The sequence below is a fragment of the Ferrimonas kyonanensis DSM 18153 genome, from assembly GCF_000425405.1.
GTDB classification, from domain to species: Bacteria; Pseudomonadota; Gammaproteobacteria; order Enterobacterales; family Shewanellaceae; genus Ferrimonas; species Ferrimonas kyonanensis.
The window spans coordinates 171,623-402,308 of record NZ_AUDJ01000002.1 but is presented as its reverse complement, the minus strand read 5'-3'; the positions used below and the strand labels follow the sequence as shown (position 1 = coordinate 402,308).

The 230,686-nt window shown below is 57.8% G+C and carries 184 protein-coding genes and 1 riboswitch (2 of these 185 cut by a window edge); of the genes, 86 read left to right on the top strand and 98 right to left on the bottom strand.

All coding sequences use genetic code 11. The annotated features are described in order from the left end of the window. Positions 1–736: the 3' portion of a DMT family transporter gene (locus H598_RS0104325; protein WP_028111909.1), read on the top strand. It extends 170 nt beyond the left edge of the window; the window shows 736 of its 906 coding nt (coding positions 171–906); its start codon lies beyond the left edge, outside the window; the stop codon is at positions 734–736. Between the two features lie 67 nt (positions 737–803). On the opposite strand, the gene traF is transcribed toward H598_RS0104325, so the two are convergent. The 3 genes from traF to H598_RS0104310 all read right to left on the bottom strand — a co-directional run bounded on the left by traF (position 804) and on the right by H598_RS0104310 (position 5,694). After that, on the bottom strand, positions 804–1,997 hold the full coding sequence (traF, locus tag H598_RS0104320) for a conjugal transfer protein TraF (protein ID WP_084144317.1): 1,194 nt from the start codon (positions 1,995–1,997) through the stop codon (positions 804–806). 248 nt (positions 1,998–2,245) lie between these two features. Next, positions 2,246–4,309: a M13 family metallopeptidase gene (locus H598_RS0104315; RefSeq protein ID WP_028111907.1), complete on the bottom strand. Its 2,064-nt coding sequence runs from the start codon at positions 4,307–4,309 to the stop codon at positions 2,246–2,248. A 155-nt stretch (positions 4,310–4,464) separates the two neighbouring features. After that, the gene (locus H598_RS0104310; protein ID WP_028111906.1) at positions 4,465–5,694 is read right to left on the bottom strand and encodes a M24 family metallopeptidase; all 1,230 of its coding nucleotides are present in this window, start codon (positions 5,692–5,694) and stop codon (positions 4,465–4,467) included. 291 nt (positions 5,695–5,985) lie between these two features. Between H598_RS0104310 and H598_RS0104305 the strand changes: the two genes are divergently transcribed. The 6 genes from H598_RS0104305 (at position 5,986) to H598_RS0104280 (ending at position 14,878) form a co-directional block, all read left to right on the top strand. Next, entirely contained in the window at positions 5,986–8,001 is a 2,016-nt protein-coding gene (locus tag H598_RS0104305) for a prolyl oligopeptidase family serine peptidase (protein ID WP_084144329.1), read from the top strand. Beyond that, positions 7,998–10,136, top strand: coding sequence for a TonB-dependent hemoglobin/transferrin/lactoferrin family receptor (locus H598_RS0104300; RefSeq protein ID WP_028111904.1), 2,139 nt, complete (start codon positions 7,998–8,000; stop codon positions 10,134–10,136). Before H598_RS0104305 ends, H598_RS0104300 begins: the two co-directional genes overlap by 4 nt. 9 nt (positions 10,137–10,145) lie before the next feature. Then, complete coding sequence (locus H598_RS0104295) at positions 10,146–12,386, top strand: proprotein convertase P-domain-containing protein (protein WP_028111903.1); 2,241 nt, start codon at positions 10,146–10,148, stop codon at positions 12,384–12,386. A 16-nt stretch (positions 12,387–12,402) separates the two neighbouring features. After that, complete coding sequence (locus H598_RS0104290) at positions 12,403–13,854, top strand: Lcl domain-containing protein (RefSeq protein WP_028111902.1); 1,452 nt, start codon at positions 12,403–12,405, stop codon at positions 13,852–13,854. Between the two features lie 3 nt (positions 13,855–13,857). After that, complete coding sequence (locus tag H598_RS0104285; RefSeq protein ID WP_028111901.1) at positions 13,858–14,421, top strand: Lcl C-terminal domain-containing protein; 564 nt, start codon at positions 13,858–13,860, stop codon at positions 14,419–14,421. A gap of 124 nt (positions 14,422–14,545) precedes the next feature. Further along, positions 14,546–14,878: a PBPRA1643 family SWIM/SEC-C metal-binding motif protein gene (locus tag H598_RS0104280; protein ID WP_028111900.1), complete on the top strand. Its 333-nt coding sequence runs from the start codon at positions 14,546–14,548 to the stop codon at positions 14,876–14,878. A 52-nt stretch (positions 14,879–14,930) separates the two neighbouring features. Here the strand turns inward: H598_RS0104280 and H598_RS0104275 are convergent, their stop codons facing one another. After that, positions 14,931–15,638 (bottom strand): DUF3313 family protein, encoded by a 708-nt coding sequence (locus H598_RS0104275; protein WP_051252383.1) that lies wholly within the window; start codon positions 15,636–15,638, stop codon positions 14,931–14,933. A gap of 950 nt (positions 15,639–16,588) precedes the next feature. Here H598_RS0104275 and H598_RS23305 point away from each other — a divergent pair. From H598_RS23305 to H598_RS0104245, 5 genes are all read left to right on the top strand, one after another. Continuing rightward, on the top strand, positions 16,589–17,725 hold the full coding sequence (locus H598_RS23305; protein WP_169629210.1) for an efflux RND transporter periplasmic adaptor subunit: 1,137 nt from the start codon (positions 16,589–16,591) through the stop codon (positions 17,723–17,725). An 11-nt stretch (positions 17,726–17,736) separates the two neighbouring features. Further along, positions 17,737–20,799: an efflux RND transporter permease subunit gene (locus H598_RS0104260; RefSeq protein ID WP_028111897.1), complete on the top strand. Its 3,063-nt coding sequence runs from the start codon at positions 17,737–17,739 to the stop codon at positions 20,797–20,799. 145 nt (positions 20,800–20,944) lie between these two features. Next, positions 20,945–22,417 (top strand): winged helix-turn-helix domain-containing protein, encoded by a 1,473-nt coding sequence (locus tag H598_RS0104255; RefSeq protein WP_028111896.1) that lies wholly within the window; start codon positions 20,945–20,947, stop codon positions 22,415–22,417. A gap of 179 nt (positions 22,418–22,596) precedes the next feature. Then, positions 22,597–23,874 (top strand): DUF3137 domain-containing protein, encoded by a 1,278-nt coding sequence (locus H598_RS0104250; protein ID WP_028111895.1) that lies wholly within the window; start codon positions 22,597–22,599, stop codon positions 23,872–23,874. 53 nt (positions 23,875–23,927) lie between these two features. Next, positions 23,928–24,497, top strand: a complete 570-nt coding sequence (locus tag H598_RS0104245) for a LemA family protein (RefSeq protein ID WP_028111894.1) — start codon at positions 23,928–23,930, stop codon at positions 24,495–24,497. A gap of 185 nt (positions 24,498–24,682) precedes the next feature. On the opposite strand, the gene H598_RS0104240 is transcribed toward H598_RS0104245, so the two are convergent. From H598_RS0104240 to H598_RS0104185, 12 genes are all read right to left on the bottom strand, one after another. Next, complete coding sequence (locus H598_RS0104240) at positions 24,683–27,793, bottom strand: efflux RND transporter permease subunit (protein WP_028111893.1); 3,111 nt, start codon at positions 27,791–27,793, stop codon at positions 24,683–24,685. Beyond that, positions 27,790–28,842, bottom strand: coding sequence for an efflux RND transporter periplasmic adaptor subunit (locus H598_RS0104235; RefSeq protein ID WP_028111892.1), 1,053 nt, complete (start codon positions 28,840–28,842; stop codon positions 27,790–27,792). The genes H598_RS0104240 and H598_RS0104235 overlap by 4 nt, the downstream gene beginning before the upstream one ends. Positions 28,843–29,164: 322 nt before the next feature. After that, positions 29,165–29,761, bottom strand: coding sequence for a DUF6630 family protein (locus tag H598_RS25430; RefSeq protein ID WP_051252379.1), 597 nt, complete (start codon positions 29,759–29,761; stop codon positions 29,165–29,167). A gap of 282 nt (positions 29,762–30,043) precedes the next feature. Beyond that, positions 30,044–30,394, bottom strand: coding sequence for a hypothetical protein (locus H598_RS0104225; protein WP_028111891.1), 351 nt, complete (start codon positions 30,392–30,394; stop codon positions 30,044–30,046). Between the two features lie 106 nt (positions 30,395–30,500). Beyond that, positions 30,501–30,875, bottom strand: coding sequence for a hypothetical protein (locus tag H598_RS0104220; RefSeq protein WP_028111890.1), 375 nt, complete (start codon positions 30,873–30,875; stop codon positions 30,501–30,503). A gap of 145 nt (positions 30,876–31,020) precedes the next feature. Further along, positions 31,021–31,533, bottom strand: a complete 513-nt coding sequence (locus H598_RS0104215) for a DUF3592 domain-containing protein (RefSeq protein WP_028111889.1) — start codon at positions 31,531–31,533, stop codon at positions 31,021–31,023. Further along, positions 31,530–31,952: a hypothetical protein gene (locus H598_RS0104210; RefSeq protein ID WP_028111888.1), complete on the bottom strand. Its 423-nt coding sequence runs from the start codon at positions 31,950–31,952 to the stop codon at positions 31,530–31,532. Before H598_RS0104210 ends, H598_RS0104215 begins: the two co-directional genes overlap by 4 nt. A gap of 111 nt (positions 31,953–32,063) precedes the next feature. Beyond that, positions 32,064–32,843 (bottom strand): PA3715 family protein, encoded by a 780-nt coding sequence (locus H598_RS0104205; RefSeq protein WP_028111887.1) that lies wholly within the window; start codon positions 32,841–32,843, stop codon positions 32,064–32,066. 20 nt (positions 32,844–32,863) lie between these two features. After that, complete coding sequence (locus H598_RS0104200; RefSeq protein ID WP_028111886.1) at positions 32,864–33,676, bottom strand: hypothetical protein; 813 nt, start codon at positions 33,674–33,676, stop codon at positions 32,864–32,866. Then, positions 33,676–34,524 carry a hypothetical protein gene (locus tag H598_RS0104195; RefSeq protein ID WP_028111885.1) on the bottom strand — a complete coding sequence of 283 codons (849 nt, stop codon included), beginning with the start codon at positions 34,522–34,524 and terminating at the stop codon, positions 33,676–33,678. Before H598_RS0104195 ends, H598_RS0104200 begins: the two co-directional genes overlap by 1 nt. Further along, positions 34,518–37,364: a leucine-rich repeat domain-containing protein gene (locus H598_RS0104190; RefSeq protein ID WP_028111884.1), complete on the bottom strand. Its 2,847-nt coding sequence runs from the start codon at positions 37,362–37,364 to the stop codon at positions 34,518–34,520. Before H598_RS0104190 ends, H598_RS0104195 begins: the two co-directional genes overlap by 7 nt. A gap of 33 nt (positions 37,365–37,397) precedes the next feature. Continuing rightward, positions 37,398–40,202 (bottom strand): BRCT domain-containing protein, encoded by a 2,805-nt coding sequence (locus H598_RS0104185; protein ID WP_028111883.1) that lies wholly within the window; start codon positions 40,200–40,202, stop codon positions 37,398–37,400. Between the two features lie 435 nt (positions 40,203–40,637). Between H598_RS0104185 and H598_RS0104180 the strand changes: the two genes are divergently transcribed. The 3 genes from H598_RS0104180 (at position 40,638) to H598_RS0104170 (ending at position 43,926) form a co-directional block, all read left to right on the top strand. Beyond that, the gene (locus H598_RS0104180; RefSeq protein WP_245595552.1) at positions 40,638–41,774 is read left to right on the top strand and encodes a vWA domain-containing protein; all 1,137 of its coding nucleotides are present in this window, start codon (positions 40,638–40,640) and stop codon (positions 41,772–41,774) included. 10 nt (positions 41,775–41,784) lie between these two features. Next, positions 41,785–42,894 (top strand): AAA family ATPase, encoded by a 1,110-nt coding sequence (locus tag H598_RS0104175; RefSeq protein ID WP_028111881.1) that lies wholly within the window; start codon positions 41,785–41,787, stop codon positions 42,892–42,894. Between the two features lie 162 nt (positions 42,895–43,056). Next, complete coding sequence (locus H598_RS0104170) at positions 43,057–43,926, top strand: glycoside hydrolase family 18 protein (RefSeq protein ID WP_035415234.1); 870 nt, start codon at positions 43,057–43,059, stop codon at positions 43,924–43,926. Between the two features lie 58 nt (positions 43,927–43,984). On the opposite strand, the gene H598_RS0104165 is transcribed toward H598_RS0104170, so the two are convergent. Next, positions 43,985–44,899, bottom strand: a complete 915-nt coding sequence (locus tag H598_RS0104165) for a phytanoyl-CoA dioxygenase family protein (RefSeq protein WP_028111879.1) — start codon at positions 44,897–44,899, stop codon at positions 43,985–43,987. Between the two features lie 251 nt (positions 44,900–45,150). Here H598_RS0104165 and H598_RS0104160 point away from each other — a divergent pair, with 251 nt between their 5' ends. Genes H598_RS0104160 through H598_RS0104140 form a run of 5 tightly spaced genes read left to right on the top strand, consistent with a single transcriptional unit; the run spans position 45,151 to position 50,378 of the window. Next, complete coding sequence (locus tag H598_RS0104160) at positions 45,151–46,056, top strand: outer membrane lipoprotein-sorting protein (protein WP_084144315.1); 906 nt, start codon at positions 45,151–45,153, stop codon at positions 46,054–46,056. A gap of 13 nt (positions 46,057–46,069) precedes the next feature. Next, the gene (locus H598_RS0104155; protein ID WP_028111877.1) at positions 46,070–47,296 is read left to right on the top strand and encodes an ABC transporter permease; all 1,227 of its coding nucleotides are present in this window, start codon (positions 46,070–46,072) and stop codon (positions 47,294–47,296) included. Then, positions 47,286–48,518 (top strand): ABC transporter permease, encoded by a 1,233-nt coding sequence (locus H598_RS0104150; protein ID WP_028111876.1) that lies wholly within the window; start codon positions 47,286–47,288, stop codon positions 48,516–48,518. The genes H598_RS0104155 and H598_RS0104150 overlap by 11 nt, the downstream gene beginning before the upstream one ends. Before the next feature lies 1 nt (position 48,519). Beyond that, positions 48,520–49,203 carry an ABC transporter ATP-binding protein gene (locus H598_RS0104145; protein ID WP_028111875.1) on the top strand — a complete coding sequence of 228 codons (684 nt, stop codon included), beginning with the start codon at positions 48,520–48,522 and terminating at the stop codon, positions 49,201–49,203. Next, the gene (locus H598_RS0104140) at positions 49,200–50,378 is read left to right on the top strand and encodes a hypothetical protein (RefSeq protein ID WP_211227266.1); all 1,179 of its coding nucleotides are present in this window, start codon (positions 49,200–49,202) and stop codon (positions 50,376–50,378) included. Before H598_RS0104145 ends, H598_RS0104140 begins: the two co-directional genes overlap by 4 nt. Before the next feature lie 10 nt (positions 50,379–50,388). Here the strand turns inward: H598_RS0104140 and H598_RS0104135 are convergent, their stop codons facing one another. The 5 genes from H598_RS0104135 to H598_RS0104115 form a co-directional block, all read right to left on the bottom strand. After that, positions 50,389–51,114 (bottom strand): helix-turn-helix domain-containing protein, encoded by a 726-nt coding sequence (locus H598_RS0104135; RefSeq protein WP_028111873.1) that lies wholly within the window; start codon positions 51,112–51,114, stop codon positions 50,389–50,391. A gap of 101 nt (positions 51,115–51,215) precedes the next feature. Beyond that, the gene (locus H598_RS26365) at positions 51,216–51,365 is read right to left on the bottom strand and encodes a hypothetical protein (protein WP_156896925.1); all 150 of its coding nucleotides are present in this window, start codon (positions 51,363–51,365) and stop codon (positions 51,216–51,218) included. Next, positions 51,346–52,569 carry an FMN-binding protein gene (locus H598_RS23295; protein ID WP_051252377.1) on the bottom strand — a complete coding sequence of 408 codons (1,224 nt, stop codon included), beginning with the start codon at positions 52,567–52,569 and terminating at the stop codon, positions 51,346–51,348. The genes H598_RS26365 and H598_RS23295 overlap by 20 nt, the downstream gene beginning before the upstream one ends. 62 nt (positions 52,570–52,631) lie before the next feature. Then, positions 52,632–52,910 (bottom strand): hypothetical protein, encoded by a 279-nt coding sequence (locus tag H598_RS0104120; RefSeq protein ID WP_028111872.1) that lies wholly within the window; start codon positions 52,908–52,910, stop codon positions 52,632–52,634. A 12-nt stretch (positions 52,911–52,922) separates the two neighbouring features. Continuing rightward, entirely contained in the window at positions 52,923–54,353 is a 1,431-nt protein-coding gene (locus tag H598_RS0104115) for a reductive dehalogenase (protein WP_028111871.1), read from the bottom strand. Positions 54,354–54,829: 476 nt separating this feature from the next. Between H598_RS0104115 and H598_RS0104110 the strand changes: the two genes are divergently transcribed. Further along, positions 54,830–55,756 (top strand): SphA family protein, encoded by a 927-nt coding sequence (locus H598_RS0104110; RefSeq protein WP_245595551.1) that lies wholly within the window; start codon positions 54,830–54,832, stop codon positions 55,754–55,756. Between the two features lie 94 nt (positions 55,757–55,850). Here the strand turns inward: H598_RS0104110 and H598_RS0104105 are convergent, their stop codons facing one another. The 12 genes from H598_RS0104105 to H598_RS0104050 form a co-directional block, all read right to left on the bottom strand. Continuing rightward, positions 55,851–56,747, bottom strand: coding sequence for a LysR family transcriptional regulator (locus H598_RS0104105; protein ID WP_028111869.1), 897 nt, complete (start codon positions 56,745–56,747; stop codon positions 55,851–55,853). Positions 56,748–56,975: 228 nt separating this feature from the next. Continuing rightward, positions 56,976–58,388, bottom strand: a complete 1,413-nt coding sequence (locus H598_RS23290) for a DEAD/DEAH box helicase (protein ID WP_035415231.1) — start codon at positions 58,386–58,388, stop codon at positions 56,976–56,978. A gap of 189 nt (positions 58,389–58,577) precedes the next feature. Beyond that, complete coding sequence (locus H598_RS23285) at positions 58,578–63,968, bottom strand: calcium-binding protein (RefSeq protein ID WP_035415227.1); 5,391 nt, start codon at positions 63,966–63,968, stop codon at positions 58,578–58,580. A gap of 25 nt (positions 63,969–63,993) precedes the next feature. Then, positions 63,994–65,268, bottom strand: coding sequence for an HlyD family type I secretion periplasmic adaptor subunit (locus H598_RS0104090; RefSeq protein WP_028111868.1), 1,275 nt, complete (start codon positions 65,266–65,268; stop codon positions 63,994–63,996). Beyond that, positions 65,265–66,938 carry a type I secretion system permease/ATPase gene (locus H598_RS23280; protein ID WP_051252375.1) on the bottom strand — a complete coding sequence of 558 codons (1,674 nt, stop codon included), beginning with the start codon at positions 66,936–66,938 and terminating at the stop codon, positions 65,265–65,267. Before H598_RS23280 ends, H598_RS0104090 begins: the two co-directional genes overlap by 4 nt. Before the next feature lie 240 nt (positions 66,939–67,178). Further along, a complete protein-coding gene (locus tag H598_RS0104080) occupies positions 67,179–67,883 on the bottom strand; it encodes a TorF family putative porin (protein ID WP_028111867.1) in 705 nt (234 codons plus the stop codon). Between the two features lie 80 nt (positions 67,884–67,963). Continuing rightward, entirely contained in the window at positions 67,964–69,181 is a 1,218-nt protein-coding gene (locus H598_RS0104075; RefSeq protein WP_028111866.1) for a choline transporter, read from the bottom strand. Positions 69,182–69,290: 109 nt separating this feature from the next. Continuing rightward, positions 69,291–70,964, bottom strand: coding sequence for a choline dehydrogenase (gene betA, locus H598_RS0104070; RefSeq protein ID WP_028111865.1), 1,674 nt, complete (start codon positions 70,962–70,964; stop codon positions 69,291–69,293). 9 nt (positions 70,965–70,973) lie between these two features. Beyond that, on the bottom strand, positions 70,974–72,437 hold the full coding sequence (gene betB, locus H598_RS0104065; protein ID WP_028111864.1) for a betaine-aldehyde dehydrogenase: 1,464 nt from the start codon (positions 72,435–72,437) through the stop codon (positions 70,974–70,976). Continuing rightward, positions 72,422–73,033, bottom strand: coding sequence for a transcriptional regulator BetI (betI, locus tag H598_RS0104060; protein WP_028111863.1), 612 nt, complete (start codon positions 73,031–73,033; stop codon positions 72,422–72,424). Before betI ends, betB begins: the two co-directional genes overlap by 16 nt. 274 nt (positions 73,034–73,307) lie before the next feature. After that, positions 73,308–74,537, bottom strand: coding sequence for an NAD(P)/FAD-dependent oxidoreductase (locus H598_RS0104055; protein ID WP_035415223.1), 1,230 nt, complete (start codon positions 74,535–74,537; stop codon positions 73,308–73,310). Between the two features lie 2 nt (positions 74,538–74,539). Beyond that, positions 74,540–75,574 (bottom strand): proline racemase family protein, encoded by a 1,035-nt coding sequence (locus H598_RS0104050; RefSeq protein WP_035415220.1) that lies wholly within the window; start codon positions 75,572–75,574, stop codon positions 74,540–74,542. 166 nt (positions 75,575–75,740) lie between these two features. Between H598_RS0104050 and H598_RS0104045 the strand changes: the two genes are divergently transcribed. From H598_RS0104045 to H598_RS0104025, 5 genes are all read left to right on the top strand, one after another. Then, the gene (locus tag H598_RS0104045; RefSeq protein ID WP_028111860.1) at positions 75,741–76,655 is read left to right on the top strand and encodes a dihydrodipicolinate synthase family protein; all 915 of its coding nucleotides are present in this window, start codon (positions 75,741–75,743) and stop codon (positions 76,653–76,655) included. Positions 76,656–76,668: 13 nt separating this feature from the next. Beyond that, positions 76,669–77,670, top strand: a complete 1,002-nt coding sequence (locus H598_RS0104040) for a 4-hydroxyproline epimerase (protein WP_028111859.1) — start codon at positions 76,669–76,671, stop codon at positions 77,668–77,670. An 8-nt stretch (positions 77,671–77,678) separates the two neighbouring features. After that, positions 77,679–79,235, top strand: coding sequence for an aldehyde dehydrogenase (NADP(+)) (locus H598_RS0104035; RefSeq protein ID WP_028111858.1), 1,557 nt, complete (start codon positions 77,679–77,681; stop codon positions 79,233–79,235). Between the two features lie 112 nt (positions 79,236–79,347). Continuing rightward, positions 79,348–80,028: a GntR family transcriptional regulator gene (locus tag H598_RS0104030; RefSeq protein WP_028111857.1), complete on the top strand. Its 681-nt coding sequence runs from the start codon at positions 79,348–79,350 to the stop codon at positions 80,026–80,028. A 162-nt stretch (positions 80,029–80,190) separates the two neighbouring features. Further along, positions 80,191–81,282, top strand: a complete 1,092-nt coding sequence (locus H598_RS0104025; RefSeq protein ID WP_028111856.1) for a ketoacyl-ACP synthase III — start codon at positions 80,191–80,193, stop codon at positions 81,280–81,282. A gap of 39 nt (positions 81,283–81,321) precedes the next feature. Here H598_RS0104025 and H598_RS0104020 read toward each other — a convergent pair whose 3' ends face one another. Beyond that, the gene (locus H598_RS0104020) at positions 81,322–81,891 is read right to left on the bottom strand and encodes a RusA family crossover junction endodeoxyribonuclease (protein WP_028111855.1); all 570 of its coding nucleotides are present in this window, start codon (positions 81,889–81,891) and stop codon (positions 81,322–81,324) included. Between the two features lie 347 nt (positions 81,892–82,238). Between H598_RS0104020 and H598_RS0104015 the strand changes: the two genes are divergently transcribed. Further along, a complete protein-coding gene (locus tag H598_RS0104015) occupies positions 82,239–83,417 on the top strand; it encodes a hypothetical protein (protein WP_028111854.1) in 1,179 nt (392 codons plus the stop codon). On the opposite strand, the gene H598_RS0104010 is transcribed toward H598_RS0104015, so the two are convergent. Then, positions 83,414–84,073, bottom strand: a complete 660-nt coding sequence (locus tag H598_RS0104010; RefSeq protein WP_035415217.1) for a 3'-5' exonuclease — start codon at positions 84,071–84,073, stop codon at positions 83,414–83,416. The two genes, H598_RS0104015 and H598_RS0104010, sit on opposite strands and share 4 nt — an antisense overlap. Beyond that, complete coding sequence (locus tag H598_RS0104005; protein WP_028111853.1) at positions 84,070–85,908, bottom strand: DUF294 nucleotidyltransferase-like domain-containing protein; 1,839 nt, start codon at positions 85,906–85,908, stop codon at positions 84,070–84,072. The genes H598_RS0104010 and H598_RS0104005 overlap by 4 nt, the downstream gene beginning before the upstream one ends. Before the next feature lie 91 nt (positions 85,909–85,999). Here H598_RS0104005 and H598_RS0104000 point away from each other — a divergent pair, with 91 nt between their 5' ends. Continuing rightward, complete coding sequence (locus tag H598_RS0104000) at positions 86,000–86,224, top strand: hypothetical protein (protein WP_028111852.1); 225 nt, start codon at positions 86,000–86,002, stop codon at positions 86,222–86,224. A gap of 87 nt (positions 86,225–86,311) precedes the next feature. Here H598_RS0104000 and H598_RS0103995 read toward each other — a convergent pair whose 3' ends face one another. The 3 genes from H598_RS0103995 to H598_RS0103985 all read right to left on the bottom strand — a co-directional run bounded on the left by H598_RS0103995 (position 86,312) and on the right by H598_RS0103985 (position 89,234). Next, positions 86,312–88,018 (bottom strand): sodium:solute symporter family protein, encoded by a 1,707-nt coding sequence (locus H598_RS0103995; RefSeq protein ID WP_028111851.1) that lies wholly within the window; start codon positions 88,016–88,018, stop codon positions 86,312–86,314. 9 nt (positions 88,019–88,027) lie between these two features. Further along, a complete protein-coding gene (locus tag H598_RS0103990) occupies positions 88,028–88,294 on the bottom strand; it encodes a DUF4212 domain-containing protein (RefSeq protein WP_028111850.1) in 267 nt (88 codons plus the stop codon). A gap of 340 nt (positions 88,295–88,634) precedes the next feature. Further along, the gene (locus tag H598_RS0103985; RefSeq protein WP_028111849.1) at positions 88,635–89,234 is read right to left on the bottom strand and encodes a thiol:disulfide interchange protein DsbA/DsbL; all 600 of its coding nucleotides are present in this window, start codon (positions 89,232–89,234) and stop codon (positions 88,635–88,637) included. 234 nt (positions 89,235–89,468) lie between these two features. On the opposite strand from H598_RS0103985, the gene H598_RS0103980 reads away from it, so the two are divergent. Then, complete coding sequence (locus H598_RS0103980; RefSeq protein ID WP_028111848.1) at positions 89,469–89,858, top strand: hypothetical protein; 390 nt, start codon at positions 89,469–89,471, stop codon at positions 89,856–89,858. Positions 89,859–89,894: 36 nt separating this feature from the next. On the opposite strand, the gene H598_RS0103975 is transcribed toward H598_RS0103980, so the two are convergent. Continuing rightward, positions 89,895–90,554, bottom strand: coding sequence for an SIMPL domain-containing protein (locus H598_RS0103975; protein WP_028111847.1), 660 nt, complete (start codon positions 90,552–90,554; stop codon positions 89,895–89,897). An 81-nt stretch (positions 90,555–90,635) separates the two neighbouring features. Here H598_RS0103975 and H598_RS0103970 point away from each other — a divergent pair, with 81 nt between their 5' ends. Further along, positions 90,636–91,256: a helix-turn-helix transcriptional regulator gene (locus H598_RS0103970; RefSeq protein WP_028111846.1), complete on the top strand. Its 621-nt coding sequence runs from the start codon at positions 90,636–90,638 to the stop codon at positions 91,254–91,256. On the opposite strand, the gene H598_RS0103965 is transcribed toward H598_RS0103970, so the two are convergent. The 6 genes from H598_RS0103965 to smc all read right to left on the bottom strand — a co-directional run bounded on the left by H598_RS0103965 (position 91,232) and on the right by smc (position 100,577). Beyond that, a complete protein-coding gene (locus H598_RS0103965; protein ID WP_028111845.1) occupies positions 91,232–92,047 on the bottom strand; it encodes an NAD(P)H-binding protein in 816 nt (271 codons plus the stop codon). The genes H598_RS0103970 and H598_RS0103965 overlap by 25 nt on opposite strands. Before the next feature lie 7 nt (positions 92,048–92,054). Beyond that, complete coding sequence (locus H598_RS0103960; RefSeq protein ID WP_084144313.1) at positions 92,055–93,287, bottom strand: cyclic di-GMP phosphodiesterase; 1,233 nt, start codon at positions 93,285–93,287, stop codon at positions 92,055–92,057. Between the two features lie 38 nt (positions 93,288–93,325). After that, a complete protein-coding gene (locus H598_RS0103955; protein ID WP_028111843.1) occupies positions 93,326–93,748 on the bottom strand; it encodes an Mpo1 family 2-hydroxy fatty acid dioxygenase in 423 nt (140 codons plus the stop codon). 285 nt (positions 93,749–94,033) lie between these two features. Beyond that, positions 94,034–96,058 carry an NAD-dependent DNA ligase LigA gene (gene ligA, locus H598_RS23275; RefSeq protein WP_035415212.1) on the bottom strand — a complete coding sequence of 675 codons (2,025 nt, stop codon included), beginning with the start codon at positions 96,056–96,058 and terminating at the stop codon, positions 94,034–94,036. An 80-nt stretch (positions 96,059–96,138) separates the two neighbouring features. Beyond that, positions 96,139–97,104, bottom strand: a complete 966-nt coding sequence (gene zipA / locus H598_RS0103940; RefSeq protein WP_028111842.1) for a cell division protein ZipA — start codon at positions 97,102–97,104, stop codon at positions 96,139–96,141. Positions 97,105–97,127: 23 nt separating this feature from the next. After that, on the bottom strand, positions 97,128–100,577 hold the full coding sequence (smc, locus tag H598_RS0103935) for a chromosome segregation protein SMC (protein WP_028111841.1): 3,450 nt from the start codon (positions 100,575–100,577) through the stop codon (positions 97,128–97,130). A 159-nt stretch (positions 100,578–100,736) separates the two neighbouring features. Here smc and cysZ point away from each other — a divergent pair, with 159 nt between their 5' ends. Further along, on the top strand, positions 100,737–101,492 hold the full coding sequence (gene cysZ / locus H598_RS0103930) for a sulfate transporter CysZ (protein ID WP_028111840.1): 756 nt from the start codon (positions 100,737–100,739) through the stop codon (positions 101,490–101,492). Positions 101,493–101,522: 30 nt separating this feature from the next. Here cysZ and H598_RS0103925 read toward each other — a convergent pair whose 3' ends face one another. Next, entirely contained in the window at positions 101,523–102,071 is a 549-nt protein-coding gene (locus H598_RS0103925; protein ID WP_028111839.1) for an isochorismatase family protein, read from the bottom strand. A 230-nt stretch (positions 102,072–102,301) separates the two neighbouring features. Here H598_RS0103925 and H598_RS0103920 point away from each other — a divergent pair, with 230 nt between their 5' ends. The 3 genes from H598_RS0103920 to H598_RS0103910 all read left to right on the top strand — a co-directional run bounded on the left by H598_RS0103920 (position 102,302) and on the right by H598_RS0103910 (position 106,691). Further along, positions 102,302–103,423: an alkene reductase gene (locus H598_RS0103920; RefSeq protein ID WP_028111838.1), complete on the top strand. Its 1,122-nt coding sequence runs from the start codon at positions 102,302–102,304 to the stop codon at positions 103,421–103,423. 127 nt (positions 103,424–103,550) lie between these two features. After that, the gene (locus H598_RS0103915; RefSeq protein ID WP_035415210.1) at positions 103,551–105,803 is read left to right on the top strand and encodes a carbohydrate binding family 9 domain-containing protein; all 2,253 of its coding nucleotides are present in this window, start codon (positions 103,551–103,553) and stop codon (positions 105,801–105,803) included. A gap of 108 nt (positions 105,804–105,911) precedes the next feature. After that, a complete protein-coding gene (locus tag H598_RS0103910) occupies positions 105,912–106,691 on the top strand; it encodes a hypothetical protein (RefSeq protein ID WP_028111836.1) in 780 nt (259 codons plus the stop codon). Between the two features lie 19 nt (positions 106,692–106,710). Here H598_RS0103910 and H598_RS0103905 read toward each other — a convergent pair whose 3' ends face one another. Then, positions 106,711–107,082 carry a winged helix-turn-helix transcriptional regulator gene (locus tag H598_RS0103905; protein ID WP_028111835.1) on the bottom strand — a complete coding sequence of 124 codons (372 nt, stop codon included), beginning with the start codon at positions 107,080–107,082 and terminating at the stop codon, positions 106,711–106,713. Positions 107,083–107,185: 103 nt separating this feature from the next. Here H598_RS0103905 and nfsB point away from each other — a divergent pair, with 103 nt between their 5' ends. The 7 genes from nfsB (at position 107,186) to H598_RS0103870 (ending at position 114,187) form a co-directional block, all read left to right on the top strand. Then, complete coding sequence (nfsB, locus tag H598_RS0103900) at positions 107,186–107,842, top strand: oxygen-insensitive NAD(P)H nitroreductase (protein WP_028111834.1); 657 nt, start codon at positions 107,186–107,188, stop codon at positions 107,840–107,842. Positions 107,843–108,043: 201 nt separating this feature from the next. Further along, on the top strand, positions 108,044–108,529 hold the full coding sequence (locus tag H598_RS0103895) for a MarR family winged helix-turn-helix transcriptional regulator (protein ID WP_028111833.1): 486 nt from the start codon (positions 108,044–108,046) through the stop codon (positions 108,527–108,529). A 175-nt stretch (positions 108,530–108,704) separates the two neighbouring features. Next, positions 108,705–109,910, top strand: a complete 1,206-nt coding sequence (locus tag H598_RS0103890) for a hypothetical protein (protein WP_028111832.1) — start codon at positions 108,705–108,707, stop codon at positions 109,908–109,910. 275 nt (positions 109,911–110,185) lie between these two features. Next, a complete protein-coding gene (locus H598_RS0103885; RefSeq protein WP_028111831.1) occupies positions 110,186–110,830 on the top strand; it encodes a recombinase family protein in 645 nt (214 codons plus the stop codon). Continuing rightward, positions 110,827–112,014: a multidrug effflux MFS transporter gene (locus tag H598_RS0103880; protein WP_028111830.1), complete on the top strand. Its 1,188-nt coding sequence runs from the start codon at positions 110,827–110,829 to the stop codon at positions 112,012–112,014. The genes H598_RS0103885 and H598_RS0103880 overlap by 4 nt, the downstream gene beginning before the upstream one ends. 187 nt (positions 112,015–112,201) lie before the next feature. Next, complete coding sequence (locus tag H598_RS0103875; protein ID WP_051252369.1) at positions 112,202–112,630, top strand: PaaI family thioesterase; 429 nt, start codon at positions 112,202–112,204, stop codon at positions 112,628–112,630. Between the two features lie 297 nt (positions 112,631–112,927). Next, positions 112,928–114,187, top strand: a complete 1,260-nt coding sequence (locus H598_RS0103870) for a dipeptidase (protein WP_084144312.1) — start codon at positions 112,928–112,930, stop codon at positions 114,185–114,187. 195 nt (positions 114,188–114,382) lie between these two features. On the opposite strand, the gene H598_RS0103865 is transcribed toward H598_RS0103870, so the two are convergent. Together H598_RS0103865 and H598_RS0103860 are read right to left on the bottom strand one after the other, a co-directional pair. After that, positions 114,383–117,064: an FG-GAP repeat domain-containing protein gene (locus H598_RS0103865; RefSeq protein WP_156896923.1), complete on the bottom strand. Its 2,682-nt coding sequence runs from the start codon at positions 117,062–117,064 to the stop codon at positions 114,383–114,385. 536 nt (positions 117,065–117,600) lie between these two features. Then, a complete protein-coding gene (locus H598_RS0103860; RefSeq protein ID WP_169629208.1) occupies positions 117,601–118,248 on the bottom strand; it encodes a hypothetical protein in 648 nt (215 codons plus the stop codon). A gap of 361 nt (positions 118,249–118,609) precedes the next feature. Here H598_RS0103860 and H598_RS0103855 point away from each other — a divergent pair, with 361 nt between their 5' ends. From H598_RS0103855 to H598_RS0103840, 4 genes are all read left to right on the top strand, one after another. Continuing rightward, complete coding sequence (locus tag H598_RS0103855) at positions 118,610–120,400, top strand: aryl-sulfate sulfotransferase (protein WP_245595550.1); 1,791 nt, start codon at positions 118,610–118,612, stop codon at positions 120,398–120,400. 42 nt (positions 120,401–120,442) lie between these two features. Beyond that, positions 120,443–121,225 (top strand): hypothetical protein, encoded by a 783-nt coding sequence (locus H598_RS0103850; protein WP_028111824.1) that lies wholly within the window; start codon positions 120,443–120,445, stop codon positions 121,223–121,225. A 91-nt stretch (positions 121,226–121,316) separates the two neighbouring features. Beyond that, positions 121,317–121,919, top strand: a complete 603-nt coding sequence (locus tag H598_RS23270) for a thioredoxin domain-containing protein (protein WP_051252367.1) — start codon at positions 121,317–121,319, stop codon at positions 121,917–121,919. A 9-nt stretch (positions 121,920–121,928) separates the two neighbouring features. Next, positions 121,929–122,543: a disulfide bond formation protein B gene (locus H598_RS0103840; protein WP_028111823.1), complete on the top strand. Its 615-nt coding sequence runs from the start codon at positions 121,929–121,931 to the stop codon at positions 122,541–122,543. 130 nt (positions 122,544–122,673) lie between these two features. Here the strand turns inward: H598_RS0103840 and H598_RS0103835 are convergent, their stop codons facing one another. The 11 genes from H598_RS0103835 to H598_RS0103785 form a co-directional block, all read right to left on the bottom strand. Continuing rightward, a complete protein-coding gene (locus H598_RS0103835) occupies positions 122,674–123,216 on the bottom strand; it encodes a type II secretion system protein (protein ID WP_028111822.1) in 543 nt (180 codons plus the stop codon). Between the two features lie 238 nt (positions 123,217–123,454). Then, on the bottom strand, positions 123,455–124,924 hold the full coding sequence (locus H598_RS23265) for a hypothetical protein (RefSeq protein WP_051252365.1): 1,470 nt from the start codon (positions 124,922–124,924) through the stop codon (positions 123,455–123,457). Positions 124,925–125,251: 327 nt separating this feature from the next. Next, positions 125,252–126,829 carry a BCCT family transporter gene (locus H598_RS0103825; RefSeq protein ID WP_028111821.1) on the bottom strand — a complete coding sequence of 526 codons (1,578 nt, stop codon included), beginning with the start codon at positions 126,827–126,829 and terminating at the stop codon, positions 125,252–125,254. Between the two features lie 347 nt (positions 126,830–127,176). Continuing rightward, positions 127,177–127,707 carry a protein tyrosine phosphatase family protein gene (locus H598_RS0103820; RefSeq protein WP_028111820.1) on the bottom strand — a complete coding sequence of 177 codons (531 nt, stop codon included), beginning with the start codon at positions 127,705–127,707 and terminating at the stop codon, positions 127,177–127,179. 68 nt (positions 127,708–127,775) lie between these two features. Beyond that, positions 127,776–128,216, bottom strand: a complete 441-nt coding sequence (locus H598_RS0103815; RefSeq protein WP_028111819.1) for an NUDIX hydrolase — start codon at positions 128,214–128,216, stop codon at positions 127,776–127,778. Positions 128,217–128,397: 181 nt separating this feature from the next. Beyond that, positions 128,398–129,417, bottom strand: coding sequence for a DUF2846 domain-containing protein (locus H598_RS0103810; RefSeq protein ID WP_245595549.1), 1,020 nt, complete (start codon positions 129,415–129,417; stop codon positions 128,398–128,400). Positions 129,418–129,690: 273 nt separating this feature from the next. Then, positions 129,691–130,563 (bottom strand): DMT family transporter, encoded by an 873-nt coding sequence (locus H598_RS0103805; RefSeq protein ID WP_156896922.1) that lies wholly within the window; start codon positions 130,561–130,563, stop codon positions 129,691–129,693. Next, positions 130,564–131,019 carry a GNAT family N-acetyltransferase gene (locus H598_RS0103800; RefSeq protein ID WP_028111816.1) on the bottom strand — a complete coding sequence of 152 codons (456 nt, stop codon included), beginning with the start codon at positions 131,017–131,019 and terminating at the stop codon, positions 130,564–130,566. A 72-nt stretch (positions 131,020–131,091) separates the two neighbouring features. Next, on the bottom strand, positions 131,092–131,658 hold the full coding sequence (locus tag H598_RS0103795; protein ID WP_028111815.1) for a Crp/Fnr family transcriptional regulator: 567 nt from the start codon (positions 131,656–131,658) through the stop codon (positions 131,092–131,094). Between the two features lie 60 nt (positions 131,659–131,718). Then, positions 131,719–132,966, bottom strand: a complete 1,248-nt coding sequence (locus tag H598_RS0103790) for a diguanylate cyclase (RefSeq protein WP_028111814.1) — start codon at positions 132,964–132,966, stop codon at positions 131,719–131,721. Continuing rightward, a complete protein-coding gene (locus H598_RS0103785) occupies positions 132,966–134,030 on the bottom strand; it encodes an RDD family protein (protein ID WP_028111813.1) in 1,065 nt (354 codons plus the stop codon). The genes H598_RS0103790 and H598_RS0103785 overlap by 1 nt, the downstream gene beginning before the upstream one ends. A gap of 220 nt (positions 134,031–134,250) precedes the next feature. On the opposite strand from H598_RS0103785, the gene cysK reads away from it, so the two are divergent. From cysK to H598_RS0103740, 9 genes are all read left to right on the top strand, one after another. Then, positions 134,251–135,222 carry a cysteine synthase A gene (cysK, locus tag H598_RS0103780; protein WP_028111812.1) on the top strand — a complete coding sequence of 324 codons (972 nt, stop codon included), beginning with the start codon at positions 134,251–134,253 and terminating at the stop codon, positions 135,220–135,222. Positions 135,223–135,395: 173 nt separating this feature from the next. Further along, entirely contained in the window at positions 135,396–136,940 is a 1,545-nt protein-coding gene (locus H598_RS0103775) for a methyl-accepting chemotaxis protein (protein WP_028111811.1), read from the top strand. 160 nt (positions 136,941–137,100) lie between these two features. Further along, positions 137,101–137,358 (top strand): HPr family phosphocarrier protein, encoded by a 258-nt coding sequence (locus tag H598_RS0103770; protein WP_028111810.1) that lies wholly within the window; start codon positions 137,101–137,103, stop codon positions 137,356–137,358. 98 nt (positions 137,359–137,456) lie between these two features. Continuing rightward, positions 137,457–139,145: a phosphoenolpyruvate--protein phosphotransferase gene (gene ptsP / locus H598_RS0103765; RefSeq protein WP_028111809.1), complete on the top strand. Its 1,689-nt coding sequence runs from the start codon at positions 137,457–137,459 to the stop codon at positions 139,143–139,145. Between the two features lie 58 nt (positions 139,146–139,203). Further along, a complete protein-coding gene (crr, locus tag H598_RS0103760) occupies positions 139,204–139,710 on the top strand; it encodes a PTS glucose transporter subunit IIA (protein WP_028111808.1) in 507 nt (168 codons plus the stop codon). Between the two features lie 143 nt (positions 139,711–139,853). Further along, positions 139,854–141,431, top strand: coding sequence for an alkaline phosphatase (locus H598_RS0103755; RefSeq protein ID WP_028111807.1), 1,578 nt, complete (start codon positions 139,854–139,856; stop codon positions 141,429–141,431). A 12-nt stretch (positions 141,432–141,443) separates the two neighbouring features. Continuing rightward, positions 141,444–143,111 (top strand): alkaline phosphatase, encoded by a 1,668-nt coding sequence (locus H598_RS0103750; RefSeq protein WP_028111806.1) that lies wholly within the window; start codon positions 141,444–141,446, stop codon positions 143,109–143,111. 51 nt (positions 143,112–143,162) lie between these two features. Beyond that, complete coding sequence (locus H598_RS0103745) at positions 143,163–143,837, top strand: hypothetical protein (RefSeq protein WP_028111805.1); 675 nt, start codon at positions 143,163–143,165, stop codon at positions 143,835–143,837. A 275-nt stretch (positions 143,838–144,112) separates the two neighbouring features. Continuing rightward, on the top strand, positions 144,113–145,351 hold the full coding sequence (locus tag H598_RS0103740) for an iron-containing alcohol dehydrogenase (protein ID WP_051252361.1): 1,239 nt from the start codon (positions 144,113–144,115) through the stop codon (positions 145,349–145,351). A gap of 61 nt (positions 145,352–145,412) precedes the next feature. Here the strand turns inward: H598_RS0103740 and H598_RS0103735 are convergent, their stop codons facing one another. The 6 genes from H598_RS0103735 to H598_RS0103710 all read right to left on the bottom strand — a co-directional run bounded on the left by H598_RS0103735 (position 145,413) and on the right by H598_RS0103710 (position 152,157). After that, on the bottom strand, positions 145,413–146,822 hold the full coding sequence (locus tag H598_RS0103735) for a hypothetical protein (RefSeq protein WP_028111803.1): 1,410 nt from the start codon (positions 146,820–146,822) through the stop codon (positions 145,413–145,415). Positions 146,823–146,998: 176 nt separating this feature from the next. Beyond that, positions 146,999–147,961 carry a LysR family transcriptional regulator gene (locus H598_RS0103730; RefSeq protein WP_028111802.1) on the bottom strand — a complete coding sequence of 321 codons (963 nt, stop codon included), beginning with the start codon at positions 147,959–147,961 and terminating at the stop codon, positions 146,999–147,001. Between the two features lie 302 nt (positions 147,962–148,263). Next, a complete protein-coding gene (locus H598_RS0103725) occupies positions 148,264–149,460 on the bottom strand; it encodes a bZIP transcription factor (protein WP_028111801.1) in 1,197 nt (398 codons plus the stop codon). A 60-nt stretch (positions 149,461–149,520) separates the two neighbouring features. After that, complete coding sequence (locus H598_RS0103720; protein WP_028111800.1) at positions 149,521–150,435, bottom strand: FAD:protein FMN transferase; 915 nt, start codon at positions 150,433–150,435, stop codon at positions 149,521–149,523. 501 nt (positions 150,436–150,936) lie between these two features. Beyond that, a complete protein-coding gene (locus H598_RS23260) occupies positions 150,937–151,398 on the bottom strand; it encodes a hypothetical protein (protein ID WP_051252357.1) in 462 nt (153 codons plus the stop codon). Positions 151,399–151,506: 108 nt separating this feature from the next. Continuing rightward, positions 151,507–152,157, bottom strand: a complete 651-nt coding sequence (locus H598_RS0103710; protein WP_028111799.1) for a hypothetical protein — start codon at positions 152,155–152,157, stop codon at positions 151,507–151,509. Positions 152,158–152,455: 298 nt separating this feature from the next. On the opposite strand from H598_RS0103710, the gene H598_RS0103705 reads away from it, so the two are divergent. Genes H598_RS0103705 through H598_RS0103695 form a run of 3 tightly spaced genes read left to right on the top strand, consistent with a single transcriptional unit; the run spans position 152,456 to position 154,609 of the window. Further along, positions 152,456–152,806 (top strand): ArsC family reductase, encoded by a 351-nt coding sequence (locus tag H598_RS0103705; protein ID WP_028111798.1) that lies wholly within the window; start codon positions 152,456–152,458, stop codon positions 152,804–152,806. Further along, positions 152,799–153,938, top strand: coding sequence for a succinyl-diaminopimelate desuccinylase (gene dapE, locus H598_RS0103700; RefSeq protein WP_035415205.1), 1,140 nt, complete (start codon positions 152,799–152,801; stop codon positions 153,936–153,938). Before H598_RS0103705 ends, dapE begins: the two co-directional genes overlap by 8 nt. Further along, positions 153,932–154,609: a M15 family metallopeptidase gene (locus tag H598_RS0103695; protein ID WP_211227265.1), complete on the top strand. Its 678-nt coding sequence runs from the start codon at positions 153,932–153,934 to the stop codon at positions 154,607–154,609. The genes dapE and H598_RS0103695 overlap by 7 nt, the downstream gene beginning before the upstream one ends. 72 nt (positions 154,610–154,681) lie before the next feature. Here the strand turns inward: H598_RS0103695 and efpL are convergent, their stop codons facing one another. Then, on the bottom strand, positions 154,682–155,257 hold the full coding sequence (gene efpL, locus H598_RS0103690; RefSeq protein ID WP_028111795.1) for an elongation factor P-like protein EfpL: 576 nt from the start codon (positions 155,255–155,257) through the stop codon (positions 154,682–154,684). Positions 155,258–155,717: 460 nt separating this feature from the next. Between efpL and H598_RS0103685 the strand changes: the two genes are divergently transcribed. The 4 genes from H598_RS0103685 to H598_RS0103670 all read left to right on the top strand — a co-directional run bounded on the left by H598_RS0103685 (position 155,718) and on the right by H598_RS0103670 (position 161,182). After that, on the top strand, positions 155,718–157,313 hold the full coding sequence (locus H598_RS0103685; RefSeq protein WP_028111794.1) for an FAD-binding oxidoreductase: 1,596 nt from the start codon (positions 155,718–155,720) through the stop codon (positions 157,311–157,313). After that, entirely contained in the window at positions 157,310–158,800 is a 1,491-nt protein-coding gene (locus H598_RS26835; protein ID WP_035415204.1) for an FAD-dependent oxidoreductase, read from the top strand. The genes H598_RS0103685 and H598_RS26835 overlap by 4 nt, the downstream gene beginning before the upstream one ends. Further along, positions 158,797–160,347: an FGGY-family carbohydrate kinase gene (locus H598_RS0103675; RefSeq protein WP_156896921.1), complete on the top strand. Its 1,551-nt coding sequence runs from the start codon at positions 158,797–158,799 to the stop codon at positions 160,345–160,347. The genes H598_RS26835 and H598_RS0103675 overlap by 4 nt, the downstream gene beginning before the upstream one ends. 277 nt (positions 160,348–160,624) lie before the next feature. After that, complete coding sequence (locus H598_RS0103670; RefSeq protein WP_245595548.1) at positions 160,625–161,182, top strand: porin family protein; 558 nt, start codon at positions 160,625–160,627, stop codon at positions 161,180–161,182. Here H598_RS0103670 and nhaA (H598_RS23250) read toward each other — a convergent pair. Further along, complete coding sequence (gene nhaA / locus H598_RS23250) at positions 161,179–162,438, bottom strand: Na+/H+ antiporter NhaA (protein WP_084144309.1); 1,260 nt, start codon at positions 162,436–162,438, stop codon at positions 161,179–161,181. The two genes, H598_RS0103670 and nhaA (H598_RS23250), sit on opposite strands and share 4 nt — an antisense overlap. A gap of 241 nt (positions 162,439–162,679) precedes the next feature. On the opposite strand from nhaA (H598_RS23250), the gene H598_RS0103660 reads away from it, so the two are divergent. The 4 genes from H598_RS0103660 (at position 162,680) to H598_RS0103645 (ending at position 167,888) form a co-directional block, all read left to right on the top strand. Next, positions 162,680–163,162, top strand: coding sequence for an SRPBCC family protein (locus H598_RS0103660; protein ID WP_028111791.1), 483 nt, complete (start codon positions 162,680–162,682; stop codon positions 163,160–163,162). An 83-nt stretch (positions 163,163–163,245) separates the two neighbouring features. Continuing rightward, the gene (locus H598_RS0103655; protein WP_028111790.1) at positions 163,246–163,803 is read left to right on the top strand and encodes a histidine phosphatase family protein; all 558 of its coding nucleotides are present in this window, start codon (positions 163,246–163,248) and stop codon (positions 163,801–163,803) included. Positions 163,804–163,998: 195 nt separating this feature from the next. Then, positions 163,999–164,844, top strand: a complete 846-nt coding sequence (gene modD, locus H598_RS0103650; RefSeq protein WP_028111789.1) for a ModD protein — start codon at positions 163,999–164,001, stop codon at positions 164,842–164,844. 227 nt (positions 164,845–165,071) lie between these two features. After that, positions 165,072–167,888: an FAD-binding and (Fe-S)-binding domain-containing protein gene (locus tag H598_RS0103645; protein WP_028111788.1), complete on the top strand. Its 2,817-nt coding sequence runs from the start codon at positions 165,072–165,074 to the stop codon at positions 167,886–167,888. A gap of 56 nt (positions 167,889–167,944) precedes the next feature. Here the strand turns inward: H598_RS0103645 and H598_RS23245 are convergent, their stop codons facing one another. The 10 genes from H598_RS23245 to H598_RS0103595 all read right to left on the bottom strand — a co-directional run bounded on the left by H598_RS23245 (position 167,945) and on the right by H598_RS0103595 (position 180,448). Next, positions 167,945–168,328, bottom strand: a complete 384-nt coding sequence (locus H598_RS23245) for a hypothetical protein (protein WP_051252355.1) — start codon at positions 168,326–168,328, stop codon at positions 167,945–167,947. A 12-nt stretch (positions 168,329–168,340) separates the two neighbouring features. Further along, positions 168,341–169,501: a Na+/H+ antiporter NhaA gene (gene nhaA, locus H598_RS0103635; protein WP_028111787.1), complete on the bottom strand. Its 1,161-nt coding sequence runs from the start codon at positions 169,499–169,501 to the stop codon at positions 168,341–168,343. Positions 169,502–169,830: 329 nt separating this feature from the next. Next, a complete protein-coding gene (locus H598_RS0103630; protein WP_028111786.1) occupies positions 169,831–172,929 on the bottom strand; it encodes a multidrug efflux RND transporter permease subunit in 3,099 nt (1,032 codons plus the stop codon). Beyond that, a complete protein-coding gene (locus H598_RS0103625) occupies positions 172,916–173,995 on the bottom strand; it encodes an efflux RND transporter periplasmic adaptor subunit (protein ID WP_028111785.1) in 1,080 nt (359 codons plus the stop codon). The genes H598_RS0103630 and H598_RS0103625 overlap by 14 nt, the downstream gene beginning before the upstream one ends. A gap of 119 nt (positions 173,996–174,114) precedes the next feature. Beyond that, positions 174,115–175,287 carry a nitrate- and nitrite sensing domain-containing protein gene (locus H598_RS0103620; RefSeq protein WP_028111784.1) on the bottom strand — a complete coding sequence of 391 codons (1,173 nt, stop codon included), beginning with the start codon at positions 175,285–175,287 and terminating at the stop codon, positions 174,115–174,117. A gap of 114 nt (positions 175,288–175,401) precedes the next feature. Beyond that, entirely contained in the window at positions 175,402–176,637 is a 1,236-nt protein-coding gene (locus H598_RS0103615) for an ABC transporter permease (RefSeq protein WP_028111783.1), read from the bottom strand. Then, positions 176,634–177,812, bottom strand: coding sequence for an efflux RND transporter periplasmic adaptor subunit (locus H598_RS0103610; protein ID WP_035415202.1), 1,179 nt, complete (start codon positions 177,810–177,812; stop codon positions 176,634–176,636). The genes H598_RS0103615 and H598_RS0103610 overlap by 4 nt, the downstream gene beginning before the upstream one ends. A 14-nt stretch (positions 177,813–177,826) precedes the next feature. After that, on the bottom strand, positions 177,827–178,807 hold the full coding sequence (locus H598_RS23240) for an HlyD family secretion protein (RefSeq protein ID WP_084144306.1): 981 nt from the start codon (positions 178,805–178,807) through the stop codon (positions 177,827–177,829). Then, positions 178,804–179,766: an HlyD family secretion protein gene (locus tag H598_RS23235; RefSeq protein WP_051252352.1), complete on the bottom strand. Its 963-nt coding sequence runs from the start codon at positions 179,764–179,766 to the stop codon at positions 178,804–178,806. Before H598_RS23235 ends, H598_RS23240 begins: the two co-directional genes overlap by 4 nt. Then, the gene (locus H598_RS0103595) at positions 179,753–180,448 is read right to left on the bottom strand and encodes an ABC transporter ATP-binding protein (RefSeq protein WP_028111782.1); all 696 of its coding nucleotides are present in this window, start codon (positions 180,446–180,448) and stop codon (positions 179,753–179,755) included. The genes H598_RS23235 and H598_RS0103595 overlap by 14 nt, the downstream gene beginning before the upstream one ends. 328 nt (positions 180,449–180,776) lie before the next feature. On the opposite strand from H598_RS0103595, the gene H598_RS25425 reads away from it, so the two are divergent. After that, positions 180,777–182,723, top strand: a complete 1,947-nt coding sequence (locus H598_RS25425; RefSeq protein WP_028111781.1) for a methyl-accepting chemotaxis protein — start codon at positions 180,777–180,779, stop codon at positions 182,721–182,723. Here H598_RS25425 and recD read toward each other — a convergent pair. From recD to recC, 3 genes are read right to left on the bottom strand one after another with little or no spacing between them, the layout of a single operon-like run. Further along, the gene (recD, locus tag H598_RS0103585; RefSeq protein ID WP_028111780.1) at positions 182,715–184,784 is read right to left on the bottom strand and encodes an exodeoxyribonuclease V subunit alpha; all 2,070 of its coding nucleotides are present in this window, start codon (positions 184,782–184,784) and stop codon (positions 182,715–182,717) included. The genes H598_RS25425 and recD overlap by 9 nt on opposite strands. Further along, positions 184,781–188,401 carry an exodeoxyribonuclease V subunit beta gene (recB, locus tag H598_RS0103580; protein ID WP_028111779.1) on the bottom strand — a complete coding sequence of 1,207 codons (3,621 nt, stop codon included), beginning with the start codon at positions 188,399–188,401 and terminating at the stop codon, positions 184,781–184,783. The genes recD and recB overlap by 4 nt, the downstream gene beginning before the upstream one ends. Continuing rightward, complete coding sequence (recC, locus tag H598_RS0103575; protein ID WP_028111778.1) at positions 188,402–191,821, bottom strand: exodeoxyribonuclease V subunit gamma; 3,420 nt, start codon at positions 191,819–191,821, stop codon at positions 188,402–188,404. It lies immediately after the preceding gene. Positions 191,822–192,049: 228 nt separating this feature from the next. Here recC and H598_RS0103570 point away from each other — a divergent pair, with 228 nt between their 5' ends. The 4 genes from H598_RS0103570 to H598_RS0103555 all read left to right on the top strand — a co-directional run bounded on the left by H598_RS0103570 (position 192,050) and on the right by H598_RS0103555 (position 195,883). Continuing rightward, on the top strand, positions 192,050–192,712 hold the full coding sequence (locus H598_RS0103570; protein ID WP_028111777.1) for a glutathione S-transferase: 663 nt from the start codon (positions 192,050–192,052) through the stop codon (positions 192,710–192,712). Positions 192,713–192,799: 87 nt separating this feature from the next. Then, positions 192,800–193,648, top strand: coding sequence for a putative selenate ABC transporter substrate-binding protein (locus H598_RS0103565; RefSeq protein ID WP_028111776.1), 849 nt, complete (start codon positions 192,800–192,802; stop codon positions 193,646–193,648). Next, complete coding sequence (locus H598_RS0103560; RefSeq protein ID WP_028111775.1) at positions 193,648–194,346, top strand: ATP-binding cassette domain-containing protein; 699 nt, start codon at positions 193,648–193,650, stop codon at positions 194,344–194,346. The genes H598_RS0103565 and H598_RS0103560 overlap by 1 nt, the downstream gene beginning before the upstream one ends. Then, on the top strand, positions 194,339–195,883 hold the full coding sequence (locus tag H598_RS0103555; RefSeq protein WP_245595547.1) for a PhnE/PtxC family ABC transporter permease: 1,545 nt from the start codon (positions 194,339–194,341) through the stop codon (positions 195,881–195,883). Before H598_RS0103560 ends, H598_RS0103555 begins: the two co-directional genes overlap by 8 nt. Positions 195,884–195,903: 20 nt before the next feature. Here the strand turns inward: H598_RS0103555 and H598_RS0103550 are convergent, their stop codons facing one another. After that, on the bottom strand, positions 195,904–196,641 hold the full coding sequence (locus tag H598_RS0103550; RefSeq protein WP_028111773.1) for an SHOCT domain-containing protein: 738 nt from the start codon (positions 196,639–196,641) through the stop codon (positions 195,904–195,906). 520 nt (positions 196,642–197,161) lie between these two features. Between H598_RS0103550 and H598_RS0103540 the strand changes: the two genes are divergently transcribed. From H598_RS0103540 to H598_RS23225, 4 genes are read left to right on the top strand one after another with little or no spacing between them, the layout of a single operon-like run. After that, positions 197,162–197,764, top strand: coding sequence for a DUF2589 domain-containing protein (locus tag H598_RS0103540; protein ID WP_169629206.1), 603 nt, complete (start codon positions 197,162–197,164; stop codon positions 197,762–197,764). A 3-nt stretch (positions 197,765–197,767) separates the two neighbouring features. Further along, positions 197,768–198,304, top strand: coding sequence for a DUF2589 domain-containing protein (locus H598_RS0103535; RefSeq protein WP_028111770.1), 537 nt, complete (start codon positions 197,768–197,770; stop codon positions 198,302–198,304). A 21-nt stretch (positions 198,305–198,325) separates the two neighbouring features. Continuing rightward, positions 198,326–198,928, top strand: coding sequence for a DUF2589 domain-containing protein (locus H598_RS0103530; RefSeq protein WP_028111769.1), 603 nt, complete (start codon positions 198,326–198,328; stop codon positions 198,926–198,928). A gap of 15 nt (positions 198,929–198,943) precedes the next feature. Then, complete coding sequence (locus H598_RS23225; RefSeq protein WP_211227264.1) at positions 198,944–199,303, top strand: hypothetical protein; 360 nt, start codon at positions 198,944–198,946, stop codon at positions 199,301–199,303. Here the strand turns inward: H598_RS23225 and H598_RS0103520 are convergent. From H598_RS0103520 to H598_RS0103505, 4 genes are all read right to left on the bottom strand, one after another. Continuing rightward, entirely contained in the window at positions 199,290–199,604 is a 315-nt protein-coding gene (locus H598_RS0103520) for a hypothetical protein (RefSeq protein WP_028111768.1), read from the bottom strand. The genes H598_RS23225 and H598_RS0103520 overlap by 14 nt on opposite strands. A 71-nt stretch (positions 199,605–199,675) precedes the next feature. After that, positions 199,676–200,800, bottom strand: coding sequence for an AI-2E family transporter (locus tag H598_RS0103515; protein ID WP_028111767.1), 1,125 nt, complete (start codon positions 200,798–200,800; stop codon positions 199,676–199,678). A gap of 62 nt (positions 200,801–200,862) precedes the next feature. After that, positions 200,863–201,897 (bottom strand): DUF2955 domain-containing protein, encoded by a 1,035-nt coding sequence (locus H598_RS0103510; protein WP_028111766.1) that lies wholly within the window; start codon positions 201,895–201,897, stop codon positions 200,863–200,865. Next, the gene (locus H598_RS0103505; protein ID WP_028111765.1) at positions 201,887–203,020 is read right to left on the bottom strand and encodes an HlyD family secretion protein; all 1,134 of its coding nucleotides are present in this window, start codon (positions 203,018–203,020) and stop codon (positions 201,887–201,889) included. The genes H598_RS0103510 and H598_RS0103505 overlap by 11 nt, the downstream gene beginning before the upstream one ends. 202 nt (positions 203,021–203,222) lie before the next feature. Here H598_RS0103505 and H598_RS0103495 point away from each other — a divergent pair, with 202 nt between their 5' ends. Next, positions 203,223–204,329: a M20/M25/M40 family metallo-hydrolase gene (locus tag H598_RS0103495; RefSeq protein ID WP_028111764.1), complete on the top strand. Its 1,107-nt coding sequence runs from the start codon at positions 203,223–203,225 to the stop codon at positions 204,327–204,329. Positions 204,330–204,781: 452 nt separating this feature from the next. After that, the gene (locus H598_RS0103490; RefSeq protein ID WP_028111763.1) at positions 204,782–205,597 is read left to right on the top strand and encodes a DUF3859 domain-containing protein; all 816 of its coding nucleotides are present in this window, start codon (positions 204,782–204,784) and stop codon (positions 205,595–205,597) included. A gap of 60 nt (positions 205,598–205,657) precedes the next feature. On the opposite strand, the gene H598_RS0103485 is transcribed toward H598_RS0103490, so the two are convergent. Then, positions 205,658–206,269 carry a LysE/ArgO family amino acid transporter gene (locus H598_RS0103485; protein WP_035415199.1) on the bottom strand — a complete coding sequence of 204 codons (612 nt, stop codon included), beginning with the start codon at positions 206,267–206,269 and terminating at the stop codon, positions 205,658–205,660. A gap of 135 nt (positions 206,270–206,404) precedes the next feature. Next, positions 206,405–208,711 (bottom strand): hypothetical protein, encoded by a 2,307-nt coding sequence (locus tag H598_RS0103480; RefSeq protein ID WP_028111761.1) that lies wholly within the window; start codon positions 208,709–208,711, stop codon positions 206,405–206,407. Positions 208,712–209,052: 341 nt separating this feature from the next. On the opposite strand from H598_RS0103480, the gene H598_RS25420 reads away from it, so the two are divergent. Continuing rightward, positions 209,053–209,844: a putative metalloprotease CJM1_0395 family protein gene (locus H598_RS25420; RefSeq protein WP_051252350.1), complete on the top strand. Its 792-nt coding sequence runs from the start codon at positions 209,053–209,055 to the stop codon at positions 209,842–209,844. Between the two features lie 58 nt (positions 209,845–209,902). On the opposite strand, the gene H598_RS0103470 is transcribed toward H598_RS25420, so the two are convergent. After that, the gene (locus tag H598_RS0103470) at positions 209,903–211,315 is read right to left on the bottom strand and encodes an MFS transporter (RefSeq protein ID WP_028111760.1); all 1,413 of its coding nucleotides are present in this window, start codon (positions 211,313–211,315) and stop codon (positions 209,903–209,905) included. A 354-nt stretch (positions 211,316–211,669) separates the two neighbouring features. Further along, positions 211,670–211,770: riboswitch (purine riboswitch) on the top strand. 24 nt (positions 211,771–211,794) lie between these two features. On the opposite strand from H598_RS0103470, the gene add reads away from it, so the two are divergent. Then, on the top strand, positions 211,795–212,790 hold the full coding sequence (add, locus tag H598_RS0103465; protein ID WP_028111759.1) for an adenosine deaminase: 996 nt from the start codon (positions 211,795–211,797) through the stop codon (positions 212,788–212,790). Between the two features lie 36 nt (positions 212,791–212,826). Here the strand turns inward: add and H598_RS0103460 are convergent, their stop codons facing one another. Further along, entirely contained in the window at positions 212,827–213,510 is a 684-nt protein-coding gene (locus H598_RS0103460; protein ID WP_156896918.1) for a hypothetical protein, read from the bottom strand. Positions 213,511–213,913: 403 nt separating this feature from the next. Here H598_RS0103460 and H598_RS0103455 point away from each other — a divergent pair, with 403 nt between their 5' ends. Continuing rightward, a complete protein-coding gene (locus tag H598_RS0103455) occupies positions 213,914–215,389 on the top strand; it encodes an MFS transporter (RefSeq protein ID WP_028111757.1) in 1,476 nt (491 codons plus the stop codon). A gap of 203 nt (positions 215,390–215,592) precedes the next feature. On the opposite strand, the gene H598_RS0103450 is transcribed toward H598_RS0103455, so the two are convergent. Further along, positions 215,593–216,762, bottom strand: a complete 1,170-nt coding sequence (locus H598_RS0103450; protein ID WP_028111756.1) for an iron-containing alcohol dehydrogenase — start codon at positions 216,760–216,762, stop codon at positions 215,593–215,595. A 126-nt stretch (positions 216,763–216,888) separates the two neighbouring features. On the opposite strand from H598_RS0103450, the gene H598_RS0103445 reads away from it, so the two are divergent. Next, positions 216,889–217,788: a LysR family transcriptional regulator gene (locus H598_RS0103445; protein ID WP_028111755.1), complete on the top strand. Its 900-nt coding sequence runs from the start codon at positions 216,889–216,891 to the stop codon at positions 217,786–217,788. Here the strand turns inward: H598_RS0103445 and H598_RS0103440 are convergent. After that, on the bottom strand, positions 217,766–218,713 hold the full coding sequence (locus H598_RS0103440) for an alpha/beta hydrolase (protein ID WP_051252348.1): 948 nt from the start codon (positions 218,711–218,713) through the stop codon (positions 217,766–217,768). The two genes, H598_RS0103445 and H598_RS0103440, sit on opposite strands and share 23 nt — an antisense overlap. Then, positions 218,713–220,206, bottom strand: coding sequence for a wax ester/triacylglycerol synthase family O-acyltransferase (locus tag H598_RS0103435; RefSeq protein WP_084144303.1), 1,494 nt, complete (start codon positions 220,204–220,206; stop codon positions 218,713–218,715). The genes H598_RS0103440 and H598_RS0103435 overlap by 1 nt, the downstream gene beginning before the upstream one ends. Positions 220,207–220,507: 301 nt before the next feature. Here H598_RS0103435 and H598_RS23215 point away from each other — a divergent pair, with 301 nt between their 5' ends. From H598_RS23215 to H598_RS0103420, 3 genes are all read left to right on the top strand, one after another. Beyond that, the gene (locus H598_RS23215) at positions 220,508–221,029 is read left to right on the top strand and encodes a PH domain-containing protein (protein ID WP_051252346.1); all 522 of its coding nucleotides are present in this window, start codon (positions 220,508–220,510) and stop codon (positions 221,027–221,029) included. Then, positions 221,019–222,512 carry a PH domain-containing protein gene (locus H598_RS0103425; protein ID WP_028111752.1) on the top strand — a complete coding sequence of 498 codons (1,494 nt, stop codon included), beginning with the start codon at positions 221,019–221,021 and terminating at the stop codon, positions 222,510–222,512. Before H598_RS23215 ends, H598_RS0103425 begins: the two co-directional genes overlap by 11 nt. A 220-nt stretch (positions 222,513–222,732) precedes the next feature. Next, positions 222,733–224,070: a hypothetical protein gene (locus H598_RS0103420; RefSeq protein WP_028111751.1), complete on the top strand. Its 1,338-nt coding sequence runs from the start codon at positions 222,733–222,735 to the stop codon at positions 224,068–224,070. Between the two features lie 81 nt (positions 224,071–224,151). Here H598_RS0103420 and H598_RS0103415 read toward each other — a convergent pair whose 3' ends face one another. Beyond that, complete coding sequence (locus H598_RS0103415) at positions 224,152–224,535, bottom strand: hypothetical protein (protein ID WP_028111750.1); 384 nt, start codon at positions 224,533–224,535, stop codon at positions 224,152–224,154. 296 nt (positions 224,536–224,831) lie between these two features. Here H598_RS0103415 and H598_RS0103410 point away from each other — a divergent pair, with 296 nt between their 5' ends. Then, positions 224,832–225,053 (top strand): hypothetical protein, encoded by a 222-nt coding sequence (locus H598_RS0103410; RefSeq protein WP_028111749.1) that lies wholly within the window; start codon positions 224,832–224,834, stop codon positions 225,051–225,053. On the opposite strand, the gene H598_RS0103405 is transcribed toward H598_RS0103410, so the two are convergent. Beyond that, positions 225,050–225,721 carry an SDR family NAD(P)-dependent oxidoreductase gene (locus H598_RS0103405; protein ID WP_028111748.1) on the bottom strand — a complete coding sequence of 224 codons (672 nt, stop codon included), beginning with the start codon at positions 225,719–225,721 and terminating at the stop codon, positions 225,050–225,052. The two genes, H598_RS0103410 and H598_RS0103405, sit on opposite strands and share 4 nt — an antisense overlap. 13 nt (positions 225,722–225,734) lie before the next feature. Then, positions 225,735–226,364, bottom strand: a complete 630-nt coding sequence (locus H598_RS0103400) for a YchE family NAAT transporter (protein ID WP_028111747.1) — start codon at positions 226,362–226,364, stop codon at positions 225,735–225,737. Positions 226,365–226,663: 299 nt separating this feature from the next. Here H598_RS0103400 and adhE point away from each other — a divergent pair, with 299 nt between their 5' ends. Continuing rightward, complete coding sequence (adhE, locus tag H598_RS0103395; RefSeq protein ID WP_028111746.1) at positions 226,664–229,270, top strand: bifunctional acetaldehyde-CoA/alcohol dehydrogenase; 2,607 nt, start codon at positions 226,664–226,666, stop codon at positions 229,268–229,270. A 138-nt stretch (positions 229,271–229,408) separates the two neighbouring features. After that, positions 229,409–230,686, top strand: partial view of a putative bifunctional diguanylate cyclase/phosphodiesterase gene (locus tag H598_RS0103390; RefSeq protein ID WP_028111745.1) — the 5' portion only. It continues 576 nt past the right edge of the window; only the first 1,278 of its 1,854 coding nucleotides appear in the window; its start codon is at positions 229,409–229,411; the stop codon falls past the right edge of the window.

Below are 230,686 nucleotides of genomic sequence, written 5' to 3'. Positions count from 1 at the left end.
ACAGCGAAAGCTGGTGCAAAAACACCTGTTTAAACTCAGTATCCTTGGTGGACTGGGTATGGTTGCACTGCAAACCCTGACCTACGTGGCGGCGCAAACCACCTCTGCCACCCACATCGCCTTGATTGGCTCTGTGGTGCCGATGATGGCGATGTTGTGGAGCATTGTCGTGCTGCGCGAACAACCCACCCAGGGAATGGTGGCCGGATCCCTGCTGTCCTTTTTGGGCCTGTCTTACCTGATCACCGAAGGGCATCCCCTGTCGCTGTTTCAACATCAATTGAACCAGGGTGACCTGCTGCTGCTGCTCGGCGCCACCTGTTACGGCCTCTATGGGGTACTGATTAAACGCTGGCAACTGCCGTTTTCCACCTGGCCGTCACTGTTTTTGCAGATGGCCATGGGCGCCATCTGGCTGCTGCCGGTGTTCCTGACTCAGGCGGACAGCACGGTTAGCGCACAGGCGCTGCCGCTGGTGTTGTTTGCAGCCATCGTCGCCTCATTGCTGGCCACCTTTGCCTGGCTGAAAGGGCTGGAGCACCTGGGACCAAACAAAGCCACCAGCTTTATGAACCTCAACCCGGTCATCGGCACCCTGCTGGCAGTGGGGCTGCTGGGAGAAACCCTGTCATTGCATCACTATCTGGGTGGCAGTTTGACCCTGATTGGGGTGCTGATGGCCCAGCGTCTCAAAACCCCGCTGCGACTGCGCCGCAAACGCGCACCGGCGGCCTAATCCTTAAATTGGACTCAATAAAAAAGCCAGCCCGAAGCGGCTGGCTTTTTCCATGCTGGTCGCCGAACTACAGCTTCACACCCAACTGCAGCATGGCGCCACGCTCGTCGTCGTCACCAAACTGGCCGGCCAGATCCAGGCTGATGGTATCCCAGGGCGAGATCCCCAGCCCCACAGTCAGCAGATCGCCGTAGTTACTGGACAAATCGGTCTGATAACCGGCCCGCAGTTGCAGGTGGGAGAAATCCACCTCCATACCAGCCCGGGCGTACTGACGGGCCAGCAGCAGTTGCGGGGCATCGCCTTTCACCACAAAGGACTCATCCTCGATCAGATCCAACTCCATGGTGCCGGTGAACATGCCCTGACTCCAAGCCACCGCCCCAACGACGGTCGGATCCAGTGAAATCTTGTCTCCATCGATGTTCTTGATCGATTGCTTGATCAGATTCCGGGCCACCAGAGCAAAGCTCCAGTTGCCATAAGGCTTGTAGATCCCCAGATCCATATTGAACGCGCCTTTGTCGTTCATGTACTGATCATCGAAGTAGTCGTCGTTATCGTAGTTGTTGATGTTAGCGGTATACAGATAGCTGTCGAAACGCTGGTACTTGGCACTGAGGCCAAAGGCGATATCGCCGACCCGAGGCAGGTTGGCCTGGTGGGCAAACGACAGGGCCAACTCACTGACTGCCACCGCATGGGCGATGCCCTCAGATTTGAGGTTATCCGGATCAAACACCCCGGTGGTGAGCGCGTCGTTGACCAACTGACCATCGGCAGCGTCGTAGTTAAAATCGCCGTTGGCCACCACATAACCACCGATGGTTACGCCAAACCCCAGCGACTTACTGGGCACGAATACGCCGAAGTCCAGATTGGCCTCCCCAACCAGGGTGGTGTCGTCCAGCGCCTGCAACTCCTTGATCAGGGCATCGGCATCCGCCTGAGTCGGTGGGTTGGCCGGATCCATCGCTTCAATCTTGGCTTCGAACGCATCGATGGCGTCCTGGGTGGCATCCACCTGATCGAGTGCGTCTTCATACTCTTTAGCCAGCGCCCCAACGCCCAGCCTCAGATAGACATCATCGCTGTCTTTAAACTTGGTCAATAGCGCCGGGTTCAGCGGCGCCCGGGTGAAGTCACCACTGGCGATGCCGGTGTTGGCGGCGCCGCCGCTCTTCGCATCCATACCCACAACAGCCACGGCGGGCGCGGCAACGGCGGCCAGCGCCAGACTCAATACGGACAGTTTCATCATCTCATCCTAATTTTATAATAATGGTGTTAATGCAATTGCACGCAGGCAATCCACGGTCGGCTCGGTTGCCCGTCTGCAATGCAGCCGGCACGCCCAAGCCCAAATCATCGGTCCCCTACTGTGTCGATAAGGCGACCCGATGCTCTCCCCAATAAAGGCTCAACATGTCGTTGGCCTCATATTTGTTAAGACGCTGAAACGAAAACACCCCGCCGAAGCGGGGTGTGTTACATCAGCGTGACGCTAGATTACCAAATCTTTACGCGCTTCTCAGCAGGCAAATACATGGCATCGCCCTGCTTGACGTCGAAGCTGCTGTAGAACTCGGTCATGTTGGACAGAGGACCATTGGCTCGGAACTGAGACGGGGAATGCGGATCGGTCGCAACCCGGTTGCGCAGCGCCTGCTCCTTGTATTTACCACGCCAGATCTGACCCCAGCCGATAAAGAAGCGCTGGTCGCCAGTCAGATCATCGATGATCGGGGCCGGCTTGCCTTCCAGAGACATCTTGTAGGCTTTGTAGGCGATGGTGGCGCCGGACAAGTCGCCGATGTTCTCACCCAGGGTCAGCTTGCCGTTCACGTGCAGGTCGTCGAACACCTGATAGCCGTCGTACTGAGCCACCAGGGCACTGCCGCGTTTCTGGAATGCCTTCAGATCCGATTCGGTCCACCAGTTTTTCAGGTTGCCGTCTTTGTCGTAACGCGCACCCTGATCGTCAAAACCGTGGCCCATTTCGTGGCCGATAACCGCTCCAATACCACCGTAGTTGACGGCATCGTCGGCGTTCATGTTAAAGAATGGCGGTTGCAGAATGGCCGCGGGGAACACGATCTCATTCATTACCGGGCTGTAGTAGGCATTGACGGTTTGTGGGGTCATGTGCCACTCGTAGCGACGAATTGGCCCGCCCAGCTTCTCCAGATCCTTGTTGTGAGCCAGGGTGGCAGAGCGCATCACGTTACCCACCAGATCGTCAGAGTCGATGCTCAGGGCCGAGTAATCTTCCCACTGGTCCGGGTAACCGATTTTCGGGGTAAAGGCTGCCAGTTTCTCTTTGGCCTTAACCTTGGTTTCCGGGCTCATCCACTCCAGCTGATCGATGCTGACCGCATAAGCTTTGCGCAGGTTTTCAACCAACTCCTTCATGCGAGCCTTGGCTTCGGCCGGGAAATGCTTGTCGACATACACTTTGCCAACCACTTCACCCAGGTTGTCACTCACCAGGGCAACACCACGCTTCCAGCGCTCTTTCTGCTGTTCCTGGCCGTTCAGTTTACGGGCGAAGAACTCAAAGTTTTCGGTGTCAAACTCCTGGGACAACATGCCAGAGTAGGCAGTGAGCAGATTCCAGGTCAGGTAGGTTTTCCAATCCGCGACCGAAGTCTCGGCCACCACCTTGTCCAGCGCTTCGATGTAGCTTGGCTGGTTGATGATGATGTCAGACTGGCTGTCGCCGCCGATGGTTTTCAGGTAGACCGCCCAATCGATGTGGCTGGCCAACTTGGACAACTCTGCGGTCTGGTACTTGTTGTAGCGTTTTTCACTGTCGCGGCTTTCAACCCGGGTCCAGTGGCCCTTAGCCAGTTTGGTCTCGATGGCCATCACGGTCTTGGCAGACTCGGCCGGGTTGGCGACGCCAGCCATGGTGAACATCTTCTCCATGTGCGCCAGGAAACCTTCGCGCAACTTCACGAAGCGGGCTTCGTCGTTGAAGTAGTAGTCGCGATCCGGCAGGCTCAGGCCCGCTTGCCAGATGTGAGTGGCATAACGCTCAGAATCTTTGGCGTCCACATTGATGTAGAACGCCAGCGGTGTGCCGGCTCCGATGGTCTGGCTGTGGGCAAAGTAGGCCACAACCCCGGCTTTGCTGTCGATGGCGGCGATGTTGGCCAGTTCCGGTTTCAACGGGGCCAGGCCCAGTTCATTGACCTTGTCGGTATCCATAAAGGAACGATACAGATCACCCACTTTTTGCTCATCGCTGCCCGCCTTCAGGTTCGACTTGGCAGCCAAGTCTTCGATGATCACCTTAACGTCATCGCGAGCTTTTTCACGCAGATCGTAGAAAGCACCGGAGCTGGTGCGATCGGCAGGGATCTCGCTGGTCTTCAGCCAGGTGCCGTTGACGTAGGAATAGAAGTCGTCTTGCGGACGCACACTGGTATCAAAGTTGGCGAACTCGATACCGGAACTCAATTGCTGCTGCACTGCTTCGGCCACGGCGGTGGGTTGTGACGGTTCATTTTGTGCACAGCCGGTCAGTACCAAAGCTGAGGCGCACAAGCCACCAATAAATAAGCGTTTCATCAGCATATCCTTATGAATTGTTGTAGCTAATTAGTTTTAAACAGTCAGATACTAGCGGCAGGACAGCAACAGGTCAAAACCGACTTTGTTACAACTCTATTCCAAAGGAGTGACAATAACGCCCCGAAGGCGGGGCGTAAAAGGGTTATTCAGGATCAATGAGTTGCATCAAGCTGATAGCCAAATGGGTCATCCACAGAGTGCGATGGGGTGGTAAACCAACGAGGACCGGACGCAGTCATGTAAAAGTGGTCCTCAAGACGGACGCCAAACTCCCCCGGGAGGACCAGCATCGGCTCATTGCTGAACACCATGCCCGGGGCCAGTGGCGTCCGATCGCCCTTAACCAGATAGGGCCACTCATGGATGTCCAAACCACAGCCATGGCCGGTGCGGTGTGGCAGCCCGGGTACCTGGTAGTCAGGACCGAGTCCATGGGCTTGCAACACCTCTCGAGCAGCGGCATCGGCGGCCTCACAGGGCTGTCCCAGTTGCGCGGCCGCAAAGGCAGCCGCCTGGGCGTCTTTCTCCACCTGCCACATCTGCCGCTGGCGCTCGCTGGGCTCACCAAAGCAATAGGTTCGGGTAATGTCGGAGTTGTAACCATGAAGCAGACAACCGGTGTCGATCAACACCCAGTCATTGCGTTTTAAGGTCTGCGGCTCTTTGACACCATGTGGGAAACTGGTCGCCAGCCCAAACAGCACGATGCAAAACGACGAGCCCCCCGGCGCCCCAACCCGTTTGTGAGCCTCATGAATGAAGGCGGTCACTTCGGTGGTGGTGATGCCTTCCCGCAAGATGCGGGCGGCGGATTTCTGTACCTCTAGAGTCATGGTTTTGGCGGTCTGCATCAGGGCGAGCTCCGCCTCGCTCTTAATCATTCGGCACCGGGCACTGATGCAACTGCCGTTAACCCACTCAATCTGAGGGCAAGCCCGGCGCAAACCATCAAACAGGAAAAAAGCGGCCGATTCATCCATCGCCAACTTGCCGGTTTCGATGCCCCGCTCTGCCAATAACGCCGCCACCCGCTCGGCAGGGTTTTCATGTTCATGCCAGCCATGAAACGGGGCTTCAATCTGCATGAAATCTCTCAAAGAGTCCCGTTCAAACTGGGGCGCGATGTACAACAGCTCACCGCTGTCCAGCAACAGCGCGCCGACCATTCGTTCGCTCGCAGACCACTTGAGGCCGGTAAAATAGTACAGGTTGGTACCCGCATTGAGATAGATGCCTCGCAGGCCCTGGCGCTGCATCAAGGTCACCGCCCGCTGCATTCGCAATTTGAACTCGCCATTACTGATAGAAGGCGCCTTGTCGCTGAGATTCGACAGTCGCGCCCACTCCTGCTCTGCCGTAGAGCCTCCCACACCCACTGTCATCGTTACCCCTAACAAAAATAGAATATTGTATGCAAATTTTGACAATCCAACAGCGGAAATGCAAGCGCCTTTATTGATCGACTCAAGGCCACAACTGACTCAGCTATCGACAGAAAAGTTTCATTGAAACCGTCACTTAAATGGTAACAGCCTTAGATTTCTGCCGAAATAATCGACACTCAAACCAACAAACGAGTGATTGCGATCACAATTTAATGATAATGAGAATTGATCTCATTATCATTTGATCGCACTATGCCGCCACCTTTTCGACGGCAACGTAAACTCATCATGAACTGGTTTCCCCTCTGCCTTAGCCTCGCCCTGATCAGCAGTGGCACTCTGGCCAATCAAGACACTGATTTCAATTGGCTAAGAGACGACAGCCGCAGCTCGGCTCAAGTACTGGACTACCTGAAACAACACAACAGCCGCAGTGATGCTTATTTTTCAGAGCACCATGCCCTCACCGGCGCACTGCTGCAGCAATGGTCCGACAATGCCGCAACCAAAGCCTCGAAACCCTGGGTAATCCGTGGTGAGTTTGAGTACGGCGTGGTGGTGGTCGATGGCCAGCGCACCCTGATCGAGCGTAACCGCAATGGCGGTGAACAACGGTCGCTGCTGAATCTGGACCAACGGGACGACGCCCTCGACTATTACCAACTTGGCGCCTGGAGCCTGTCCCCCGACGGCCAGTCGCTGGCATTGGCCGAAGACATCAGTGGCAGCGGCGAATACCGGGTCAGCGTCCTCTCCTTGGCCACTGGCCAGGAGTCCCAGCTGCCAGAACGATGGGAAAGCTATCTGCAATGGTCCGGGGACTCCAAGGCGCTGTACCTGATTGGCCAGGAAACCCACACCCTGCGTCCCGACGGCCTGTACCGGCTGGCACTATCAAGCCCACAGCCAAAACGGTTGTGGCATGAAACCGATTCAGGCTGGCTGATGTCGATGTACCGCAGTGCCAATCCGAACTATGTCGTCATTCAGAGCAACAGCGAATTGGCCACCGAACAACGACTGCTCAATCTCAAAGATGGCACCCTGAGCCCGGCCTTGTTGCCGCGCCAACAGGGTATTGACTACTACGCCGATGTGGCCGGAGACGCTCTCTACCTTAACAGCAATCATCAAGGCGAGTTTGCTCTGTACCAGGCGCCACTGACTCAGCCAGAAAAGTTGTCATTGCTGTACCGGCCGCAGAAAGGCCAACAGTTGGACAACTATTACCTGTTTCAGGCGGCCACCGTAGCCGTGACAAAACTCGGTCCCAAGCGCTGGCTGCAGATTCTGAGTCCCGATGGCACACTGGTGAAGTCGATGGCCATTGGCGAAGCCAATGGCGTGGCCTGGGTCAGTCGCAACGGTGATTACGCCAGCAACCGTTTGCGCATCCGCTCGATGTCGATGATTACGCCACCAAAATGGCGCGAACTGAATCTCACCGACCTGTCCTGGCAGACCTTGTCCCAGGATCACTATCCACATTTCAATGCCGACCTGTACCACAGCGAGCAAATACAGGTCGACTCCGGCCATGTGAAAGTCACCGTCACCCTGGCGTACCGTAAAGACGCCATGACGGCTACCTCACCCGTCATTCTGTACGGCTACGGCGCCTATGGCGTCACCATGCGCCCCTATTTCATGCCACAGATCATCAGCCTGCTGGATCGGGGTGCCATCTACGCGGTGGCCCACGTTCGCGGCGGTGGCTATCTGGGCGAGCCCTGGCATCTGGATGGGATTGGCGCCAACAAACAGCATGCCATCTCCGATTATCTTGCCAGTGCCAAAGCCCTGAGGCATTTCAACGGTGGCAACCACCCCATCGGCGCTATTGGTGGCAGCGCTGGCGGTACCTTGGTAGCCGCGGCACTGAATCAGGATGTCAGTCTGTTCGATGCCGTGGTGCTGCAGGTGCCCTTTGTCGATGTCCTCGCCAGCATGAGTGATTCGAGCCTGCCGCTGTCATCGCAACAGCACCAGGAGTGGGGCAATCCCGCCGTGCCCGAGCAACTCGAGTTCATAAAAGCCTACGACCCCATCAGCAACCTGAGGCCACTGCCCTACCCGCCCATGCTGGTGCGGGTCGGCCTCAATGATCGCCGTGTTCCCTATTGGGAAGGCGCCAAATACCTCAGCCGCCTCGAAGCCATCAGTACCGGCCAAGGCCCCTACCTGCTGAGTACCGATTTCACCGGCGGTCACAGCAGTGACCATCGCAACGCCTCGGAGCAGCAAGCCCGTGAGTACGCCTTCTTGCTGATGGCCACTCAATCCAATAAGCGGAGCAGTCAATGAAACTTTCCCCCTTGAGCCTGGCGCTGATGAGCGCCATGGCCACCACCGCCGCCTGCGGTGAAGAAGCCGCCACCGAGTTCAACGAAGTGGTGGTCACCGCCAATAAAGTCTCGCAGTCACTCTCCAAAACCGCCGGGTCAGTCGCCGTGATCGATGCCGACACCATTGAACGAGAAGGGGCAACCGAGCTGTATGACGTTCTAAACCGGGAACCTGGCGTTGCCGTAACCGGTGGCGCCGGCCGCCCACAAAACATCGTCATTCGAGGCATGACCGGCAACCGCATTGCCGTGGTCAAGGACGGCATTCGAGTGACCGACGGCTACGGCGCCAACGATCTGAACGACAACGTTGGCCGCAACAGCTTTGACCTGAGCGAAGTAAAACAGATTGAGGTGGTCAAAGGCGCCAGCTCATCGGTATTTGGATCCGGCGCCATCGGCGGCGTGGTCATGGTTACCACCAAAACCGCGGAAGACTACCTGAAAGATAAGGATCTCTACATCGGCGCCGACGCCACCTATACCGGCATCAGCGATAAGGCCCGTGGCACCGCTACCCTCGCCACCCGGTTTGGTAATACCGACAGCCTGCTGCGCGCCGCCTACTGGAATGGCTCGGAGTCCAACAACCATGACAGCAGCAACTACAACCGCGACATCGACGGCTACAGCGGCGCCTTTACCCTGTCCCACTACTGGAGCGACGATCTGCTGCTGCGCGCCAAGGCCAGCTACTACCGGGAGCAGATGACCCGCAATGAGGGCACCGCATTGATGCAGCTCGATGGAGGTTGGCATGCCGAAACATTTTGGGAACAGACATTAAGCGATTCGCTCGAAGCCTATGTGGGACTCGAGCACGATCGCGTCGACGGTTTCTATGACAGCCTGGAGAGCAAACTCTATTGGCGCGACAGCCAGAACGATGCCGATAAAAACGTGCTGATGTACCAACACCGTAACGACATCACCGTAAAACGGCGGCAAATAGAAACCCGAAAGTTCAACGACCAGCTCACCGGCCTGTCGGCCAACTTGCTTAAGCAGGTCTCTTGGCTGGGCTACGACCATCAGATGGCCTATGGTGTGCTGGCCGAGTCTACCGAGCATCAGCGCCCCATTCACAAAACCATCATCGACTGGAACGGCTTTCAGCCAACGGAGTACGTGCCGTTCGTACCGGCAAAGTCCAACACCCTGGGCGTGTACTGGCGCGACGTAATCACCAAAGGTGCATGGACCCTGACCCCGGGGCTCAGATTCGACCTGCATCAACTCAAACCTGACGGTCAAAACAGCATCGGCGGCGTTACTGTTGACGACAACACCAGCCAGGAGCTGTCGCCAAGCCTGTCTCTGGGCTACCAGTGGAACCCTTCGTGGAACCTGTACGCCAGCTACAACCACGGCTATCGGGCCCCGACCTACGACAAAGTTTTTGGGTACAACAATCATGATTTTGTGCCCATAACTCCCTTCATTCTTATTCCAAACCTGGAGCTGAAAGCGGAGACCAGCGACAACCTGGAGATCGGCAGCAAATTCGATGACGGCCGTTGGCTGGTCTACGTGGCCGCCTTCTACTCAACCTTTGATGACTTTATTGATGTTCAAGATATTGGTCGAGACCCAGAACATCAGGAACTGACTCTCAGACAATACGAAAATCTTAACGGCGTTAAAACCTATGGCGCCGAGCTGACGCTGGGCTATCGCTTCACTGACCACTGGCAACTGAACAGTAAGGCCGGCGTGGTCTGGGGCAAGGACGACCAGGACAACTACATCCGCACCATGACCCCCATTGAAGGTTCACTAACACTGGACTACGCCGATGACACCCTATCGGGTTTTGCCCGAATCAACTGGGCCGCCGCCATGGACAAAACCCCCAGCTGCAGCAGCGATATCGGCATTGAAGTGGCCTGTGCGTCTACCTCCGGCTGGGCCAGCGTGGACATGGGCGTCAGCTATCAACTGCTGGACTCACTGGATCTCAGCCTCACCCTGTTCAACCTGTTCGACCGCAAATACACCCGTTATCAGGATGTGGCCGGCACAGCGGCGGACCAAAGCTGGTATTCCACCCAGCCCGGTCGTTACTTCACCCTCAACGCGCGCTACGCTTTTTAAGGAGCTGACATGACTTATCGTTTTTCTCTGCTGTCTCTGGCACTGTGCAGCTCCATGGCCACTGCCGGTCAGTGGGACCATTTCGCGCAGCCACAAGTGCTCAGCAGCGCCGATAGCATCGAGGCCTTCCTCGAGCAACGTTACCCACAAGCTGGCGACCTGAAACTCAGGTACCAATCGCAAAGCCCGCTAGGCCGTCACTACCATTTCGATGTCTGGAAACAGGGTCAATACCAGCAGCAGCGGACCTTGGTGGCCACGACCAACAACGACCATGAACTGGTTAAAGTTTTCGTCAGCTTAGAAGACACCGTCCTTCGCGACGGCAAACCCACCACCGCCGCAGAACTGGAGCACCCCAGAACTCTGGTGGCTACCGAAATTCCCGGTCCTCTGGTCGCCGTTGATGCCACCCTTCAGGTGTTCAATCCCGATTTGCGCACCATGAACCGTTCCGAGGCGCCAGAAAGCCCTTATAAGCAGCTCAGCGACTACCCGTTTGCTGCACAATACCAGCAGGTTGCTGCCGTCGTTCATTCCGCTGAAGACGGCTTCTATCTGGCCAACGACCGGGTTCGGGAGGTGGATATTCAACACCTTCTGACTCCGGCTGTGGGCGAGGCTGACGCCGACATCGACAGCGACTATTTGCCTCAGGAAGGGCTGAGTCGATTCGATAGCTTGGCGCAACTGGCCGCCGTCGACATGAACAACGACCGCTTTGCCCACACCATGGCCTTCCACCACCTGGACCGTGCCCTGCAACGATTGACCTCACTGGGGTTTTCGGTATTCAGTGAGCCTCTCAAATTCGATGGCCGTGGCATCAACAAAGACAACTCCACCTACCTCATCGATGTGGATACCCTGGTGTTTGGCATCGGCGGCTCTCCCGATGCCTTCGATGCCGACATCGTGTTGCATGAACTTGGCCATGCCATCAACTACCACATCGTTGCGGACTGGGCCTATGGCCATTCCGAGGCGCTGGGAGAAGGGTTCGGTGATTACTGGGCCGGGGCGCACAGCTATCGCCAGCAACACAGTCAGGATACCGCTTTTGAACTGGACACCGTGTTCAACTGGGATGGCTGGTTCGGGTTTAAACAGCACACCCGCAGCCTCAACAACACTCGCGCCAGGTACATCCCCACCGCCGAATACCGAGCCCACGAAAGTGTCGCTGGCGAGTTGAGCGACGAACTGTGGTCGACACCGCTGTTTCAAACATTGAAGGCCGCGGTTGCCGCCGAAGGCTCCGATGCCTTCGATGACATCGACAGCATCATCCTGCAAGCCTTCTATGGCGTCGGTCGCGGCGTAAAGATGGCGGATATGGCCGCCAACATCGTGACCCTGGCGGGAGAGATGTTTCCGACCAAGGACTATCAGAGCCTGTTCCAGCACCACTTCAGCCAACACGGCCTGATGTCCGCGCCCTTTATCCTGACCAGTGATGCCCCCTTTGTTGAACCGGGTCAACCTGCCAAGGTCTCCCTGCTGGCCACCCATCGTCAAGGACAGGTTATTGGCACACTGTCCAACTCTGCCGGCGGCAGCCAGGATCTGGATAAACAGGACTTTGAACGCCTGGATCTCACTCTGCCTCTGCCCAATGACCTGGCCTGCGGCGCCCCCTTCACCCTAACCGCGGAAATGAACGTTCAATACGGCGACGATCTCAAACCGGAGCAGCACAGCGCCAGCCAGTGGATGATCAACGGCCTGCCGCAACTGGATCAGGCTCCCCAAACCGGCAACCTGATCCTGCCCGACGCCGTTGTCGGCAGTGATGGCCGTCAGAACGCCGGATTCAAATCGCTGAATTTCATCATCAATGATACTGAGGCGGTCGTGGAAGACGAGTTTGCCGTTCAGTTGAGCCTGCAGCATGACAACATGGAAGACCTGACCATTAACCTGGTGTCCCCCTCCGGCACTCGCGTGACACTGCGCTCGGCCTCCTCCAGCCTGGACAGCACATTAACCACCACCCTGTTACTCAAGCACCATCAAGGACTGGCAAGGCTCAAAGGCGAGCCCCTTCAGGGCGCCTGGCGTTTCGAGTTTAACGATTATCAACCCGGGGATGCCGGCACCCTGACCCGCTGGGGCGTGGGTCGCATCAGCGATTATGACTGCGGCACTCCCCCAACCCCGACTCCATCCGGATCGTCCGGTGGCGGCGCTCTGTGGCTGGCACTGCTGGCACTGCTGCCCCTGGCCTTCCGTCGTTTTTCACATCAATAAACAAGAAGAGAACCCCATGAAACAGACTCTACTTTGCATGGCCATTAGCGTCGCCCTGGTCGGCTGCGGCGGATCCGGTGGCTCCGGCGGCTCTGACAATCAGGCGCCCACCTACAGCGTGAGCGGTGAGGTCACCAGTAACAACGTGGCTCAGCAAGCCCAGGTGTGCGCCGATTTGAACCAGAACTTCCGTTGCGACAGCGGCGAACCGGCCAGCACTGCCAGCAGTGGCAGCTTTACCCTCACCAGCACCGACAAGAACATTTTGACCTCACCACTGGTGGCCGCATTTGACAACGACGTAGCCGGGGCCGCCGCCAAAGCCAGTTTGGTGGCGCCGGCCCGTAAGCTGGAAACCGGCAACGACATCAACGCCATCACCACGGTAATCGCTGGCCTGATCAGCACCGGCGTCACCCTGGAGCAAGCCACCGAACTGGTGGTCAATGAGATACAGCGCCTCGGCGTTCCCGTCCCGGCGGCTTTGCTGGACAACAGCGATGACGCCGGTCTGGCGACTGTGGACGCCAATCTGGTTGGCCTGCTGAAGCAACTGAATGACAACAATCGGGAGACGGTGCTGGCCTCACTGGGCCTGACATTGGCCGTTGCTCCCAGCCTGGCGCAAGCCAGCAGTGATAACGGCGAGATCACCGCGTTGATCGCTCAACTTGAGCAGCTTGAAACTGAAACGGTGGCACTGAATGACACCGGGGTTTATCGGTATTTCAGCGACAGTTCCGCCAGCGAAGATGTCATCGAACCTCAGCCTGACTACCCAGGCCAGGATGCCGAACACGGCCTGGATGCCAGCGATCCTCAGGGACAGAGTAAAGCCGGTTTTAAGCTGGTCAAACTGGATAAAGACGGCAATGAACTGGCCGCCGACGCCTCGGAATGGCGCTGCGTGCTGGATAAACGCAGTGGCCTGATGTGGGAAGTAAAATCCGACGTCTCCAGTGACCTTCAGTACAAAGACCGGCTGTTTGCGCTGCAGATCGACGGCCACTTCAGCCCCTACGCCGACGACCTGGCAGAAGCTGGCTGCCAGCAGGCTGGCGATAGCATCTGCACTACCGCTGACTATGCCAAGCAACTCAGTACTGACCAACTCTGTGGCAGCGACCGCTGGCGTCTGCCCACAGGCAACGAGTTCTACAACTTGCTCAACCTCGGGGTAACAGAAACCAATAGCAACGACGATGTCATGGCTCTGTCCACGGCCCTGTTCCCCCACCAGAGTCTGGGCAGCCCGGACGTCGAACAAGGCAGCGTCTGGACCAACAGCCTGTCCTACAACGCCTACTCCGCTTATCAGACAGACGGCAGCGTGCAATACAACCTCGTCAGTTCGATGGGAAGCTATCGCGGATACATTGAAACCATCGAACTCTACACTTCAGATTCCGCAGCAGATCAGGGCTACTCCTACCTGTTCCCAACTCGTCTGGTCGCCACCAAGGATTAAATCATGAAACGCATTATTATCACCTCCATCCTCGCCCTGTTGAGCAGCGCCGCCATGGCACAGAACTGCCAATCGGATATGGACATGACCGCGCCCAATGCTCGGTTCGCAAAATACGACTCCGGCATCGTCAAAGACCTGAAAACCGGCCTCACCTGGATGCGTTGCCCCATTGGCAAAACCTGGGATAAAGCCAGCGGTCGCTGCCAGGGCAGCAGCAGCGGCATGCTGTGGCCATCGGCGCTCAATGAAGTGCAGGCCATCAACAGCAGCAGCGGCCACGCCCTGCACCAGTTTGCCGGCATCCAATCCTGGCGCCTGCCCAACATCAAAGAGCTGGTGTCGCTGAAAGAGGCCGCCTGCCATTACCCGGCCATCAACGATCAGGCCTTTGCCGGTGCGTTTGACAGCTACCTAGGCAATGTTCAGGCCAGCTTCTGGAGCAGCACCCCGGCCGGCACCGGCAGTGACGTGTTTGTGTTTGATGCCGCCGATGGCCTAGTGATAAACCAGGGGCCGACATTCAGTCAGGGTCAATACGCCGTGCTGCTGGTCGCCGATCAATAAGCCTCTGCTCCCCCCGACAGTTATCCTGTCGGGGGGATGCTGGCTCTCTGTCCATCCTGGTGCTTTTCTCCCGCCACCATTTGCTGTATAACCCTCTGCCTCAGGTTTCAGCACTAGGTTTCCCATGTCCAAATTCTTCTACAAAGGCCGCATCGAGAAAAAGCCCAAGCACGAAAGCTACGGCTACAACACCAACCGCACTGCCATCCTCGGCACCAAAGAGCACCCTCTGACACTGAGTGTTCAGACTCAGGCGCGCCAGGAAGAGGTTCAGGCACAGATTGAACAGCACCAACTGGTTGCCACCATTACGGTCAACCCTGATGAAAATGAGAACTTGCTGGAATTAGAAAGCTGGCTCAACAAGCCTACCACCACCACGTTCGAGAAGACGCCGGGCCGCAATGACCCCTGCTCCTGCGGCAGTGGCAAGAAGTACAAAAAGTGCTGCGGCTAACGGCATTCCCCCAAAGGACTTAAGCGGCCCTTTGGGGTCTCGGCCCTAAGACTCAGGACCCGACCTGTGTCTGCTGCTGTCGAACCTGATACGCGGCGCTGTAGACAAAGGTTCGTACCTCGTTGACAAAGTCATCCACCGCGCCTTGAATCTGCTCAAACTTAAGCGTGGAATGATCATTTTCCAGCACGCCTGCGGCGGACATTACCGCAATGCGTTCGGCCAGAGGCGCCTTGGTCACGCTGTCCACCAACTGAGCTTCGATGACAATCCGAACCGACTCGTCCCGGGTGCCCGCCGCCATCTTCAGCGCACCGATCACGGCGCCGACAGGGATCACTTCGGTCAATCTCATGTCTTCGGGCACCGCTGAGGCACGACTGACCCTCAGATTCAGTTGTACTGTATGCTCGCCTGGGCTTGTCTTCAGGGTAACTGGCGCCTTAACCGACGCCTGCAGCCGCTGTGTCAGTACCTGCCCCAGCTTAGTCAGTACCGCCACCGGAATTTGTTTCTCTCGCTTTGCGTCCGCAGCCAACTGCACCGGCGCAATCAGCAGCGCGGTATAATACTCTGGGTCAATATCGGCAGCGATCCACTGCACGCCCCGTTCATCCTGACTGTAATCCACTTCCTTCAGTGTCGCCTTTGACGGCACATTGGCGAGGGCCAACTCCTCTTCGGTCGGCGCCTTGCTGGAACAGGCTGTCAATACCAAAGCAGCCACAATGGGAAGTAACCAGGTTAAATTTCTATACATCTGGAACGCTCATTCATTAAAAGTTAAGGAAAACACAATGCGTAAATAAAACATCACGACGATTAAATAAAATAGAAAACAACTACAGGCCTGCAGCGGAATACTCAACCACGTAAGCCACACTCTCTTTAACATAAGCCGTTTCAGAGTAACCTTTGTATAGGACTATCGAAAAATAATCCGGCCGGTCCCTTTCCAGTTGAGTAATAATACTTTTGGTCAACATTACGGTACCCACTCCACTGTAAACATAAAAAGACCTTTCTATGGTCAAATTCATTTGACTAGCCTTGGTGGCTGTCACTCTGGGCACCTCAGTAAACTGCGACAGATAATTCGTTGAGTCTGAGACTCTTTGATACCCAGAAGAGTTGCTAGAGATTATGATGTCTGTGCAATTATCAGACACCTCCACCTGCTGTATTTGTTTATTAAATATTGGAAGTTCATCTTCACTAATCAGTCTCGCCGAAGCGCTACCGGAAACAACAAAGAGAATCGAGACCAATATGGATTTAATTTTTCCCACACTCTGCCCTCTCATTCTGGTATTAACGACAACTAATGGTGGCTAATTATTGCCAGTAGCGACACAAACAGTCATCACCATGACAACCGTCTCTCTACATTAGCCTGGGTTGCGATAAATAACCTAACGAGCTTATAAAGTTAAATAAAATTTCATTTTATCAATTTTATTTCGGGATAAAACCCCGCAATTACAGAAGCTTTAGTGACGAACGTGAACTTTGCAAGACAATGAACCGTTCATTGAAATTGAAATTAAATCTCATTGATTATGAAAGTATTACCCGAGAATTATACATTTTATAATCAAGGCGAATACCATTCCTTTATTCCATTTAAAGGGGAGTGACGCACCGAGCGCCACTCCCCCAATCATTTGAGACAGAGAGTCGGTAATGTCAAAGAGATTCACCATCAGCATTGTGCTGGCGATACTGCTTATTCTGGTAGCCGTATTTGGCTTCTATTTTCTAAAGCAATATAAGATTCAACAAAAGGTCAAGGCGTTTACACCTCCTGCCGTGCCCGTTACCACCCTAGAGGCACAGTCAGAACAATGGACATCGACGCTGACTTCCGTAGGCCATATTACTTCGGACAAGAGTGTCAGCATTACTCCACAACTGGCGGGACAGATTCTTTCTATCAATGTGGAATCCGGCAGCGAGGTACAAAAAGGCGATGTTTTGGTTCAATTGGACGATCGTCTGCTACAAGCGAACCTGGCAACCAGCAAGGCCAATTTGTCTCTGGCACAGTTAGAGTATGACCGGCAAAAGCGGCTATTAAAAACTCATAGTGTTTCACAAGACGCCGTGGATTCCGCATTGGCTAAATTGCAAACCAGTCAAGCCGATGTCCAGTATATCCTGACGCAAATTGATTTTATGAAAATTAAAGCGCCGTTTCACGGTACCGTCGGTTTACGCCACATCAATATTGGCGATTTTATTCAGCCAGGGGAAAGCCTGATTGAACTGCAAAACCGCGATAAACAGTACATCGATTTCTCACTGCCAGAGCGCTACATTCCACAAATTCAGGTGGGTCAGACAGTGTCTTTCAACACCGACGCCTATGGCAGCAATCGCTACAACGCTACCGTCAGTGCCATCGGCTCCTCCGTCGACGATGTCTCCCGTAACATTGATGTTCGCGCCACCATTAACGACAGCACCGCTCAATTTGTCGCCGGCATGTACATCGAGGCCGAAGTGGTCACCCACAACAGCCAGACGGTGATTCCTGTACCTGTGGTCGCGGTCAGCTACTCCCTCTATGGCGACACCGTGTTTGTTGTCAGCCACCCAGACGCGACAAACTCACGGCCTTCAAGCAGCTCATCCGCTGATGCCGCAGCACAGGAAACTGTGGTAGAGGCACGAACCGTCACCGTCGGCAGTCGCCGCAACGGCTGGGTCGGCATTCTTGAGGGGCTGCAGCCCGGCGACCAGGTGATCACCTCCAATCAGCAGCAGCTGAAGAAAGGCACCGTCGTTGTGGTCAATAACAGCCGCCCCTTCCCTGCTCAGGCAGGCAGCAAGACTTCCGGACAATAGGATCGTAAACAATGCATTTCACCGATGTTTTTATTAAGCGCCCGGTGCTGTCTGTGGTGCTCAGCCTGGCCTTGCTGGTCTTGGGCTTAAAGGCGTTCGATATGTTGCAGGTGCGCCAATACCCCAAACTGGAAACCGGCGTTATTACCATCAGCACCAACTACCCAGGCGCCAGTGCGTCCAGCGTTCAAGGTTACGTCACTCAACCTCTGCAGGCCCAGGTCGCTCAAACCGAGGGCATTGACTACATGACCTCTGAAAGCAGCCTGGGTAAGTCGCTGATCACCGTGTACCTGAAGCTGGATTATCCGTCAGACAAAGCGCTGACGGAGATTCTGTCCCTGGTGCAACAGGTCAAATATCGCCTGCCCGCCGGTGTACAGGATTCCAGTATTCTTAAGTCCACCTCTGAATCACCGATTTTGTACCTCTCTTTTGCCAGCGACACCCTGGCAACCGAGCAGATCTCTGATTATGTTAGCCGGGTGGTGAAGCCGACCTTCTCCACCGTCAATGGCGTCTCAAAAGTTGACCTGCTGGGACAACGGGACTTTGCCATGCGCATCTGGTTGAACCCGGCCAAGATGGCCGCTTATGGCATCACCGCTGCCGACGTGCAATCGGCCATCGCTTCCAGCAATACCGTCAGTTCGGCCGGTAAGGTCAAAAACGACTTCATCGAGATCGACATCAATGCGCACACCGATGCCAGTTCCGTCGAGCAGTTTAAGCGCATCAGCCTGCACGCAGCCGACGGCCGCCTGGTGCATATGGACGATATCGCCAGCATTGAGCTGGGTGCCAACAGCTACGACGCCATCGTTAAGTTCGACGGTAAGCAGAGCATCATGGTTGCCATTAGCAACACCTCCAGCTCCAACCCGCTGACGGTCGTAAAAGAGGCGTACACATTGCTTCCCGAAGTGATGAGCAGCTTACCATCAGGCATCGAATCCCAAGTGGTGTACGATTCCACTCAGTTCATTCAGACCTCCATCGACGAGGTGGTCAAGACTCTGACCGAAGCGGCCATTATCGTCATTCTGGTGATCTTTGCATTTCTCGGTTCTCTGCGCGCCATGCTGATCCCTCTGGTCACCATTCCACTGTCACTGGTGGGGGTCCTGTTTTTTATGATGATGCTGGGTTTTAGCATCAACCTGCTGACGCTGCTGGCCATGGTATTGGCCATCTCGCTGGTGGTGGATGACGCCATTGTGGTGGTGGAAAACACCTTCCGTCACCTTGAGGAAGGCGTGGCGCCGCTGCAGGCGGCGCTCATCAGCGCCAAAGAGATCGCCGGGCCGGTGATCGCCATGACCATCACCCTGGCCGCCGTGTATGCGCCCATCGGCTTCATGGGCGGATTGACCGGCAAGCTGTTTACCGAATTTGCCTTCACTCTGGCAGGTTCGGTGATCATCTCCGGATTCATCGCCCTGACCCTGACGCCAATGATGTGTTCAAAGATCCTGTCCAAAGCCACGCTGGACGCCCCACTGGTGAAGAAGATTGATGCCGTGGTCGCCTCGGTCACTCATCAATATCAGCGAGCCTTGAGCCTGGTACTCGACAACCGAATCCTGGTGTGGCCACTGGCCGGTGCCCTGCTGGTGTCACTGGTATTCATGTTCACTCATACCGCCTCGGAGCTGGCGCCTCAGGAAGATCAGGGCGTGATGATCATGATGGGCAAAGGGCCGGCGTACGCCAATACCCACTACCTGGATCAATTCACCCGCCCATTAACGGACATCGTGTCGCACTACCCGGAAACCGAGATGAACATGATGGTCAACGGCTATCAGAACAACGCCACCTTCTTCGGCCTGGCGGTGCTGTCTCCCTGGGCCGAACGGGACCGGGATGCCAAGCAGGTCATGGGGCAATTTCAACAAGACAGCCGCACCCTGCCCGGCGTACAGATCTATACCTTCTCGCCGCCGGACCTGCCGGGTACGCCCCAGGGGCTGCCATTTCAGATGCTGATCAAGACCGCCACCGGCAGTTATCAGGATCTGTACCAGTACGCCGAAAAGATGAAAAGCTATGCCATTAACAGCGGCAAATTCGTCTACGTGCAAAATGACTTGAGTTACAACAAACCCCAGTTGGAGATCGAGATTGATCGGGACAAAGCGGCCTTGATGAACGTCGATGCGGCCGACATCGGTGTGGTGTTACAGCGTTTTCTCAGCGAGGGGTTCATTAACTACTTCGCCATCAATGAGCGCAGCTATCAGGTCATCACCCAGGTCGCGCAAGATGATCGCAATACCCGCGACGCCATCAACCACTATTACGTCAAATCCGGTAACGGTCAGATGGTGCCACTGGCGTCATTGGTCACCATCAGCCAGAGCGTACAACCGTCGGCGGTGGACCAATTCCAGCAACTGAACAGCGCCATGCTGGAAGCGAAGATGATGCCTGGCGTCAGCATCGGCGAAGCCTACGAGGTGATGCAACAGGCCGCCAAAGAGATTCTGCCACCGTCTTACGGCCTGGATGCCTCCGGCCAGTTACGACAATTCCTGCAAGAGGGAGCATCGCTGGTGGCCACCTTCTTCCTGGCGCTGGTCATCATCTATCTGGTTCTGGCCGCTCAATTCGAGAGCTTTCGCGACCCATTGATTGTACTGACCAGTGTGCCATTGTCGATTTTCGGTGCCATGCTGCCGCTGTATTTCGGCGTGGATACCCTGAACATCTACACCGAGGTCGGCTTGGTGACTCTGATTGGGCTGATCAGCAAACACGGTATTCTGATTGTGGAGTTTGCCAACCAATTGCAGCAGGAACAGGGGTTATCCAGGCACGCTGCCGCCCTGAAATCCGCGTCCGTGCGTCTGCGGCCGGTGTTGATGACCACCGCCGCCATGGTCATTGGCGTAGTGCCGCTGTTGCTGGCATCCGGTGCCGGTGCGGAAAGCCGCTTCTCCATCGGCCTGGTGATCACCGTTGGCATGTCCATCGGCACCCTGTTTACCCTGTTTGTAGTGCCGACGGTCTATACCTTCCTGGCTCAGGATCACCATACTGTGGCCGACCCCGCTCACGCCACCAGCGCCTGATTTCACTCACTGTTGCCCGCCGCAGCCGCGGCGGGCTCTGTTCTGTTCGCGCCTGCCACCGCAGCTGAAAGCCGACAAAAAGGATTGTAATACCACAGGAAAACTCTAGTCTTTTAAGGAGTAATCACAGAGGGCGACAATCAGAATGCAAAAGCAGCTCTACCAAATCGATAACTGGCTGTTTATACCGCACGAAAATGCCTGCGTACTGGACGGAGAACGCATGGAGATCGACAACCGCCTGTCGAACCTGTTGCTGTTTCTGTGCCAGCACCCTCACACGGTATTCAGCCGGGATCAACTGATGGAGTCTGTCTGGCATGGTGCGGTGTTGACCGATCAGGTCATCACCCAATCGATCTTTGAGCTGAGAAAAATCCTCAAAACCAATCAAAGACACCCTCAGGGGTACATCATTACCGTGCCAAAACGCGGCTATAAGCTGGACGCAGATGTGACCCTGCACCCCAGCAGCGCAGAAAAGGGAGCCTCAGACTCTGGCTCGATACATTCACAGTCAACCTTGCCCCCACAGGACGCCACCCCAAACGGGGATGGCCCCGGCTCGCCGATTCTGAACCCGCGCTCAATCGGCCTGGCGGCCGTCGCCATGGTGTTTGGCATGCTGATTATGATGGCGATCCATCAACTGGCTCCGCCCGCCAGCCCTGCGCCATCCACGGCGAGATTCAGCAAGCTGGAGCCCCGGGTGATCAGCATCTCTTACGTCGACAACGTTGCCGACTCCCCCATCGAAAATGGCATCGTCTTCAAGATTCTTGAATACCTGAAGTACAATGAAAACTTCAGTCTTGCCAGAAACGGAGACCCTCAGGGTATCGCTGGCAAACAGCTGTCCTTTATCATCAGCCAGCAGGACGGCGACGACTACATCAACATTGAGTACTTCAATAACGTCTCCGAATACTTGCACCTGGATCGAAAGTACCGCATCGATCCGGCCAACCTGCTGCCGGTGATGAAACGGATGCTGACCGATCTGTTGCACGCCCTGCAGCTCGACATACCGGAACAACGGGTCGATGCCATCCTTCAAGAGTTGCCCGAAAATCCGCAGGCGCTGGCTCTGGCCATCAGTGCCATCGGCGTGACCTTTGATCGTAACGACAGCGATAAACTGGATGCGGTGGACTATAATCGCCGCGCCCTGGCACTGGAACCGAATAACCAGTTTCTCATCGCGACCAACTATCTGTTCTCGATGGCAACGCTCTATCTTGACCCTAAGAGCCGCGATATCGAAGCCATCGACACACTGAACCGCGAGTTTGAGCAGCGGATTCCGGCGCTATTACCTGAACCCAGTTCCTACAAAGCCTACGAAGCCCTGGCCCTCAATGCGCTGTATCACAATGATGAGCTTCAGGCACTGCAATACGCCGAGCGCATCCCCCATACCCACGACACCATTTTAGGGCTGCTGATTCAGGCCAAAATCGCCGAGACCTTTGGTAATACCGCCTCGGCCACCGAGTATTACTACCGGGCCATCCATGAATCCGGTACAGCCAAGGTGCTGCTGGTCGCCGAAAACCTGTTGTTCTACAGCGATCTCAGCCACATCAGGCAGAAGCTGGGCATAGATGGCGTTCACTGACCACCAGGACGGCCGCTCAATGAGTGGCCATCGACCACAGCGCCTCAAAACTTAAATTCAATAGACTGTTTTTATTAACTAATTTCTTATTTTATAACTTTCGTTTTTGGCTTGACTCAGGGATAATCGGCGCCGTCGGCCCACTGCCGAATTCACCGCATTACAGGATTTCCCGCTGAATGAGTCACAATAAACAAGTCACCGCCAATATTCGCAAGATCAAAGAGCAGGTCGAAAAAGCCAGTGGCCAACAAGATCTGGTCACCTTGATCAATGAGATCAAAGTTCACCCTGGGCCACTGGACTACGATGACCGCCTGTTTCATGGCCTCAAGTGGGCTTTGGTGTACGTCTGTACCATTGGTCTGTTTCAAAACTACGTGTTTTACGGGTCTTTCATTAGCAGCTTCGGGTCGATAGTGGCCGAAGTGCTAAGAAACAGCAGTTACCTTGCTCCCGCCCTGATTGGTATTGTTATCGGCCAGCAGTGTGAAAAGCGCAACAAGCTTATCCCCCTGCCGCCGCTGCTGGCCCGCCCCTGGCTCAGGATCGGGATCATCGCCCTGGGATGCACGATAATCACCGTGCCCTTCGATCTCTGGCACCAGGGCTACTGGTTCTGTGTCGGTAACCTGATTTTCTTTGCCAGCGGCGGCGGACGCCTTCAGCCACCGGAGTTAGTCACCATCGGTCTGGGGATTATCGCCATCGGTTTGTGGATGTGGTTACGCAAACGTCAGCACTGGCGCGATCCGGTCTCCGATCGCATTCATCTGCGCGATCGGCTATTTAACAACGAACTGACCCCGATATCCATCGACAAAGAGGGCAAGGCCAAGGAGCTTGAAGGTTACTTCAGGGAGTTTGACCGAGGGAATTATCGCAGAGAGATCATGGAGATGTATCAAGGACATCACCAAGGCGATGTCCACAGCTTCGATTTTCAGGTGTATAAGTTCCATTACGTGGACAAGCGCACCGAAACCTATACCGACTCCGAAGGTAGAACCAAGACTCGAACCACCTACGATCATTACTACCGTCACGGATTGTTGTTGCAATTTCCGTTTGCTAAATCCATCGCCATCGACGGCGATAGACGGATAAGCTATCGAGGCGAAAAGTACACCACCGCCTCCAATGAGTTTAACCGCCATTTCCGGGTCAGAGCCAAACAGGAGATGACCGCCGCACGCTTGCTGACGCCGGCGGTGGTAGAGTTGCTGAGTGAGTTTGGTCGCGATTACAAACGCCCCATCATCGAGGTCAACGCCAGTGGCTACACTTGCATCGCCTTCGACGATAAGGATCTGTTGACGCTGAAACGCCAGTTCGGGCTCGATCAACCCGATGCGTTTGCCGAGGAGATCGCCGGCCACGCCGAACTGAAGAAATTGACCGCCATCAAGACGCTTGTCCATCACTTGATGCGCCTCAGCGACAACAATTTCGCTTGACACATCGGCGCTCTAAGCCGGGCGCCGTAGACACACAAATAAGAGAGACACCCATGGAAATCAGCTACGTGATACTTGGCATCATCGCCTTTGTAATACTGTCCATTATCCTGATCTACAACGGCATCATCGGAAAATTCAACGCCGTTGATCGTGCCTGGGCTTCGGTTTTGACCCAGGAGCGTCAGAAAAACAAGATCATTCCTCACGTCGAAAAGATGGTGGAAAAATACAAGCTGCACGAGGCCACGGTACTGTCCGATGTCACCAAGCTGCGCAGCGCCATTGACGGCCTCAACAGCGACACTGTCGATGCCGGGCAGTTGGCCGAGGCGGAAAAGCACACCGCCGGCCTGATGAAAGGCCTGAACATCGCCGTTGAAGCCTATCCAGAGCTAAAGGCCTCCGACACCTATCTGAAAATAATGGCGGAGATCTCCGAACAGCAAGAGCAAATTGGTGCCGCCATTCGCATCTTCAACCGCAATGTGGAAGATTTCAATAACGGCATTCAGATGTTTCCCGGCTCGGTGATCAACAACCTGCTGCTGCGCAAACAAGCCATCAATAGCTTTACCGATCCCGAAGCTCAGGCCGGTTTTGACTACAAGCCAAACCTGTAATTCCAATCCTGACGGGCTGCACTGTGCAGCCCGCTGTTGATCTGAAACCGCCAACCTGGCCAGTGACCGCTGTCACTCAAGCCCCCCCACCTTCTCTATTTTCCATTCAGTATCAACCTAACCGTTGACAACCCAGGGCCCTGAAGAAAACGCAGGCTTGGCTAAAAAACCGATGGCCGTGCACTTCAGTGGGCGCTGCGTCCCGGCGGATGTGCTCGGTCTAAATCCGCCAGCTTGGCCGCCTCGGTCCCCGGAGACGTGGTGTTTACCGCCATCAAGCGATACAGCCCCGGTGTCACAATCAAGGTCATCAGGGTCGCCACCAACACCCCGGAGAAGATCACCACCCCAATGGCAAACCGCGATTCATGACCGGCACCACTGGCCAGAATCAGCGGCACCGTACCTGCCAATGTCGTTATCGCCGTCATCATGATCGGTCGCAATCGCTGCACCGACCCCTGAACGATGGCCTGAGAGAACTCTAGCCCTCGATCCCGAAGCTGATTAATAAATTCAACAATCAAAATGCCATTTTTCGTTGCCAGGCCAATCAGCATGATCAGCGAGATCTGGGCGTAGATGTCCAGGGTCAAATCCACCGCCAGCATGCCGGCAAAGGCACCGGTCAGCGCCAATGGCACGGTCATAATGATCACCAGAGGATGAACAAAGCTCTCAAACTGGGCCGCCAACACCAGATATACCACCACCAAGGCTAACGCAAACACCAGTCCCATCGAACTGCTGGAGCGCTGGTATTCCAGTGACTCGCCCTTGTAATCGATGGTGGCCTGATCCGGCAACTCGTCTCGAACGATGGTTTCCAGGTACTCCAGCGCCTGCCCCAAGGCATAGCCATCGGCCAGATCCGCCGAGATGGTGATCGCCTTGCGCCGGTTGAAGTGTTTAAGCTGATTGGGTTGACCTTCAATCAGCACCGTCACCAGGCTGTCGAGGCGAACCAGATCACCGCTATGGTCGGATCGCAGGTGAATATTGGCCAGATCGGTGATGCCGTCAAAGAACGCCCTGGGGGCGCGAACGTTGACGTCATACTCTTCACCGTTCTCGATGTAAGTCGTGATGTCACGCCCAGCGAGCACCGTTTCCAGCGTATTGGCAATCTCGGCCACCGAGATCCCCAGCTCGTGGGCATAAGCCTGATTGATGGTGGTACGAATCCGCGGCGTGGTTTCCTCATAGTCGCTGTCCAGGTCCAGCAGATTGGGGTTGTCACCGGCCTTGGCCAGCACTTTGTCGACCCAGCCTTTCACCTGCTGATAACTGCCGCCTCCGATCACCAGTTCCACCGGCGCTCTGGCTCGACTGCCAAAGCTGCTTTTTACCATCGGTGACACTTTGAAATCTGCCATCGGTGCCAGCCGTTTGCGAATCTCATTGCCCACCTCAAACACCGACTGTTGACGTTGATCCCAGTGAACCAGATCGATGATCAGCATCACTTCGTGCTCACCGTTTCGCCCGGGATTACGCACGGCCATGGAGGCGATAGGCCCGGACGGTGCCATCATCGGCACCATTCGGCGTTCAATCTCATCCAATTCAGGTTGAATTGCGGCAAAGCCGGTGCCTTCGGTGCCCTTCAGAGTCACAAACAGGCGCCCCTGATCCTCTTTGGAGACGAACGACTGCGGCACGACCTGATAACTCCAGCCAATGAAGCCCAGGCTCATCACCACCAGCACCACCGCCAGCCAACTCCTGTTGGTTATCCGCACCACCAGGGCGCGATAATGGCCTTCCAGCACCTGAAACAGACGATCCATCAATCGGTGCAGCGCCGTCGGCTTTACGTTCATGGTTAATAACCGGTTGCCCAGTACCGGTCCCATGGTCAATGCCACAATGCTGGAGATGACCACCGCCGCAGACAGAGTAATGGCGTACTCCCTGAACAACAGTCCCACGGTGCCGCTAAGCAAGGTAATGGGTATGAACACCGCCACCAGTACCGCGGTGGTGGCAATTACCGCCGTGCCCACTTCTCGGGTGCCCCGGTACGCCGCCAGCATCGGCGGTTCTCCGGCATCAATGCGCCGGACAATGTTCTCCAGCACCACAATGGAGTCGTCCACCAGCAGCCCCACCGCCAGAACCAGTGCCAACAAAGTAATGAGGTTGATGGAGAAACCAAACAGGGCTAACACCGCAAAGGTTGCCACCAGAGACACCGGCACACTGACCGCTGGAATGAGTGTCGCGCGGGCACTGCCAAGGAAGGTGTAGATCACCAGAATCACCAGCACCGAGGTAATGGCCAAGGTACTGTAGACCTCGCCTATGGCACTCTCGATGAATACCGAACTGTCGGACAATGGCTTGATCGACATCCCTTGAGGCAGAAATGGCGTTAACCGCTCCACCTCCGCCTTGATGCCATTGACCACCTCCAGGGTATTGGCTTGAGATTGCTTCAGAAATTCCATCATCACCATCGCCTGGCCATCGACCCGCAATACCGTCTGGTCGTCCTTGGAGCCGGTCGTCACCGTGGCGATGTCACTCAGGTACAGGTTGGATCCATCCTCATTGCGGCGAACGATCAGGCGACGATAGTCTTCCACCGACAGGTAACTGCGTTCCAGCCTCAACGCATAGCTGCGCGCCTGATCCGACAAATTGCCGGCCGGAGCCTCCAGGTTCTCGTTCTTCAACGCCGTTTCCACATCGGACACCGTCACGTTGCGACTGGCCATCGCCACCGGATCCAGCTGCACCAACAAGGCATAGGGCTGCTCCCCCCGCAGTTCGATGGAACTGACACCATCGAGAAGACTCAGCGGCTGCACAAACTGGCGACTGACGTAGTCGCTAAGCGCCACCGCCGATAGGGTGGTCGAAGACACCGCGTAACTGATCACCCCATCGCCGTCGGCATCACTTTTTTCCACCGTCGGGGTCTTCATGTTCACCGGCAGGCTGCGCTGAGCCTTGGCGACGGCATCGCGCACGTCGTTGGCGGCCGCTTCTATGTCACGGCTGGCATCAAACTCGACCTTGATGCGACCGCGCCCGGCCGAGGCCGAAGAGTCAATGGTTTTGAGACCGTCAATGCCGGACAGCTGATCCTCGATGACCTTTAGTACTCGAGACTCCATGATGTCGGCCGATGCACCAGAATAGTCGGCGCGAATCGACACTATCGGCGCCGCGACATCCGGGTACTCCCGCAGCGGCAACTGATTCAACGCCAGCACGCCAAACACGATCAACAGCAGGTTGATAACACACGCCACCACCGGACGTTTAATGGCCAGATCCGACAAACTCATGGTTGTTGCTCCTGGTCATCCGCCACTGCCACCGGACTGCCATCAGTCAATTTACCCACACCAGCACTCACGACTCGGGCTCCCGGCGCCAGCCCTTGCAGGACCTGAGTCAGGGTGCCACGACTGGAGCCAACCTCAATGGCCACCGAGTGAGCCAGGTTATCCGGCTTAACCTGATACACAAAGGCCTCAGTGCCGCGATAGAAAATGGCACTGGTAGGCACCACAACCGACGGCGACGACGCCAATTGGACATGAATCTGCACCAACAGGCCGGGACGCAACATTTGCTGGGGATTATCCAACTCGGTGCGCACCCTCAGGTTGCGGCTCTGAGTGTCGATGACCGGATCGATGCTGCTGATGGTGGCGGTAAACTCCCGATCCGGCCAGGCGTCAAAGTGAAGATTGGCCAATTGCCCGACTTGCACCAGAGACAGGTAGCGACTGGGAAGGCCAAAATCCACATACAGGCTGTTAAGGTCGGTCAGATTCAACAGCGCCTCTCCACGCTGAATGTACTGCCCCTGGCTCAACTGACTCAGACCCAGTACGCCGTCAAACGGCGCCTTGATGCTGTAGTAAGAAAGAGACACCTGGGCGGCATCAACCCGGGCTTTTGACATCGCCACTTTGGCCTGCTGTTCCAGCAAACTGGACTCTGACACCGCATTACTGCGACTCAACTGGCTAAGTTCAGCCAATCGACGCTCATCATCCTGCAACTGAGCCTGTGCTTCCGCCAATATCGCCTGTGGGTAACTGGGATCGAGCTGAATCAGCGACTGGCCCTTTTTCACCACCCTGCCATCGCCCACATCGACGGAACGGATCACGCCTTCGGTCTGGCTAATCACTTCGATGTGATTGCGTGCATATACGGTCCCGACCCCCTCCAAACGATCGCCCCAGGGTTCGTTGACGACCTCAAACAGTTCCACCAGTTGCGGCTTATCGCCCGCGCCCTTGGCGACAGCCGATGTGGTCATGGCCAATACTATCGAGCCTAACAGGGCAGCAGCAAAGACCGGCTTTATCAATCGGTTCATGGAGTTTGTTCCGGTAAGTGAATCGGTTATAGGATTAAGCTAGCACACAGAGGTGCAACAAAATGTCGACACCGGCGACAGAACACCGATACCGTGTCGGCAGTGTAATGGTCTCAGGGGGAAAACGGGGTCAAGGCCAGGTAAGGATAGGTAAAGTCGAGCCGTACCAAACTGACACAGTTACTGAACAAAACAACTCTGCAACTCTTTAAAAACCTGCCACATGGTTCTAACGGTAGACAACTTGGTTAGGCAGACCGTCTGGGGTTTGGCACTGTCTTTCGCTGCGCTGTGGGAAATACAACTCAAATCAAGTAATGCCCTATTGGCAACTCTGAAAGCTCAAACAAAGGGCATCCCCACAAGACAGCAGATCATCCAGTTGTTGCTGCTGGCAGGCAAAACCGATGTATTCATCGCCGCCTTGCTCCCAAAGTACCAATCGATACCCTCTCTGACCCAACCAACCTCCAAACTCTGCCAAGGCAGTTTCGATGGAGGCAGGATCGTCGGACAACGTCTTTGGCACAAACCGGCCTTCAAGGCCCAGTTGCTTAGCCAGAGCATCGGTTTGAGGCTCGACTTCATCGGTTGCCGCCCAGTCGATTCGAAGGTAAAACCAGCCATCCTCGCCCTGCATGGATTCCAGAGTCTGCAGCAGAAAGACCTCGAACTGTGCTTCGGACAAGTTTGCCAGCCGCTTTAATGCCCCCGTCTCCCTGTTGCCTTCAGCGGTACTGTGGCACAACGCCGCCCGCCCCCGCGTCAGCAGTGACAACAGTAGCAGACGCCGGTCACGGCGTTTGCGCTTGTTTTTCGGATACCAGATGGGCGCGGTAACCAAGGTCCCTAACAGCACAAAGGGGGTGAACACCACGTAAAAGGCTAGCTTGATGAGCTGTTTAACTAGAGTAAACATTTGAAGGTCGAGCCTGAAACCTGGGTCATTTGAAAAAAATCAGCCCCCCTTTGCTTATTCAGTCGCTGATGTCGCGAAATCGACCTTATCGCTTGGGAACCTCAAATTCACAGCCGAAGATAAAGGGTCGTAAAGACCCTATCCTGATGCCATAGCATCCTAGTTTGTAAGTCTCAGTCACCAATACTGTCCTTACGTTGCCTCGAGAGAAGTTAACAACAACACAATGTGCCAAAAGAACCGGCTCGGGAGTGCTACAGCTTGAAACTGATATCTCCTACTTTAAAACGCGCCAAGCATTGCAAGCATGGCAATTGCAGAGTAGGTAATAATTGCGGCAAACGTGGTGCCGGCCACCAGGGCGGTCGTTTTAAATACCGACGTTTCTCGTTTTTTGATCTCTTTAATCTCATCAAACTGAATCACTTCATCCCCTGCGGCGACGCTGTGATCATCGATGTTGTCGACTACCCACTTAAATTCGTTACCGTCTAGTGTGGTAATACTGATCTCATCACCCACTTTGACATTCTCTATGATCGCAGAAAAATCATGTCCACTGGCATCTATCTGACGGTTCGAGGTGCAACCCGACAGGATGCCAATCAATAAAAACACCAGCAATCGCCTCATAATACTTCCCTAATTTATGAGTAAAAACACTCCCTGCAAAACTGCTTTCACAGGATCATTGTAATTTTTGCTTAATCCGCCTCGGTACAAGGCATGGTTTGAGTTCCTATTTCTTAAAAGGACTGACGCCTTCTACCCGGGCGCCGCACCAATAACAATTAGCTCTTCTTTTACCGATGGTTTTTCCGCATTCCGGACAGGCCATGGCCGTTAATCTGGAGTTGGATAACTTGCCATCCAGTTTGCCGTCTCGAAGATCAATCTCGTTCATTCGGGTAACCAGTTCGGCATCCGACACATTCAGGCGTTCAGACAGGATCTCCCACATCGCCTGATTCGCCAGGACTAAGGTATCCAACTGATTTCTTAATTCAGTCACCGAAGTGCTGCTGGAAACCGCCAGGCCTGAGGCCGATTGTGCATCGGCTTGATTTCGAGCAATCTGCCCCTGTTGAATAAGATCCCATACAATCTGCAGCATTCTCTTCCCTTTTGAGCAGTCACCGGCGTGCTGGGTCGACAAGGCAACCTGGTAGCACCCTATTTCACATATCTAACTGATTTTATGAAAAATTAACACTACACGCCCTGGCGAGTCCTTTACGTGAACGACGTCACAATTTCGGTTACACGTACCTGACCAGATAGCTGTCGGGATCTCCGGTCATCTGCCGATACATCACGTACAGAATCGGCGCCAGCACCAGACTGAAAATCACCAGGCCAACAATCATAAACGGGTGCATGGTCGGGGTAATGACCGCGGTATCGTGTGCGCCAGGCTTATAATGCACCTCGATCACCTTGCCCCTGGGATACTCGGCCACCAGAGACTGCGCTTCCTCACGGGAATAGCCGGGTATCGCCCCATTGATGTCGGTCTTATTACGCTTATGGTGAAACTCCTCGCCAATGGCATACACAAACTCGATGCCCACTTCGTAGTGCGGATCGGCACTGCTGCCTTGAGTATGAATCTCCTCTATCCAGGTATCCACCACCATTCCTCTGGTGGTAGGCCAGTTGAACGAGGCGTGAAACTCGTGCACCACGTAGGCAGCTAACCCCACCGCGAAAGAGAAAAGCGTGAACATAAACCAGATGAAATAGGACACCTGAGACAGCCGAAAACGCCTCATGATTGCTGCTCCTGTGGCTCTCTGAGGCGCTGAAAACCCTTCACCAACCGCACCAGTGCCCACACCGTGCCCACTAATGCCAGTAGCAGCCCCGACAGGCCATAAACAATCAACAACATAAAGTCGTTGGCACCGCTGCCGCTAAACAGACCGCCCCGATTGTGCTGTGCCGCCAGCATCAAGGCCGCAACCGCCAACAGGTTGAAACTCACGTACACGCCCAGGGTCTTGAGCACACTCAGGTAGCCGGCTTTAAGCGGCTCAGATTGATTCCTGAGCCAGGCAAACAGGCACCAGAGCGCAAATGGAATCAACAGCCCACTCAGCGGCCAGTAGAGCCAGCTTGCAACAAACACCAGGATGGCAAAAAGATGAGCCCATTGAAGCTGACGTCTGTGTCGATTGCTGATGGATGTCATTTATTTCCCGTTGCTACTCATGATTACCTGGCATGATTGATGCCAGGCGTCGCCGAAGATCATTGTCACAACCGAGGCTGCCCTGGCGCGCAGCCTCGGTACCCGCCACCACTAATAGAAAGCCTTAGAATCCCTCCAGCGATGGCCGGGCAGAGAAGACGGATCAAAGCGATAGCGTTCGCCATCGTACTTCAGGATGTAGCCGTGGCTGCGGGATTTGTCCCTCTGACGGGTGATGGGCTCATAGTACATTTTGCCCTTGGTTTTTACCTTGATGTCGGCAAACCCGTAGTGCTTGCTGGGCAGCATCTGCAGTTGCGACTTGCCCACCTCTTTGTCCCAGCGCTGTTTGTCCCCGCAATCCTTGCCATCGTGTACTCGGGAATACGCCATAGGCAGATTCTCCAGCAGTGGCGTCAGGATATGGTTCTGATAGACAAACAGGTTAAAAAACTGACCTCGATACTCCTTGGCACACTCCGGCTTTCGGCCGATGTTCAGCCGGACACCAAAGGCGCGCACCTGATCGTTCAACGCATAGTTGGCCGTATCCAGCCAGATGCTGTCGGGGCGTACTTTGGTGTAGGCGTCTTCAGAAATCTCCTGCCGGTGCCTGGCCAGCACGGTGTTGGAGTCACTGTCCATCATCACCGTGTGCCACTGGTAGCTGCGCTCCCCGACCCGGCCGCCATCGGTCCAGACGAAGTAGGACGCCAGGGTCAACTCCGGACGATTCGGCAACGCCTTACACACCGGCGACGACAACGGCCCAAACAACTGCTTATCTTCCTCCAGCATCTCATACTGTTGCGGAGTACAGGTTTGAGCCGCCATGACCAAGGGAGAGGCCAGCGTCAGGCCTGCGGCCAGGGTTATCAAGGGTTTGTTCATCCGGACTCCTTTCATCATTGTCATTGCTGCCACCACTCTTTTGAAGGAAGTTGCTGCCACTCAACCGGGTAACGGTGACCATCAAACTTAAGGGTGGTGTCAAACTGGCGGGTCTCGGGCTTAAACGAAGCCTCCCACTGGCCGGGGTCGGTTTCATCCACCTGTTGCTGAGACAGCTCATCGTAACTTTCATAGACCGCAGTAGTGGTGAATTTGAGATCGCGATAGCCGTTGGTTACGGTGTCCAACAGAGTCAAGCGACCTTCTCCCCGAGCGGTTTTGCTGTAGTCATAGCGGCTGCAAGGGCTGCCCTCGACCACCAGGCTTTGCTTCAAAGGCAGGTGCTTTAGCACTGGCTTGAGCTGGCTGCCATCACGAACAAACAGAGTGACAAACTGATCGCGACTGACGTCGCGACAGTAAGAGTCGGGACCAAGGTCGGCACGGACGGCAAAGGCATTGGTGCTGGCATTCAGGGGGTAGTTGGCTTTATCGACGAAAAACAACGGTTCCTCTACCTCTTCCCGCAGCACCATGTTGGGCCCTTCCCACAGGTTCAGGGTGGCCGAAGCGACCACGTCTGGCTTGTCGGCCTTAGTCAACAACACCCGCCAAATCAGGTGGCGCTGCCCCATCTCTCCATCCGCCCAGGAGGTATAGGTGACCACCCGCAATGACTCATCCGCCGGATAAGCGCCGCAGTTGCCAAAGGTGCCGCCACCGAACTTATTGGTGTCATTCTCAAACACCCAAACATCGTTACCGGTGCAATCGTTACCGGCCAGCGCACTGCCGCTAAGTAACAGCGCTGACAACAATAGTGTCGGTTTCATCAAAACTCTCTCTTTCCTTTTACGGCTCGATAGATGCTGACCCGGTAACCCGGGCTGGATACCCCTTTTCTCAGGGGAAAACTGTAGGCTGGCTCTGGACGTGCCACGTAATCCAACAACTGCGGCGTGGCATAGAAGAACACCCCCATGTAGTGTTGAGGTAATGCGTCCTGCGCCAGCAAATCATACTGTTTGTCGTAATACTGGACCGGTAGCGGCTCCACGGCCTCTCCAACACGCTCGGCCAGGCCCAGGCTGGCCCGGGCAGCGCCACCGTTCTCAACCCAATTAGGACGCAGTTGTCCGCCGCTGTCTCGCTTCAACGGCATCAAGAAGTAGTCCACCATCATTTCCGGTTTGCCCACTTGCGCCAATTGATCCTGACGATGCCAGATCCGCAGCCGCTCAAACTTATCGACTTTCTTCAGCTGGGGGGCATTAATGCCCATCACCATCGCCTCGCATTGTTGCGAATCCCATTGTCCCAGCGCTTCGCACTCCCGTCGCCAGGCCGGGGTGCGAATCTTTATCAGGGCCGCGCCATAGCCATCCGCTTCAAAATGACTGCCCAGTACCTCAAAGCCAGTGTGTTTGCGACTGTCGAGAAAGCGGGCATCAAAACGGGCACTGCGTTCCCCTTCGCAATACAACAAGGGGTATGGCGTCTTGTTGCCCATTCTGGCGGCATCATACATCCGCTTACGTTCCGCCTGGTCGTACTGACACAGATTGAGCTGGCCCAGCAGCACCAGGATCTGCTGCTCATCGCGACCAGGCCCAAAAACGGTGCAGCCCCCCAGAGCCAAGGCCATCAAAGTCACGGTAAGCGTGATGCCGAGTCTCAGCATGATTCGTCTTCCAGAATTTCGCAGTCAGGCAAGGCTTCACGGAAGCTCTGCGGGGCCCGCAACGGCTCATAGCCGTTATCGGTGTCATAGCCCCAGCGATACAAGGGCTCAGACCCACGGCGAAGATCCAGCCTCTTTAAGTTTTTCATCTTAAACAGCACTTTAGGAAACTCTTCAAAATGATTGAAAGAGAGATCCAACTCCTCGAGCTCAGTGAGGCTGGCCAGCTTGGGCGGCAGTTTCGTCAAGTGGTTAAACTGTAAGTTAAGTTTTTTCACTTGCAGATAGCGTTCAAAGTTGGCCGGCAATGCCGCCAGATAACAGTTGTGCAGATCCAGCTCGGTGATCAGAGTCTCGGTAGGCAGGCCTTCAGGCAACCGGGTCTTGGGCTTACCCAGTTCGAACTGGTGCTGCATGTAAATTTCTGGCGAACCATGGCAGTTGGTAAGCCGCTCTTCGTCGGCCCCTGCCAGCACCAGGCCAAAACCGCAGCCTTTGTGCCAATTGAGGGTTTGCCCCTCCACAAACTCCTGGGTAATGGCACGGCGGCGACAGCACTCCTCTTTCTGGGTCAGCAACCAGATAAGTCCCTCGCCAAACCGGTCGAAATAGGCCTTGGAAAAATCGATGCACAACTCTCGGCCCCAACGCTTGGTCAGCCCCTTTATTTTTTTGAACATCGGGCCTTCGCCCTTGGGGTGGCCCTCGTAATCCAGGCCGCGCAAGTCGGCCTCGAAGAACACTCGGTCGCCAACGGCCAACTGGAACAGCTCATCGCCCTTGCCCGCCAGCAGTTGCTGAATGGCTTTGCGCAATGCCTTGTCACTGGTGGTCTTCAGAATCAGGAACAGTGGCATCTGCATCGCTTCGGTAACGCCGCCCTGGGCCAGCATCTCCACCGCCACCTGGTGAGAGGCTTCATCGGGAGAGTTGAGCATGGTCATAACGGTGTCGATCATGCCACTGTCGACCGCCTGTGGCTGCTGCAGAAACTGCGGCGCCGACTGTTCGAACCATTGAGTCAGTGCGGTATCGTCGATAATCAGATGCCGGTCAGGATCCAGCAGCTGGGTCTGCTTGGGATTGGCCCCCAGCAGCACATGGGTGACGCCGTCATCCAGTTTCTTGCTGATGGTAAACCCCAGCTCCGTGGCCTTGGCCTTGAGTTCACTGACCTTGATACCACTCTTTCCACACACAAACAGCACCGTCTCCTTGCTCAAAGGACGCTGCAGAATCGCCTGCTGGGCATTGTGCCGCAGCCACGCATGGGCCGCCTTCTTAAAGGCACTGTATTTGGCTTCCAGAAATGTCAGGTGGAACCGGCCTTCCATCTGCGGCAGATCTCGCGGCTTGGGCGCATGATAGAGCACCTGCCAGTAGGCCTGTTTCTGAGCCTGAGTCAGGGGCGCCTGCAACAAGATGGTGCGCTGCTTGTTCAGTTGCTCCGAGCGGGCCACGTGGTCGTAGATGCTAAACGTCAGTTCGACCTGCTCAGGCAACTGCATCAAGATGCCGGCGTCATCGCCGGGTTGAGGGGTCAATCTCAGCCGCAGCTGTGCCAATGCCGGCAGCGTAAGCAGATCATCCACCTGAGGCAGGGTCGTGCAGGGGCCGTGGTAACTGTACTGCTCGATCTCCACCTGGGTCAGTGCGCTCATGCCACTGAGATCGCCCAGACGCTGCAACGGGCTGTTGTGCAGCGCCAGCCGAGTCAAGCCCTGGTGGGCTCGCAGGCTCTGAGGCAATTCGTCGCCCACAACGCCTTCTAACTGCAGACGGGTTAACTGAGGAAGCGCGGCCAGCAATGCCCCGTCACCCAGTGGGCCTACATCACGAAGATCAAGGTGTTCAAGCGCCGTTGAGTGACGCAGGCCACCCAGCTGAGACAGCGACGCCTGGGTGGCATAGAGATGGGTCAGGTTCGGCAGATTCAGCTCGCCAATCTCGCCATTTCCCTTGGAAAACAGGTACAGGGAACGGACTCCGGAAATGGGCGCCAGCAACCGGGCCAGGTGAAAGTTGGCGTCCTGGGGCAGAAACATCAGTTGCCCCACACTGCCCACCCCACAGAACAGGTCGTCGGGTACTTGCTCGGCCTGTTGACCGACATTGACATGAAGATCGCCAATGGCAACGGCACGAGCGAGGCCACCAGGGGCAACCCTAAGCTCTCTCGCTTCAACGCGAAGCTCGTCCAAATTGGCCTGTCCCGCGTCGATACAATGACAAAACTGCAGCGGGCCACTGGGAGATAACGACACCTTTTTTACCGAATTCGGCAACAGCAGTTGCTCCACCGTCAACGGGTCAGCATCGTCGCCGTAGTTCAACGGGCCGATGCACAACTCCGTCAACTGAGCGGCACCAGCCAGATTCAGTGCCAAACGGCCGTTGTTCTCGACCCGCAGATGGAGCTGTTTCAGGCGGCTGTCGGCATGCAGTTCAAACACCACCGGCACCCTGGGCACCTCCAGGTGCAGCTTCAGTAAGTCGTGGCAGCGGCTCAACAGGCTAAACTGGGCCGGGTCTTCCACCCTGGCGCCTTGAATGACCCGTAGGTTGGTCACCATTGAGGACTCCACCCCCTGCAGCTGCAACGGGTTGTCCTGACAGTACAAGCGCTTCAAATTGGGAAAATGGCGCAGCAACTCGGTATCGATGGGTCGCACCGTCTCCAAATAACTGCCGAACTGAATCTCCTCCACAGCGGGAAATGCCCGCCCCAAATCGGCCCAGTCGGGCAGTTGCTCATCCAGTCGGTATCGGAGAACCGTCACATCCTGGTGCACCTGTTGCAACTGATCGATGTCGTAATCGTGCAGGGATAACTTACTCATTGTTTAACAATCCTATTCAATCTGGGGGCTGCATCAATCCTGCAATATGTCGCAGTTAGGGCAGGCATCAATAAAGGCCTGGGGCACGGACAGAGAGCGGTAACCTGCGCCGTAATCGCCGTCCAGATCCGGCCGCGAGGCGCGCCGAATGTCCAGGGCCTTAAGCCAGGTCATCTTCATCAGCACCTTGGGAAACTCTCGGAAGTGGTTGTAGGACAAGTCCAGACTCTCCAGTTCGGTAAACAGCACCAGTGAGGCCGGCAGGGTCTCCAGACAGTTTTTAGTCAGACTCAGGCGGCGAATATGGCGGAAGTGTTCCATTCCTTTCGGCAAGGCAGACAGCAGGCAGTTACCGAGATTCAGTTCACTGAGGGTGTGCCGCTGGGCCAGTTCGGCAGGGAGTTCTGTCTTGGCCGCCCCAAGCAAGCCGCTGTCATTGAGATAGAAACCCGGGTGCCAATGCAGGTTGATTTGCGAGTCATTGTCCCAGAACTCGAGAATCTGGTCGAAGCCGGCGCCACGGCGCCAATTCAGGCACTCTCCTTCCACCAGACTGTCGAGAATGGCCAACCGCTGTTCACTGGCTTCCTTTTGCATCAACACGAACATCAACCCTTCACCAAAGCGGTCGAAATACAGCTTGGCAAACTCGTTGCACAGGCGTTGGCCCCACTTCTTTCGCTGACGCTTAAGCTTGTCCACCATCACCCCCTGCCCCTTGAGGTTACCGTACTCATCGCGGCCACGGCAGTTATGGAACAGAATGCGGTCATTCACCGCCAGCTGAAACGCTTCATCGCCCATCCCGGCCAACAGGTGCTTGATCTGTTTTCTGAAGCCATTGTCGGTGGTGGTTTTAAGAATGAAGAACAGCGGCAGTCGCATCGCCTCGGTCACCCCGCCCTGCTCCAGCATCTGTACCGCAACCTGATGGGATGCCTCTTCCGGCGACCTCAGCATCTCCAGCACACTGCCCTCCATCGCCTGATCCCCTTGCTGAAGGAACTTGGGCGCCCGGGCTTCAAAGCACTGTTGCAGCACGGAATCGTCGATGACCGCAAATCGCTGCAAGTCGATTCGGTGCACCTCTTTAGGTGCCGAGCCCAGCAACACATGGGTGACGCTGTCATCCAGTTTCTTACTGAGGCTAAAGCCCAACTCTTCGGCCTTGGCTCTGATCTCACTGGCTTTGAAGCCGCTGCGACCGGCGACAAACAAGGTGGCACCCGGCCCGAAAGGCCGCTGTTGATGATTGCTCTGGGCCAGCTCTGCCAACCAGGCCTTGTGCTGAGCCTTGAAGCGGTTGTGTTTGGCCGCCATCATCACCAGATGAAAATTGGCCGGCATGGTTGGCAATTGTGCCGGTTTGCGAACCGATGCCAGCGTGGTCAGATAGTCCAGCGTCTCTGCGTCACTGAGGTGAGACTGTTTAAAGATCTCCCAGGCCATAGCCAATTTGTCATCGCTGATGTCCAGCTCCAGATCCTTAGGCAACCCGACCCAGGCGGGATCGAATCGGGTTAACTCAATATCCAGTCGCAAGCCGCTAAGCGACGGTACACTGAGCAGATCGCTTTGCAGCGGCAGTTTATCCTGCTCATGTCGCCAGGGCTGAATCCACACTTTGCTCAACTTAGTCATGGCAGCCATGTCACCGAAACGCGGCAGGCTGACCGACAACAGGTTCAGGGTTTCCAGAGAAGCGCAGTGACGTATGCCCTCGGGCAACTCCGCCATCTCTCCCCCTCTGAGGGTCAGCCTGGTCAACGCAGGCAGTCGCGGAAAATGACTGAGCTCACCGCTTAGCTGAACATTCAACTCCTGCAGGGACGGACTGTGAGCCAGCCACTCCAGTTGATCGCCATCTAAACCAAACATCCAGGCCTGCTTCAACTTAGGAAGACGCAAACAATTGGCCTGGGCCAACGCACCATTGGCATTGCTGTAAAACAGGTCGTTGATCTCCAAACCGTCGGGCAACAGAGCCTCCGGAATTGGCGTGTTCTCAAAGCGCAGTTCCATCTTATCGGCCCGTTTCAATCCGGCGAACAGGCTTGAAGGCAATGGCGCGGTCTCTTCGTTAAGAGTCAGGGAAAACTGGTCCACCTCTGTCAGCGCCCCCAATAACTGCGGCGGCAGATCAACCTTGCCCGGCTTGATGGTCACCGATGCCATAGAGCGATTGCCAACCAATAGTGGCGACGGTAGCGATCCCTGACACAGCATGTCCAGTGTCAGAGAGTCCAGAGTGTCAGGCAACGACAGGGTACCAATGGCCACCGGCTCGCCCTGATCATCGTAGTAATCCAGTTTGCCCAGCGTCAGGCTGGTGAGACGACTGTCAGACAGCGCGCAATCCAGTTGCCTCACTCGACTGCCCAAACCCAATGCCAGGTTGGTCAGAGCCGAGTCAGCACTGAGGTGGAAGTTCACCTTGGTGGCATCAACTCGCAGGGTCAGCTTGGTCAGCTTAGGCAGGGCACACAGCACCTGCAGATTGTCCGGTCGACACCGAGCCAGAGACAAGGTGGTCATCTGTGCCAACTGATCTTCGATCACGCCAGTTAGATCGGCGGTAATGTAACGCCGGGGTCGAAGCGACGTGGTAAGCTCAACCAAGTTAGGAAAGTGTTGAAAAAAATCCGCATCCAACAGCCGGCGGCCGTTGACGTTACCCAAATCTTGGAAATGGATTCGACGCAGATTGGGAAAGGCACGTGCCAATTCCGCCCAACTGCCGAGGGGCTCTTCACAGTCAAAGGTCAGGGACTCGATGTCGGCATGAATACCGGCCAATGCCCCCTGAATATTAAAATCGTCCAATTCCATGGCGTGCATGGCAACTCCTGGCGGTATAGTCACTGCGGCCTGATCAGGCAACGCAGCTACGGGCAGCCTAACGACAGGCAGCCTCGAGAAAACGGATCATGAGGTTAGTGTGCCGGTCGCGTCGACGTCCCTATGGATGACCAACACCGACACACAGTGGCGGAATCGCGACATCGCGGCTCCGAGGCCCAAAGGGGGGAAGGTGACATCGTTACCGGGCACAACCAGAGCGGAAGGCAAGGGATCACGTCAAAATCATTCAACACTAACTGACTCAACGTACTGCTCCTGACATTAACAACACAGAGTGGATTGACCACGGAGGCATTGTATGGATAATTTCACCTAAATCATATAGTTAAACGGTATGAACCCATAAACAACCCCACTTTGTCACGAACCTTAGTCAAGTTAATGCTCAAAGAGCCTTTCTATGGCCATTACTTGAGCAGCTTTCACAAGGCCACTCAGCAACACAGCGACACAAACCCGCCGCTGCTTGAAATAAAACCAATAGGAAACAGTGATATTCAGATTAGCTACTGCCATCAACAGTGGCAGACGCTGAGTGACGACCTGGCACTCGGTGCCCTGAAGCATGAAGCATTGCATCTGGTTCTGGGCCACGTTTTTCTCCGCAGCGCTTACAGCGACTCAGCCCGCTTTGACCTGGCGGCGGATCTGGTGGTCAACCAGTACCTGAGTGCCGAGCAGTTGGCGCCAGATGCTGTCTCCCTGGCCGCGGTCAATCACTGGCTCGAAGCCCTGGGACGCGCGTCCCTGGAGGCCAACCGGGAGCTTGATTATTACTATCAGGCGCTGCCGCCCAGCTCACAGCAGCCCCAGTGTCCCGGAGTCGGTCAGTCAGGACAGGGGCATGGCAGCTGGAACCGTCTGAGCACCCAGTCACAGGCACAGCAGTCCCTGGTCCGGCAGCAGTTGGAGTCCAAACTACTGCAAAGCGCACAGCGAACTGAGGTGAGTAACGCCCAATCGCGAGGGTTGTTACCGGCCATGGTGCTGGCGGCGGTCGAAGAGGCCCTGAGCCGGCGGCGTCCGGTGGTCAACTGGCGTCGCCTGCTGCGCTTGTTCGCCGCCAGTGCCCAGCGCACCTTTGTCAAAAATACTCTCAGGCGGCCATCGAAACGGTACGGCACCACCCCGGGCACCAAGATCCAGCCCCATCAGCACATTCTGGTGGCTGTAGATACCTCCGCCAGCGTCGATGATCAACAGCTGCAGATCTTTTTTGAGGAGATGCATCATATCTGGCGAGCTGGTGCCCAGTTGACCGTGGTCGAGTGCGACACCAAGATCAATCGCCAGTACGCCTACCAGGGCAAGCCCCCTGAGGCCGTCGTAGGCCGAGGAGGTACCGACTTCAACGCGGCCATCGACACCGCCAACCGACTGCGGGTCGATGCCACCATCTACTTTACCGACGGCGAAGCCCCCGCCCCCGAGGTACGTCCCCGGGCGCCGCTGCTGTGGTTGATTCACGGCCTTCGCAGCGTCGACAACGCTCACTCTCTCAGTCACTGTGGCCGGGTGATCCCCATGGCCACAGACCCACATCGATAACGAGTATCCGATGACACAATCCCATAACTACACCTACTACGGCCTGACCTGCCAGGCCCAGGAAGTCCGCCAGTTTATTGAACATCTGCTGCCCGGTGCCGATCACCACAGTGTGCCGGTATGCATCTGGGGACGACACGGCATTGGTAAAACCCAGATGGTGGAGCAGATTGCCCGCGAGCAGGGAATGCACTGGCGTGCCATTGCACCGGCCCAATTTGAGGAGATGGGCGACCTGTTGGGCATGCCCCAGATCAGCCAGGATGAAGACGGTAACAACGTCACCCACTTCGCCGCCCCTCACTGGGTGCCCACCGAGCCGGGCCCGGGCATTTTGTTGATCGATGATGTCAACCGCGCCGACGAGCGCATTCTTCGCGGCATCATGCAGCTGCTGCAAAATCACGAACTCATCAGCTGGGCGCTGCCCAAAGGCTGGCAAATCGTCCTGACGGCCAACCCGGATGGTGGCGACTATTCGGTCACCCCCATGGACGATGCCATGCTGACTCGGATGATGCACATCACCATGGAGTTCGACGTCAAAGCCTGGGCACTGTGGGCCGAGCAGGCCGGTATCGACCCCCGAGGCATCGATTTTGTGCTGACCTACCCGGAACTGGTGGACGGCGAGCGCACTACCCCGCGGTCTCTGGTGCAGTTCTTCCAGGCCATTGCCGCCATCGACGACCTCAAGCAGCAACTGCCGCTGATCAACATTCTGGCGCGCTCCTGCCTGGATGACACCACCTGTGGGGCTTTCATTGCCTTTGTCGAGCAAAACCTGAGCAAACTGGTATCGCCTCAAACCATTGTCAGCTCCGGTGACTTTGACAAGGAGGTGGCCGCCAGGATCGAGCGGGTCGCCGGCGGCGCGGTACCTCGCATCGACATTCTGGCGACCCTGTGCACCCGCCTGCACCATTACTTGAAGCTGGGCCAACAGCCCATCAACAAAACCGCCATCGGCAACATTCAGGCATTTTTGAAGATGCCACTCCTACCCAATGACCTGCGCCTGGGGCTGATGCAAGATCTGATGAGCTGTGGTCAGCCGGCCCTAAAAGGCGTGCTGGCGGACGCCGAACTGGCCAAGCTGTTCCTGACCCAGGCGGCCTGAGCCTGCGCTAGGAGGCAGAACGCCAATTGGTTGTAAGAGATCGACCCAAAACCATGCGGGCAAACTCGGATAAGCCGGCGCCCATTCGCCGGCGCCGGCACGGGCCTCTATAGTGTCAGCAGCACCCGGTTCTCAAGACAGCAAAACAAAAGGAGCTTGTTTATGTCTCAACGCCCGCTAATCAGCTATTTCTGCAATGGCAGCGTGCCTTTGGTCGATGCCCTCTACCGCCCTTACACCCATATCATACTGTCGTTTCTGACCAGTTCGGCGCAGTCTCCGTTTACCCTGGCCCTGAGCGGCGCCATGGCCGCTCAGGCGGTGCCTCCGACTCTGACTCAGAGCTCACTGACGGCGATTCGCCAGCTTCAAGCCAAAGGGATCAAGGTGATGGTCGCCTACGGCGGTGCCACCATGCACTCCCGGGACTACGCCGCCGCAGCCGGACAGGAGGAGCAATTGGCCTACGCTCTGGCGGAGTTTGTGCGCCAGTATGAACTTGATGGCATTGATATCGACTGGGAAGACACCGCGGCCTTCATGGGCAATGGCGGCTATGACGGCAGCGACTTCCTGATTCGGCTGACGCAGGCGCTGCGCCAGCAGCTGCCTGCGGGGCGCTATCAGATCTCCCATGCACCTCAGCCCCCCTACATGGTGGCGGGCAGCGGCATGGATGGCTACATCAAGGTGATGGCGGAGGCGGGTCAGGCCATTGATCTGGTCAACATGCAGTTCTACAACAATCCGCCCTGGAGCGGTAATCCACAGCAAATCGTCGAGTCGTATCGTCAATTTGCCGCCTTGCCCGGCGTTGGCACCGACAAGCTGGTTCTGGGCCTGCCCGCCGCCCCGCACAACGCCGGCCCGGGCAGCTACCTGCCCGCTTCGATCATCGCCCAACAGATCATTGCGCCTCTGCTGGCCGAAGGCGGCATCGGCGGAGCCATGAACTGGGAGTTCAGCGGCGATGCCGACGGCCAATGGGGTCAGGTCATCAGCCAGGCACTGGCTCAGACGGTAACCGCTTAACGCTCGCAACCGAGCCATTTTCAGGCCCGGTCTCCTCTAAGCATCCTCGGAAGTTACCTCAACGCAAATCCGCCGGCACCGGATAGTCAGGGTGATCCACCGGGTGGGTGGCCCAAACCGCCGGCAACGGCGGCTCTTTCAGTGCCATCATTTTCGTCACCAACGCCGCCAGGTCAGCCTCTGGACTGCCATAGTAGTGCTGCCATACCGACGGCACCTCAGCGGCATCGACCACGGACAGAACCTGAGCCATCCACTGCTTTCTTAGCTGGGCCCACTGTTCGGACTGGGCCCCACTGGTCAAAATCGCCTCCAGCGGCCGCAGTTCGATGTAGAGGGTACGCCGGGTTCCATCGCTGCGCTTAGGCTGAGAGCCATGAAGAATCATCATATCCTGGATCAGGATGTCACCGGCCTGAGCCGGCTGTTCGACCACGCCGGGCACCTCCCAGCCATGTTGCTCAGACAAGGTCTGAATCGGCTCCAGTCCATGCTGGGTGCCGGGCACGTAGCGCAAACAACCGTCACCGGCGGGGGCGTCATCCAGATAGACACCGACATTCAGGTAGGGATGCTGGCGATCGTGCTGTGCCCCTTGGTGCCAATTGATAACCGGGTGCGGGTGCTGATGCTTGTAAAGCAGATCCATCTGCAGCGGCACGCACCCCAGGCCACACAACTGACGGGCAACCGCCAGCATGGCCGGACACCCCAACAACTCGATGCAGGCCTGAGGGTGATAGCCAAACAGGTTATCAAAACGCATCAGCCTGGGGCCGACCGGGTCTTCGACCACACAGTAATCGTTGCAATAGTGTTGTTGCCGATGTTCCGACAACGCCCGCTGCTCCAGCGCCTCGGCATGGCGTCGCCAGGCCGCGAGTTGAGCGTCGGGCAAAGCATTTTTCAGTAACAGGTATCCGTCACGCTGGAATTGCGCGATCTGATCGCGGCTTATCTCATAACTGGGCATGGATGCAATCTTCCTTAATCGACATCAACAAATTGGCGCCACAGGCGATCCTGCCCGTGGGATAGGTTCGCAGGCTACACAGTAATCTGCCCCTCACTACGAGCTTGCCTGATTCTATTGCCAGGAGCAATACGAGCACGGCGGCGCCAACGGAAACTGGCGGCAATCAAAGCCGTTGCCCAAAAAACAAACCGTTGAATAGATCGACTGACGGTCGGTATAGTGAATACACATCCTGGACAGGAGGTCAGATGGGCAAGTCGAACCAACGAGGCCATGGTCGCCATCGCGGTCTGATCAGTGGTGCACACAGGCTGCTTTTTCGATCCGGCTTCCGAGTCACACAGACTCAGGACTTGGTGGCTATTGGCGCCCTTGAGCGCCCGTTACTGTCTCAATTAAGACTCCAAAACCTGCGCCCCATCGCCCTGCTGTTCGCCTGTTTGTTTTCCATAGCCGTTCAGGCCCAATCCGCCACCGACATCGTGCGCCAGTCGGATCAACAACTGCGTGGGGATTCCAGTTACACCGAGATGACCATGTCGATCATTCGTCCGGACTGGCAACGAAGCATGCGCATGAAAAGCTGGAGCAAAGGGCTGGAGTTATCACTGGTGCTGGTGACCGCGCCCGCCAAGGACAAGGGCAGCGCATCCCTGAAGCGACAGCGTGAGATGTGGAACTGGATTCCCAGCATCGAGCGGGTCATTAAGATTGCGCCCTCGATGCTGGGACAATCCTGGATGGGCTCCGATTTCACCAACGATGATCTTATCAACCAATCCTCGATTGTGGTCGATTATCACCACCAACTGGTGGACTCCGCCCTCATCGATGGCAGTGACTGCTGGATCATTGACGCCATTGCCAAACCGCAGGCGCCGGTAGTCTGGAGCAAGGTAAGGCTTTGGATAGCCAAAGACAACTACCTACAGCGCAAACTGGCGTTCTATGACGAGTTTGACGAGTTGATCAACACCATGAACAGCTACGACATCAAAACCCTCGGAGGAAGGGCGGTGGCCACCCGGCTGGAGATGATTCCGGCGGACAAACCGGGACAGAGAACCGAGATCATCACCCACCAGGCCCAGTTTGATTTTGCCATCGACGACGGCTTCTTCTCCCAATCGCAAATGAAATCCCTGCGGGACTGACTCAGGAGCCACGATGCTAGTCACTCTGGCCTGGCGCAACCTGTGGCGCCAGAAACGTCGAACTCTGCTGACCGCCTCCGCCCTGGCGTTGGCGCTGCTGTTGTCGCTAACCACCCGCAGCCTTCAGGAAGGCACCTACGCCAACAACATCGATAACGCCGCCCGCTTTTCCACCGGGCTGCTGCAACTTCAACACCCGGAGTTCAAAGAGAGCCACAGCATCGACGATCTGCTGCCCGGCACACCGGCCTTCATTGCCCCGGCCAAGGCCATCGACGGCATCAGCCATGCCCTGCCACGACTGGAGTCGTTTGCCCTGGCCGCCGGTGCCAGCCGCTCTAAAGGCGTGATGGTCATGGGGGGCCAACCTCAGGCTGAAGCCGATTACGCCAAGGTGGACAAGCGCCTGACCGAGGGCCACTATCTGAGCCAGGACGATCAGGGGGTGCTCATCGGCGAAGGGCTGGCACGCTACCTGTCGTTGTCGGTTGGCGATCAACTGGTCCTCTATGGCCAGGGCTACCACGGCCAGACCGCCGCCGGCCTGTTTCCCATTCGCGGAATACTCAGTTTTCCCATGGCCGGTATCGATAACCAACTGGTGTACATGCCACTGTCACTGGCTCAGCGGTTGTACGGCTGCGAAGACCGGGTGAGCAACTGGGTGTTGCACACCCACAGCCTGGCCCAATTGCCGGCAGTCACAGACGCGCTTCGAGGCCACTACCCCGACGCGGCAGTATGGGACTGGCAGGCTCTGTCCCCGGAGATGGCACAACAGATTCAGATGGATCGGGCCGGCGGCCTGTTTATGATCTACCTGCTGTACGGCGTGGTCGGCTTTGGCTTATTTGCCACCCTGGTGATGATGATTCTGGAACGGCAGCGGGAATTCGGCGTGATGCTGGCCACCGGTATGGTACGACGGCAGCTGTTACTGCTGGTCATCATCGAGTCCGGACTGTTGGCGCTGGTCGGTGTATTGCTGGGGTTGGCCATCGCCACACCGCTGCTGTTATGGTTTGCCTACCATCCCCTCAGCCTGACCGGAGACGCGGCTCGAATGGTGATGGAGATGGGTTGGGACCCGCTGCTGCCGGTGTTGTTGTCGCCCCGACTGGTGGTCAATCAAGTCCTGATCGTACTGGGGCTCCTGAGTCTGTGTCTGGCCTATCCGCTGTGGCGGGTGTATCGCCTCAATCTGGTTCAGGCGCTAAAGGGAGGCGGCAATGATCATTAAGCTGGCCTGGCGCAACCTGTGGCGCAACCGCCTGCGGACCGGCATCATGCTCAGTGCCATGGTATTTGGCCTGGTGGGGGTGGTGATCTTGATGGGGTTTCTCAGCGGCATGTACGCCAACATGATAGAAAACGCCATCGCCTGGCAAACCAGTCACCTGCAGGTGCAGCGAACCGGCTACATCGACAATCCCGATATCAACGACACCCTGATTGCGCCGCAGGCATTGCTGCAGCACCTGAACCAACAGGCCGAGGTCGCCGCCAGCTCCGGCCGTTACCTGGCCGAAGGCATGGTGGCCTCGGCCCGAGCCACTCGCGGCGTGCGCATCAATGGCGTCGATGCCGACAGTGAAGCGGCGGTCACCCCCATCGCCAGTCACATTCTCCAGGGGCAATGGCTGGATGCCCAGGGACGCCATCCGGTGGTGGTATCCAGCAAAACCGCCCAACGGCTGAAACTGACCCTGGGGTCCAAGGTGGTGCTGACGTTTACCGATGCCCAAGGTGAGGTGTCCGGGGCCGCCTTTCGGGTTCGAGGCCTGTATCGCACCCCTTCATCGGCCTTTGATGACAACAATCTGTTTGTGCGCATCGACGATCTTCAGGCCCTGGCCGGCGGCCAGGGGATTCACCAAATCGCCATACGACTGGCGGACAAGGATTACCGCAACATCGCCGCCCTGCAGGCACTGCGCGACACGCTGCAGCAACACACCAACCCGGATAACCGAATACGAGACTGGCAGCAGATTCAACCATTATTGGCATCGATTCTGGCCCAAAGCGGCACCAGCAATGCCATTATCCTGGCCATCTACGTGATCGCCATGGGCTTTGGGATCGTCAATATCATGCTGATGTCGGTGTTTGAACGGACCCGGGAGTTTGGCGTGCTGATGGCCGTTGGCATGCAAAAACACAAGGTCTTCGCCCTGATCATCGCCGAGTCGTCGCTGCTGGGGTTGTGCGGCGGCGTCATCGGCATCGTCGTCAGTATGGGGGTTATCGCCCTGCTGTCCTACACCGGCATTGCCCTGGGAAATCTGGCCGAGGGGCTCAATGCCTTCGGTGTCGATACCCTGCTCTACCCCCAGGTTACTCCAGCGGAATACCGGTTTATCTTCCTGACCGTGGTCATCGCCAGCATTCTCGCGGCCCTGTACCCGGCCAGGCACATACTGAAACAGCGCCCCGTGGACGCCATGGCGGAGAAACACTGACATGACCATCACTGTCACCGAACTGTGCAAAACCTACCACGCCGATACCGACTTTCCGGTGCACGCGGTCGATCACCTGTCGCTGGTGATTGAACAGGGCGAATTTGTGGCCGTCATGGGCCCGTCAGGATCCGGCAAAACCACGCTGCTGAATATGATGGGCGGCATCGACACCCCCACTTCGGGCCGGGTCGACATCGACGGCCAGGCCATCACCGAACTGAGCCAACAGGCTTTGATCGCCTTTCGGCGTGACCACGTCGGTTTTATCTTTCAGGACTACAGCCTGTTGCCTGTGCTGTCGGCACTGGAAAACGTGGAGTTTGTCATGCAACTGCAGGGACGAAGTCAGCAGGAATGCCGACGCCGCGCCACCGAGTTGCTGAACCAAGTCGGCCTGAAAGACCACCTGAATAAGCCCCCGGCAAAGCTGTCGGGGGGACAGCAACAACGGGTTGCGGTGGCGCGAGCACTGGCCCCACGGCCGCGCTTTGTCATGGCCGATGAACCCACCGCCAACCTGGATGCCCGCAGCACCGCTGAGTTGCTGGACATCATGCAGGCGCTCAATGAAACCGAAGGCACCACCTTTATCTTCTCTACCCATGATCCCCGGGTGATCACCCGGGCCAAGCGAGTGTTGGTCATCGAGGACGGTCGCCTGACCGAGGATCGCCGTCAGTGACCACCCGGGTGGCCATTCTGACCCTAACGGCCTTGCTGCCCGCCAGCTTGGTGGCAGGCCCCATTCCCGGCTTGTCGCCGGAAACGCCCTGGACTGTGGACGGCTACCTGTCTTACATGGCTACCGCTACCCTGCCGGACGACCACAATTCACTGCTGGATCACCTGCTGCACCAGAGGCTGAATGTCGAATACCGGTTCAGCGATCAGTTGCGGATCAAGGTGGGAATGCGCAACCGAGTGCTCGCTGGGGACAGCAATGACCTGCCTGGGTTCGGTGACACCGTCGGCAACGACAACGGCTATTGGGATCTCAGCGGCAACTGGATAGACAACAGCTCGGTAATCGCCACCACCAGCCTGGACCGGCTCTATCTCGACTGGCACACCGGCCGCTGGCAGTTGCAAGGGGGGCGGTTTCGCATTAACTGGGGCATGACCACGGTCTGGAACCCTAATGACCTGTTCAACAGCTACTCCATCTATGACGTCGACTACCCGGAGCGACCCGGCACTGACGCGGTGCAGTTGAGCCGAAAGCTGGGCTTCGCCAGCGAGTGGAACCTGGTGTACAACCCCAACGATGAGGCCAGCCTCGACAGCTACGCCGGTCGTTACCTGAGCAATGCCGGTGGGTGGGATTGGCAACTGCTGTTGGCCAAGTCCCGTCGCGATTCCGTGGTGGGCGCCGGGTTTGCCGGCGACATCGGCGGCGCTGGCATCCGTGCCGAGATCAGCTGGCTGAACCCCATCGACGAGCAGTGGCAGGGCCAGCCACAATCGGCGACCAGTGTCGGCAGTCTGGAGGGGGATTTCAGCTTCAGCGGCCGGCGCAACTGGAGCCTGAAAGGAGCGCTGCTGCATCTCTCCAATCCCCTGGCCATTGATAGCGGCAGCGACTACCTGAGCCAGCCACTGACTGTCCGCAGTCTCAGTTTTACCGAGTGGACCGGCTATCTGGAATCCGGCGTCGACCTGTCGCCCCTGTGGCGACTGACCCTGTCCGCCAGCTACTATCAGGACCACTCCTACTTTCTGGGCGCCAGTAGCAGCTACTCACTGGCTGAAAACTGGACCCTGCAGGCCATAGTGCAGCGTTTCGACGGTCGGGGCGATGCCCTGTTTGCCGACACGCCAGCCACCCTGCTCTACGGCCTGATCCGCTGGAATTTTTGACCTTGACGGACTACATCACCAGCCGATGACGAACCGCCTGGGCCATCAACTGGGCAATGGTGCGGGCCTGAAACACCTCTTTCAATATGCCAATGTGGTAATCCACCCCCCGCAGGGTCAGATTCAATTGACGGGAGACCTGACCACGGTCCTCCCCCTGAGCCAGACTGTCAAGCACGCAAGCGGAAACCGGGTTGACGATGTTGTAATCGAGCAAAGGGTTGATGTCGATACCATGATCGGCGGCGATGGCCAGCTGTTCGCTCTGCAACCGCCGTTTCACCTGTTCAAAATGAGACTGAATATACGCCACCTGTGCCGGCCCCTGAATCATCAGAGTGAAACGACCACAAAAGCGACTGCCCAGTACGCAGGGTACCGAGATGGTCACCATCGACGCTACCCCCATCCCCGACAACTGCCGTTTCAGTCGCGGCGAGAACAGCGACTCAGGCCAGACGTAACACTCCTGGGAAAACAATTGCGAGAACTGACTGCCCTCGCTGGCAAACAGGGCCGTCTTGCGCCGCCACAGAGTCACTGCGGACTCGGAGCTGGCAAACAGCTGGCGTCGTTTGACAAAACTCTTCAAAAATCGATCGTGAGTTTTCAGGCGACTGCGCCACTGTTCCGGCGTGGTCACGTCATAGCAGTAACACACATCACCCACGCCGAGGTCATCACGCAGCGCCCGTAATCGAGCTCGAATCTTGGTTTCCAGAAACTGCCTGGACATACCGGTACGCTCCCTAGTGGTTCAACACCGCCACGGTTGCCCATGGCCGGCGCTGAGTCCGGCGGATTCAACCGCCGGTCCCAGCTTAAAGCACCCCTTTTTCAGGGCCACAACTGTTGCCAGAAAAACAGGCCGATCACCACCAGGGTCACCCCCAGCATCAAGCCGGTCGCCAGGCACTCGGTTGCATTCACCTGATGACCGCGGCGCTGGCCACTGGTGTGCCGGCGGTTACTTGACTGGGGACTCATGGCCCACCTCCTTAATGGCGATACGCTGACGCTTCTTAACCTTTTGCAGGGTCCTGGCCCTAAGCTCAAGCCCATAACTCAGGAAACGGCCCAACGGGCACAACAACTTGCACCAGAAATCGCTCACCAGAAAAGCGCCAAACAGGCTCAGCGGCAGGATGTACCACTGCACCCCCAGCCCATCCAGTGAAAACAGCATCGAGAACGGCTCGTAAGAGCCTATGGCCGGCGTCCGCGACAGAAAAATCAGCATCAATGACAGCCACAGCAAGCCGTTGGTCAGCCACTTGATGCGCTGCTTTAACCAGGGATAGAGCGCCAGGTTCATGCCACTGAGGCGATGCAGCCACCGCTGTATCTGGTGAAACGGGCACAACTGACTGCAATACACGTTTCGACCCAGAAACAGGATGGCACCCAGGGTCCCCACCAGCATGATGTACCACAACAGATGCTGCTGTGGCGACGGCAGATAGCCAAGCAGCAACGAGCCAATCAGCGCAATGGACAGCGCCGAGTTAAGCCAGTAACCGATCAACCCCACCGACGCAACCGACAGTGCCTGATTGAAGCGTTTCTGGTGCTGTCGCGGCAGCCGTTTGTTCATCAACGCCGCCGCAAACAGCAGAGCCGCCAACAACTCCTTGATGCCGGCATCAAACCCAGGCTCCTGCCAGCTCTCCGGCAAGCCGAAATGATCCACGCTGTTGTGAGCCGCCTGACGCACGGCAGTCGCTAACCCCCGGGATGTCAGGGTTGCCCCACTTAAGGCATCGATGTCGTCACCCAGGCGAAAATTATGGTTAACCGGCTGACCGGAGAACTGACGATAGTACTTACCTTCGTTAAATCGGAAGATGTATCCCGGTGTTTCTTTGTGCTGCAGCAGATGGGTCGCCACAATCCGGCCATTGGCCCCGATGGTCACCGCCACCGACATCGGCCCGCCATAGCCCTGAGACTCAGCCAGGCTGACCAGTGTGGTTTCCCCCTGCTGCTCAAGCCGGTATTGATCCCCTTGGGCCCCTTCGATGCGGGTGAGTTTGCCCTGAGGAAAGGCCTGCTGCAGCAACCCCTGATAGTTCGGCTGCTGCCAGACCAGACCCACAGCAAACGCGATGACCAGCGACAGCCAACTCGCCACCGTCAGCCAGGGCAAACGGCCAGCCTGCCCGTTCGCCGACCTTGAGAACCGTTGAGACATAGAGTTCCTTAACAGTAGTGTGCCTTCGACTCCGGGCCGAAGGCACATTGAGACAAAACGGGTTAGGCCCGCTTCCAGGGGCGGATGTAGTTGCGCCAACTGAACGCCACCACAATCAGCGTCGGCAGACCAAAACAGATCAGGCCCATGGCGCCAGACTGAGGTTCACCCTCGGCAAACGAGCCCCACGACCAACCTACGCACAGCCAGGCCAGGGCGAAGCTGGATGCCAGTCCCAGGTGGGCTTTTCCGTTCAGGCGGTAACGGCCATTAAGAGCAACATATCCCCACACGGCGCCGGTGGTGGCCATGCCCATCAGGTACCACATTAATCCCATCATTGTTGTATCTCCTTAGGTAAAGTCGCCGCTAAAGCCGCTCTTCCAGAACTTGATCACCGCCTTTTCATCATTGACGTTGCCGTAGCCAAACAGGATGTCGGCCTTGGTCATCAACCCATGCACGGTGCCGCCGGTAAAGGTGTTGGAGGCATCAATCAGGCGGTGGTGCCAGAAATCCGGTTTATTCCACGGACAGGCAGCAATACAGGCACCGCAGTCACCGCCATTGTCGGCCCAGAACTTGAGGCATTTTTTGGGATCACTGTAAAACTTGCGCACCCCTTTATTCACGTCCCAGGTGTACTCTGGATCGTCGCCTCCCGGGTAGGTGGGTCCCATGGAGGGTTTGTCGTCCATGCAGATGGCTCCGGAGGGGCAGGCCTCACCACAACGCTTACAGTTCTCGCAGAACTCCTGAATACCGAAAGTGCGCGGCTTGTCGTACGCCAGCTCATCCAGCTCCAGATCGGTGTACACCTTGCAGATACGAATCCGGGGACCCAGATTCGGTGCCACCATGGCACCGTTGCGGGACCCTTCACCCAGGCCGGCGGAAATGGCATACGCCACGGAGTTACCCAGGTCATTGGTGGCGCCCACCGCCTGGAAACCCAGGCCCCGAATAAACTTGGCCATCTGCCCGGCCAACATGGCGATGTTGCTGTAGCCTTGCGCGGCGGTGGCAGACTGGGGGATCATCGGCGCACAGGCGATCGCTTCATAATCCATGGGGACAATCATCACGATGACGCTCTTAGGTTTGAACGGGAAATCCTCCTCCCAGGTCAACGTCTGCTCCGTTAGCGCATGATACAAGGGGTTGTAGTCCCAGCGAGGATCATGGCGGCAGATGCCCACCCTTGCCGCGCCAATGGTTTTAGCGGCGGTTTTAATGGCGCTGACCTTCTCGACCGAATCCTTGAAGGGGTACTTGTGCTCATGAACATCTGACTGGTCCCAGCTCAGGATCCCCTGGCCCGGAACACCGGCCTGCACCAGCGGCGCCAACGACATGGAGCCATGCCAGCAGGCTTCCTCCAGGGCATAATCCAACTGGGTGTAGCCAATCTTGTCGTTATCGTAGCGCTCGGCCCCGGTCAGGAAACGGTGAAACGCCTCGCCCATATGCATGGGCTTTTCACCGGGTTGGATTGGCCCCAGGCTCTCGACGCCGAAGTTCAGATTACGCTCCGGATGTTGCGCCTGAAGTTTCTTGCTAATGGCATAAGTCTGGTTGACGTTGCGCTGATCCATGGGCTTGAAATCGGCACTGATCTCGTTGGGAAACCCATCGTGCTCAATGCCTTCCATACGGCCCTTAACCCAGGCTCCGGCCCCCGCGACCACGCCGACACCGGCGACAGTGCCGGCACTCAGCTTTAACAGTTGGCGACGCCGCTCATCAACATTAGGCTCATCAACAGGCTGTTGTTGTTCACTCATTATTTTCACCTTCACTCAGAAACTGGTTAATACCAATATCAATCTATGAGTTCAAAAGTGTATATAGTGAATTAAAAACACGGTACATCAACAATTGAGAACTGGCTTTGCAAAAATTGCACAGCCTGCTTTTTACGGCAGTGACCGGCATCACACCCAAGTAAAAACAACCGTCACAATCACAATAAGACCACGCTCGTATGACAGGTCTTATCCGAAAGCTTTATTTTTTACAACAATCAGCATCGCCACAGGAAATAAAATCAAATACGAACGGACCCAGAAATATTTCTATGGTTGACCTCAGAGAACAAGGTTTCTATTTTGTTTCTGCCTTCAATATAAATTGATTAAAGCAAGGCTAATAAAAATGGCGTCTGCAATATATTGTCGACAGCTTATAAGCACCACTAAGTTGATGAAATAAACAAGGATGACGCACTTCAGCGCTCATTCTGCCACTAACAGGAATCGATATGCACACATCCACGACCAGCATGACGACTTGGTTGACGCTCGCCGCCCTAGTATCATCGGCCTCGGTCGCCGCCGCCACCTCGGGCTCCCATTATCCCATGGGCGCCGAAGGCGTCAAAGCCGCTACCGCGCCACCTCCCGGCCTCCATTACCGCCTGTACAACACGCTCTACAGCGCTGACACCCAAACCAATAATGCCGGTCAGGACAGCGGCCTGGATTTCAACCTGGATCTGTTTGCCCAGGTGCACAGGTTTGTTCAGGTTACCGACACCAAACTGTTTGGCGCCAACTGGGGCTATAATGTACTGATCCCACTGATTGACAAAGAACTCTCCATCGAGCCACTCGGCGTCAATGACAGCCATAGTCTGGCTATGGGCGACATTGTCATCGAGCCCCTGTCCCTGTTTTGGTTTAAAGAACGATTCGATGCCGCCTTTGCCCTGGCGGTGATTGCGCCCAGCGGCGACTTCGATGCCCGCCAGGCAGTAAACCCCGGGTTTGGGTATTGGTCGGGGATGCTATCAGCAGGCGCGACCTATTATCTGGACGAGCAAAAATCCTGGTCGTTTAGCGCCCTAACGCGCACCCTGATCAACGGTAAGCAGGAAGATACCGATATCCGTCCCGGGGCTGAATTTATTATTGAGGGTGGATTAGGAAAGGAATTCAGTATTGATCACACCTGGTTGTTACAACCGGGCATCAGTTATTGCGCGTCTTGGCAGATTAGCGATGATAGCAAAGATGGACATGGAACAATTGCTAATGAGAGAAAACGAGCATTCGGTTTGGGCGCCGAAATAAATGCTTTTTATCTTCCCTGGCTAATGCAAGTTAACTTCCGCTACGTCAAAGAGCTTGAAACAAAAAACACCACCGAAGGTTCGTCTGCAGTATTAACCTTCACCAAGTCATTCTAGAGCTAAAAATACTAAACCAGTTGGTGCTTTAATGACAAAGTACCAACTGGCTGCCCCTGCCCATAATTATAATGGTGACTATTCTCTAACCCTATTAATCCACTTGCTTAAACTCTTGAGCAAAGAAATCCAGCACCACCCGCACTCGGTGCGGCATATAATGTCGGCAAGAGTACAATCCCCAAGTGGTAATTCCGGTGCCGTACCGACCATCAAATAGCTTCACCAATCGTCCCTGCCGCAGTTGCCGTTGACACATCGCCGGGGCCACCCAGGCGATACCGAGGCCATCTTCTGCCGCCGAGATACACAACTCATTGATCTCCGATTCCAGCGGTCCATTAACCTCCACCTCATGGAGGCCATCGGTGTCGTGCCAAAGCCAACTTCGGGCTGACTTGGTGCCCTTGGCAGACAGCAGGCAGGGATACTGGCCTAATTGCCTGGGGTGGGCCAACTGAGGGTGGCGACGGACAAACTCCGGACTGGCAATAAAACACCGCTCAACCGTAGTCAGTTTACGCGCCACCATAGAGCAATCCGGCGGGCTCTCATGGCCGACAAAAAACACCAGATCCGCCTGCACCTCCATCGGGCTCTGCCGACTCTGGTAGGAGATGAATTTCAACTGCAGGTCGGGAAACTGCTGATGAAAACGCATCAGTGCCGGTCGGCACACCAGGTTAATGAAATCCAACGGCGCCGCCACGGTAATGGCCCCTTCGGGCCGCCCCTGCAACCGGCCGACGCTCAACTCCAGCTCATCCACTTCACAGAGAATAACCCGGCACCGCTCCAGCACCGCTTCTCCAGCCTCGGTTACCGTCAGTCCCCGGTGGGTCCGCTCCAGCAACCGGCAGCCAAGGTGTTGCTCCAACTGAGCGATGCGCCGGGAGACTTTGGAAACCGGAACGCCGAGGATGCGAGCGGCTTCGCTTTGGCTGCCATGCTCAACGACGGCGCTGAACAGGGCCAGATCTTCTGTCTTCATAATGGGTCGGGTAAGGTAGCAAAACTCTGCCGCCATCATGCGCTAAAGCGGACATCGATAGCGTGATCCACTGCCGGCTTTATTCGACTCGGCGCGGTGTTGGCCCCCCTAAAACAGGAGCCAGACAGCAGTTTTCAAAATGACTGCAGTAGCTCACACAAAACCAGCGAGGAACACCGCAACAAAAAGGCGGCCTGAAGGCCGCCTTGATGTGGTCGCGTTTTAGATTCAGCGGTTGCCGTTCACGTCTGCGCGATTGCCTGAGCGACGATTGCCGGAGGCATTGGCCGATGGCTTAGCGTTCCCCCGGTTGCCGCCACTGCGACGCCGTTGACCAGCGGGCTTAGTGTCGCCAGAGTGATTGCCTTGACTACCGCGGTTGGCGCCAGGCTTACGGCGACGGGGTTTTGCCCCCTCACCGCCAGCACGCTCGCCCTCTCTTTGAGGACGGGGCTTCTTCGGCTTTTTACTTTTCGGAGGACGAATCGCCTTGGAGTCCGGCAACTCATGCGTAGGCTCGTGGCCCGGCATTACCTGGCGATCCAGGTGACGTTGAATCAACTGCTCGATGGCCACTAACTGCTCAATCTCATCGGCACACACCAGAGAGACAGCATGGCCGGAGGCGCCGGCTCGGCCGGTTCGGCCAATGCGGTGGACGTAATCTTCCGCTACCTGGGGCAAGTCAAAATTCACCACCTGGGGCAGTTGATCGATATCCAGGCCACGGGCGGCAATGTCGGTCGCCACCAGCGCGCGAACATCGCCGGATTTGAAATTCGCCAACGCCTTGGTGCGGGCGCCCTGGCTTTTATTACCATGAATCGCCGCGGCGGTGATCTTACGCTCTTCCAGGTAACGGGTCAGGCGGTTGGCCCCGTGCTTGGTACGAGTAAACACCAGCACCTGCTGCCACTTATTGTCGGTAATCAGTTGCGCCAGCAGCGCCGATTTACGCTTCTTGTCCACCGGATGCACCATCTGCTCGACGGTCTTGGCCGCCGCATTGCGTGGCGTTACCGAGATCTCCACCGGGTTGTGCACCAGGCCTTTGGCCAGATCGCGAATCTCTTCGGAGAAGGTGGCCGAAAACAGCAAATTCTGCCGTTTGGCCGGCAGTAGCGCCAGAATCTTCTTGATGTCGCGAATAAAGCCCATGTCCAGCATGCGGTCGGCTTCATCCAGCACCAACACTTCCAGCTGGTCAAATCGGACCGCGTTTTGCTGATACAGATCCAGCAACCGACCCGGGGTCGCCACCAGTACGTCTACCCCTTTGCGCAGTGCCGTCATCTGCGGATTAATGCTGACCCCGCCAAACACCACCGCCGAACGCAGCGGCGTATTTTTGCCGTACTTTTCGACGCTCTCCTGCACCTGGGCCGCCAGCTCGCGGGTCGGGGTGAGAACCAATGCCCGGCACTTATTGCTGCGGGCACGCTGGCCATCGGCCAGACGATGCAGAATCGGCAGGGTGAACCCAGCGGTTTTTCCGGTTCCGGTCTGTGCCGCCGCCATGACGTCCTGACCGTTCAGAACCGCAGGAATGGCCTGTGCCTGAATCGGTGACGGGGTGTCGTAGCCCTGTTCGGCTACGGCATCAAGAATCGGTTGGGACAAACCGAGTTCAGTAAACTGCATAAATCGCGCTCTCTCGCTGTGACGGACCACAGCGGCCGTCAAATGAACCGCGAAGTGTACCTGATAGCGGAGGACACTGCCGACTTTTCTTGATAAATGGCCCAATCTTTGTCCATTCCGAACAACAATAGCGCAGAGCCGCCGCTGCCCCTGATAAAAAAGCGGGGAGCTGATGGCTCCCCGCTACAGTCAACCGGCCAGATCCGGATCCTCTTCAACCAGGCTGGCATCGTTAAAGCTCAGCTCGTCCAGTTCGGCATCGGTCCAGATGGTCACCACTTCGTTGTTGGCGTTGGTAAACTGATACCCTTTAAGATCCGAGATATCGACCCCTTCTGCCTGGTATCGAGCCAGCACACCGGCATCCATCTGCGACGATGTCAACGCCGAATCGAAACTCCAGCCTTCACCATCGATGCTGAGTTGCTCTGCCCCCACACACAGGAAGCAATCCTCCAGAGCCTCGTTACCACTGCCTCCGACCTCTTCCGCCAGGATTTTCGACAGCGCAATTTTCACGTCGGTATCCGGCACCCCCTCATCGATAATCAGGGCTTCCATGCCAACGATGTCGCCACCGGTCATATCGATGATGCCGCTGTTGCCTCCGGCGGTCAGCACGTCAAAACCCTCGCCGCCAGCGATCACCGTTTCTCCGCCAATCAGGTCATCGGCATCAAACCGAATGCGGTCATCCCCTTCGCCACCAAACAGACGATCGGCACCGGCGCCTCCGTCCAGGCTGTCGTTGCCCTGCTCGCCAAATAACTGGTCTTCACCGTCTCCGCCGGCCAAATCGTCGTCCCCCTCTCCGGCAAACAGACTGTCGGAGCCGCTGCCACCGTCGAGGCGATCGTCCCCGTCGCCCCCAGACAGGCTGTCGCTGCCACTGCCGCCTTTTAAGGTATCGGCACCGGCGTCTCCAAACAGGGCATCATCGCCTCCCTGACCATAGAGGCTGTCATCACCCTCGCCGCCGTGCAATTGGTCGTGGCCGGAACCGCCTTTCAAGGTATCCTGCCCGGCACCGCCAAAGAGCTGGTCATCACCACTGCCGCCATCGAGGCTGTCGTTCCCCAGGCCACCAAACAGCACGTCGTTGCCAGCCTCGCCTTTAAGGGTATCGTTGCCGGAATCTCCACTTAAGCTGTCGTCATCACTGCCGCCACTCAGCCGATCGTCGCCGTCACCGCCGTACAGCTGATCCCGCCCAGCTCCGGCCGTCAGCTGATCATTGCCGGCCATGCCATAGAGCTCGTCATCACCGGCGCCGGCATTGAGCAGATCGTCACCGTCGCCGCCATCGAGGAAGTCATTACCACTGCCACTGGTCAGGCTGTCGTTACCCTGCTCGCCAAACAAGCGGTTTTGCCCTTCGCCAGCCTGCAGGGTGTCGTTGTCCTGGCCACCGTAAAGCCGATCGTCGCCATCACCAGCCAGCAACTGGTCACTCCCCGCCCCGCCAAGCAGCAGGTTATTGCCGCCACTGGCCACCAGGCTGTCATTACCTTCGCCCCCATCGAGTTGATCGTCTCCCAACCCTGACTCCAGCTGATCATCACCCGCTCCGCCCAGCAAGGTATCGGCGCCAGCACCGGCGACCAGAATGTCATCTCCGTCACCGCCATCCAGACTGTTGTCACCCTCGCCCCCCTGCAGAAGGTCGCCGCCATCGCCGCCATCAAGGCTATCGTGACCACTGCCTCCCATCAGCACGTCATCGCCATCACCACCGGACAGGTGATCATTGCCACTTTGCCCCTCCAGCAGGTCATCGCCCTCTTGGCCTAACAAGGTGTCATCCCCCTCTCCGGCTTTGAGGTGATCATTGCCCTGGCCGCCTTCAAGCCGATCCTGGCCACCGTCACCCTGAAGATAATCGTTGCCGTCACCGCCCATAAGGTGGTCATCGCCGCTCTCACCGAGCAACACATCGTCTCCACCGTCACCCCGCAGCTCATCGTCGCCACTGCCGCCAATCAACAAGTCCGCACCACTGCCGCCGGACAGCGAGTCGTCGCCGTCGCCGCCAAACAACTGATCATCGCCGCTGCCGCCGCTGAGGGTGTCGGCGCCAATGCCGCCATAGATCAGATCATCGCCGGCATCTCCGCTTAGGCTGTTGCTGCCCGACTCTCCGTACAGGGTGTCGTCCCCGTCACCGCCGGAGACCGTGTCGTTACCCGCGCCGGCGAACACCAGATCGTCACCGGCTCCGGCGGTCACAGAATCATTGCCGTCACCGGCAAACACTACGTCATGGCCCCCGCCGGCATCGACGCTATCGTGGCCAGTTCCGGCGTAGAGGTGATCGTCAAAGTCGCCGGAAATCAGGCTGTCATCGCCCTGGTCACCATAGAGTTGTGCCGAGGTGTCGGTATCGATCAGGGTATCGTCCCCTTCACCACCATACAGCTGATCCCGCCCGAGTCCACCCACAAGGTGGTCGTCCCCCTGACCGCCGACCAGCAGATCATCCCCGTCACCGCCGTCCAACTGATCGTTACCGGCCCCGCCGAGAAGTTCATCGTTGCCCAGTCCGCCTAGCAACTGGTCGTCGTCGTCACCGCCATCGAGTTTGTCGTCGCCCTCATCACCGCTGAGGTAATCCTGGCCGACACCGCCCAACAGCAGATCATCCCCCTGTCCACCACTGACAGTGTCGCTGCCGGTGCCCCCGAACACCTGGTCATCGCCCGCACCGGCATCGATCTGGTTGTGACCGGCCTCGCCGTAGATGACGTCATCGCCACTACCGGCAGCCAGTTGATCATTGCCACTGCCGGCGTAAAGCACGTCATTACCGGCACCGCCCAATAAGGTATCGTCACCGTCACCGCCGGTGATCAGATCCTCACCCTCGCCGCCCACCAGCATGTCGTTACCGGCTTCGCCGTGAAGCTGGCCGCCTTCATTGCCGCCATCAAGATAATCGTCGCCATCCCCCCCGGCCAGCAGGTCTACGCCACTGCCACCGAGCAGAGTATCGGTGCCCGCACCGCCAATAAGCACATCGTCACCTTCTCCCCCTTCCAGCAGATCGTCTCCTTCTCCTGCCAATAGCTGATCGTCTCCGCCACCACCAAACAGACGGTCGTTCTGTGCCCCGCCGTCGAGAGCATCGTTGCCGTCGCCTCCTTGCAGCTCATCGGCACCGCCGGCTCCGGACAAGGTATCATCACCCTGACCGCCAATCAGGGTATCGCTGCCGCTGCCGCCAAAGATGCGATCGTCACCGTCCCCGGCCTCAATGTGATTCACTCCAGCTTCCGCATAGACGGTGTCATCGCCACTTCCGGCGTCAACATGGTCATTGCCGGAACCGGCATAGACGGTGTCATTCCCTGCACCAGCAACAATCAGGTCATCACCGCTGCCCCCACCCAAAACATCATCGGCCAGACCGCCAATCAAGGTATCGGCACCGCCATCACCATAGAGTTCACTGCGGTCATCGCCGCCGATGAGGGTGTCATCACCTTCGCCCCCCACCAGAATGTCTTCGCCGGCGCCCCCTTCCAGGTGATCATCGCCATCTCCCCCAAGCAGCACATCATTGCCACTGCCAGCCACAACCCGGTCGTCGCCACTGCCGCCGTCGGCAAAGTTATCGCCACTCCCCAGGCTAATCTGATCGTCGCCACCGCCACCGAACACCACATCGTTTCCGGCCCCAGCGGTCAGCCGATCATCGCCGTCACCGGCAAAGGCGGTATTGTGCCCCTCTCCCAGACTGACCGTATCGTGGCCATCGCCGGCCTCCACGTAGTCATCGCCGTCTCCGGCCTGAATCACATCGTTACCATCACCGGCGAACACGGCGTCATCGCCACTGCCGGCATCAATGACATCGTCTCCCTGCTCGGCAAACACCGTATCGTTGCCGCTGCCCGCCATCACCACGTCGGCACCACTGCCGGCGTACACCAGATCATCACCGTCTCCGGCATCGACCACATCATTGTCTTCGCCGGCAAAGATGCGGTCGTTGCCACTTCCCCCTTGAATGCGATCCTGGCCTTGGTTGGTGTGAATCTCATCGTCGCCACTGCCGGCAACCACTTCATCATTACCGTCACCACTGAAAACCACATCGTCGCCGTCACCGGCATCGACAACGTCATCTCCCTCGTCGGTCACCACCAGATCATCACCGTCTCCGGCAGAAACGGTGTCATCACCCTGGCCGCCATACACCGCATCATGACCGGCGCCGGCGATCAGGACATCAGCGCCACTGTTGCCATGCAACTCATCATCACCGTCGCCACCATGCAGCTGATCGTCTCCGTCGCCGCCGTACAGGCGGTCGTTGCCGCTGCCACCGGACAATGCATCCTGCCCCAGCCCGCCTACCAGTAGGTCATCGCCGCCATCCCCCGAGAGGCTGTCATTGCCTTCGTCGCCAGTTAGCAGGTCATTGCCGTCACCACCACTGAGCTGATCATCACCGCCATGACCGTAGAGGCGGTCGTCCCCGTCTCCTCCGGAAACGGTATCCTGTCCCTGACCGGCGATGATCTCATCGTCACCCGCCCCGCCCAGCAACAGATCATCGCCCTCATCGCCGGTGATCAGATCGTTGCCATCACCGCCACTGACCCAGTCATCCCCCTTGCCGGCAAACAGCTGATCATCGCCACTGCCACCATCAAGGTGATCGCGACCATCGTCTCCGATAAGAGTGTCTTTTCCAGCGCCACCTTCGAGATGATCATCCCCAAGCTCGCCCATCAACAGATCGTCACCCTCTCCGCCATACAGGCTATCGTCGCCGTCGGCCCCCAGCAGCTGGTCGGCACCTTCACCGCCAATGAGCACATCATTGCCGTAGCCCCCAAGCAACACGTCGTCACCGGCACCGCCATCGAGACGGTCGTCATTGCCGCCGCCGTCGAGCATGTCATCCCCCTCTCCGCCGAGGATGTGATCGTTGCCCTGTTGACCGAAGACCACATCATCACCGGCACCGGCATCGATGGTGTCATCCCACTGCCCCTCGCCAGTCAGAGACAAGCCGGCAATACTGACCCCTTCCCCTTGCAGCACATTCACCGCCAGGGTGACGTCACCATCGGCGGGCAACAGTGCCGGATCCAACGTCATCAAGTAGGCATCGGTATCGGCGCCCACCGGCACCGGGCCGCTGTTGTAGATCTCGCTGCCATCGGCCGCCAACAACACTATCTCTATGGTTGCCCCTTGGGCCCCGGCGGCCTCCAGTTGCAGGTGGTAACGGTCGGTGCCCGGTTGCAACTGGATTGGCACCATGACCTGGGCGTTGCCACGCTCATCTTTTCCCATTCCGTCGTCACCGGCCGCCAACGTCACTATCGGCGCTCCCTGGGCCCAACTGCCATCGCCTGGGGCCTGTTGCGGATCCGCCGCAGGCTGCTGTTCACCGGCATCACCGATAATGACGTCGTCTCCCCCGGCACCGTCTATCTCATCGCTGCCATCGTGCCCCAGCAGATAGTCGTCACCGGCCAGTCCGCTAATGTGATCGTCGCCCTGCGCACCGTCGAGGTTATCGGCGTCGTCAGTGCCAATCAAAATATCGTCACCTGCAGTTCCAGACATAACTCACTCCCTGTGTCAGTCAGATTCAATGTTCAATAAACGCCCGGTCCATGGACGCACTTATGGGCAGCCACAGCTGCTGAAGAAGGGTTCGAGGCTCTTGCTCTATGTATACCTGTGTCGGCATGCCGGCGGTTACCCGGCTTGCGATCCGATCCGGAAGCTGCTCTGGGTCAACCTCAATGCGGTAGTAGTAACCATCGTTATTCTGATCCTGGGTGCGGTTCATATCCACGTGGCTCAACACGCCCTGTAGCGGCGTTTGTCGTCTCATATTGAATCCACTAAGGTGCACTCTGGCTGTCAGTCCCTGCCAGACATTGTCGCGGTCTTCGGCGGCCACGAACCCCTCGACATACCAGCCGGAGTGGTCGTTGACCACCTGCATAATTACCTCGCCCGGTGCCAATAAATGCCGAGCCACGGACTGCACCTGCAGGCCGGCTATCACCCCACCCTGCTCCGCATACAGTTTGCCTTGTTGCAATTGAGCATCCAGGGTCGCCAGTCGCAGTTGCACCTGACCCAGGCTTTCGCCAACGCTGGCCAATTGCGCCAACCGCTCCGCCTGACGTTGTTTGCTCAGGCGTGAAATCTGACTATCGAGGCCAGCCAACTCGGCTTTGGCCTGGGCAATGCGGGTCAGATTCACCTCTACGTCCCCCTCCAACCCCGCCAAGCGTCCGCGCATGGCCAGCAACTGCATCCTGGCCATGTACTCCTGAGCCGCCAACTCTTCGGCAATGGCCAACTCTTCATTGGCCAACAGATTGCGTTGAACCAGCCGCTTCTGACGAAACTCATAGGCTTTCAGTTTCTCTTGCTCACCGGCGCGCCGCTGCGTGAGTTCCGCCATCTGTAATTGGTACTCCGCCATCAGGCTGACGTGCAAGGCCCGTTGCTGACGCTGAATTGACGCCGGTATGGCATCATCAAAATGAAGCCGCTGCTCAGAGGTGAACTCCTGCAGCAAGCGAGCCCGCTGAGCAGTAAGTTGCCACACCTGCTGCTGCACCTGTTGCCGCTCTCCGGCCAGTGCCAGATTCTCGATCTCCGCCAGCAATTGCCCCTCTACGACCCGTTGACCATTAGTGACGTACACCCCCTTGAGCCAGCCCCCTTTCAGGTGGGCCACATTTTGGCTGGGATGGTTCATGCGCACCTGACCGTCACTGATGGTGGCGGCGCTCATGGCCACCGACGACGACCAGACCACAAAACCACCAAAGGCGATCACCACCAATGCCCAGCCCAGTCGATTCCAACGCCTCAGGCCACTGCCATCGAGTTGTGGATTCATGACACCTCCTCCTGCTTCGGCACCTGGGCCACCTTCATCTTGCCCAGCACCTCATCCCGGAGTCCCGCTTTCACCACCGCGCCATTCTGCAGACAGACAATCCAGTCGGTCAGATTCAGCAACGACGGCGAATGGGTGACCATCACCACGGTAGTCGACAAGGTTTTACATCGGGCCAGAATCTTAGCCAGCACCTGTTCTCCCTCAAGATCGAGATTAGAGATCGGCTCATCCAAGATCAGGATGCTGGGGTTGCCATACAGTGCCCGCGCCAGAGCGATACGCTGTTTCTGGCCACTGGACAAGGGATACCCCAACTCACCCACCCGGGTTTCATACCCCTGAGGCAATGCAGTAATCAACTCATGAACCTGGGCCGCCTGCGCCGCTTGCAATACCAGGGAGTCATTGGACTCGCCGAAGCGCCCGATGTTCTGGGCTATGGTCCCTTCGATCAATTCGACATCCTGAGGTAGATAGCCGATGTATTGCCCTAAGGTTTCCGGGGTCCACTGGTTCAGCGACGCGCCGTCGATGCGCACCTCTCCGGCAGTCGGCCGAATCATGCCAAGAAGCAGGGATATCAGGGTGGACTTACCGGAAGCCGATGGCCCCATGATCGCCAGCGACTGACCGGCATGAAGCCGGAAGCCCACCTGTTTCAGTTGAGGAATCTTCTTTTGCGGCGCCACAAAAGAGACATTGTTGACCAGCAGATCACCCCGAGGCCGCGGCAGCGGCAACCGCGCAGACTGATGATCCAGCGCCTCCCCCAACCGCGTCAATTGTTGCCAGGAATCACGAACTCGAGACAGCTCCCCCCGACGTTGCAGCAAGGGTTCAAAAGGAGTCAGCATCCTCCCGCCGATCATCGACGCCGCGATGACGCCCCCCATGGACAAGGCATCCTGCAGCACCAGGTAAATACCGACCCCCAATAGGGTCATCTGAGTCAACTGGCGAACAAAGCGAAACACCACAGCCACCCCCTGGCGGGCCGACGTCGCCGTACCGTGCTCCAGCAACCGGCGGGCGTTTTCATCCCGCCAGCGTAAACTGAGGGACGGCCCCATCCCCATGGCCAGAATGACCCGACTTTTATTCAGGTAATGGTTCAGGGCACCACGGCCCTGCTCGGGTTCCCGCTCCGACAGCCAACGCCCCAGTACCAAAGAGCACGCCAGCATCAGACCGACCCCGGCCAACACCAACCCAGCCAACAACGGGTGAAACAGCGCCAGAATGATCAGAAACAGCGGCGTCCAGGGCAGTTCAAGCAGGGCCGTGGCCACCGGGCTGCACAAGAAAGCACACACCCGGTTGAGGTGATTGAGGCCGTCTCGCCTCGGACTCAGCTGTTGACCGCTGCTGTCGATGGCATCCAGCAGCAAGGCCGGCGAAAGATGATAGTCAAGTTGAGTGGCGCTATGACGAAGAATCTGGCTGCGAACCAGATCCAATCCAGCCTGAAGCAGCAACAAAAAAGCGGTAATGGAGAACAGGGCAATCAGCGTTGGTACACTGCCGCTGGTGGCCACCCGCTCAAACAGTTGCAACGAGTACAGCGGGATTGCCAGCAACAAGATGCTGATGAACAGACTGAAGCCGCAGGCCAATCCCGTGCCCTGCAGCGTGCGCTTCTGCGCCCGGCCAAATACGCCGTCCGACATGGTGACACTCCTTGTCACGCCAAATCACTGCATCAAGCGTAGCAGCGAATGGGCGACCGTGCGCCAAAGAGAATCTGAGTCAAAGCGCCCCTCCCGCTCACCTAGCCCAGCCCAGACTTAACAGTTGGGTAACGAAGAGTATCAGGAACAGGAGAAGGAATTATGGCGTCGTGGAAATCGACACGACAGGAGCCGCTGTTCCGACACATGAGGCTGGCATCGGAACAGCGTAAGGCAGAATTAGAAACTGAAAGTACGGGCCACCGACAGCAGCACTCGTTCGTCGGCAGTGTCCAGATCCATGTCGGTGGTCTCCGCCGCCAGGTTAAAGTCAAACCCTTTCCAGCTGGTCAGGTACTCGACCCGATAGTGGTTATAGGCGTCGCTGCCGTCCCAGGACCACTTGCGTTCATCGTCTGAAAGGGAGCGATCAAACACCAGCCTCAGGTTGTGGCCCTTGGCCAACTCGAAGGTGTGCGCCACCATCACGATATAATGATCCACATCCAGGCCAAAATAGTCCCAACTGTACCAGAAATTCAGCTCGGTGCTGCCCACCGAAGAGCTGTAGCCGAACTTGGCGTAAGCCTCCGGGTAGGCATAGTCGCTGGACGCATCGTCACCGTGGTAGGTGTAGTAGGCGATGCCCGCATCCAGACCGAAGCGGTCACTCAGTTGCCAGTAGTTGCCGGCGTAAAAGTCCCACTCGATGTTGGTGTCATCGCTGCCACCAAAATCCACATTGGAGGCCCAGGAGCCCAGATACCAACCGCTGTCGGCGGCATAGTCCAGGCTGGCCTGAAGCGCAGGATCGTTCTGAGTCTGACTGACACCGTTGAAGGTGTAGTCAGAGGCCAGAGTCACCGTCGATGAAAAATTGGCGCTGACCGGAGCAGCAAGGGCCAGCATTGACGCAGTGATGAGAAGTCCATTTTTCAGTTTCATTGTTGTTTTCCCTAAAAATTCAAACACAACTCCCCCAACCCCAACCGAGATTGGGGGGCCGGTTTTTACGACAAAAGTGGTTAGCTGACCAGCTCAATCTTGCCGAAGTCGACGCGATTCTCTTTCGGAGAGGAGTCAATCTGTGCCACCTGCCGGTAGCGGCGCATCAGGATGTAGCCGAAGCAGCAGAAGAAGATGCCAATCACCAGCGCACCGACCCACTGGATCTGCAAAAAGTCCAGTTTGAACAGCAGAGTCAGACTGCACATGGCCACAAGGTTGAGGGCGAAGTACCTGGCCTTACCCAGTCGAGCGACGGTCAACCCCAGGTTGTCGGTATAGAGGCGAATCAACGAGTCCAACGAGTTGATCACAAAGGTGATGCCGACAATGGCCATGGCCAGGTTATAGAAGCCACTGGTGTCCAGTCCCTGACTGGAGTAGTAGTAAAGCACCGCAAACCACACCGCGATGGGAATGGAGGGGAACACCAGCATCGCCGCCAGCACCTGGTAGGTACGCAGACCGCCAACAAAACGAGCGGTAAACTGGCCAATCATAATGCTCCAGGCGAACCACCAGAACAGATAGAACTCGTGGTAATCGTTGAGCGGCAGAACGAACTGATGAATGTTGCCGAAGTAACCGCCCAGCAGGGCCAAGGTAGCGGCAAAATCACCGACATTGCCAGCCTCGCCGGTAAAGGCGCCCAGCCACATCAGCGCGATCAGACCGATAAACAGCCAGGTGGTGGCCAGACTCAGGAAACGTACATAGCGCAGGCTGGTGGAGGAATACACCGCCGCCGCAATGACGGCGAACACAATCAGGTAGAAACTGCCGATCACCGTCTCACCATCCCCCAACTCCGGCAGGTACCAGGGCAGATTGGTCAACAGCAGGTAAGCGGTAAAAGCGCAGGTGCCGATGATCACCACGTTGTTGATCAGCTTCACCGCTGCCAGCTCGAAGAACTTCACCCTGGGCTCAATGACACAGAAGTAGAAGCAGGTCAGGAAATAGAAGCCCCAGATTAAGAATGCCCAGAAGCCAAACTCAATGGCTAACGGGTTGGTAAAACCGTACTCCGGGCTACTGGCCAGGTCGGCGTAACCGGCAAACTCGGTCAGAGGGAACATGATCAATCCCACGTCCAATCCGGAGGTAAACAAGATGGCGATAAAGGTAAAGGTCTGCACTGGGGTGACCCCCACCAGTCGGACATTACCCCATCGATACAGCACAAAAATAATGGCGATAAAAGTAAACAGCAATCCTGCGCTTAGCCAGGCAGTCATCAACACGTCTCCCTATGTGTTTTTAAGAATCGCCGCCCTGAGGCAAAACTTGACTATCTCCGCCCGTTTCAGGGTGGAGATAGTCAAACCTTGATGGGACAGCGCTAAATCAGCTCACGGTTCGCATCGGCGTTCCCGGTCGCTGTAGGTCGGTGGCCACACTGGCCACCTCGGCATCGGAAGGCGGCAGCGGCTGCCTTCCCATAATCAGGTCGGCGGCTCGCTCCGCCACCATGATGGTGGGCGCATTGAGGTTGCCATTGGGAATGGTGGGGAAGATGGAGGAATCCACCACCCGTAAGCCCCTCAGGCCCCGAACTCGAGTCTGGGGATCCACCACCGCCATGGCATCGCAGCCCATACGGCACGAGCAGGACGGGTGATAGGCACTCTCCACCGACTGGCGCACAAAGGCGTCGATCTCGGCGTCGGTTTGCACCTGAACTCCGGGCTGAATCTCCTCGCCCCGGAACGCATCGAATGCCGGCTGATGGATGATCTCCCGGGTCAGGCGCACGCAGGCCCGAAACCCATCAATGTCCTCCTGCGCCTGAAGGTAGTTAAACTGAATCTTTGGCGGCTGGGCCGGATCGGCACTGACCACGGTCACCGCCCCCCGGCTCTTGGGCTTGTTGTGGCCGATGTGCACCTGAAACCCGTGACCGTCGAACGCTTCACGGCCGTCGTAACGCATCGCCGCCGGCAGGAAGTGATACTGCAGATCCGGCCACTGGGCTTGGTCGTTGGAGCGGATAAAGCCACAGGACTCGAAGTGGTTGGTGGCCCCCAAACCATCCTTGTTGAAAAACCAGCGGGCCCCAATCAGAAACTTATTCCACAGATCCAACTTGCCATTGAGCGAGATCGGCTGCAGGCAACGGAACTGGAAATAAAACTCCAGGTGGTCCTGCAGGTTCTGCCCCACTCCCGGCAGAGAATGGCGCAACTCGATGCCGGCGGCGGCCAGAGTCTGAGGGGCGCCGATGCCGGAGAGCTGCAACAGATGGGGCGAACCAATGGGGCCGGCGCTGAGAATGACTTCCTCTGCCGCCAAAAACTGACGGGTGCGCCCCTTATGCTCCAGCTCAATGCCGGTGGCGCGGCCCTGATCCAGCAGTACTCGATTGACCCGGGCATGAGTCAGTACCGTCAGGTTTGGGCGGGACATCGCCGGGCGCAGATAGGCATTGGCGGTGGACCAGCGACGACCGTCTTTGACCGTCATGTGCATCGGGCCAAAGCCCTCTTGCTGACGGCCGTTGTAATCCTGAGTCTGGTCATAACCGGCCTGCTCACCGGCTTGAATAAAGGCACGGTACAGAGGGTTGGCCATCTCATTACCGTTGTTAACCCCCAGCGGCCCTTGGCTACCGCGATACTCATCTTCGCCGAAGGCCCACTGCTCAGAGCGTTTGAAATAAGGCAAACAGTGGGCGTAATCCCAGTCGGTGGCCCCCTGCTCCGCCCATTCATCGAAGTCCCTGGCATGGCCACGGACATACACCATGCCGTTGATGGAGGAGGAGCCGCCCAGCACCTTGCCCCGGGGGCAATGCATGCGACGGTCATCCAGGTGGGGCTCTGGCTCGGTTTCAAACTGCCAGGCATATTTCTCTGTGTTCATCGGGATGGAGAGCGCCGTCGGCATCTGAATAAAGATGCTGCGGTCGCTGCCGCCGGTTTCCACCAGCAACACCCGTTTATCCGCCTGCTCCGACAGGCGGCTGGCCAGCACACAGCCCGCCGAGCCGGCGCCGACGATGATGTAATCGAACTGGTTCATCGTGCCCCCTTAAAATGGACTTTCCAGGGGCGCCATGCCCACATACACCGCTTTGAGCTGGGTGTAGTGGTTGAGCGTCGCCAAACCATTCTCCCGACCAATGCCGGACAACTTGTAACCACCCACCGGCATCTGCGCCGGCGAGGCGCCATAGGCGTTGATCCAGCAGATTCCGGCCTCAATCCGGCTGATTACCCGGTGGGCCCGGGTGATGTCACGAGTAAACACCCCAGCCGCCAGGCCGTAACCACTGGCATTGGCCCGCGCAATCACCTCCTGTTCATCGTCAAAACTGAGCACCGACATCACCGGGCCGAAGATCTCCTCCCGGCAGATGGTCATAGTATCGTCGCAGTCACTGAACACCGTCGGCGCCACGAAGAAACCACCTGGTACCGCCTCTGGTGACAGGCTGCGACCGCCACACAGCAGGGTGGCCCCCTCATCGAGGCCGTTCTGGATGTAGTTCAGCACTTGTTGTTGGTGGTTGGCCGAGATTAATGCGCCGAAATTGGTTTCCGGGTTCATGGGGTCGCCGACAACCATGTTGTTGCCAATACGCTCCAGCAGTTTGTTCAAAAAGGGTTGTTTGATGGAATCATGAACAAACACTCGAGTGCCGTTGGTGCAGATTTCACCCTGAGTGTAGAAATTGGCCAACATGGCCGCCGACACCGCCTGATCCAGATCGGCGTCATCGAAGATGATCAACGGCGACTTGCCGCCTAACTCCATGGTCACCTCTTTGAGGCTGGAGGCCGCATCCCTCATGACCTTTTGGCCTGTCTCCACCTCACCGGTAAAAGAAACCTTGGCGATGTCCGGGTGACGGGTCAACCACTGCCCCACCTGCGCATCGCCCTGCACCACGTTGAACACGCCAGCCGGCATGCCCGCCTCCATAAAGATCTCCGCCAGTTTCAGTGCCCCTCTGGGGGTCTCTTCTGACGGTTTAAAGATCATCACATTGCCGCAGGCCAGTGCCGGCGCCGCCTTCCAGCAGGCGATCTGCAATGGGTAATTCCAGGCGCCGATGCCGGCACAAATCCCCAGCGGCTCGCGGCGGGTATAGTAAAAATCATCACCGACTTGCTGATGGTTGCCTTCGATCCCGGCCGCCAGACCGGCGAAGAACTCGATGGAATCGGCGCCGGTCTCCACATCCACCACACTGGCTTCTTGCCAGGGCTTACCGGTATCCGCCACCTCGATGGCCGCCAGCTCATCATTGTGTTCACGCAACAACGCCACCGCCTTAAGCAAGATTCGGCTGCGCTCTACCGGGGTCATGGCCGACCAAAGGGCAAAACCCGCCCTGGCACTGGCCATCGCTTGCTCCAGCACCGCCTCGTCGGCGGTCTCCACCTGATAGATAACCTCACCGGTGCCGGGATTAACCACATCGAAACACTGCCCGTCGCCGTTGGCCAGATAGCGGCCGCCAACGAAACTTCTCTCTACTGCTTGGGACATCCGTTTTCTCCGTACTGCATTAACAGATTTTCTATAAAGGCTTTGCACAACACTTCAGCCTGGGAAAACGCCTGCTGAGGGTCCGGACTCAGGGCGCTTCTTAGCCAAAATCCATCGATCATCGCCGCTGTCTGACTGGCCAATTGCCGCGCCTGATGTCGTGGCATCAACAAGCCAAAGCCATGAGACAAGTTGCTGTGCAAGCGCCGATGGTTCACCCGCTGCAACCGTGCCAACACCGGCTCGTGCATCGATTGCTCCCAAAAGCTTATCCAGGTTTTGGTGGCCGGCAGCGATCGCTGCACCTGGGTAAAGTTGGCTTCGACAATCATCAGCAGCCGCTCCCGGGGAGACAGCGACCCCTGAGACAATCGAGACAACAGTGCCTGTTTTAACTGATCGAACAGATGACGCACCGTGGCGTTGATCAGTCCCTGCTTGCCACCAAAATAGTGGCTGATGATGCCGGACGACATCCCTGCATGATTACTGATGGTCACTATGGTGGTGTTATGGAGTCCGTGCTGGGCAATGGAGGCCATGGTCGCCAAAATCAGTTGTTGGCGACGAACATCTTTGGATTTATGTTGTGTCATTTTGTTAATTGATTGTTCAATTAATTTATACGGTAATGGTTTGAGCACAAATGATCAACCCAAGATCGAAAAACAACTCTCCTTTCGCAAACGGCGCCATAACGAGACCTGCATCACGCAACAACGCACCTAGAATACGGCACCAAGCCCCCACTAGGTAGTCGCGATACATTGAGCTCAAAGGATTATTCTGAATAAGTTGGAAACAAGTCACCATATTGGTCCGTCTCTGGGACGGACCAATCGGCTGTCAGGACGCTAAGGCGATGAGCCTTCAGAAGCGATGAATGGCGTAGGGGCTGAGGTCAAGATCGGTGGCCTGCCCCGCCATCAGTTGCCCCAACAACCTGGCACTGGTGGCGGCCTGGGTCAGCCCCAAATGCTGATGGCCAAAACTGAAGAAACAGCGCCGATGATGGCAGCCGCCGATCACCGGCAGCGAGTCCGGCAGCGAAGGTCGACAGCCCATCCAGCGCTCCCCTTGTCCCTGACGAACATTAAGCTGAGGTAGCAGCGCCTTGCCTTGATGCAGCAGGATGTCCGCTCGCCTGGGGTTCATCGGCGCATCCCGCCCGGCAAACTCCACCGTCCCTGCCAGCCGAGTCCCCGCCGCCATCGGTGTAATGATGAACTTACGCTCCGCCGAGGACACTGGCCGGCGTAGGCCACTGTGCTGCGTCAACATCAGGTGGTAGCCTCGCTCCGCCTCCAGCGGTACCCGGTAGCCCAACTGCGCCGCTAACGCCGCCGACCAGGCGCCGGCGGCCACCACCAGCCGATCGGCTTGAAATTGCCGGCCATCGGCCAGCGTGATCGCCGCTTCGGGCGTAACGGCCGTCACCTGCCCCCGCTCAAAACGGACCCCACGCTGCAGTAGGGTCTGCATCAGCCCCCGGCACACGCCATAGGGGTCCAGGGTGTGACCGGTTTCGGGAAACCACAGCGCACCGGACAGGGTCGAGGACAAGCCCGGTTCCAATTGATGCAGCTGCGCAGCGTCCAGCCAGTCACAGATAACGCCGGCCTCTGCAAAAGTGCGGGCCTGGCGCTGCTGCTCAGCGATGGCCGTCTGTTCGTAGACCAACAACGACCCTTGCTGCTGCAACCACTGAGACTGGCCGCACTCAGCCAGCACCCCTTGCCAGTCTTCCATGGCTCGACGGTTGAGCGCGGTTATGGCCGCCTGATTGTGGCGGCGCCGCGCCGGCGTCATGTTGGCCACAAATCGCATCAGCCAGGGTAACGCCTTGAGACAATAACCGCCGCGAATACGAAACGGCCCCAGGGGGTCCATTAGCATCGCCGGTACCTGGGGCAGCAATGCCGGATCGGCCAGGGGAAATACCTGCTCGGTAGCGAAGTGGCCGGCGTTGCCAAAGGAAGCCCCCCGGCCCGGCTCTTCCCGGTCGACGACGGTCACCCGGTCTCCGGCCAGAGAGAGAATCCAGGCCTGAGTCAGGCCAATGATGCCAGCGCCAATGATAAAGGTGTGCGGCTGTTCCATGGTCACCTCAACAAAAATCCCTGAGAAAACGGGTCGTCCGGCTCCAGCACAAACCTATGTTCACCGGTAATCCAACTGCGGCCGCTGACTCGAGGCAGCAGCGCCGCCTTGCCGTGATAGTCGACGGCATCGGTGGCCGTGACCGTCATTCGACCGCCGACGATGCTCTCTATCATCAGCGGCTGGCCCAGCGCCACCTGGTTGCGGGCATGCAACAGCGCCACCCGACCGGCAACCCCGGTTCCGGTAGGACTGCGGTCCACTTCGCCATCGGCAAACACACACACATGACGACTGTGGCAATCCGGATCCCGGGTGCGGGCCGAGGTAAACAGGGTGCCATACAGAAAGCTGAGGTCCGCTTCTTGAGGATGAGCCAGCGGGTGCGTCGCCATCACCGCCTGTTTGATCGCCCGCCCAGCGCTGATCAGCGTCGGCAGCCGCTCCGGCTCACAACTCAACCCCAACGCATCGGCATCCACATAGGCGTAGTAGGCGCCACCAAAACCGATGTCATACTCCACCGACCCCAGTCCCGGCACCTCGACCCGACAGTCCAGGGCTTCGGCCCAGGACGGCACGTTGATAAAGCTGGCTTCGATGCCCCCGGCCCCGTTGCGCCACACCTGGGCCTGAATCCGCCCGGCCGGGGCATCGATATTGATGGTTTCGGGCATGGCGGTGACGCTGAACCAACCGCATTTCGCCGCGGCCTGCACCACCGCCAGAATGCCATGACCACACATGCTGGAGTATCCCTCGTTATGCAGAAACAACACCCCGAAATCACCGTCCAGGGTGGTCGGTTCGGTGAGCAGCGCACCGTACATGTCCGCGTGACCACGGGGCTCATGCATCAACAACCGACGGTAGTGATCCAGGTGGGCCTGCAGGTAGCGACGCTTCTCCAGAATGGTGCTACCTGGGATCGGGGGATAGCCACCGGTAATGATCCGCAGCGGCTCACCCTCGGTGTGGGCGTCCAGTGTGGTTAGGGCCTCGGCCGCCAATGGCGCCGGCAGGGTCAGAGAGAGCATAAACGGGTCCTTGTCCTTACTTCTGCGCCGGCAGCAAGTTTGAATTGCCCCGGCATCTTGCCTGTGCGATAACCTTAAGGTAACATAATTTTGGTTTTTGCATACAATATACATGGACATTCTGAACAATTCAGACAGTTACAATACGACACAGGAAGGAACCCCAATGAAGGTAAACTGGAACGGCGTCTATCCAGCGATTTCGACTCAATTCAACGACGATGGCAGCATCAACTTTGAAGCCAACGCTCGCATGCTTAACCAACTCATCGCCGAAGGCATCGATGGCATCATTGCCCTGGGAACCGTCGGCGAGAACTGCTCACTGAGTGCCGAGGAGAAACGCCAGTTTCTGCGCCATACCCTCAGCGTCGCCGCTGGCCGAATTCCGGTGATCAGCGGCTGCGCCGAAACCACCACTCAGTTTGCCATCGACTTTGTCGGCGATGCTCAGCAGATCGGCGTCGATGGCATCATGCTGTTGCCGGGTATGGTCTACCGCGCCAACCGGGACGAGACCCTGCACCACTATCAGCAGGTCGCCCGGGCCACCTCGTTGCCGATCATGATCTACAACAACCCGGTGACCTACGGCGTCGATGTCGACATCGAGATGACCGGAATCCTGGCCCAGGAACCAAATATTGTCGCCATCAAGGAGTCCACCACCGACACCCGCCGCCTGACGGAACTGCACAACGCCTTTAAAGATCGCTTCATCCTGTTCTGCGGCGTCGACGACATTGCCTTGGAAAGCCTGATGCTCGGCGCCACCGGCTGGATCTCCGGCCTGACCAATGTCTTCCCGCAGGAATCGGTAACTATCTACAAGCTGGCCCGTGCCGGTCGCTATGAGGAAGCCAAGGAGATTTGGCGCTGGTTCCTGCCGCTGCTGCGCCTGGACACCGTCCCTCACCTGGTGCAATGCATCAAGTACGCCGAGCAGTTGGCTGGCCGCGGTAGCGAAAACGTTCGCGCCCCGCGCCTGCCCCTTTCCGGTGCCGAGCGCGCTCGGGTCACTCAGGTGTATAACGACGCCATTGCCAACCGTATCGATCTGAGTCAATACAACCAGGACTGATTGAGGAGCCGGCATGATTAAAGGCACTTTTTTCTGTATCGATGCCCATACCTGTGGCAACCCGGTGCGGCTGGTAACCAGCGGCCACCCGCCGCTGCGGGGCCACACCATGAGCGAAAAACGCCAGGATTTTCTGGCCCATTACGACTGGATACGCCAGGCATTGATGTTTGAGCCACGAGGTCATGACATGATGTCCGGCGCCCTGCTGTATCCGCCCTGCTCAGCCAACGCCGATGCCGCCATCCTGTTCATCGAAACCTCCGGCTGCCTGCCGATGTGCGGCCATGGCACCATAGGCACGGTTACCGCCGCGCTGGAGGCCGGATTGCTGCAACCGCGCACCGAAGGACGACTGGTCCTGGATGTCCCTGCCGGCCAGGTGTCGGTGCACTACCAGCGCCGGGGCCACAAGGTCGAGCGGGTACGCATCACCAACGTCGCCAGCTACCTGGCCCACCGGGACGTGGTCGTGTCGGTGCCCGGGCTGGGTCAACTGACCGTCGACGTCGCCTATGGCGGTAACTTCTACGTCATCGTCGAGCCTCAGCAACACTACCCGGGCCTGAAACACTGGGACGCCGACACCCTGCTACGCTGGAGCCCTCGAGTACGACAGGCCGCCCGCCAACAATTGAGCTGCCACCACCCGCACGACGCCAGTGTCGAGGGGATATCCCATGTGCTGTGGACCGGGGAGCCCACCCAGCCGGACTCCGATGGCGCCAATGCGGTTTTTTATGGCGATCGGGCCCTGGATCGCTCTCCCTGCGGCACCGGCACCAGTGCCCGCATGGCCCAACGTCATGCCAAGGGGTTGCTGGCCACCGGCGAGCGCTACGTGCATGAGTCGATCATCGGCAGCCAGTTTACCGGCACCGTCACCGCCACCACCGAAGTGGGCCCCTATCCGGCCATCGTGCCGGAGATTGAGGGCTGGGCCAGAGTCACCGGCCATAACACTATCACCGTCGACGACGACGACCCTTACGCTTTTGGCTTTCAAGTTAAATAAGGAATTTTATGTTAACCCTTCGCGGTCAGCACTTGATCAATGGACAGTGGGCCGGTCAGCCCGACAGTGACTTTCACAGCCTTAATCCGGCCACCAACGCCCCGCTGCCGTGGCAGTTTGCCGATGGCACCGAAACCGATGTCAGCCAGGCCACCGAGGCCGCCCGGGCTGCCTTCCTAGAGTACCGGCTGTGGACGCCATTACAGCGGGCCGAACTGCTGGAAGCCATGGCCGAAGCCATCGAGGCCCTTGGCGACACCCTCACCGACGTCGCTCAACAGGAAACCGCCCTGCCCGCCGCCCGGCTCAATGGCGAACGCGGCCGCACCTGCGGTCAACTGAGGCTGTTCGCTACGCTGCTGCGCCAGCCCAAACAGAGCCAAATCATCGATCTGGCCCAACCCCAACGCACCCCGCTGCCCAAGCCGGACATTCGACTCGACCACCTGCCCCTGGGACCGGTGGCCGTCTTTGGCGCGTCTAACTTCCCTTTGGCCTTTTCCGCCGCCGGTGGTGACACCGCCTCGGCCCTGGCCGCCGGTTGTCCGGTGGTCATCAAAGGCCACCCGGCCCACCCGGCGACCACCGAGATGGTGACGACGGCGCTGCTTCGAGCCATCGAGCAATGTGGCGCCCCCAAAGGCGTGGTCAGTCTGATTCAGGGCCGCTCGCCGTCCCTGTCACGGGCGCTGGTTCAGGACCCGTGCATACAGGCGGTGGGCTTTACCGGTTCATTTGCCGTCGGCCAGCAGTTGTCTCAACTGGCAGCCAGCAGGCCGCAGCCCATCCCCTTCTTTGGCGAACTGGGGTCGGTCAACCCACAGTTTTTGTTAGCCGAAACTCTGGCACAAAACGCCGAAACGCTGGCTCAGCAGCAAGTCCTGTCGATGATGATGGGTCAGGGGCAGTTTTGCACCAGCCCCGGCGTGGTCATCGCGCCTCGGGGAGAGGGCCTGGACCGTTACCTGAGCGCACTGGCAACCGCCGTCAGTGAGCAGCCTTGTGGCACCATGCTGACCGCCGGCATTGCCACGGCCTTCCATCAGGGAGTGGCACAATTGGCGGCCACCGACGGCGTCGATGAACTGGCCCGGGGTCAGGCACTGCCGGGCACAAACCAGACTCAAGCCCGCGCCTTTGTCACCACGGCGGCGGTGGCGCTGAGCCGCCCCCAACTGCTGGAGGAGATCTTCGGTCCTGCGGTGCTGGTGATCGAGACTCAGGACGATCAGCAGCGACTGCAGTTGGTGGACGCCCTGCCGGGGCAGCTCACCGCGACGATACACGGCAGTGACCAGGAGATGCAGCAGCAAGCCGCGCTGATCACCGCCATCGCCCACAAAGTAGGTCGCCTGATCGCCAACCAGATGCCCACCGGCGTCGAGGTCTGCCACGCCATGCAGCACGGCGGTCCCTGGCCGGCCGCCACCCACAGTCAATCGACCTCGGTAGGGGCGGAAGCGATAAAGCGCTTTACCCGGCCACTGGCCTGGCAGAACATGCCGCAGTCGCTGTTGCCAGAATCATTGCGGGATGACAGCGATGCACCCCAGCTTCGCTATTGACCGCTAGATACGCCACTTTGTATACAAAAAGGGCCCAAATCTGGGCCTTTCGCTTTTCTTCACCCTACAAACTCGTTAACCTATAACCTGACTAATCAATAAGTAAGCAATCATGAGTCAGGCCAGTCCCATTGTTCATAAAACCCGCACTCAACTCGTCGTTGAAGTACTGCGCGAGAAGATCCTTTCCGGAGACATCAAGGCGGGTGAACCCCTGCGCCAAAGCGCATTGGCTCAGGAGTTGAACGTCAGCCGAATTCCGGTTCGCGAAGCCCTGTTGCAACTGGAAGCGGAAGGCCTGGTGAAGTTCGAAGCCCACAAAGGGGCCACCGCCACCGAATTGTCGGTAGAGCAAGCCAGCGAACTGTTTGAACTGCGCGCCCTGATTGAACCTGATCTGCTGCGCAAGTCGATCCCCAACCTGACCGAAAAACAGCTGAACCACGCCGAGGAGGTGTTGACCAAACTGGAGTCGGCATTTCGATCGGAAAATGCGGTCAACACCTGGAGTGAACTCAATACCCAATTTCACGCCTGCCTGTATCTGGGCGCCAACCGTCCCCAGGCCATGGAAGTGATCAAAGGCCTTAACACCAATTCCGATCGTTACATTCGCCTGCAGCTGTTGCTGACCGGCGGCATTCCCCGAGCGGAAACCGAACATCGGCAGTTGCTGGAACTGTGTCGCTCCGGCCAGATCGACGCCGCTGCCACCCTCCTCGTCAACCACATCTTGCACGCCAAAGACGGCGTCAAAAAGCTGGTTGAAGAACACGTTAACAACGACAAATAGCCGCAGAGAGTCCGGTGATACAACCGTTTCCAGTCCGGGCTGCTACCTTTATAGCTATCGACCCTGTGAGCAACCGCGCCCCAGTTCTCGACGGCCATACTGCTGCGGAAATCCGACTTAAGCGCTCCCTTGGGGAGTGCTTTGCGTTTTTGGAGAGTCTCCATGCTTAATGCTCAAATTACCGGTTGGGGCAAATGTCTGCCTCAGGCCACACTCAGCAACCACGATCTGGCCACCTTTATGGACACATCCGACGAATGGATTCGCAGTCGGACCGGCATCGGCCAGCGTCACATCAGCCATGTCAGCACCTCAGCGATGGCCACCGTTGCCGCCCAACATGCCCTGGCGGCCGCTGGCCTGCAGGGCAGCGATCTGGACATGATCATCCTTGGCAGCGCCTCACCGGATACGCTGGTGCCCAACATCGCCGCCACGGTACAGGCCAACATCGACGCCCAATGTGCCGCCTTTGACATCAACGCCGCCTGCTCCGGATTCCTGTACGGTCTCGGTCTGGCCACCGCCCAAATCAAGAGTGGCCAGGCCAAGCGAGTGCTGGTGATTGGCGCAGAACGACTGACCTTCCTGCTGGACTGGCTGCAGCGCGATACCGCGGTGCTGTTCGGTGATGGCGCCGGTGCCGTGATTCTGGAAGCGGTGGAAAGCGAGGAACCACAAGGCGTACTCAGCTACGCCATGAACAACGATCCTCAGGCAAGGGAGATTCTCAAGGTAGCCGGCTTTGGCACCGATATGGACCGGCTCAGCCCAACCGCCACCGAGTTCCAGTTTCAGTTTGAAGGCCGCGAAATCTTTAAACGTGCCATTGCCGGCATGTCGGCACTGGGCAAGCAAGTTCTGGAGGAAAGTGGCACCGGTCTGGAAGATGTGGACCTGGTGGTGCCCCACCAGGCCAACGTGCGCATCATCGACACCCTGATCAACAAATTGGGACTGGCCAAAGACAAGGCCTTCATCAATATCGAGAACTACGGCAACACCTCGGCCGCCACCGTACCGATTGCCCTGTGTGATGCCCTGGATCAAGGTCGGATTCAACCCGGTGACACCCTGTTGTCTTGTGCCTTTGGCGCTGGCCTGACCTCCGCCGCCGCCGTCATCAAATGGGGCCCTCGCATTACTCCGATCAACCTGAGTGATGCCAGCCTGCCCGCCTGTGACAAGACCGGCCTGGAGCTGATTGCCGACGCCGTCGCCGCCAGCCAGAAACGCCATCAGCAACAAGACTGATGTCTCGTCGGGCTCACGGCGTTCGCCGCGTCGTGAGCCTCAATCCAGCCGCCTCACCTTAGCCGCATCCCAATACAGGTCCTGGCCAAAATGCTGGGCCAACGCCTGATTCAAAGCACCAAAACTGTCAAATCGCCGCTGTTTGCCCGACAGGCAGAACCACACGAACCGATAGCAGTTGTCCTTTAACAGATCGTAACGTCGATACTGATACAGCGACTGACCCGAGCGCTCAATGGCGCCAAGATCCACCAGGGGGCGATGATGGCGGTCAACGCACACAAACAAACGTTGACCAGTGCGCCCCTGCAGGAAACGCCGTGGGGACACCACTCGAACCAGACCGCTGCCATGCAGCTCAACAATTTGATCGTCATCGACCCAGATCCCCACGTGTTCAATGGCCCCATACACATGGCAGGCCACCAGCGAACCTGGTTGGGGCGCAACCCGGGCCTTGCCACTGGCCCACTCACTGGGGCGCAGCACCATCTGTGGGCTGTCACTACGATCGTGATAGCGCCGCTGCTGCTTCTTGTCACGACTGCGCTTGTAATCCGCCGCCACCAGCCCTCCGGCCAGCGCTGCCAGTATCCAGGGTAATGCCATGGCGCCTCCCACATCGACTCCCATTAATCCTAGCAACTCCTGGGCCGGTTTCTGCAGTCACAAAGTGTATCCAGTTATAACACTAGGTTCAGAAGCCATAAGTAAGCACAGCTAAACACCCATTCAAGTCAGGTTCAGAATCTCTATTTTGGCAAATATATGACTTATAAATCTGACACTTAACCTATTTTTTAAACCCTGGCGTAGGCAAACGGTTTCCGGCGGCATACTCTGACGCTAAAGCTGTGACCACATTGGGTCGATATGAACAGCAGGGCCACTGCAGCGTGGCCACAGATCAACCACAGAACACCGGCGTTTACGCGCCGATACAGGGTAGTACCGACATGAAACCGCGCATCACACTTACCGCTCTCTTCGTCTCCAGCCTGATTCTGGGCGGTTGCCAAAGCACACCAAAAATCGTTGCCGAACAGCAAGCCGACGCCCAGGCTACCGAGTTTTTCATTCAGGCCCAGTCTGCCGTTGACGCCCTGGCGCAGCGACTGACCCAGGCGCAGGCCGATGATCTGGCCCTGTATGCCCCGGATCTGCTTGAGGAAGCCAAAGATCAGCACAAGGACGCTCAGGAGGAGTTTGACGACATTCGCTACACCCCCGCCGAAGCCGATCAGGGCACCGTTGACGACATTCTGGTGGCGGTACTCAAGGCCAACCAGGCCCTCGACAGCGGCTACCTGATCAAACAGACCGCCGAAAAAGTTCTCGCCGACGCCATGGCGATGCGCGCCCGCCTGCAACAACTGGATGCCGCCAGCTACTTTGGCAAGCAGATGCGCCGGGCCGAGCAACAGTATCGGGATCTGCTGGAGGAGGTGGCCGATGGTGACATCGAAGACGCCCAGGAAGGACAGGCTGAACTGATCAAACTGCTCAGCGCCATCGAGATCAAAACCGTGGAACGCCTGACCCTGACCGGAGTGAAAAAACAGCTGGCCAGCATGCAGAAGAACCGGCTCGCCCGCTCTGCACCGCTGAGCTTCCAGCGCGCCGTGGCCAGTATGGAACTGGCCAAGTCGGTGATCGCCTCGGACCCGAGAAACGACAAAGCCATCGAGGCTGCCGCGACCCAGGTACAATTTGACCTGGACCACGCTCAGCACATCGCCCAGGCGGTCAAAAATCTCGACGCCCTCGATGAGGACGACTTCGAAAGCTACATCCTGGCCCAGGAAAACCGCCTCAACCAGGTGGTTCAGGCCCTGGGCAGCGACGACGTGCGCGATCGCCCTTTCAGCCAGCAAACCCAGGCCATTGTCGAGGTCGCCACCAAGCTGACCCACAGCGCGGCCCAACAGCATCTGGAGATTGAACGGCTGATGCTGTCACTGGCCAGCCACAAATCCGAAACACCGGTACAGGAAGCCGTTACTGAAGCGGTTGAATCTAAAGCGGTTGAGGTTGAAGTTGAGGTTGAGGCCAAAGCCGAAGCGGATGCTGAGAATGTTGACACCGCTCCGGTCACCGCGCCGCAGCCGCTTGCCAGTACCCCCGCGGTCAACTAAGGCACGATCAACTGCGCCAGCCCTGGGTTATGGCCCAGGGCACTGGCCTGAGCCAGCAGCAACTCGCCACAGGCCAACGCATCCACCAGGGCGTTGTGGCCCGGGTACACCGGCAGCCCATAACGCCGCCGACACGTCGCCAGGGTCAGGTCATCCCGTTGCAGCGTCTGGCCCTGACGCTGCAACCGTCGTTGCTCCAGGGCCAGAGTATCGATGGCCAGCAGCGGCTCCCTTTGCCCCAGTTCCCGCGCCAAGTCCCGGCGTAAAAACGCCAAATCCAGCCCGGCGTTATGACACACCAATACCCTCCCCTGCAGCAGTGGCCATAGGGATGCCAGCCCCTGGTGCAAGCCCGTGGCCTGTTCCAGCTGGTGATCGACGATGCCATGAATGGTGGCCGACTGCCCTACGCTCTGGCTGGTCCGAACCAGTTGATAAAACGCCTGATGGCACCGCAGCCGCCCCTGGTCGATGGGGATGGCGCCAATGCTGACGATCTCATCCTTGGCCGGGTCTAGCCCGGTCAACTCCAGGTCCAGTGCGAGTAGCGGCAGTTGCCGGTAACCCTGGCTCAGACACGAGGCCAAAGAGGAGCGGTGACCACCGCGCCAGTTTCGCCAGCGCCACCGCAACAGTCGCGGATGAAACAGACTCATAGTTGCTTGCCAAATTTCAGTTTGACCCCATCCTGGGCCTGCCCCAACACCACAAAGGCGTCTTTGAGCTGATGACGCACCAGTTGCGACAGGGATTTGGGCTCCAGATAGTTGCTGATTCGATCGCCCGCCAACCATTGTCGATGCTGGTTATCCAGCCGCTGAGCTCGAATAAACTCCAATGCATCGGCCAGGTTGAGGGCATCCTTACGGGTCAACAGCCCCGCCTCCATGGCCGCCTTTAACCGCTTCGGCGTTTCCACTTCGTCACTGCCGCACGCCAGGGCGTACAGTCGACCGATGTCGTTGATGATGGCCAGGCCGCGGTGCTTCAGATCCACCCCCGCTTTCTGCTCGCCGTCTTTATCCAGCACCCACTGACGAAAGAACCCCAGCGGCGGTCGCCGCGCCACGCAGTTTTGCGCCAGATAGGCCAGGAAAAACTCGCTGCGCTGAGCCTGCTCCAGCACCTGCAGTTGCAGTCGCCGCGCCAGTTCGGTGTCACCGGCCACGCCACGAATGTCAAAGAAGATGGAGCTGTGCATCACCGCCTTAGGCTCAGGCTCACTCATCCAGTGACTGAACTGCTGTTGCCAGCGATGAAGCGATCGACACCACTTGGGGTTCATCGCCATGATCTCCCCTTTGCAGAGCACAAAACCACAGCGATCCAGCCCCCTGCACACCGATTCCGCCAGAGCCAGGAAATAACGTTGCTGGGTTGCATCCGGCTCTTCGGCCAGCAGCAGGCCATTGTCCTGGTCCGAACCAATGACCTGATCCATGCGAGCCTGGGAGCCAAACGCCAACCAACACCAGTCCATGGGCGCTTCACCCAGGGTTCGCTGCGCCAGGGCAATGAGCCGCTCGGTCAAGCGGTCGGAGATGGCGGTCAACAGCCGCCCCACCTGCTCCGCCGACACCTCGGCGGCCACCAACGACTTCACCAGATTCGGCACCCCGTCCATCACCTGAACCAATTGTTCCTGGTCCTGACAGCGGTTGAGCTGCTTAATGATCAGCGCCGGATCCGAGTCCAGTTGCCGCATCAGATCGTTGCTGGTCACCAGCCCCTTCAGCTGCCCGTGTTCGGTGATGGGTAGGTGATGGATGTTAAACCGGGTCATCAGCAGCTGGGCATCGAACCAGGTCTCCTGTGAGGTCAGGCAACGGGGCGACGCGGTCATCACCTGCTTGACCGCCACCCCGGGGTCGACGGCCTTGGCCAACACCCGATTGCGCAGATCCCGATCGGTGAGGATTCCCACCAACTGCCCTTCGGCGGTCACCGGCAGGCAAGAGATTCGGTGCTGACTCATCAGCCGCGCGGCCTCTGCCACGCTGGTGTCACCACCACAACTGACCACCTTGGCACTCATCACCTTGGACAATCGCATGGCATTGGTGTGCCGGTGGTTGTCATAACGCACCCCGAGACGGATGCGCTGGCCATGTTGACGATTAAAGAAGCGTTCGAACTCCCGATAGCGATGACGCAGATCGTCGAAGGTGGCCAGCGGGATCAGGTACAGCAATCCGTCTTCGATGATGTGGATCTCGGCATCGGTCTGCTCGCCGGTCAACAGGGCCCGAAAGCCGAAACACTGATGGCTGTCGAGTCGGGCCAGCAACTCGCCATCGTTGTCCCTCAGCTCAAACACGCCGCTGGCGATTACGTACAAACAGGGGTTATCGGTGTCAAACTCGATGCGTTTGTCGCGCCGACTGGCGTAGGCGATCTCGATGCGGCCGGCGCACTGCTCCAGCGCCGCCTGGGGAAGCCCGTCAAAGGGCACGGTCTGTGACAAAAATTGGATGAGTGGAGCCAGGTCCATAACCACCGTCCTAATCCTTTAGTCTTAGATGGCTCGTGCCCACCAGATGACTCTGATACCCTCAGATCACCCCAGGCAAGGAGCCCTAAGAATGTTAACTATAATTGAGCCTATCCTAATCGTTTCCGGAATACTATTCGTCACTTACGCCCTGGCTATCTACAGCCGCCGTCAGCAGCACCTCAACGGATTCTGGCAGGTGTGGGTCGGAAAACTCAAAGACTTCAACCGACGTGAATTCGGCCTGTATCGCATCGGCATCGTGCTGCTGTTTGTGGGGGTTATCCTCAGAATCGCCAACCTCACCTTCGGTTAACACGCCATCAAACAACATTAAAGGGGCGGAAATCCGCCCCTTTTTCATGCCTCAGTAACAGCCCGTTTCCGGGCTGACTCGGTCGCGTTAGTGCGCCTGGGCATCACCGGAACCTTTCGGGAAACGGATCTGCTCGACCAACTCCTGCACCTCCACCGGCACGGCGGCGGTCATGCGACTGACGACGAAGGCCACCGCGAAGTTCACCACCATACCCAGGGTACCAATCCCCTCGGGAGAGATGCCGAACCACCAGTTAGCAGGCACGTTACCGGCCGGGTTCACGAACTTAAAGTAGATGATGTAGGCGGCGGTAAAGGTGATGCCCGATACCATACCGGCGATAGCGCCCTCTTTGTTCATCCGCTTGGAGAAAATCCCCATGATAATGGCCGGGAAGAAGGACGACGCTGCCAGGCCAAAGGCGAACGCCACCACCTGGGCCACAAAGCCGGGCGGATTAATGCCGAGGTAGCCGGCGACCACCACCGCCACCGCCGCCGCGATTCGGGCATACGCCAACTCCTGCCTGTCGGTAATATTGGGCATCAGTGATCGTTTCATCAGGTCATGGGACACCGAGGTTGAGATCACCAACAGCAATCCGGCCGACGTGGACAGTGCCGCGGCCACACCACCTGCGGCCACCAGGGCAATCACCCAGTTTGGCAGCTCGGCGATCTCCGGATTGGCCAACACCATGATGTCGCGGTCAATCTTCATCTCGTTGCGTTCATCACCGGAGTAGAACATACGACCGTCACCGTTCTTGTCTTCCCAGCTGATGAGTCCGGTTTCACTCCAGTTTTCAATCCACTTCGGCGCCTGTTCGGCCACAATGCCACGACCATCTTCACCATTGATGGTGTTGATCATGTTGACTCGAGCGAACGAGGCAACCGCCGGCGCGGTGGTGTACAGGAAGGCGATGAAGATCAGTGCCCAACCGGCAGACAAACGGGCATCGCTCACCTTGGGCACGGTAAAGAAGCGTACAATCACGTGCGGCAGACCGGCGGTTCCCACCATCAAGGCCGCGGTAATGAAGAACACGTCGATGGTACTCTTGGTGCCGTCGGTGTATTGACTGAATCCGAGCTCCGTCGATAGCCCGTCGAGTTTATCCAATAGATACATTCCCGAGCCGTCGTTGAGGGTCGAGCCAAAGCCCAGCTGAGGGATCGGATTGTTGGTCATCATAATGGAGATAAACACCGCCGGTACCAGGTAGGCGGTGATCAGCACGCAGAACTGCGCCACCTGGGTATAGGTGATGCCTTTCATGCCCCCCAGAACGGCGTAGAAGAAGACGATGGCCATCCCGATAATCACGCCGGTGGTGATGTCCACTTCCAGGAAACGGGAGAACACCACGCCCACGCCACGCATCTGTCCGGCCACATAGGTAAAGCAGACGAAAATGGCACAGACCACGGCGACAATACGGGCAACCTGGGAGTAGTAACGATCGCCGATGAAGTCCGGCACCGTGAACTTACCGAACTTCCGCAGATACGGCGCCAGGCACAATGCCAGCAACACATAGCCACCGGTCCAGCCCATCAGGTACACACCGCCGTCGTAACCCATGAACGAAATCAGGCCGGCCATGGAGATGAACGAGGCCGCCGACATCCAGTCTGCAGCGGTCGCCATGCCGTTAGCCACCGGAGGCACGCCGCCACCGGCAACGTAGAATTCATTGGTGGAGCCAGCCCGAGCCCAGATGGCGATGCCGATGTACAAAGCAAAGGTCAGGCCGACGATAATAAATGTGAGTGTTTGCAGTTCCATGACGCTCTCCTAGTCTTCCTGAACCTTGTACTTCTTATCCAGGGCATTCATTTTCGCTACGTACACGAAAATCAGCGCCACAAAGACGTAGATAGAGCCCTGTTGCGCAAACCAGAACCCAAGCTTAAAGCCGAACAACTTGATGCTGTTCAGCGGCTCTACCAGTAAGATGCCAAAGCCAAAGGACACCACAAACCAGATCACCAGCAGCGTCAGCAGCAGTTTCAGGTTTTCCTTCCAGTAGGCATTGGCCGATTCGTTGTTTTCGAACGCCATAATTGCTCCCCGTTATCTCTTCTTGTAATAGCGATGCTAGGCAGTAACTCTCTGGCCTGTGCAACTGTCCGCGCGCCAAGGTGATGCGAACCTTGGCAAGCGCCGACAACGCCAGGCCAGATGATTAATGTGATCTGCATCTCGACGGTTCTACACTAGCAAGGGGGAAGCGGTGCGCCTCTGAGACCTTAGTCTAAGGGCGGATTGTACTCGAATGAGAATTGAGCTTTATTTCTATAAAAACAAAGAGATAGCGCTATTTTCGAGGGGGTTTAGAGGGGGCTAGACTTTGGTCGTACAGAGAGTAAAAACGCCAGGAATGTTTCCCTGGCGCCGGTCATTAGCCTTTTGAGATTAAGTACTTAATCAATTCAACATAGTCACCCAAGGTTCGGCCGGGATTGACCACCATGTATTTGCCGTTCACCAGCACCGACGGCACCCCGCGGATTTGCGACAGCGTGGTTCTGGAATCGCCATCGGCGATGGCCAGTTTCAAATCGGCACTGTCGGCGGCTTTGTCATAGGCCTCGGGCGTTACCCCGTAGCTGACGAAGAACTGCTTCAGTTGCGCTTCGCTGGTAAACGGCTGGCCCAGACGATGAATCTGGTTGAAGAACGCCTGGTGCATCTGTTCGTTGGTGCCCAGAATCTCGGTCAGATAATAGCCCTTGGCAGCCAGTTTCCAACTGTCACGACCAAAGCCAACCGGGGTACGCTTCAAGGTCACCTCGTCACCCAGAGCCGCCATGATCTGTTCCAGTGCCGGGTCAAACTTTTCACAATGACCGCAGTTGTAAGAGAAAAACTCCCTCACTACCGGCGTACTGGTCTCGGACAGGCCGTTAATCACCTTATAGTGAACCCCCTCCTTAAACTCCTGTGCCGACGCGGCAAAGGCACTGAACATCATCACTATGGCTATCAATCTTGCGAGCACTGGTTTCCCCTCTCTGTTGTGGTAGCGGCAAACGCTTGCCATGCCGGCTTGCCGCTTGGTAATCGGTTGTGGTTTCCCGTTGCATCAATGTTAACCCACTCACGGGTTTTGGCCAAAATTCGATTCTAAAACGGTTAGTTAAGCTCTGGCACACCTCTTGCTATAAACTCCTGAACCCGGTGCTGCGGCAATGGCCGTCACCGCTTCACCCCTTTGACCTACGGGAACCGGTCTATGCAAATCAATAACAATCAGTTGATGCCGGCATCGCCATTGAAAACCACGGCGACCGCCATTGGTCAGGAGGCCAAAAACGCCACCTCCACCGCCAATGTTCATAAACAGCAGTTCGACAGTGAACTCAACAAACTGGTGGAGCTGAACCAGGAAAAATCCGCCGCGTTCATCAAAAGCGCCCAGCAGGCGATGAACATGCAAGGCAGCGGTTCACTCAGCAACCTGATTGGTGGTGGCAGTGCCGACCTGGAAGACCTGGCGGACAAGATGAATGACGTCCGAAGTGGTCTGGCAGATCGACAGCAATCGATGATCGCCAACCCCGGTTCCGGCAGCAACTCGCAGTTGCTGTCGATGCTGGGCCAGGCCCGCTCGGCACTGTTGTAACCTGACGGGTGGCGGCGGCGCGGCCGCCCCCATCCGTTAATCTTCCAGCGCCACCTTCAAGGTGATGGTGGTAGATATCGCCTGACCACCAGGCTGATAACTGCTGTCTGCGGCCATCCGCTCCATGGCCATCATCGGTCTCGGCATGGCACCGTGTTGTTCACTCATGGACAGCACTTCACCCAAGCTGTTGCCACTGGCCTTGGCCATCAAACCGGCTTTGGTCCAGGCATCCTCATAGGCTTTGATCAGCAACTGCTGTTGTTGCTCCTTGGCACTGCTTGACCAGTAACTGGGGTTATCCAACTCCGTCACGCCGTGTTGCAGCAACAGCGCGATCCACTGCCCCGAGTCGCCGGCATCCAGATCCAAACCAACACTGCGTGAGGCGCGATAGCCCACCAGGGTACGGTTGCGATCTTCATACTGATATTCCGGCATCACCCGCAATGAGCCGGCGTCCACCTGCTCCTTGGTGATGTTCTCGTTACGGAACAAGGTCAGCAGCGCGGCCACTTTCTCATCCACCAGGCGCTTGGCCTCGACCGGATCACTGGCCACCTCCTCCACTCTCGATTGCAGATGCACCTTGTCTACCTGGACCGATGCCTGGGCGCTGCCCGTGACCTCGACCCAGCGTTCCCCGGCCACCGCCGTCAACGGCAGGGCCAACAGCAGCCAAAACCATGGTTTCATCGTGCTCTCCTTTTATAAAGCAATCATTTAACTATTTAACGGCAACGAGTACCATAAGACTTCACCGTCAGGGAGTCCGCCATGTCCTCATCTCAACAGCAACTGCTATCACTGCTCAAACGCCTGGGACCCAGTGCCATCGCACCTCTGGCCAAAGCGGTGTCGATGACCACCATGGGAGTCCGCCAGCATCTGGACAAGCTGGAACGACAAGCGCTGATCAGCCATTTCGATAAGCAGCAGGGCAAAGGTCGTCCTACTCGACACTGGCATTTGACCGAAAAAGGCCATCAAAGTTTCGGAGATCGGCATAATGACATGGCAATTCAACTGATTACCGGCCTGATCGCGCTGCAAGGTGAGGCAGCCATGACCGAGTTGTTGCGCCATCGTAACGATCAGCAACTGGAACTCTACCGCCAGAAACTGAGTATGGACGAAGCGCTGCCGCAGCGACTGGAGCAGCTGGCGCGCCTGCGCTGTGAAGAGGGCTACATGGCCCGCATCGAGCCGGACGGCGATCAATGGTTGCTCATCGAAGACCACTGCCCCATCTGTAGCGCCGCCAAGGCCTGCCAGGGGGTGTGCCAAATGGAGCTGGAACTGTTCCAAGCGCTGCTGGCACCGGCCCGGGTCATTCGAACCCAGCATATTCTCGAGCACCAGCCCCGTTGCTGCTATCGCATCAGTTCCGGCAGTTGATAGAGGTCGTCGTAGCGATACTGCCAGTTCAGCTCACGGCAGATTCGGTTGCCATTGCACCAGCGCGGAGAGTCCTGACTCATCACAAACTGCGGTTGTTGCAGCCCTAAAGCCCGGGCACAAAAGCGGTAATAGTCGGCGCGGCTGGGGTGATGGGGACTGGCCAGGTTGTAAGTCCGTCCCCAGGCTCGTTGATCGATCACCGCGTAGATGGCGGCTATCACATCATGGCGGTGCACCAGGTTCACCGGCTCCAGGCCGCCGGCAAGCTGCTGCTTGCCCGCCAGGAAGCGGCCGGGGTGGCGGGCACCGCCCACCAGCCCGCTGAGGCGCAGCACGGTCGCCTGGCCGTCAAACTGTTGCCGGAACAGACGCTCGGCATCCAGCATGATCAGGGACCGGTTGGAATCATCGGTATCACTGCCTTCATCCACCCAACCAACCTGGCCGCCATAGACACTGGTGGCACTGGTAAAGAGTGCCTGTTGAACTCCGGCCGCTCGAGCCGCAATCAGAAGCGGCTGAAGCCGCTGCCAGAATGGCATTGACTGCTCGCCCCGGCCCGGCGGTACGCACACCACCAGCACCTCGATACCGGACAACAACTCGGCGCTTACCTCACCGCCGTCCAGCTCCAACGGCTGGGCAATGGCGCCCTGTGCGGTCAACTCGTGTAACGCCTCGGGCCGACGGGCCGTTGCCACCACGCGATGGCCACGCGCAACCAAATGGGCCGCCAAAGGCGCCCCCAACCAACCGCCACCGGCGACAAAAATGGATTGTTTGTTCAAGCTGTGTCTATCCTGTCAATGAACTGATGCCCAGATAGTCGAGAACCGACGTCTCCAGATCCTGCGGTTTTACCGCTTCTTCAACCTGCAACTTCAGTGCTTCTAAGGTCACCACCGGCGCCTCCCGCCTCGGTACTGTCTGGTCAAACAGCATCACCCGGTAACTCAGCGCGCCACCGGTGTCGGTGCCCATGATCTTTGCCAATGTGCCGTCGCTGAGGCGCACCAGGGTTCCTGGCGGATAGATCCCCAGAGTTTTCACCAGCAGCTGCAGGTAATCGGGGTTGAGTTTATCTTTTTTGAATTTAAATAAGAAGGCCAGCGCCTGGTTCGGTAACAACTGTTTGTGACTGCCGTTAACCAGGGCATCGTATTCGTTGGCGATGATCAGCATCTGCGTCAGCGGGCAGATCTGGTCGCCCTTGAGCCCTTGGGGATAACCACTGCCATCGAGCATCTCATGGTGATTGGCCACCATCTCCCGAATGCGGCGGTGACCCAGCGCCGCCCCCTTAAGCATCTCTAAGGCCAACTTGGGGTGGGCATCCACGAAGCTCTGCTCCGCCTTGGTCAGCGCCAGGCGCTTGTTGAGAATGCTGTCTGGTACCCGCCGCTTGCCCACATCATGAAACAGCGCCGCCAGGGCCAGCAACCGAATCTCGGCGGTGTCGATGCCCGCCGCCCGGGCCAGTACCATGGACAGAATACAGACGTTGATGGCATGGAATTGCAGCCCGCCGTTGCCCTGATTGGCGGCCAGCAGTTGCAGCACCGGCTCCTGGCCATGGGTGTCCAGTTGTTCCAGCAGCAGCTCTACCGCCGAGCTGGCCTCGGCAAAGGCGCGATCTGGCGAGGAGTTCAGGTGCGCATAGGCACTGCGAAGCAGATCCAAGGCTTTCACATAGGCCTGTTCTACCTTACGGATCTGGCGGTGATACTCGATGCTGGCCTGACGCTGGCGCTGTTGCTGCAACTGCGCCTCGGTGGGCTTCGGCGGCGGCGGCACTTTTTGCGCCTGAGTTTTGGACAAGGGTGTCGCCAGGACGCTGGCCTCGGTGCCACTGCGACTCTGGACAAACACGTACTCCAGGCCCAGGTTGGCGATCAGGGCAATCTGCTGCGGATCCTTGATGGTAAACTTGCTAAACAGAAACGGGTGCTCTTTCCAGGCCAGCGGCAAACGCACCGACTGTCCCACCGCCAATTGCCCTATGGGTACCCGTATCTCCTTTACTGCCATACCTACTCCGCACCTTCACTCCCGACAACTGGGGAGGACTAATAGTGCCAGCCGCGTTTTCTGAACACGAAACCCAGCAACCAGATGGGCCCAATCAGCAGAAACTGCACATCCTTAAAGAAGCTGGGTTTCTTGCCTTCCACATGGTGCCCGTAAAACTGCCCTATCCATGCCAGCACAAAGATCACCGCACAGATCATAAACAGGTTATTCAAGTTACTGATAATTAATAACATAAACCCAGTCACTAAGGCCATAGCTATTGCAATATTGCGAGACAGGTTGAGATAGAACACCAGCGCGACGGCCACCAGCGCCCAAGTCAGCAGCGGCGACAGCGCCCACAACGCCCCAAGCACGCTGAAAGTGATTAACGGCACACAGATCCAATGAATCGTTTTGTTGGTCGGATTGCGGTGGCTTTCACCATACTCCGCAAACCACTGTTCGATGGTTTTCATAGGCTATTCTTTTCCTTCTCTTTTTAATCCATTCCGCCCGCTCCCTATTCGGGCTGCTTCTACATTATCTTAGCCCGGCAACCATTAACAGAAATTTCACATCTTTGCCCCCACGAGCTCGGCACTGACCATGGGTCGCCGAACGTCGACGGTGACTTGTTTCGCCTGGTTCAAATCCAGCAGCAGTGCCACTGGGCCTCACCGGCGCGGTGCGCCAGTGCAACGAGTCTTATGGCATAAAAAAACCCGCAGTAGCGGGCTTTTGTATCGATTCAAGGTCAGACATCAGCCATTGAGCAGCGCCACCAACCCGGCTTCATCCATCACCTCAACCCCCAGTTGCTGAGCCTTGGTCAATTTAGAACCGGCCTTTTCACCGGCCACCACGCAGTGCGTGTTTTTGGACACGCTGCCGCTGACCTTGGCCCCGAGGGCTTCCAGGCCGGCTTTGGCCTCGGTTCGGGTCAACTGGCTCAAAGTACCGGTCAGTACCCAGGTCTGGCCCTTCAGGGGCTGAGCGTCTTCGCTGATCTGCTCGATCTCAGGCCAGTGCACGCCGCCACGAGCCGGATCCACCAATGCCTCAATCACCTGCTGGTTATGGGGCTGACGGAAAAAGTGATGAACGTGGCGAGCGACGATATCACCCACATCATCCACCTCGATCAACGCCTCGACGTCGGCCTCGGCCACCGCTTCCAGGCTGCGGAAGTGACGAGCCAGGTTGGCGGCTGTTGCCTCGCCAACTTCACGAATCCCGAGTGAATACAAGAATTTCGGCAGCGTTGTCAAACGCGCGTCTTGCAATGCAGCGACCAGTTTCTGAGCCGACTTGGTGCCCATGCGTTCCAGCATGGTCAGGGTCGATGCACTTAGGGTAAACAGATCCGCCGGGGTCTCCACCAACTCCTTGTCCACCAGTTGATCGACGATCTTGTCACCGAGGCCATCCACATCCAGCGCCTTGCGGGAAGCAAAGTGCTTAATCGCCTGTTTGCGCTGTGCCTGACAATAGAGGCCACCGCCACAACGGGTCACCGCTTCCCCTTCCAGGCGCTCCACTTCGGAGTCACACACCGGACAGCGGCTGGGGAACTCGATGGCACTGGCGTGCTCGGGGCGACGCTCAAGAACCACTGACACAATCTGAGGGATCACGTCACCGGCACGGCGGATCACCACATGATCATGCACCTTCACCCCAAGGCGGGCGATCTCATCGGCATTGTGCAAGGTGGCGTTGGACACGGTCACGCCACCGACAAACACCGGTTTGAGCCGGGCAACCGGGGTAATGGCGCCGGTACGCCCTACCTGGAACTCCACCTCTTCCAGCTCGGTGATCTCTTCCTGGGCCGGAAACTTACTGGCAATGGCCCAGCGTGGCGCTCGGGCGACAAAGCCCAGCTGTTTCTGGCTGGCAATGCTGTCGACCTTATTGACCACCCCGTCGATCTCGTACGGCAGTTGCTGACGGCGGGACAAAATATCCTCAAAATAGGCGATGGCATTTTGTTGACCGGTCACCAGCTTAATCTCAGGTGATACCGGCAAGCCCCAGCCCTTAAGGGTTTGCAGCTGCTGATAGTGGCTGCCCGGTAACGGAGTGCGTTCGTGCTCCACCACTCCCAGGCTATAGGCATAAAAACTCAGCGGGCGGGTGGCGGTAATTTTGGAGTCCAGCTGACGCAGGCTACCGGCCGCGGCGTTTCGAGGGTTGGCAAAGGTCTTCTCCCCCTTGGCCAGCGCCCGTTCATTAAAGGCATCGAAACCGGCAGTCGGCATAAAGACCTCGCCGCGCACCTCCAGTACCTCGGGGTAATCGTCGCCATGCAACACCAGCGGAATCGCCTTAATGGTGCGCACATTTTCAGTGATGTTCTCACCTGTGGTGCCATCACCACGAGTGGCAGCCGACACCAGTTGGCCCGCCTCATAGATCAGGCTGACCGCCAACCCGTCCAACTTGGGCTCACAGCAAAAGGGGATCGCTTCGTCCCCCACCAAGCCAGAGACCCGCTCGTAGAAGGCGATAAACTCGTCACTGCTCATGGCGTTGTCCAGAGACAGCATTGGCACCCGGTGAGTGATCTGGCTGAACTTATCCAACGCCTGTCCCCCCACCCGAGTGGACGGAGAGTTGGGCAACCTCAGCTCCGGATGCTGTTGCTCCAGTTGCTGCAACTGGCGCATCAAACGATCGTACTCGGCATCGGGCACCGTGGGCGCATCCATCACATAGTAGGCGTGGTTGTGGCGCTCAATCTCTTGACTCAGCTGTTCAATGGTGTGTTTTATCGATTCGGTCATAACTAATCAGGCCGCATGACGCGGCCTTTATCTGAATTGGCGGTGACGCGGCCAGGGGCCGCACCAGTAAAAAAGCGGGGTCAGGCCGGCTGGCTGTCGAACTTCTGAATCCGATCCATGTATCGATCTTTGCTCAGCTCGTCCCAGGGTTGGTGGGAGTCGTTCAGTACCTGGCCATTGTGCATGTCTGCCAACGCTTGGGCGGCGCCCAGCATCATCGAGAATCCGACGGTCTCGTCACATTGATTTGGCAGGGTCATAAACAGCGACACCCCTTCGGTCTCAAACTGCTCCATGGTGTCGGGTTCAAAGGTGCCCGGATTGACCATGTTGGCCAGGGAGTACATCACCGGGCCACGCCCGGCGCTGTCCTGGTGGCGATGGAAGATGTTCATTTCGCCAAACTTCATCCCCAGAGTCAGGAAATTATGCAGCAATTCGGCGCCCTGAAGCAGCTCGCCTTCGGCGGCAACCACATGCATCACCAACACATCTTCCGGAGCGTGTGCCACGGCAACAGGCTCCGGCTCGGGCTCCGGCTGTTTCAGCTCTTCGGCACTGAGCAGCGGCGCCATCTCATCGGACTCAGCCACGGCCTCCTTCGCATCCGCATCGGGCGACTCCGCGGCCAGTCCCAGCTCTATCTGCTCACCCTGAGGCTCCGCCTTGGTCACTGGCTTGCGTGTCGCCTTGGGGGCTTCCGGCTCCGGCTCAGGTTGTTGCAACTCCTGATCGGCAAACAGATCCGGTTCCACCCGGTCGGCACAGGTATTGACCACCGGCTCCATGGACAGGGTCGGTTCCCGCTCCTGCGGTTTCACCGTTGGCTCGGCCGGGCCTTCGTGAGTGCTGATGGTGCGCACCCGGCCAACGCCATCGGCATCAAACCCCTGGGCATCGACACTGCGCTCGGCGTCTATGGAGGACATTGGACGAGCCTTCATCTTGCGTGGCTGTTGCCTTCGAATCGACCACAGACCATGGGCCAGCAAGCCGACAATCGACAGCAATCCAACGACAATTAAAATAATCCGAAAATCATCCATACTGATGCTAAACCTTGTTGTTATTACAATTGAGCCATTGCAGCGGCTTCTTCTACGTTAACGGCAACGATGCGTGACGCGCCTGGCTCATGCATGGTTACCCCGGTCAGCTGGTCAGCCATCTCCATACTGACTTTGTTGTGACTAATATAAATAAATTGCACCGTCTCCGACATCTCTTTTACCAAACGACAGAAACGGCCGACGTTGGCGTCGTCCAGTGGTGCATCGACTTCATCCAGCATACAGAACGGCGCCGGATTCAGACGGAAAATCGCAAACACCAATGATAAAGCGGTCAGCGCCTTTTCACCACCGGACAACAGGTGAATCGTGGCATTTTTCTTTCCTGGCGGCCGAGCCATGATGGTCACCCCGGTCTCCAACAGGTCATCGTCGGTCAGTGCCAGATAGGCACTGCCGCCACCAAACACCTTGGGAAATAACTCGCCCAAGCCGCCATTGACCTCATCAAAAGTGGCCTTAAAGCGCTGACGGGTCTCACGATCGATCTTGCGGATCGCCGTCTCTAACGTCTCCAGCGCCTCGGTTAGATCCTTATCCTGTTCATCCAGGTAGGTTTTTCGCTGTGACTGTTGCTCAAACTCTTCGATGGCCGCCAGGTTGATGGCGCCCAGTCGCTTGATTCGTTCCCGCACTCGGGCCAGCTCCTGCTGGCACTGCTCCACCGCCGTATCCGCCGGCAGTTGCTGCAGTACCTGCTGCAGGGACACCTCGGCTTCAGCCAACAGATCCAATTGGCCCTGAGCCTGAACCCGCAGGCCTTCGTGCTCCATCTTCAGCTCGGTAATGGTGTCCGCCAGCGCCGTCAGCCGTTCAATCTGGCCACGGTTGGCGTCATTGATGCGGGCAAGACGTTGCTCGACCTCTGCCAGTTGTTCATTGACCGCGGCGATCTGCTGTTCCTGTTGGTGACGCTGCTCCAGCCCCAGTTCCAACGCCATCTGCCATTCACCCAAGGGCTCCAGCAACGCCTGCTGAGCCTCCTCGGCCTCTTCCAGGCGACTCTGCCAGATGCCGGCATTCTCCTGCTGCTGAGCCAGCTGCGCCTCGATGCCCTGGCGACGGGTCATTAACGTCTGCTGCTCCAGCGTCATCGTCTGCAACTGTTGCTGGCGCTGCTGCAACTGCTGACGCAACTGGCTGACTTCGGCAGAGGCGCGGCTGCAACGATCTCCGTCACGTTCCGATTGCGCCCGCTGCTCCTGCAACTGCTCCGCCACCAGCGCTTGCTGCTGCTCCAGCTCCAGGCCTTGCTCCACCAGGGTTTCAGCGGTTTCCTGCAGCTCCATCAGCTGCTCTTGGGCCTGTTGGCGTTGTTGCTGCTGATGCTCGCATTGGTGCTGCAATTGCTGCTGACGCATCTGCGCCTGCACCAGGTCACTCTGGCCCTGTCGCCACTGCAGCTCGGCGTCAGCCAATTGTTGCTTAGCCTGGCTGTGCTGCTGCTCGGCGTCGGTCAACAGCCGCTGCTGGCGCTGTTGCTGTTGCTCCGCTTCAGACACCAACTCGGTCAGCGCCTGCAGCTCCTCCGCCAGGTTCAACACCGACGGTTGGCTGTCTCCGGCGCGGCGACAAAAGCCATGCCCCATCCAAAGGCCATCTGGCGTCACCACACTGTGGTCACTGTCCAGCTGAGTCAGGCGCTGCCTGGCCTCGGCCACAGAACCGGCACAATGAACCCTGGCCAGCCAAGGAGACAGATTCAGTGGCGACACCACCTTGGCCAGTAGGCTGTCTGGCGCCACCGCGGCCATGGATTCACTGGGCTGCAGCGCGGTCACCGCAGCAGGAATACCGGTCAGGTCGCTGCCGTCTTCGGCCACCACCGCCTGCAGCAGCGACGACAACACCAACTCCAGCGCTCCCTGCCACTGGCTGTCTATCTCCAGCTGCTGCCACAGCCGTGGCAGCCCATCATAGGGCACCGGTAACGACTGTTTGAGGCCAGTCAGCAAGGTCTCGATACCATGACGGCGGGCCTGGCGTTCGCCCAGTTGCTGCTGCGAAGACAGCAGCTGTTGTCGGCCTTGCACCACGCTCTGCTCGCACTCGGCCAGCCATTGCTGACGCTGGCGTTTATCTTCTTCTGCCTGAGCCTGCTCCGACGTCAGTTGCTCTTGTCGTTCCAGCGCCTGCTGCAGCTGACTCTGCAGCTCTCCGTCTGAGGCGGGCATGCGAGCCTGAATCCGTGCCTGCTGTTGCTGTAGCTGGGTCTGCTCACGGCCCAGCGCCAGACGACGCTCGCCGATAACGTCGTGTTGCCGAGTCAGCTCCGAGACCTTCTGCTGCTGCAGTTGTTGCTGTTGCTGCTGAACCAGCGCCTGTTCCTGACAACTCTCCAGCTGCTGCTGCAGCGACTGCAGCGCTTCGCTGGCCATCTCCAGCTCCGGCTCCAACCCTTCGGTTTGCTGGTCCAGATCATCGCGTTCTGCGCTCAGTCGAGCGCGCTGCTGGGCATCCCCCGCCAGTTGTTCGGCGGTGCGTTCGCGCTCTTGCTGCAACTGCTGATGCCGCTGCTTACCGTGAAGGATCTGTTGCTCCAGCCGGGTGACATCACTGCTGATGCGATACAGTCCCTGCTGCTGTTGCTCCAGTTTGGCCTTGAGATCACTCTGAGACTGCTCCAACGTCATCAACGCGCTCAGGTCGCCCTGCTGCGTCTCCTGACACTGACGATGTTCGGTCTGCTTCTGTGCCAACTGGGTTTCCAGCACCGTCATGCGATCACTGACATCGCGCCAGCGCAGCGCCAGCAACTGATTCTGCAGGGTGTGCTCGTTGGCTTTGTGATTGCGGTAACGACGGGCGGCATCGGCCTGGCGCTGCAGCCGTTCCAGTTGCTGGCCCAGCTCGATGCGCACGTCTGCCAGTCGCTCCAGGTTTTCCCGGGTATGCTTGATGCGGTTTTCCGTCTCCCGCCGCCGCTCCTTGTACTTGGAGATCCCCGCCGCCTCTTCGATGAACACCCGCAGCTCCTGTGGCCGCGACTCAATCAAGCGGGAGATCATCCCCTGTTCGATGATGGCATAGCTACGTGGCCCCAGGCCGGTGCCCATGAAGATGTCGGTAATATCACGGCGGCGACATTTGTTGCCGTTAAGAAAATAGCTGGATTGAGCATCACGATTGACCTGACGCTTGATGGCCACCTCTTTAAAGATGGCAAACTGGCCTCCCAGGCGCCCCTGCTCGTTGTCAAACACCAGCTCAACACTGGCCAGCGAACTGGCAGGTCGGGATCCGGAGCCATTAAAAATCACGTCGGTCATGGCATCGCCACGCAGATTTTTAGCGCTGCTCTCCCCCAGTACCCAGCGAACGGCGTCAATGACATTGGACTTGCCACAGCCGTTGGGACCGACAATGGCGGTCATCTGAGACGGGAAAGGGACTCTGGTGGGATCGGCAAATGACTTAAAACCCGCCAGTTTTATCTGCTTGAGTCGCATGCGGCGATTAAATTCTCAACAATTTCAAGGGAAAAGCTCAATAGGGCACTGTATCAAATGCCGCCCGCTTTTGTAACAGCCAGCAACAACCCGGTTGTTGACCTTTTACGCATTTAGCACTCAAAATGGGGGTAACTATCGATTATTTCAGCAGAGTTTATGAATCAATCTGTTATGCCAGAGAGCGCCAGCGGCGCCAGTTACTTCATCAAAGGCTTTGAGCTCATCCGCACCAAGGGCCTGCGACGCTTTGTTCTGGTCCCGCTTAGCATCAACCTGGTGTTGTTTGCTGCCGCCTTCTACTGGCTGTTCCAGCAACTGTCCGGTTGGATGACCCAACTGATGGCCAGCCTGCCGAGCTGGCTTGACTGGCTGGACTGGGCCCTGTGGCCCCTGGCGGTGGTGACGGTGCTGGTGGTGTTCTCGTTTATCTTCAGTTCCGCCATGAACTGGCTAGCAGCGCCATTCAACGGCATTCTGGCAGAGCAGGTAGAACGGCGACTCACCGGGAAGAGCGTCAACGACGATGGTTTTGTAGACGTCATCAAGGACATTCCGCGGGTGTTGGGGCGTGAGTGGCAGAAACTGAAATACTACCTGCCGCGGGCGCTGGTGCTGTTGCTACTGTTCGTGGTGCCCGGAATCGGCCAGACCGTAGCGCCGGTGGTGTGGTTTATGTTCAGCGCCTGGATGATGGCCATTCAGTACCTGGATTATCCGTTCGACAACCACAAGATTCACTTTGGGGAGATGCGCACCGCCATCGGTGCCAGAAAAGGCCCCTCCTTCACCTTTGGTGCCGCCGTGGCGGCGTTTGCCATGATCCCCATCGTCAACCTGGTGGTAATGCCGGTGGCCATCTGTGGAGCCACCGCCATGTGGGTGGACAAGTTCCGCAACGACATCATTCGTTAACCAAGGGGCCGTCAGGCCCTTTTCGTTGACTCAAGGCAGAGATTTTACCAGCGGCAGAATGGCGCCAAACGCCTCATGGTTGGCATCCTGCATCAGCTCATACAGCGCCATCTCCACGCTGGTCAATGCCACCTTTGATGCCGACAATCGCGCCAGCGCCAGTGCCAGATTAGCCGGATCTCGACTTGAGACCGCATCGCTGACCACCTCCACCTCATAGCCGGCCTGCTGCATGCCTCGAGCCGTCTGATAGACACAAATGTGGGCCTCGATGCCACACACCAGCCATTGGCGGCAATCGTGCCCCGCCAGGGCACTGAGCACCGCCGGTTCGCGGCAGCCATTAAAACTGTGTTTAATCACCGGATGGCTGTGCAGCAACTCCGCTGCCAACATCGGATGGGTCGGCCCCAGGCCGACGGGGTTTTGCTCCAGCCACAGCACCGGCCGGTTTAAAAGCCGCATCGCCTGCAGCAACACCCTCAGCCGCGCCAGCACCGCTTCACTGTCATGAACCTTTTGAGCCAGTCGCCCCTGCACATCCACCAACACCAGACCAGTCTGATTCAACTCCAGCATCTTCGCCTCCTGCGCGCCGTTTCCCCTCTGCAAGCCAACCGCCTAATGGCTCAATTATTCGCCAGCTTGTCACTCCGTCGCCCAAGAGGCAAGCCTGAAGGCAGTCGGGGAAATCGCCATTTATTCAGCCTGAGTAAAAAGTGATTTAGATATGGCGCCAATTATTTAATTTCAGCATAAACCTATACTGGCGTCATTGCCTCATAGGCCCCCTGATACCGGAGAACACCATGTCCACTTCCCCCCTGTTTCACCCTCTGTCCCTCGGCGAATTGACCCTGCCCCAGCGGGTGGTGATGGCGCCAATGACCCGCTCCCGCACCGCACAGCCCGGCGACGTTCCTACGCCAATGATGGCGGAGTATTACGGCCAGCGTGCCGGGGCCGGACTGATCATCAGCGAAGCCACCCAGATATCGCCGCAAGGCAAGGGCTACTCCTTTACTCCCGGAATTTACTCCCAGGCACAGATCGACGGCTGGAAACAGGTCACCGATGCCGTACACCACAACGGCGGTCGCATCTTTCTGCAGCTGTGGCACGTTGGCCGCATGTCCCACCCATCGCTGCATGCCGACGGTCAACCGCTGGCGCCATCCGCTCTGGCCCCCGATGCCCAGGTCTGGATTGTCGGTGACGATGGCATCGGCCGCATGCTCGACTGCCCGGTTCCCCGCGCGCTGACCACCGACGAGATCCACGCCACCGTCGAGGATTACCGCCAAGCCGCCCTCAACGCCATGGCCGCAGGGTTTGATGGCGTCGAGATTCATGGCGGCAATGGCTACCTTATTGACCAGTTCCTGCGCCGCAGCGCCAACCAACGGACCGATGCCTATGGCGGCAGTCAGGCCAACCGCATCCGCTTTGTGACCGAGGTAACCGAGTCCATCAGCGACGCCATCGGCGCCGACAAGGTCGGAGTGCGACTAGCGCCCTTTATTACTCAACGGGGCATGGATGACAGCGAAGCCATCGACACCATCTTGTTGGCCGCCGGCGAATTTAACCGTATTGGCATCGCCTACCTACACCTGGCCGAAGCCGACTGGGACGACGCCCCCACCGTTAGCCTCGGGTTCCGACGCGATCTTCGAGCGGCCTTCAGCGGCGCGATTGTGGTGGCGGGTAACTACCACAAGGCCTCCGCAGAAGCCTTGATAAACGAGGGATTGGTGGACGCAGTCGCCTTTGGCCGTGCCTTTATCGCCAATCCGGATCTGCCATTTCGAATGCAGCGGAATCTGCCATTGGCCGACATCGGCGACCCGTCGACCCTGTTTGGCGGCAACCATAAAGGCTATACCGACTACCCGGATTATCATCAACAACTAAAGCAGAGCTTGATCTAGATACGCCGTCCCGTTACGACCGGCTGTTCAATAACGCAAAAGTAACAATTCCTTACCAGGGTAACTCGAGGAATTCAGCGCGCTATGGCAACATGGCGCAGCCTTCTTGTTACATGGAATCAACACAATGCCCATCCGCTTGGCAGCACTGATAATACTAATAAGCTGCACCCATTCCGCCCTCGCCGCCATCGAAGTTCCTAACCACCAGGGGCCGATCCAAATCGACGGTAAACTGGATGAGCCGGCATGGGCCCATGCCCGCCAGGTCGAACTCACTATCGAAACCCGGCCGGGAGAAAACACCCCGGCGCCCGTCACCACCCAGGCCTGGCTGACCGCCGATCAAGACACCTTGTACGTGGCCTTTGAAGCCCTGGACCCCGATCCCTCCGCCATCCGTGCCAACCTCAGCGATCGCGACAAGGCCTGGGGTGACGACATGGTGGGGATCAAACTGGACACCTGGAATCAGGGCCGATTGGCCTACCAGTTTTTTATCAACCCCTATGGCGTTCAACAGGACTCCATCGAAAACGAGCTCACCGGCGAGGAGAGCGATGCCTGGGATGGCATCTGGTACAGCGCCGGCCTGCAAAATGAGCGCGGCTATGTGGTTGAAGTGGCACTGCCACTGCGGATGTTCAATTTCGACGACAGTCATCAACAGCAAACCTGGGGCATCGAGCTGGTCCGTTTCTGGCCCAGAGACAAGACCTACCGCCTGTCCAACACCGAGCTGGATCGCAACGTCGCCTGCACCCTGTGCCAGATGAGCGAAATGACCGGCCTGAGCAACCTGACCGCCAGCCGCCAGTTACAGATCACCCCGTCACTGACCCTGAGGCGGGACGAGGAGCGCGCCAGCCCACATCAACCATGGGAGCAGACCGACAAGGTCGATCTGGGCGGCGACCTGCGCTGGAACCTGACTCCCGACACCCTGTTTAACCTGACCATCAATCCCGATTTCTCTCAGGTGGAAGCCGATGCCGGCCAGCTGGACGTTAACACCACTTTTGCCTTGTTCTTTCCGGAAAAACGGCCGTTTTATCTGGATAACTCCGACCTGTTTGACACCTACAGCACCCTGATCCACACCCGTAACCTGGCCGAACCGGAGTTCGGTACCAAGCTCACCGGCGGCCGCGGTGACCACAGCTTCGCCCTACTGCAAACCCGCGATGAACAGACCAACTTCCTGCTGCCGGGCAACCTCAGTTCCGACATCGCCGGACTGGACCAGCGATCCGATAACCTGGCCCTGCGTTACCGCTATAACCACAGCGATCAACTCAGCATCGGCGCCATCTCCACCGGTCGACAAAGCGATGACTACCACAACTACACCTTCGGCGTGGATGGCCGCTACGACTTTAGCAGCCAGACGTACGCCGAACTGCTGTTGGTAGGGTCAGACACCCGCTATCCGGATGATTTAGCGGATCAAACCGAGGGCGAACAGGCCAGCCGCAGTCGCCAGGGTGAACTGCGCGGTTACCATTGGGTGGCGGAGATTCAACACCAATCCCGCAATTGGGACGGATTTGCCCTGTATCGCTACATCGACGATGAGTTTCGTGCAGACCTGGGGTTCGTGGAGAACACCGACTGGGGCAAAGGGGTAGCCGGTGGCGGACACACCTGGTACCCGCAACACGGCTTCTTCCATAAAGTGCGTCTCGGTGGCGACGTGGATGAAACCCGCAACAATAACGGCGAGCGGCTGGAACAGGAGAACGAATTCCGTCTCAGCGGTGAAGGACTGTATCAGAGCTACCTGGCCCTGTGGGGCGTCTCTCGCGAGCGTCGCGGCCGCCGCGAACGGGAGGAGGATCTGGCGGTGGAAGGCAACGCACCGATGTTCGATGAGACCTTTGCCGGAGTGGACATCGAATTTGTTCCCCGCGGCGATCTGGAGTTGGAGCTGCACCTGACCTACGGCGACGACATCGATTTTGCCAATAATCAGCTGGGGACCCGCACCCAAGTTAACCCTTACTTCAAATGGCAACCGCTGCCGCAACTGGTGGTGGAACTGGACCATCTGTGGCGGCAATTAGCGGTGGACGGCGGCACCCTGTTTACCGCCAACCTGTCGGATCTTCGCCTGAGCTGGCAATTCAATGTGCGTAACTTCCTGCGCCTGACCGCCATCTATCGCGACATCGAGCGCGATCCCAGCCTATATCAATACGATCAGGTGGATCCAAACACCCGTAAGCTGTCCACCGAACTGCTGTACGGCTACAAACTCAACCCGCAAACGGTGTTTTACGCCGGCTACGCCGATGGCCGCTTTAACGACGGCATCGACGACAGCATTGAGCAACTGGATCGCAGTGTCTTTGCCAAGTTCAGTTACGCCTGGTTGCTGTAGCCCGAACTCAATAGCGGGCCAACATAAGCTTGATATAACTTAGGAAAAATGCATAGAGTAGGCTGATCGCTCACGGACGAACACTCCCCTATTGATAAAGGACTATCGATGAATACACACGCCATGGTTATGGCCATGGCACTGCTTACCAGCAGTGCCCACCTCTACGCCCAAGACACTGTCGTCATCGACGGAACCGTGACCGACCGTCACGGCAAAGCGGTACCTCTGTGCGACGTAATCTTTAATCCCAGTGGCTTTATCGCTGACGACTCGCTGTACTTTAAATGCGATGCCAACGGCCGCTACCGGGCCGAGATTCCGGCTGGGCACTACAACTCGCTGTACAGCCTCGACCTGCCCCAGTATGCCAAAACTCAACTGGAGTTCTGGGGCTGGAACCTGCAACTAACGGAAAACCAGACCATCGACATTGCCTTCGACACCATCGAAGTGTATTCGTTGGCGGTATGGGCCAGCAATGGCGGTTCCCAATCGTTGTTTGCTGCCTTCAGGCCGATGCACCTGGCCGCCGCCAAACTGCCCCGCCTCTACTACAAAAACGTCGACGGCACCCCTAAGGCGATAATGGACATCTCACCCACGCTGACCAAAGGCGACATTCAGGCCAGCATTGACGGAGAACCCGTGGCCCTGATCGATTTTCATTGGAGTTACGAACATACCGGGCAGTGCAGCGCCGGCAAAGATTCGCCGTTTTCGGAAAATGAGCCCTGCTACATGCCGATGATCATCGCCCAGTTCCACAAACCCAAGCTGGCCCCGGGAAAACACCTGCTCAGGGTGCGCATTCAAGACCATCTCAGCAAAGAGATAGGCGAAGGGGTGACCCACTTCAGCAGCAATTCCATGGGTCTTGGGTTTTAACCGCAGTCACGGCCATAAGCTAGGCCGGAGCGTTCGCCTGCTGGCGCAATATGGGCAAGGCATGCTCCTCGCCCCACTGCTTTAACGCCAGCAGGATTGGCTCTAGCGACGCCCCGGTGGCGGTCAGACGATACTCCACCTTTGGTGGTACCACCGCGTACACCTGTCGATGCACCAAGCCCGCCGCCTCCAACTCCCGCAGTTGCTTGGTCAGCATTCGCTGTGTCACCGAGCCTAAGCGTCGTTTCAACTCATTAAAACGCAGTGTCCCACCGAGCAGATGATACAAAATCATCCCCTTACCTTTGCCACTGAACAACTCCAGACTCGCTTCTACCGGACAGCCTTCTCCGGTATAGATTTTGCTGCGGCGCTTTTTAACAGTATCCATTTTGTACCTATGTATCACAGTTGTGCGTACTTGCTTTAAACGTTGGCACACCTATTATACCTCCACCAGCATCAGTTAAACCGATCATCAGGAGATCGAACCCATGAACCTTATCGACGTTGTACAGACTCGCTACTCAACCAAAGAGTTTGATGCCAATAAGAAAATTCCCGATGAACTGTTCCAGCAGATCAAGGCGCTGCTGCGTTACAGCCCGTCCAGCGTAAACTCTCAGCCGTGGCACTTTGTGATTGCCCACTCCGATGAGGCCCGCGCCACCCTGAGCAAGGGGACCCAGGGGCTGTACAGCTTCAATGAGGCCAAGGTTCTGAACGCCTCCCACGTGATCCTGTTCTGCGCCAAAACCGGAATCGATGACGACTACATTCAACACTTGCTGGAAACCGAAGATCAGGACGGCCGTTTTGCCGAGCCGGCCTTCAAGGAGACGGTCAACATGGGCCGCACCATGTTCATCAACATGCACCGCTTCGACCTTAAGGATGCCCAGCACTGGATGGAAAAGCAGGTATACCTGAACATGGGCACCGTACTGTTGGGCGCGGCGGCTCTGGGCGTGGACGCTCTGCCTATCGAAGGCGTGGATACCAAGGTACTGAACCAGGAGTTGGGGTTGCTGGAACAAGGCTATTCGGCGGTGGCGATGGTTGCACTGGGCTATCGCAACGACTCGGATTTTAATGCCGAGTTGCCAAAATCACGCTTACCGGAAACCGAGATCTTTACGCTATTGCCCTAATCCGACACGGCATTGAACCAGGCGGCGCTGACTCAGCGCCGCTGCCACACACGACCTCTCAGCACCCCGTTTTAACCGTAAAACACCGAGCCACCGTGGTTTTTTCCGCTCTTTCCCCTGTCTGCAATGAGTTATCAATTGTGTTCTGGTGAGTGACAGATATACTCGGCCGATAACACCGTTTTTTTACTAACTACCGCTATGTCTGACTCACAATACTGGCCTGAAGTCCTGGTTGAACTGCGCCGTATCATTCGCGCCACCGACCTGCAATCCAAACGAATGATCAAGGCCTGTGGCCTGACCATCCCTCAGGTGATGGTGCTGCGCTCCATCGACACGCTCGGAGACGTGACCGTTCGGCGCCTCTCCAATGAGGTGTCCCTGAGTGCCGCCACAGTGACCACCATCCTGAACCGACTGCAGGATCGCGGCTTTATTGAAAGGGTTAGAAGTCAAACCGATAAACGCATCGTCAACGCCAGGCTGACCCCGTCCGGCACCGACGTGTTGGCCTCGGCCCCCCCACTGCTTCACGAAAAATTCATCGACCGATTTGAAAACCTCAAAGAGTGGGAGAAAACACAAATTCTTTCATCATTACAACGTGTTGCATATATGATGGACGCCGAAAACCTGGATGCGGCGCCGCTGCTGGACATTCAATCTCCGAATCTGGAAAAGTAGAACTCTGATCATTTAAAGGCGGCCCAGGCCGCCTTTTTTATTGCCCCTTGGTCAGAAACTAATTTGAGTTCTAACCATTAATTCAGTAGCATACCCGCACACGCAACATTTTGACTACGGTTGCATTACACCCATCACACACCCCTCCTACTCAATTCGTTAAGGAAGTACAACGATGAAATCCCCTATCGCCATTGCCCTGGGACTGCTGCTCTCTGCCCCTGCCCTGGCCAACGATGCCGACATTGAAGCGCTGAAGGCGCGCATTGACGCCCTGGAAAAAGAGCAGCAGCAACAGCAACAAGCCGAAGCGGCAGACGACAACGGCATTACTCTGGGTGGCGCAGTGCGATTCCAGTACAGCTACGAAGAGTACGATGACGACAACCAAGACCGTGGCGGGGATTTCGACTTTGACACCTTCCGGTTGGATGCCAATGGCAGCATCGGCGATCTGACCCTGTCGGCCCAGTACCGCTGGTACCAATACATGGACGTACTGCACCACGCCTGGGTCGGCTATGACTTTAACGACCAGCACAACGGTAAAGTGGGTGTGACTCAGGTGCCCTTCGGTATCCTGCCCTACGCCTCGCACAGCTTCTTTTTCAGCTCCAACTTCTACACCGGGCTGGAAGACGACTACGACATGGGTCTGAATTACCAGTTTAAAAACAGCAATAACCAGCTGGACATCGCCTTCTACAAGAACGACGAACAGGGTGGCCTCGACGGCTATGTGTCGGATCGCAGTGCCCGTTACTCCTACGACATCGTCGGTGTCCGTCTGGCCGACGAGGGCACCTTCGACGCACCCAGCCTGGAAGCCGGTGAAACCAACACCTTTAACCTGCGTTACGCCCACACCTTCGACCTGAGTGGCGTGCAGCTGGAGCTGGGTGCTTCCGGTCAGTACGGCCAGCTGGAGATCGACAACAACATGGACGGCGACCACCAGGCCGCAGCCGTGCACGGCGTTATCAACTACAACGCCTGGAACGTACAGCTGCAGGTCACCGGCTATGAATACGACGTCGATGGCATGGACGTCGACCAGATGGTGGTGGGTGCCTACGCCTTCTACGACTCGATTCCAGCCGAAGCCCTGAGCTACACCGCCAACGTCTCCTATAACCTGCCGGTCTCTTTGGGTCCCATCAGTAACCTGACGTTCTACAACGACTACACCCTGATGACCGACAAGCCTCAGTCTCTGGATGACACCTTTATGAACGTCACCGGTGTCTCCATCACCGCCGGCGGCCTGTTCACCTATGTGGACTTTGTGGTGGCGGAAAATCAGCCCTTCATCGGTGGTACCCTGGTGGGTGACGGCGGCACCAATCAGCGCCTGAACATCAACTTTGGTTACTACTTCTAAGCCGTAGACGCCCCAGGCCGATGCATCAGCCTGTACGCAGAAAGCCCGACGCCACAACCTGTGGGGTCGGGCTTTTCGAAATTAAATGAGGAACGCCCACGCTCAGAACAGCCTGCTCAGCGATGTTTACCCCACCGTTGCTACTGAAAAATAACCTTCATAGATTCATAGACATGACTCCCTCCCCGTCCTCATTGGCTCATTTGGTGTTGATCGAATTAATGAACCCATGTATATTTATGACCCATCACAGCTAATGAACCATTCAGAAAGCCATGACCCATTACCTCTACACCCGCTATTCGCCCAAGAATCGGGCCTATCAACAACACCTGGCAAGCATGACTGCGGCATTCCCCGCTGCCGTGCATGTAGAAGACTCGATTCATGGTCAGGTGCCACCGCTGGAACGTCCGCAATTCAGCCGTTTGTTTGACGCTCTGGAGTCCGGCGACACCCTGGTTATCTGGTGGCTCACGGCCTTTGGCCGGGACTTCAACCAGGTACTGGCGACCGTCAACCGGTTGTTGGGCAAAGGCGTGTCGCTGCAGCTGATCTGCGAACCTCTTCGGTTCGATCCGGACCACGAACAAACCAACACCCTGCTGTTGCTGCTGTCCGGCTACGATAAGGTTCAAACCCAGCACCGCCTGTATGCCGCCGAGCAGGGACGAAATGCCCTTAAAGATCAGCCGGAGCTGTGGAAGAAAAAATTTCGCGGCCGCCCGGCCGACAAAGCCAAGCACCAACGCATCGCCTCGCTGCTGCTGGATGGCCATACCCTTCAAAGCGTGGCTGAACGGTGTGATGTCAGCCTATCGACGGTCAAACGGGTAAAGGCCAGGCTAAACGAAGTCGATGACGAGGGCAGTTTGCGACGCCGGGGCGACATGCCCGCCGCAGGGAGTGACGCCTTATGAGTCGCCCTTTCCTAATCAGATCCATCTTACTGGTGTGCCTGATCGTCAGCATCGGTCAACTCAGCATGGGGCTGGTGTTCCCTTCACTGCCTTGGATTGCCAAAGACTTTGGCATCTCGATGGATCAAGCCCAGTTGCTGATCAGTGTCTATCTGCTCGGATTTGGGCCCTCCCAGTTTATCTACGGCCCCGTCTCCGATGCCCTGGGTCGAAAAAAGGTTTTGCTCACCGGACTGCTAATTGCCATGCTAGGACTCGGGCTGATCATCCTATTCGGCGACGCCTTCTCCGGCATGGTCCTCGGCCGTTTCCTGCAGGGGCTGGGCACCGGTTGTTGTGCGGTACTGGCCCGGGCCTCCGTCAGTGACCGATTCAGCGGCGGCGAGTTGCCGACTGCGATGTCGTACATCGCCATGGTGGCCGCCATTACACCGGTGATCGCCCCGGTGATCGGTGGCTTCATCAACTTCCACTTCGGCTGGAGCATGGTGTTTGTCTCGCTGCTGGGCTATGTCTCCCTGGCCTGGTTGGTCATCGCGCTTAGGTTTCAAGAAACCCTGACCGAGCGCTCGCCGATCCCCTCTGCGGCCAAGATGCTGCGACAATACCGGGACCTGCTGGCCTCACGCCACTTTATCAGCTTTGCCAGCATCGGCTGGCTCAACTTCAGCCTGATGATCACCACGGTATCGACCATGCCGTTTATCATGCAAAATCAAGTGGGCATGACCTCGGACGAATACTCGCTGTGGGCGCTGATCCCCGCGCTGGGAATGATCGCCGGTGCCAGTTTGTGCAACCAATATCGGCCGCGTTTCGGCAGCAAAAAGATGTTGCTTTCCACCCCTGTCATTCATCTTTGCTCAGCGCTGTGGCTGTTCTTTTGCCCGGTGGAGCCACTGTATCTGATGATAGGCCAGCTGTTGATGGTGATCGGTAACGCCATTGCCCTGCCCTGTGCTCTGGCAATGGTGATGCAGCCCTACCGCCAGCAAGCCGGCGCGGCGGCAGCCATGTCCGGAGGCGGACAGATGATCGCCTCTTCCATAATCAGCATGGCTTTAGTGTCACTGGGGCTAAACCAGGCATGGCATCTGTCGCTGGTAATCGCCATCTTCGCCATCATCACCCTGGGCAACATTCTGCGGGGTTTCAACAGCCCGGAAGCACAAATGTCCTATTGAGCCTGCCACAGCTGAATCACTGAACCCGGGCACAGTGCAGGCAATTCGTGCCTTCCAATGGCAATGGCGTTTTTGGCATATGCCAAGTATAATCCTGATCACTAACACCAAGGCACTGGCAGCACCGCCCCCGTTTACGGTGTACTGCAAGCCCGCTGGAGTAATCCAATGATAGTGAGGACAGACAATGAATCCGCTCGATCGCCTGGACAGAACCCGAGTACACCATCAGTTTTGTGTGTTGTGTGGTGATCAGAACCCGTTGTCGTTGGGACTGCAGTTCCGAGCCGGAGAAAACACTGAGATCAGCACCTCCTTCAAAGGAAAGTCGGCACTGCAGGGCTACCACGGGATTCTTCATGGCGGCGTGATCGGCGCCTTATTGGATTCGGCCATGACTCACTGCTTGTTCAACCAGGGCATAGAAGCGGTCACCGCGGAGATGAAAGTCCGCTACCTCCATGAGATACCATGCGATGCCGAGCTGAAGTTGATCGCCAGGCTGGTAACTCAACGAAAAGGGCTGTATCGAGTGCAGGCTGAGATTCGAATGGCAGGCAAGCCGATGGCCAGATCCGAAGGCAAGTTTGTTATTCGGCGGACCACTCCGGTCTGATCCCCTTCCTCAAAGCACGGGTCAATTCACTAGGGCACAAAGCAACAACCAGCCTCGCCACCACGGTCGCTGCGACAAGTATCAATCAATCACCCGATGCCAGCCCAGATCCTGCCCTGACGGGCCACGACTCAACCACTTTACAAAGTACCCGCGAAGTGAAATGGCGTTGACGATTAGCCATGAAACCGCCAACACGGCCTGCGTGAGCTGTGTTTTCTGTCGGCGAGACTGACCTGCGTCTATAGTGTTACCGGAGTGTAATCATTCGGGATAACAATACCTTTAAAGGGGGTAATGATGCGAAGCCGCACGATAGCCATTTTGTTTGTGACATCAATACTGAGTGTCGTATTCAGTTCACCCGTACCGGCAAGTCTGAAAGCCAAGCTGTGGCCCGCATCCAACAAAGCCAAAGCCTTTGTTAAAGACAACATCGTGATTGGCATGATGGCCAGCCCATATGGCACCGGCTGGACCAAACCAGAACAACTGCTGGAATACTATCGAGAGTCACGCGCTGTCGGCATCACCGGCCATGAACTCACTCTCGCGGCCGCATCGCAAAACTGGGACGAACTGATGCGTCAACACAAAGCATTTCGCAGAGCTATGGCCAAGGAACCCGGAAATTACGTGTTTGCACGCTCCATAAGAGACATCGAGTCAGCCCACCTGAAGGGACAAACCGCCGTACTTTGGAACTCGCAGACCGCCACAATTCTCGAAGAGGACTTAAGTCGAATGGCGGCCATTCGGGAAATGGGCATTGTCAGCATGATTCTTACCTACAACGATCGATTCCGCGCCGGTTCCGGCTCACTGGCCGCCTACAACGGCATGGATGACGGTTTAACGGCTTGGGGCCGGGCCATCATTGACGAAATGGTGCGATACGGCATTATTCTCGATCTCAGCCATACCGGTAAACAAACGGCCATGGACGCCATGGACCACATGGACGCTCACTATCCCGGTGTGCCCTATGTCTTTACCCACTCAATTCCCGCCGGCCTGTACCGCGATGAAGCCAAAGCCTCTCCCCGCGGTTGTTACCGCAACATCACCGATGAAGAAGCCCTGCGAGTGGTGAAATCTGGCGGCTACGTCTCACCGACCTTTACAGAGTGGATGATGGATGGGATCTGGCCTGACGACATCACCCCAACTCAAGCTGCTGACATGATTGATTATTATGTAAAGCTGTTAGGAGAAGACCACGTAGGCTTGGCAACCGACGACATGTTCGACGTTTCCCTAGTGGTCGATTTCGCCAAGAAAAACGCCACCATGTATCAGGATGATGGCTATATGATCGACGCCTTTGAGCGTGGTGCAGACGATGCCGCCATGTTGGCGCGAATTCTGCCCGCCATCACCGATGAACTGTGGAAACGCGGCTACACCGATGCCCAATTAGCAAAAATCTATGCCGGCAATAAAATGCGGGTTTATCAACAAATCTGGGAAGGCGCTCCACAGGGTCAATGGGACAAGGAATACGAGCAACGAGTGAAAATTCGTCAGGAGTTCATGCAACGCTTTGGCACCCGATAGCCCGGTGGCAGGCAGTGCCTGTACCTTCGAAGCAGGCAAGTAGCGCTACCTGTCCAGCCGTCTACGATGGCGCCTTTGCTGGAACCGCCTGCGCCGCCGCCCAGTCTCGGTCAGCGTCGGCACAATCGCTAATCCTCAGGTTCGATCCTCGAAAGGGGACCAAATCCCGGTGCTGAGGCACCGGGATTTGCGTCACTAGCGGGTAAGGAACATGGCGGTATCGGAACCAAACAGCAATCGATGTCGGCCCTGCGGTCGCTGAATCAGGTGCAGGGACTCGGGTAACACGGTACCCATCAATGCCGGACTACGCCAAATGACCTTATTGTGGGCCTCGTTCAGCTCGATGATGCGGCTGGCTTTGCCGTCTGCCACCAAATCCGATGCGGCGATCACAACGTTGCCGTTCTCCAGTGGTATCAATTGATTGATATCACCGATCCAGCCAAACTCCGCCGTTCTAAGGGCCGTACTTCGAACCAAACTCAGTTGCTTATCATAGCGACTAATGCCCTGATAATGGCTGCACAACAGCTCAGCCCCATCGAAGGCCATTTGCCGGCAACTGACGTTGGTATGACTGGACAATTGGCTGTAGTTACCGCCAGATCCCCGCAACAAGACAATCCCTGTGGTAGAGGTGCTGTAATCCGAATAGGTCATGGCGACCAAGGTGCTGCCGTCGTCATCGGTCTGCAGCGCCAGCGCCTTTACAAAGCCTGGCGCCACAAAACGGCCCAGTTCGGCCTGATTGAACAGATCAATAAATTGAAGCTCACGTCCCTCGACAACAATGGCATCGTCGTTGCCGTCATTATTAAGATCATGAACTTCGATCAGATCCACATCACCCTGCGGTACCGGCACACCGCCATACAACAGCTGGCCGGAGTCCACTTCATGGACAGCAAAATAGCCGTCGTAATAGTTAGCACTGCCAAACAGCAAATCGGCAAAACCGTCGTTATTAACATCGGTGAGTTTGCCAACCTCGATATCTTCCCAGTTGTTGTCAATCTCCGGGCTTTGAGTCAGGTCGCCGTTGCTGTCCATCTGAACATAACTCAGCCCCTCTCGAGTGTGTTGATTTCTGGCACTGAGAAACACCCCAGCCTCCACACCAGGTCGAATCTGGCCCCAGCCGGTTGCCAGGTGCCTTTCAACGCGGGCCAACTCACTGTTATCCCACAGAACAGCGGCGACCGGCTGAATATCGGCAATGGCCATCTCCGAACGCCCTGAACTCCAGATCAACTCGAGTTGCTGATCGTTATCCACATCGCCGGTGGCAAGCACGCTAATATTGCGACCGCCGCCATCGTGGTTTACCGACCACATCAGTTCGCTGCTGCCTGCGTCAATGTCGTAAGCCTGGACCTCGCCCCATTGACATGGCCCCAACAGCAGTTCCGATGCCGCATCATCATCCAGGTTGGCCGCAGCAATCTGGCAAAAGCTGCCATCGTCACGAACCAGTTGCTGCAACTGTTTCAACTCGGCATCAAACACCTGCACCGATCGGCCTCTCGGGCTGGCAATGATTTCATCCCGACCATCGCCATCGACATCGGCCACCAGCGTGTAATAACCAAACTCAGCGGTATGCTGCCACTGCAGACTGCCATCAAGGCTGTCGTAAACCGTCCCGTTTACCAGCACCAGTTCCAGTTGGGGATCGTCATCGATGTTGCCGTAATTGAGCCGACTTTGGGTCGACCACTGAACCGGAAATTCAGTCTGCAATTCGCCAGACGACAGATCCCGAATCTGCACTCCATGGGCCCCCAGCAACAGCAACTCCATGTCACCGTCGGCATCGTTGTCGGCAATAGCAAAATCGACGGCAGAAAAGTCGCCAAGGGAGAGCAATAGCCTTGCGGGTTGAGTCAGATCCGTTATCTGGTACAGGCCTGTCGAGGTCAGCGCAATGATGTCGGTACGGCCATCACCGTTAATATCGTGTACTCGAACGGCAAGGCTATCGCCGTCTTTCACACCATCGAGCTCAAATGGGTAGGCCCAGGATTGTTTGTACCCCTGCTCGGTGTGAGTCAGGATGCTCATCAATCGGTTGGTACCGGTAATCAACAATTCATTACGCTCATCACCATCGAAATCGGCAACAAACATCGATTGCTCACGGCGCTGGAGGAATTGAAGGTTGCCGCGGGTCACGGGCATGGCGGCATCTGCGGCAACCACCGTTAATGAAAACTCGCCGACGGCAAGGCTGTCATCGCTTTCAATGCCCACGTCGACGGTAAGGGAGCTACTGAACATCGGGGTTTTCAGGTCCCAAACCAGTTGGCCTTGATCGTTTACCGTTAGCCCTTCGGGGCCATACGCCACCCGAGCATTTTGGGCCCCGGAGTAACGGCCGCCTAATTCTATCGTCAGCGTTTGACCCGGAACATAGGAAAACTGAGTCTGCCCCAATTGCAGCGGATTATCGCGCTGATAACTGCCAATGGCCGCAGTGGCGGATGCGGTCCCGTACCAGTCCATCTTCAGGCTGCTTGGGAACTTAACGAAGACCTCGCCACTGCCTCCCGACAACTCGGAATAATCGCCGCTGCAATCAACCGCATTGGACCAATCGGTTAAGGTCAACAACAGGCTGTGGGCGCTGCCAGACGGAACAGTGCCGGTAAAGGCATAGGAACCTTGGCTCCAAAACTCTCCGGACTCAACCCGAAACGTACCGTCATCGGCAAACTGGATGGTTTCCGTACACTCTGCGTTGACCGGGTAATACCAAAGCCCGCGAATATCATTGCTGACGTTGCTTGTGTCACTGCCACTGTCACCGCCGCCACCGCTACCACCACAAGCGGCTAACAGAACCACCAATGGAAGTACTCCATGCTTTATCGACATCGTTCATCCCTAATACTGTACTGCAAAACACATTACCCAATGCTGGGGACCTATCATCCTGATAAGCGACTGAATAGTATGCTGTAATTTAACCAGTCAAGCAATTCATAGAGGGAGTGCTATAACCACTAACCAGTGAAGGTTCCTACCACGATAGGAGTCAGAGCCTAACTGCCTAGGTAGGGGATAAAGGTACACTAGGAACAAAGGCGCGCAGCTTCAAAAAAAGTTTAAAGGCAATCTTAACCAGACAACTGGTTTTTATTGATAGAAACATCACCAAATTAATCCACTGAGTTCCAGTCACCTTCATCTCCAAAAACATCTAATCGGCGATGCTCTAATTGAATTCAAAAGACAACGGATTTCCAATCCACTATCGCTAATAGCAGAAGCCACTGGCAAACTGTTCCAACCCAACGACATCTTTGAAACACTGCGGCCCTATATGAATTTGATCCAATCTAATGCAAACAACCACCAACAAAAATGTTGTTCACAAGCAATACCATCAACCTACACAATGTGTTTTCGCATCAACCTGCCCACTGCGGCAAAGAGTTCACAAAGTCTTCAACCCAAACAAAAACCTTATCTTTGTCGATCGTTTCTTGAAAGTCTGGAAATATCCCATAAACCTCATGAGAAATAATATCAATAATGTCTCTGCTTTGTAGTTTGTGACATGGCTCTAAAGTATTCATCATCGTCAGCAGTAAACCTCGTTCTAAAGCGTTGAGTTTTACCTTAGCCATTTCTATCAACTCTGAAGAGTGCTCTGTTTCGTGCCGTGCCATTACCCTTTCAATAAAGTCGAAGTGCAGCTTAAACGCTGTTTTCATCTCCTCGTACTTATCTTTATCCAAACCGAGCCAAAATGGCTTGTTGTGCAACAAGAAGTGGACACCAATGTCATCCTTGTTGTTTAAAGGTTTTATTACACACAACGAATAGTAGGCAGCTATTTTTTCGGCTGCATTAAAGCACTCTGCATTATTGACCGACACTCCGGTGTTATACAACCCATAAAATAAATCTATCAGTACAGAGGCAACAATGCCTTCCCTGTTCTTAAACTCTGAATATAGACAGTTCTTGGAAACCCCTAATGTTTTTGAGAGCGCAAGAATAGAGATAGCACCAGGTCCACACCTCGATATCTCAAGTTTAGCTTCCCTGATCACATTCGCCCTCATTTCAATATTCCCTGAAATTAATTCGTATCCAAGATTATTACACTAGGTGGCCCACACTAACAAGAGCTTTTAGCGAATAAAAAGATCGCTACCTTTGTCACATAAAAGAAAGAATATCAAAAAAACCATTCCAGTTTTTATTGACCAGCCTCTAATCATTTTGGAATTTTGCGACAACCATCAATTCAATCCGGACAGGCTTCCTGTTTGTATTAACACCGTTATCATTTTTTTCAACAAAATACGGATATCGTATTTTTGGCCTATCGAGACAGTAATAACCAATCGTACATTGATGGCCAAATAGCAGCACGAACAGTAATCAAAGCTGATTTACAACTACGAGAAAATGATGATGAATAAAATTTCGAAAATAGCATTAGTTACCGCTCTATGCCTAGGTTCTGCAACCGCTATCGCCGCGGGCTTCAAACCGGCTCCCGCCGCTGGAAATTTAGGCGCCGTTCTGGTTGATCCCTATGGGACCTCGCCACTAACCGCGCTGATCGACCTTAACAGCAAACACCCGAAAGATGTTGTGGTTACCGTCCATGGTAAAGGAAAGAAAGGCGTAGAAATCAGCTATCCCGTCGGCCAACAAACCATCAATACCCACGACGGCATTCCCCTGTTTGGCCTTTATGCGAATCACACAAACAAGGTTACCGTTGAATACACGCTCGATGGCAAAAAAATCACGGAAGATTATAAAGTCCTGACTGGAACCATCACCAATAAATACGTCGACAACCGCAACATCTCACTGATGCAACAAATCCAGGTTAAGACCGTAGCTAAAGGCTTCGAGGACCGCCTCTACCTGGTTAACTCCAGTACCTACAATCACCAGGGTTCGGACCTGCACTGGTCAGGGCAAAAAACCAAAGATGCCGGTATCTTTGAGTCGTCACCCGCGCTAGGCTCGTTGCCGTTCGAGATGCCTCCCATCAACTACATCGTCGATACACAGGGCGAGATCCGTTGGTGGCTCGACCAGGATGCCACCTATGATGCCACCGACATTGATATCAATAAACGCGGCTACTTCATGGGCATTCATGATACCGGCAATGGTGATCTGACCTTCGTCTCTGGCCAGCGTTACGGCACGTTCAACCTGCTCGGCCAAATCGACACCAAACGCCTTCCCCGCGGCTACCAGGACGCCTCCCACGAGCACAACATCATGCCCAACGGCCACTCCCTGGTCCGAGCGGCGAAAAGCAACTACATCAACGACCGAGGAGACATCGTGCATACCGTTCGCGACCATATCCTCGAATTGGACAAGGATGGCAACCTCGTCGATGTCTGGAATCTGGCGGAGATCATGGACCCCTATCGGGATGCGCTGCTGGAAGCACTGGATATGGGGGCTGTGTGCCTGAACGTCGATATGGACCACATGGGAGAAAAAGCAGGCGAATTGGCCATTGACGCCCCGTACGGCGACATTCCTGGAATTGGTGCTGGCCGAAACTGGGCGCACATCAACTCCATCGACTACGACCCCAAGGATGACTCCATCATACTCTCTTTCCGCCATCAGGGCGTTGCCAAGGTTACTCGCGACAAAAAAGTAAAATGGATCCTGGCCCCCAAAGCGGGCTGGAAAGGCGAGCTTGCCACCAAGGTGTTGCAACCTGTAGACGCTAAGGGGCGCAAGATTAGCTGCAGCGAAAAGGGCGTATGTGACGGCGAGTTCGATTTCACCTATACCCAGCATACCGCTTGGCTAAATGACGATAAAAACCGCCTCACCGTGCTGGATAACGGTGACGGCCGCGGCTATGACCAACCGGCCCTGCAGGAGATGAAGTACACCCGCTTCGTGGAGTACAAGATCGACGAAGAGAAAATGACTGTTCAGCAGACCTGGGAGTATGGCAAACAACGCGGCTTCGATTGGTACTCCCCCATCACCTCGAACGTCGAGTACATGGCAGACCGCAACACCATGTTTGGCTTCGGAGGCTCTGTCCACCTGACCAAGCCCGGCGTTCCCACCATCGGCAAAATCAATGAGATCGACTACGACACCAAAGAGGTCAAGGTGGAGATCGATGTGCTGTCTGAAAAGAACAACACTCCCCACTATCGGGCCGTTCTGATCAACCCGGCCAGCCAGTTCGGTAAGTAACATCAAATACGGGGTACCCAGGTACCCCTCTATGGGGAATACATGATGAAAACGCTATCCAGACTCACCCTGGCTTGCGCACTGGTGAGCCTTTGCGGGCCTGCCGCAGCCGGGAAAACGGTTATCTCGTTAGGATACCTGCTTCACGAAAGTCAGTCGCTGGACGATAACCTCAACCAGTTTGACCGTACTACCCTCTCTCTGGCTAACATCAATGCCGATGACTGGGGAAGAATCGTTACCGTAGGTATCGTCGATAACCTCGAAAAGTCCGCTAGCTACAACGGACCGGCCAATGGAGGAGAAGATTGGTCCACCTACAAATTGGCATTTACCGGTGATTTTAAAACCGGTATCAAGGGCTTGAACACAATGTTCAAAAATGTCTCCTATTACAATGTTAATGGCTATGAGAATAATCTAGCCCTTGGCTTGTCATACGATATTAAAGCCCTGGACGCCAGCTGGTATTTTAGCGGCGGTTATATGTATTCTACGGGATCTAACGCCTGGGGAACTGATTTTCAAGGTGATTGGGGAGGTTACCACCTCGAGCTCAAAATGGATAAGCCAATTACCGACCATACATCCATTGGCGTTCGATATATTGGCATGCATGACCGAACTCAACAGCACGCAGATATCATGTACGGTGGAATATCGGAAACCGACGGCAACAAAAATGGCTACTGTGCTGACATTAGCCTTTCCTATCGCTTTTCCAACAAAATTCAAACCACTCTGGCATTGCGTCAACTTCATGCTTGGTATGGATATAAGAACACGGCCAATATCTTATACATGGGGGCACAATACGCCTTCTAATAGATAGGTCAGTCAAAAACAAGCACTAATAACTCAATTAACTGCATTAGATAAATTATCTCTATTTCTTTCTCACTGAGAGGTCATAATTATGAAAAAATCTCTGGCTACATTACTGGCAACAGTCACGTTATCCTTTGGAATTCATGCTGCCGAGGTTATTCGCATTGACACCCCGGAGCTGGATAGTACCGTCCAAAAAGTCTACAGCGTCTACTGCCCCTTCTGCTACAAATACGAAAAAGCGGTTACTCCCAACATGATCAAGCACCTTCCTACCGGGACGACCTTTCAGGCCATCTGCCTTGAGAGTAAAGGCGAACTGGGTATAGAAGCGTGTCAGGTTTTGGCGGCCACGGCGACCATTGGTGAAATGCAATACAAAAAAGCCAAACTCGCCATGTACAGTGCCGTGCATGACAAAAAACTGGCCTCGGTAAAGGGAAAGACCGCGGTTGAGGGCACTCTGCGTGATATCGGACTGAAAGCTGCTGGCGTCTCAAAAGAAGCGTTTGAAACTGCTCTGAATACTCCCCAGGCTCAAGAAAAGCTGGCCTACGACCGTACCATTGCCAAAACGATTGCGCTGGAGAGAGGCATTCCAGCCATTGTCATCAATGGCAATAAACTGGTGAACACCGCCACGGTGGGCTCCTTAAAGGATCTTGACGACACCATCGCCGCCAACCTGTAAGGAGATAAGATGAACCAGATTATTCAATTTTTCCGGGACCTGTTTACCAACCCGACGGATCTTCAGGACACACGCCTGCCCTGGTGGGTAATGACCGGTATCGCCTTCTCAGCCCTGGTGTGCGCCAGCCTCTATTTCCAGTGGTGGCTTGAAGGCGAGCCCTGCGAACAATGCGTCTACATTCGGGAGGCCCAGTTCTTCATCCTGATCGCCGGCGCCCTGATTCTGGTAAATCCAAAGCAGGTTGGCCTGAAACTGGCCGGGCTGACTGGCGCCTGGGTCGGGGTCATTTACGGGATGGTGTGCTCTGTGAAGCTGGCCGGAATCGAAAAGGCGATGCAGAAGCTGAACGAAGGTGGCGATCTGTTCGCCAGCGGCGCCGGCGCCAATGCCTGCTCTTTGGAGCCCAAGTTCCTGACCGGTCTGCCGCTGGATCAGTGGTGGCCGACGGAGTTCAAGCCAGGCGGGATCTGCGGCGAATTTGAGTGGAGTCTGCTCGGCTTTGGCATGGCCGACTACTGCATCGTGATCTTTGCGGCGTTCGGCTTGTGCCTCGCTCCGCTAACCTACGGGTTTATCAAGAACATCGTTAAAGGTAAAATCGGCTCCGCAATCACCTCCTAACCAACCTTAGGATTACGCCTGAAAAGGCCCGCCTGAATCGGCGGGCCTTTTCAGCAAAAAGCACAGCATCAATACTACCGTAAGAATAATTCAATGGTCGCTTTGAACAACCAGACTGACTGTTGAGCCATCACTCGCAACCGGTTTTGACTGTGCTGATAACCGGCTCACCGGAAACTTTCCAGTGATAACTGAAGTAGCAATTGGTGGCTCTGACTTCGTTGATCGTCGGCTCTGCTTTATCCAGCACAGATTTTGGTGCTGCGGCCACGGCGTAACTGCCGGCTTCCACATAGATGCGATGGGACCACTCTGCGACATCGATGCCCGCAGCTTCAAAGATCTCCGGGTCTGAGCTGTATCCAGCAGTAAAACTGCTGCCGGTTGCCCCCGCCGCCCAGGGCTGGTAATGACTGCCTTTAATGCCCTCAAATTCCACTTGAGTGGCCATTTCATTGCCGGACGTCAGCGTCTTTGCTTTAAACAGTTGTACCGCAGATTTAATGGAACCCACGGCACCATCAATAGCCGCTCGGTTTGCGTCACCCTGAAGGCCAATGAATTTCGGTGCAACAATAACGGCCAACACAGCCAGCACGATGATAACGACGATCAGCTCAATCAAAGTAAAGCCTGAGCGACGTTTAGATGAATTGCGTGTTTGATTTATCATAAGCTGACACTCATGCCACGGTCGATTTCAATACTTACAATAGTATCCTCATTATCAAACAAGTCCAATTTCCTATAATTTACACGGCGTTATCTTAATTCATCGGTCCCAACAATGGCCGTCGACGACTCAAGCCAACACGATTTTGTATTTACTGAGCCTGCTATTAAGCCAGCAAAACAATATTGCACTCTTGCCCCCCTGACACCGAAACGTCATGATGCTTTAAAGCGACTAATCATGATGGCAACTTGGTCAGGGTGTCGTTGGCCGTCTGCTCAGATATTGGTTGTGAGTCTGGCTCAGACTCCGGTTTAGGTTCAGCCAGAATCGGAGCGATATCATCCGGCAGCTTACTCTCGGAAATGTCGATAATCTGAGACCGGTTCATGGTGATCTTATAACGGGCAAAGGTGGGCGGCTGACGATTCTCCTTCAGCATCAACACCAGATTGATCTGGTAACGGCGCTCCACCGATTCGCTGCTGACTTTGCCGTCGGACTCCCGATAGATCTTGGCTTTACCCCGCTCAAGATAGCGGGCAAACGGCGCCAGACTGAAGTTGATCTGCTCCTGGATAGTCGAGTAACCGGACAAAAACTCCTTTTGCGCAATTCTGGAGCTGATGCCGTAATGCAATATTTCCGCATCGACCTTGTTTTGGCTGTGACGCCGACTCAGGATGCTTCGTACCTCTTCCGGCAGGTCTTTTTTGTTGATGAAATCGGCCCAGATTAACTGTCGCCCAATGGCACTCTGACTGGTGGTGTCCCTCAGGGTGCGACTCCACCTGGGGCGCCCCTTTTGAATCCGTCGCCACAGCGCGTTTCTCAGGTCATCTTTAAAAATTTCACGAAACGCGTAGATCACCGCCAGGGTCAGCACCAGAGCCAGAGTCAGGCCGCTCAGTGCCCCCTGCGCCTTGATGATCAGGGTCGACACAATCACCATGATTACCCCGGTGGCAATGCCCGACGTCAGTTTTTTTAACCCCACACCCAGGGTTTTCAGCTCCTCTTTGAGTACCACCCCCTGCTGGATCAATCGACGCAGCAACAGCATTTTGTTGGAAACCCGGTTGGGATCGCTCTTGGTTTGTTCCGAGTTGTATTTTCTGCCATCACGGTAGGCGCTCTCGGCCCGACAAAGGCCGATGGCCTGCTCAACAACGCTGTTGTATTCGCTGCTTCGCGGCGCATGGGACACCAACTTAAGGAATCGCTGCTCACAGAACCAGGACAAATAGTTATCGGCATTTTCGAAGTAATGCTTCCACTTCGGTTCGCTTGGCTCGTTGCGACGAAACTTCTTAAGCAGCTGGGCAACGATGTCACACAACTCGTTCAGGGACTGATAAAACTGATCGACGTCTTTGATCTGCGCCAACTCTTTGCTGTCGGTTTCGATGGCGATGGAGAACTGGTAGGCAAACAGGTTCAGATAGAGGCGAAACTCCTCCACCGTGCGTTTATTCAGGCTGACGAAACGCCCCTGCACCAGCGGCAGGTGCAATCCGGTCGAATAGTAGGAGCGTCGCCCGATAACCGCACTGTGGCAGTAGGCCCCGGCATCCATATTTTGCGGGTTGACGCCCATGTCTTTGGGCAACATGAAATAGAGATCGATTCGACGATGATCGCCGTTCTTCATCTGGTGGAGGACTTTAAAAGACTGCGACTCCTCCTGCTTAACCACTATTTTTGACACGGTACCTCAAGGTTTATGAACAACATCCATCAGCTATCAGTTTATTGTAGCACTTTGTGTTCGTTAACTTTTATCGCTTGTTAAGAGGGCGACCGCTCTCGGCTGGCGCTAAATCAATGGCTTCAAGAAGTTCAAACGAATCTTACCGGAGAGAGACATCCCCTGGCGCCAGGGGATGCCCTGGTTAACCGAAGCACGCCCTGGCCGTTTGCGAAGGTCACCGGACCATCTTCCCGGCCTGGAAACAACAATGCCCGCCAGCAGGGCCGACGGGCATCCATCAGGAACACAGGCTACGGCGCTGGGCCGCAGCCCATACGCGGTCCTTTACCGGCCCAGGGGCTCGGTCTTCATCCCTTTCACCAGACTGACGCACATCATCAACAGGATGAAGGTGAACGGCAGGGCGGTGGAGATGGTGCCCGCCTGCAGCGCCTGAATCGCTTCGGTTCCACCGACCCACAACAATACGGCGGCAATGGCGCCCTCGATGCTGGCCCAGAAGATGCGTTGAGGTACCGGCGCATCCACCTTTCCGCCGGCGGTGATGCTGTCGATCACCAGAGAGCCGGAATCGGACGAGGTGATAAAGAACACCATGATCAGCACGATAGAGATCACCGATAAGAAGGTGCTCCAAGGCAGGGCATCGTAGGTGTAGAACAGGGCCAGGGTGATGTCCGACAGGCCATTGGTACCCAGTTCGCCCACCTTGTTGATGATCTGGTCGATGGCGATGCCACCAAATACCGACATCCAGATGATGCACACCGACGTGGGGATGAACATTACCGCAATCAGGAACTCACGAACGGTACGACCCTTGGAAACCCGGGCAATGAACATACCCACGAAAGGTGACCAGGAGATCCACCAGGCCCAGTAGAAGACGGTCCAGCCGTGCATCCAGGCTTCATCTTCTCGACCATGGGGATTGCTCAGAGGGATCAGGTTCTCGGCGTAGCCCAGCAGGGTTTGCCCCAGGTTTCCGAAGGCGACGGCGGCGCCCACCAGGGTGACGAATACCAGCAGTGCCAGGGCAACCAGCATATTGACGTTACTCAGTACCTTGACGCCGCCCTCAATGCCTCGAACCACAGAGACGACCGCCAGGCCGGTAACAAAGGCGATAACACCGACCTGCATGCCGATGCCGCCTTCGGTGCCGAACACATGGTTGATGCCGCTGGTGGCCTGCTGGGCACCCAGGCCCAGCGAAGTCGCCAGACCAAACAGGGTCGCCAGAACCGCCATAATGTCGATGACATGGCCAAACCAGCCCCAGGTCTTGTCCCCCAGAATGGGGTAGAAGATGGAGCGGATCGACAGCGGCAGTCCCTTGTTGAAGGCAAAGAACGCCAGAGACAGTGCCACCACTGCGTACATGGCCCAAGGATGCAGGCCCCAATGGAAAATGGTGGCGCCCATGGCGACCTTGACCGCTTCCGGAGAGTTGGCTTCGACGCCCAATGGCGTCTCATACCAGCCGGTGAAGTAGGCAACGGGTTCGGCAACGCCCCAGAACATCAGGCCGATGCCCATGCCGGCGGCGAACAGCATCGCCATCCACGACAAGTTGGAGTGCTCAGGACGGGCATCGGCACCGCCGAGGCGGATGCGGCCGTATGGGCTCACCATCAGCCATAAGCAGAAAATCAGGAACAAATTCGCCGACCACATAAACAGGGCATCGAAGTTGTTTATGATTTTCCACTTAATGCCATCCAGCGCCGCTTTGGCGGTGGCCGCATCACTGATTAGAATGGCCGCCAGAAACAGCAACACCAAGCTGGCGCTGATCCCAAAGACCGGGTTGTGAACATCAAAGCCCCACTTCTGAACGTTATCCTGACCGACGGTGTAGTCGGTATTTTCAATACTGTATTTATCCACTGTCTTAGACATCTTCCCTCTCAAAAAGCTTACACATCAAGCTGTCATTCTCCGTGTTTGAATCCGGAGTTGGGCGCATGTTAACAGTTTCAATGGCTTGAACTCAAACGAACCCACCCATTAACGGGATCACAGTCCATACAAAACTGGGCTTCAAGCAGGGTAAAAGCCCCGAAAACTCTGAAGATTAGCGTTGAAATTTATTTGGGCTAAAACGAAGTGCCCAAACAAGGCGGCCAAGAGGAATTATTAGAGGTCTAATCAAGTTGTCGGTACGGACCGAGCTGAGTTCGGTGTCGTTAAACAAACGGCAACAACACGGCGCGGCCAGTGCATGGCCGTGCCGGCTTCATTCGGGGTCAGAGGCCGGCTCTGGCCTCGGTGATCAACCGTTGCCATTGCGGGTATTTTCCGAGGCTGGCTTTGAGGTCTCCCCAGGGCATCATTACCTGGTGCTGCAACTCATTGCTGTCGGCGCTGCCGCTGTGAAGCAGGTACAGGTAGTAAAACGCCGAGGCCCGCCAGTTGGCGGCGCAGTGCACCAACACGTCCCGGTCTGTATTGGCGTCCATCACTTCAAAAAAGCGCTGCAGGTTGGCCTGGGTTGGCTGTTTCCAATCCACTTCGATGTTGATGTAATCCAGACCGGCGGAAGCGGCCAGTGACGCCTCATCCGCATGGCCGCTGCGATTGTCAACGGGGATCAGGTTGATCACCAGATCAACCCCGGCAGCCTTCAATTGGGGAAATTGGGCTTCGGTGGGCAAACCGGCAGTAATGACCCGTTCGCTGTTGAACTGTACGTCTTTGATGTCCGCCAGAGGCTGTGGCGAAATGGCCGCCTGGGCACTGACACTCAGCAACGCGGCGGCAAAAAACAGGGCTTTCATAGGGGAGACTCCTTGGTCATGACGCCCCCTATCCTGACCTCAGCGGACTCAGGTTTCAACTCGTTGGTTTAGCCCTTGGTCTGCTGTGCCAGGTAACGGCGAGCCTCTGCGGCGGTATCGGCCACCCCTTCGATCAAGGCCGAGCGCTGGTGATGAATCTCATCGAAGCTAAGCCAGTCACACGCCAAGGCATCGTCGTCGGCCTGCAGTTCACCACCAAGATAACGGCACAGTACCGGCACCAGGATAAAGTGATGGTGGCGACCGCTGCCATCAAATTCGTTGACCTCCACCACCGTCAGCAGCGCCTGCGGCTCGGCGCGGGCACCGGTTTCCTCCAGCAACTCACGCACGGCGGCATCCATCAACGGCTCCCCTGCGTCCACCGAGCCACCGGGAAACCCCCACCCCAGTGCTTGCGGCTCATTGGCGCGCTTCACCAGTATCAGCCGCTCCTGATGGTAGGTGACGGCCAGAACGGCCACTCTGGGCATGGACAACTCAGACATCGATAGTCTCTCAATCAATAATTCAGTGGCTTGGCAGTGTAACCCCGGCCACAGAGGCAGACAATGCCCCCCACCCAGATGCGCTCAGAGCACGGTCCTCCGCGACTCAGCACGGCGACGCTGATTCAAGATACACAAAAGGCGCCCACAGGGCGCCTCGACCGTCTCGATGAGCAGGTTGTTACAACACGCCGTTGCTGCTCACCAGTTCGCGACTGGCCAGCTCTCCTTTCTCAATCTTCTGGTACTGTTGTTTCAGGTAGGCTTTGCCCATCTGCAGACGCTGCTTAAACGCATCCTGTTCCAGAACTTGAGGATCCACCGCCATCAACTTGGCTTTGGCCTGCCACTTGCTGATGGTTTTCGCTGATTCAGCGGCATCCATAGGCAGCAACTGCACGTGGGCCTGGTTCCAGCCCATGTCCACATCAAACTCGACCACGTACTCTTTTCCGGCTTCGACGTCGGCTTCAAGCACTGAGTAACGCTCAGACAATGCCACGAAAGTGTGTTTGCCCGGCTTAACCCGAACCTGGAAATAGGTGCCGGAGGTGGTGCTGCCGACATAACCTTGTTCCGACCAGATGTCGAATGGAACTTGGCCGATCAGTGTTTCCATGCGATAGAAGTTAATCACCGCACTGTCATCATCCGCCTTCATGGGTTGATTCGATTCTTTCATTACCGGGAAGCCCAGCAACGACGGGTTCACCAAGAGGTTATCGTAGGCGTCATTTTTCCGAGGTGCACCAATGTCTTTGGCTTTGGAGGTCTTCATCACCATGGTGGCTCCCAGGTCATGCTCTACCTCTTTGGTTTCGCCCTTGACGTAGTCAATGGCCAGATAGACGGTTTCACCGGGGCGATTATCGACCTTGGCAAAGCCGATGCCCGCCAGTCCCTGTACCAGATGCACCGAATTGATACCAGAATCTAACTTCAGCAATGCGTGGGAGCCATTAGACAGATCCGCCACCACATTCTCGTTGGCCGCGACCCATAGGCCCCTGGCCGCACCGGCAAAGTTAGACCCACGAATCACATACACAAACGTCTGCTCTTCGGTGGGCGTGGCTTCTGGCTTAAATTGACTAACCAGTTCCGGGTCCACCTTATAGCTGGTGGCACAGCCCGATAATAACAACACCATCGCCGCCAGACTCAGGCCGACAGATTTAGACAACAACTTACCTAGTTTCAAAATGAATCCCTTAATTAAAAACACCACAGTCACTTGTGAGGGTATGATGCAATTCTGAACTCGTCCTTATGCCTGTTTTTGCATATGGCCAATTTCGAATGTTTTAGTGATATATTTCATTAGCTTATAATGAAGCCGAAGCCGAGTTTAGCGCTCATTCGACTCGATTAGCAAGGAGGGCGGCACGGTAAATTCCATGCCGAGTCACGAAGTGAATACAATGGAAGTAACGGCTTTTCTGTCACTCTCGTGACCACCGTTCAAGCCTCGGAATTACTTCCGTACCGGCACCAGTCGATGCAAGCCGGAGAGCCGAGGTAACGGCAGCATTGGCAGTAAGATCAGGGCAATGCCGAACACTGTCAGTCGATCCGGCACCTCGGCAAACCACCAGACCCCAAACAGGGTAACGAACAGCAGCCCACTGTACTCCGCCAGGGCGATCTGCGCCGACGGTGCTTTCTGGTAAGCCAATACCGCCAGCCCATTGTAACCACTGATGCACACTGCACTGACGGCCACCCAGCCCAACTCGGTCATGCTGAGCGGCTGCCAATGAAACAGCGCTAAGGGTGCCGCCAGCGGCAGACACAGCAGATTGGTCCAGAACACGGTATTGGCCACCGGCTGTCGCTGAGGCAAGCGCCGAACCAATACGTGGAACAGTGCCAGGGTGGTGGCAGTGCCCAGCGCGAACAACGCCGCCCAGTGGAAATGCTGTGGCCGCAGCACCACCAGAACACCGATAAACCCCACACCGGTGGCCAGCACCCGCGTCCAGGGCGGTCGCTCCTTGAGCAACCACAGTGACAGCGGCAACATCAGTAGCGGCGCGGCATAAAACAGTGCATTGGCGGTGGCCAGAGGCAGGTAGGTGACCGCCACCATCATGCAACCGCTGCCCACCAATACCAAGTGCGCCCGAATCAGGGTGACGCCGGGGGCATGGAGGCGGCGACCGGCTTTGGGCAACCTCAGTAACCACGGCAGCACCAGCAAGGTGGCCATCCCCTGGCGAATAAAGATGTACTGAAACGGCGAGATGCCGCCTTCAAGAAGCTTGACTGCCACATCGGACACCGACGCCAGCAGGTTGCCCAGAACCAGCAGGCCCAGAGCCAAAGGTATCACTGCAGCGCCGGACACTCAGGCTTTATCCAGTCGCATGTCAACGTGAGGAATGCCATCCTCCAGATAGGGTTCGGAGAACGCCACAAAGCCATGACTGGCGTAAAAGTCCTGAAGGTGCTCCTGGGCGCCAATCTCGACGTTGACCCCAGGCCAGAGGTCTTCACAAAGGCTCAGAGCCTGGCCCACCAGTTGGTGCCCCAAGCCGCGGCCACGAATGCTGCTCTTGGTAACAATACGACCAATGCTGACATTGTCATAAGTCAGCCCCGGCGGTAGCAATCTGGCGTAGGCCACCAGTTGTCCGTTTTCGGTCCCCATCAAATGGCGAACACCGTGCATCACGTCATGGCCATCCACATCCTGGTAGACGCAATTTTGCTCGACCACAAACACCTCCATTCGCAGGCGAACGATATCGTGCCAATGGCGGGCGGAAAGAGCATCAAAGTTACATAATTGCCAGGTCAACATAGAGGTCGTGTTCTCGTTATCAGGAATTTCCGCCACTGTATCTGCTCATTGAATCTCAGTCGTTATCCTTTGTTAATTTTGGCGCATTCGGGCTTTGATTCGACTGAGGCTGACATGAGTAATGCCCAGGTAGGCGGCGATCTGGTAGTCATTTAATCGTTGCAGAAGATGAGGATAGTCCTGACAAAACAAGGCGTAGCGCTGGGAAGGCGAATGCAGTAACATCAGCCGCTCCTTGCGCTCTTTGTAGATCAACTGTTGCTCCAGCAGGGTGACGTGGGCCGGATGACGTTCGGTGCGCCACTGCTGCAGCACCGACATTGGCAGGCAGCGAAGTTGCACCTCGCTCAGTGCCTGAAGTTGAAACGGCGACGGCGTGCCGGCCAGCCAGGCTTCAAAACCGATGATCCAGTCCCGCTCCCAATAAAACTCCTTACTGAACTGCTTGCCCTGTGAGGTCAGATAACTGGCGTGGCACAGTCCCTGCTCGACAAAAAACAGTTCTCCTTGATGACTGCGCTGAGTCACCAGAACCTCTCCTGGTGCGCAGCGGCGCTGACTCGATTGCAAAAACAGCGCCTCGGCTTCTGCAATGGGCACTTCCAACTGCGTCAACGCGACGACAAACCCTTGCTCCATTCGGCCCCCTCTAAAACACGAGGTTATACCCCGAAGCCCGGTTCGGCTTCAAGGGCGGGTTCACCCGGATTCCTCTTCCAACAACACCAGGTTCCTACCGGCCTCTTTGGCCTGATACATCACCTCGTCGGCCCGTCGCAGCATGGTGTCGATGCTATCGCCTTGCTGCCCCTGACAGATCCCTGCCGAAAAGCTGACCGCCAGCGACAACGCCTCCAGTTGCAACGGCTGACCGGTCACCTTGCGCCGCACCGCTTCAATCAACCGCCATGCCTGCTCACCGTTGAGCCCGGGCATCACCACAGCAAACTCCTCGCCACCGACCCGACCGACCACGAACCGCTCCAGGCTCTGGCTCAGTTCCCGGGCCAGGAATTGCAACACCCGGTCCCCGACCTGGTGGCCATGCCGATCGTTGACCTGTTTGAACATATCCACATCCAGCATCGCCAGACACAGGGGCTGCTCCGCGGCCACCGCCTGGCCCCAGAGATCGTGTAATTGATTCATCAGGTAGCGGCGATTGGCGACCCCGGTCAGATAATCCAGATGCGCCCGCTGCCACAGCTTCTGGTTCAGCTCCTGAGCTTGAATCAGGTTATTGATGCGACAGTAAAACTCTTCGGCAAAAAACGGCTTACGCAAAAAGTCGTTGGCACCGTACTTAATAAACCGGGCCGACACCTCTTCCCGGCCCGACAAGCCGACGATGATCAGTTCATCCCGGTCAACCTGCTCCCGCACCTTGCAAATAAGCTCAACGCCGTTGATGGCGGGCATCTCATAGTCGGTGATCATCAATTTGAATTCACCGGTGGCCAGTTGAATCAGCGCCGCTTCGGCGCTGTCGGCCTCGGCCACCTGAAACTGATGCCGCTCCAACAGATCCTTCACCTGTTTGCGCGCCACCTGAGAGTCATCCACCACCAGCACCCGATAGTCGCCATTGCGCGCCAGTCGCTTCACCAACCCCACCGCGTATTGGTAGGAAAAACGGTTCTCCTTCAGCACATAATCCACCACCCCCAGTCCCTGCAGCCGAGTGCGTTCATCCTCATCCATACGGGCAGTCAGCACAATGGCGGGAATCCCTTTAGCCAGGGTCCACTCAATCACCTCACCGTTGGGCGCATCCGGCAGGCAACGATCGCACAAGGCCGCAAAGTAATCGGTTTTCTCCATCAGCGCCTTGGCGGTCTTAAAGTCCTTGGCAAACTCCACCTCAATGCCAACTTCCTGCTGAAACAAGTGAAACAGCACCTTACAAACGGTGACACTGTCTTCTACAACCAGGACTTTTATCATCATTATTCCTTATGATTGGTCGCCATCTGCTTGCGCACCGCTCGGGCACGCCGTCGGGCCTTGGCCCGTAAATCCACCACCACGGTGGAGGAAATTTTATCCTGAATCGCCTGTCGATTGGGATCCCAGAACATCTGCATAAACCCCATCATCCCGGTGGCAATGCCGGCACCATAGCCACCATAACGGCCAAACGCCTCCCACAGGGAGATGGGGGTGTTATCCAATTGAATCACTCGAATGCCAAACACTTTCTTGCCCAGGGTCTGGCCATGGAACCAGGCCGTTAGCACAGTGAAATAGACCGAGGCCCAACCTAACTCGGCCACAAAGCCATTAATCAGGTCTTCAATGGTCTTCAACCCCGCCAGCCAGCCCGTCTCTTGTGCCGGCTCGAGGGGCGTTGACTCATCCAGCGGCGTGATCTGGGGCCGCGATACCGGAGTCTGGGCATTCTCGGGGTCTTCAACGGACTGCACTTTCGACTCTGGCGAACTGACCGTCACGCCCACTTCGTCCAACGAGCCCTGATAGCCATCGAGCAGATCCGCCGCCACTTCGGCGGCGGCATCGTCTGGCAGGCCGTAGGTCATGATCAGGTACGCGGTCATCTCCTGCTCCGTGCTCAGCTCACCGGTGACCACCTTGGCCATCAGATCCGAGGCCAGCTTCAGGGTACACAGCGCCTGATCCTCGGCATCACAGATTCGCGCCAACACGTCGTTATCCGTCTGAATTTCGATTCTTGGCGGCGGGCTTTTCGGCGGATTGTCGCTACCGGCGTTAAACACCATGGTAAACAGCAACCACAATCCCATAGCTAAATAGATGCCGGTCTGCATCTTGGCCTTGACCTTAATGCCGCGCCAGCGAATCCACACCACCGCCAGCAAGATGGCCCATAGCAACTCCAGGGGTAACTCCGCCAGCATCACCACCATCAACAGATCCAGCATCAATGCCAGTCCCCGGCGCCAGGGGCTGGCCAGCGGGCGATTCAGCAGTTTGGGGGCAACTTCAAAAGCGGTAGGAGTAATGATGGTACGGGGATCCGGTAAACGAGCCACAACAGTCCTTGTGCCGAAGGAGAAGAATGTAACCGAACGTTAACACAAACCGCTGGTTTGCATCCATTTCCGCTTCATATAAATAAAAAGCACAGCGGTTATTCCATTCAGGAATATAGGATAACGAACCGACACTTCCAGTGTGGCCCGAAAACGCTATGCTGGCTGCTATTATTGCTTTGATACCTATCGAACCGAATCAGCAACGGAGCAGCGACAGATGGCGAAAATTTATCAAGATAACTCCCTGACCATTGGCAATACCCCTTTGGTGAAACTCAATCGGGTTACCGAAGGCAATGTGCTGGCCAAGATTGAAGCCCGCAACCCCAGCTTCAGTGTTAAGTGCCGCATCGGTGCCAACATGATCTGGGACGCCGAAAAGAGCGGCACCCTGACCAAAGGCAAAGAGATCATCGAGCCAACCTCCGGCAATACCGGTATCGCCCTGGCCTTTGTCGCCGCTTCCCGTGGCTACGGGCTGACCCTGACCATGCCAGAGACCATGAGTCTGGAACGTCGTAAGCTGCTGAAAGCGCTGGGTGCCACCGTGGTACTGACCGAAGGCGCCAAGGGTATGAAAGGCGCCGTGGCCAAGGCCGAAGAGATTCAAGCCAGCGACCCTGACAAGTACGTACTGCTGCAACAGTTCGATAACCCGGCCAACCCGGCCATCCACGAACAGACCACCGGCCCGGAAATCTGGGAAGACACCGATGGCGAAGTGGATGTGTTTGTGGCCGGCGTCGGCACCGGTGGTACCATCACCGGCACCAGTCGTTACCTGAAGCTGGCCAAGGGCAAAGACGTGCTGTCGGTGGCAGTGGAACCAGAAGATTCACCGGTGATCGCTCAAGCCAAGGCCGGCGAAGATCTCAAGCCCGGTCCACACAAGATTCAGGGGATCGGTGCCGGATTCATTCCCGGCAACCTGGACCTGGAGATGGTGGACAAGGTCATCAGCGTCAGCAATGACGAGTCCATGGAGATGGCCCGCCGCCTGATGGAAGAGGAAGGGATTCTGGCGGGGATCAGTTCCGGTGCCGCGGTCGTGGCGGTCAACAAACTGCTGGCAGAGCAACCTGAGCTGAAAGAGAAGACCATTGTCGTGGTACTGCCCTCTTCCGCCGAGCGCTACCTGTCTTCGGCCCTGTTCCAGGGTGTCTTTACCGAAGCGGAAAACCAGCAATAACTGATTGCAATTCAAGAAAGGCGGCCTCAGGGTCGCCTTTTTTTGTTATGGTGCCTGTCACTGAGTGTGAGGCACCGCATGAATTCACCATCTCGTCATTTTTTGATGGCGCCAGTCACCTAGTATATGGAAAGAACAACTTTTAATAAAAACAGACACATCAGGGAAATGTCATGTTGAAATTATTGCGCAGGCTGTCGATCTCGTTGCGCTTGCTTATCTTGTTAGCCATGGCCGGCAGTGCCACCTTGCTCTACACCTACTTCAGCCTGAGCGGCCAGTACTCACAACTGCTCAGCGCCGCCGAAACCGAAAATCGTCACCTGGGCCAGGCCATCGCCTCTCTCGACCAGGGCGATACCACGGCCGAACAGTTGCTGCAGAGCCTGAAACTGGGCGACAACACCAACCTGCTGGTACTGGATGAGCAGGGACAACTGCTTAACCAGCGTCAACGTGACGACGATCTGAGCCGACTGATGGCCGCCGCCGACGCCCGGGCGCCGCTGCGCCAGCTGGCCGCACAGGGCGGAGCCCGCACTCTGGTTATCGACGGCATGACCTACTGGCTGTATGGCATTCCTACCGCCACCAACACCCTGGTGATCCTGAGCGACTCGCACCTGGTGGCACAGCAGATGACCGACGTGCTGTGGGACTATGGCATCTTCCTGGCCCTGCTGGCTGGCCCGGTCATGGGGATCTTCCTGCTGCTTAACCTGTCCATCACCCAGCCACTGCAGCACGCCATCGCCACCATGAAGGCCATTGCCCATGGTGACGGCGACCTGACTCAGCGCCTGGACACCGAGGGCAACGACGAGGTCACCCGTTTCTCTGAAAGTTTCAACGAGTTCACCGCCAAGATTGCCGACCTGATTCGAGTGGTCAACAAAGACGTCCAGGATCTCGGCGGCAGTGCCACTCAACTGGACACCACCGTGGCCGAGTCCAACCAAACCGCCGGCCTGATGAACCAGGAAGCCCAGTCGGTGGCCTCGGCGGTCACCGAGATGCTGGCGGCCACCGAAGAGGTGGCCAACAATACCGGTCAGGCCTCCGAAACCGCCGCCGCCACCCAGGAGCAGGTCGGGCTGTGCCGCGACGCCATGCAGAGTAACCGTGCCTACCTCAATGAAGTGGCCGAAGGCATCACTCAGACCGGCTCCACCGCCGACACCCTGGCCCAGGATTCGGCCCAGATCGGCGGCATTCTCGACGTCATTCGTGGCATCGCCGAACAGACCAACCTGTTGGCGCTCAACGCCGCCATCGAAGCCGCACGGGCCGGCGAACACGGCCGCGGCTTTGCGGTGGTGGCCGACGAGGTCCGCGCCCTGGCGTCACGGACTCAAAGCTCCACCGATGAGATTGCCACCATCATCGACAACATTCAGTCAGGCGTAGCCCACGTGACCGACTCCGCCAGTTCGGCTCTGGAGCAGTTCCAGTTGCTGGCCAAGCAGTCTGACGACGCTGGAGAGACGCTGGATCAGGTGTTTGCCCGCATCGCCACCATCGGCGACATGAGCACTCAAATTGCCGCCGCCACTCGGCAGCAGTCCCAGGTCACCAGCGAAATCAATCAGAACATCAACAACATTGCCGATCTGGCCGAAGCCAGCGTCAAAGCCAACCAAAGCAATGCCAACGCCAGCCAGGCGGTGCAGAGCGTCACCGACGAGTTGTCAGTGCAACTGGGTCAGTTCCGAGTCTGACCCTCGACTCACGGCTGCCCCCGCGGGCAGCCGTGCTGACTCCGGCGCCACTCCCCGACCCGATTCCCTGCCACCAAAGTGCCGCTATGGCGGCGATAATATTGACCGAAACCTTGTGTAACAGTATCCTGAGCCCGTCGTTCCAGCACCAAGGCCAAGCATGTATCGTCAGTCCGTCACCATTGCCGCCAAGCAAGGCATTCATACCCGTCCTGCGGCCCTGTTGGTCCAGCAGGCCAAACAGTTTCCCTGCGATATCATCGTGTTTTGTAACGGCAAGCAGGCCAGCGCCAAAAGCTTATATCGGCTGCAAACCCTGAGCCTGGTCAGCGGTACCGAAATCGAAGTCACCGCCAGCGGTGATCAGGCAGAGCAGGCCGTCGATAGCCTGTGCCGCTTTATCGCCACCTTGGAATGACGTCGCCTTAACAGCAACCGAATACCGACCCTCGCCCAGCCGAGCGGTTCGCACCACCCGACATTGCACAGTGCGGCATCGCCGCAGGAGGACACGGAGTGTCACAGACCATCGTTGCACAGGTACTCTCTACCGGACTGATCCGGGGCAGCAGCTACCGATGTCACCGCCGCATTACACCGGTGGATCACTCTCGAGTCGATGAAAACGAAGTCGCCGGCGAAATCGCCCACATTCATCAGGCCCTGCAAGCCGAAGTCGCGGCCCTGGATGCCCTGTTGTCCCAAGCCTTGTCCGACGACGAACGTCAGTTAATGGAAGCCGACCGGCTGATGTTGATGGACGACGAGCTGGCCCAGGATATGTGCCACCATGTCGAGCTGCACCACTGCAATGCCGCCAGTGCCATCGAGCGGGTACTGTCGCCGATGGTGGATGAAATCAGCGCGATTGAAGACGCCAACCTGTGCAAGCGCGGCGTCGAACTGGCTCAGCTAAAACAGCGCCTCATTCAGCATGCCCTCGGCCACCGCTGTCCGCTGCCCACCAGTCTCAATGAAAAACAGGTGCTGGTAGTGGATTACCTGTCGCCAGCGGAATTCCTGCGTTATCCAGACATTGCTGGGCTGGTGGTCAGCCAGGCGACCTATCAGGACCACCTGGCCATCCTGGCTCGGGGCATGCAGATTCCGTTGATGGTGGTGACACCGGAACAGCTGGCGGGTCTGCCTCACCACCAAGAGATTCTGCTTGATGGCGAACAGGGCACGGTCACCATCAACCCCTCCCGAGTCCAGTCCGAAGCGTTCGAGGTCCGCTTCGAGCAATGGCAGGAGCGCCAACAAGCCATTGAAGCCGACGCCCTGTCTGCCGCCACCGATGCCGACGGCAACGAATTCAGCATCGGTGCCAACGTCTCGACCCTGGCCGAGCTGCCCCAGGTGGCCCGTTACGGTTGCCGGGAGATCGGTCTGCTTAGAACCGAACTGCTGTTTATGGATCGGCTCAGCCTGCCCAACGCCCAGGAGCAGTACCAGACCTACCGCACCATCGCCGAAGCGATAGCCCCCCACTCTATGACCATCCGCCTGTTCGACTTTGGCGCCGACAAGATGCTGGACGAGATGCCGGATGAAGCCAATCCGGCCCTGGGCCACCGGGGAATTCGCCTGGGATTGGAACAGCCGCAACTGCTGTTACCTCAGCTCAAGGCCATCGCTCGATTGAGCCAGGAGTTTGAGATCAAGATGCTGGTGCCAATGGTCAACCAGGTGGAAGAGCTGCAACAACTGAGCGAACTGTACCAGCAGGCGGCAGCGGATCTGCCACTGGGGCCCCATAGCCGACAACCGCAGTTGGGAGTGATGGTCGAGACTCCGGCGGCCGTAATGAACATCGATGCCATGGCGCCACTGCTGGATTTCATCAGCATCGGTACCAACGATTTGACCCAATACCTGTACGCGGCCGACCGCAATGACCCGACGCTGTCGAAATGGTACCGGCCGGTGTCACCGGCCATGATACGGGCTCTGGCCTACTGCTGCAGCCGTGCCAAAACCCACGGCCTGAACATCACCCTGTGTGGAGAGATGGCCTCTGACCCCAAGGCGTTGCCTCTGTTGCTGGCCATGGGCATCGATGGCCTGTCGCTGGTGCCGACCCAGCGACCACTGATTAAATCGGTGTTGGCACGGCTCAAAGTCAGCCAATGTCAGCAACTGCTCGACCGAGCCCTGAAGACCCAAACTACCCGGGAATTAGGCTCTATACTTAACTCGCTGTGATTTAAAATAAAAATCCGATAATATCAACGATAACAGGGATAAAGGAAAAGAGGTGGCCATGGGATTTTTCAGCCGCATGCAAAGAATGATGAAAAGCGCTTCCCCCACCGGTGGCATCGAGGTCATCGCCCCGGTGTCCGGCGAAGTGGTGGATATCGAAAAAGTCCCTGATGTGGTGTTCTCACGCAAAATCATCGGAGATGGCATCGCCATCGATCCTGACGGTGACACCATCTACGCGCCCATCGATGGCACCATTGGCAAGATTTTCGAATCCAATCACGCCTTTTCTATCGAATCGCCCCTGGGACTGGAGTTGTTTGTCCACTTCGGCATCGATACGGTGGAACTGCGAGGCAACGGCTTCGAGCGCATCGCCCAAGAGGGTCAGCGAGTCAAGGCCGGCGATCCGGTGCTCAAGTTCGATCTCGACTACCTGCGCCAGCACGCCAAGAGCGTATTAACTCCGCTGGTGATCGCCAATATGGAAGACGTTAAAGACCTTCACAAGGCCGAAGGCGAAGCGGTCGGGGGGGAGACTCCGGCCCTGCAAGTCTTCCTGTAAGCTACGCAATTATCTAAAAAAGGCCGCTGTTGCGGCCTTTTTTGATTCACAATTCTGACACCTGAGCTTAACCCATTCGACACACACCACGGCTAACCTGCTTGCGCTTACACATTAAGGACAACTACCTACAGGAAGCCGTTATGAAACACGTATGGGGCACCGTCGCCACTGCCGTGGCACTGGCCATCAGCCACAGCGCTGTCAGCCAGGTTCTGCCAAACTACCAGGCCAGCAACCCTTGGTATCAGCAAAGCCAACAAACTCTGAACAATAAACTGGCGCCGGAAACTCGCACCAAGGCCAAGAACGTCATCCTGTTTGTCGGCGATGGCATGGGAGTTTCTACTCTCACTGCCGCCCGCATTCTGGAAGGCCAGCAGCAGGGGTTGCAGGGCGAAGATAACGCCCTCAGCTTTGAGAAATTCGACCACACCGCGTTGGTGAAGACCTACAACGTCGATGCCCAGACTCCGGACTCCGCCGGCACCATGACGGCGATGATCACCGGCGTTAAGACCGACGTTGGCGTCATCAGTATCGATGAGGACATCAGCCGGGGCGACTGCAGCACCGTGGCCGGCAATGAACTGACCACCGCCCTGGAACTGGCAGAGCTGAAAGGCCTGGCCACCGGGGTGATCTCCACTGCCCGCATCACCCATGCTACGCCCGCCGCCACCTACGCCAAATCTGCTGACCGCAACTGGGAGGACATCTCTGACATGCCAGAAGCGGCGGTCAATGGCGGCTGTCAGGACATTGCCGACCAGCTGATCAACTTTGAAACGCTGCTTGAGGCCCGCTTCGACGGCGCCGACGTCGATGGCATCGACGTGGTCATGGGCGGCGGCCGCCGCCACTTCCTACCCAAAGACGAAGCCTACAACACCGACGACGCCGTCAGCGCCATCGAGGGCGATCGCACCGACGGCCGCGACCTGACCGCCGAGTGGCAGGCCAAGTACCCTCAAGGCAACTACGTCTACAACCAGGCCGGCTTTGACGCCATCGATGCGACCACCGCCACTCAGGTACTTGGCCTGTTCAACGAGTCGCACATGCGTTACGAGGCCGATCGCACTAACGATCTCGGCGGTGAACCGTCCCTGAGTGAGATGACCGCCAAGGCCATCGACATACTCGACAACAACGACAATGGCTATCTGCTGGTGGTCGAGTCCGGTCGCATCGACCACGGTCACCATGCCGGCTCTGCCTACAACGCCCTCACCGACACCATTGAGTTCTCCAATGCCGTCGAACTGGCCCGCCAACACGCCAGTGACGACACCCTGATTCTGGTTACCGCCGACCACAGCCATGTATTCACCCTGGCGGGCTATCCCCGCCGCGGCAACCCGATTCTGGGCAAGGTGGTGGACACCTCAGGCAACCTCTCCACCGATGCCAATGGTCTGCCCTACACCACCGCTGGCTACACCAATGGCCTGGGATTCCGCGATCTGGGCGATGAAACCGACGCCGACGCCGGCTATGGCGAAGCCGCAGCCAATGGCCGCATCGACATCAGCGCCATCGACACTACCGCCAGCGGCTACCATCAGGAAGCGCTGATTCCGCTGAGTTCTGAAACCCACGCCGGGGAAGACATCAGCCTGCACGCCAACGGGCCTGGGGCTCAGTTCGCCCAAGGGGTGATGGAACAGAACCAGATTTTCCACCTCATCGACAATGCCCTCACCCTGGTCGCTAAGTAAGGAATGCCGACAATGAAAACCCTGACTAAGACTCTGCTGGCCCTGGCCATCACCTCCTCACTGACGGCCTGCAGCGACGACGATGACAACAGCCAGACCGGCGGCGGTACCCCTCCGACGGGCGCCGTTGAAATCACCAAGGCCGACATCGCCACCAACACCGACAGCCCTTGGTACGCCGATGCCGAACAGGCATTACAATCCACCATTGACCGGCCAAACAACGCCAAACGCGGCGGCGCCAAAAACGTGATTCTGTTTGTCGGCGACGGCATGGGCGTGTCCACCGTAACCGCCGCCCGAATCCTCGATGGCCAGCTCAAGGGCGGCAGCGGTGAGGAAAACAGCCTCAGTTTTGATGCCTTCCCCTACGCCGGATTGGTAAAGACTTACAACGTCGATGCCCAAACGCCGGATTCCGCCGGCACCATGACCGCCCTCATCAGCGGCGTCAAAACCGACGTCGGCGTCATTGGCGTCGATGAAGACGTGATTCGCGGTGATTATCGCACCGTGGCGGGCAATGAACTGATGACAGCCATCGAGATGGCAGAGATCGCCGGCATGGCCACCGGAGTGATCTCCACCGCCCGAATTACTCACGCCACCCCCGCCGCCACCTACGCCAAGTCGGCAGATCGTAACTGGGAAGACGTCTCCGACCTGCCCGACGAGGCGGTGGCCGCCGGCACCGCAGACATTGCCGATCAACTGGTCCACTTTGAGACCTACCTGGAAAGCCGCATTGACGGCCTGGATGTCGATGGTCTGGACGTGGTCATGGGCGGCGGCCGCCGCCACTTCCTGCCAAAGGATGCCGCCTACAACAGCCCCGATGCCGTCAGCAGCAAAGAGGGCGATCGCACCGACGGCCGCGACCTGACCGCCGAATGGCAGGCCAAATACCCAAGCGGCACCTATGTGTTCGACCAGAACGGATTTGACGGCATCGATGCCGCCACCACCAGCCGGGTTTTCGGTCTGTTCAACGAATCGCACATGCAATACGAAGCCAATCGCGGCAACGACGTGGCCGGTGAGCCGTCTCTGAGCCAGATGACCGCCAAGGCCATCGACATTCTCGACAACAATGACAACGGCTACCTATTGGTGGTCGAAGCGGGGCGCATCGACCACGGCCACCACGCCGGCTCCGCCTACGGCGCCCTCACCGATACCATCGAACTGTCCAAAGCCGTTGAGCAGGCGATGGCCCTGACCTCGTCCGACGACACCCTGGTGATGGTCACCGCCGACCACAGCCATGTGTTCACCATTGCCGGCTACCCCCGTCGCGGCAACCCCATTCTGGGCAAAGTGGTGGGCGTCGACGGCAAACAGGCCACCGCCGCCGATGGCAAGCCCTACACCACCCTGGGCTATACCAATGGCCGAGGCTTTATGGATCTGGGTAATGAAACCGACGCCGATGCCGGTTATGACCAGCCCATCGCCACCGGCCGCCACGACCTGACCGAGGTCGATACCACCGCCGCCGGTTACCACCAGGAGGTGCTGGTACCGCGAAGCTCTGAAACCCATGCCGCCGAAGACGTCGGCGTGTATGCGTCTGGCCCCGGAGCCCACCTGGTCACCGGCACCAACGAGCAAAACTACCTGTTCCACGTAATGGAATACGCGGCGGATCTCAGCGGCCGTGCCCAGGCTGCCCTGGACTAACCCCCCACTGTCAACAAGGGGAGCACAAAGGTGCTCCCCTTAGGAGTTCCCATGACACTGACTCACATACTCTTTGCTCTGACCCTAGTGATGAGCCTGGGGGCCCAGGCCCAGTGCGACGCCCAGCCACAACGCCTGATCGCCCACTACAGCCTTGAACAACCCGGTAAGGCGGTTCGCTCCCTGGAGCTGGTGCGCCTGGACAATCAGGTCGCCCTGCACTGGGCCGATGACGGACTGACTGAACGCTGGACCCGGCTGGCCGGCGGACAACTGCGCTTAGAACGGCTGTTCGATCAATACCAGCGCGCCATCGAATACCAACCGGAAGATCTCAAGGCGCTGAACAGCGAGCGCGCCTGGAAGCGGCAATGGCAACTGCTGGATCCTGTGGCCCTGAATGCGCTGACAGTGACCACCACCTCGGGCGACGGCTGTGAGCACCACCAGCACCGCAGCGGCGCCGGCACCGAACTAGTGTGGCTACCGGATCTGCAACTAGTGCAATCCCTGAGCTCACCGTCACAGACTCTGACCCTGCTGCAGCTCAACCACAGTGACATCGATGTGCAGCAGCGCATGCAGCACTGGGATCAGTTTGCCGCCACCGATTATGCCGATGTCGGCGACAACGAGCAGGATCCACTGTTGTCGAAGATGATCATTCAAGGTTTCAGTCGCCGCCAGGCCAACACCATCAATCACCACCACGGTCACGACCACTGAGTCCCACCGGGCAGCAAATGCTGCGCCCCTTCGGCACCGCCGCATTCTGCGGTGGTCCACCTCCCCTCCCGTGGTGAAATCTGTCGGCCTGGAGGCCACCGCCCCTGCAATCGGTCAAATTCTTCGCCACAGTTGACACTCCCTTGACGTTTGCCCTAGCCTAGACCTAAAGCCGACTGACTGGTCGGTAGCAGGCAATGGCGCGCCCTCAGCCGCTGCCACATCGCCTGCAACCACCGTCAGCCAAGGAGCGGCCCCAGTAAGGAAACCCGACTATGACTCAGACCCACGCTTCGTCCAGCCCGATGTTCGCCCTTCGACAGCGCCTCTATCGTCTCTGGGCCGCCATCGCCAGACCGATTTTTCAGCGCCTGCCCATCGCCACCCCCGAGGTACTCAGCGGTGATCAGTCTCTGGATAACGCCATCGCCCGCCTGGCCGAATCCGGCTACCGGCGTCCGGTGGTGATCACCGATAACGTGTTTGTGACCCTGCCCGTGTTTGGTCGCCTGACCGAAGCGCTGGAACGGCACCAGCTCACCTATTCGGTATTCAGCGACATTGTGCCGGACCCGGACTTCACCCTGATCGAGGCCGGGATCAGCCACTGCCGACAGCATCAATTCGACAGCGTCATCGCCATCGGCGGCGGCTCTTCCATCGATGCCACCAAGGTGATCAACGGCTGCGCCCACAACCACATCGACCCGCGCAAAATCGTCGGCCTGCTGAAATTGAGAAAGAAAGGCGCCTTCTTCGTGGCCATCCCCACCACCGCCGGCACCGGCTCGGAAGCCACCGCTGCCGCGGTGATCACCGATGAACACAGCCATCAGAAGAAGGTGGTGGTGAGCCTGAGTGTGGTGCCGGATCTGGCGGTGCTGGACGCCTCGCTGATGATGGGGTTGCCGCCGGCAATCACCGCCGCCACCGGCATGGATGCGCTGACCCATGCCATGGAGTCATACCTGAGCCGGTTTGCGACTGCTGAAACCGACGCCATGAACCTGGCCAGCATTAAACGGATTTTTACCTACCTGCCACGGGCGTTCTCCCAGGGACAGCATGACGTCGAAGCCCGCCAGGAGATGGCGTTGGCGTCTCATCAGGCCGGCGTCACCTTCACTCGAACCAGCGTCGGCTGGGTCCACGCCATTGCCCATCAACTGGGCGCTCGCTACGGCGTCCCCCACGGACTGGCCAATGCCATGGTGCTGCCCCACGTGCTGGCGTTCTACCTGCCTTTTGCCAGTGCCCGCATGGCCCAGATGGCCGACGCCATCGGCATCGAGGGCGACAGCGACCAGCACAAGGCCGAAGCGCTGGTAACCGCGGTCAATGAATTGTGTCAGACTCTGGCCATCACTCCGGAACTGACCATGCTCAAGGAGGCGGATCTGGAGAGCATGAGTGACAACATCATCAGTGAAACCTACCGCAGCCCCTACCCGGTTCCCGGTTACTTCGATTCACAGGGGCAACTGCAGCAATTTCTGCGCGGCATGATGGCCTGAGGCCCACGAGTCCCGCCGACCGACCAAGGGGCACAACCTGTGCCCCTTACCGATTCAGACGCTAGAAAAACTCTTTGCGGATCTGGGACACCAGGTTTTTGCCGGAGCGGTGGTCGCTGCTGGTTTTGGCCAGATTGATTTTATAACGGGGATCGCCTTTAAACATCAGCTTATAGTGGCGATTTTCCTCCTCAAAGCTGAAGCCCATCTTCTCAATCTCGGAGCGGGTTTTCTTATCCATGCTCTGATACTGACTCAGGGTCTGTTTGACTGCCGCCAGCAAACGGGCCCGCTCACCCACCGGGGTATTGGCCTGAATCAGGTCGTCGATAAGATCGAACATGCGCGTGTTCGGCTGAGCGTTTTTCAGTGCCGCCTGCAGGACCTCCTGCACCAGATCTTTGCGCTCGCCCGGGTACAGATCCTGCTCCTGGCCTTCGCACACCAGGCTGCTGCCGGAGTGATCCTTGATGGCCCGCAGGTTCATCAGCTCGGAACGAAGAGAGTTGATGGTCAACTCCGCCGCCGCCAACTGCTCCTCCTTGGCCTTGAGTTCATCATCGAAGGCCGCCACAAACTGCTCCAGCTCGGCGGAGTCCTGTTGCTTAAGGGCACGAATTTTGGATCGCGACACCCGTTCACGCAGCTGCGACCAGCTGCAACCCTTGATGCTGCGTTGGGTCACCAGTGAGTCTCGAATGGTCCGCGCCACCTCCACCGCCAGGTCATTGGCGCTGGCAAAACGATCGCCGGGCAGAACCCGGGTTAACCCGCCATTTGGCCAGTAGATTCCCACGGCCCCCAGATACACGTTCTTACCCCCGGTTGCCTCCTTAAGGTCGAAAGAGAACCGCCGGTGCGGCTCAACCAGCACGTGGGCCATGCCAGACAGCCACTTGGCCAGATCGTCCGGGTCAACGCTACAGCGGTTATATTCATCGGCACTGCAATACACCACCGGCAACATGTTGTCCGAGTCGCCGTTGATGATGTGGCTGATGACCGAAAAATCCGCCTCGTTGTCCTGCAACCGGGTCGGCTCATCGGTTAGCGTCAGGTTGGCGTCCTGGCCGCCGCCGAAATGCTCCAGGATCAGGCGGACAATGTAGGGCTTTTTCGCTTGAGGCGAATGGGTCAACGGCGTATCGGAATCGCAGGACAGCAGCACCGAGATCCAGAAACGGCCGCCGATCTTGGCACCGACAATCTCGGTGACCCAGCGTACCTGCTTGTTGTCCAGGTTTTCGTGGCGAACGCCCAGCCCTTGATAGTCAGACTCATAACAGTGCGCCAGCTGAATCTTCTCGTTCCCCTGCTGCAGTGGCCCTGGCGTCTGCAGCGTTAACGCCTCCAGATTATCGCGATTGAAGCTGGAGTGGGGGCTGCCATCTAGCCAGGTCTTGGCCACCGCCAGAATCGCCTCCGGCTCATGACCATGATCGACAGAGAATTGGGTATAGAACTTTAACATCGGGGTCGTTCACTCCTTGGCTAGGGCCGGCCAAATGGGCACCGCCACGATCACCGCCGCCCAGTAGCCTGAGCCGCAGCAATCAAAAAATCGTTATTCACCTGAGGGTTATAATTAGGGTTTAGGGGCAAAAACCCAAGGGTTTTGTGCAACTTTTTGCTTTGATGAACGCAAACTCAGGCCTGTGACTGGGTGGCGGCGATGCGCTTGCGCAGGTTGGCGACTAACGCCTCAACGAACACTCGATCCAGCTGCTGGTGGCTTTGCAGATAAAACCCGTAACTGGGCTTTGACCCAGTGTCTGTCGCCAATTTCACTCGCTGCTGCCAGAAGCCGGTCATATCCAGGTAGTGCAGGTCCGACCGCTGCTTAATCGATTCCAACACCAGCGCCGAAGCCAGAAAACCAACGCTGTTACTCTTTTGCACATGATCCAGCAACAGATTCAGGCTGGCCGTTTTCAGTGACACCTGCAGCGGCAGTTTCAACTGCCGGGCTACTGCCTCAAGCCGATGGGTTCGAGGGCCACTCATGGAGTAGTTGAACAACGCCACCGGGTAAGCAAACACCGTATCCAGGGTCAGCGGCTGCTCAAAGATCGGATGATCCCGGCTTGCCACCAGGTAGAAGCGCTTAATCTGACCAATCTCGTGGCTATCGATGCCATCACAGGCCGAGGGATTAATGGAGATACTGAGATCCAACACCGACTGACTCATCTGTTTTTGCACCTCAGCCGTCCAGGGGTGCAAGTTAAAGGTCAATGCCAGTCCGGCCTCTTTCCGGGCGAGGTGCAGGCACTCCATCAACAACGGACACAGGTGCTCCTGAGCAGCAATGTTCAGCTCTGTCTTGCCCACACCATGATCGGTGACCGCATCGGCCAGGGCCTGGTACCTCTCCAGCACCGCCTTGGCCAGGGGATACAGGGTTTCGGCCATGGCATTGGGTTCCAATCCGTATTTTTGCCGTATGAACAACGGGTCATCAAACACCTCGCGAAGGATCACCAGAGCACGGCTGATCCTGGGCTGGGAGGTATTGAGGCTGGCGGCCACGACGGTGGCACTTTTTTGCTCATACAGTGCCACCAGCACGGTAAGAGCGAAATAATCGAGACGATTAATGTCTTTCAGCATAAAGAAAATTCAACAGAACGGGTCTTGAGAGTTTATTCGAACGGGGTTCGAAATCTGAGGTTCGAGTCACAAAGGCCGGATATAATGATGCAAAAATATCATCTGCGCTTTTTCGATTTCTGTCAAATAAGCATCATCACTGGCCTAACAACGGGTTATTGGTGAAGTTGCGACTGCTGACGCCCCGAGCTTATTTTGCCCCCTTTTAGCAAGCACAATATTCGTCCGTCACCATGATGAAATAAAACGGGGCCTGCAACGTCATTGCAGGCCCCGGCTGTCCATTTTTCAGTCGCCGCGGATTACCCCAAAGGAATAATGCTCTCCACTTTAAAGGTCAGATTACAGGCGCCGACAGCATTCCAGTCCACATCTTCAGGCTTGAAAGTTTCACCGGCGCCCAGACCGGGTACCGGAGTGGCCCAATCCGGCGCGAACAAACCGGTACGAGTATAGTCGGTGCTGACAATGATGCGGGCACCACGGTTACGACTCTCCTCTTCCAGGCCGGTCTTGGCAAATTGAGTCGGGTCGTACTCATAGTAAGACAACCGCGCTTCACCGTTCATGATGGCGTTATAGCAGGTGTTGTTCTTACCGATAAACATGCTGGTGTAGTACTCGCCCTCAATCTCTTTCAGACCAAAGCCGAAGGTGGCAATGTTCGGTGTTTCCACCTGGGTGCCGTTATCATCAAACTTGTTAACCGTGGCCACCAGTTTGGCGCCGATGGCGTTCTCTTTAGATTCGATCACATAGGCCTTGCCATCTTCAGGGAACATCTGGGTCATGTGCTGACGATTGTCCAGGGCACAGGCGGCGGCCAGCGTGCTGACGCCAGTATCGCCATCGGCGGCTTCACTCCAGCGGTAGTTGTGTACCTGGGCATCCAGTTGCGCCTGCAGCCATTGCGCATTCAGGTAGGAACCGCTGCCGTAGTAGGACGCTCCCGATGCGCCGGTCTTACCATCCACCGCGCCAGCGGCAAAACTCGGCTGTGTGTAGGTGGGATCCGTAGGCTCGCCGCTTGGACCACCAGGATCGGTACCGCCATCGTGGCCTTCATGGCAGCCGGCGCAATCGCCGTAGTCCCCATGAGGCGGTGTCACCCCGGTATCGCCAGAGCCGTCGTAAGTATGACAAGACAGGCAATCATCGCCACCGGCGACGGCTGAGACGGCCATCACCCGGGCGGCTTCCGGAGTATTGGGGTCGACATAATCGAACTCAATACCGATGGCCGCGCACTGGCTGGTGAAGTCATGAGGCGCCACCGTACTGCCATTGTGCTTCCAGTAGTTCACCTCTGCCACCAGGGCGGTATTCTGTTCCGCCAACTGCTCATTTTGCTGCTCCAGCGCCTCGTTTTCGGTTTCAAGCTGCTCCAGCTTGTCCCACATCTCCGGGCTGGTTTCATACACGGTTTCATCGTCGTTGCAACCGGTCAACATGACCATTGAGGCGCACACTAAAGAGAGAGCCAGTTGTTTTTTCTTCATCATCATTTCCCTACAAGGATTGAAATTGAGCCCTTGTGCTCATCATCGTCTCCGGCTGAATTACCGGAGAAACTGTTGAAATTCGGTGCTGTGGTGCAACCTGACCCGGCCGAAGTGATCTTCGATCAGCATCATGGCAATGCCGTCGCGCTCGGCCATGGCCATGGCAGCCTCCACCCCCATCACCATCGCCGCCGTCGCCAGCCCGTCCGCTTCGGCGCAGCGGTCGGCCACCACAGTGGCCGAAACCACCTGGGTCTGCACCGCCCGTCCGGTTCTGGGGTCGACAACATGGGAATAGCGGCTGCCGGCCTGTTCAAAGAAATTGCGATAATCCCCCGAAGTCGCCACGGCCTGATTCGATAGCTGTAACGTCTCCACCTGACCGCTGCTGTAGATAAACGGCTTATCGATGCCCACCTTCCACGGCGTGCCCGGTTGCCGCTGGCCGCTGGCGTACAGCTCACCGCCGATGTCGATCAGGAAGTTCCGGTGGCCGCTGGCCCGCATTACCTCGGCGATGACATCGACACCGTACCCTTTGGCAATGGCCCCGAGGTCGATCTCGGTTCGACCATCACTCTTAGTCAGGCGACCGGATTCCAAAAGGAGCGTGTTCAGGCCGGTGTAGGTGCGCACCGACGCGATGGCTTCATCGTTCGGAACGGCACGACTCTGTTTACCGGGACCAAAGCCCCACAGCTTCACCAACGGACCGACGGTAATGTCCAGTGCCCCGCCACTGCGCTCGCCAATCTTCAGGGCCAGCGTCAACACCTGGTTAAGCTGAGGAGACAGGGTCATTGGCTTACCAGCAGCCAGAGCATTAAACCGTGACAGCTCCGATTGCGGCTGCCACACCGACATGCTGGCGTTGACCGCATCCAGTTGTTGCTCAATGGTCTGGCGCAAGGCGAATACCTGAGCCGCAGTGGCAACCGGGGCGCGCCAACTGACCTGATATTTATTGCCCATGGTGGTGCCATAAATATGATGCAGTTTGTTTTGATTCGATTCTGAAGCCACCGAATTAGAAATAGAAAACAAGGTCAGCAAAACCAGAGCAATAATACGGATCGCAGCCATAAAATGGTTAATCTTTATTCCACATTTCGTTTTTATAAGTTACAGATTTTAATTATCGCTCAACAACACCACTCTGAAAATTATGTGACACAACCCCCAAACTATTTTTCAAATATGACTCACAACCCAGATATTCAATCGGCAAATAACCCTTATAATATAAACGAAAAACTAAAAATGAAATGACGAACAGGAATATAGGCCCTATTAATCAATAGGTTAAGCTCAAGATGGGAGTAATAAAAAAACGTAATGATAAATATAAAGAAGCGTAATAGTCAGGAATTATTCCCGATTTGAAATACAGGGTTATATCAATATTAAGGTGCATTGATTTAATCCAGCAGACGCCAGATCATCATGACGATGAGCTGGCGCCTCTGGATAGGTTCAGGCTTTCGAGTGAGGAGGTGGTGACGATTCCAACTCTTCCAGTTGAGCCTTAATGGTTCTGAGCAGGTTGCCAGGGTCATTGGTACCCAGCCTCACCACCTTGCCATTCTTACAGGTTAGCTCCACCGCTTCGGTGCCCGAGACGTTATACAGCCAGCCCTTGGGAATCAGTCGTATGCCTAGGCCTTCGTACCATTGGTTGTGCACCACCCGAACCGATTTCACTTCGGACACCGGCAGAGTACGCTTCCAAAACCAGGGGCCGAAAAACCAGCTGATACGGAGGCGATTGACTTCGATGGTCAAAGAGGAAAACAGCACCGCCACTACGGCCAGAATCAGAAAGGACAGCCACATCATCTGCCCTGCCGGTGCGCTGGCCGCCAGTGACAGCAGCAAGGCGGCGGCCGCCACAATCAGCAGCACCGCCACACCATGTTGAGTATGCCTGTAGATCATCTCTCCCCCCTAGTCGCCTCTGACACCCAGCATCGACGGCGACCTTGACTACCTCAGGATCTCACCTAAGTGTATGCAGGGGAGAAACATCACGCAAAACGGCGATGCTCAGGTGGAAGACAAACCGCTGTAGGGGTAGCCATTGGCCAGCAAGCGGCAGCGCAGCTGATCGATGAGTTCGCAGATGCCGTTGTCCTCGGCGAGCTGGGCCAGATCCACCTCCATGGCGAACATCTCACCGTCCTGAGTCAGCGGCACCGGACGGCCATCGGCGGGGGGCGTGGGGTTGTCATTGACCAGGGATTGCCATACGCCGACCTGGTTCAACTCACTCAACGGGTGGTAGGCCACGAACGTCAGCCGCGTATGGCTGTCGTCGGGATCCGGTTGAATCTCGGTGGCGTCCCAGTTTTTGTGCTGCCTGAGCATCGACGTTTCCAGGCCGGAGTCGGTCACCAGTCGCACCGACAGCATCCAGTCCTCCGGCGTGGCCCGCTCACAATCCCGTACCGTATCACTCAAAAACAGAAACCGGGCATCGTTCATGGGCGAATGTTCCCAGCACCAGCAATCAAAAGGGTTGTGCCCGGCGAGGCCATGATAGGTCGGCTCCCAGGACAGGAACCGGCACTGCAGCGCTTTAGCCAGGTGGTCGATGATTGGCAGAAGGCGCTGATGGTACGCCACCAGTAATCGCTGCGCCCGGCGGACATCCAACAGCGCCTGCTGCATGGACTCAACGGTGTTCTCAATTTCCATAGGGCGTTCCAATGAGGGTATTGGTATCGGCTTGCCGACAGATACCGTTTTTAATCTCTTTTAATCAAGAGTAACAGCTGATTACGACTTACTATACTAGGCATCGTCACAGGAAAATCGACTGAAATTCCATTGTGACCCCACCTTAGTTGACCCCGGTGGCGATGGCGGTTCAGGCGTCGGTTCAGCCGGGTTCAGGCCATCGTGGTTACTCGTTAACTAGCATAACAACTTCGGCTTGCTCCCCTATGTGGCCGATGTCACAATGATCGACCCTATCTGTATCGGAGAGCCATGGATGATCCTGTTTGGCATAAAAAACTGCGACACCGTAAAAAAAGCCCGTAAGCACCTCGAGTCCCACAACACCTCATTCGACTTCCATGACTTTCGAGAGCAGGGTCTGAGCGCGGAAACGCTCGAACAATGGCTGGACAAGGTGGAATGGACACAGTTGCTCAACACCCGCTCCACCAGTTGGCGTCAACTGAGTGCCGACGATAAGGCCGACATGACGCAGGCCAAGGCGGTGACACTGATGCTGGCCAATCCCACCCTGGTGAAGCGACCGGTACTGGTCAGTGGCCAGACTGTGACCGTCGGCTTTAAGGCCGCCGAGTACGACGCGCTGGTGGCCAACCATGACTGATGCCCGCTCCGAGGTATTGACCCTGGCCATGGATCTGATTGGCCGTGAATCGGTCACTCCCGAAGATGCCGGCTGTCAGCCGATGATGGCCGGGTACCTGGCCGACCTTGGCTTTGAGATTGAATCCATGGTGTTTGAAGACACCACCAATCTGTGGGCCCGCAAAGGCAACGAGGGCCCGCTGTTCTGCTTCGCCGGCCATACCGACGTGGTACCTGCGGGTAAGCTCAGTGACTGGCATACGCCACCGTTTGAGCCCACCATCATAGACGGTGTGCTGCACGGTCGCGGTGCCGCCGACATGAAAGGCAGCCTGGCCGCCATGCTGGTAGCCACCAAGCGCTTTGTCCGCAAGCATCCGCAGCATCGAGGCAGCATCGCCTACCTGATCACCTCCGACGAAGAGGGACCGTTTATCAACGGAACCACCCGGGTGATCGATACCCTCGAAGCCCGCCAGGAAAAGATCACCTGGTGCATCGTCGGTGAACCCTCCAGCAGCGCCCGACTCGGTGACGTCATCAAAAACGGTCGTCGCGGCAGTCTCACCGGCGATCTGTGGGTGCAGGGAGTGCAAGGCCACGTCGCCTACCCGCACCTGGCTGACAACCCCATTCATCGGGCGGCGCCGGCGTTGGCCGAACTCAGTGCCATGAAGTGGGACAACGGCAACGACTTTTTCCCGCCCACCAGTTTTCAGATCGCCAACATCCATGCCGGCACCGGTGCCCCCAATGTGGTCCCCGGCGAACTGCATGTGCAGTTTAATTTCCGCTACTGCACCGAGACCCACGCGGCGGACCTGAAAGATCGGGTGCACAACCTGTTTGACAAATACGGCCTGGATTACCGCATCGACTGGGTTCACAACGGCTCGCCCTTCCTAACCGAGGACGGCGAGTTGCTCAGTGCCACCTGCGACGCCATCCAGGCGGTCACCGGACGTCCCACCGATCCACAGACCAGTGGCGGCACCTCCGACGGCCGTTTTATCGCTCCCACCGGCGCGCAAGTCATCGAGCTGGGCCCGCTTAATGCCACCATCCACAAGGTCAATGAGTGTGTCAGTATCGAAGATCTGGAGCAGCTGGCCTTGTGCTACGAGGAAATCATGGAGCGGCTACTGTGTTGAGCCAATCGCAACTGCTCGGGCTGGACCAGGGCCACCTGGTGGCTCTGGATGGCCAGCGTGTGGAGAGTCGCACCGCCATCGCCCTGCGCCAGTTGCAAGAAGCCGCTCACGGCGCTGGCTTCGACGTTCAGATCGCCTCAGGCTGGCGCAGTTTCGAGCGCCAACTGGCGATCTTCAACGGCAAAGCCCGAGGCCAGCGACCGCTGCTGGACAGCGTCAACCAGCCCCTGTGCGTCGCCGACCTCAGCGATGATGAGTGCCTGAACGCCATTTTAGTCTGGTCGGCCTTGCCCGGCGCCTCCCGCCATCACTGGGGAACGGATCTGGATCTGTTCGATGCCAATGCCATCGATGGTCATGATCTGAAGCTGGAACCCTGGGAGTACCAGGATGACGGCCCCAACGCGCCGATGCACCGTTGGCTGTGCGAGCAAGCCAGTCAGTTTGGCTTCTTTTTTCCCTATCGCCAGGATCTTGGTGGCGTCCAGCCCGAGCCCTGGCACCTGAGTTTTGCCCCAGTCAGCCAACCAGCACTGGCCCAGTTCTCGCCCTCGGCGCTGGCCACTCAATTGCAGAGCAGCGACATCGCCCTGAAACCTCAAATCCTGGCCCGATTGCCACAACTGGCAGAGCAGTACCTGTACCGAATCAGCCCACCACCGGGCCAGTGAGCCTCGCTCATATCAAAAACAAAAAGGCCAGTCCTGGTCAGGACTGGCCTTTTCGGTGCGCTGCCGCCAAGGTTACTTGTTGTCGGCGCGGCTCATAAACTTGGACTCGGCGGTGTTGACTCGAATCTTTTCACCGCTGGCGATGTATTCCGGTACCTGTACCGTCAGGCCGGTGGACAGAATCGCCGGTTTAGTCCGGGCACTGGCAGACGCGCCCTTGATGGAGGGATCGGTCTCCACAATCACCAGGTCCACGTGGCTCGGCAGTTCAATGGCCACCGGCACCCCGTCTACCGCCAGCACCTGAATCCCCTTGGTGTCTTCGGTGATGAACGGCAACTCTTCGACGATGGCGTCCTTGTTGAAGTTGTACGGGGTGTAGTCGACGTCATCCATAAACACGTATTCATCGCCATCGATGTAAGAGAACGACGCGTCATGACGAGTCAGATCCGCCAGGGTGATCATCTCATCCGCTTTAAAGCTCTCATCCGCCTTGGCACCGCTGACCACATCGTACATCCGCATGCGATACAGGCTGGCGCCCGCCCGACCACTTGGGGTCAACTTACTGATGTCCTTAACCAGGTACACCTTACCATTGTGTTCAATCGCGGCGGATTTTTTGATTTCACTTGCCTTTGGCATGATTAGAGCTTCCTACAATGTACGATGAGCAGAAAGTACCACGAACTGGAAATTAGACAAGGGGCCCGGCTCAGGTACGACGCATTTTTCACCGCCTGCTGCCGGGGGCGCACAACCCAAGCCGAGCATGACGGCGGGGAATAAATCCGCAATTTTGATGATTCCAGGCACGGGTCAGCTTGCTAGAGTGTCTGCTGTTGCCTGTTTCTTCCCTGTTTCGGCGTAATTCCCTGCCGGCGCAGCCACTCCGTTCGGAAGCGCGGGCAACGACCGCATTTAGGCCGGTGGCTGGTCCACCGGCTGTTTTTTGTCGCCCGTATCTGCCTGTCGACCCGTTCCAGGGCCGCCACCTTGACACCCCGAAGCGCACTTCTATTTTTCAAACACTTGTATAAATATCAAAAATCCGTTATCTCATAGAGTTATAAACAAAAAATTAACAACACGGACGAGAATTAACATGGAAAAGGTTTGGAATGGTTGGGGCGACGCCCAAAAACAGAAGCCCCTGCCCGCCATCGCGCACCAGGTACTGACCCAGCTGCTCGGCAGCGCCACCCCGCTGCCACAAGCCACGCTGGCGCAAACCGCCGCCCGCCTGCCCCCCTCGCGGTTACCGGAGCACGAGCTGTACCAGATCGATGCCGAAACCCGGGTTCGCTATGCCAGGGGCCAGAGTTTACCGGATTGGCTGGCCTTCAAAGCCGGCGATGTCGGCGTTGCCCCTGATGCGGTCGCCTTTCCACAAAACCGCGATCATCTGGAACAACTGCTGGCCTTCGCCGGCAAACACAACGCCACGCTGATCCCCTACGGCGGCGGTACCAGCGTCGTTGGCCACATCAACCCCTGTGCCGGTGAGCAGGCCGTCATTACCGTCTCCATGGAGCGGATGAACCGGTTGCTGTCTCTGGATACCACCAGTCAGCTGGCCTGGTTCGAGGCGGGAGTTCGAGGTCCGGATCTCGAGGCCCAACTCAATGCCCGCGGCTATACCCTGGGCCACTTCCCTCAGTCGTTTGAATGGTCCACCCTCGGCGGCTGGATTGCCAGTCGCAGTTCCGGCCAGCAATCTCTGCGCTATGGACGCATCGAGCAGTTGTTTTCCAGTGGTGTGGTTCATACCCCGCAAGGGCCCCTGTCCCTCCCCAGCTTCCCCGCCAGCTCTGCCGGCCCGGACTGGCGAGAGATGATTCTGGGCTCCGAGGGGCGGTTGGGCATCCTGTCCGAAGCGGAGGTGCGAGTCCAGCCACTGCCAGAACAAGAACAATTTTACGTCAGCTTCTTCCCCAGTTGGCAGGCGGGGCTGGCGGCCATTCGCGAAATTGCCCAGAACAACGTCAGCGCCAGCATGATGCGCCTGAGTCACCCCACGGAAACCAACACCCAATTGCAGCTGGCCCTGCCTCAGCCCAAACTGGGACGACTGCAGCGGCTGTTCCGGCTGCTGGGGCTGGGGGATGAACCAGCGATGATGACCTGGGGCGTCAGTGGCAGCCGTCGACAGGTTCGCCAGTCGCGTCGCGCCATCAAAGCCATTGCCCGGCGCCATCAGGGTAAGCTGGCTCTCAAGGGGCTGGGAGAGCATTGGCGCCAGAATCGCTACTCCGCCCCCTACCTGCGTCAGAGCTTGTGGCAGCACGGATATCTGGTGGACACCTTTGAAACCGCGGCCAACTGGGACAAGGTGCAAGCCCTGCAGGAACAGATGGAAGCGGCCTTGAAACAGGCCGCCGGCGACACGCCATTGCTGTGCTATACCCACCTCAGTCACGTCTATAAACAAGGCTGCAGCCTCTACACCACCTATGTGTTCCCGGCGCAGGCCGACTTCGAGGCCAGCCTGGCCACCTGGCAGAAACTCAAAGCCGCCGCCAGCACCGCGGTGGTCAAAGGCGGCGGTACCATCAGTCATCAACACGGCGTCGGCAAGGATCACAGCCCCTACCTGCATCATGAAAAAGATCCCCTGACCCAGGCCGGCATTCAGGCGGTGTTCGATCGCTACGACCCCAAAGGCATCATGAATCCCGGTACCCTGATGGAGCGCCTATGAGCAATCTGGCCCAGCGAATTCAATCCAGTCAACGCGCCCTGGCCGCCGGCAAAACCGGCTACGACGTGGTGATTGTCGGCGGTGGCATCAATGGGGCAGCCGTCGCCTGGCTGGCTTGCCTGAACGGGTTCTCCACCCTGCTGCTGGAAGCTGGCGACTTCTCCAGTGGCACCTCCAGCCGCTCCTCCAAGATGATTCATGGCGGCCTGCGTTACCTGGCCAAAGGGGACTGGCGCCTGACTCGGCAAGCGGCCCAGGCACGGGATCAATTAATGGCCCACCATCCGACGTTGGTGCAACCCTTGCCATTCTGGTTCCTGCATCAACCCCAGGGCAAACCCAAACCCTGGCAGATGCAAATCGCCTTAAAAGCCTATCGCCAGTTTGCCAAAGGCTGTCAGCCAGGCAGACTGACCGCCGAGCAGTTGATCCACGCCACTCCCCACTACCAGCTCGACAATAGCCTCGGTGCCAGCCGTTACTTCGATGCCATCAGTGATGACTGTGCCTTGATCACCTGGCTGCTTGAAGCGGCAGTGGAGAAAGGGCTGGATCTATGTCACTACACCCCCGTGGAGACCCTGACTCACAACCACGACGGCGTCAGCGGCGTGCGCATCAGCCTCGATGGCCAGCCACACCCGATCACCGCCGGGGTGGTGGTCAACTGTGCCGGCGCCTGGTGCTCTGAGCTCACCGCTCTGCCGGACGACCAGGTGATTCGACCGCTAAGGGGCAGCCATCTGGTGCTGCCGGCCTGGCGCTACCCGGCTCCAGCGGCGCTGACGTTGGAACACCCGGATGACCGCCGCCCGGTCTACCTCTACCCCTGGCTGGGGTGCTCGGTACTGGGCACCACGGATCTTGACCACACCGCGGCACTTCGACGCGACATCGCCATGACCGAAGAGGAGTTCGACTACCTGTGGCGGGCGATGCTGACTCTGGACCCCAAGGCCAGGCAGCAGGACATCATCAGCAGCTGGTCTGGAGTACGGCCGGTGATCGTCCCCAAGGACAATCACAACGCCCCCTCGGACGCCAGTCGCGAACACCTGGTCTGGAGCGAAGCCGGCCTGGTCAACCTGACCGGCGGCAAACTGACCACCTTCCTCGATACCGCCCAGGAGATACTCAGCCACACCGCCACTCAGCTGCAACGGCCCCTGCGCCGCGCCGAGTTGCCGCCGGTATCCGCGCCGGTTCAGCGTGACTGGCCCATCGGCAACTCCACCTATACCTGGTCACAACTGGCCCATGCCGCCGAGCAGCAGGGAATACGCCACCTGGATGACCTGCTCCTGAGGCGTACCCGGCTGGGGTTGACTCTGGGCCAGGAGCTGCTGCGCTATCAAGAGCCGATTCTGGAGCTGTGTCAGCACCACCTGGGCTGGAGTGAGCAACACTGCCACTCCCAATGGCAGCGCTTCTGGTCGATCTGGCACTCGTTCTACAGTCCGCAGCCATTCCGGAGCCCGGCATCATGAGCGACAGCATACTCGCCATCGACAACGGCACCCAGAGTCTGCGGGCCCTGTTGTTTGATCGCCAGGGCCAGGTGTTGCACAAAGCCCAGATTCACTTTTCACCGGCCTACCATACCCCGCAGGCCGGCGCCGCAGAAATGGACGCCGAACACTATTGGCAGGCGCTGCTGGACGCCATTGACCTTCTCAAGCAGCAGGGGGCCAGGCTCAGCGGGATCAAAGCCATGACGGTAACCGCTCAGCGCACCTCACTGGTGTTCCTGAACAAGCAGGGCCGGCCGCTGCGACCGGCGGTGTTGTGGACGGATCAGCGCCAGTGCCTGGATCTGCCTCCCCTACCCTGGCACCAGCGGCCCTTGACCTGGCTGCCGATCATCGGCAAAGCCATACAAGGGTTTCGGCAACGGGCCTTCAGTAACATGCTGGCACGTTATGAACCGGAGTTGTGGCAACAATGCCACAAGGTGGTGCAGATCGGCGGCTATCTCAGTTACCGACTGACCGGCCACTATCGGGACAGCATTGCCGGTCAGGTGGGTTACCTGCCATTTGATTACAAACGGCAGCGCTGGGCCTCTCCTCTGAGCTGGCGCTGGCGGGCACTGAGCCTGACCTCGGAACAGATGCCCGAGCTGGTGGCGCCTGGACAGTCACTGGGGAAGATCAGCAACGACGTCGCCCTGCAAACCGGCCTGCCCAATGATCTGCCGGTGATCGCCGCAGGAGGCGATAAAGCCTGCGAGATCCTTGGCAGTGGAGGCCACCAGGAGGGCGTCGCGTGCCTGAGCTTTGGCACCACCGCCACGGTCAATGTCGCCAGCCACCACTACCGCGAAGTGACCTCGCTGATGCCGGCCTATCCGGCGGCGGTGGCGGACCAGTATCTGCTGGAAGTGATGCTGTTCCGGGGATTCTGGATGGTCAGCTGGTTCAAAGAGCAGTTTGGCCAGTTGGAGCAGTTGTTAGCCGAGCAGCAAAATACCGTTGCCGAAGCCCTGCTGGACGATCTTATCACGGCCGTCGAGCCCGGCAGTGATGGTCTGATACTGCAACCCTATTGGGGCGCCGGCGTACGCCAACCCGGCCCGGAAGCCCGTGGCGCCATCATCGGCTTTGGCGACCAGCACACCCGCGCCCACCTGTATCGGGCAATGATCGAGGGGCTGGGCTATGGCTTGAAAGAGGGGCTGGAGCGAATTCAACGGCGCTCTGGTCAATCCACCTGTTTGCTGAGGGTCTCCGGCGGCGGTGCTCAAAGCGATGCCATTTTGCAACTGACCGCCGATCTGTTCGGACTGCCGGTGGAGCGGGTTCACACCACCGAAACCTCTGGGTTGGGAGCGGCACTGTGTGCGGCCCGCTACCTCAACTGGTACCCGAACCTGAATCAGGCCCAGCAAGGCATGGTTCGCGTCGGTCAGCGCTTCGAGCCAGACCGCCTGCACCATCAGCGCTACCAATCCCTGTATCAGCAGGTCTATCTGAAGTTGTACCCGCGTCTGCACCCGCTGTATCAAGCCCTGTCTCGGGTCAACCGGCACCACTGAAGGGGTGGGGCTCCCGCCCCATTACCTTCCTTTCTGTAACAGTGGACCACCGCCTCGACGGCCGATTTTCGCGATATCTGCAAGCCAGTTTCTCATTGTTTGAAACAGTCCGAACACCAACATAAGCCATTGAAAATAAAACATATAAATTCAATAAAGCACCAGTTGAAACTGAATTAAGTTTAGGTTCAGCTGCCAAGGCCGGCAGTTCAGAATCGGTTAAGCTGGAAGGCGTATTGTTACTGCCAACAACCTATTCCAATGTTGGAGAATGACGATGAAAACACTCACCCTGTCCCTGGTTACCGCCGCTCTGCTGTCCACCCCGGCCATGGCTGCCGACATCGACTGGTTCGTCGGCGCCGGCGCCGGCTGGCAGCAAGACAGCATTTCCGGTGACACCAGCAAAGACAGCGATGACGTCACCTGGCAGTTCCGTGGCGGCATGATTGTTAACGATCACCATCGCATCAGTGGCAGTTACAGCTACAAAGAAGACAAGTTCAATGTCGGCGATGAGCGTTTCAAGCAGGAACAGAACCTGTTTCTGGCCTCTTACGATTACCTGATTCCGGTCGGCGCCTCAGACAAGATGAATCTGTTTGCCGGGGTCTCCGCCGGTCTGGCGGACAACAAACTGGCGGGCAATGCCCACACCAACTTCGTCTGGGGAGGGCAAGTCGGCGCCGAGTACCGCTTCACCCAGCACTGGAGCAGCGAAATCGGCTATCGCTACCTGGATCAGGATTACGAAGAGATGGGCAGCAGCGTCAACGGCACCTTTGCCCTGGACGATACCCAGCAGCTGTACGTCTCATTCGACTATCGCTTCTAAGGCCCAGGCTCACCACTTTTTCTTCCACTCCCTTTATTGGCGCAGTCAGCGGACTGCGCCCTTTTTGTTGCTTGCCTGGTTTTGGCGGATGGCCGATAGGCCCAGCGCAGCAGCAGGTAGCCCCCCACGGCCGAGATGGCCGATCCCAGCAGGATGCCAATGCGGGAGATCTCGCTGTAGTTTAAAGCCCCCACCTCAAACGCCAGCGACGCAAAAAACATCGCCATGGTAAAGCCGATGCCACACAGCATCGCCACCCCGGTCAGAGGCAGCCAGCCCACCCCCTTGGGAAGGGTCGCCAGACCCAACCTTACTGCCACCGCGCAGAAGCTCAACACCCCCACAGGTTTACCCAGGCATAACCCCAATGCGATCCCCAGCGTCAACGGACTGAACACCTGGGACAACGACAGGTGGGTAAAGTCCACGCCGCCATTGGCAAAGGCGAAGATCGGCAAAATCAGATAGGTGCTCCAGTTATGCAGTTCCCGCTCCAGGAACTGGCTCGGCGACACGCCGTGACTGTCAGTGCCCAGGGGAATGGTAAAGGCCAATACCACCCCGGCCAGCGTGGCATGAACGCCAGAGTTGAGTACCGCCACCCACAGCACCATGCCCAGCAGCATATAGGGCACTAACTTCATGACGCCACAACGGTTTAGGGCCAGCAGCGACAGAAAAGCAAACAGCGCCAGCGCCAGGTTGACGGCGGACAAGGGCTCACTGTAGAACAGGGCAATGATCACTATCGCCAGCAAGTCGTCAATGATCGCCAGAGCCAACAAGAACACTCGCAGTTGCAGCGGCACCCGACTGCCCAGCAGGGTCAACACCCCCAGAGCAAAGGCGATGTCGGTTACCGACGGAATCGCCCACCCGGTCGCCGCCAGGGGGTTGTGGGCATTGAAGGCCAGAAACACCAGCGCCGGTACCACCATGCCGCCGATGGCCGCGATCACCGGCAGCACCGCCCGGCGTCCCTTAGACAAGGTTCCTTGCAGCAGCGCCCGTTTTACCTCCAACCCCACCAGGCTGAAAAAGAACGCCATCAACAGATCATTAATCCACAGCAGCATCGGTTTGTGCAGTTTGAACTCCCCCACCTGCACCGATACGGGCGTTCCCAGAAAGGCATGATACCAATGACTCAGGGGCGAATTAGCCAACAGCATTGCCAAGGCCACCATCACCAGCAACAGAACGCCACCAACGGCGGAGGGATTTTGAAAATCGCTGGCCGAACCTTTGCTGCCCATCCCTTCTCCCGGTTACCCTCCCGCCGCTCACTCCCCGTCTCGTGAGCGGCAACTATTGAAATTCTAGTAAGAAATTCAATGGTTGTGGGCAAAATCGGCATTCGACACCGATAACAGGCTGCGCCTGAACGTCGCGGTATCAGTGGCCGAAGACCCGGCTTCAAACTAGGATTAATCTATGCTTGGGCGTTGGAGTATGGCATGAGCACCAGATGCCAATGCTTGATGGGGAGCCCCTTAGATGATGAAGTATCAGCATACTGTGACACTGAATGCGGACATCCAAACCGTGTGTCGACTGTTTAGCGATCATCAGAGCCTAACTCACTGGCAGCCGGAGTTGCACGAGGTCACGCCACTCATCGGTATCCCCGGCGAGCAGGGCGCCACCTGCTTTATGGAGTATCAACTGGGCCTGTGTCAGTTTCTAGTATTAAAAACCATCGTCGACAATCATCCACCAAAGAAATTCGTTGCCACCTACCAGATCTATAACATCTGGAACCAGAAAGAGAGTCACTTCGTTCACCTCGATGAGCACACCACCCGATGGGTGCTGATCAGTGAGTTCCGCTTCAACGGCATCATGAAGATAGTGGGATTTTTCTTTCCACTGTTGTTTCGCTACACCACCACCCGTTACATGAAACAATTTCAGCAGTACATCGACCAGAAAAACGGCGCCAGTGCCTCGGCATCCATGTCGAGCCAAAATTCAAAATGACCCCCCCACGGCATCGGAGGGTTTCGACAACCGCTTTGAGCTGTTGATATACTGGCGCCCCCTTACGTCAACGCCAACTCATCGTGACCCAATTTTTTCTTATTCGCCATGGCGAAACCCAGTGGAACCGACAAGGTCGGCTTCAGGGTAGTCAGGACAGCCCCCTCACCGAGACCGGCCTGGCCCAGGCGCACTCTCTGGCCCAGGACCTACGTCAACAGCGATTCGATGCCCTGTACGCCAGTCCGCTGCTTCGAGCACGGCGCACCGCCGAGATCATCAATCAGTATCAGCGACTGCCGCTGCTCACCCATCCAGGCCTGAGCGAACGCAACTTTGGCGACCTTGAGGGCCGCCGCCGGGATGAGCGGCCGGAACTGTGGCAGGCAATGACGCTGCGGTTTCAGCAAAACAGCGTCGATGTTCCCGGGTTTGAACCGGCAGACAGCCTTTCCAGGCGCGCGATGACAACCCTTGCATCACTGCATCAGTGCCACCCTGACGCCAGTGTGGCTGTGGTCACCCATGGTGAATGGCTAAGAGTGGTGGGCAACGCCCTGGCCGGCCACGCTCCTTGGTCGGACGCCACTGAACTGCAGGGCAATGCCAGTGTCGTGATGCTGAACTGGCCAGTTCAGTAACTCCTCCAGTGCACTAAAGTGAGATCCACGCCGTTGCGACGTGACCGCCAGCCACCTAAAATTTCACAACTAACACTTTGACAAAAGTGGACTTATTCCATGCCAGCTCGACAAATGCCGACGCTGGCATCCGCTCTCAAGTCCACCGCCGTTTCCCTAGGGGGGACGACGTCCCATTCCGCCCGGAGTCCGATAATGATCTACTTTTCCGATCAGGAGCTAGACGCCCTGTTGCTCGAAGACGCCCCCAGAGGCGACCTCACCAGCCGCACCCTGAACCTGAGCCGACAGCCGGCCACAATGAGTTTCACTCGAAAATGCCCGGGCCGAGTGGCCGGAATCGATGTGGCCGTGGCGATGCTCACCAAGCTGGGGTTGCGACCCAAAGCCCTTGCCGATGACGGCGACGACGTCGACGCCATGGCAACACTGATCGAGGTCCAGGGCCCGGCCGACCGACTGCACCTTGGCTGGAAGTCGGTGCAGGTGGTGCTGGAGTGGAGTTGCGGCGTTGCGCAATACACCGCCGATATGGTGGCGGCAGTGCAGCGGTGTAACCCACAGGCGGTGGTGGCCTGCACCCGCAAGAGCATTCCTGGCACGCGCAAGCTGGCCACGGCGGCGGTACTGGCCGGGGGCGGCCACATTCATCGCGCCGGCCTGAGTGAGTCGGTGCTGGTGTTTACCAATCACCGCAACCTGCTGGCAGAGGGCGTTAACGCCAGCGACATGGTGGCACAACTGAAGCGCCAGGCGCCGGAAAACAAGATTGCCGTGGAAGCGGACGACCTGGAGGATCTCACCACACTGCTGCCAGCCAACCCGGACATCATTCAGCTGGACAAGTTCAGCCTTGATGAGGTGCGCCAGGCGCAGCGGTTGCGACGCCAATCCTGCAGCACCAGTACCCTGTCGGTCGCCGGCGGAGTCAACCGGGACAACGCTGGCGACTACGCCGAAACCGGCATCAGCCTGTTCATCACTTCGGCGCCCTACTACGCCGCACCACAGGACATTAAGGTCAACATTCGGCCCATCTAACCAGAATCCATCCATGCCGATTGCCGCCGGCCGCCACCCAGCACACTCCGAATAAAAAAACAGCGACTTGAGTCACTTTTTCAAAGCGAATTAAGCCTTTGTTATCCATTAGGACTGCACAATGTATTGGCTTTGAAAATAAGCGACTAAGCTTAAAAACCAAGTCTTACACGCTGGGAATAACAACCGACACGGCCCGTTCAGGGTCGGTCATCGGAGGCTAAGCAATGAGCATCGACTATCAAACCATCAAGCATGAACTTCAGCGACAACTGGGGGAGAAAGCGGTCACCGACGATCCGGTACGCCGATTTGCCTGGTCTACCGACGGCAGTTATTTTCGCATCGTGCCGCAGTTGGTGGTCACCGCCAACCGCATTCAGGATGTTGAGCACACCCTGGCGGTAGCCCGTCGTCATCAGGCGCCGATCACCTTCCGCGCCGCCGGAACCAGCCTGTCCGGTCAGGCTGTGGGTGAAGGCATTCTGTTGCGCCTGGGCTACGATGGCTTTCGTGACATTCACATCAGCGACGACCGCAATACCGTCACCCTGGGCGCGGCGGTCATTGGCGCCGATGCCAACGCTCAGCTCAAGCCCTTTGACAAGAAAATCGGCCCGGATCCCGCCACCCTGACCTCGTGCATGGTCGGTGGCATCGTTGCCAACAACGCCTCCGGCATGTGCTGCGGCACCACCGAGAACAGCTACAAAACCATCGCCAGTGCTAAGTTGATGTTCGCCGACGGCACCTATTTGGATACCGGCGACGAGGCCTCAAAGGCCGCCTTTTTAAAGCAATGCCCCCAGTTGATCCAAACCCTGACCGAGATGGCGGCGCAGACCAAGGCCAACGAGGTACTGGCCAACCGCATTCGCCACAAGTTTTCCATCAAAAACACCACCGGTTATAGCCTCAATGCCTTGATCGACTTCAGCGACCCCTTCGACATCATCAACCACCTGATCGTCGGCTCCGAAGGCACCTTTGCCTTCGTCGAAGAGGTGACTTACCACACCGTAGTGGAAGCCCGGTTCAAAGCCTCCGCCCTGGCGGTGTTCTACAACATGGTGGATGCCGCTTCGGCCATCCCTCCGCTGAAGACCGACGCGGTGGCCGCCGCCGAATTACTGGACTGGGCGTCCATCAAAGCCGTCACCGGCAAACCGGGCATGCCGGAATGGCTGTCGGACCTGCCCGAAGGCGCCGCCATTTTGCTGATTGAGAGCCGCGCCAATGATCAGGACAGCCTCAACGCCTATACCCAGCAGGCCATCGATGCCATTAAGCACATCGATACCGAGCGTCCCATTGAGTTCAGTACCGATCCCAACGTCTACGGTAAGTACTGGGCCATGCGTTCCGGTTTGTTCCCCATCATCGGCGGCGAGCGCCCCAGAGGCAGCTCGGTGATCATCGAAGACGTGGCATTCCAGGTGGAAGACCTGGCAGCTGCGGCCGCGGATCTCAGTGACCTGTTCGACAAGCACAACTACCCGGAAGGGGTGATCTACGGCCACGCTCTGGATGGCAACTTCCACTTCATCATCACTCCACACTTCAAGCGACAGGAAGACATCGATCAGTTCGACCGCTTCATGCAGGACGTCGCCAAACTGGTGATCGATAAATACGACGGCTCCATGAAGGCCGAACACGGCACCGGACGAGCGGTGGCGCCCTTTGTCGAAATGGAGTGGGGCGTGGCCGCCTACGACCTGATGAAAAAGCTCAAGGCTGCCTTCGATCCAAGCGGACTGTTGAACCCGGGCGTCATCCTCAATGACGATGCCGAGATCCACGTCAAGGCCATCAAACAAGCCGCCGTGGTAGACGACTGGGTTGACCGCTGCATCGAATGTGGTTTCTGCGAAAAGACCTGCCCCACCTCGGAGCTGAACATGTCGCCTCGGCACCGCATCACTACCCTGAGAGAGATTCACCGCCTGGAGCAGTGCGGCGATCATCAGGGCGCCGAGACCCTGCGCGCCCAGGCCCAGTATGACGTTATCGATACCTGTACCGCTTGCCAACTGTGTACCATCGCCTGTCCGGTGGACAACAACATGGGCATGTTGGTGAGAGCACTGCGTGGCCCGCAAATCGATAATACCGCCCAGAAGGTGCTGGATTTCCAGGCCAAGCATTTCGGCGCCGTTAACCAGGTACTGTCCACCGGCTTCGAGGTGCTGCACGGCATCCACAAGCTGACCGGCAGCACCGTCACTGGCAAAATCATGGACCTGGGCCGTAAGGTCAGTTCGGAAGTGCCCTACTGGGACCCCAGCTTTCCCCGCGGCAGCAACCTACCCAAACCGACCCCGGCAGACGGCAGTGATAAGCCCACCGTGGTCTATTTTGCCGCCTGTGGCGGGCGCACCTTTGGCGCCACGCCGGAAGATCCGGACAGTACCACCCTGCCGGATGTCATGACCATTCTGCTGGAGCGAGCCGGTTATCAGGTGATCATTCCCAACAACACCCGCTCTCTGTGTTGCGGCCAGATGTGGGAATCGAAAGGGGACTATAAAAACGCCGATGCCAAGCGCACCGAGATGCTGTCCGCCCTCAAGGAGATGACCGACAACGGCCGCCACCCGGTGATCATCGATGCCCTCTCCTGCACCAAGCGAACCCTGGCAGACAGCGACATCGACTTCACCCTGCTGGATGCCGTCGATTTTATCCATGACCACATCATGGACAAGCTGCCTCCGGTGAAAAAGAAGCCCAGCGTTGCCCTGCACGTGGGCTGTACCGCCACTCATATGGGCGCCGGCACCAAAATGGAGACCATCGTCAGCCGCTACAGCGACGAAATCGTCCGTCCCGATGGCATCTATTGCTGCGGCTTTGCCGGTGAAAAAGGCCTGTACAAGCCAGAGATCAACAAAAGTGCCCTGCGCCACCTCAAGGCCAAACTGCCGTCACAAATCAGTGAGGGTTACTACGCCAACCGCATGTGCGAAATGGGCCTGACCCGCCAAAGTGGCATCTCTTACCGCCACTTGGCATACCTAGTTGAGGAGTGCACCCGCAGCTGATCCCAGACCAACAAAAACGCCGCTCGAAGAGCGGCGTTTTTTTGCCCGCGATGGTGCTATTTGTCGCGGCAGGACATCAGTTCCGCCAGTGCCTGGGACAACTCCTGCTGAGAGGTGATCAATCCCTGACTGGCCAGGTCGTCCAGCGCCAATACCATCTGATCCCGCTGCGGAGACTGGCGCTCACAGATGGCGTCGTTGGCCTGTTTAAAGCGCTTACCACTGCGATACTTCAGGGCTCGATCACTGATGCTGCTGGTAGACAACGCTTCGGTCTTTTGCAGACTTTGCAGTGCCAACGCCCCATCAACCGCGCCTTGCAGGTAGTTCAGGCACACTTCACCGCGCGGATCCTCCTGGCACTGAACCAGGTTAATGTCGTTGGCCAGGGCCGGTGAACTGAGCAAAACCGCTGCCAATACCGCTGTTACTTTTCTCATAATTACTATTCCTTATTTAACCGTCGACTTCAGCACCAGGTAGCCACCAATGGCAGACAGTGCCGATCCCAACAGGATCCCCAGGCGAGACAGGTCACCGTAATTCATTACTCCCGCCTCAAACGCCAGCGATGCCACAAACATCGCCATGGTGAAACCGATGCCACACAACAGCGACACCCCGAACAACTGGGTCCAACCAATCCCCTCTGGCATCTTGGCCAGCTTAAGCTTAACCGCGATAAAACTGAAACCCATGATCCCCAGCGGCTTACCCAGTACCAGGCCCAGGGCAATGCCCAGCGGCAGCGGCGCCACCAGATCGCTCATCGACAAACCGTCAAAACTGACGCCGGCATTGGCAAAAGCGAAGATTGGCAGAATCATGAAGGTGCTCCAGGGGTGCAGCTTATGCTCCAGGAACTCGCTGGGGCAGTCGCCATCCTCATCCTTGCCCAGAGGAATGGTGAATGCCAGCACCACACCGGCCAGGGTGGCATGCACGCCGGACTTCAAAACCGCTATCCACAAGATGGTGCCGACCAACATGTAAGGCACCAGGCTACGCACACCGCTGCGGTTAAGAATCACCAAGCCCACCACCGCCAGCGCGGCAATCACCAGGTTGATGGTGGACAGCGAACCGCTGTAGAACAGGGCGATAATAATGATGGCCAGCAAGTCATCGATGATCGCTAACGCCAACAAAAAGACCTTCAGCGCCACCGGAACCCGACTGCCGAGCAGGGCCAGTACCCCCAGGGCAAAGGCGATATCGGTGGCAGCGGGAATGGCCCAGCCGTTGGCGGCAGTGGCATCGCTGGCGTTAAACGCCAGGAACACCAGAGCAGGAACCACCATGCCACCGATGGCCGCAACCGACGGCAGGGCGGCCTGGCTGATGCTGGACAGGGTGCCTTGCAGCAACTCCCGCTTCACTTCCAGACCGATCAACAGGAAGAAAAACGCCATCAACAGATCGTTGATCCACAGCAACATGGGTTTATCCAGGTCGAGGGCACCGACCCGAATCTGAACCGGGGTATTTAAAAAGGCGTCGTACACCACATCCAGTGGTGAATTGGCCATGATCATGGCCAGCGCCACCATCAGCATCAGAATGATGCCTCCGGAGGATTGCTGGTTGAGAAAATTCTTAATGGCGGTCTTCATGTAATGGCTCCAATAAATCGTAAATACAGTTTAGATACCGCTAATGATTCAGAAAAATCGTTTCTTTAACTTTTAGACGTCGGAATTTCCGATGCATTTACGCGTATAGCACGGTTATTTCTTAACCACAAGGTTCGCTGTGACTCCGTCTACAATCCGGGAGTGCCCCGTTTAATTTTGTACCACATTTATCGGGTCAATCTGCGCCTAATCACAACTAAATAGCTAAAAATAAACAGAATAGTCTTCAGAGCGCTAACTGCCACACAGAGCACATAAAAAAAGAGCGGCCAGGCCGCTCTTGATCATCTCTGCTCAGTCAAACGTCGTCAGTCCGGCTGCTCCGCCGCATGCTGCGCCGCCAAACGCTGTGCCACATGACCCGGTGAGCGGGTTGAGGCGGCAATCAACCGATACATGGCCGGTATCACAATCAGGGTGACCACCGAGGCGAACGCCATGCCAAAGAACACCACGGTTCCCACCGCAATGCGACTCTCGGCTCCGGCGCCGCTAGACAGGATCAGCGGGATGGCACCGGCCAGGGTGGTCAGGGCGGTCATCATGATGGGACGCAGGCGGCGACAGGCGGCGTCGGTGATTGCCTGTTCAAAGGCCATGCCCCTATCCCGCAACTGGTTGGCAAACTCCACAATCAATATGCCGTTTTTGGTTACCATACCGATGAGCATGATCATGCCAATCTGGCTGTAGAGATTCAGCCCCTGGCCGGTGAGGTACAGCCCGGCCAGGCCACCAAAAATCCCCATGGGCACGGTCAGCATCACCACCAGCGGATTGATGAAGCTCTCAAACTGAGCCGCCAGAACCAGGTAGGCCACCAACAACGCCAAGCCGAACACCATTGCGGTACTGGACTGATTCTCCTTGAAGTCCTTGGACTCGCCGGTGTAACCGACGGAGATGTCTTTGGGCAGCATCTCGATGGCCTGCTGATCCAGGTAGTCCAACGCCTGGCCCAGGGTATAGCCGTCGCTGAGGTTAGCCTTAAGGACAATGGATTTGCGCTTATCGGTATGGCCGAGCCGCTGAGCCGACGCCACTTCGGTCAGGGTCGCCAGGGTATTCAGGGTCACCAGTTCACCGTTTGCGGCTCGCAGGTAGATACGACTGAGATCACTGCTGGCGTTAAAGGCATTTTCATCACCGCGCAGGTACACATCGTACTCCTCGCCGCGATCGACGAAGGTGGTTTCACTGCGGCCTCCGAGCATGATCTCCAGGGTATCCGAGACCTCGGCTACCGAGATACCCAGTTCCGCCGCCCGTTTCCTGTCGACCTCCACCACCAGCTCCGGTGTGGTTTCGGCGTAATCCAGCTCCACGCCGTTCATGTATGGGCTGTCCTCGGCCAGATGCTGCAGTTGCTGGGCCCAGGTAAACAGCTCCTGATAGTCGGTGCCACCAAGGACAAACTGCACCGGTTCACTGGAACGGCCGCGAAAACCGGGCATCATCGGCCGCACCATGACATCGGGCAGATCACTCAAGGTTCGACTGATCAGTCCCAGCGCCTGCTGGGCACTCATGTCCCGATCCTGCCAATCTTCCAGTTGCATGATCACAAACCCGATCTGATCACTGGTTCGCCCGCCAAAGGCCGGAGTCTCGGTACTGAATGACTTCAGCACGCCCTGCCCCAGTAGCGGCAGCAATCGCTGCTCAATCTGGTCCATATTGGCGGACATGCGATTGAAACTGGTGCCCTCGGCGCCCTTAACAAAGGCAAACAGCACACCCCGGTCCTCTTGCGGTGCCAGTTGCGCCGGCACCTGTTGCAACAACCAGCCACTGCCCAGCACGCAGGCAACAATCACCATCGGAGCCGCCAACCGCCACTTCAGACCGTAGACCAGCAATCGTCGATAGCCCCGCTCCAAAGCCATAAACAGGCCATCGACCGCCCGGGTCACGGAATTGCGCTTGGGGTTGGGGCGCAGCAAGCTGGAACCCAGTACCGGCGTCAGCGTCAGAGCAATCAGCGTCGAGAAGATCACCGACAACGACAGCATCATCGAGAATTCGGTGAACAACAGCCCAACCATTCCATCCATAAAGGAGATTGGCAGGAACACCATCACCAACACCAGGGTCGTGGCCAGCACTGCGAAACCCACCTCCTTGGTGCCGCGGTACGCCGCCAATAGCGGCGGCGTGCCCTTTTCAATGTGGTGGTAGATGTTCTCGACCACCACAATGGCGTCATCCACCACCAAACCGATGGCCAGAATCAGTGCCATCAGCGTCAGCAGGTTGATGGAATAGCCAAAGGCGTAGGCACCGATGAAGGCGGCGATCAACGACACCGGAACGGTCACCGCCGGAATCAGCGTTGCCCGCGCCTGACCAATAAACAGATACAGCACCAACACCACCAGGGCACCGGTGATCATCAAGGTGGCGTACACCTCGGAGATCGACTCACTGATGAACACCGTGGAGTCGTAGTCCACCTGCAACTGGGTCTCATCCGGCAAAAATGCCTGCATCCGCTCCACTTCCAGGTGCACATCCTGGGCCACCTTCAACGGATTGGCGTCGGACTGGGGCACCACCCCCAAACTGACATTGGCGATGCCGTTGCTCTTGTAGCTGGAACTTTCGTTCTCGGCGCCAATGGCCACATCGGCAACGTCTTTCAGATAGATAGGACTGTCGTCGTCGCTGCGCCCGACCTCCAGATACTCAAAATCCCGGGACTGGGCGTACAGCCTCTGAGTACGCACCGGCATCACCAGAGCGTCGTTGCGCACTTCACCACCGGGACTCTCCAGGTTTTCTGCTCGCAGTGCCGCCACGATGTCACTGCTGGTGACCTGGCGACCGGCCATCCGCATCGGATCCAGCTTGACGTACATCACCTTGTACAGTCCGCCGGCCAACTGCACCGAACTGACGCCACTGACCAGATTGAGGCGGTCCTCCACCACCCGTTGGGCGTAATCGGTCAGTTCGGTTCGATCCATCAGGGTCGAACTCAGATTCACGTACACCGAGGGTTCTCCGGTGCCGTTGTCCTTGGACACCACCGGCTCGTCGGCCTCATCCGGTAACGAGCGCTGAGCCCGGGCGACCGCATCACGAACGTCACTGACCCCTTCGGTCAAGTTCCAGCCCAGCTCAAACTCGATGGTAATGCGAGACATGCCGTTACGGGTCACCGAGGTGATCTCTTTCACCCCGCTGATCCCAGACAGTTGGTCCTCCAGATTGGAGGTCACCTGACTCTCCATGATCGACGCCGAAGCGCCGTCATAGTTGGTCATGATGGTCACCACCGGATTTTCCACGTCCGGCATCTCGCGCACCGCCAGCTTGGACACCGACACCAAGCCAAACACGCACAACAGCGCACTGAGCACCATGGCCACCACCGGCCGTTTCACCGCGGTATCAGAGAGCCACATCAGCGTGCACTCCTGCCGAGGCGGTTGCCAAACTCAGATCCTTGATCCGAATGCCATCTTTCATGTTAACCAGCCCCTGAACCACGATTCGGTCGCCCACGGCCAAGCCCTGTTCAATCAACACTCGATTGTCGACCCGAGTGCCCAGGTGCACCTCACTGCGTTGAACCCGTTGCTGGTCGTCAATCAGATACACATAACGCTTGGTTCCGGAGTACTCCAGCGCCTGCACCGGTATCACCGGGTGCTCCATGGGAGAGAACGCCAATGTCACCTGCGCCAACATGCCCGGTTTCAACAGCTGCTGCGGATTATCAAACCGCACCTGCATGCGCAGGTTGAGGCTTCGTTGCTGCACCCTGGAGTCGATGGCCACCACCTCGCCGCGAAAGGCCTGCGACGGCCAGGCGGACACACTGGCTTCTACCGGCATGCCAACAAACACCCGCGACAGCAAATGCTCGGGCACATTGAGATCCAATCGCATACTGGACAAGTCATCCAGCGAGATCAGCGCGTCGCCGGAGCCGACCCTCTGGCCAAGATTAACGTCCACCAGCCCCAGAGTGCCGGCAAACGGCGCCTTAACGCTGTGGTAGTCAAACTGAGCTTTGGCCGCGGCCAGTCGCGCCTGGGCAATGTCGACACTGGCCTGCTGGCCATCGATTTCGGTTTGAGTAATGGCCGCGTTGGTCACCAGACGCTGGTACTCTTGCAGCTTTCGGGATTCATCGGCCAGGTAGGCGCTAGCCTCAGCCAGGGTGGCTTTCGACAGGCTGTCATCCAGGGTTAGCAGCACCTGTCCGGCGGACACGGCCTGATTCGGCGTCACCGCGATGTTGGCAATCCGCCCGGCCACTTCGGCCGCAACAAACACCGACTGCTCGGCCTGCAGGCTGCCCACCAGTTCAATGGACTCGGCAATGGATTGCGACGACACCAGGGTGCTGCTCACCGTCACCACCCGCTCCGGCTTGTCTTTTCGGGGTTTGCCCGCGGCGCTGCCATCGCTGTTGCAGCCTCCCAGAACCAACAATGCGCACACTGCCACTACAACTCTTTTCATTACCTGCCCTCAACCTGTGTCTGGGGCTATTGTAAAGAAGCCATCGGCTCAGTAGCGTAAAGCAATGTAAAGTCCGGTAAAGTCCAGCAACACTCTGGCTAAATAGCCCGCACCATTCATCAACTGGACAGGGTCGACAGCGGGTCGTGCAGCGGCGTGACCTTGGGGTTGCAGCGCGCCAACACCTCGGTTGCCCGCTGCTGCGCCTGCAGGTGGCGTTTGGCCAATGCCAATTCACGGCGGGCGGTGTCCGCATCGGTCAACACGCCATTGAGGCTGGTGCTGATGGTCCCTAATTCATCCGGGCTGTCCGCCATCAACCGAACCTGGTAATTTTTCTGTTGATCGACCGCCCTCAGGGCCAAGGACAGCCCGCTGATTCGACGATACAGCTGAGTGGCGACACTGCGGCAACCATAGCCCAGCGCCATCAGCAAGCCGGCTGCCACCAGCAGGTAGCTCACCCAGCTCGTCAGGCTACGTTGCCAGGCCGCCAACAGGCTGCCCCGGGTTAACTGATGCTCAATGGCCACGTGCCACGCCAAGCGCTGTTGACGCTGAGTCAGGGCCTCACTGTCTCCGGCATCCGCCGCGGTCAGTGGCGCCAGCCCTGTCGGCGGCACCCGCGCCCCCAAGCCGGCAGATTTCGGATTGAGACGACTGCGATACTGAGCCAGATGGAGATTGAACTCGGCCTGAAGGTGCCGAGCCTGTGCTGGCGCCAGCGGCAACTGCGCCAGCCGCTCCGACGCCCGCACTGCCGCCATCAGGGCGCCACCTCGGTTCACCCCCTCCGCCTCGGGCCCGGAGGCCAGCAATCGCGACAAAAAGCCATGCAACTGCCTTTGAATCTGAGTGTACAATCCGCGCAATTGCTGATCCGACACCCCACCACGCTGATGGCCACTGCGCATCACTGGCAACTGAGCCAGGGATTGATTGAGGGCGGTATGGCTGGGCCAGAACGCCTCATTGCCGCCCAGCCAACGTCGCTGAGCCAGGTCGAAGTCCCGTATCGCCATGTCGGTCCTCAGGACCATGGTCATCACTTCGATGGGAGTATTGACGGAGGGAAGCGCGCTGAACTGGCGTCGCTCCTGCTGCAGTAACGATGACAGCGTCATCCCCTCTTGCAGCAGTTGCGCCGTTTCCGGCAGTTGCCAGTGACGCACCAGAGCCTCGGTGCGGCCCCAGGCCCCCAACAGCACCCAGGCCAGCAACGCCAGCAAGGGCAGCAGATACAGCATTGTTAACTTGGACTGCACCGTAAACGCGTCGAACCAATCCTTCATAGGGAAACACCAAATCCATTTGGGCATTCCCTTAGCTTAGACCGATTCCACTGTCTCGCCAGCGACCTTGGCCAGGATCATCAAATCGACATCTTTTCCTTGTGCTTGCGTCGCTTAGTCTCGTTGCAGAGCCACGATGGGATCCAGTCCGGCGGCCTTTTTGGCCGGGTACCAACCGAACAATACCCCGATGATCATGCAGACCCCCACCGACAGCAACAGTGAATAGGCCGACCAGGCCACCTGCCAGTCGGCGTACGCCCCGATCACCAGTGACAACAACATGCCGGCGACGATGCCGATCAGGCCGCCAGAAGCGGCAATCACCAGCGACTCGATGATAAACTGACGGGCGATGTCGGCCTTGGTGGCCCCCAAAGCTCGCAACAGGCCAATCTCGGTGGTGCGCTCCATCACCGTGGCCAGCATGATGTTCATAATGCCGATGCCACCGACCAACAACGAAATTCCCGCCACGCAGGCCATCACAATATTGAAGATCCGTTGCGTCTGTTGGTATTGCGCCAGCAAGTCCGCCGGCACCACCACCTGGTAATCAAACTCACCGCCGTGGCGACGCGACAACAAATGATCGATGCTGGCCGCCGCCAACGGCGCATCGATGCCGGGACCCAGTTGCAGCTTCACTGCATCCAATTGATCATCAAGCGGCTTAAACGCCAGTTTTTTCAGTGCGGTATGTAGGGGAATAAACACCTGATTGCGCTCGCCCCCCAGTTTAACCCCTTCGATTTTCGACTTCTGCTGCCCCTTATCTGCCAGCACGCCCACCACTTCGAACCACTGGTGATTGACCTTGATGCGCTGACCGATGGCCTCACCAGAGGGAAACAGCCCCTGGGCGGCTTCGGGGCCCAGCACCGCCACCTGACGATAATGACGGTCCTCCGCCTCGGTAAAAAAGCGCCCGTTTTCCAGGTTCATACTGGCCAGACCGAAGTGGCTGGGTGTCACCCCACTGACCCGGGCATCGCTGCGGCCGTGGCGGCTGAACAGGGTAAACACCCTGACCTGCTTTTCCGCACTCCAGTCGTCAATGAAGGTCAGGGTATCCAGGGCGCTGTGGACGTCTCCCAGCGACAGACCAACACTGTGTTCGCGCACCGACTTGCGCGCCTCGCCTTCACTGGGGCGGCTCTCCACCACAACGTTACGCAGCCCCATCGACTCGATCATCGACAGCGCTTCCCGCTCCGCCCCTTCGCCAATACTGAGCATGGCAATCACGGCTCCGACCCCAAAGATCATCCCCAGCAAGGTTAACCCGGTACGCAGTTTGTGGTGCACCATCTGTCCCAGAGCCTGACGAATTTCACTCCACCCCATCATTGGCGCACCTCCCTGGGCTTCACCAATGCGATGGCATCGCCGTCACCGAGCCCATCGACAATGACCGTACGGTTGACACTGCGGGCTCCGGTGGTGACCGTGCGCTCGACAAATCGGTCTCCCTGCTGCAAATACACCCAGCGACGACCGTCTTTCTGATACAGCGATTGATTGGGCACACTGATCACCTGCTTTTGGCGCTCCACCTCAACCTGACCGGTCAACTCCCGTCCGGGAAACATCACCTCGGTATCGGTGTGAGCCAGCGCCACGGTAAAACCAAAGTAATTCACCGGTGAATTGTCCTCCCTGGGTTTGGCCAGAGTATCCACCTGGGTGATGGTGCCCTGAATCATCCGCTGCGGGTAGGCATCCAGGTACAGCTTCACCGACTGCCCGACCGCCAGGCCCGCGGCTTCGGACTCCAGCACATACATTCTGGCTTCCATCCGCGACAGGTCCGGGATCTGGCCGATGGACATTCCTGACCAGACGGTATCACCACTGACCACCGGGCGGCCCCTGAAGCCGCTGCTGAGTACAAACAGTCCATCGGCAGGGGCCACGACCTCCATCTTTTTCAGGTTGCCCTGAGCCCGGTCCACCTTGGCCTTATGACCCCGTTGCTTAAGCTCGATCAGCTGCTGCTCCGCCGCCGAACGATGGCTCTGCTCACCCAGGTCCCACTCCAGGTAGCCCAGTTTGGCATCCAGGTAGCCCTTATTGCGCATGTTGTCGATCACCTCGATGCGGGAATAGACCCGTGGATCGTCACTGAAGAACCGCTCTGCCAACTCTCGCTCCCGACGGGTCACAACCTGGCCAGTATCGATCTCATCCAGCAAGTTGCCGTCTTTTCCCTGTTGAAGCAGGCCGTCGATCACCAACTTGTCGATCTCAAACTGAGCCATTCTGGCATCCAACTGCTGACGACTGGCATCGAGCCTGGCCACCACCTGCCCTTGTGTTACCGGGGTGAAGTTATCTGCCACCCAGGACAAGCTCTGCGGGCCACGCAGCGACGACGGCACCGATACCGACACCGCCGTGGCGGGCTCCAGCTGCCCGCGGGCATCGATTCGATGTTCAAACGGCCCCGGGGTCACGGTCACCGTCAGCACCGCGTCCCGCTGCGGTTGACCACAGCCACCCAACAGGCCCAGGGCCAACATCATGATTGCGGCGTTCCTCACGGCAGTATCTCCACTTTGGCGGTCATGCCCGGGCGCATCAACTGAGGATCCGGGGTATCGATGGTCGCCAGGGCATCAAACACCACCACAGGCACCTCCTGATTCTTGCGCCGGAATACCGGGCTGATGTCGGTCAGTTGACCGTAGAACGGCCGCTCCGGGCTGGCGTCGAGTTTAATTTTCACCTTTTGACCCTTGTTGACCCGGCGGGCCTCGACCTCGGGAATGGCCAACTGCACCGCCATCTTCGACAGATCCGGCAAGCGCACAATGTCATCACCGGCGTACACCGAGGCACCGGGCTTGAGCTTTGCCCCCTCCATGGAGGTGCCAACCACCACCATGCCGGCCCTTGGCGCGACGATGGTCATGCGTCCAATGTCGGCGCTCAGCTGATTCACCTGGGCCTGCCAACGCTGACGGTCCCCCTCCAACATCGCCAGTCGCTGTCGCACGCCCTGCCGCTCCAGCACCAGCTTTTGTTCGATCAGCGCCACCCTGGCCTCGGCGATGTCGGCATCACGGCGGTATTTCTTCCGCTCGAGCGCCGCCACGCTGTCGTCCTGTATCTGGTACTTTCTCAGGGCTTTCTCTTGATTCATCTTGGCTTCGGCCAGTTGCAGCTTCAGCTCCTGCAGTTGCTTCTCATTGCGAAGGGTCGAGGTTTCGATGTCCTGTTGCACCTCATCCAGATCCGCCTGACGCAGTTGCAGCCTCTGCTCCAGATCCGAGGCGTCCAGAACCACCAGTAGCTCCCCTTTGGCAATGGGCTTTCCTTCCGGCGCCAGATACTTAATCTGATACTGCCATTGGCGACGGACCGGCGGAGGCGATACCCCCAGCGAATCGACCGACACCAGCTCACCGCTGACCTGAATCGGCGTTTCCACCGTCGCCGTCTCAGGCGTCTCCGTGACCGGCTGAGGCTGACAGGCACACAGCAGAACCAGCATGGCGGCCATCAATCCAACTCTCATTGGCTCACCTCCAGCGCCACCAGTACGCTCATTCCGGGCACCAGCGTTACCGATTCGCCCTGGTTCAGGGCCACATTGACCAAAAACCAATTGCTTTCGCCCCAGCCATGGCGGCGCTCGGCTTTGAGAGCCACCTTAGTCACGGTTCCGCTCAATTGCCGATCCTGCCTGGCATCCAGAGTCAGTTGCGCGTCCATACCGACCTTGACCCGATCGATGTCCACCTCATTGGCCCAGGCCTGCACCTGCAGGCCGTCGACGCCGGGAATGGTTGCCACCTGGGTTCCGACCTGGACCGTATCCCCAACTTCGGTCTTAGCTCCGTCCCAAGGCTGACGGGCGTAGATCATCGGCCCATCGTGGTTAGCGGTCAATTCGAGGTTAGTCATCAGTTGTTCGGCATTGCTGAGCTCCAGCTGCGCTTTATCCCGATCGATGGTGAGCTTTCGCATCTCCTCCAACGACGCCCGCTCAACCTCCGCCAGCGCCCGTTTCGATTTCGCCAGTTCGGCGCCGGCCTTCATCAGCTCAAACTGCTTGTCGGCATACTCCTTGGGGCTTTGAAAGTCCGCCGGAACCTCGGCGTCCAGCTGCGCCTTCTCCCTCAACAATCGCTTCTCGGTCACCTCAAACTCGGCCTGTAACCGCTGCTGTTTCAGCTCCACCTGCTTGGCCTGCACCGCCGCATCCACACGAATCAGCGCCGCCTGAAACTGATCGATCTGCCCCGACACGCCACTCTTGTCAAACACCACCACAGGATCACCGGCGCGGACCATCTCTCCCTCCGGCGCCATCCATTGAATCTGATAGCGCCAGGCCCGGCCGGCCCTGGGGACCGTCAGGCTCTGAGCCTGAGAGGAACTGACCTCGCCGGTGAGCAGCAACGACTGGGCCTGGGCCAGCAGCGGCGCCGGAGAGACCATGAGAACCAGCAGCAACCCACTAAGCCGCATCATTGGCACCGCCCTCCAGCTTCTCAATGCGACCGTCACGCATCCATACGATCCGTCTGGCATGGCGGGCCACCTCCTCTTCATGGGTAACCAGCACCACGGTCTGGCCCTGGGCATTGAGTTCTTTAAACAGGGCCAGGATGTCGTCGGAAGTGCGGCTGTCCAGCGCACCGGTGGGTTCGTCAGCCAGCAAAATGGCCGGCTGATTGATCAACGCCCGGGCAATGGCTACGCGCTGACGCTGACCACCGGACAACTGGTTAGGGCGGTGATTCAGCCGGTCGCCCAGACCGACCCGGGTCAGCAACTGCCTGGCTCGCTCGAAATCTGCCCGGGCATCGCCGGCGCTGCGTCGATAACGCAGCGGCAACATCACGTTGTCCAGAGCCGTCATGCGTGGCAGCAGATGAAAGCTCTGAAACACAAAACCGATGCGCTCATTACGTATTTGGGACAAGACGGCGTCGTCCTGCTGGTCAACAGGCTGACCGGCCAGCAGGTAATGGCCGTCACTGGGTTGATCCAGGCAGCCAATCAGGTTCATCAAAGTGGACTTACCGGAGCCCGACGGCCCCATGATGGCAACAAATTCACCCTCATCAATGCTGAGATTGACGTCATTTAAGGCGTCCACTGTGCTGTCGCCCATGGCGTAGCGCTTGGACAGGCCGGAGATTTTGATCATGTGTGCGTTCCTGGCGGCCATCCCTGGCCCCCATTCGAAAAATTCAGAGATGGAAAATTATCAGCTCTCGTCGGTGCCGCCAACCGGCTTAGGCCCCCACGACGAAGGTAATTAGTAAGAGTTTGTATTGATTGATTAGTTCCTCAGCACTGACGCGCCCCGAAGCCTGAGAATAAAAAACAGATCCCAGTCACAGGCCGGTACCACCAGGGCGATTTTCACCGATTGTTTGCGCCAGATTCAGGTTTGTGCCGCCATTCAGGGTATTATCACTAAAAAGTTTATACCTATTCGTACACTTGTGGCTTTACTGATAAAGGACATCATCATGACTCCACACCGATTATCTCTGGGGAAACGCTTTGCCCTACTGCTGCTGCCAGTACTGATCCTGGGGTTTGTCCTCAGCAGTTTCGTCACTACCAGGATCGGCGTTGAACACCTCAACCATGCGATGGAGAACGCCATAACCGCCCGAGGTGAACTGGTCAGCAACAACATCAGCAACTGGGTGCTGCAGCAACAGCAACTGCTGCAATCACTGGCTCAAAGCCCCTACCTGTTCGATGCCCTCACCGATGCCGAAAAGCGCCCAGCCCTGTCTGAACACCTAAAAACCATCAAAACCAGCTTCAAGCTGAGAAATATCGCCCTGTTGTCGCCACAAGGGATCGCCATCGCCGCCAGCAACCCGGGACGGATCGGCCAGAGTTACGCCGCACTGGACTACGTTCAGCTGGCCCGCGAGCAGCAACGACTGGTGATTTCCGAACCCCGCCCCAGCCGGGTTGACGGCCAACTGCTGGTCAGTTTTGCCCTGCCGCTGGAGCAGCATCTGTTGTTTCTCAGTGTGTCGCTGCAACACTTCTATCGCGACTATGTCGACGCCAGCAGCGTAGACAGCAACGCCTACAGCTTTGTGCTGTCGTCCCGGTGCGCACCGCTGGCGCACCCGAGGCTGGCTGAGGTCCAGGAGCAGCCTCGGGCACTGGCCAGCCTGTGCCAACACCCCGGCCTGCAAGCCTTTGACGACGCCGGTATCGACTACCTCGGATGGGTGGAACGGGAGTCACGAACCGGCTGGTACATCGTCAGTGCCACCACCGATGCCGTCTTCCAACAGAGCCGAAACGACATGACCTCCTCGGCAATGGCGGTGGCCTTGGGGGCCATCCTGGTGATCACCGCTGTGGTGCTGTGGCTGGTTCGACTGATCACTGGCGGACTGCAGACCATGGCCATGGCGGTGCGGGATCTGGCCGCCGGTGACATCGCGTTGAGTCACCTGAATGCCAGCGCCTGGGCACGGTTGCTGCGACGTCAGGATGAGCTGGGGTTGATGGCCACGGACCTGCATCAACTGATCGACAGCCAGCGCAGCCAGGCGCGCGCCGCCGATGCCATCGCCACTGGCGATCTCAGCAGCACCATCGTCTGTCTGTCGTCCCGGGATCGACTCGGCACGGCGCTGAAGGAGATGCAGGCGCAACTGCGGGAGCTGGTCGGGGCGGTACAGCGCAGCGGCCGCGAGATCGGCACCACCAGCCAGACTCTGGACAACGATGCCCGCACCCTGTCAGACAGTGCCACCGAGCAGTTCGCCTCCATCTCCTCCATCAGTGCCGCCCTGCAGCAGATCGACGGTCAGGTACGAGTCACGGCCGATTCCAGCGAAAAAATGAATGGCCAGGCCCAGGTGGCCCTGACTCAGGCACAAGCGGGCAACCAACAGATGCAGGATCTGCTCAATGCCATGGCCGCCATTCGCAGCAGCGGCGAGCAGATTGCCACCATCATGGAGGAGATCACCGCCATTACTGAACAAACCAACCTCATCGCCCTCAACGCCGCCATCGAAGCGGCTCGGGCCGGTGAGCACGGACGGGGCTTCTCGGTAGTGGCGGAGGAGGTCCGCAGCCTGGCGGCCCGCAGTGCCGACGCCGCCGCCAAAACCCGGCAACTGGTGCAGGGCAACCGGGACAAGATGGACTGGGGCAGCGAAGTGGCCCGCCACACCGAAGCGGCCTTTGGCAGCATTGTCGATCATTGCCACCACTCCGTCGACCAGCTGGCGTCCATCGCCCAGGCCTGCCGGGAGCAATCCCAGGCCACCGATGAACTCACCGAGGGACTGTCGCAAATAGACAGCGCCGGTCAGCGGGTGGCGGAAGTGGCGGATGCCGTCGCCCGGCAATGTCGGCAGCTGCACCGGTTATCCGACGCCCTGCAACAGGACACCGATCGCTTTACCACCGACAGGGTGTCGTCACTCTAAGGAGGTTAACGACGCCAGCCGCTGCGACAGTCCCGACGCCCGTACCGTGCGCCGGCCAATGGCGGCGACAAACAGTCGCGGTGTCGGCGTCAACAGCGTAAACCAGTGACGGGCCCGGGTAATGCCGGTATACACCAACTCCCGGGTCAGGATGGGGCTGTCGCTGGCCGGCAGCACCATGGCGGTGTGAGCAAACTCCGACCCCTGTGATTTGTGCACCGTCATGGCGTACACGGTCTCGACACTGGAAAGGCGACTCGGCATAACGGTTTTCACCCCGCCCTCGGCGGTCAGAAACGCCACTCTCAGCCGTCGTTGTCCCTGCTCATCCCACACCGGCAGACACAGCCCCACATCGCCGTTCATCAGCTTAAGGCCGTAGTCATTACGACTCAGGATGACCGGTCGGCCGGCGTACCAACCGCTGGCCTGACTGATCAAGCCACGCCGGCACAGGGCTGAGGCGATGCGCTGGTTGAGGCCGCTGACGCCGTAATCGCCGTCACGCACCGCACACAGAAGCTGGAACTGACCAAACGCCTTAAGCAGCGATTTGATCCATTGCTCTTGTCGGGCAAACAGCGCCTGCCACTGCGAGGGCGACTGGCATTGAGCTGCCAGTGGCTCCAGGCTGGCTAGCCCTTGATGCATTTCACCGAGGTAATGGCCATAGCCCCGAGGGCTGCAGCCTGACTCCATGGCGCGCCGCTGCGCCTCTTGTGGCTCCCCTTCGCCGTCGATGCACAGCCGTTCCAGGTAGCTGTCGTCGGCAGCGGTCAGGCGCCGCTGCAGCAGATCCCGCCAGCCTTGATGCCAGAGGGCATTGGCCCGATCTGGCTGGCCGTCGTTCACCGCCTGGGCCAGATGGCCGATGCCACTGTCGGCATCGAAGCGATGACTCTTTCTCAGCAACGCAATCTGTTGCTCCAGTGCCGTGCCCGGCCCCTGCCAATCTTGGAGTTGATAACCACTGTGGCTGTAAAGATAATCGGTGGTGGCTGGCCAGTAACGCGGCTGAGCGGCCTGCTCGCACAGATCCCCCAGCACCGCGCCCGCTTCCACCGACGCCAGCTGGTCTTTGTCACCCAACAAAATCAGCCTGGCCTGGGGCGGCAACGCCGCCAGCAGCGCCGCCATCATCTCCAGATCCACCATCGAGGCTTCGTCCACCACCAGCAGGTCCAGGTGCAGGGGGTTGCCTTGATGGTGTTTAAACTGACGGCTGTCCGGGCGCGAGCCCAGCAGCCTGTGCAGGGTACTGACCTGAGTGGGTATCGCTGCGGCCACCGCTTGCGGCAACTGACTTATTGCACCAGACAATGACTCCGACAGCCGCGCCGCCGCTTTGCCCGTCGGGGCCGCCAACTTGATTCGCAGCGCGGTGCCGCTGTCCATGGCTAACTGTTGCAGCGCCGCCAGCAGGCGCACCACGGTGGTGGTCTTGCCGGTACCCGGCCCGCCGGAGATCACCGTAAAGCGACTGCGGCACGCCAGCGCTGCCGCCACACTCTGCCAGTGCACCTCATCGCCCCGCTGCTCCGATTCCGATTTCAGCGGCGCAAACAGCGACTGCAGCTGAGACCGCAGCGCCTCGGCCTCCACCGTCAGTGGCGTCAACCGGTCCGCCAGCCCCTGAGCAACCTGACATTCATAACGGAAGTAGCGACGCAGATAGAGTCGCCCCTGGCTCAGCACCAGTGGCCGGCTGCAATCCTGATCCCGACCGTCGACCGACACCACCGCGGCCTGAGTCAGCGCCGGCAACCAGGACTGAGGCGACCACTGGGCCATCAGCGCCGACGGCAGCGGCAGCTGGGTCGGTTTCCGTCCTTCCGGAGGCAACGCCAGTACCTGCTGAGGCAGACTCAGCAACTGCTCAATGTCCAGACAAAGATGACCCCGTCCCAACTGGTGGCTGGCCCAAACAGCGGCCAACAGTACCTGTGCCGAAGTCTGGGGTTCCTGCTCCAGCAACAACCTCGCCAGAGCCAGATCCAGTGGTCGCAACCAGCCCTCGAGCACATACTCATTCAACGCGTCAAACAGCTGTTCCGGTCTCATGCGGTTTCTCCGTGAAACAGGGCGTCCATGGCGTCCACCAACGCTTGATCTGGCTTAAGGGCGATCACCCCGTTGCCGAAGTCGGCCTCGGCCGCCCCCATGCCGCGAAGGAATAGGTACACCCCGCCTCCAAGGTGGCGCTGATAGTCGTAATCCGCCAGGCGGGTTTTCAACAGCCGGTGCAAAGCCAGGGTGTACAGGGCCAGCTGCAGATCGTAGCGATGGGACAGCATCGCTTCCTGCATCGCTTCAAAGCAATACGCGCTGTCGTCCGGCCCCAGGTAATTGGATTTGTAATCGGCCACGTAAAAGCGTCCCTGATGTTCAAAGGTCAGATCGATAAACCCCTTGAGCATGCCGTGCAGCTGTTGGGGCTTGAGGGTGGGTCTGGGCAAACCGGGCCACAGATGCTCGCGCACCAGTCTGTCCAGCCGGGCCACATCCAGATCATGCACGGCAAACCAAAACTCCATCTCCGCCACCACGCTGCCCAGCTGGCACAGTGCCACCTGCTGCGACTGTTCGGCGCCGGCGGGTAACCGCATCGGCTGGGCCAGGGCCGAGGTCACCCAGGGCTGCAGCACCGGCGGCCACGACTCGTAGCCCTTGTGATCGCAACGCTGTTGCAACTCCTGCGACAGCGCATCGGGGCTGTAGCGATCAAACCCCTGGTTGGCGATCCACTCCAGCCAGTCGTGCAAGAAGGTTCCGGGGCCGGCCCCACGGGGGAAAGCGTGAATGCTGTCTGGCTCTGGCTCCTGAGGCAGTGACACGTCCTGCTCGGCCATCAACTCGCCGATGCGACTCTGTGCTCCACCGGCATCGGTATCGGTACCATCTCGATGATGGCTCATGCCATGCAACAGGGCCGAGTAAGAGCCTACACGCCAACCGGACGGCACGCGCCGCTTAGGCGTCCTGGCGCACAGCGTGTCGGCATCCACACCGACCTCTTGCCACAGCATCTCGGTCACCGCGGGCAACGGGCTTAGCAACGTCTGTCCCGGGCACACCAACTCCTGCAGGCGGGCGGCCAAATCATGGGCGTCCATGGGCTCTCCCTGACCCAGCAGATACCCCAGGGCACTGTGGTGCAGATCGCTGCTGTCCCGTTTGCCGGTCCGCCCCAGCTTCACCGGCGCCAGCCCCAGGAAACAGGCATACACCGGTCGGGTCAGGGCCACGTACAACAGCCGTAAATCTTCCGCCAACCGCTCGTGCTCCGCCTGCTCGATGGCCTGCGGCTCCGGGTTGAACGCCACCGCATTGTGGCCGTCGCGGTCGCGGTAGGTCAGCAGCCCGTCCCGGGCCGCCGCCTGGCGAAAGCCAAACACAAACGGCAACAGCACCAGCGGGTACTCCAAGCCTTTGGATTTATGAATGGTCACCACCTGCACCAACTCGGCATCGCTCTCCAGGCGCAGGATCTGGTCGTCGTCACCCTGGCCGGACTCGATCTGTTCCGCCAGCAATCGCAACAGCGCCAGTTCGCCGTCCACGGTGGCCGACGCCGCTTGCATCAACTCTGCCAGGTGCAACAGGTTGGTCAGGCTGCGCTCGCCGCCCCCCTCGTGCATCAATCGGTTGGCGATGCCGTAATCGGCCATCAACCGGCGCACCATCGACAGTACCCCTTTGTTGTGCCAGTGCTGCTGGTAGCCACGAAACTGCTCCACCAGGTTATCCCATTGATGTTCATCCCCATTGAGACGGTCGAGGGTCGCCCAGTCCATGCCCAGAGTCAGACAGGCCAGGGCGGCGCGAATCCGCCGCTCTTGCTCCGGTGCCACCACCGCCTGCAGAATCAACAACAGATCCTGGGCCTCGGCGCTGGCGTAGACCGAGTCCTTATCGGACAGGTAGACACTGCGGATGCCGCGACGATCCAGGGCGGTGCGAATCGCCTTGGCTTCGGTAAAATCCCGCACCAGAATCGCCATGTCGGCAGCATTCAGAGGGGTGAGGGTGCCATTGCGCTCAAAGCCGGCCCGGCCCTGGGCGGACAAGGTCAGGAAACGGCACATCTCACTGGCGGCCGCCTCGGCCTGACGCTCCAGATAGCGGCCCTTGTTCACCGGTTCACTGTCCGGATCCAGCCACAGGTTGAGGCCGTTCACCTCTTCCCCGTCGATCAGCAGCCGATCCGACTTGCCGTTGGCCTCGACACTGATAAAGGGGATCTCGTCGGCAAACAGAAACGGGCCCTGGGGGTACCCCTGTGCCAGCTCAAACACCGAGTTGGCCGCCGCCACCATTCCCGCCGTGGAGCGGTAGTTGGTGCCCAGGGTGTAGTGACGGCCGTCGGTGTCCCGGCGCGCCTGAAGATAGGTGTGAATGTCGGCGCCGCGAAAAGCGTAGATCGCCTGCTTAGGATCACCAATCATCATCAGGGCACAGTGAGGTTGGTCCAGGTACAGGGTCTGGAACAACCGGTACTGGACCGGATCGGTGTCCTGAAACTCATCGATCAGGGCCGCGGGAAACTGTTGACGAATCAACTGCGCCAACGCCGGACCGTTGTCGCCGCTCAGGGCCCCATCCAGGTGACGCATCAAATCATCGAATCCCAACACCGCCTGGCGCTGCTTCTCCGCCTCCAGGCGGTCGCTCACCCAGGCGGCGGCATGACTCAGCAGATTGCGCTTAAGATCCAGCGATGCCAGGGTATCCACCAGCCCCTGCATCGCCTCGAACGCCGGATTGGGCTCCAGGCTCTTACCCTTGTTGCAGGCCGCCTGAATCCCCTCGCGACTAAAATGCTCACAGGCCTTGGAGGGTTTCCCTGCAGCGGTCTGAGGCAGGCTGAGACGATCGTCTTCCAGCCAGCGGCGAATCTCCTCCAGCAACACCGGCTTGATCTTGGCTTTGGACACCAGTTTGGCGGCCAACGCGGCGTGGATCTGCTCACTGACGGTTTCAAACTCCCGTCGCCATACCGTCTTGGCGTGCGCCACCGCCTGACACTGCTGCTCCACCACCTCGGCCGGCGGACGGCCTTTCAGGCCGCGTCCCAGCAACGGCATCAGCGCCTTTTCCAGCGCCGCCGGGGTCGAATACAGATCGTAGATGGGCTGCAGCGCCTGGCTGGTCATGGGGTAGAAATGGCCTCGCCAGTAATCGCGCACCGCTTCCTGCCTCAGGCCGCTGAGATCGGTCTGCAGCTCCAAGCTGAACAGCGAGCCGGAGTCAAACGCATGCTCGCGCAGCATCCGCTGACACCAACTGTGAATGGTATGGATGGCAGACAGGTCCATCATCTGCGCCGCCAGCTCCAGCTTCAGGGCACAGCCCGGATGGGCGTCAACCGGGTAGCTGTTCCGCAGCCCGGTCAGGAACGGGTCCGGCTCAGCCAGCTGGCCACGGAAACAGCGTGCGCCCTCCACCAAGCGTTTGCGAATCCGGTCTCGCAGCTCCTCGGTGGCGGCGTTGGTAAAGGTCACCACCAGAATTTCCGGCGGCATCAAGCCACCGCTGGGGTGGCTGTGATCGCCGCCATGGCCCAGCACCAATCTCAGATACAGGGCGGCAATGGTGTAGGTTTTGCCGGTGCCGGCACTGGCCTCAATCAGCCGGGTGCCCGACAGGGGAAAGCTCAGGGGTTGCAGTGTTGTGGTCATCTACACCTCCACCTGCTCGACCAGGTCGAGCAAGGGTTGATACAGCGCCTCGGCCAGCACCGCAAAACGGTCGCCGTCGAGACGGGAAAAATCGGGATATTGGCGTGCCAGGTAGGGGCTGTAGCCGAGATCGCCGCCGCCGAAGAAGCCCGGCTCATAGGCCGATTGCGCCTGCTGCAGACGATCGTGATGGTCGCCGTCGGCGGCCAGATAGGCAAAGGCCGCCCGCGGTGCCACTGGCAACGGCTGTCGCATGGCATCGGCGTACAGGGTCATCAGCAGCTGCAGTCGCTCCCTGGCCTGCTGAGCCGGCATCGGCGCCAGTTGCCAGACGCCGTCGCTGCCAATCAGCACACTGGTAATAGGATGGTCGCAGGCGCTGGCCGCCAGGTGACCACAATAGAGCCGATTCAGGTGCAGCGGGTTTTTCAGGCCAGATTTGCCCCCCAGATTGCCGGGACGCACCTGCAGCTGGACCCAATGCCCCTCGGCGTCCTGATACAGGCCGGTGAGCCAGTCCTCCAGCACCAGCTCTTTGTGGCTGTGGCGCAGTTCCAGCGACGCCTCGGTCGGGGTCAATCCCTGCAGGCAATGCTGATAGTGTTGATACGCCTGCCAGGCCGGCTCGGCCAGATCCTGGCTGGCCAGGGCAGCAAACCCCTTCATGGGCAGTTGCCCACGGCGAACCAACTTGCTGACGGTGATCTCCAGCGCGTCTCTGGCCTGATCGGGATTGGACAGGTACAGCTGCTGCAACAGCTCGTCCCTGAGCAGGTAGCGCTGCAAACCGTCCAGGGCAAAGGGTTCGAGATCCTCGCTGACCGACATCTCCTGAACGAACCACACCCCCAGGCGCTGATTCATGAAGCTGCGTACCGGATCCGCCAGCAACCCCTGCAGTTCAGACAACATCAACGGCTCATCGCGGCACAGCGCCGCCAGCCGCGCATCGGGGTCGGTCGCCGATGCCGATGGCTGATGGTGCACCTGCTGCCATTCACTGGCGTAGGAGAACAGCGCCGAATGCTGATCATCAAAATAAGCCGGGGCAAACGGCTGCAGCGGATGAACCGTGGTCAGGGCCGCCAGCACATCCTGGTCGGCCAGGCTAAAGGCGCTGCACAGGTAGTCCTGCAGCTGGCCTACCAGCACCGACGGCGTGCGCTCGCTGTTATCGCGAACATTGCGACCAATGTAGCTGATGTACAACTGCTGGCGGGCGGCCAGCAGCGCTTCCAGAAACAGGTAGCGGTCGTCCTCGCGCCGGGACCGGTCCCCGGGCCGATACTGGCCCGGACGGGCCATCATGTCGAAGTCCAGCGGTGGCCGGCTCCTGGGGTAATCGCCGTCGTTCATTCCCAGCAGGCATACCTGCTGGAACGGAATGGCACGCATCGGCATCAGGGTGCAGAAGTTGACCTTACCGGCCAAAAATCGCTGTGACACCCCCTCGTCGCCAAAGGGCGCCAGCGCAACCTCGCGAACCACGGTGATGGGCAATTCCTGCTCCAGCCCGGCGTCGTCACAGGCGCTGAGCCACTGAGCCAGTGCATCCTGCATCCGCTCCAGCAACAGGGTTTCCTGCTCATCCTGCGGCAGGAACAACGCCGCCACCGCCGACCGCAGCAACTGATTCCACTGGGCCGGGGTATGACTCTGCCCCAGATGCTGCCACAGATCCGCCAACGCATCGATCAGCTGACAGACCTTGCCCACCAGCGCCGCGTCCAGGCCACCCACCTCATCCAGGGGTTCGATGCCGTGCCAGTTTTCCCCCTGGCCTACGGCGTAGCCGAGCAGCATCCGTTTCAGGCCAAAACGCCAGGTGTTCTGCTCCAACTGCCCCGGCAACTGAAAACTCTGGCGCTGCTGACCGTCCAGGCCCCAGCGAACGCCGGCCTGCTCCACCCAACGGGCCAGCAGCGGCAGTTGCGACTCGTCGATGTCGAACCGGGCCCGCAGCGCCGGCACCGCCAACAACTCCAGCAACTCCGACACCGCAAACCGCGATTGCGACAGGTGCAGCAGTTTCTCCAGGGCCAGTACCACCACCTGATGGCCCCGTTCGGGGCGATCGGCAATGGTAAAGGGGATGTGGCGAGGGTCGTCCCAATCCAGGTGACCGAACACCGCCTCGATGTGGGGGGCGTACAGATCCACGTCCGGCATCATCACGATGATATCGGAGGGGCTTAAATCCGCTTGATCGTTAAACCGTTGCAGCAACTGATCGTGCAGCACCTCGACCTCGCGCTGACGGCTGTGGGCCAGGTGAAACACCACCGAGCGGTCCTCGATGGCCAGCGGCTGCGGTGATGAAGGCATCGGCTCGAGATCGAAGATTCCCTGCTGAATCCGGTTAAGCAGGCTGGGCGCCGATGTCTCCGGCAACGGGCTTTGCCACAGATCAATGGTACGAAAATAGTCCCGGTACTGCTCGGGCTCATCGATGCCATACAGCAAGCCGATGTAGTCGCGCCCCTGCTTGCCCCAGGAGGCCAGCAACGGGTTGGCGTGCTGATGCATCGATTCCAGGTCGATCACCGCCGGCGCGCCGGGCTTGCGGCTGTGGCGGGCCCGGGCCAGCTCTCGCCTGAGCAGCTCACGGTCTTCGACAATGTCGGCCCAGAAATGCTGACAGGGGTTTTGTACGCACAGCAGTATCTGGCAATGCTTGGCCAGCGCTTTCAACGACTCCACCGCCTGCTGAGGCAAGGCACTGATGCCAAACACCAATACCCGCCGAGGCAACGCCGCCGGACGCTGCGGCGCCTGCTCCAGGGCATCGATAAAACTCTGATGCAGCCTGGCCCGGCTGCTGTCGCGCCATTGAGGCGTCATGTCATTGACCACCGCCCGCCACAACGCCGGCTGCCAGGCCTGAGGGGCGTCGATGTCACTTACCTCGCCGCTGGCGGACAGCAGGGTGTCGTCGCCCCGAGCCCAGCCATCCAGCCAGTCGGCCCGGTACACCTGATACTGGTCAAACAGATCCGCCAGTTGCTCCGCCAGCTGGTCCAGTTTGCGGCAATCGCCGTCGTCACGCAGAAACTGTTTCAGCGGCGTAAACACCGGCTGAGTCAGCAACTGCGGCAACAGTTTCATTAGCCGCCAACGCAGCTGCGGCTTGTCGTAGGGTGAGTCTTTCGGCACCGCCTGCTCGCCCAGTACGGCCCGGTAACTCTGCCACAGGAACCGCGACGGCAGTTGCATCTCCATGGCCGCCGCAATCCCCAGTCCCTGCTCCGACGCCAGGGCCAACTTGAGCCACTGAGCCATGCCGTTGCTCTGCACCAAAAAAATCTCGTTTTCCAAAGGCCCCAGAGGGTGGGCCCGGACCCACTCCACCAGCAAGGTTCGAAGGGGTTCCATCTGGTTGGCATGAATGATCGACAGGCCTGGAACTATGGACGCGGACATGGCGGCTTCCGTTATTAGCTAAGTGAGCTAATCATAACGAGTTTTTATTCAGGTCTCTACGCACTGGCCGCCGTCTGGGGCCAAGCGACGAAATAGCCGCCACCGCATCGCTTTTAGCCGTTGAATCCGGTAGCTTAAGTTCGAATACCGACGTAACCGAATCAGAAACGCCATGACGCAGCCCCTTCAGCGCCTGATGCGACCAAGACCATCACCGAGGAGTCCGTCATGACGCGGCCAATACTGTACTCGTTTCGACGCTGTCCCTATGCCATGCGTGCCCGCCTGGCCCTGGATTACGCCGGCATCGAGTTGGAGCTCAGAGAAGTGGTGCTGAAAAACAAACCAGACCACCTCAGGCTTATCTCGCCCAAGGCCACGGTACCGGTGCTGCAGTTGAGTGAACACTGGCTGCTGGACCAAAGCCTGGACATCATGCTGTGGGCCCTGTCCCGCCATGATCCGCAGCGATGGTGGCCGCCACAGCCGCAGGAGCAGGTTCAGGCGCTGGCCCGAATCCAGTACAACGACGGCCGCTTTAAGCACTGGCTGGATCGCTACAAGTACGCCGACCGCTTTCCCGAGTACTCTGCACACCATTACCGGCAACAGGGCGAGCAGTGGTTACGCCAACTGGAACACCTCCTGAGCCGTGGGCCCTGGCTCGGTGGCCAGCGGCCAGACCTGTCGGACATGGCGCTGATGCCCTTTGTGCGTCAATTTGCCCATGTAGACCCCGATTGGTTCGCCCAGGCGCCCTACCCCTGCCTGAGACGCTGGCTTGAACGTCTGAAGGCCAGCGCGGCTTTTGCTCGAATCATGGCCAAATACCCGCCCTACCAACCCGGCGCCGCCGCAATTGTTTGGCCAATTAAGGCGATCACGACTTAAAAAACGCCGTCGGGACGAGTACACTGCTATAAAAATTAAGTTCACTGGCCGCTGCGAGCGGCCTTTTTGTTGACTCAAGGATTCGATATGCGCCGCCTACTCGCCCTGATGGCATTGATGCTGACCCCGTTGGTCACCGCCCAGACCTTTACCTTTACCGCCATTCCGGATCAGGATGAGACCCGGCTGAGAAGCCGGTTTGACCAGGTCGCCGACTACCTCTCTGCCGAACTGGGCGTCGAGGTGAAATACGTGCCGGTGAAATCCTACGCCGCCGCCATTACGGCGTTTCGCAACAATCAGGTGCAGCTGGCCTGGTTTGGCGGCCTGTCCGGTGTTCAGGCCCGGGCCCGAGTGCCGGGCTCCCAGGCCATTGCCCAGGGCTATGAAGACCAATTTTTCAAATCCTACTTCATCGCCCACACCAGCACCGGACTTACCGCGGCCGAGCGCCTGCCCGAAACCCTGCGGGGCAATACCTTTACCTTTGGCTCGAAAGGCTCTACCTCCGGCCGCTTGATGCCGGAATTCTACCTGCGCCAGGCGTTCGAACAGGCCCCCTCTAAGACCTTCAGCAAGGTCGGGTTCAGTGGCGATCACAGCCGTACCATCGCCCTGGTTCAGGCCGGCAGTTACCAGGTGGGCGCCGTCAACTACAAGGTGTGGGAATCTGAGCTGGCCGCCGGCCACATCGACACCAGCAAGGTTCAGATTATCTGGGAAACCCCCACCTATCCGGACTATCACTGGACCATTCGCGGTGACGTCGATGCCACCTGGGGCGATGACTTTACCGCCAAGGTCACACAAGCGTTGCTGCAGATGAAACAACCGGCGCTGCTGAACGCCTTCCCCCGCAGCCACTTCGTGCCGGCGGACAACGATGATTATCAGCCGATTCTGGACACCGCCAAATCCATTGGACTGATGGATTGATGACGGCGCCACTGAGGCTGACCCAGGCCTCGCTGCAACGGGATGGCGTTGCCATCCTGCGCAACGTCAGCCTGACCATAGACGCCGGCGAAACCGTGGCGCTGGTGGGCGCGTCCGGAGCCGGCAAGTCGTCGCTGCTGGAACTGCTGCGCCAGCAGCACTGCGACCAGGTGGCCTGGTGCCCGCAAGCGCCGGCACTGGTCCCCATGCTGAGCCTGTACCTGAATGTGTATATGGGCCAGCTTCATCAACAGTCATTGTGGCGCAATCTGAAAAACCTGATGTTTCCCTCTGCCCGTCACTGGCAGCAGGTCCACGACCTGGCCCGGGAGCTGGGGTTGCTGGGCCAGGACCATGCTCGCACCCAGAGGCAACGGATGCTGCAGTCGGCCGAACGCTTCTCCGGCGGCGAACAACAGCGCATCAGCATTGCCCGGGCGCTGTTTCAACAACGGCCGGTGTTTCTGGGCGATGAGCCGGTCTCGGCGCTGGATGAGGTGCAATCGCGACGAGTGATCGAACGGATCAAGTCCCATCATCGCACCTCGGTCCTGGCCCTGCACGACGTAGAGCTGGCGCTGGCCTGCTGCGACCGCATCGTCGGTTTACAGGACGGCCAGGTGGTACTGGATCGCGCCAGTGCCGAACTGGACAGTGCCACCCTGCTGGCTCTCTACCCCGAACATCCCCATGGTTAAGACACTTCGACAGGCCTGGGGGCGCCCCAAGGCCAACCGCGCAGCCGAATTCCGCCGCATCAGTCTGTGGTTGGCGCTGACCGCGCTGTTCTGCCTGCCGTTTGCGGATCTGACCATCTATCAGTTATCGCCAGCCACCGAGTTGGGCCGGCTGCTGCTGGGCATGGCCACACCGGATTTCCTGGCCACCGAGTATCTGGCCGACGCGGTATTGACCACCCTGGCGTTTGCCCTGCAGGGCATCGCCCTGGCGGCGCTGTGTGGCTTCGGCTTGTCGCTGTTGTATCAGCTGCGCGGCGTACGCATCCTCGCCGCCCTGCTGCGGTCGGTGCACGAGCTGTTTTGGGCACTGTTGTTTCTGCAACTGTTTGGCCTTTCGGCGCTGACCGGCGTCCTGGCCCTGTGGCTGCCCTATACCGGCATCTTTACCAAGGTGTTTGGTGAGATTCTGGAAGAGGTGGATCGCCAACCGGAAGCGGCCCTGCCGAAGGCGAACACCCTGAACCAGGGGATCGCCCTGTTGCTGTACAGCCGGCTGCCGCTGGCATGGCCGCACTTCAAACACTACGCCCGATACCGGTTGGAATGCGGCATGCGCTCGTCGGTGGTGCTGGGGTTTGTGGGGCTGCCCACTCTCGGCTACCACCTGGAAACCGCCTTTCGCCAGGGGCATTACTCCCAGGCGGCGGCGTTGCTGTATCTGTTTTATCTGCTGATCGCCACCATGAAGTGGTGGTGTCGGGCCCCCCTGTTGCCGCTGTACCTGCTGGCATCACTGTGGTTCCTGCCACCGATCGCCAACGTCAATTGGGCGCTGATTTTTCAGTTTGTCAGCCAGGACATGGTGCCGGCGCCCCTGCGTGCCGAGCACTGGCAATGGTCGGCGGATCTGCAGCCCTGGTTGATGATGCTGTGGCAAGAGCAGATCAAGCCCGGACTCATCGACACCCTGCTGCTCAGCCAGATGGCACTGCTGCTGACCGCACTGCTGGCGCTGGTGTGGTTTCCCCTGCGCAGTCGCTGGTTCCTGCCGACGCCATTCCGGGCACTGGGGCAACTGTTTTTGATCGTCACCCGCTCCACCCCGGAGTTTGTTCTGGCCTTTGTCGGCCTGCTGGTGTTTGGCCCCAGCCTGCTGCCGGCGCTGCTGGCACTGGGAATTCACAACGGAGCCATCATCGGCCACCTGATAGGCGGATACAGCCAGACCCTGAGTTTGCGGCCCGACGACACCCCCAACGGGCTGAGCCGCCCCAGCCTGTATCTGTACCAGATTCTGCCCCGGGTCTATCCGCAGTTCGTCACCTGGCTGCTGTATCGCTGGGAGATCATTCAGCGGGAAACCGCCATCTTAGGAGTACTGGGCATCACCACCCTGGGGTTTTATATCGACTCGGCCTTTGAAGAGTTTCGCTTCGACCGCGCCCTGGTGCTGATCGCGGTCACCGCTCTGCTCAACCTGCTGGTCGATGCCACCGCCAGGCGCCTTCGCGCCCGGCTGCAGCAACCCAAACGTCTGCAGCACCGGGATGCCTGACGCCCAGGCGCCCTGCTGAGCTAGCCCAGCAGTTTGCTCTTCTGAGCCACAAACTCAGTATCGGTCAATACGCCCTGGCGGTGCAGCTCCGCCAGTTTCTGCAGTTCATCGGCCACGGAAACCGCCGCCGTCGCTTGAGGCTCTGAACTCATCGCTGCAGGCGCCCGGCGCTCATCGTCCCGGTCGGCACGTTGAATCAGCACTTCAAGCAGACCATGCCAGTGCCGAGCCTGCTGCATCGCCGCGTTATAAACCAGGCCGCCTTTTTGCGCCTCCGCATCCATCAGGTTGAGGTCGAGCAGCGGCCGTTCGGTGTTGTTCACCAGCAGGCGCAGATCGATGCGCTGCACCTTGTCGCTGGCGACTTTTTTGCCGGACAAACCGCCGACAATGGCGCCGACGCCTCCCAGTGCCAGTCCGCCAATCAAGGCCCCACCGAGCTGACTGCCACGGGCGGTTCGGGTCACAGTGTGGCCATCCTCAAACACCTCGACCGACAACAGGTCTGCGTACTCCAGCAAGGTCAATTCCGGCTCCAGCGTTCCCTGTCGAATCAAGCACAGTTTCTGGCTCGATTCATCCAGGGCGATGCCGGTATTGCCATCGTTCGCCATCAATTGCTGGGAGGGGGTAAACTCCGCCAGCGTCTCTAAACTCTGACGCATCTGCTTCTTACTGGATGAGCGGCTCCAGGCCTGAATCACGGCCACCACCACTGCCAAACCAAAAATCACCCCAATCCACTCCATCAACCCCATCGTCGTACCGGCTCCTTTGCCAAAATCTAAAATCGCGCCATTCTAGAAAGTGACGGTACCAATGAACAGTCAAAGGCGGCCACAACCGCCAATCCGACTCAGAAAATTCACCCCTGAACAACATTCCTGCCGGATCGTTCACTCAGACTCTACATTCGCGGGGTGTCGTCCGCAAAGGTCGGGACAATCACTCCGATTGCCGCCGGTCTTTGGCATTCGCCGCCGCCGGCCAGTACCACCAAAAGCCTGGCGACAGCCTCTGCCCACGCCGGCAGAGATCCTACCTTAGCGACGCCCGAGATAACCCCGTCGATAGCGTGGCTGGCGTGCGCCGCGGCTTCTGCCACTGTGTCGGCGTTTGACCGGTGCCTCGCTGGCTGTCCGCTCCGGCCCGCGAGTCTCGCCTGCTGCGGTGGTATCTGCACTACACTGACTGTCCGGCCGCGGCTAAATGCACGGCCACTGACTCACAAGGACTGTGCATCGGCCCCCGCCGATGGCCGATGGCGGCGGAGAGCCTATGAACGACACCACCCAAACCAGCGATCAACTGCAGGGACTGCCCATGTCCCACCTCATCGGCGGCCCCCTGTCCGCCGTGTGTGAAGGCCAGGCGCAACTGGCCCGAACCACCCAGGAATACATTCAGGACGTGGGCATGACCGGTGATAACCAGCTTCGAATGATTGAGTTCAGTTTCGACCGACCGCTGGAACACACCAATGCCGACGGCAGCGTCGACATCAAACTGCAGCAATACAAAGTTCAGGTGCCTTTCATCGCCATCGTTTCTGTCCCCAACCTGCAAGTCGAACAGGCGGACATCAACTTCACCATGGAGCTGAAATCCAGTCACTATGTGCAGCGCAAACCCAGTCCGGCACCGATGAACTCCCAGGCGGAACAACCGTCCTCAGGCCCGTCCACCAAACGTACCGTGCTCACCGGTAGCGTCACCAGCAGCAACCACAGCCGCAACAGCGCCACCCTCGACATTCGCATTCAGGCGCGCCAGCAAGGCATGCCCGAGGGGCTGTCCAGGGTCATGGACATGCTGCACAAGAGCATTGTGCCGTTGGAAGTGGGCCAGCCCAGGCCTCTCGAGCAAGACAGTAAGGGGTAATCGATGAAACTGCATGAACTGGTGGAGGCGATCATGGACTCGGTCACCGAAGCCCAACAACGCATCGAACAGCAAAACATTCAGAACCTGTTGCAGTATTTCGATCACGACAGCAGCGACGACAGCCTGACTCCCAAATCCATCGAGCTGAAGTTTCCCGGCACCAGCGTCGATCATCATGGCGATACCGTCATGGAAAACGGCTGCGTCAAAGTCGAACATCAGACGGTTCAGGTGCCTCTGTTGTCACTGCTTCAGGTCAACCCGATAAAAATCAAAGATATGTCCGTGCAGTTTGAATTGGGGCTGGGAGAGGTGGAAACCCTGACGCCGGACTCCGAGGGCGGACGAGGCCCGGATCCACTGTCCAACCTGCTGAACCGAGATTGCCGTCGCAAGGTGATGAATACCGAACTCAACCCCAGATCCGTCTTTGGTCGCAACAAGGACCGAAACGCGGAGGTGACCATCACCTTCGAGAGTGGCGAGCTTCCAGAGGGCTATCTGAAAATCAACAGTCAACTGATGAAGCTGTTTTAATTCAAAGGAAGGAAACCAACCATGTCCAATCTTGTAAAAATGTCGGATCAGTTTCAGGGCCTGCCCATGGCCAGCCTCATCGGCGGTCCGCTGAGCGCCGCCTGCGACTCGCAGGTGTCCTTGGCACAGGCCACCTCAGATTTCATCGACAGCGTCGGCATGGAGGTGAATGCCGATACCAAAACCAAACAGGTTCGAATGGTCAACTTTGCCTTTTCCAAGCCGGAAGAGGTGGTGCAGGCCGATGGCTCGGTAAAGCTGGAAACTGCCGACTACGAACTCAAGGTGCCGTTTATCTCCATCGTGTCGGTACCGACCCTGCAAGTGGACAACGTGGATGTCTCCTTCAACATGGAGGTGAAATCCTCCTTCTCCGAAACCACCCAGGAGGAGATGAAGGCCTCGATGGAAGCGGAAGCCGAATACAACGCCGGGCTGTTTAAGGTCAGAGCCAAGGTTCAGGGTTCGGTCTCCTCCTCCAAGGAATCACAGCGCGCCAGTGACAACTCCGCCAAATACGCGGTTCGGGTGACGGCAAAACAGACCGGTACCCCGGAAGGTCTGTCGCGGGTGATGGACATCCTGCAGCAATCCATTGCGCCGACTCCGGTCAACAAAAGCTAACCCAGGAGGACTGCGGTGATCACCTCTCAATCCCACAGCGACACCTTTGACCTGACCAACGTCGCCTATGTGCATCGGGTCGTCGTCGGCAGTGTTGACCCGCAGTCCCTGCCCACCGAGACCCAGCGCCAGCAACAGATGGCGCTGATCAACCGCTGCTTGAGCGAATCCCCCAAGGGCAAGGTGCTGGGGATGGAACGCAGTTTTTCCATACTGCGCATCAGCGAACACCAGGTGGTGCTGGAATCGGTGGCCTACCACATCGGCTTTACCCGCCAACCGTATTGGCTGATCGAGATGCAAAAACAGCAGCAGCAACAACAACCAAAATTTGAGGTCGACCCGGACAAGGTCAATCAGATCATTGGCGGCTGACGCCGTCGGAGTCGCCATCCAGGCGCACCGCCGACAACTCACCACTGGCATCCAGCAGGTAGTGATAGTCACAGACCGTCTGACAGGCGTCACAGCGGGCGGCGGCCATCAGCACCATGCGGTTCGCAGGCAGCGGCGATAGCTGGCCCCTGATGGCAGACAGCTTGATGGCGGCGGCACAGCGATCACACTGGGCCTGGAACCCATTAAACGCGGTTCCGTTGTCAAACAGGTAAGGCAGGGCGTCCGTGAGCGGGGGAAGCAGAATCCATTCCATTTGATGACTGAATTCAGTGCTCATGAGGCACCTCAGCTGGCAAACAGAAACACTAAGCCTAGAAAAACCTCCCCGACTTTGCCAGCCGCAACCGGCTAGCCCTGGCCCTCACGACTGCCCTCACCGACCGGTTCGCTCTCGGTTGCGGCATCGATTGTCGCCCCGGACTCCGCCGCCACCCAGGCAACAAACAGCTTATACCCCAGCGCCAACACCACGGCTCCGACAAACAGGCCAACAATGCCGGACATCATCATCCCCCCCAGGGCACCAATCAGAATCACCAGCATGGGGATATCCACCCCACGCCCCATCAACAGCGGTTTCAATACCGCGTCACTGGCGCTCACCAGGATGCCCCAAACCATAAACACGACCGCCACCGTGGTCGATTCCACCGAAAACACATAGGCCATCACCGGGGCCAGAATCAGTATCGGCGGCAGTTGCACGATGGCCAGCAGCAGCACCAGTAACATCCACAACCCGGTAGCCGGTACCCCGGCCATGGCCATGCCCGCGCCGGCCAGCAGGGACTGAATCAGGGCGACCCCGATCACTCCCTGGACCACGCTGCGTACCGTGGCCACCGCCAGCGACGCAAAGCTTTCACCATGCTCGCCAGCCAGGCGAATCGCCACCCGGTGAAACGCCGCATTGGCGCCTCGGGCATTGCCCATAAACACGCCGGCAATGATGATGGAGATGACAAACTGCAATACCGTGGCTCCCACCCCACCGGCGACCATGGCCGCCGACGAAGCAAACGCCTTGATCTCTGGGGCATAGGTATTCAGCACCCCGGCCAGGTTGGTCGAGGATCGGGACCAGAATTGATACAGCTTCTCCCCCACCAGCGGCCAGTCAGCCACCGATGCCTTCGGCGGCGGAATCTCCAGCGTACCCTGCTGAACGTCGCCGATCAGCTCCTGGGTCCCGGAAAACAGCGCGCCGGAAAACAGCAGTGTCGGCACCAGTAACAGCGCCAGCGCCAGCACGGTTACCGCTACACTGACCCGAGTCTGACTGAGCCCGGTGCGCAGCGCACCGGCCTGGACCAACGGGTACAGGGCGATGGCAATGATCCCGCCCCAGACGATGGGCAGGATAAAGGGCCGGACAATCTGAAAACACCAGGAAACCATCAGGGCAATCATGCCAATCTTGATGGCCGCATCCACGGCGGCGGAGGAAAACGATTCGGGCTCAACACTCTGCATACTTTAATACTCGCTCAGTCCTAATATCAGCAGCCAACCATTGTGACCGGCATCCGCCCTCACTAACGATGACGGGGGGACAACCAGGCCCAGTTCCTGCTCTCGAGAAAGAAAGACGCCACCACCATATACAACCCCACCAGCAGCAGTTGCAGCATCCTCAAATAGAAATTGACGTCCACCTCTTTGTCCATGGAGGAGGTGGTCGACCCCACTACCACCAGCAACGCCGAAAAGATGCCGGCATAGATCGGCGCCTTGGCCGGATCGGCGTAGATTCGGTGGCCAAACACCAGCGCCGCTAACATCGACAACGCCACGAAAAACGGCCACTGCGGCACAATCACCAACAGGTTGTAAAACACCACCGCCAAGCCACCTCCGATGCCATTGGTCAGCAGCAAAAACAGGCTGACCTTAACGCTCTTGGCGCCGGCACTCTGCAGCGACAGTATGGCAATGAAGATCATGGTCAGCAGCGCCCCCGACACCTCCATCAGGTAGAAAAAAACGATCACCGGCAACGCCAGTATCAGGGCGCGAAACGCCTCGAACGCCCGCTCATCCTGACTGAGGCTTACCCCGGGCGCGAGCTCTGGCGAGCCATCCGCGGCGGCGGACTCAGGTAACCACAGGTGCATCAGGGTAAACAGGGCCACCGCCACCAGACCGGAGAAGCTCAGCCCCAGGCCGACCTGGAGCGCCAGACCGGGCTGCAGCAACCCCAGGTAAGGCAGCAACAGCACCGAGATGATCAGCATGGTGGCGAAGAAATTCCACCTGGGGTCGGTGAACAGGTAATAAGCCCACAGCATCAATAACGCCAACAGTGGCACCAGCAGCAACGGATACTCGGTGAGGCCAAAACTCACCAGCCAGGCGATGGCTACCGTGACGCTCATCGAGATCACTAACTCATAGACCGTATGCAGAGTCGGCGCCTGCCGGTCGACCAAAAACTTGGCCAGGAACACCGGCACAATAAACGCCAGCGGCCAGGCCCACAGTGCCGAGATGGCGACACTCAACCCGATGCCTAGGGTAAAGCGCCACACTCGGCGGTTGACCCGGTCATCACTCAGCGCGCTAGCGAACATAAGACAACCAGCTGACCGCCCGAATCCACAGCTTGCCAAACAGGTTAATCACCCCACCGTCCTGACTGTAGACCACCACATCCACCTGGCCGCCAATCCGCCTGAACCCCTGAGCCTCGTCGGCGGCCATCACTATGGTCACCGGAAACCGCTGAGCCTGACGCAACCAACCGGTGTTGCCGGCCACCTGAGCCAGTTTGCCGGTTTGCTCACTCTGGCCCCAGTCGATGCCATAGTCGATGCTGCCGACCCGTCCCGAGAACACTCGCCCAGGCGCGTAATCCAGCGCAAATTCAACCTCGTCGCCGGCGTCGATGTTGCCGAGGCTGTTTTCTCTAAAATAGGCTTCTATCCACACCTCATCGACCGAGATAAAGGTCATGATGGGCTGGCCGGTGGTGGCATAGATGCCCTCCTTGAGGCGGAAGTTGGACGCCACCCCGTCCGTAGGCGCACGGATCTGGGTGCGCTCCAGATTCAGCTGCGCCTGTTGCAGGCTCAGCAGCGCCTGCTTCATCTGGGTGTTATTGGCCCCTTCGGTCCCCAGGCGCTCTTCGGCCTTGGCCAGATCGGCGCGGGCACTGGCGACGCCGGCTTCGGCCTTGGTCAAGGCGGCGCGGGCGTTATCCGCGTCGGCCTCAGACATCACCCCTTTCTCCACCATGGTAAAGATCCGCCGCGACTGAACCTGGGCATTTTTCAGGTTGGCCAGGGCATTGGTGACCTTGGCCTGGGCCGCAGTCACGTTGGCGGTTTGGGCCCCCATATTCTGCCCCGCCTGCTTCAGCGCCTGCTCGGCCTGTTGCAAGGCAATCCGATAGTCGGTCTGATCGATGGCCGCCAGTACCTGCCCCTGACGAATCAAGGTATTGGGTTCAACCCGAATCGCCTCGACTTTGCCGGATACCTGCGGGCTGATGGGCACCACATAGCCCCGGACTCGGCCGAGATCGGTGCTGGGTATCAGCCTGTCGGCCACCAGGTGAAACAGGAACAACACCACCACCAGGGCCAGGATGGCATTGGTGGCCTTGCGGATTTTAGGGTTGACCCCGGACGGCGTGTCTTCGTTGGCGCTCGTTTCTTCGGCGCCGGCCGGCGCCCTCTCCTGCTGTTGTGTCATGCCCCTGCGCTTCCGTTACCATTGAGTGAAAACAAAGAGAGAAACCAAGCAGTTCACTCTCCCCTATACACTGTAGACCGAGGCAGACAGGTCGGTGTTTTTTTTGCTGGGGATGCCATTGACCACTTCAATGAGCTGGCTCACGCCAACGGCACGCCAAATTCGATACAGTGCCCCCTTTGACACGCACTCAAGGCACAAGATGACAGGCATTAATCAACAACGACTGGTGGATCACTTCATCGAACTGGTGAAAATCGACAGTGAATCCGGTAATGAGAAGGCGATTGCCGAGACCCTGGCAGAGCAGTTGGGGCAACTGGGGTTTCAGGTACAGCGCCTGCCGGTCGACGACATGCTCTCCAACGGCTTTAACCTCTATGCCCGATTGCCGGGAACCTTGCCGGGCAGCATTCTGCTGAGCTGTCATATGGACACCGTCAGCCCGGGCAACGGCATCAGCCCGATGATTGAAGACGGCATCATCCGCTCCGATGGCAGCACCATCCTCGGCGGCGACGACAAGTCCGGCATTGCCGCCATCATGGAAGCGATTCGAGTGTTGCAGCACGACAACCGCCCGCATCAGACCGTTGAGCTGGCATTTACCGTGTATGAAGAGGGCGGCCTGCACGGTTCCAAGCAATTCGACATGTCGGTGATCGAGTCCCAACGGGCCATCGTACTGGACTCCGGTGGCGACATCGGCACCATCATCACCACCGCCCCGGGGCAACAGAATCTTAAGATCACCCTGGAGGGCAAACCAGCCCACGCCGGGCTGGCCCCGGAGCAGGGGATCAATGCGCTGACGGTGGCCGCCGAAGCCATCAACAACCTGAGCCTGTCGCGAATCGATGACGAAACCACCGCCAACATCGGCATCGTCCGGGGCGGCAACGCCACCAACATCGTAATGCCGTCACTGTACCTGGAAGCGGAGGCCCGTTCCCTGGATGACCACAAACTGGCGGCTCAGGTTCAGCACATGGTCACTGGCTTTGAACAAGCCGCAGCCAATCACGGCGCCAGCGTCAGCATCGACAGCCAACGGGCCTACAACGCCTATCGCATCGATGATGACCACCCTCTGGTAACCCAGATCCGCACCGCCTTTACCAGCATGGGCATCGAAGCAAAGACTCGGGCTACCGGCGGCGGCAGTGACGCCAACATCTTCAATGAGAAGGGGCTGACCACGGTCAACCTGTCCACCGGCATGGCCAAGGTTCACACCACCGAAGAGCAGATCGCCATTAGTGACATGGTGGCCATTTCACAATTCCTGACCCATTTCCTGGCCAGCTAAACACCAGGGCCGCCGCTTCGGCAGCGGCCCATTTATATATTAGAATAAGTGCATAACAAAACTAATATCGGCCTCGACGCTCCCCAAAGCATGCTATTTTCAAGGTAATAATCACTGAACTTTATCCCTTGATAAAATAAGTGTATTTAACTGCTTCGTCCCCCTGCATTTGCCCCAAACCAGACCATTAGCTCTCAAACTTCCTGCATAAACCACTGTTTTAGCGCAGTAAAGCCAGACGTAATGCTACAAAAACCTAACTAAACATTCGCAATAAATGAAACTTCAGTGCAAAAAAGAGATTGAATAACAGTATTTTGACCAGAGATTGATTCGAGGCTGTCCATATTTCTAACTGCTCTACAAAAATGGATCATTTAATACCAATTTCATTGAGAATGGTTCTCTTTGTCCGTATAATTCCGCCTCCCTTAATCACTCGGATATGACTCATGTATCGGCGCCTTGCTGTCCCTACTGGACTGACGTTCCTACTGCTATCTCTTCTGGTCGGCTGTGCCTCGGTCAATGCTCCGTCCGAGCGCAGCGAATTACCGGCCATTACCGCCAAGATTCAGGTGTCCGGCCAGGCCCGTGAATTGCCAACCAAAGCCGGCGAGCAGAGAATCAAATACAAGCGCCGGGCCACCGTCGTTGCCCAGCTCGGTCAAGGCTTCGGTTTCAGCTACCGTCCTCGCCTGGCCGAAGGGGAAATCAGTCAACAAACCACTTTGCCCGTCACCATCACGGTCACCCATCCTCCGCTCACCCTGGCTGACGGCCGCGAGACTCGAGTCACGCAATGGGACAGCGAGATGGAGCTGGACAAGATTAACCACGGCGTGTGGATGTTTGAGTCTGAGCGAATGCTGGTTCCCGGCAGTTGGTACCTGAGCGTCGACTACAATGGCCAATCACTGGCCAAGCGTCACTACGTGGTCGACATCGTGCCGACCGCGCCGCAAAAACTGACCTCGGTCTGCAGTGCCGATGAATCCCGCTACCTGTCAGGGTTGGCCAGGGATCACAACGCCTGCTGCAACAACAACGACGCCCACGCCTGTTTCAATTTTGCCTGGCGCGGCGTCGAACGCAGCGGCGACACCCTGGGCGCCGCCCTCTATTACGGGCGCGGCTGTGAACTGGGCGATCCGTCAGCCTGTCGTTTTGCCGGCCGTCTGGCCAAAGATCACCAACAAAAGCAGCGCTGGTACAGCCTGGGCTGTGAACTGAATGATACCGACAGCTGCCAAAAGCTGATGGACTGATCGTCGCCACCGAATCAACATTGACCCTGCCGTCGCCCCAGCCATCATCGCTACTGGCGACTAGTGGCGAACCAAGGCCCAGGCAATGGCAAACATCATCAGTCCGACCGCCACCTCAAACCACTGCCAGGCCCGCGCCCGGCTGAACAGCGGCGCCAACAGACGGGCGCCATAACCCAGGCTGAAGAAAAACAGGAACGACGCCGATACCGCCCCCAGGGCAAACGCGGCTTTGGCGCTGTACTGAGTCGATACCGAGCCCAGTAACACCACGGTGTCCAGATAGACACTGGGGTTGAGCCAGGTAAACGCCAGGCAAGCCAACGCCGCCTGTTGCCAGCGACCGACCGCCATCCCCTCGGCGCTCATGGCATGGCGAGCCGTCAGCGCCGAACGCAAACTCAGGATGCCATAGAGACACAAAAATCCGGCGCCAGCCCAGCGCCCCCATTGGGCCACGTCATCCGACAGGCTGAGGACACTGCCAAATCCAAATACCCCGGCGCTGATCAGCAGTGCATCGGAGGCGGCACAGATGCTGACCACCAACAAGACATGCTGACGCATGATCCCCTGACGCAGCACAAAGGTATTTTGCGCGCCGATGGCAAAAATCAGTGAAAGCCCCAGGGTAAAACCGGAGATGGCGGCCTGCAAAGCACTGTCGTTCATGTCGTGACTCAAAATCCTGATGCTGCCACAGTGAGTGGCTGAGGGAGCACCATGGTACGCCAAACCGGTTGCCACAGCGAAAAAAAAGCACCGCCGGAGCGGTGCTTACAATGCGCTAACAAACTACGACATGCTTCAATCGCTGATGCTGACTACCGTCGAGTAGATCTCCCCTTGATTGGCACCAATTTCAGGTTCGTCCCCCTCATAAGGCCCAATCTGTTGCCATAGGCTGTTGCGATAGAAGCCTCTTACGTCCAGCACTCCGCCGTCACTGGCGACAATGGCCAGTAACTCTTCATCGCTAAAGGTGTAGCTGCTGCCTGAATCACCGCTCTCCGTCAGCTCACTCAGGGCCAGCCTGAGGTAGCCGGCATCGGTAATCGACCAACCGATGGCAAACTGCTCATCTTCATCCTGCCACTGACCGGTGCCATCGGCATTGAGCAGCACCTGTTCATCATCAAACAGCGTCAGGGTTTTTCCGGCCACCATCGCCTCGGTAAAGGCCATGGCAGACTCCGAGTGTTGACGGCACAGCGACACCACCCGTTCAAAGGCGCGAATGCTGTGGAACGACGACACCGGACCACCAAACCCATCGTAGGCATCGTCTTCATAGCCGGACTCCAGCACACAGGCGTTGTCCGAGGTCACCTGATACTGATCCAGGTAAGCAAAATCGATGGCCGCCAGCACCGCCTCGCCGCCACTTTGGTTGTAGACCCAGCTGGTTTCGGCATCCAGTTGTGGCGAATAGCGCATGCCCATCAGCACCGAGCCATCGTACTCGGCGGCAATCATCGACGTCAGGCGAGGCGCAAATGCCAGCGCCGGTTGGTAACTGGCCGGCAACTCCAGCAGGATCAGCGACTGGCCGTCTTCCAGTCCCGCCGGGGTCTGATAACTCCATACCGATGACGCCACCTTGTCGCTGGCACCGCTGGCCCACTGAATCCGGTAGAACTCCGCAGTTTTACTGTCGTCATCAACCAGTTTCACCACCAGGGTCTCGCCGGCCTCGCTGTCTACCACCACCGCTCCGGCCAGGCTGTCACTGCCTTCAGCCACCAGCAGACTCGACAACTCACTGGCGTTGATCGGTTCCAGGTTATCGTTGAGCAGCGTCACCGGCACCGTGTCTCCGCCATCGGCAAACAACTCATAGTGCGCCTCGGTCACCGCGTCGGTGACTCGGTAGCCCAGATCACCGTCGCCAAAGGTGGCGGTTTCATCCACCAGATGGCTGAGCACCTGAGTTTGCGGCCGTACCGACAAAAACTCCATGATGCCGCGTCCCTGCAGATCCACACTCAGCTGCGGCGTTAACAGGTAGCTGACCGCCACTGCGCGGTCGGAAAAGGTCACCGAGCCATCGTCGTTGACGCTGAGCAGTTGCCAGTTATCGGCGCTGAGTTGCCAGCCTTGTGGCGTCAGCACCAGGTTGCCGTCCAGAGACCCTGGCTCATAGGCCATCAGCTCGCCCCATTGCCCTTGCGCCTCATCCAGCTCAGCGTAACTGTCTGCGGTCGGGCTCAGGATGCCGTAATCCATGCCCACCAGCTGCACCAGTTCGGCGTCATAGACCCAGGAGTCAAACCAGGTCACCCCGGCACCGCCTTCGGCAAACTCGGCGGCCAGCTCACTGTTAGCCGCGGTGGTGATGTCGGCGACTGCCGCCGACACCACCTCATCGACCACCTGTTCCACCGCCGCCAGCAGGTCATCGATGTCGGTAAACCCATCCAGGCTGATGTTGCCGTCGCTGAGCAGTTGATCGAAATCCTGCTGCACCTGATTGACCAGGGCTTCCACTTGCGCCACCGCATCGGCATCGGTGGGATCCAGGCCCAAGTCGGCAAAACTCAGATCCGCCTCGATGCTGTCCAGCAGTTGCTGATAGGCCGAGGTGGACGCCAGATCGACATCCACATTCAGGGCCGTTGTCGGTGCATACAGGGTGTTATCCGGTAACGGTTGTCCCACCGAGATCACGATCTCCTCAGACAGGTCAAACACCACCACACAATCCAACCTGGGATCGCCATCGATGCTGATCTCCCACACCCCGGCGGCTTCATCAAAGCGGAGATTGTCTGCGGTCAGCGTGACCCGCTCCAGCACTACCCCGTTGGCATCCACCACCACCAGCGCGATGTTGCCGGCTTCAATGTCGCTGGCATCCACCGCATGGGCTCTGGGCAACAGCTGCGACAGCAGTCCGCCCTGGTGGCCGCGCATCCGCTGCAGGCTAATCAGGGCATCCGGGGCCGATAGGGAAACAGAAAAAGTGGTGAGTTCGGACGGTGGGTTACCGCCGTCACCACCGGGCTGATCCGGGGAACCGGGATCGGCGGCGGGAGAGTTATCATCGCTGCCGCACGCGGCCAATCCCAGTGACAGGGCGACAACCCATGAAGACAGCAACAGCTTACTGTGCATCGGAAGCTCCTTTTTCCTAGTTGAAAGCAGTGGTATGACCGGCATCAAGCAAGCAACGACAACTCCCTGCGCCTCGCTTCGGCCGACTAGAAATGACTCTAACCAACCGCGAATGGCGCCGCCAGCGCCAAAGCGCACCGGCCATCCCCCAAATGGTATAAGAAAGCCAAATTAACGCCCTTTGCGGTTTGCCTCATCGGAGATACGCCATTGATCTTCCCAAGCTAAAGTGCTTTAAATTCATCGCACTCTCTTCACCTTGGCTTAGAAACACGCGATACTGACGACTCCGCAGGGGCGGTTAACCCGTCCCACCATCGCCACCAGCTTCGGAAGAGACCATGAGCCTGTCCTCCCTGCCTCCGACCAATGCCGTAGCGCCACTGACGCCGATCCATAGCGGTCAGGCAGAGCCATCGCCCGCCAACCCGAAACAGTCGGAGCCGGTTCAGCCGGATGCCGTGACCGCCACTCAGACCGGGCAGAAAAGCGCCACCGATGCCGATGCGTCCCGCTCGTCCCATCCGGGCCAGACCCAGACTGACGCCGACTCGGCCCCTTCCAGCGCCGAGGCCCGCCTGGTAGAGCAACAGCTGCAGCAGTTGCAAACCCGGGATCAGGAGGTCAAAACCCATGAGCAGGCCCACGCCAATGCCGGCGGCCAGCATGCGGGGCGACCGAAGTACGAATTTACCCGCGGCTCAGACGGACGCATGTACGCCAGCGACGGCGAAGTCAGCATCGACACTGGCAAGATTGAGGGGGATCCCCAGGCCACCATCGATAAGATGCAAACGGTGATTCAGGCCGCCAACGCCCCGGCCCAGCCGTCCAACCAGGATCGCAAGGTCGCCGCCCAGGCGGCGGTGATCATGAGTGAAGCCCGCGCCGAAATGCTGCAAGAGGTACAGCAGGCCGAGCAGGAGGCCGACAGCGAGTTGACGGCTGCCTCTACCGAAAAAACCAGCGACACCCCATCGGCCACAGATACCAACGCCCAGCCTGCCGCCAAGCTCGACATCGAGGACAGCGACAACGACCAGGCCCAGTCGCGACTGCAAAACCAGATGGTCAAGGCCGGCGCCTACCAGCAGGCGTTCCCGCCGGGCACCGTCATCGACGACCGCCTCTGAGCTGAAGACAAAAAAGGCCCGTAACGGGCCTTTTTTGATCGTCAATGTGCGGCTGCGATTAGGCGGGGGCCACTTCGGCGTCCACCTTATCGGCATCCAGGCGCTTGATCACCGCGCCATAGATGATCAGTGACACCGCTGACAGTGAGGCAATGCCGGCAAACACGTACCAGATGTAGTGGGCATGGCTGGCCGCCGCCGCCCAGGCCTCATGGCTGGCAAACAGGCGCGGATCCGGGCAGTAGGCCTCCAGCAGGTAACCGGACAGGCCGAAACCCAGCAGCGAGCTGATGAACGAGTGCAGGTGCGAGAAACCCAGGTACAGCCCCTCCTCGCCCTTGGGCGCCTGCAGGGAGAAATACTCCAGGAAGCGCGGCGAGATAAAGGACTCCGCCAGGCCCTGCAACACGATGCCGACGATCATCATCAACGCGATGGGATGGACCTGAATGAAGCCCAGATCCACGTTGCCGCTCAGCATGTTGCCCGACGCCATGGCCAGCGCCGATACCGGCATGATGAACATGCCCACGGTCATGGAGAACAGGGCGCTGCGCTTACGCATCAATGCCGTCACCACACCGACGGTCATCACCACCACAAAGGGGTTAACGTTGGCGTACCAGCTGGGAGAGGCACCCTCGCCTGCCATCCGCAGCACGTACTTGGGCATGGTGGCATACAACTGGTGCTGCACCATCCAGAAACCGGAGATGATGAAGGTCAGGGTGATCAGGCGGGCGTTGCCGACCACCTTCACCAACGCCGCCCAGGTCTGGGACAGCGAACGTTTCTCGGTGGCATCTTCGGCGGTCTTAAAGAACATGAAGATGGCAAAGAACGCCACCGCCGTCATGGTGGCGGCGAAGTAGTTGAGGTTAATCAGGCCCAGATCGCCCATGGACTCGCGCAGCGGCTTGACCACGGTTTTGCCGGAAAAGGCGCCGATGTTCACCATCATGTAGAAGATGGAGAAGCCCTTGGCTCGGGTCTCGGCGGTGGTGGACTTGGCCACGGTGGCGGTGATCACCGCCTTGATGAAGGAGCCACCGATCATGATCACCACCATCACCGGCACAATGGCCCAGCGTTGATCCGACTCCATCAGGCCGGTAAACACCACCTGACGGCCGTACTCCACCAGTCCCTGAGACTCCATGATCGCCGGTAGCAGCGCCAAACTGGCATAACCGATGGTCAGCAGACCAAAGGCCAGCATCAACGAGTTTCTAAAGCCGATCTTATCGGCGATGGCACCACTGAAGGTGGGCAGAAAATACAGGCCGGCGGAAAACATGCCGGAGATCCAGGCCGCTTCCACGTCGCTAAAGCCCAGGATTCGGGACAGATACAGGGTAATAACGATGAATACGCCGTAATAGGCCGCCCGTTCCAACAGCTCAACGCCGTTGGCTATCCAGAAGTTCTTCGGAAAGCCGCCGAAGAAAGAAGAAGATGAATTTGAATTCATTATAATTATTTCCAGCTACAGGATTGGTTGGCGAGTCACCTCGGCACCGGCCCGGGCGATAATCCCAGCACCTGGCACTGTCACTGCGCCCACTTGTGCCGGAGAGTCTACCCTATTTTTACATTCACAGAGAACCTGGATGACAGCGGCGTTGCCTGAGTGTTACATCTGTAGCGATTGTCTAACCCGGGTTTGCCCCGGCAAAACGGCTCACAGCGCCGAACAGACGAAACTAACCCTCACAAATATCGGGCTTTTCTTTCTGATCTGACCAGATTAGGGAAGTTTGGCGCGGGTCACACTGTCAGAATCGGTAGTGAATTTCAGCTTTGCACCCTAAGTTACGCTTATGTTAGACTCTGCCGAAAATTGCTTCATATAATCCCAATGATACGGTTTGGGAGTTTCTACCAAGAGCCTTAATATTCTTGATTATGAAGTCTGTAGCTTTATGTGCGCCGTAATAAAGGTAGAGACTCATGAATCATTTTAACCTGCCCAAGATCGATCTACATTGCCACCTGGACGGCAGCGTTCGTCCCCGCACCATTATCGAGCTTGCCCAACAGCAGGGACTGTCGCTGCCCAGTGACAATGTCGATGACATTCGCGCCTTAATGGTCGCCCCGCCGACCTGCCCCAACCTGGATGAGTACCTGAAACGGTTTGAATTGCCGCTGTCGGTGATGCAGACCGAAGCCGCCATTAAACGGATCTCCTTTGAGCTGTTTGAAGACGCCGCCCTGGAAAACGTCAAGTACCTGGAAGTGCGTTTCGGCCCCCTGCTGCACCTGCAACAAGGCCTGACCCTGGATCAGGTCATCGGCAGCGCCGTGGCCGGGATGAGAGAAGCGGAGCGTCAGTACGACATTCGCGGCAACTACATCCTGTCGATCCTGCGCACCATGGCCAAAGATCGCATCGATGACGTCATCGACGCCGGTGCCCGCTACCTGAACCGGGGCGTAGTCGCCTTTGATCTGGCCGGCAGCGAACTGCCGGGCTTCAGTCAGGAGTTCATCGCCTATGCCGATTACGCCCGCCAACAGGGCTATCGGGTCACCATTCACGCCGGTGAACAGGGCAGCGGTCAGAACGTGTTTGATGCGGTAACCCTGCTGGGTGCCGAGCGCATCGGCCACGGCATTCACATCAAGGGCCACCCTCAGGCGTATCAGCTGGTGAAAGCCCAGTCGGTGGCACTGGAAACCTGCCCCAGCAGCAACATACAGACCAAGGCGGTGGACGATCTGGCCAGCCACCCGGTCAAAGCCTTCCATAAGGACGGCGTACTGATCACCATCAACACCGACAACCGCACCGTGTCCGACACCACCATGACCGATGAGGTACGCAAGGTAGTGGAGGAGTTTGACCTCAGCGAGGAAGAGTATTTCGAGATCTACCGGGTCAGCGTCGACAACGCCTTTGCCAGCGATGAGGTGAAGACCCGTTTGCTGAGGTACCTGCCTTAACGGCTCGGCGGCAGTGCACCGGTCTCGGCGCCGCGGTTACGACTGGGGCTGGGGCAGGTGCAAACGCTGGCTGGCGAAACCGGCGCCGCCGCGCACCGGGCCGTAGGCTTCTCCCGTCAGCTTGGCCTCGATCATGCTGAAACCGCCGTAGGTCACCACTTCCACCTGCATAATCACCGAGCTGCGGCTGGGCAGCCACACCTGCAACTCCCACACCGGCACCACCGACAGCCTCTGGGTCATGGGCGCCAGCTCAAACTCGTCGCACACCAACTGGGCCTGTTCGGCCAACTCGGCCATCAGGGTGCCAATCTGCGGGTGACGCATCAGTGAGTTGGTGAGATTGGACTCAAACGCGTCCGGAAACCGCTCAATCTCTTCCAGAGTTCGATAGGCAAACTCCGAGTCGACGGTAAAGCTGTCCCCCAGTTTCCAGGCCACCTGCCGCGACAGCGATACGTAATCCACAAAGCTCTGCTGCTGCGAGGCTGCGGGCGCTACCACTGCCACCTTGTCCGATGCACCTGCAGGGCAAGCCAGCACACTCAGGCTCGCCTTGGCCACACTCAATACCGCAAACTGGGACGACGCCTCCAGGCACAGGGGACGCACCAGATCCTGAACCTGCTGCGCCTGGCAATGGTGGCAATTAAGCAGCAGACGCTCCACCGCCTGCGCACTGCTACCGAGCAGCAGACACATCACCATCGCCCATCTCATTACCGTCCCTCCCCGGTCGCCGCCGGAAATCACGCTACCTCTGCCGCTGGCAACCGTGTTGAACAACAGCGATACAAAGGCAAATAAATCAAAGAGTCCGGACATTATCACAAGAGAGTTTTGGTGCAATGTTGTGACAACAGGAATGCTAAGGCTGCCGCAAAAATCACCACCATCCATGGCCACTCCAAGCAATCTCGAACCGACAATCAGCCTCGACGACGCTTCGTAAAGCAAAGTTGCCAGTAGCGGCGCTTATGTAGGCTGGCGAATTCATCGGTTTGCGACACCGAGGTTACATCCCTTTAGCCCGACCGTGGTATTATTCGTAACTTATTGTAAACATTAACATTGTTTCTTTTTTCGCCACAGTGCGAAAAAGTTCCAACAAAGAGAAGTAGTTATGTGGAACAGACTGAACAAGTCAATGATGGTTTGCCAGATGATGTTTGGCTTGTCGTTCTATGGCGTGATGATTGTCCTGACCCGGTTCTTCCTCGAAGACCTGAGTTACTCCGAAGCCGATACCATGATGGTGGTCGGCGCCTTTTCCGCCATCGGTCCGCTGTTTGCCATCGCCGGAGGCTTTATTACCGATAAGTTTCTCGGTGCCTATCGCTCACTGACGCTGTCTTACAGCTGTTTCGCCGCCGGCTACGGCATGCTGGTCGTGGGTGCTTCCATGAGCAATGTGCCCATCAGCCTGGCGGGCATCGCCCTGGCCAGTTACGCCCGAGGCCTGATGTTCCCCGCCTACTCACCGCTGTTCAAGCGCACCTTCAACAACGAAGAAGACTTTGAAAACGGCTACGCGGTCAACTACTCGGTCAACAACATCGGCGCCTTCATCGGCCAGTATATGTTCCCGCTGATTGTGCTGGTGATCGGCTTCAACGGCAGCTTCCTGCTGTCCGCCTCCATGGCGCTGCTGGCATTCCTGTTGCTGCTGGCTACCCGCAAACCCTTGCTGGACGTCAGCCAACCCATCGACCAGCAACCGGTGAGCGCCAAAAACTGGGGCCTGTTTGCGGTGATTTCGGTGTCGATGATCGCCCTGGTGTTCTTCATGTTTTCCAACATGGAGATTGGCAAGAACATCGTCTATGCCATCGGCTTGGGGGCCATCGGCTATTTCATCGCCTTGATGCTTAAAGCCGAAAAGCGCGACTCACTGAAGATGGGCACCATCCTGATCATGGTGGGCCTGACCATCGCCTTCTTCGTCTACTACGGCCAGATGATGACCTCCATGACCCTGGTGACCATCAACACCATGCGCGGCGACCTGTTTGGCTTCATTCCGCTGGCGCCGGAAGCGGCCATGGCGATGAACCCCATGTGGTGCATGGTTGGCGGTCCCCTGGTGGCACTGGTGTTCTCAGCACTGGAAAAGCGCAACATCCATTTCACCACCGCCACTAAGGTGGGCTTTGCCTTTATCCTGACCGCCATCGCCTTTGGCATTCTGACCCTGGCGGTGATGACCATCGGCGAAAGCGTGATCATTCGCCCAGAGGTATTCCTGGCCATTCACTTCTTCCAGGCACTGGCCGAAGTGATCGTCGGCTCCATGGTGGTGGCCTTTATCCTGTCGGTGGCCCCGAAACAGATTGAGGCCTTCTGCGTCAGCCTGTTCTCCGTCGCCATCGCCCTGTCCGGCATCGTCGGGGCGGTGTTCTCCACCTCCATCGCCCTGGAGAAGGGCCAGGCGATCACCCAGGAGATCGTCAAGACCGTCTACGGTGATTACTTTGGCATGCTGACCATCATGGCGGTGGTACTGGTGGCCGTGGCCTTCAGCGCCTCGCAGCTGATTAAGAAGATGCTGGAAGGCAGCGAGCCTGAGGTTGAACCAGAGCTGCAACAGGCGGAAAGCTGATCCCTCGGCCGGACCCGAACAGTCGGGTCCGGCCTTAGCCTTAACATCCCCCTAACGCCCGCCTGCCGTTCGCCCTGCCTCAGCGTGTCACTTCACAACCCAGCGCCAACACACGCCATTTTCGCCATCGTCTCCTAATTCAAGCAAAAAAAAGTCCGGCCTGTAACAGGCCGGACCGCATCGGTTCACAGCAGCAAGTCTGATTACACTGCCGCGTCCAGAATCGCCCGGCTCTTAGCCAGATCGATGTCACCACGCTCACCCAGCTTGACCATGCCATGACGTTCCAACTGCGCCATCAGGGTATCGACCACTTCGGCACCATGACCGTAGTCACTGATGCGAGTCTTCACCTGCATGGTTTCGAAGAAGGCACGAGTGCTGGCAATGGCCGCATCGATGCGGGCCTCTTCGTCGCCGTCGCTCAAGCCCCAGATCCGTTCGGCGTATTGCAGCAGCTTCTCGCGCTTAGGCTGACGCTGAGCCTGCATCAGGCTCGGCAGCACCACCGCCAGAGTCTGGGCATGATCCAGCCCCAGCACCGCGGTCAGTTCATGACCAATCATATGAGTGGCCCAATCCTGAGGCACGCCTTTGCCGATCAAGGTATTAAGGGCCAGGGTCGCCGCCCACATGATGTTGGCCCGCACGTCGTAGTCTTGCTGCTCCGCCGGTTTACCCACATCCGCCATCGCCTTGGGCCCCTCTTCAATCAGGGTCAGCAACAGCGACTCGGCAAAGCGGTCCTGAATCGGCGAGTTCACCGGGTAGGTCAGGTACTGCTCAATGGTGTGCACAAAGGCATCCACCACCCCATTGGCCACCTGGCGGGCCGGCAGGGTATAGGTGGTGGTAGGATCCAGCACCGAGAACTGGGGGAATACCAGTGGTGAGTTGAACGCCAGCTTGTCTTCACCGCGGGTCACCACCGAGTTGCCATTGGCTTCGGAGCCGGTGGCCGGCAGGGTCAAAATGGTGGCCAGAGGCAACGCCTCGGTGACAGGCACTTGCTTAGCCAGGATGTCCCAGGGATCCTGTCCCTGATATTTCGCCGCCGCGGCCACGAATTTGGTGCCATCGGCCACCGAACCACCGCCCACCGCCAGCAGGAAGTCCACCTGCTGCGCTTTAACCATCTTCACCGCCGCCATCAGCTCATCGTACTTGGGATTGGGGGAGATGCCACCGTGCTCGACCCAGTCAAACTCTGCCAGAGCATCGCTGACCTGCTGGTAGACACCATTGGCCTTGATGCTGCCCCCGCCGTACAGCACCATCACCTTACTTCCCGCAGGAATGTAGTTGCCGATGTTGGCGATTTCGCCTTCACCAAACAGGATGCGGGTGGGGTTGTGATAATCAAAATTGTTCACGGCAGACTCCTTGTTTTTGTCACCGGGATGATCAGAGAACACAGGCATTGTAGCCTCTGCCTATTGTATGTAAATCATCGTTTTTGCTATAACACTGTAAACCAGAACTGAACAATGCCAGGGTTAATGAAAACCACATCGGACAACATGCGCATCTTTGCCACCGTGGTCACCGAGGGCAGCTTCACCGCCGCCGCCAAAAAGCTGAAGTTATCCAAAGCCGCCGTCAGCCAACAGCTCAAACAGCTGGAGTCGCGGCTGGGGGTCAAACTGATGAACCGCAGCACCCGCAAGCTGAGCCTCACCGAGGCGGGTCAGGACTATTTTCACAGCTGCATTCGGGTTCAGGCAGAGATCCAGGCCGCCGAAGAGCGCCTGGCGGAACTGCAGGGGCAAGCCACCGGCACCCTCAAGGTCACCTGCTCCGCCAACTTTGGCAGCCGTCACATCGTGCCAGCCATCATCGCCTTTAAACGCCGCTACCCCAGTATCGGCATCGAGGTGATGATGAACGACCAGATGCACGAACTGGTGGCCGAGAACATCGATGTCGCCTTTCGTCTGGGCCCCCTGCCCGCCAGCCAACTCGTCGCCCGGCGAGTACTGCATTGCCCCTATCTGTTGTGCGCCAGCCCGGAATATTTTCAGCGCCACCGGCCGCCCGTCGCCATTGAAGATCTATCGGGGCACAACTGGATCATTCATCAACTGGCCCGCCATCCCAACCGCATCAACGTCGGCATCGACGGCAAACTGGTTGAGGTAACGGTGGACGGCGACGTGATCACCGACAACTCACTGGCGCGAAGGCAGTTTATTCTGGAAGGATTGGGAATCGCCCGGGTTGCCGAGGTGGACGTGCGTGACGACCTGGCCGCCGGCACCCTGGTTCAGGTGATGGGCGACCATGACTTCGGCTCCATGGATCTCTACGGTGTCTATACCGATCGCCAGCTGATGACCCACAAGCTGCGATTGTTTCTGGATTTTGTCCAGCAGTGGTTTAATCCAGACACTGGCGAATAAAACGCGCACTCTGGGCCAGCGCCTGCTCCCCTTCCGGTAGCCGGTGCAGCAGCGGAAACACATGGGGCATGCCCTGCCAGATGTCGAGGTTCACCTTCACTCCCGAGGCCTGCATCTTGGCGCTGATCTGGCGGGCATCCTCCAGCAGCACCTCTTCGGTTCCCACCACCACCATCATCGGCGGCAAGTCATGGTGGCGACCATGATAGGGCGAGGTAATGGGATCCAGAGCCAGTTCAGGCCGGGTCAGGGCGCACTCCTTCATGATGGTTAAAAACGTCGCCGACAACATCGGGTCCCGGTCCAGATTGGCCAGTACCGCTTCCGCCGACAGCGCCAGGTTGGTGCTGGGCGAGAACAAAATACCGCCGGCGGGACTGGGCAACTCACTGTCGCGAATGCGCATCAGGGTCGACAGCGCCAGGTTGCCACCGGCAGAGTCACCGGCAATCACCACCTTGTCGGCATCAAAGCCCGAATCCAATACCCGCTCATAGGCGGCAAAACAGTCGTCGTGAGCGGTCGGCAGCGGGTGTTCCGGCGCCAGACGGTAATCCACCATCACGCCACGAACCTTGGCCTGTTTGCACAGTTTCGCCAGCATGGCGGTGTGCATGTTGGGGGTCTTGATGCAAAATCCGCCGCCGTGAAAATAGAGGATGATCCGATCTTCTCTGCCGCCATCCGGCGTCAACCAGTTGCAACTGAGGCCCTTCACCAACTCGGCCCGTTGCGTCACTCCGGACGGCATCGGCGCCATCATGCCTATGTTGTCAAAACTGGCGGCAATATCGCGGATTCGGTACACGTCGCCGACACGCTGCATCCGGCGTTTGAACCCATGTTTTAGCACCCGGTTAAACACTCGGCTTTGCCAGCTTGGCTGAGCATTGACCACACTGTGGGCGAAATCATCCTGACTCATCAACGTACTCCGGAGGGTTGCCTGGATTCCAGAATAACGCCTTCTTGATTCGGGTGTAAACTGACTCTTTTGTTTACCAGGTGAGGTAAGTATCTGTCGAACATACTGGTCTTAGGCTGAGTCAGGGCTGCTAGCTCCAACTCATCCAGGGCCCTTTGCATGTCGCTGGCCAACAGGCCGATGTCTGGCAGCACCTTACGACACCCCAAAAGGCCCAGGCACACCTTACCGTTATAGGTATAGGCAGAGATGTTGAGGCATTGGCCCGGCGGCAACGCCGACATCGGCGCAATCTGCACCACCTCGGCCCCCATCAGGTAGCGGGTTTGCTCCAGACCAGGGACGGTGGAGATCACCAAGTTGGAGGACGCCGGCCATTTCGACTCCAGACCATACTTAGCGGCAATCATCGACACCGCCTGAATCAGCACCCCGTATTTCTCATACAATGAAGGCGAAAATTCGCGAATCTCATTCTTGGTATCCCTGGCGGCCGACTGAATTCGCCTCAGGCGTGGTAGCGGTAACAGTTCCGGTGGCTGCAGCTCCACCAGGCCGGGGACAAACTGGTTGTTACTGATCATGTCTCCGGGCTGGCGCACATTCATCGGCATCAAGACCACCAGAGGCTTGTCCGGCAAGCTGTGATTGCGTTTCAGGTAGCGCTGCAGCGCCATGTCACCGCAGGTAAGAATGATGTCATTGAAACTGGCGCCGGTGAGTTTACCAATGGCTTTGACCCGCGCCAGCGACCACTGCTGCGTCGCAAAACTGCGGCCCGAAGCCGGCGTGGTATTGAGTATACTCCTGGGCGCCGTCAGCGGCGTCTTGGCACCGGATGGGACCAGCCCCAGAGCGCCGCCAACGACTCTGGCCCCCAGTCGTATCGCCTGGGGCAGCATCCGCGCTTGAGTCAGGGTGTTATCCAGTGACTCCAGTGCAGTTTTCAGCCGTCCCGAAGCGGGAACGTCCGGCCGTGGCGCATGCACTTGATGCTGCCAGATCGGCACCCAGTCACTGTGGTCCGGCGAGCGTGTCAGCATGTTTTGGGCATAGCCATTGATGCGGGCACCATCGAACAGGGCATGATGCAGTTTCAGATACAGCACCACGGTGCCATCACTCATGCCATCGATGACGTACAGCTCCCACAGTGGCCGAGTGCGGTCCAGGGGCTGAGACTGAATCCGGCAGATCAGCTCATTAAGCTGTGCCTGACGGCCGGGAGCGGGCACCGCCGCAAATCGAAGGTGATAGCCCAGATCCACGGCCACCTCCTGCCAGCGATGCTTGCCGGTGAGGCTAAAACGGGGGCGCCAGTTGAAGGGAGCCACCACATCCGTTTTTCCTTGCAGCTTCCGGTACAGGGTCAGCGCAAAGCCCTCCCGGTGCTCGGCATCCGGCTGCAACACCAGTAAAGGCGTAACGTGCATAGGGGTTTGCGCAGACTCGACGAAAAAGAACATCGAGTCCATGAAATTCATTGTCTGCATTGGCAACGGGTCCCTGTTCTGAATGATGGCGACATCTGGTTATTTTTTACCCAACCCTATTGAAGCTAGCAGAGGGTTTTAACCTAAGCAATTGAGCAGGCTATCATTTAGGCGGATTTTCTGGTCAGTATAAAAACCAGGCTGAGAGTGCATAAAATTCATCAATGTCAAAAAAAACGAACAACCGTGAAAATATCAGAATAAAACAACCACTTCCCAACTGAGGTACGGCGGTTTTCCCTTGTACCCACGACCGCATTGGCTTAACGTTTCTGGCACGGACCCCAATCAAGGAAAGCGTATGGAAGCCGATACCCCCATTCCGCCGCCGTCGTGGCGCCCCATACGACAGATTGACTACCAGCCGGTCTCTCCAGCCTACCTCACCCTGGTCACGCTGACGGCGGTGGCCACGATTTTGCTGCCCAGTGTGGCGCTGTTGACCATGCTGATTTTCAGACAGCAGGCGACGCTGCCATTAATAGGGGCAACCGTGTTGCTGTCGATGTTGCTGATGTTGGCGACGGTGGTGATTCGGCGCCTGAAGGCACAGCGGCTCGGCTATGCCCTGAGGCCGGGCGATGTGGTGGTGCAAAGTGGTCTGATATGGCAACAACGCATCAGCCTGCCACTTAGCCGGCTGCAACATGTCAGCGTCACCCAGGGGCCGCTGGAACGGCGGTTGAATCTGGCCACTCTGAATGGCTACAGCGCCGGGTCGCCGCAGGCTGAGATCGTGTTGCCGGGACTGGAGCCGTCGCTGGCCGAACAGCTTCGGCAACAACTGATGGATCACGCAGGCGTCCAGTCCGATGAAAGCTGACTCGCTATTGTGGCGACGCCTCTCCCCCTGGGCCATCGCCGTGTTTTCGACGGCGGGCCTCATCGACAAGCTGAAATTCGGCATCTATGTGATACCGGTGGCCTTTACCGGTGCCATGGATGGGCTTCCCAAAGCCGCCTGGCTGACGGCACTGATGCTGTTGCTGGTCCACACCCTGGCACTCTCCTGGCTAAAGTGGTGGCGCTTTCACTACGCCCTGGACCAAGCTCAGCAGCGATTTGAGCTGCGTACCGGCGCACTGTTTAAAACCGAGCAACGAATTCCCTTGGCCCGAATTCAAAATGTCCGCATCGACCAGCCGTTGCCGCTGCGGATCATCGACAAGGTCAACCTGATTATCGAGACCGCCGGCAGTCAAGGCAGTGAAGCCACTCTGTTTGCCATCAGTGGGTCTGAAGCCCAGGCGCTCAAGCTGCAACTGGTGCCGGCGACGCTGTCGACACCGACCAGTGCGCCGGCGCCGGCTTGCGACGCCCTGAGGCGCACCCCGGCTCAGCTGTTTGTTCATGGCGTCTGTTTCAACAATCTGACCTGGTTAGCCGTGGTGCTCGGCCCAGTGCTGAGTCAGTCGGATTGGCTCATTGATGAACAATGGCTGGCACAAAACCCACAGTGGACGACAGGCACATCGGTGTTAATGCCGGAAACGCCCCTGTCTGTGGCGCTGGTGGCTGCGCTGTTTCTGTTGCTGTGCTATCTGCTGCTGTCGTTGGCCTCCGGGCTGGCCTGCCTGCTCAAATACCATCCCTATCGACTCAGCTTTGGCGACGCCCGCCTGCAACGAACCGGTGGCGTGATCACCAGGCAACAGGATCTGATGCAGACTCATCGCATCCAGTCCCTGCAGCTGCGCCAGTCGGGCCTTGCCAGGATAGCCGGTCTGTGGCTACTGACCCTCAAACAGGTACAAGGATCCGGCCACGATGCCAACCACAGTAACGCCATGCATCTGCCGGCCCTGAGCGAAACCGAGACTCAGACAAGCCTGACGCGCATCGACCGTCGTTTTCGACTGCCCGAGCAATGGACGGCCATCGACCGGTTCTGGCTGTGGCGGCGTATCGGCTGGAGCAGCCTGGCGCTGCTGACGTTGACCGCACTGGTGGCCGCCATTACCGATCTGAGTGTCCTTCAGTTGGCGCTGCTTCTGGTGGGACTGTGGCCGGCCGTGGCGATGGCTTGCTGGCTGCGCTGGCGCCACTGGGGCTATGCCAGCGATGCCTGCGGCCTGTGGATTCGCCATGGACTACTCGGACAGAGCCTGACGCTGCTGCCCTGGTCAAAGTGGCAAAGTGTCACTACGGTGCAAACCCCGGCGATGACATCGCGCCAGCTAATGACCCTGAGGCTATCGCTGGCCAGCGGTCGCTATCTCCTCCCCTGCCTGAGTCAACAACAAGCGGAAACCATCATGGCGCAAGGCCTTGAGCAGGTGAGAGGCGATCATCGCCAATGGCTATGACAGCCGAGCTAGCCGGGATGCCAGCGCGTGAGCGTGTTCACAAACTGAGGCTTTTACCCGAGTCATTGTGTAACGGCCCACATTGAGAACAAAATCCAAAAAATCAATAGGTTAACACCGTTTTCAATCACAGCATCGCCTCAAGCAGCAGGCTGTTTTATCATGACAACACCCAGGTGAAAAATAAGTAAATACAAAGGTTTACGATAAATTCACCATTGTGGATGCCTCACAGAAACGCTACCGTTTTGGCATTGATTCCATCAGCGTATTGACCATGAAACCACTGCTGTTCCTTACGACACTGACCGTGCTGCTGACGGCGGGTTGCGGCTCAGGAAATAACTCCACGTCTCCCATCAATTCGACAGAAACCGCTCCGGCGAGCCAGCCTCAGATGTCTGCCGCTGAAATGGTGATCACTTCACCGATTCCTGATGAGGTTGTCAGCCGCTATCGGCTCAACACCGACTATTACCACAAGATGATTCGCGTTTGGGGCATTCCCGTTCTTGCCCCAAGTCAGGTCGATGACACCTTGCTGAAAAACGCTGCCGAAGTTATCGCCCATCAACTCAGTGACCAAGCGTTGATCCCCGGCCTGCAGCCTCAGATTCGTGATCGGCTGTTGCAACGCAACTTCCGTGTGGTTATTTTTGCTACAACCTACGGTCAATATGGCTCCAAGACCGTTCCCGAATATGCCAGCTTTGAAGACGTGGCCGGCTACGGTGCCACGCCAGACCTGCCTTTGATGGGAGTCACCTCATCGGCATTAGAATACACAGCGGCTGGCAACAATCCGGACCGGGGCAACACCATGATTCATGAGTTAACCCACTCGATTCATCTATTGGCTTTGTCTGATCTGATGCCAGAATTCGACAACCGCCTGCAACAAAGCTATCAGCAGGCCATGGCCGAAGGACGATGGCAAAACAGCCGCAGCTCGCTGGGATACATCAATACCAATCGCTATGAATACCTGGCTGTGGGCTCCGAACTGTGGCACAACCTAAGAGCGACCGAGGCCCAGCAGGATTGGGATCGGGACACGGATCTGCACCAACATTTACAGAACACCGACCCGGACTTATACAACCTGTTAGCGGAATTCTACGACAGCCGCTTGCAACTGCCGCAAGCACTGACGCCTTATCAGGGGGTCCATACCCTCAAGGTACAACTTCGCTATCGGGATTACCCTGCCCCACTGGATCTGAACCAGATGGCATTCGAATTAGTCGGTGACGGCCAGCCGTTTTCCATCGCTCAGGTAAAGGACCCTCGCGTGCGGACAAGCAACAATCGACGATATCACTACGGCTTCTCCAGCGCCGATCCGAACTACGACCTAGATCAAGACCTGTTCCTGCCGCGGCTGACACTGAACAATCCCGACTACGTTAACAACGAGTACCGGATTCGGCTGCTGCAGCAGGAGCTAACCCTAATGGACTGCCAATTTAGCAAGCAACAACTGCTGGCTCATACCGATGCATTCGGGGTCATTCGGGTTGAGGATCCGTTGAGCTGCACCTTGGTTACCACCGACTGATTCTGCGGCAGTCGTGGTAACCGCTCTGCCAAAAAAAGGCCCGGCAATGCCGGGCCTAACTCGTTCTCATCGGTCTGCCACCTAGGCATTGACCGCCCGTGGAAACGGCACCACGTTGTCGGCCTGTTGAAGCAACCTTTTACAGCGAGTATGGATCAAGGCGATGTTGGCCAGGGCCATGTCCAGACCATGCTGATCCGCATCGGACAGACCTGGGTGGTCGCAGCAATTGCCGATCAGCTCCACACTGGCGGTAATGGCACCGCTCAGTTGGTTCAACTGATTGGCGCTTTTCGACATCACCAGTTCCATGGCACGGTTTTCACATTCATACAGACACGCCTGCAACTGAGAGTGGCGCTTCAGGCGTTGAGTCTCTTTGGGCAGTGTCATCACTATCGCAGCGGCTTGCTTAATCAGTTGACGGGCAAATAAGCCAAATTGTGCCATTTCGGTCTGTCGCATCTGAACCTCGTTTCTGGGTCCGGCCAGATCTCCTTATCTCAGCAGCGGAATCGGTTGGTCAATTTCAATGGTGAAAAAATAGACCATCACTCTCAGACCAGGCGTGATCCAATTCACTGTTTTGATCATTGATGAACAAAATCTATGCCAATACCCCTAGAACAATCAGGGAGATCGATCATAATGCGTAACATGCAATCACAATTGATAACATCTCATCAAAGGATGAGCGACTTCCTTTACTGATGAAATCCGGTATAACTGACTCTGAGGCTTGAAGCTGGCAGGAGGCGCAAATGGAGTGGCGTGTATTGACCGCCTTGGCGGTGCTGATGATTGGCAATGGCTACTGGGCTTTTCGTTACTATCAGACACAGCACAATAAAAACATCGATGGCCGTCAACGGATCAGCGAATTGGAAAATCTGCAGGATCACTGGTTGCAGTTTTCAACCGTGGCGATCCTGCTGATCATGCTGCTGGCCCCATTGGCCAGGCAGGCATTGCTGTCGGGCTAACCGCGGCTGATGGTGATGTCTGAGATAAAGCCCTTTTCGCAAGCCGCCAGCCCCTGAATCACCATGGCAGCGGCGTCGTCGGCCGACATAAACACACTGGCATCCAGATAATCCCGACTGTCGTCGTGTTGCCAGAAACCGGTATCCATGCCACCTGGGTAGATCCCCACCAGGCGCAGCGGGCTGGCTTTCAACTCCGCCCGCAACGACTCCAGCATGCCGCGAACCGCCCACTTGGCGCCGCAATAGGCCACCTCATTGGCTTTGGCTTTCAAGGCCGCCGTCGACATCACCACGCCCACCTGCATCGGGGTCTCCCGGTAACGGCTGACCACCTGCTGTAACAGCAGTGCCGCCGTCAATACATTGTTGTCCAGCAACTGCCGAATCTGCGCCTCGCTGTGCTGTTCAAACGCACCAAACAAGCCACTGCCAGCGCAATGCAGCACCGAAGTCGGTGGCGTCGACAAGGAATCAAACAAGGCTGCCACTTGTGACTCACAGGTCAGATCCACGCTGTGCCACTGAGACTTGCCTGGCAACGACTCACTCAGCCGCGCCAGTCGCTGCGAACTGCGCCCCACCAGGCACACCTCGTTGCCCGCCGCCGAATACTGCTGCGCTAACGCGGCACCCAGGCCGCTGCTGGCACCGGTAATGACAATCATGGCTTCCCCTTTGTTAATTCAGTGCCGGAAACAACGTCTTCAGTCCGGCAGCGATCACCTCGATGCCGATGGACATCATCAACAGGCCCATAATACGGGTGATCACGTTAATGCCGGTTTTTCCCAGTACTCGGAAAATCACCGGCGCCGTCCTGAACACCAACCAGCTGAGAACCCCAAACGCCAGGATACACACCGCCATGCCGATCATCGACTGCACGTCCCGGTGCTGTGACGCAAACACAATCACCGAACTGATGGCGCCGGGGCCGGCCATCAAAGGCAACGCCAACGGCACCACGGCAACCGACTCTTTGGCCGCCGCCTCCCGGTCTTCCTCTTTGTTGTGTTTTACCTCACCCAGCTTACCCTGCAACATCGACATGGCAATGAAGGTGATCAACACCCCGCCGGCGATGCGAAATGCTGGAATCGAGATGCTGAACAGATTCAGAATCAACTGACCGGCCACCAGCGTAATAAGTAGAATGACCACCACCGACAGATTGGCCACCTTGGCAGTAGCCAGTCGCTCCTGTTCGCTTTGATGACTGGTCAAAGATACGAATACAGGCAACAGGCCAATGGGGTTAATGATGGCCACCAATCCCAGGAAAAATTGCAGCAGTAAGTAGAAGTCCACTCTGGTTCTAAGCCTCTAACAGGAGGGTAATTATCAAGGGGCATACTGTAGTGAAATTGCCCGGCTCGGAAAAGTGAAATTTTCCACTCCGCCATCGATGTTTCAATTAGTTTTACTAATCTGATTCGTCATTAAACTACATCTCTCTTGCCTCAAACGTGAGGCAGTTAACAGTATGTAACCGCATTAAGTGTAATTTTATTACACGTGGGGAGAACACTTTTCCTGACTCCGGTTTCCACTCCTATACTGAAGCCGCATTCAGAGGAAAGTGTTTTTAAAATTTGAGGATAGTTTAGATGGCTGATAAGCACATTGCCGAACTTGATGCCCTGGTGGCTCGAGTCAAAAAGGCGCAGCAAGAATTTGCCAGCTTTAGTCAGGAACAGGTCGATGCCATTTTCCGGGCGGCGGCACTGGCTGCTGCCAATGCCCGCATCCCTCTGGCCCGTCAGGCGGTTGAAGAAACCGGCATGGGGGTGCTGGAAGACAAGGTAATCAAAAACCACTTCGCTTCCGAGTACATCTACAACAAATACAAGGATGAACTGACCTGCGGCATTCTCGAAGAGGATGAGACCGGCGGCACCATCACCATCGCCGAACCCGTGGGCATCATCTGCGGCATTGTCCCCACCACCAACCCGACCTCGACCGCCATTTTCAAGGCGCTGATCAGCCTCAAGACCCGTAATGGCATCATCTTTTCGCCCCACCCTCGGGCCAAAACCGCCACCAACGCGGCCGCCAAACTGGTACTCGATGCCGCCGTGGCCGCCGGCGCTCCTAAAGAGATCATCGGCTGGATCGAAACACCGTCGGTGGCGCTGTCAAACCATCTGATGACCCATAACGACATCAACCTGATTCTGGCCACCGGCGGTCCCGGCATGGTCAAAGCCGCCTACAGCTCCGGTAAACCCGCCATCGGCGTTGGCGCCGGCAACACCCCAGTGGTGGTGGACGAGACTGCCGACATCAAACGGGCGGTCAGTTCCATCCTGCTATCGAAAACCTTCGACAACGGCGTGGTGTGTGCCTCGGAACAATCGGTCATCGTCGTCGACAGCATCTACGAAGAGATGCGCGAGCGCTTTGCCAGCCACGGCGGCTACCTGCTCAACAAGTCGGAAACCGGCAAGGTTCGCAAAGTACTGCTGACCGACGGCAACCTCAACGCCGACATTGTCGGCCAGCCTGCGGCCAAGATCGCCGAAATGGCCGGCGTCAAGGTACCCTCCTGGACCAAGGTATTGATTGGCGAAGTCAGCAAAACCACGGTGGACGAGCCCTTTGCCCATGAGAAGTTGTCGCCAACACTGGCCATGTACCGAGCCGAGAGCTTTGAAGATGCGGTACAAAAAGCGGAAGCACTGGTGGCCCTGGGAGGCATCGGGCACACCTCGGCGCTCTATACCGATCAGGATCTGCAGACCGACCGCATTCGCCTGTTTGGCCAGCGGATGAAAACTGCCCGCATCCTAATCAACACGCCGGCGTCTCAGGGGGGCATCGGCGATCTGTACAACTTCAAGCTGGCGCCATCGCTGACGCTGGGGTGCGGCTCCTGGGGCGGCAACTCCATCTCGGAAAACGTCGGCCCTCAGCACCTGATCAACAAGAAAACCGTAGCCAAGCGAGCCGAAAATATGTTGTGGCACAAACTGCCGAAATCGATCTATTTCCGCCGCGGCGCGTTGTCGGTGGCACTGGAAGAGTTGTCCGACCGCAAGCGCGCCTGCATCGTGACCGACAAATTCCTGTTCAATAATGGCTATTGCGACGAAACCATTCGTATCCTCAAGGCCCAGGGCCTGGAAGTCGAGGTGTTCTACGAGGTGGAAGCAGACCCAACTCTGGACGTGGTCAAGCGTGGCGCGCAGATGCTGCAGAGCTTCAAGCCCGACGTGATCCTGGCCCTGGGCGGCGGCTCGCCCATGGACGCCGCCAAGATCATGTGGGTGATGTACGAACACCCCGAAGTAGACTTTGCCGATCTGGCCCTGCGATTCATGGACATTCGCAAACGCATCTACCGCTTCCCGAAAATGGGCACCAAGGCGGAGTTGATTGCCATTCCGACCACCTCAGGCACCGGCTCGGAAGTGACCCCGTTTGCGGTGGTGACCGACGAGAAAACCGGCACCAAGTATCCGATTGCCGACTACGAGCTGACCCCCAATATGGCCATCGTAGATGCCAACCTGGTGATGAACATGCCCAAATCGCTGACCGCCTTTGGTGGCATCGATGCCGTCACTCACGCCCTGGAAGCCTTCGTCTCCGTCATGGCCAACGAGTACTCCGACGGCCAGGCACTGCAGGCGCTGGATCTGCTGTTTAAGCACCTGCCGGACAGCTACCTCGGTGGCGCCGAAGCCCCCAAGGCCAAAGAGAAGGTTCACAATGCGGCCACCATTGCCGGCATCGCCTTTGCCAACGCCTTCCTGGGGATCTGCCACTCCATGGCCCACAAAATCGGCGCCGAGTTCCACCTGCCTCACGGCCTGGCCAACGCCCTGTTGATCACCAACGTGATGCGCTTCAACGGCACCGACCTGCCCACCAAGCAAACCGCGTTCAGCCAATATGACCGGCCTCAGGCATTGTGCCGTTACGCCGCCATCGCCGATCACCTGCGCCTGGGTGGCAACAGCGACGAGGAGAAGCTGGAGCGACTGATCACCAAGGTCGAAGAGCTGAAGCGAGTGCTGGAGATTCCGGCCTCCATTCAGGCGGCAGGCGTCAACGAAGCCGAATTCCTGGCCAAACTGGATGAAGTGGCCGAAGAAGCCTTCGACGATCAATGCACCGGCGCCAACCCACGCTACCCACTGATCAAAGAGCTCAAGCAACTGCTGCTGGACAGCTACTACGGCCGTCCTTATCAGGATCAGCACAGCTAACACCCAGCCACAGCAACAAGGCCGCTTCGGCGGCCTTTTTTTGTCTGAATTTTCGCTCTAAACAAAGGTTAACCATCCTGACATCTGTTTGTCGGGCTGTTACCATGTTGGAAAAAATAAGCACCAGAATTCAAAACGATGCTCTCTTCCCGCCACATGTCTTTACCGATCATCATCAGTCTGCACTGGCTGACCCTGATCTCCACCATCGGTTTTGCCATTCACCACCTGGTCAACAGCGACCAGCCTCGCGCGGGAATGATCGAACTGCTGGCTGCACCGCTGCTCGCCATCTCACTGTGGCAATGCTACCGGCGCGGGGAGGAATCTCGGCCGCTGCTGGTGGGGTACTCGTTGTTGATGATGGTGGCGATCTCGATCTTCACCTACAGCCACGGCCTGCGCGGGCTGTTTTTCGTGTTCCCGGTGGCCGCCGGCCTGTTCTGCATCATGCCGTTTAAGTATGCCGGCACCCTGGGGATCCTGTACTCTTTCGTTAGCTTTATGGCCGCCACCCACAGCGTCGAATTAGAATCACTGATCCGATACAGCATCTCGGTGATCATCACCTACAGCTTTATCTGGTTCTATGTGCATGGCCAGATTCGCAGCTACCGCAACCTGCAGCGCTCTCACCTGACCGATCCGCTCACCGGCCTGGACAATCGCCGCGCCATGGAACAGTGGATACAGAATCAACCTCCGGCAGCACCACAGCTGTGTATGCTGCAACTGAACATCGATCAATTCAAAGGCATTAACCAACGCTATGGCCGTTCCATCGCCGATCAGGCCCTGACCGAAATCGCCAAGCGGCTAAGACGGTTGCCGTCGATACTCAGCCAGGATGGCTACATCATCGACGGCTCCAGCCTGATTGCCCGTAGCAGTGGTGACGAGTTTATCGTCGGCCTGTACCTGGCACCGAAAGTACGCAACGACACCCTGGCGGACCTGATTCGCCAGCAGGTCGTGGGCATCTACCACATCCAGGAACATACCCTGGCCATTTCGGTGACCCTGGGGTACTCCCGCCGAGGCAATGAGTCCGCCTCGGAAAAACTGGTGCAGGCCAACAGCGCCACCACCCTGGGCAAACTGGCCCTGCCCGGGCACACCTACTGCTTCAGCGAAGAGATGGCCATCGAGATGAAGCGCGAAGCCCGCATTCAACAAGGGCTGCGCAAGGCCATGGACGAAGGCGCCTTCGTGCTCAAGTTCATGCCCATTCACCAGAGAGACAAACCTTGGTGCACCAGTGCCGAAGCCCTGATTCGATGCACCCATCCGGATCTGGAGGGAATTGGCCCGGATCTGTTCATTCCGGTTGCCGAAAAATACGGCATGATCTACGAGCTCGATCTGTGGGTCATCGAACTCTGTTTTCGACAGATCGGCGCCCTGAAAGAGGAACAT

Excerpts from the sequence above, each read along its gene's own strand:
- traF (WP_084144317.1), bottom strand. The coding sequence starts at position 1,997 with ATGATGAAACTGTCCGTATTGAGTCTGGCGCTGGCCGCCGTTGCCGCG.
- H598_RS0104315 (WP_028111907.1), bottom strand. The coding sequence starts at position 4,309 with ATGAAACGCTTATTTATTGGTGGCTTGTGCGCCTCAGCTTTGGTACTG.
- H598_RS0104310 (WP_028111906.1), bottom strand. The coding sequence starts at position 5,694 with ATGACAGTGGGTGTGGGAGGCTCTACGGCAGAGCAGGAGTGGGCGCGA.
- H598_RS0104305 (WP_084144329.1), top strand. The coding sequence starts at position 5,986 with ATGAACTGGTTTCCCCTCTGCCTTAGCCTCGCCCTGATCAGCAGTGGC.
- H598_RS0104300 (WP_028111904.1), top strand. The coding sequence starts at position 7,998 with ATGAAACTTTCCCCCTTGAGCCTGGCGCTGATGAGCGCCATGGCCACC.
- H598_RS0104295 (WP_028111903.1), top strand. The coding sequence starts at position 10,146 with ATGACTTATCGTTTTTCTCTGCTGTCTCTGGCACTGTGCAGCTCCATG.
- H598_RS0104290 (WP_028111902.1), top strand. The coding sequence starts at position 12,403 with ATGAAACAGACTCTACTTTGCATGGCCATTAGCGTCGCCCTGGTCGGC.
- H598_RS0104285 (WP_028111901.1), top strand. The coding sequence starts at position 13,858 with ATGAAACGCATTATTATCACCTCCATCCTCGCCCTGTTGAGCAGCGCC.
- H598_RS0104280 (WP_028111900.1), top strand. The coding sequence starts at position 14,546 with ATGTCCAAATTCTTCTACAAAGGCCGCATCGAGAAAAAGCCCAAGCAC.
- H598_RS0104275 (WP_051252383.1), bottom strand. The coding sequence starts at position 15,638 with ATGTATAGAAATTTAACCTGGTTACTTCCCATTGTGGCTGCTTTGGTA.
- H598_RS0104260 (WP_028111897.1), top strand. The coding sequence starts at position 17,737 with ATGCATTTCACCGATGTTTTTATTAAGCGCCCGGTGCTGTCTGTGGTG.
- H598_RS0104255 (WP_028111896.1), top strand. The coding sequence starts at position 20,945 with ATGCAAAAGCAGCTCTACCAAATCGATAACTGGCTGTTTATACCGCAC.
- H598_RS0104250 (WP_028111895.1), top strand. The coding sequence starts at position 22,597 with ATGAGTCACAATAAACAAGTCACCGCCAATATTCGCAAGATCAAAGAG.
- H598_RS0104245 (WP_028111894.1), top strand. The coding sequence starts at position 23,928 with ATGGAAATCAGCTACGTGATACTTGGCATCATCGCCTTTGTAATACTG.
- H598_RS0104240 (WP_028111893.1), bottom strand. The coding sequence starts at position 27,793 with ATGAGTTTGTCGGATCTGGCCATTAAACGTCCGGTGGTGGCGTGTGTT.
- H598_RS0104235 (WP_028111892.1), bottom strand. The coding sequence starts at position 28,842 with ATGAACCGATTGATAAAGCCGGTCTTTGCTGCTGCCCTGTTAGGCTCG.
- H598_RS25430 (WP_051252379.1), bottom strand. The coding sequence starts at position 29,761 with ATGTTTACTCTAGTTAAACAGCTCATCAAGCTAGCCTTTTACGTGGTG.
- H598_RS0104225 (WP_028111891.1), bottom strand. The coding sequence starts at position 30,394 with ATGAGGCGATTGCTGGTGTTTTTATTGATTGGCATCCTGTCGGGTTGC.
- H598_RS0104220 (WP_028111890.1), bottom strand. The coding sequence starts at position 30,875 with ATGCTGCAGATTGTATGGGATCTTATTCAACAGGGGCAGATTGCTCGA.
- H598_RS0104215 (WP_028111889.1), bottom strand. The coding sequence starts at position 31,533 with ATGAGGCGTTTTCGGCTGTCTCAGGTGTCCTATTTCATCTGGTTTATG.
- H598_RS0104210 (WP_028111888.1), bottom strand. The coding sequence starts at position 31,952 with ATGACATCCATCAGCAATCGACACAGACGTCAGCTTCAATGGGCTCAT.
- H598_RS0104205 (WP_028111887.1), bottom strand. The coding sequence starts at position 32,843 with ATGAACAAACCCTTGATAACCCTGGCCGCAGGCCTGACGCTGGCCTCT.
- H598_RS0104200 (WP_028111886.1), bottom strand. The coding sequence starts at position 33,676 with ATGAAACCGACACTATTGTTGTCAGCGCTGTTACTTAGCGGCAGTGCG.
- H598_RS0104195 (WP_028111885.1), bottom strand. The coding sequence starts at position 34,524 with ATGCTGAGACTCGGCATCACGCTTACCGTGACTTTGATGGCCTTGGCT.
- H598_RS0104190 (WP_028111884.1), bottom strand. The coding sequence starts at position 37,364 with ATGAGTAAGTTATCCCTGCACGATTACGACATCGATCAGTTGCAACAG.
- H598_RS0104185 (WP_028111883.1), bottom strand. The coding sequence starts at position 40,202 with ATGCACGCCATGGAATTGGACGATTTTAATATTCAGGGGGCATTGGCC.
- H598_RS0104175 (WP_028111881.1), top strand. The coding sequence starts at position 41,785 with ATGACACAATCCCATAACTACACCTACTACGGCCTGACCTGCCAGGCC.
- H598_RS0104170 (WP_035415234.1), top strand. The coding sequence starts at position 43,057 with ATGTCTCAACGCCCGCTAATCAGCTATTTCTGCAATGGCAGCGTGCCT.
- H598_RS0104165 (WP_028111879.1), bottom strand. The coding sequence starts at position 44,899 with ATGCCCAGTTATGAGATAAGCCGCGATCAGATCGCGCAATTCCAGCGT.
- H598_RS0104160 (WP_084144315.1), top strand. The coding sequence starts at position 45,151 with ATGGGCAAGTCGAACCAACGAGGCCATGGTCGCCATCGCGGTCTGATC.
- H598_RS0104155 (WP_028111877.1), top strand. The coding sequence starts at position 46,070 with ATGCTAGTCACTCTGGCCTGGCGCAACCTGTGGCGCCAGAAACGTCGA.
- H598_RS0104150 (WP_028111876.1), top strand. The coding sequence starts at position 47,286 with ATGATCATTAAGCTGGCCTGGCGCAACCTGTGGCGCAACCGCCTGCGG.
- H598_RS0104145 (WP_028111875.1), top strand. The coding sequence starts at position 48,520 with ATGACCATCACTGTCACCGAACTGTGCAAAACCTACCACGCCGATACC.
- H598_RS0104135 (WP_028111873.1), bottom strand. The coding sequence starts at position 51,114 with ATGTCCAGGCAGTTTCTGGAAACCAAGATTCGAGCTCGATTACGGGCG.
- H598_RS26365 (WP_156896925.1), bottom strand. The coding sequence starts at position 51,365 with ATGAGTCCCCAGTCAAGTAACCGCCGGCACACCAGTGGCCAGCGCCGC.
- H598_RS23295 (WP_051252377.1), bottom strand. The coding sequence starts at position 52,569 with ATGTCTCAACGGTTCTCAAGGTCGGCGAACGGGCAGGCTGGCCGTTTG.
- H598_RS0104120 (WP_028111872.1), bottom strand. The coding sequence starts at position 52,910 with ATGATGGGATTAATGTGGTACCTGATGGGCATGGCCACCACCGGCGCC.
- H598_RS0104115 (WP_028111871.1), bottom strand. The coding sequence starts at position 54,353 with ATGAGTGAACAACAACAGCCTGTTGATGAGCCTAATGTTGATGAGCGG.
- H598_RS0104110 (WP_245595551.1), top strand. The coding sequence starts at position 54,830 with ATGCACACATCCACGACCAGCATGACGACTTGGTTGACGCTCGCCGCC.
- H598_RS0104105 (WP_028111869.1), bottom strand. The coding sequence starts at position 56,747 with ATGAAGACAGAAGATCTGGCCCTGTTCAGCGCCGTCGTTGAGCATGGC.
- H598_RS23290 (WP_035415231.1), bottom strand. The coding sequence starts at position 58,388 with ATGCAGTTTACTGAACTCGGTTTGTCCCAACCGATTCTTGATGCCGTA.
- H598_RS23285 (WP_035415227.1), bottom strand. The coding sequence starts at position 63,968 with ATGTCTGGAACTGCAGGTGACGATATTTTGATTGGCACTGACGACGCC.
- H598_RS0104090 (WP_028111868.1), bottom strand. The coding sequence starts at position 65,268 with ATGAATCCACAACTCGATGGCAGTGGCCTGAGGCGTTGGAATCGACTG.
- H598_RS23280 (WP_051252375.1), bottom strand. The coding sequence starts at position 66,938 with ATGTCGGACGGCGTATTTGGCCGGGCGCAGAAGCGCACGCTGCAGGGC.
- H598_RS0104080 (WP_028111867.1), bottom strand. The coding sequence starts at position 67,883 with ATGAAACTGAAAAATGGACTTCTCATCACTGCGTCAATGCTGGCCCTT.
- H598_RS0104075 (WP_028111866.1), bottom strand. The coding sequence starts at position 69,181 with ATGACTGCCTGGCTAAGCGCAGGATTGCTGTTTACTTTTATCGCCATT.
- betA (WP_028111865.1), bottom strand. The coding sequence starts at position 70,964 with ATGAACCAGTTCGATTACATCATCGTCGGCGCCGGCTCGGCGGGCTGT.
- betB (WP_028111864.1), bottom strand. The coding sequence starts at position 72,437 with ATGTCCCAAGCAGTAGAGAGAAGTTTCGTTGGCGGCCGCTATCTGGCC.
- betI (WP_028111863.1), bottom strand. The coding sequence starts at position 73,033 with ATGACACAACATAAATCCAAAGATGTTCGTCGCCAACAACTGATTTTG.
- H598_RS0104055 (WP_035415223.1), bottom strand. The coding sequence starts at position 74,537 with ATGGAACAGCCGCACACCTTTATCATTGGCGCTGGCATCATTGGCCTG.
- H598_RS0104050 (WP_035415220.1), bottom strand. The coding sequence starts at position 75,574 with ATGCTCTCTCTGACCCTGCCGGCGCCATTGGCGGCCGAGGCCCTAACC.
- H598_RS0104045 (WP_028111860.1), top strand. The coding sequence starts at position 75,741 with ATGAAGGTAAACTGGAACGGCGTCTATCCAGCGATTTCGACTCAATTC.
- H598_RS0104040 (WP_028111859.1), top strand. The coding sequence starts at position 76,669 with ATGATTAAAGGCACTTTTTTCTGTATCGATGCCCATACCTGTGGCAAC.
- H598_RS0104035 (WP_028111858.1), top strand. The coding sequence starts at position 77,679 with ATGTTAACCCTTCGCGGTCAGCACTTGATCAATGGACAGTGGGCCGGT.
- H598_RS0104030 (WP_028111857.1), top strand. The coding sequence starts at position 79,348 with ATGAGTCAGGCCAGTCCCATTGTTCATAAAACCCGCACTCAACTCGTC.
- H598_RS0104025 (WP_028111856.1), top strand. The coding sequence starts at position 80,191 with ATGCTTAATGCTCAAATTACCGGTTGGGGCAAATGTCTGCCTCAGGCC.
- H598_RS0104020 (WP_028111855.1), bottom strand. The coding sequence starts at position 81,891 with ATGGCATTACCCTGGATACTGGCAGCGCTGGCCGGAGGGCTGGTGGCG.
- H598_RS0104015 (WP_028111854.1), top strand. The coding sequence starts at position 82,239 with ATGAAACCGCGCATCACACTTACCGCTCTCTTCGTCTCCAGCCTGATT.
- H598_RS0104010 (WP_035415217.1), bottom strand. The coding sequence starts at position 84,073 with ATGAGTCTGTTTCATCCGCGACTGTTGCGGTGGCGCTGGCGAAACTGG.
- H598_RS0104005 (WP_028111853.1), bottom strand. The coding sequence starts at position 85,908 with ATGGACCTGGCTCCACTCATCCAATTTTTGTCACAGACCGTGCCCTTT.
- H598_RS0104000 (WP_028111852.1), top strand. The coding sequence starts at position 86,000 with ATGTTAACTATAATTGAGCCTATCCTAATCGTTTCCGGAATACTATTC.
- H598_RS0103995 (WP_028111851.1), bottom strand. The coding sequence starts at position 88,018 with ATGGAACTGCAAACACTCACATTTATTATCGTCGGCCTGACCTTTGCT.
- H598_RS0103990 (WP_028111850.1), bottom strand. The coding sequence starts at position 88,294 with ATGGCGTTCGAAAACAACGAATCGGCCAATGCCTACTGGAAGGAAAAC.
- H598_RS0103980 (WP_028111848.1), top strand. The coding sequence starts at position 89,469 with ATGCAAATCAATAACAATCAGTTGATGCCGGCATCGCCATTGAAAACC.
- H598_RS0103975 (WP_028111847.1), bottom strand. The coding sequence starts at position 90,554 with ATGAAACCATGGTTTTGGCTGCTGTTGGCCCTGCCGTTGACGGCGGTG.
- H598_RS0103970 (WP_028111846.1), top strand. The coding sequence starts at position 90,636 with ATGTCCTCATCTCAACAGCAACTGCTATCACTGCTCAAACGCCTGGGA.
- H598_RS0103960 (WP_084144313.1), bottom strand. The coding sequence starts at position 93,287 with ATGGCAGTAAAGGAGATACGGGTACCCATAGGGCAATTGGCGGTGGGA.
- H598_RS0103955 (WP_028111843.1), bottom strand. The coding sequence starts at position 93,748 with ATGAAAACCATCGAACAGTGGTTTGCGGAGTATGGTGAAAGCCACCGC.
- ligA (WP_035415212.1), bottom strand. The coding sequence starts at position 96,058 with ATGACCGAATCGATAAAACACACCATTGAACAGCTGAGTCAAGAGATT.
- zipA (WP_028111842.1), bottom strand. The coding sequence starts at position 97,104 with ATGGATGATTTTCGGATTATTTTAATTGTCGTTGGATTGCTGTCGATT.
- smc (WP_028111841.1), bottom strand. The coding sequence starts at position 100,577 with ATGCGACTCAAGCAGATAAAACTGGCGGGTTTTAAGTCATTTGCCGAT.
- cysZ (WP_028111840.1), top strand. The coding sequence starts at position 100,737 with ATGAATCAATCTGTTATGCCAGAGAGCGCCAGCGGCGCCAGTTACTTC.
- H598_RS0103925 (WP_028111839.1), bottom strand. The coding sequence starts at position 102,071 with ATGCTGGAGTTGAATCAGACTGGTCTGGTGTTGGTGGATGTGCAGGGG.
- H598_RS0103920 (WP_028111838.1), top strand. The coding sequence starts at position 102,302 with ATGTCCACTTCCCCCCTGTTTCACCCTCTGTCCCTCGGCGAATTGACC.
- H598_RS0103915 (WP_035415210.1), top strand. The coding sequence starts at position 103,551 with ATGCCCATCCGCTTGGCAGCACTGATAATACTAATAAGCTGCACCCAT.
- H598_RS0103910 (WP_028111836.1), top strand. The coding sequence starts at position 105,912 with ATGAATACACACGCCATGGTTATGGCCATGGCACTGCTTACCAGCAGT.
- H598_RS0103905 (WP_028111835.1), bottom strand. The coding sequence starts at position 107,082 with ATGGATACTGTTAAAAAGCGCCGCAGCAAAATCTATACCGGAGAAGGC.
- nfsB (WP_028111834.1), top strand. The coding sequence starts at position 107,186 with ATGAACCTTATCGACGTTGTACAGACTCGCTACTCAACCAAAGAGTTT.
- H598_RS0103895 (WP_028111833.1), top strand. The coding sequence starts at position 108,044 with ATGTCTGACTCACAATACTGGCCTGAAGTCCTGGTTGAACTGCGCCGT.
- H598_RS0103890 (WP_028111832.1), top strand. The coding sequence starts at position 108,705 with ATGAAATCCCCTATCGCCATTGCCCTGGGACTGCTGCTCTCTGCCCCT.
- H598_RS0103885 (WP_028111831.1), top strand. The coding sequence starts at position 110,186 with ATGACCCATTACCTCTACACCCGCTATTCGCCCAAGAATCGGGCCTAT.
- H598_RS0103880 (WP_028111830.1), top strand. The coding sequence starts at position 110,827 with ATGAGTCGCCCTTTCCTAATCAGATCCATCTTACTGGTGTGCCTGATC.
- H598_RS0103875 (WP_051252369.1), top strand. The coding sequence starts at position 112,202 with ATGAATCCGCTCGATCGCCTGGACAGAACCCGAGTACACCATCAGTTT.
- H598_RS0103870 (WP_084144312.1), top strand. The coding sequence starts at position 112,928 with ATGATGCGAAGCCGCACGATAGCCATTTTGTTTGTGACATCAATACTG.
- H598_RS0103865 (WP_156896923.1), bottom strand. The coding sequence starts at position 117,064 with ATGTCGATAAAGCATGGAGTACTTCCATTGGTGGTTCTGTTAGCCGCT.
- H598_RS0103855 (WP_245595550.1), top strand. The coding sequence starts at position 118,610 with ATGATGATGAATAAAATTTCGAAAATAGCATTAGTTACCGCTCTATGC.
- H598_RS0103850 (WP_028111824.1), top strand. The coding sequence starts at position 120,443 with ATGATGAAAACGCTATCCAGACTCACCCTGGCTTGCGCACTGGTGAGC.
- H598_RS23270 (WP_051252367.1), top strand. The coding sequence starts at position 121,317 with ATGAAAAAATCTCTGGCTACATTACTGGCAACAGTCACGTTATCCTTT.
- H598_RS0103840 (WP_028111823.1), top strand. The coding sequence starts at position 121,929 with ATGAACCAGATTATTCAATTTTTCCGGGACCTGTTTACCAACCCGACG.
- H598_RS0103835 (WP_028111822.1), bottom strand. The coding sequence starts at position 123,216 with ATGATAAATCAAACACGCAATTCATCTAAACGTCGCTCAGGCTTTACT.
- H598_RS0103825 (WP_028111821.1), bottom strand. The coding sequence starts at position 126,829 with ATGTCTAAGACAGTGGATAAATACAGTATTGAAAATACCGACTACACC.
- H598_RS0103820 (WP_028111820.1), bottom strand. The coding sequence starts at position 127,707 with ATGAAAGCCCTGTTTTTTGCCGCCGCGTTGCTGAGTGTCAGTGCCCAG.
- H598_RS0103815 (WP_028111819.1), bottom strand. The coding sequence starts at position 128,216 with ATGTCTGAGTTGTCCATGCCCAGAGTGGCCGTTCTGGCCGTCACCTAC.
- H598_RS0103800 (WP_028111816.1), bottom strand. The coding sequence starts at position 131,019 with ATGTTGACCTGGCAATTATGTAACTTTGATGCTCTTTCCGCCCGCCAT.
- H598_RS0103795 (WP_028111815.1), bottom strand. The coding sequence starts at position 131,658 with ATGGAGCAAGGGTTTGTCGTCGCGTTGACGCAGTTGGAAGTGCCCATT.
- H598_RS0103790 (WP_028111814.1), bottom strand. The coding sequence starts at position 132,966 with ATGATGATAAAAGTCCTGGTTGTAGAAGACAGTGTCACCGTTTGTAAG.
- cysK (WP_028111812.1), top strand. The coding sequence starts at position 134,251 with ATGGCGAAAATTTATCAAGATAACTCCCTGACCATTGGCAATACCCCT.
- H598_RS0103775 (WP_028111811.1), top strand. The coding sequence starts at position 135,396 with ATGTTGAAATTATTGCGCAGGCTGTCGATCTCGTTGCGCTTGCTTATC.
- H598_RS0103770 (WP_028111810.1), top strand. The coding sequence starts at position 137,101 with ATGTATCGTCAGTCCGTCACCATTGCCGCCAAGCAAGGCATTCATACC.
- crr (WP_028111808.1), top strand. The coding sequence starts at position 139,204 with ATGGGATTTTTCAGCCGCATGCAAAGAATGATGAAAAGCGCTTCCCCC.
- H598_RS0103755 (WP_028111807.1), top strand. The coding sequence starts at position 139,854 with ATGAAACACGTATGGGGCACCGTCGCCACTGCCGTGGCACTGGCCATC.
- H598_RS0103750 (WP_028111806.1), top strand. The coding sequence starts at position 141,444 with ATGAAAACCCTGACTAAGACTCTGCTGGCCCTGGCCATCACCTCCTCA.
- H598_RS0103745 (WP_028111805.1), top strand. The coding sequence starts at position 143,163 with ATGACACTGACTCACATACTCTTTGCTCTGACCCTAGTGATGAGCCTG.
- H598_RS0103740 (WP_051252361.1), top strand. The coding sequence starts at position 144,113 with ATGACTCAGACCCACGCTTCGTCCAGCCCGATGTTCGCCCTTCGACAG.
- H598_RS0103735 (WP_028111803.1), bottom strand. The coding sequence starts at position 146,822 with ATGTTAAAGTTCTATACCCAATTCTCTGTCGATCATGGTCATGAGCCG.
- H598_RS0103730 (WP_028111802.1), bottom strand. The coding sequence starts at position 147,961 with ATGCTGAAAGACATTAATCGTCTCGATTATTTCGCTCTTACCGTGCTG.
- H598_RS0103725 (WP_028111801.1), bottom strand. The coding sequence starts at position 149,460 with ATGAAGAAAAAACAACTGGCTCTCTCTTTAGTGTGCGCCTCAATGGTC.
- H598_RS0103720 (WP_028111800.1), bottom strand. The coding sequence starts at position 150,435 with ATGGGCAATAAATATCAGGTCAGTTGGCGCGCCCCGGTTGCCACTGCG.
- H598_RS23260 (WP_051252357.1), bottom strand. The coding sequence starts at position 151,398 with ATGATCTACAGGCATACTCAACATGGTGTGGCGGTGCTGCTGATTGTG.
- H598_RS0103710 (WP_028111799.1), bottom strand. The coding sequence starts at position 152,157 with ATGGAAATTGAGAACACCGTTGAGTCCATGCAGCAGGCGCTGTTGGAT.
- H598_RS0103705 (WP_028111798.1), top strand. The coding sequence starts at position 152,456 with ATGATCCTGTTTGGCATAAAAAACTGCGACACCGTAAAAAAAGCCCGT.
- dapE (WP_035415205.1), top strand. The coding sequence starts at position 152,799 with ATGACTGATGCCCGCTCCGAGGTATTGACCCTGGCCATGGATCTGATT.
- efpL (WP_028111795.1), bottom strand. The coding sequence starts at position 155,257 with ATGCCAAAGGCAAGTGAAATCAAAAAATCCGCCGCGATTGAACACAAT.
- H598_RS0103685 (WP_028111794.1), top strand. The coding sequence starts at position 155,718 with ATGGAAAAGGTTTGGAATGGTTGGGGCGACGCCCAAAAACAGAAGCCC.
- H598_RS26835 (WP_035415204.1), top strand. The coding sequence starts at position 157,310 with ATGAGCAATCTGGCCCAGCGAATTCAATCCAGTCAACGCGCCCTGGCC.
- H598_RS0103675 (WP_156896921.1), top strand. The coding sequence starts at position 158,797 with ATGAGCGACAGCATACTCGCCATCGACAACGGCACCCAGAGTCTGCGG.
- H598_RS0103670 (WP_245595548.1), top strand. The coding sequence starts at position 160,625 with ATGAAAACACTCACCCTGTCCCTGGTTACCGCCGCTCTGCTGTCCACC.
- nhaA (WP_084144309.1), bottom strand. The coding sequence starts at position 162,438 with ATGGGCAGCAAAGGTTCGGCCAGCGATTTTCAAAATCCCTCCGCCGTT.
- H598_RS0103660 (WP_028111791.1), top strand. The coding sequence starts at position 162,680 with ATGATGAAGTATCAGCATACTGTGACACTGAATGCGGACATCCAAACC.
- modD (WP_028111789.1), top strand. The coding sequence starts at position 163,999 with ATGATCTACTTTTCCGATCAGGAGCTAGACGCCCTGTTGCTCGAAGAC.
- H598_RS0103645 (WP_028111788.1), top strand. The coding sequence starts at position 165,072 with ATGAGCATCGACTATCAAACCATCAAGCATGAACTTCAGCGACAACTG.
- H598_RS23245 (WP_051252355.1), bottom strand. The coding sequence starts at position 168,328 with ATGAGAAAAGTAACAGCGGTATTGGCAGCGGTTTTGCTCAGTTCACCG.
- nhaA (WP_028111787.1), bottom strand. The coding sequence starts at position 169,501 with ATGAAGACCGCCATTAAGAATTTTCTCAACCAGCAATCCTCCGGAGGC.
- H598_RS0103630 (WP_028111786.1), bottom strand. The coding sequence starts at position 172,929 with ATGTGGCTCTCTGATACCGCGGTGAAACGGCCGGTGGTGGCCATGGTG.
- H598_RS0103625 (WP_028111785.1), bottom strand. The coding sequence starts at position 173,995 with ATGAAAAGAGTTGTAGTGGCAGTGTGCGCATTGTTGGTTCTGGGAGGC.
- H598_RS0103620 (WP_028111784.1), bottom strand. The coding sequence starts at position 175,287 with ATGAAGGATTGGTTCGACGCGTTTACGGTGCAGTCCAAGTTAACAATG.
- H598_RS0103615 (WP_028111783.1), bottom strand. The coding sequence starts at position 176,637 with ATGATGGGGTGGAGTGAAATTCGTCAGGCTCTGGGACAGATGGTGCAC.
- H598_RS0103610 (WP_035415202.1), bottom strand. The coding sequence starts at position 177,812 with ATGATGTTGGCCCTGGGCCTGTTGGGTGGCTGTGGTCAACCGCAGCGG.
- H598_RS23240 (WP_084144306.1), bottom strand. The coding sequence starts at position 178,807 with ATGAGAGTTGGATTGATGGCCGCCATGCTGGTTCTGCTGTGTGCCTGT.
- H598_RS23235 (WP_051252352.1), bottom strand. The coding sequence starts at position 179,766 with ATGATGCGGCTTAGTGGGTTGCTGCTGGTTCTCATGGTCTCTCCGGCG.
- H598_RS0103595 (WP_028111782.1), bottom strand. The coding sequence starts at position 180,448 with ATGATCAAAATCTCCGGCCTGTCCAAGCGCTACGCCATGGGCGACAGC.
- H598_RS25425 (WP_028111781.1), top strand. The coding sequence starts at position 180,777 with ATGACTCCACACCGATTATCTCTGGGGAAACGCTTTGCCCTACTGCTG.
- recD (WP_028111780.1), bottom strand. The coding sequence starts at position 184,784 with ATGAGACCGGAACAGCTGTTTGACGCGTTGAATGAGTATGTGCTCGAG.
- recB (WP_028111779.1), bottom strand. The coding sequence starts at position 188,401 with ATGACCACAACACTGCAACCCCTGAGCTTTCCCCTGTCGGGCACCCGG.
- recC (WP_028111778.1), bottom strand. The coding sequence starts at position 191,821 with ATGTCCGCGTCCATAGTTCCAGGCCTGTCGATCATTCATGCCAACCAG.
- H598_RS0103570 (WP_028111777.1), top strand. The coding sequence starts at position 192,050 with ATGACGCGGCCAATACTGTACTCGTTTCGACGCTGTCCCTATGCCATG.
- H598_RS0103565 (WP_028111776.1), top strand. The coding sequence starts at position 192,800 with ATGCGCCGCCTACTCGCCCTGATGGCATTGATGCTGACCCCGTTGGTC.
- H598_RS0103560 (WP_028111775.1), top strand. The coding sequence starts at position 193,648 with ATGACGGCGCCACTGAGGCTGACCCAGGCCTCGCTGCAACGGGATGGC.
- H598_RS0103555 (WP_245595547.1), top strand. The coding sequence starts at position 194,339 with ATGGTTAAGACACTTCGACAGGCCTGGGGGCGCCCCAAGGCCAACCGC.
- H598_RS0103550 (WP_028111773.1), bottom strand. The coding sequence starts at position 196,641 with ATGGGGTTGATGGAGTGGATTGGGGTGATTTTTGGTTTGGCAGTGGTG.
- H598_RS0103540 (WP_169629206.1), top strand. The coding sequence starts at position 197,162 with ATGAACGACACCACCCAAACCAGCGATCAACTGCAGGGACTGCCCATG.
- H598_RS0103535 (WP_028111770.1), top strand. The coding sequence starts at position 197,768 with ATGAAACTGCATGAACTGGTGGAGGCGATCATGGACTCGGTCACCGAA.
- H598_RS0103530 (WP_028111769.1), top strand. The coding sequence starts at position 198,326 with ATGTCCAATCTTGTAAAAATGTCGGATCAGTTTCAGGGCCTGCCCATG.
- H598_RS0103520 (WP_028111768.1), bottom strand. The coding sequence starts at position 199,604 with ATGAGCACTGAATTCAGTCATCAAATGGAATGGATTCTGCTTCCCCCG.
- H598_RS0103515 (WP_028111767.1), bottom strand. The coding sequence starts at position 200,800 with ATGCAGAGTGTTGAGCCCGAATCGTTTTCCTCCGCCGCCGTGGATGCG.
- H598_RS0103510 (WP_028111766.1), bottom strand. The coding sequence starts at position 201,897 with ATGTTCGCTAGCGCGCTGAGTGATGACCGGGTCAACCGCCGAGTGTGG.
- H598_RS0103505 (WP_028111765.1), bottom strand. The coding sequence starts at position 203,020 with ATGACACAACAGCAGGAGAGGGCGCCGGCCGGCGCCGAAGAAACGAGC.
- H598_RS0103495 (WP_028111764.1), top strand. The coding sequence starts at position 203,223 with ATGACAGGCATTAATCAACAACGACTGGTGGATCACTTCATCGAACTG.
- H598_RS0103490 (WP_028111763.1), top strand. The coding sequence starts at position 204,782 with ATGTATCGGCGCCTTGCTGTCCCTACTGGACTGACGTTCCTACTGCTA.
- H598_RS0103485 (WP_035415199.1), bottom strand. The coding sequence starts at position 206,269 with ATGAACGACAGTGCTTTGCAGGCCGCCATCTCCGGTTTTACCCTGGGG.
- H598_RS0103480 (WP_028111761.1), bottom strand. The coding sequence starts at position 208,711 with ATGCACAGTAAGCTGTTGCTGTCTTCATGGGTTGTCGCCCTGTCACTG.
- H598_RS25420 (WP_051252350.1), top strand. The coding sequence starts at position 209,053 with ATGAGCCTGTCCTCCCTGCCTCCGACCAATGCCGTAGCGCCACTGACG.
- H598_RS0103470 (WP_028111760.1), bottom strand. The coding sequence starts at position 211,315 with ATGAATTCAAATTCATCTTCTTCTTTCTTCGGCGGCTTTCCGAAGAAC.
- add (WP_028111759.1), top strand. The coding sequence starts at position 211,795 with ATGAATCATTTTAACCTGCCCAAGATCGATCTACATTGCCACCTGGAC.
- H598_RS0103460 (WP_156896918.1), bottom strand. The coding sequence starts at position 213,510 with ATGAGATGGGCGATGGTGATGTGTCTGCTGCTCGGTAGCAGTGCGCAG.
- H598_RS0103455 (WP_028111757.1), top strand. The coding sequence starts at position 213,914 with ATGTGGAACAGACTGAACAAGTCAATGATGGTTTGCCAGATGATGTTT.
- H598_RS0103445 (WP_028111755.1), top strand. The coding sequence starts at position 216,889 with ATGAAAACCACATCGGACAACATGCGCATCTTTGCCACCGTGGTCACC.
- H598_RS0103440 (WP_051252348.1), bottom strand. The coding sequence starts at position 218,713 with ATGAGTCAGGATGATTTCGCCCACAGTGTGGTCAATGCTCAGCCAAGC.
- H598_RS0103435 (WP_084144303.1), bottom strand. The coding sequence starts at position 220,206 with ATGCAGACAATGAATTTCATGGACTCGATGTTCTTTTTCGTCGAGTCT.
- H598_RS23215 (WP_051252346.1), top strand. The coding sequence starts at position 220,508 with ATGGAAGCCGATACCCCCATTCCGCCGCCGTCGTGGCGCCCCATACGA.
- H598_RS0103425 (WP_028111752.1), top strand. The coding sequence starts at position 221,019 with ATGAAAGCTGACTCGCTATTGTGGCGACGCCTCTCCCCCTGGGCCATC.
- H598_RS0103415 (WP_028111750.1), bottom strand. The coding sequence starts at position 224,535 with ATGCGACAGACCGAAATGGCACAATTTGGCTTATTTGCCCGTCAACTG.
- H598_RS0103410 (WP_028111749.1), top strand. The coding sequence starts at position 224,832 with ATGGAGTGGCGTGTATTGACCGCCTTGGCGGTGCTGATGATTGGCAAT.
- H598_RS0103405 (WP_028111748.1), bottom strand. The coding sequence starts at position 225,721 with ATGATTGTCATTACCGGTGCCAGCAGCGGCCTGGGTGCCGCGTTAGCG.
- adhE (WP_028111746.1), top strand. The coding sequence starts at position 226,664 with ATGGCTGATAAGCACATTGCCGAACTTGATGCCCTGGTGGCTCGAGTC.